At 65.2% G+C, this 223633-nt stretch carries 222 protein-coding genes, 5 tRNA genes and 4 pseudogenes (1 of these 231 cut by a window edge); 93 read left to right on the forward strand and 138 right to left on the reverse strand.

The genetic code is table 11. The features are described 5' to 3' along the window. The 3 genes from ACYVGK_RS16325 to ACYVGK_RS16335 all read left to right on the forward strand — a co-directional run. The coding region (locus ACYVGK_RS16325) for a M4 family metallopeptidase (RefSeq protein WP_460735645.1) at positions 1 to 618 on the forward strand (618 nt) is incomplete at its 5' end. 81 nt (positions 619 to 699) lie between these two features. Continuing rightward, positions 700 to 1800: a M35 family metalloendopeptidase gene (locus tag ACYVGK_RS16330; protein WP_460735647.1), complete on the forward strand. Its 1101-nt coding sequence runs from the start codon at positions 700 to 702 to the stop codon at positions 1798 to 1800. A 120-nt stretch (positions 1801 to 1920) separates the two neighbouring features. After that, positions 1921 to 3015: a M35 family metalloendopeptidase gene (locus tag ACYVGK_RS16335; RefSeq protein ID WP_460736107.1), complete on the forward strand. Its 1095-nt coding sequence runs from the start codon at positions 1921 to 1923 to the stop codon at positions 3013 to 3015. Positions 3016 to 3142: 127 nt separating this feature from the next. On the opposite strand, the gene ACYVGK_RS16340 is transcribed toward ACYVGK_RS16335, so the two are convergent. Continuing rightward, entirely contained in the window at positions 3143 to 3622 is a 480-nt protein-coding gene (locus ACYVGK_RS16340; RefSeq protein WP_460735649.1) for an FKBP-type peptidyl-prolyl cis-trans isomerase, read from the reverse strand. An 86-nt stretch (positions 3623 to 3708) separates the two neighbouring features. Between ACYVGK_RS16340 and ACYVGK_RS16345 the strand changes: the two genes are divergently transcribed. After that, positions 3709 to 4290 (forward strand): C40 family peptidase, encoded by a 582-nt coding sequence (locus tag ACYVGK_RS16345; protein WP_460735651.1) that lies wholly within the window; start codon positions 3709 to 3711, stop codon positions 4288 to 4290. A 224-nt stretch (positions 4291 to 4514) separates the two neighbouring features. Then, the gene (locus ACYVGK_RS16350) at positions 4515 to 5147 is read left to right on the forward strand and encodes a C40 family peptidase (RefSeq protein WP_460735653.1); all 633 of its coding nucleotides are present in this window, start codon (positions 4515 to 4517) and stop codon (positions 5145 to 5147) included. A gap of 67 nt (positions 5148 to 5214) precedes the next feature. Here ACYVGK_RS16350 and ACYVGK_RS16355 read toward each other — a convergent pair whose 3' ends face one another. After that, positions 5215 to 5706: an acyl-CoA thioesterase gene (locus tag ACYVGK_RS16355; protein WP_460735654.1), complete on the reverse strand. Its 492-nt coding sequence runs from the start codon at positions 5704 to 5706 to the stop codon at positions 5215 to 5217. Positions 5707 to 5803: 97 nt separating this feature from the next. On the opposite strand from ACYVGK_RS16355, the gene ACYVGK_RS16360 reads away from it, so the two are divergent. The 3 genes from ACYVGK_RS16360 to ACYVGK_RS16370 are packed head-to-tail and all read left to right on the forward strand — an operon-like array spanning position 5804 to position 7725. Then, positions 5804 to 6214, forward strand: coding sequence for a hypothetical protein (locus ACYVGK_RS16360; RefSeq protein ID WP_460735656.1), 411 nt, complete (start codon positions 5804 to 5806; stop codon positions 6212 to 6214). Positions 6215 to 6250: 36 nt separating this feature from the next. After that, on the forward strand, positions 6251 to 7237 hold the full coding sequence (gene bla / locus ACYVGK_RS16365) for a subclass B3 metallo-beta-lactamase (protein ID WP_460735658.1): 987 nt from the start codon (positions 6251 to 6253) through the stop codon (positions 7235 to 7237). Further along, positions 7237 to 7725 (forward strand): NUDIX hydrolase, encoded by a 489-nt coding sequence (locus ACYVGK_RS16370; RefSeq protein WP_460735660.1) that lies wholly within the window; start codon positions 7237 to 7239, stop codon positions 7723 to 7725. Before bla ends, ACYVGK_RS16370 begins: the two co-directional genes overlap by 1 nt. 151 nt (positions 7726 to 7876) lie before the next feature. Here ACYVGK_RS16370 and ACYVGK_RS16375 read toward each other — a convergent pair whose 3' ends face one another. Together ACYVGK_RS16375 and ACYVGK_RS16380 are read right to left on the reverse strand one after the other, a co-directional pair. Further along, on the reverse strand, positions 7877 to 8305 hold the full coding sequence (locus ACYVGK_RS16375) for a GNAT family N-acetyltransferase (protein WP_460736109.1): 429 nt from the start codon (positions 8303 to 8305) through the stop codon (positions 7877 to 7879). A gap of 135 nt (positions 8306 to 8440) precedes the next feature. After that, positions 8441 to 9802, reverse strand: a complete 1362-nt coding sequence (locus ACYVGK_RS16380; RefSeq protein WP_460735662.1) for a dicarboxylate/amino acid:cation symporter — start codon at positions 9800 to 9802, stop codon at positions 8441 to 8443. A gap of 243 nt (positions 9803 to 10045) precedes the next feature. On the opposite strand from ACYVGK_RS16380, the gene ACYVGK_RS16385 reads away from it, so the two are divergent. Next, positions 10046 to 11746 (forward strand): alkaline phosphatase, encoded by a 1701-nt coding sequence (locus ACYVGK_RS16385; RefSeq protein ID WP_460735664.1) that lies wholly within the window; start codon positions 10046 to 10048, stop codon positions 11744 to 11746. 31 nt (positions 11747 to 11777) lie between these two features. Next, a complete protein-coding gene (locus tag ACYVGK_RS16390) occupies positions 11778 to 12197 on the forward strand; it encodes a VOC family protein (RefSeq protein WP_460735666.1) in 420 nt (139 codons plus the stop codon). 81 nt (positions 12198 to 12278) lie between these two features. On the opposite strand, the gene ACYVGK_RS16395 is transcribed toward ACYVGK_RS16390, so the two are convergent. Both ACYVGK_RS16395 and ACYVGK_RS16400 read right to left on the reverse strand, forming a co-directional pair. Next, positions 12279 to 12725 carry a GNAT family N-acetyltransferase gene (locus ACYVGK_RS16395; RefSeq protein ID WP_460735668.1) on the reverse strand — a complete coding sequence of 149 codons (447 nt, stop codon included), beginning with the start codon at positions 12723 to 12725 and terminating at the stop codon, positions 12279 to 12281. 5 nt (positions 12726 to 12730) lie between these two features. Beyond that, positions 12731 to 13153, reverse strand: a complete 423-nt coding sequence (locus tag ACYVGK_RS16400) for a CopD family protein (RefSeq protein ID WP_460735670.1) — start codon at positions 13151 to 13153, stop codon at positions 12731 to 12733. A 265-nt stretch (positions 13154 to 13418) separates the two neighbouring features. On the opposite strand from ACYVGK_RS16400, the gene ACYVGK_RS16405 reads away from it, so the two are divergent. From ACYVGK_RS16405 to ACYVGK_RS16415, 3 genes are all read left to right on the forward strand, one after another. After that, a complete protein-coding gene (locus ACYVGK_RS16405) occupies positions 13419 to 14009 on the forward strand; it encodes a class I SAM-dependent DNA methyltransferase (RefSeq protein ID WP_460736111.1) in 591 nt (196 codons plus the stop codon). A 266-nt stretch (positions 14010 to 14275) separates the two neighbouring features. Then, positions 14276 to 15523, forward strand: a complete 1248-nt coding sequence (locus tag ACYVGK_RS16410; protein WP_460735672.1) for a polyhydroxyalkanoate depolymerase — start codon at positions 14276 to 14278, stop codon at positions 15521 to 15523. A 183-nt stretch (positions 15524 to 15706) separates the two neighbouring features. Then, positions 15707 to 17770 carry a prolyl oligopeptidase family serine peptidase gene (locus tag ACYVGK_RS16415; RefSeq protein ID WP_460735674.1) on the forward strand — a complete coding sequence of 688 codons (2064 nt, stop codon included), beginning with the start codon at positions 15707 to 15709 and terminating at the stop codon, positions 17768 to 17770. A 72-nt stretch (positions 17771 to 17842) separates the two neighbouring features. Here the strand turns inward: ACYVGK_RS16415 and ACYVGK_RS16420 are convergent, their stop codons facing one another. After that, a complete protein-coding gene (locus ACYVGK_RS16420; RefSeq protein WP_460735676.1) occupies positions 17843 to 18766 on the reverse strand; it encodes a sensor domain-containing protein in 924 nt (307 codons plus the stop codon). After that, positions 18763 to 19140, reverse strand: a complete 378-nt coding sequence (locus ACYVGK_RS16425) for a PadR family transcriptional regulator (protein ID WP_460735678.1) — start codon at positions 19138 to 19140, stop codon at positions 18763 to 18765. The genes ACYVGK_RS16420 and ACYVGK_RS16425 overlap by 4 nt, the downstream gene beginning before the upstream one ends. A 166-nt stretch (positions 19141 to 19306) precedes the next feature. Here ACYVGK_RS16425 and ACYVGK_RS16430 point away from each other — a divergent pair, with 166 nt between their 5' ends. The 3 genes from ACYVGK_RS16430 (at position 19307) to ACYVGK_RS16440 (ending at position 21482) form a co-directional block, all read left to right on the forward strand. After that, complete coding sequence (locus ACYVGK_RS16430; RefSeq protein WP_460735680.1) at positions 19307 to 19795, forward strand: hypothetical protein; 489 nt, start codon at positions 19307 to 19309, stop codon at positions 19793 to 19795. A 203-nt stretch (positions 19796 to 19998) separates the two neighbouring features. Beyond that, a complete protein-coding gene (locus tag ACYVGK_RS16435; RefSeq protein ID WP_460735682.1) occupies positions 19999 to 20460 on the forward strand; it encodes a DUF1579 family protein in 462 nt (153 codons plus the stop codon). Between the two features lie 200 nt (positions 20461 to 20660). Further along, complete coding sequence (locus ACYVGK_RS16440; RefSeq protein ID WP_460736113.1) at positions 20661 to 21482, forward strand: peptidylprolyl isomerase; 822 nt, start codon at positions 20661 to 20663, stop codon at positions 21480 to 21482. Between the two features lie 242 nt (positions 21483 to 21724). Here the strand turns inward: ACYVGK_RS16440 and ACYVGK_RS16445 are convergent, their stop codons facing one another. Both ACYVGK_RS16445 and ACYVGK_RS16450 read right to left on the reverse strand, forming a co-directional pair. Further along, the gene (locus tag ACYVGK_RS16445; protein WP_460735684.1) at positions 21725 to 24166 is read right to left on the reverse strand and encodes a TonB-dependent receptor; all 2442 of its coding nucleotides are present in this window, start codon (positions 24164 to 24166) and stop codon (positions 21725 to 21727) included. 97 nt (positions 24167 to 24263) lie between these two features. After that, entirely contained in the window at positions 24264 to 26288 is a 2025-nt protein-coding gene (locus ACYVGK_RS16450) for a tetratricopeptide repeat-containing sulfotransferase family protein (protein WP_460735686.1), read from the reverse strand. A gap of 195 nt (positions 26289 to 26483) precedes the next feature. Between ACYVGK_RS16450 and ACYVGK_RS16455 the strand changes: the two genes are divergently transcribed. The 4 genes from ACYVGK_RS16455 (at position 26484) to ACYVGK_RS16470 (ending at position 31300) form a co-directional block, all read left to right on the forward strand. After that, entirely contained in the window at positions 26484 to 26786 is a 303-nt protein-coding gene (locus tag ACYVGK_RS16455; RefSeq protein WP_460735688.1) for a hypothetical protein, read from the forward strand. A 136-nt stretch (positions 26787 to 26922) separates the two neighbouring features. Beyond that, positions 26923 to 28743 (forward strand): DUF885 domain-containing protein, encoded by a 1821-nt coding sequence (locus tag ACYVGK_RS16460; RefSeq protein ID WP_460735690.1) that lies wholly within the window; start codon positions 26923 to 26925, stop codon positions 28741 to 28743. A gap of 234 nt (positions 28744 to 28977) precedes the next feature. Then, the gene (locus ACYVGK_RS16465) at positions 28978 to 30450 is read left to right on the forward strand and encodes an amidohydrolase family protein (RefSeq protein ID WP_460735692.1); all 1473 of its coding nucleotides are present in this window, start codon (positions 28978 to 28980) and stop codon (positions 30448 to 30450) included. A 22-nt stretch (positions 30451 to 30472) separates the two neighbouring features. After that, positions 30473 to 31300: a DUF72 domain-containing protein gene (locus ACYVGK_RS16470; protein ID WP_460736115.1), complete on the forward strand. Its 828-nt coding sequence runs from the start codon at positions 30473 to 30475 to the stop codon at positions 31298 to 31300. Between the two features lie 279 nt (positions 31301 to 31579). On the opposite strand, the gene ACYVGK_RS16475 is transcribed toward ACYVGK_RS16470, so the two are convergent. From ACYVGK_RS16475 to ACYVGK_RS16490, 4 genes are read right to left on the reverse strand one after another with little or no spacing between them, the layout of a single operon-like run. Beyond that, positions 31580 to 31921 carry an antibiotic biosynthesis monooxygenase family protein gene (locus ACYVGK_RS16475; protein WP_460735694.1) on the reverse strand — a complete coding sequence of 114 codons (342 nt, stop codon included), beginning with the start codon at positions 31919 to 31921 and terminating at the stop codon, positions 31580 to 31582. A gap of 5 nt (positions 31922 to 31926) precedes the next feature. Continuing rightward, the gene (locus ACYVGK_RS16480) at positions 31927 to 32820 is read right to left on the reverse strand and encodes a DMT family transporter (RefSeq protein WP_460735696.1); all 894 of its coding nucleotides are present in this window, start codon (positions 32818 to 32820) and stop codon (positions 31927 to 31929) included. Positions 32821 to 32844: 24 nt separating this feature from the next. After that, the gene (locus tag ACYVGK_RS16485) at positions 32845 to 33237 is read right to left on the reverse strand and encodes a DOPA 4,5-dioxygenase family protein (protein WP_460735698.1); all 393 of its coding nucleotides are present in this window, start codon (positions 33235 to 33237) and stop codon (positions 32845 to 32847) included. A gap of 38 nt (positions 33238 to 33275) precedes the next feature. After that, complete coding sequence (locus ACYVGK_RS16490; RefSeq protein WP_460735700.1) at positions 33276 to 33671, reverse strand: cupin domain-containing protein; 396 nt, start codon at positions 33669 to 33671, stop codon at positions 33276 to 33278. A gap of 187 nt (positions 33672 to 33858) precedes the next feature. Between ACYVGK_RS16490 and ACYVGK_RS16495 the strand changes: the two genes are divergently transcribed. Continuing rightward, complete coding sequence (locus ACYVGK_RS16495) at positions 33859 to 34749, forward strand: LysR substrate-binding domain-containing protein (protein WP_460735702.1); 891 nt, start codon at positions 33859 to 33861, stop codon at positions 34747 to 34749. A gap of 6 nt (positions 34750 to 34755) precedes the next feature. Here ACYVGK_RS16495 and ACYVGK_RS16500 read toward each other — a convergent pair whose 3' ends face one another. Together ACYVGK_RS16500 and ACYVGK_RS16505 are read right to left on the reverse strand one after the other, a co-directional pair. Beyond that, positions 34756 to 35106, reverse strand: a complete 351-nt coding sequence (locus ACYVGK_RS16500) for a TfoX/Sxy family protein (protein WP_460735704.1) — start codon at positions 35104 to 35106, stop codon at positions 34756 to 34758. Beyond that, a complete protein-coding gene (locus ACYVGK_RS16505) occupies positions 35103 to 35762 on the reverse strand; it encodes a Pr6Pr family membrane protein (RefSeq protein WP_460735706.1) in 660 nt (219 codons plus the stop codon). The genes ACYVGK_RS16500 and ACYVGK_RS16505 overlap by 4 nt, the downstream gene beginning before the upstream one ends. Before the next feature lie 92 nt (positions 35763 to 35854). Here ACYVGK_RS16505 and ACYVGK_RS16510 point away from each other — a divergent pair, with 92 nt between their 5' ends. From ACYVGK_RS16510 to ACYVGK_RS16530, 5 genes are all read left to right on the forward strand, one after another. Further along, a complete protein-coding gene (locus ACYVGK_RS16510) occupies positions 35855 to 36808 on the forward strand; it encodes a DMT family transporter (RefSeq protein ID WP_460735708.1) in 954 nt (317 codons plus the stop codon). Between the two features lie 98 nt (positions 36809 to 36906). Next, positions 36907 to 38544 (forward strand): ExeA family protein, encoded by a 1638-nt coding sequence (locus ACYVGK_RS16515; RefSeq protein WP_460735710.1) that lies wholly within the window; start codon positions 36907 to 36909, stop codon positions 38542 to 38544. A gap of 2 nt (positions 38545 to 38546) precedes the next feature. Further along, positions 38547 to 39272 (forward strand): general secretion pathway protein GspB, encoded by a 726-nt coding sequence (locus ACYVGK_RS16520; protein ID WP_460735712.1) that lies wholly within the window; start codon positions 38547 to 38549, stop codon positions 39270 to 39272. Between the two features lie 275 nt (positions 39273 to 39547). Continuing rightward, a complete protein-coding gene (locus ACYVGK_RS16525) occupies positions 39548 to 40063 on the forward strand; it encodes an RNA polymerase sigma factor (protein WP_460735714.1) in 516 nt (171 codons plus the stop codon). A 19-nt stretch (positions 40064 to 40082) separates the two neighbouring features. Continuing rightward, positions 40083 to 40751: a serine/threonine protein kinase gene (locus tag ACYVGK_RS16530; protein ID WP_460735716.1), complete on the forward strand. Its 669-nt coding sequence runs from the start codon at positions 40083 to 40085 to the stop codon at positions 40749 to 40751. Between the two features lie 59 nt (positions 40752 to 40810). On the opposite strand, the gene ACYVGK_RS16535 is transcribed toward ACYVGK_RS16530, so the two are convergent. After that, positions 40811 to 41827, reverse strand: coding sequence for a fatty acid desaturase (locus ACYVGK_RS16535; protein ID WP_460735718.1), 1017 nt, complete (start codon positions 41825 to 41827; stop codon positions 40811 to 40813). A gap of 159 nt (positions 41828 to 41986) precedes the next feature. Between ACYVGK_RS16535 and ACYVGK_RS16540 the strand changes: the two genes are divergently transcribed. The 4 genes from ACYVGK_RS16540 to ACYVGK_RS16555 all read left to right on the forward strand — a co-directional run bounded on the left by ACYVGK_RS16540 (position 41987) and on the right by ACYVGK_RS16555 (position 44872). After that, entirely contained in the window at positions 41987 to 42208 is a 222-nt protein-coding gene (locus ACYVGK_RS16540) for an RNA-binding S4 domain-containing protein (RefSeq protein ID WP_460735720.1), read from the forward strand. Positions 42209 to 42298: 90 nt separating this feature from the next. Beyond that, complete coding sequence (locus ACYVGK_RS16545) at positions 42299 to 42817, forward strand: GAF domain-containing protein (RefSeq protein ID WP_460735722.1); 519 nt, start codon at positions 42299 to 42301, stop codon at positions 42815 to 42817. 190 nt (positions 42818 to 43007) lie between these two features. After that, positions 43008 to 43811 carry a c-type cytochrome gene (locus tag ACYVGK_RS16550; RefSeq protein ID WP_460735724.1) on the forward strand — a complete coding sequence of 268 codons (804 nt, stop codon included), beginning with the start codon at positions 43008 to 43010 and terminating at the stop codon, positions 43809 to 43811. A gap of 137 nt (positions 43812 to 43948) precedes the next feature. Next, positions 43949 to 44872, forward strand: coding sequence for a lysostaphin resistance A-like protein (locus tag ACYVGK_RS16555; RefSeq protein WP_460735726.1), 924 nt, complete (start codon positions 43949 to 43951; stop codon positions 44870 to 44872). Between the two features lie 9 nt (positions 44873 to 44881). Here the strand turns inward: ACYVGK_RS16555 and ACYVGK_RS16560 are convergent, their stop codons facing one another. Beyond that, the gene (locus ACYVGK_RS16560; protein WP_460735728.1) at positions 44882 to 45574 is read right to left on the reverse strand and encodes a GNAT family N-acetyltransferase; all 693 of its coding nucleotides are present in this window, start codon (positions 45572 to 45574) and stop codon (positions 44882 to 44884) included. 181 nt (positions 45575 to 45755) lie between these two features. On the opposite strand from ACYVGK_RS16560, the gene ACYVGK_RS16565 reads away from it, so the two are divergent. After that, positions 45756 to 46028 carry a GIY-YIG nuclease family protein gene (locus ACYVGK_RS16565; protein ID WP_460735730.1) on the forward strand — a complete coding sequence of 91 codons (273 nt, stop codon included), beginning with the start codon at positions 45756 to 45758 and terminating at the stop codon, positions 46026 to 46028. A gap of 9 nt (positions 46029 to 46037) precedes the next feature. On the opposite strand, the gene ACYVGK_RS16570 is transcribed toward ACYVGK_RS16565, so the two are convergent. From ACYVGK_RS16570 to hutU, 7 genes are all read right to left on the reverse strand, one after another. Next, positions 46038 to 47474 carry a PQQ-dependent sugar dehydrogenase gene (locus ACYVGK_RS16570; RefSeq protein ID WP_460735732.1) on the reverse strand — a complete coding sequence of 479 codons (1437 nt, stop codon included), beginning with the start codon at positions 47472 to 47474 and terminating at the stop codon, positions 46038 to 46040. 345 nt (positions 47475 to 47819) lie between these two features. Further along, entirely contained in the window at positions 47820 to 49256 is a 1437-nt protein-coding gene (locus ACYVGK_RS16575; RefSeq protein ID WP_460735734.1) for a tetratricopeptide repeat protein, read from the reverse strand. A 54-nt stretch (positions 49257 to 49310) separates the two neighbouring features. Continuing rightward, positions 49311 to 50600 (reverse strand): FG-GAP repeat domain-containing protein, encoded by a 1290-nt coding sequence (locus ACYVGK_RS16580; RefSeq protein ID WP_460735735.1) that lies wholly within the window; start codon positions 50598 to 50600, stop codon positions 49311 to 49313. Positions 50601 to 50683: 83 nt separating this feature from the next. Next, positions 50684 to 52300 (reverse strand): FG-GAP repeat protein, encoded by a 1617-nt coding sequence (locus tag ACYVGK_RS16585; protein ID WP_460735737.1) that lies wholly within the window; start codon positions 52298 to 52300, stop codon positions 50684 to 50686. A gap of 138 nt (positions 52301 to 52438) precedes the next feature. Beyond that, positions 52439 to 53530, reverse strand: coding sequence for a DUF1615 domain-containing protein (locus ACYVGK_RS16590; protein ID WP_460735739.1), 1092 nt, complete (start codon positions 53528 to 53530; stop codon positions 52439 to 52441). 84 nt (positions 53531 to 53614) lie between these two features. Further along, entirely contained in the window at positions 53615 to 54283 is a 669-nt protein-coding gene (locus ACYVGK_RS16595) for a DsbA family oxidoreductase (protein WP_460735741.1), read from the reverse strand. After that, positions 54280 to 55950, reverse strand: a complete 1671-nt coding sequence (gene hutU / locus ACYVGK_RS16600) for a urocanate hydratase (RefSeq protein ID WP_460735743.1) — start codon at positions 55948 to 55950, stop codon at positions 54280 to 54282. Before hutU ends, ACYVGK_RS16595 begins: the two co-directional genes overlap by 4 nt. A gap of 143 nt (positions 55951 to 56093) precedes the next feature. Between hutU and ACYVGK_RS16605 the strand changes: the two genes are divergently transcribed. Both ACYVGK_RS16605 and ACYVGK_RS16610 read left to right on the forward strand, forming a co-directional pair. Then, the gene (locus ACYVGK_RS16605) at positions 56094 to 56678 is read left to right on the forward strand and encodes a TetR/AcrR family transcriptional regulator (protein ID WP_460735745.1); all 585 of its coding nucleotides are present in this window, start codon (positions 56094 to 56096) and stop codon (positions 56676 to 56678) included. A gap of 102 nt (positions 56679 to 56780) precedes the next feature. After that, complete coding sequence (locus tag ACYVGK_RS16610) at positions 56781 to 57629, forward strand: N-acyl homoserine lactonase family protein (protein ID WP_460735747.1); 849 nt, start codon at positions 56781 to 56783, stop codon at positions 57627 to 57629. 75 nt (positions 57630 to 57704) lie between these two features. On the opposite strand, the gene ACYVGK_RS16615 is transcribed toward ACYVGK_RS16610, so the two are convergent. After that, positions 57705 to 58028: a hypothetical protein gene (locus tag ACYVGK_RS16615; RefSeq protein ID WP_460735749.1), complete on the reverse strand. Its 324-nt coding sequence runs from the start codon at positions 58026 to 58028 to the stop codon at positions 57705 to 57707. Between the two features lie 78 nt (positions 58029 to 58106). Next, complete coding sequence (locus ACYVGK_RS16620; RefSeq protein WP_460735751.1) at positions 58107 to 58763, reverse strand: YybH family protein; 657 nt, start codon at positions 58761 to 58763, stop codon at positions 58107 to 58109. On the opposite strand from ACYVGK_RS16620, the gene ACYVGK_RS16625 reads away from it, so the two are divergent. The 3 genes from ACYVGK_RS16625 (at position 58755) to ACYVGK_RS16635 (ending at position 62067) form a co-directional block, all read left to right on the forward strand. Beyond that, positions 58755 to 59978, forward strand: coding sequence for an alkaline phosphatase family protein (locus ACYVGK_RS16625; protein WP_460735753.1), 1224 nt, complete (start codon positions 58755 to 58757; stop codon positions 59976 to 59978). The genes ACYVGK_RS16620 and ACYVGK_RS16625 overlap by 9 nt on opposite strands. 83 nt (positions 59979 to 60061) lie before the next feature. Continuing rightward, positions 60062 to 61558, forward strand: a complete 1497-nt coding sequence (locus ACYVGK_RS16630) for an AlkA N-terminal domain-containing protein (protein WP_460735755.1) — start codon at positions 60062 to 60064, stop codon at positions 61556 to 61558. Continuing rightward, positions 61555 to 62067, forward strand: a complete 513-nt coding sequence (locus tag ACYVGK_RS16635; RefSeq protein WP_460735757.1) for a methylated-DNA--[protein]-cysteine S-methyltransferase — start codon at positions 61555 to 61557, stop codon at positions 62065 to 62067. Before ACYVGK_RS16630 ends, ACYVGK_RS16635 begins: the two co-directional genes overlap by 4 nt. A 226-nt stretch (positions 62068 to 62293) precedes the next feature. Here the strand turns inward: ACYVGK_RS16635 and ACYVGK_RS16640 are convergent, their stop codons facing one another. Further along, positions 62294 to 63658 carry a formimidoylglutamate deiminase gene (locus tag ACYVGK_RS16640; protein ID WP_460735759.1) on the reverse strand — a complete coding sequence of 455 codons (1365 nt, stop codon included), beginning with the start codon at positions 63656 to 63658 and terminating at the stop codon, positions 62294 to 62296. 67 nt (positions 63659 to 63725) lie between these two features. Between ACYVGK_RS16640 and hutI the strand changes: the two genes are divergently transcribed. Together hutI and ACYVGK_RS16650 are read left to right on the forward strand one after the other, a co-directional pair. Then, positions 63726 to 64943 carry an imidazolonepropionase gene (gene hutI / locus ACYVGK_RS16645; RefSeq protein ID WP_460735761.1) on the forward strand — a complete coding sequence of 406 codons (1218 nt, stop codon included), beginning with the start codon at positions 63726 to 63728 and terminating at the stop codon, positions 64941 to 64943. Between the two features lie 39 nt (positions 64944 to 64982). After that, positions 64983 to 66170 carry a dipeptidase gene (locus ACYVGK_RS16650; protein ID WP_460735763.1) on the forward strand — a complete coding sequence of 396 codons (1188 nt, stop codon included), beginning with the start codon at positions 64983 to 64985 and terminating at the stop codon, positions 66168 to 66170. 144 nt (positions 66171 to 66314) lie between these two features. Here the strand turns inward: ACYVGK_RS16650 and ACYVGK_RS16655 are convergent, their stop codons facing one another. The 5 genes from ACYVGK_RS16655 to ACYVGK_RS16675 form a co-directional block, all read right to left on the reverse strand. Then, positions 66315 to 66500, reverse strand: a complete 186-nt coding sequence (locus tag ACYVGK_RS16655; protein ID WP_460735765.1) for a 30S ribosomal protein THX — start codon at positions 66498 to 66500, stop codon at positions 66315 to 66317. 207 nt (positions 66501 to 66707) lie between these two features. Beyond that, a complete protein-coding gene (locus ACYVGK_RS16660; RefSeq protein ID WP_460735767.1) occupies positions 66708 to 67172 on the reverse strand; it encodes a MerC domain-containing protein in 465 nt (154 codons plus the stop codon). A 36-nt stretch (positions 67173 to 67208) separates the two neighbouring features. Continuing rightward, the gene (locus ACYVGK_RS16665) at positions 67209 to 68021 is read right to left on the reverse strand and encodes a metal ABC transporter permease (RefSeq protein ID WP_460735769.1); all 813 of its coding nucleotides are present in this window, start codon (positions 68019 to 68021) and stop codon (positions 67209 to 67211) included. Then, a complete protein-coding gene (locus ACYVGK_RS16670) occupies positions 68018 to 68917 on the reverse strand; it encodes a metal ABC transporter substrate-binding protein (protein WP_460735771.1) in 900 nt (299 codons plus the stop codon). The genes ACYVGK_RS16665 and ACYVGK_RS16670 overlap by 4 nt, the downstream gene beginning before the upstream one ends. A 10-nt stretch (positions 68918 to 68927) precedes the next feature. Continuing rightward, a complete protein-coding gene (locus tag ACYVGK_RS16675; RefSeq protein ID WP_460735773.1) occupies positions 68928 to 70301 on the reverse strand; it encodes a hypothetical protein in 1374 nt (457 codons plus the stop codon). 144 nt (positions 70302 to 70445) lie between these two features. On the opposite strand from ACYVGK_RS16675, the gene ACYVGK_RS16680 reads away from it, so the two are divergent. After that, positions 70446 to 70892 (forward strand): MarR family winged helix-turn-helix transcriptional regulator, encoded by a 447-nt coding sequence (locus ACYVGK_RS16680; RefSeq protein WP_460735775.1) that lies wholly within the window; start codon positions 70446 to 70448, stop codon positions 70890 to 70892. Continuing rightward, the gene (locus tag ACYVGK_RS16685) at positions 70889 to 72130 is read left to right on the forward strand and encodes an MFS transporter (RefSeq protein ID WP_460735777.1); all 1242 of its coding nucleotides are present in this window, start codon (positions 70889 to 70891) and stop codon (positions 72128 to 72130) included. The genes ACYVGK_RS16680 and ACYVGK_RS16685 overlap by 4 nt, the downstream gene beginning before the upstream one ends. 45 nt (positions 72131 to 72175) lie before the next feature. Here the strand turns inward: ACYVGK_RS16685 and ACYVGK_RS16690 are convergent, their stop codons facing one another. Both ACYVGK_RS16690 and gltX read right to left on the reverse strand, forming a co-directional pair. Next, a complete protein-coding gene (locus ACYVGK_RS16690; protein WP_460735779.1) occupies positions 72176 to 72673 on the reverse strand; it encodes a transcriptional repressor in 498 nt (165 codons plus the stop codon). A gap of 9 nt (positions 72674 to 72682) precedes the next feature. Continuing rightward, the gene (gltX, locus tag ACYVGK_RS16695) at positions 72683 to 74086 is read right to left on the reverse strand and encodes a glutamate--tRNA ligase (protein WP_460735781.1); all 1404 of its coding nucleotides are present in this window, start codon (positions 74084 to 74086) and stop codon (positions 72683 to 72685) included. Positions 74087 to 74274: 188 nt separating this feature from the next. Between gltX and lpxH the strand changes: the two genes are divergently transcribed. Continuing rightward, the gene (lpxH, locus tag ACYVGK_RS16700) at positions 74275 to 75006 is read left to right on the forward strand and encodes a UDP-2,3-diacylglucosamine diphosphatase (protein WP_460735783.1); all 732 of its coding nucleotides are present in this window, start codon (positions 74275 to 74277) and stop codon (positions 75004 to 75006) included. A gap of 115 nt (positions 75007 to 75121) precedes the next feature. Here lpxH and ACYVGK_RS16705 read toward each other — a convergent pair whose 3' ends face one another. From ACYVGK_RS16705 to serA, 8 genes are all read right to left on the reverse strand, one after another. After that, on the reverse strand, positions 75122 to 75481 hold the full coding sequence (locus ACYVGK_RS16705; RefSeq protein WP_460735785.1) for a COG3650 family protein: 360 nt from the start codon (positions 75479 to 75481) through the stop codon (positions 75122 to 75124). Between the two features lie 161 nt (positions 75482 to 75642). Continuing rightward, positions 75643 to 76464 carry a ferritin-like domain-containing protein gene (locus ACYVGK_RS16710; RefSeq protein WP_460735787.1) on the reverse strand — a complete coding sequence of 274 codons (822 nt, stop codon included), beginning with the start codon at positions 76462 to 76464 and terminating at the stop codon, positions 75643 to 75645. Between the two features lie 145 nt (positions 76465 to 76609). Beyond that, positions 76610 to 78085 (reverse strand): amidophosphoribosyltransferase, encoded by a 1476-nt coding sequence (purF, locus tag ACYVGK_RS16715; protein WP_460735789.1) that lies wholly within the window; start codon positions 78083 to 78085, stop codon positions 76610 to 76612. 19 nt (positions 78086 to 78104) lie between these two features. Then, on the reverse strand, positions 78105 to 78839 hold the full coding sequence (locus ACYVGK_RS16720; protein WP_460735791.1) for a CvpA family protein: 735 nt from the start codon (positions 78837 to 78839) through the stop codon (positions 78105 to 78107). A gap of 46 nt (positions 78840 to 78885) precedes the next feature. Further along, on the reverse strand, positions 78886 to 79908 hold the full coding sequence (locus ACYVGK_RS16725; RefSeq protein ID WP_460735793.1) for an SPOR domain-containing protein: 1023 nt from the start codon (positions 79906 to 79908) through the stop codon (positions 78886 to 78888). Positions 79909 to 80002: 94 nt separating this feature from the next. Beyond that, positions 80003 to 81316: a bifunctional tetrahydrofolate synthase/dihydrofolate synthase gene (gene folC, locus ACYVGK_RS16730; protein ID WP_460735795.1), complete on the reverse strand. Its 1314-nt coding sequence runs from the start codon at positions 81314 to 81316 to the stop codon at positions 80003 to 80005. 250 nt (positions 81317 to 81566) lie between these two features. After that, positions 81567 to 82211: a histidine phosphatase family protein gene (locus ACYVGK_RS16735; protein ID WP_460735797.1), complete on the reverse strand. Its 645-nt coding sequence runs from the start codon at positions 82209 to 82211 to the stop codon at positions 81567 to 81569. 154 nt (positions 82212 to 82365) lie between these two features. Further along, positions 82366 to 83931: a phosphoglycerate dehydrogenase gene (gene serA, locus ACYVGK_RS16740; RefSeq protein WP_460735799.1), complete on the reverse strand. Its 1566-nt coding sequence runs from the start codon at positions 83929 to 83931 to the stop codon at positions 82366 to 82368. A 370-nt stretch (positions 83932 to 84301) separates the two neighbouring features. Between serA and ACYVGK_RS16745 the strand changes: the two genes are divergently transcribed. Then, on the forward strand, positions 84302 to 84697 hold the full coding sequence (locus ACYVGK_RS16745; RefSeq protein WP_460735801.1) for a DUF3224 domain-containing protein: 396 nt from the start codon (positions 84302 to 84304) through the stop codon (positions 84695 to 84697). A gap of 82 nt (positions 84698 to 84779) precedes the next feature. Here the strand turns inward: ACYVGK_RS16745 and ACYVGK_RS16750 are convergent, their stop codons facing one another. Both ACYVGK_RS16750 and ACYVGK_RS16755 read right to left on the reverse strand, forming a co-directional pair. After that, a complete protein-coding gene (locus ACYVGK_RS16750; protein ID WP_460735803.1) occupies positions 84780 to 86972 on the reverse strand; it encodes a S46 family peptidase in 2193 nt (730 codons plus the stop codon). Positions 86973 to 87045: 73 nt separating this feature from the next. Continuing rightward, the gene (locus tag ACYVGK_RS16755) at positions 87046 to 89214 is read right to left on the reverse strand and encodes a S46 family peptidase (protein WP_460735805.1); all 2169 of its coding nucleotides are present in this window, start codon (positions 89212 to 89214) and stop codon (positions 87046 to 87048) included. A 161-nt stretch (positions 89215 to 89375) separates the two neighbouring features. Here ACYVGK_RS16755 and tdh point away from each other — a divergent pair, with 161 nt between their 5' ends. Both tdh and kbl read left to right on the forward strand, forming a co-directional pair. After that, complete coding sequence (tdh, locus tag ACYVGK_RS16760) at positions 89376 to 90410, forward strand: L-threonine 3-dehydrogenase (protein ID WP_460735807.1); 1035 nt, start codon at positions 89376 to 89378, stop codon at positions 90408 to 90410. Between the two features lie 133 nt (positions 90411 to 90543). After that, positions 90544 to 91737, forward strand: a complete 1194-nt coding sequence (gene kbl, locus ACYVGK_RS16765; RefSeq protein ID WP_460735809.1) for a glycine C-acetyltransferase — start codon at positions 90544 to 90546, stop codon at positions 91735 to 91737. Positions 91738 to 91865: 128 nt separating this feature from the next. Here kbl and ACYVGK_RS16770 read toward each other — a convergent pair whose 3' ends face one another. The 4 genes from ACYVGK_RS16770 to ACYVGK_RS16785 all read right to left on the reverse strand — a co-directional run bounded on the left by ACYVGK_RS16770 (position 91866) and on the right by ACYVGK_RS16785 (position 94830). Beyond that, positions 91866 to 92150 carry a hypothetical protein gene (locus tag ACYVGK_RS16770; RefSeq protein WP_460735811.1) on the reverse strand — a complete coding sequence of 95 codons (285 nt, stop codon included), beginning with the start codon at positions 92148 to 92150 and terminating at the stop codon, positions 91866 to 91868. Positions 92151 to 92319: 169 nt separating this feature from the next. Continuing rightward, positions 92320 to 93096: a pseudouridine synthase gene (locus ACYVGK_RS16775; protein ID WP_460736117.1), complete on the reverse strand. Its 777-nt coding sequence runs from the start codon at positions 93094 to 93096 to the stop codon at positions 92320 to 92322. Then, the gene (locus tag ACYVGK_RS16780) at positions 93093 to 93587 is read right to left on the reverse strand and encodes a hypothetical protein (RefSeq protein WP_460735813.1); all 495 of its coding nucleotides are present in this window, start codon (positions 93585 to 93587) and stop codon (positions 93093 to 93095) included. The genes ACYVGK_RS16775 and ACYVGK_RS16780 overlap by 4 nt, the downstream gene beginning before the upstream one ends. Positions 93588 to 93735: 148 nt before the next feature. Then, positions 93736 to 94830 carry an OmpA family protein gene (locus ACYVGK_RS16785; protein WP_460735815.1) on the reverse strand — a complete coding sequence of 365 codons (1095 nt, stop codon included), beginning with the start codon at positions 94828 to 94830 and terminating at the stop codon, positions 93736 to 93738. Positions 94831 to 95258: 428 nt separating this feature from the next. Between ACYVGK_RS16785 and ACYVGK_RS16790 the strand changes: the two genes are divergently transcribed. The 3 genes from ACYVGK_RS16790 (at position 95259) to ACYVGK_RS16800 (ending at position 97578) form a co-directional block, all read left to right on the forward strand. Then, positions 95259 to 96041, forward strand: coding sequence for a dioxygenase family protein (locus tag ACYVGK_RS16790; protein ID WP_460735817.1), 783 nt, complete (start codon positions 95259 to 95261; stop codon positions 96039 to 96041). Positions 96042 to 96342: 301 nt separating this feature from the next. Continuing rightward, positions 96343 to 96807, forward strand: a complete 465-nt coding sequence (locus ACYVGK_RS16795; RefSeq protein WP_460735819.1) for a cell wall hydrolase — start codon at positions 96343 to 96345, stop codon at positions 96805 to 96807. A gap of 159 nt (positions 96808 to 96966) precedes the next feature. After that, positions 96967 to 97578, forward strand: a complete 612-nt coding sequence (locus tag ACYVGK_RS16800) for a glutathione S-transferase N-terminal domain-containing protein (RefSeq protein WP_460735821.1) — start codon at positions 96967 to 96969, stop codon at positions 97576 to 97578. A gap of 83 nt (positions 97579 to 97661) precedes the next feature. Here ACYVGK_RS16800 and prpC read toward each other — a convergent pair whose 3' ends face one another. Both prpC and prpB read right to left on the reverse strand, forming a co-directional pair. After that, on the reverse strand, positions 97662 to 98813 hold the full coding sequence (prpC, locus tag ACYVGK_RS16805; protein ID WP_460735823.1) for a bifunctional 2-methylcitrate synthase/citrate synthase: 1152 nt from the start codon (positions 98811 to 98813) through the stop codon (positions 97662 to 97664). A 249-nt stretch (positions 98814 to 99062) separates the two neighbouring features. Continuing rightward, positions 99063 to 99947: a methylisocitrate lyase gene (gene prpB / locus ACYVGK_RS16810; RefSeq protein ID WP_460735825.1), complete on the reverse strand. Its 885-nt coding sequence runs from the start codon at positions 99945 to 99947 to the stop codon at positions 99063 to 99065. 209 nt (positions 99948 to 100156) lie between these two features. Between prpB and ACYVGK_RS16815 the strand changes: the two genes are divergently transcribed. Next, on the forward strand, positions 100157 to 101476 hold the full coding sequence (locus tag ACYVGK_RS16815) for a dicarboxylate/amino acid:cation symporter (protein WP_460735827.1): 1320 nt from the start codon (positions 100157 to 100159) through the stop codon (positions 101474 to 101476). Between the two features lie 60 nt (positions 101477 to 101536). Here the strand turns inward: ACYVGK_RS16815 and ACYVGK_RS16820 are convergent, their stop codons facing one another. From ACYVGK_RS16820 to ACYVGK_RS16830, 3 genes are all read right to left on the reverse strand, one after another. Next, complete coding sequence (locus tag ACYVGK_RS16820) at positions 101537 to 102523, reverse strand: malate dehydrogenase (RefSeq protein ID WP_460735829.1); 987 nt, start codon at positions 102521 to 102523, stop codon at positions 101537 to 101539. A 64-nt stretch (positions 102524 to 102587) separates the two neighbouring features. Continuing rightward, complete coding sequence (locus ACYVGK_RS16825) at positions 102588 to 103793, reverse strand: pyridoxal phosphate-dependent aminotransferase (protein ID WP_460735831.1); 1206 nt, start codon at positions 103791 to 103793, stop codon at positions 102588 to 102590. A gap of 266 nt (positions 103794 to 104059) precedes the next feature. After that, positions 104060 to 104554 (reverse strand): peptidylprolyl isomerase, encoded by a 495-nt coding sequence (locus tag ACYVGK_RS16830; RefSeq protein ID WP_460735833.1) that lies wholly within the window; start codon positions 104552 to 104554, stop codon positions 104060 to 104062. Positions 104555 to 104721: 167 nt separating this feature from the next. On the opposite strand from ACYVGK_RS16830, the gene typA reads away from it, so the two are divergent. The 3 genes and pseudogenes from typA to ACYVGK_RS16845 all read left to right on the forward strand — a co-directional run. Then, complete coding sequence (gene typA / locus ACYVGK_RS16835; protein ID WP_460735835.1) at positions 104722 to 106551, forward strand: translational GTPase TypA; 1830 nt, start codon at positions 104722 to 104724, stop codon at positions 106549 to 106551. Positions 106552 to 106601: 50 nt separating this feature from the next. After that, on the forward strand, positions 106602 to 107084 hold the full coding sequence (locus ACYVGK_RS16840; RefSeq protein WP_460736119.1) for a DUF2127 domain-containing protein: 483 nt from the start codon (positions 106602 to 106604) through the stop codon (positions 107082 to 107084). A gap of 201 nt (positions 107085 to 107285) precedes the next feature. Next, positions 107286 to 108929: pseudogene (locus ACYVGK_RS16845) on the forward strand (amidase); the annotation flags it as partial. Between the two features lie 236 nt (positions 108930 to 109165). Here ACYVGK_RS16845 and ACYVGK_RS16850 read toward each other — a convergent pair. Beyond that, the gene (locus ACYVGK_RS16850; protein ID WP_460735837.1) at positions 109166 to 110557 is read right to left on the reverse strand and encodes a class II 3-deoxy-7-phosphoheptulonate synthase; all 1392 of its coding nucleotides are present in this window, start codon (positions 110555 to 110557) and stop codon (positions 109166 to 109168) included. On the opposite strand from ACYVGK_RS16850, the gene ACYVGK_RS16855 reads away from it, so the two are divergent. Continuing rightward, positions 110556 to 110705: a hypothetical protein gene (locus ACYVGK_RS16855; RefSeq protein ID WP_460735839.1), complete on the forward strand. Its 150-nt coding sequence runs from the start codon at positions 110556 to 110558 to the stop codon at positions 110703 to 110705. The two genes, ACYVGK_RS16850 and ACYVGK_RS16855, sit on opposite strands and share 2 nt — an antisense overlap. Here ACYVGK_RS16855 and ACYVGK_RS16860 read toward each other — a convergent pair whose 3' ends face one another. The 53 genes from ACYVGK_RS16860 to ACYVGK_RS17120 all read right to left on the reverse strand — a co-directional run bounded on the left by ACYVGK_RS16860 (position 110706) and on the right by ACYVGK_RS17120 (position 152834). Then, positions 110706 to 111209, reverse strand: coding sequence for a disulfide bond formation protein B (locus tag ACYVGK_RS16860; protein ID WP_460735841.1), 504 nt, complete (start codon positions 111207 to 111209; stop codon positions 110706 to 110708). It abuts the gene before it with no gap. A 196-nt stretch (positions 111210 to 111405) separates the two neighbouring features. Then, positions 111406 to 111777 (reverse strand): 50S ribosomal protein L17, encoded by a 372-nt coding sequence (gene rplQ, locus ACYVGK_RS16865; protein ID WP_460735843.1) that lies wholly within the window; start codon positions 111775 to 111777, stop codon positions 111406 to 111408. A 194-nt stretch (positions 111778 to 111971) separates the two neighbouring features. Beyond that, positions 111972 to 112970, reverse strand: coding sequence for a DNA-directed RNA polymerase subunit alpha (locus tag ACYVGK_RS16870; RefSeq protein ID WP_460735845.1), 999 nt, complete (start codon positions 112968 to 112970; stop codon positions 111972 to 111974). A gap of 154 nt (positions 112971 to 113124) precedes the next feature. Next, the gene (rpsD, locus tag ACYVGK_RS16875; protein ID WP_460735847.1) at positions 113125 to 113754 is read right to left on the reverse strand and encodes a 30S ribosomal protein S4; all 630 of its coding nucleotides are present in this window, start codon (positions 113752 to 113754) and stop codon (positions 113125 to 113127) included. A gap of 14 nt (positions 113755 to 113768) precedes the next feature. After that, positions 113769 to 114164 (reverse strand): 30S ribosomal protein S11, encoded by a 396-nt coding sequence (rpsK, locus tag ACYVGK_RS16880; RefSeq protein ID WP_187711379.1) that lies wholly within the window; start codon positions 114162 to 114164, stop codon positions 113769 to 113771. Positions 114165 to 114177: 13 nt separating this feature from the next. After that, the gene (gene rpsM, locus ACYVGK_RS16885; RefSeq protein ID WP_460735849.1) at positions 114178 to 114534 is read right to left on the reverse strand and encodes a 30S ribosomal protein S13; all 357 of its coding nucleotides are present in this window, start codon (positions 114532 to 114534) and stop codon (positions 114178 to 114180) included. 365 nt (positions 114535 to 114899) lie between these two features. After that, positions 114900 to 116255, reverse strand: coding sequence for a preprotein translocase subunit SecY (secY, locus tag ACYVGK_RS16890; protein ID WP_460735851.1), 1356 nt, complete (start codon positions 116253 to 116255; stop codon positions 114900 to 114902). Between the two features lie 117 nt (positions 116256 to 116372). Beyond that, positions 116373 to 116813: a 50S ribosomal protein L15 gene (gene rplO / locus ACYVGK_RS16895; protein WP_460736121.1), complete on the reverse strand. Its 441-nt coding sequence runs from the start codon at positions 116811 to 116813 to the stop codon at positions 116373 to 116375. Next, complete coding sequence (gene rpmD, locus ACYVGK_RS16900; protein ID WP_460735853.1) at positions 116813 to 117019, reverse strand: 50S ribosomal protein L30; 207 nt, start codon at positions 117017 to 117019, stop codon at positions 116813 to 116815. Before rpmD ends, rplO begins: the two co-directional genes overlap by 1 nt. Continuing rightward, positions 117012 to 117560 (reverse strand): 30S ribosomal protein S5, encoded by a 549-nt coding sequence (gene rpsE, locus ACYVGK_RS16905; RefSeq protein WP_460735855.1) that lies wholly within the window; start codon positions 117558 to 117560, stop codon positions 117012 to 117014. Before rpsE ends, rpmD begins: the two co-directional genes overlap by 8 nt. A gap of 223 nt (positions 117561 to 117783) precedes the next feature. Further along, complete coding sequence (gene rplR, locus ACYVGK_RS16910; RefSeq protein WP_460735857.1) at positions 117784 to 118140, reverse strand: 50S ribosomal protein L18; 357 nt, start codon at positions 118138 to 118140, stop codon at positions 117784 to 117786. 29 nt (positions 118141 to 118169) lie between these two features. Beyond that, the gene (rplF, locus tag ACYVGK_RS16915; RefSeq protein WP_460735859.1) at positions 118170 to 118697 is read right to left on the reverse strand and encodes a 50S ribosomal protein L6; all 528 of its coding nucleotides are present in this window, start codon (positions 118695 to 118697) and stop codon (positions 118170 to 118172) included. Between the two features lie 15 nt (positions 118698 to 118712). Continuing rightward, positions 118713 to 119108, reverse strand: a complete 396-nt coding sequence (gene rpsH / locus ACYVGK_RS16920) for a 30S ribosomal protein S8 (RefSeq protein WP_460735861.1) — start codon at positions 119106 to 119108, stop codon at positions 118713 to 118715. A gap of 125 nt (positions 119109 to 119233) precedes the next feature. After that, positions 119234 to 119539: a 30S ribosomal protein S14 gene (rpsN, locus tag ACYVGK_RS16925; RefSeq protein ID WP_460735863.1), complete on the reverse strand. Its 306-nt coding sequence runs from the start codon at positions 119537 to 119539 to the stop codon at positions 119234 to 119236. Positions 119540 to 119560: 21 nt separating this feature from the next. Next, positions 119561 to 120103: a 50S ribosomal protein L5 gene (gene rplE / locus ACYVGK_RS16930; protein ID WP_460735865.1), complete on the reverse strand. Its 543-nt coding sequence runs from the start codon at positions 120101 to 120103 to the stop codon at positions 119561 to 119563. Position 120104: 1 nt separating this feature from the next. Next, positions 120105 to 120413, reverse strand: coding sequence for a 50S ribosomal protein L24 (rplX, locus tag ACYVGK_RS16935; protein ID WP_460708572.1), 309 nt, complete (start codon positions 120411 to 120413; stop codon positions 120105 to 120107). 14 nt (positions 120414 to 120427) lie between these two features. Then, the gene (rplN, locus tag ACYVGK_RS16940; RefSeq protein ID WP_056136003.1) at positions 120428 to 120796 is read right to left on the reverse strand and encodes a 50S ribosomal protein L14; all 369 of its coding nucleotides are present in this window, start codon (positions 120794 to 120796) and stop codon (positions 120428 to 120430) included. Positions 120797 to 120811: 15 nt separating this feature from the next. Next, the gene (rpsQ, locus tag ACYVGK_RS16945; protein ID WP_056136006.1) at positions 120812 to 121081 is read right to left on the reverse strand and encodes a 30S ribosomal protein S17; all 270 of its coding nucleotides are present in this window, start codon (positions 121079 to 121081) and stop codon (positions 120812 to 120814) included. A gap of 9 nt (positions 121082 to 121090) precedes the next feature. Continuing rightward, positions 121091 to 121276, reverse strand: a complete 186-nt coding sequence (gene rpmC / locus ACYVGK_RS16950; protein WP_460735867.1) for a 50S ribosomal protein L29 — start codon at positions 121274 to 121276, stop codon at positions 121091 to 121093. Continuing rightward, entirely contained in the window at positions 121276 to 121689 is a 414-nt protein-coding gene (gene rplP, locus ACYVGK_RS16955; RefSeq protein WP_460735869.1) for a 50S ribosomal protein L16, read from the reverse strand. Before rplP ends, rpmC begins: the two co-directional genes overlap by 1 nt. A 6-nt stretch (positions 121690 to 121695) precedes the next feature. Next, the gene (gene rpsC, locus ACYVGK_RS16960) at positions 121696 to 122460 is read right to left on the reverse strand and encodes a 30S ribosomal protein S3 (RefSeq protein WP_187711366.1); all 765 of its coding nucleotides are present in this window, start codon (positions 122458 to 122460) and stop codon (positions 121696 to 121698) included. 14 nt (positions 122461 to 122474) lie between these two features. Beyond that, positions 122475 to 122810, reverse strand: coding sequence for a 50S ribosomal protein L22 (gene rplV, locus ACYVGK_RS16965; RefSeq protein ID WP_460735871.1), 336 nt, complete (start codon positions 122808 to 122810; stop codon positions 122475 to 122477). Positions 122811 to 122820: 10 nt separating this feature from the next. Continuing rightward, a complete protein-coding gene (rpsS, locus tag ACYVGK_RS16970; protein ID WP_187711364.1) occupies positions 122821 to 123090 on the reverse strand; it encodes a 30S ribosomal protein S19 in 270 nt (89 codons plus the stop codon). A 6-nt stretch (positions 123091 to 123096) separates the two neighbouring features. Beyond that, positions 123097 to 123924: a 50S ribosomal protein L2 gene (gene rplB, locus ACYVGK_RS16975; protein ID WP_460735873.1), complete on the reverse strand. Its 828-nt coding sequence runs from the start codon at positions 123922 to 123924 to the stop codon at positions 123097 to 123099. Between the two features lie 10 nt (positions 123925 to 123934). Next, on the reverse strand, positions 123935 to 124231 hold the full coding sequence (gene rplW, locus ACYVGK_RS16980; RefSeq protein WP_460735875.1) for a 50S ribosomal protein L23: 297 nt from the start codon (positions 124229 to 124231) through the stop codon (positions 123935 to 123937). Further along, entirely contained in the window at positions 124228 to 124833 is a 606-nt protein-coding gene (gene rplD, locus ACYVGK_RS16985) for a 50S ribosomal protein L4 (protein WP_460735877.1), read from the reverse strand. The genes rplW and rplD overlap by 4 nt, the downstream gene beginning before the upstream one ends. A gap of 2 nt (positions 124834 to 124835) precedes the next feature. After that, positions 124836 to 125492, reverse strand: a complete 657-nt coding sequence (gene rplC / locus ACYVGK_RS16990) for a 50S ribosomal protein L3 (protein ID WP_460735879.1) — start codon at positions 125490 to 125492, stop codon at positions 124836 to 124838. A gap of 11 nt (positions 125493 to 125503) precedes the next feature. Continuing rightward, the gene (rpsJ, locus tag ACYVGK_RS16995; protein WP_460735881.1) at positions 125504 to 125815 is read right to left on the reverse strand and encodes a 30S ribosomal protein S10; all 312 of its coding nucleotides are present in this window, start codon (positions 125813 to 125815) and stop codon (positions 125504 to 125506) included. Positions 125816 to 126262: 447 nt separating this feature from the next. Continuing rightward, a complete protein-coding gene (gene tuf, locus ACYVGK_RS17000; protein WP_460735883.1) occupies positions 126263 to 127453 on the reverse strand; it encodes an elongation factor Tu in 1191 nt (396 codons plus the stop codon). Positions 127454 to 127547: 94 nt separating this feature from the next. Further along, positions 127548 to 129665 carry an elongation factor G gene (gene fusA / locus ACYVGK_RS17005; RefSeq protein WP_460735885.1) on the reverse strand — a complete coding sequence of 706 codons (2118 nt, stop codon included), beginning with the start codon at positions 129663 to 129665 and terminating at the stop codon, positions 127548 to 127550. A gap of 146 nt (positions 129666 to 129811) precedes the next feature. After that, the gene (rpsG, locus tag ACYVGK_RS17010; protein ID WP_460735887.1) at positions 129812 to 130279 is read right to left on the reverse strand and encodes a 30S ribosomal protein S7; all 468 of its coding nucleotides are present in this window, start codon (positions 130277 to 130279) and stop codon (positions 129812 to 129814) included. A gap of 72 nt (positions 130280 to 130351) precedes the next feature. Further along, positions 130352 to 130729 carry a 30S ribosomal protein S12 gene (gene rpsL, locus ACYVGK_RS17015; protein ID WP_460735889.1) on the reverse strand — a complete coding sequence of 126 codons (378 nt, stop codon included), beginning with the start codon at positions 130727 to 130729 and terminating at the stop codon, positions 130352 to 130354. Positions 130730 to 131117: 388 nt separating this feature from the next. Further along, complete coding sequence (gene rpoC, locus ACYVGK_RS17020) at positions 131118 to 135341, reverse strand: DNA-directed RNA polymerase subunit beta' (protein WP_460735891.1); 4224 nt, start codon at positions 135339 to 135341, stop codon at positions 131118 to 131120. A gap of 95 nt (positions 135342 to 135436) precedes the next feature. After that, positions 135437 to 139609 carry a DNA-directed RNA polymerase subunit beta gene (gene rpoB / locus ACYVGK_RS17025; protein WP_460735893.1) on the reverse strand — a complete coding sequence of 1391 codons (4173 nt, stop codon included), beginning with the start codon at positions 139607 to 139609 and terminating at the stop codon, positions 135437 to 135439. Positions 139610 to 140080: 471 nt separating this feature from the next. After that, entirely contained in the window at positions 140081 to 140449 is a 369-nt protein-coding gene (gene rplL, locus ACYVGK_RS17030; protein ID WP_460735894.1) for a 50S ribosomal protein L7/L12, read from the reverse strand. Between the two features lie 61 nt (positions 140450 to 140510). After that, positions 140511 to 141038, reverse strand: coding sequence for a 50S ribosomal protein L10 (gene rplJ / locus ACYVGK_RS17035; protein WP_460735896.1), 528 nt, complete (start codon positions 141036 to 141038; stop codon positions 140511 to 140513). A 329-nt stretch (positions 141039 to 141367) separates the two neighbouring features. Continuing rightward, the gene (gene rplA / locus ACYVGK_RS17040; RefSeq protein WP_460735898.1) at positions 141368 to 142066 is read right to left on the reverse strand and encodes a 50S ribosomal protein L1; all 699 of its coding nucleotides are present in this window, start codon (positions 142064 to 142066) and stop codon (positions 141368 to 141370) included. A 4-nt stretch (positions 142067 to 142070) separates the two neighbouring features. Beyond that, positions 142071 to 142499 carry a 50S ribosomal protein L11 gene (gene rplK / locus ACYVGK_RS17045; RefSeq protein WP_310056322.1) on the reverse strand — a complete coding sequence of 143 codons (429 nt, stop codon included), beginning with the start codon at positions 142497 to 142499 and terminating at the stop codon, positions 142071 to 142073. Positions 142500 to 142774: 275 nt separating this feature from the next. Beyond that, positions 142775 to 143350 (reverse strand): transcription termination/antitermination protein NusG, encoded by a 576-nt coding sequence (gene nusG / locus ACYVGK_RS17050; RefSeq protein ID WP_460735900.1) that lies wholly within the window; start codon positions 143348 to 143350, stop codon positions 142775 to 142777. Positions 143351 to 143361: 11 nt separating this feature from the next. Then, complete coding sequence (gene secE, locus ACYVGK_RS17055; RefSeq protein ID WP_460735902.1) at positions 143362 to 143742, reverse strand: preprotein translocase subunit SecE; 381 nt, start codon at positions 143740 to 143742, stop codon at positions 143362 to 143364. A 95-nt stretch (positions 143743 to 143837) separates the two neighbouring features. Next, a tRNA-Trp gene (locus ACYVGK_RS17060) sits at positions 143838 to 143913 on the reverse strand. 148 nt (positions 143914 to 144061) lie between these two features. After that, entirely contained in the window at positions 144062 to 145252 is a 1191-nt protein-coding gene (gene tuf / locus ACYVGK_RS17065) for an elongation factor Tu (protein ID WP_460735883.1), read from the reverse strand. A 99-nt stretch (positions 145253 to 145351) separates the two neighbouring features. Then, positions 145352 to 145427 (reverse strand) — tRNA-Thr (locus ACYVGK_RS17070). A gap of 35 nt (positions 145428 to 145462) precedes the next feature. Next, positions 145463 to 145536 (reverse strand) — tRNA-Gly (locus tag ACYVGK_RS17075). A gap of 120 nt (positions 145537 to 145656) precedes the next feature. Beyond that, a tRNA-Tyr gene (locus ACYVGK_RS17080) sits at positions 145657 to 145742 on the reverse strand. 78 nt (positions 145743 to 145820) lie between these two features. Further along, complete coding sequence (gene ychF, locus ACYVGK_RS17085; protein ID WP_460735904.1) at positions 145821 to 146912, reverse strand: redox-regulated ATPase YchF; 1092 nt, start codon at positions 146910 to 146912, stop codon at positions 145821 to 145823. A gap of 67 nt (positions 146913 to 146979) precedes the next feature. Further along, positions 146980 to 147561, reverse strand: coding sequence for an aminoacyl-tRNA hydrolase (pth, locus tag ACYVGK_RS17090; protein WP_460735906.1), 582 nt, complete (start codon positions 147559 to 147561; stop codon positions 146980 to 146982). 60 nt (positions 147562 to 147621) lie between these two features. Continuing rightward, positions 147622 to 148275: a 50S ribosomal protein L25/general stress protein Ctc gene (locus ACYVGK_RS17095; RefSeq protein ID WP_460735908.1), complete on the reverse strand. Its 654-nt coding sequence runs from the start codon at positions 148273 to 148275 to the stop codon at positions 147622 to 147624. Between the two features lie 93 nt (positions 148276 to 148368). Then, entirely contained in the window at positions 148369 to 149328 is a 960-nt protein-coding gene (locus tag ACYVGK_RS17100) for a ribose-phosphate diphosphokinase (protein ID WP_460735910.1), read from the reverse strand. A 49-nt stretch (positions 149329 to 149377) separates the two neighbouring features. Continuing rightward, a tRNA-Gln gene (locus ACYVGK_RS17105) sits at positions 149378 to 149453 on the reverse strand. Positions 149454 to 149471: 18 nt separating this feature from the next. Further along, entirely contained in the window at positions 149472 to 150362 is an 891-nt protein-coding gene (gene ispE / locus ACYVGK_RS17110; protein WP_460735912.1) for a 4-(cytidine 5'-diphospho)-2-C-methyl-D-erythritol kinase, read from the reverse strand. Positions 150363 to 150528: 166 nt separating this feature from the next. Further along, a complete protein-coding gene (gene lolB / locus ACYVGK_RS17115) occupies positions 150529 to 151149 on the reverse strand; it encodes a lipoprotein insertase outer membrane protein LolB (protein WP_460735914.1) in 621 nt (206 codons plus the stop codon). Further along, entirely contained in the window at positions 151146 to 152834 is a 1689-nt protein-coding gene (locus ACYVGK_RS17120; RefSeq protein ID WP_460735916.1) for a tetratricopeptide repeat protein, read from the reverse strand. Before ACYVGK_RS17120 ends, lolB begins: the two co-directional genes overlap by 4 nt. Positions 152835 to 152934: 100 nt before the next feature. Here ACYVGK_RS17120 and hemA point away from each other — a divergent pair, with 100 nt between their 5' ends. The 12 genes and pseudogenes from hemA to ACYVGK_RS17180 all read left to right on the forward strand — a co-directional run bounded on the left by hemA (position 152935) and on the right by ACYVGK_RS17180 (position 164645). After that, positions 152935 to 154218, forward strand: coding sequence for a glutamyl-tRNA reductase (gene hemA, locus ACYVGK_RS17125; protein WP_460735918.1), 1284 nt, complete (start codon positions 152935 to 152937; stop codon positions 154216 to 154218). Between the two features lie 105 nt (positions 154219 to 154323). Continuing rightward, entirely contained in the window at positions 154324 to 155409 is a 1086-nt protein-coding gene (gene prfA, locus ACYVGK_RS17130) for a peptide chain release factor 1 (RefSeq protein ID WP_460735920.1), read from the forward strand. 157 nt (positions 155410 to 155566) lie between these two features. Then, a complete protein-coding gene (locus ACYVGK_RS17135; RefSeq protein ID WP_460735922.1) occupies positions 155567 to 156388 on the forward strand; it encodes a GNAT family N-acetyltransferase in 822 nt (273 codons plus the stop codon). A 20-nt stretch (positions 156389 to 156408) separates the two neighbouring features. Further along, positions 156409 to 158058 carry an O-linked N-acetylglucosamine transferase, SPINDLY family protein gene (locus tag ACYVGK_RS17140; protein WP_460736123.1) on the forward strand — a complete coding sequence of 550 codons (1650 nt, stop codon included), beginning with the start codon at positions 156409 to 156411 and terminating at the stop codon, positions 158056 to 158058. 228 nt (positions 158059 to 158286) lie between these two features. Next, positions 158287 to 158805 (forward strand): molybdenum cofactor biosynthesis protein B, encoded by a 519-nt coding sequence (gene moaB, locus ACYVGK_RS17145; protein WP_460735924.1) that lies wholly within the window; start codon positions 158287 to 158289, stop codon positions 158803 to 158805. Between the two features lie 12 nt (positions 158806 to 158817). Beyond that, positions 158818 to 159174: a helix-turn-helix domain-containing protein gene (locus ACYVGK_RS17150; RefSeq protein ID WP_460735926.1), complete on the forward strand. Its 357-nt coding sequence runs from the start codon at positions 158818 to 158820 to the stop codon at positions 159172 to 159174. Then, the gene (gene ppk2, locus ACYVGK_RS17155; protein WP_460735928.1) at positions 159174 to 159953 is read left to right on the forward strand and encodes a polyphosphate kinase 2; all 780 of its coding nucleotides are present in this window, start codon (positions 159174 to 159176) and stop codon (positions 159951 to 159953) included. The genes ACYVGK_RS17150 and ppk2 overlap by 1 nt, the downstream gene beginning before the upstream one ends. Positions 159954 to 160122: 169 nt before the next feature. Beyond that, a pseudogene (locus tag ACYVGK_RS17160) lies at positions 160123 to 161265 on the forward strand (PAS domain S-box protein); the annotation flags it as partial. Between the two features lie 45 nt (positions 161266 to 161310). Beyond that, positions 161311 to 161676: pseudogene (locus ACYVGK_RS17165) on the forward strand (response regulator); the annotation flags it as partial. Between the two features lie 49 nt (positions 161677 to 161725). Next, entirely contained in the window at positions 161726 to 162469 is a 744-nt protein-coding gene (locus ACYVGK_RS17170; RefSeq protein WP_460735930.1) for an endonuclease/exonuclease/phosphatase family protein, read from the forward strand. 5 nt (positions 162470 to 162474) lie between these two features. Further along, entirely contained in the window at positions 162475 to 163686 is a 1212-nt protein-coding gene (clsB, locus tag ACYVGK_RS17175; RefSeq protein WP_460735932.1) for a cardiolipin synthase ClsB, read from the forward strand. Next, complete coding sequence (locus ACYVGK_RS17180; RefSeq protein ID WP_460735934.1) at positions 163683 to 164645, forward strand: lysylphosphatidylglycerol synthase domain-containing protein; 963 nt, start codon at positions 163683 to 163685, stop codon at positions 164643 to 164645. Before clsB ends, ACYVGK_RS17180 begins: the two co-directional genes overlap by 4 nt. A gap of 235 nt (positions 164646 to 164880) precedes the next feature. Here the strand turns inward: ACYVGK_RS17180 and ACYVGK_RS17185 are convergent, their stop codons facing one another. From ACYVGK_RS17185 to ACYVGK_RS17200, 4 genes are read right to left on the reverse strand one after another with little or no spacing between them, the layout of a single operon-like run. Continuing rightward, entirely contained in the window at positions 164881 to 165267 is a 387-nt protein-coding gene (locus ACYVGK_RS17185; RefSeq protein ID WP_460735936.1) for a DUF488 domain-containing protein, read from the reverse strand. A gap of 13 nt (positions 165268 to 165280) precedes the next feature. Beyond that, the gene (locus tag ACYVGK_RS17190) at positions 165281 to 165550 is read right to left on the reverse strand and encodes an acylphosphatase (protein ID WP_460735938.1); all 270 of its coding nucleotides are present in this window, start codon (positions 165548 to 165550) and stop codon (positions 165281 to 165283) included. Between the two features lie 34 nt (positions 165551 to 165584). Beyond that, complete coding sequence (locus tag ACYVGK_RS17195) at positions 165585 to 166178, reverse strand: TlpA family protein disulfide reductase (RefSeq protein ID WP_460735940.1); 594 nt, start codon at positions 166176 to 166178, stop codon at positions 165585 to 165587. Between the two features lie 4 nt (positions 166179 to 166182). Then, entirely contained in the window at positions 166183 to 167451 is a 1269-nt protein-coding gene (locus ACYVGK_RS17200; RefSeq protein WP_460735941.1) for a YihY family inner membrane protein, read from the reverse strand. A gap of 437 nt (positions 167452 to 167888) precedes the next feature. On the opposite strand from ACYVGK_RS17200, the gene wrbA reads away from it, so the two are divergent. The 3 genes from wrbA to ACYVGK_RS17215 all read left to right on the forward strand — a co-directional run bounded on the left by wrbA (position 167889) and on the right by ACYVGK_RS17215 (position 169505). Next, positions 167889 to 168479, forward strand: a complete 591-nt coding sequence (gene wrbA, locus ACYVGK_RS17205; protein WP_460735942.1) for an NAD(P)H:quinone oxidoreductase — start codon at positions 167889 to 167891, stop codon at positions 168477 to 168479. Then, a complete protein-coding gene (locus ACYVGK_RS17210; RefSeq protein ID WP_460735944.1) occupies positions 168476 to 168826 on the forward strand; it encodes a DUF2069 domain-containing protein in 351 nt (116 codons plus the stop codon). Before wrbA ends, ACYVGK_RS17210 begins: the two co-directional genes overlap by 4 nt. Positions 168827 to 169019: 193 nt before the next feature. Beyond that, a complete protein-coding gene (locus ACYVGK_RS17215) occupies positions 169020 to 169505 on the forward strand; it encodes an asparaginase domain-containing protein (protein ID WP_460735946.1) in 486 nt (161 codons plus the stop codon). A 228-nt stretch (positions 169506 to 169733) separates the two neighbouring features. Here the strand turns inward: ACYVGK_RS17215 and ACYVGK_RS17220 are convergent, their stop codons facing one another. The 7 genes and pseudogenes from ACYVGK_RS17220 to ACYVGK_RS17250 form a co-directional block, all read right to left on the reverse strand. Next, positions 169734 to 171401 carry a trypsin-like serine peptidase gene (locus ACYVGK_RS17220; protein ID WP_460735948.1) on the reverse strand — a complete coding sequence of 556 codons (1668 nt, stop codon included), beginning with the start codon at positions 171399 to 171401 and terminating at the stop codon, positions 169734 to 169736. An 80-nt stretch (positions 171402 to 171481) separates the two neighbouring features. Beyond that, positions 171482 to 173563, reverse strand: a complete 2082-nt coding sequence (locus ACYVGK_RS17225; RefSeq protein WP_460735950.1) for a S8 family peptidase — start codon at positions 173561 to 173563, stop codon at positions 171482 to 171484. Between the two features lie 302 nt (positions 173564 to 173865). Then, a complete protein-coding gene (locus ACYVGK_RS17230; RefSeq protein ID WP_460735952.1) occupies positions 173866 to 175887 on the reverse strand; it encodes a proprotein convertase P-domain-containing protein in 2022 nt (673 codons plus the stop codon). 90 nt (positions 175888 to 175977) lie between these two features. Then, complete coding sequence (locus tag ACYVGK_RS17235) at positions 175978 to 178179, reverse strand: M12 family metallo-peptidase (protein WP_460735954.1); 2202 nt, start codon at positions 178177 to 178179, stop codon at positions 175978 to 175980. A gap of 174 nt (positions 178180 to 178353) precedes the next feature. After that, on the reverse strand, positions 178354 to 178494 hold the full coding sequence (locus ACYVGK_RS17240; RefSeq protein ID WP_460735956.1) for a hypothetical protein: 141 nt from the start codon (positions 178492 to 178494) through the stop codon (positions 178354 to 178356). Positions 178495 to 178751: 257 nt separating this feature from the next. After that, positions 178752 to 179135: a proprotein convertase P-domain-containing protein gene (locus ACYVGK_RS17245; protein WP_460736125.1), complete on the reverse strand. Its 384-nt coding sequence runs from the start codon at positions 179133 to 179135 to the stop codon at positions 178752 to 178754. Further along, positions 179115 to 180830 (reverse strand): annotated as a pseudogene (locus ACYVGK_RS17250) (S8 family peptidase); the annotation flags it as partial. The pseudogene ACYVGK_RS17250 and the gene ACYVGK_RS17245, both read right to left, overlap by 21 nt. Before the next feature lie 872 nt (positions 180831 to 181702). On the opposite strand from ACYVGK_RS17250, the gene ACYVGK_RS17255 reads away from it, so the two are divergent. Then, entirely contained in the window at positions 181703 to 184534 is a 2832-nt protein-coding gene (locus tag ACYVGK_RS17255) for a winged helix-turn-helix domain-containing protein (protein WP_460735958.1), read from the forward strand. A gap of 214 nt (positions 184535 to 184748) precedes the next feature. On the opposite strand, the gene sufT is transcribed toward ACYVGK_RS17255, so the two are convergent. Next, positions 184749 to 185306: a putative Fe-S cluster assembly protein SufT gene (gene sufT, locus ACYVGK_RS17260; RefSeq protein WP_460735960.1), complete on the reverse strand. Its 558-nt coding sequence runs from the start codon at positions 185304 to 185306 to the stop codon at positions 184749 to 184751. A gap of 181 nt (positions 185307 to 185487) precedes the next feature. On the opposite strand from sufT, the gene ACYVGK_RS17265 reads away from it, so the two are divergent. Then, complete coding sequence (locus ACYVGK_RS17265; RefSeq protein WP_460735962.1) at positions 185488 to 185928, forward strand: hypothetical protein; 441 nt, start codon at positions 185488 to 185490, stop codon at positions 185926 to 185928. Between the two features lie 238 nt (positions 185929 to 186166). Here ACYVGK_RS17265 and pdxR read toward each other — a convergent pair whose 3' ends face one another. Further along, positions 186167 to 187618 carry a MocR-like pyridoxine biosynthesis transcription factor PdxR gene (pdxR, locus tag ACYVGK_RS17270; RefSeq protein ID WP_460735964.1) on the reverse strand — a complete coding sequence of 484 codons (1452 nt, stop codon included), beginning with the start codon at positions 187616 to 187618 and terminating at the stop codon, positions 186167 to 186169. Between the two features lie 169 nt (positions 187619 to 187787). On the opposite strand from pdxR, the gene ACYVGK_RS17275 reads away from it, so the two are divergent. The 5 genes from ACYVGK_RS17275 to ACYVGK_RS17295 all read left to right on the forward strand — a co-directional run bounded on the left by ACYVGK_RS17275 (position 187788) and on the right by ACYVGK_RS17295 (position 191099). Beyond that, positions 187788 to 188291, forward strand: coding sequence for a hypothetical protein (locus ACYVGK_RS17275; RefSeq protein WP_460735966.1), 504 nt, complete (start codon positions 187788 to 187790; stop codon positions 188289 to 188291). A gap of 119 nt (positions 188292 to 188410) precedes the next feature. Continuing rightward, positions 188411 to 188881: a hypothetical protein gene (locus ACYVGK_RS17280; RefSeq protein ID WP_460735968.1), complete on the forward strand. Its 471-nt coding sequence runs from the start codon at positions 188411 to 188413 to the stop codon at positions 188879 to 188881. Positions 188882 to 189055: 174 nt separating this feature from the next. Beyond that, positions 189056 to 189535, forward strand: coding sequence for a hypothetical protein (locus ACYVGK_RS17285; RefSeq protein ID WP_460735970.1), 480 nt, complete (start codon positions 189056 to 189058; stop codon positions 189533 to 189535). Positions 189536 to 189578: 43 nt separating this feature from the next. Further along, a complete protein-coding gene (locus ACYVGK_RS17290; RefSeq protein WP_460735972.1) occupies positions 189579 to 190061 on the forward strand; it encodes a hypothetical protein in 483 nt (160 codons plus the stop codon). Between the two features lie 102 nt (positions 190062 to 190163). After that, positions 190164 to 191099 carry a helix-turn-helix transcriptional regulator gene (locus ACYVGK_RS17295; protein ID WP_460735974.1) on the forward strand — a complete coding sequence of 312 codons (936 nt, stop codon included), beginning with the start codon at positions 190164 to 190166 and terminating at the stop codon, positions 191097 to 191099. Between the two features lie 36 nt (positions 191100 to 191135). Here ACYVGK_RS17295 and ACYVGK_RS17300 read toward each other — a convergent pair whose 3' ends face one another. Together ACYVGK_RS17300 and ACYVGK_RS17305 are read right to left on the reverse strand one after the other, a co-directional pair. Further along, on the reverse strand, positions 191136 to 192518 hold the full coding sequence (locus tag ACYVGK_RS17300) for an NAD(P)(+) transhydrogenase (Re/Si-specific) subunit beta (protein WP_460735976.1): 1383 nt from the start codon (positions 192516 to 192518) through the stop codon (positions 191136 to 191138). Positions 192519 to 192523: 5 nt separating this feature from the next. Beyond that, complete coding sequence (locus ACYVGK_RS17305) at positions 192524 to 192826, reverse strand: NAD(P) transhydrogenase subunit alpha part 2 (protein WP_460735977.1); 303 nt, start codon at positions 192824 to 192826, stop codon at positions 192524 to 192526. Positions 192827 to 192976: 150 nt separating this feature from the next. Between ACYVGK_RS17305 and ACYVGK_RS17310 the strand changes: the two genes are divergently transcribed. From ACYVGK_RS17310 to ACYVGK_RS17325, 4 genes are read left to right on the forward strand one after another with little or no spacing between them, the layout of a single operon-like run. Then, the gene (locus ACYVGK_RS17310; RefSeq protein WP_460735979.1) at positions 192977 to 193324 is read left to right on the forward strand and encodes a hypothetical protein; all 348 of its coding nucleotides are present in this window, start codon (positions 192977 to 192979) and stop codon (positions 193322 to 193324) included. A 21-nt stretch (positions 193325 to 193345) separates the two neighbouring features. Further along, on the forward strand, positions 193346 to 193909 hold the full coding sequence (locus ACYVGK_RS17315; protein WP_460735981.1) for an RNA polymerase sigma factor: 564 nt from the start codon (positions 193346 to 193348) through the stop codon (positions 193907 to 193909). Continuing rightward, positions 193906 to 194265 (forward strand): hypothetical protein, encoded by a 360-nt coding sequence (locus ACYVGK_RS17320; RefSeq protein ID WP_460735983.1) that lies wholly within the window; start codon positions 193906 to 193908, stop codon positions 194263 to 194265. Before ACYVGK_RS17315 ends, ACYVGK_RS17320 begins: the two co-directional genes overlap by 4 nt. 5 nt (positions 194266 to 194270) lie before the next feature. Next, the gene (locus ACYVGK_RS17325; protein WP_460735985.1) at positions 194271 to 194717 is read left to right on the forward strand and encodes a DUF3106 domain-containing protein; all 447 of its coding nucleotides are present in this window, start codon (positions 194271 to 194273) and stop codon (positions 194715 to 194717) included. Positions 194718 to 194856: 139 nt separating this feature from the next. On the opposite strand, the gene ACYVGK_RS17330 is transcribed toward ACYVGK_RS17325, so the two are convergent. Together ACYVGK_RS17330 and ACYVGK_RS17335 are read right to left on the reverse strand one after the other, a co-directional pair. Then, positions 194857 to 195990, reverse strand: coding sequence for an NAD(P) transhydrogenase subunit alpha (locus ACYVGK_RS17330; RefSeq protein ID WP_460735987.1), 1134 nt, complete (start codon positions 195988 to 195990; stop codon positions 194857 to 194859). A gap of 147 nt (positions 195991 to 196137) precedes the next feature. Further along, the gene (locus ACYVGK_RS17335) at positions 196138 to 198306 is read right to left on the reverse strand and encodes a DUF1631 family protein (protein WP_460735989.1); all 2169 of its coding nucleotides are present in this window, start codon (positions 198304 to 198306) and stop codon (positions 196138 to 196140) included. A gap of 124 nt (positions 198307 to 198430) precedes the next feature. On the opposite strand from ACYVGK_RS17335, the gene ACYVGK_RS17340 reads away from it, so the two are divergent. Genes ACYVGK_RS17340 through ACYVGK_RS17350 form a run of 3 tightly spaced genes read left to right on the forward strand, consistent with a single transcriptional unit; the run spans position 198431 to position 200560 of the window. Further along, complete coding sequence (locus ACYVGK_RS17340) at positions 198431 to 199024, forward strand: nitroreductase family protein (protein WP_460735991.1); 594 nt, start codon at positions 198431 to 198433, stop codon at positions 199022 to 199024. Beyond that, complete coding sequence (locus tag ACYVGK_RS17345; RefSeq protein ID WP_460735993.1) at positions 199024 to 199947, forward strand: 5'-3' exonuclease; 924 nt, start codon at positions 199024 to 199026, stop codon at positions 199945 to 199947. Before ACYVGK_RS17340 ends, ACYVGK_RS17345 begins: the two co-directional genes overlap by 1 nt. Positions 199948 to 199990: 43 nt before the next feature. Next, positions 199991 to 200560, forward strand: coding sequence for an NUDIX hydrolase (locus tag ACYVGK_RS17350; protein WP_460735995.1), 570 nt, complete (start codon positions 199991 to 199993; stop codon positions 200558 to 200560). A gap of 173 nt (positions 200561 to 200733) precedes the next feature. On the opposite strand, the gene pip is transcribed toward ACYVGK_RS17350, so the two are convergent. Then, positions 200734 to 201675, reverse strand: coding sequence for a prolyl aminopeptidase (pip, locus tag ACYVGK_RS17355; RefSeq protein ID WP_460735997.1), 942 nt, complete (start codon positions 201673 to 201675; stop codon positions 200734 to 200736). 30 nt (positions 201676 to 201705) lie between these two features. Then, complete coding sequence (gene prmC / locus ACYVGK_RS17360) at positions 201706 to 202560, reverse strand: peptide chain release factor N(5)-glutamine methyltransferase (protein ID WP_460735999.1); 855 nt, start codon at positions 202558 to 202560, stop codon at positions 201706 to 201708. A gap of 199 nt (positions 202561 to 202759) precedes the next feature. Between prmC and ahpC the strand changes: the two genes are divergently transcribed. From ahpC to ACYVGK_RS17380, 4 genes are all read left to right on the forward strand, one after another. Continuing rightward, the gene (ahpC, locus tag ACYVGK_RS17365; RefSeq protein ID WP_460736000.1) at positions 202760 to 203323 is read left to right on the forward strand and encodes an alkyl hydroperoxide reductase subunit C; all 564 of its coding nucleotides are present in this window, start codon (positions 202760 to 202762) and stop codon (positions 203321 to 203323) included. Positions 203324 to 203537: 214 nt separating this feature from the next. After that, on the forward strand, positions 203538 to 205121 hold the full coding sequence (ahpF, locus tag ACYVGK_RS17370) for an alkyl hydroperoxide reductase subunit F (RefSeq protein ID WP_460736002.1): 1584 nt from the start codon (positions 203538 to 203540) through the stop codon (positions 205119 to 205121). A 201-nt stretch (positions 205122 to 205322) separates the two neighbouring features. Then, positions 205323 to 206273 carry a LysR substrate-binding domain-containing protein gene (locus ACYVGK_RS17375; protein WP_460736004.1) on the forward strand — a complete coding sequence of 317 codons (951 nt, stop codon included), beginning with the start codon at positions 205323 to 205325 and terminating at the stop codon, positions 206271 to 206273. Next, positions 206270 to 206956, forward strand: a complete 687-nt coding sequence (locus ACYVGK_RS17380; protein ID WP_460736006.1) for a hypothetical protein — start codon at positions 206270 to 206272, stop codon at positions 206954 to 206956. The genes ACYVGK_RS17375 and ACYVGK_RS17380 overlap by 4 nt, the downstream gene beginning before the upstream one ends. Before the next feature lie 6 nt (positions 206957 to 206962). Here the strand turns inward: ACYVGK_RS17380 and ACYVGK_RS17385 are convergent, their stop codons facing one another. From ACYVGK_RS17385 to ACYVGK_RS17400, 4 genes are all read right to left on the reverse strand, one after another. Next, the gene (locus tag ACYVGK_RS17385) at positions 206963 to 207880 is read right to left on the reverse strand and encodes a DMT family transporter (RefSeq protein WP_460736008.1); all 918 of its coding nucleotides are present in this window, start codon (positions 207878 to 207880) and stop codon (positions 206963 to 206965) included. Further along, positions 207880 to 208542 carry a glutathione S-transferase family protein gene (locus tag ACYVGK_RS17390; protein WP_460736127.1) on the reverse strand — a complete coding sequence of 221 codons (663 nt, stop codon included), beginning with the start codon at positions 208540 to 208542 and terminating at the stop codon, positions 207880 to 207882. Before ACYVGK_RS17390 ends, ACYVGK_RS17385 begins: the two co-directional genes overlap by 1 nt. Before the next feature lie 274 nt (positions 208543 to 208816). Continuing rightward, the gene (locus tag ACYVGK_RS17395) at positions 208817 to 209080 is read right to left on the reverse strand and encodes a putative signal transducing protein (RefSeq protein ID WP_460736010.1); all 264 of its coding nucleotides are present in this window, start codon (positions 209078 to 209080) and stop codon (positions 208817 to 208819) included. 40 nt (positions 209081 to 209120) lie between these two features. After that, positions 209121 to 209639: an adenine phosphoribosyltransferase gene (locus ACYVGK_RS17400; RefSeq protein ID WP_460736012.1), complete on the reverse strand. Its 519-nt coding sequence runs from the start codon at positions 209637 to 209639 to the stop codon at positions 209121 to 209123. Positions 209640 to 209816: 177 nt separating this feature from the next. Here ACYVGK_RS17400 and ACYVGK_RS17405 point away from each other — a divergent pair, with 177 nt between their 5' ends. From ACYVGK_RS17405 to ACYVGK_RS17425, 5 genes are all read left to right on the forward strand, one after another. Then, on the forward strand, positions 209817 to 211565 hold the full coding sequence (locus ACYVGK_RS17405) for a glutamine--tRNA ligase/YqeY domain fusion protein (protein ID WP_460736014.1): 1749 nt from the start codon (positions 209817 to 209819) through the stop codon (positions 211563 to 211565). A 246-nt stretch (positions 211566 to 211811) separates the two neighbouring features. Then, complete coding sequence (locus tag ACYVGK_RS17410) at positions 211812 to 212207, forward strand: hypothetical protein (protein ID WP_460736016.1); 396 nt, start codon at positions 211812 to 211814, stop codon at positions 212205 to 212207. Further along, entirely contained in the window at positions 212207 to 212782 is a 576-nt protein-coding gene (locus tag ACYVGK_RS17415) for a nucleoside deaminase (protein ID WP_460736018.1), read from the forward strand. The genes ACYVGK_RS17410 and ACYVGK_RS17415 overlap by 1 nt, the downstream gene beginning before the upstream one ends. A gap of 121 nt (positions 212783 to 212903) precedes the next feature. Then, positions 212904 to 213968, forward strand: coding sequence for a 23S rRNA (cytidine(2498)-2'-O)-methyltransferase RlmM (gene rlmM, locus ACYVGK_RS17420; RefSeq protein ID WP_460736020.1), 1065 nt, complete (start codon positions 212904 to 212906; stop codon positions 213966 to 213968). 129 nt (positions 213969 to 214097) lie between these two features. Then, positions 214098 to 214628, forward strand: a complete 531-nt coding sequence (locus ACYVGK_RS17425) for an EF-hand domain-containing protein (protein WP_460736022.1) — start codon at positions 214098 to 214100, stop codon at positions 214626 to 214628. Positions 214629 to 214707: 79 nt separating this feature from the next. Here ACYVGK_RS17425 and ACYVGK_RS17430 read toward each other — a convergent pair whose 3' ends face one another. Together ACYVGK_RS17430 and ubiH are read right to left on the reverse strand one after the other, a co-directional pair. Next, positions 214708 to 215895 carry an FAD-dependent oxidoreductase gene (locus ACYVGK_RS17430; protein ID WP_460736024.1) on the reverse strand — a complete coding sequence of 396 codons (1188 nt, stop codon included), beginning with the start codon at positions 215893 to 215895 and terminating at the stop codon, positions 214708 to 214710. Then, positions 215892 to 217178, reverse strand: a complete 1287-nt coding sequence (ubiH, locus tag ACYVGK_RS17435) for a 2-octaprenyl-6-methoxyphenyl hydroxylase (RefSeq protein WP_460736026.1) — start codon at positions 217176 to 217178, stop codon at positions 215892 to 215894. The genes ACYVGK_RS17430 and ubiH overlap by 4 nt, the downstream gene beginning before the upstream one ends. A 72-nt stretch (positions 217179 to 217250) precedes the next feature. Here ubiH and ACYVGK_RS17440 point away from each other — a divergent pair, with 72 nt between their 5' ends. From ACYVGK_RS17440 to ACYVGK_RS17450, 3 genes are all read left to right on the forward strand, one after another. After that, positions 217251 to 217826 (forward strand): DUF6580 family putative transport protein, encoded by a 576-nt coding sequence (locus tag ACYVGK_RS17440; RefSeq protein ID WP_460736028.1) that lies wholly within the window; start codon positions 217251 to 217253, stop codon positions 217824 to 217826. Positions 217827 to 217908: 82 nt separating this feature from the next. After that, positions 217909 to 218478: a cob(I)yrinic acid a,c-diamide adenosyltransferase gene (locus ACYVGK_RS17445; RefSeq protein WP_460736030.1), complete on the forward strand. Its 570-nt coding sequence runs from the start codon at positions 217909 to 217911 to the stop codon at positions 218476 to 218478. A 122-nt stretch (positions 218479 to 218600) separates the two neighbouring features. Beyond that, positions 218601 to 219530: a histone deacetylase family protein gene (locus tag ACYVGK_RS17450; protein ID WP_460736032.1), complete on the forward strand. Its 930-nt coding sequence runs from the start codon at positions 218601 to 218603 to the stop codon at positions 219528 to 219530. A gap of 240 nt (positions 219531 to 219770) precedes the next feature. Here ACYVGK_RS17450 and ACYVGK_RS17455 read toward each other — a convergent pair whose 3' ends face one another. The 5 genes from ACYVGK_RS17455 to ACYVGK_RS17475 all read right to left on the reverse strand — a co-directional run. Continuing rightward, positions 219771 to 220178, reverse strand: coding sequence for a hypothetical protein (locus ACYVGK_RS17455; RefSeq protein ID WP_460736034.1), 408 nt, complete (start codon positions 220176 to 220178; stop codon positions 219771 to 219773). Between the two features lie 1077 nt (positions 220179 to 221255). After that, positions 221256 to 221651: a glycine cleavage system protein GcvH gene (gene gcvH / locus ACYVGK_RS17460; RefSeq protein ID WP_460736036.1), complete on the reverse strand. Its 396-nt coding sequence runs from the start codon at positions 221649 to 221651 to the stop codon at positions 221256 to 221258. Between the two features lie 124 nt (positions 221652 to 221775). Continuing rightward, positions 221776 to 222876, reverse strand: coding sequence for a glycine cleavage system aminomethyltransferase GcvT (gcvT, locus tag ACYVGK_RS17465; RefSeq protein ID WP_460736038.1), 1101 nt, complete (start codon positions 222874 to 222876; stop codon positions 221776 to 221778). Positions 222877 to 222993: 117 nt separating this feature from the next. Next, positions 222994 to 223431, reverse strand: a complete 438-nt coding sequence (locus ACYVGK_RS17470) for an NfeD family protein (protein WP_460736040.1) — start codon at positions 223429 to 223431, stop codon at positions 222994 to 222996. A gap of 3 nt (positions 223432 to 223434) precedes the next feature. Next, a protein-coding gene (locus ACYVGK_RS17475; protein WP_460736042.1) for an SPFH domain-containing protein crosses the window boundary here: on the reverse strand, positions 223435 to 223633 show its end. Its footprint extends 746 nt past the window's final position; only the last 199 of its 945 coding nucleotides appear in the window; its start codon lies beyond the right edge, outside the window; its stop codon occupies positions 223435 to 223437.

Genomic DNA, 223633 nt, shown 5'->3' on the forward strand with positions numbered 1-223633 from the left:
GGCGACGGCGTGAGCTGGAAGCCGCTGACCGTGCTCGACGTGGCCGGCCATGAAATGAGCCACGGCGTCGCCCAGGCCGCCGCCAACCTGGCCTACTCCGGCGACGCGGGCGGTCTGAACGAAGCCAACTCCGACATCAACGGCACCATGGTCGAGTTCTTCGCCAACAACGCTTCGGATCCGGGTGACTACCTGATCGGCGAGGAGGTCTACATCTCCAACCCGACCGGCACCAAGGCGCTGCGCTGGATGTATGACCCGGCGAAGGACGGTTCGTCGCGCAACTGCTGGTCGACCAGCGTCGCCTCGCTCGACCCGCACTACAGCTCGGGCGTGGGCAACCACTTCTTCTACCTGCTGGCTGAAGGCAGCGGTTCGAAGGTGTTCGGTGGCGTGACCCACACCTCGACCACCTGCAACGGCTCGTCGATCACCGGCATCGGCCGCGACGCCGCTTCGAAGATCTGGTACCGCGCGCTGGACGTGTACTTCACCTCCAGCACGACCTATCCGCAGGCTCGCGTTGCGACGCTGAACGCTGCTGCCGATCTCTACGGCAACGGCTCGGCCGAGTACAACGCCGTCGCCGCGGCGTGGAGCGCGGTCAGCGTCAACTGATCGAAGCTGCCAAGGATGGCCCGCGAAAGCGGGCCATCTTCATTACATCCCCCGCTCCTCTGAACTCTTAAGGAAAGTGGAATGAAACTGATCAATGTCGTTTCCTGCTCGGCGCTGCTCGCCGGCACCATCGCTGCAGCCGTCACGGCGCAGCCCTCCACCAAGGCCAACCCGCTGCGCGTCAGCGTGGTCGCCGCCCAGGCCTCCAACGGCGGCTTCCTCGGCGCCGTCGACGTCGCCATCACCAACACCAGCAACCACACCGTGCGCGTGCCGAAGTGGGAGCTGCCGTCCGACTTCATGGAAGCCAAGCTGTTCCAGGTGAGCCGTGACGGCCAGCCGGTGGAGTACGTCGGCCAGATGGCCAAGCGCGGCCTGCCCAAGGCCGAGGACTTCGCGATGCTGCGCGCCGGCGAGACCCTGCGCACCACCGTCGACCTGTCGGGCAGCTACGACATGTCCAAGAGCGGTGACTACACCGTCACTCTGATGTCGCCGCTGCAGCACGCTTCGCTGTCGAACGGCGAAATGCTCAAGCACGACAACGGCCTGCCGATGACCATCCAGTCCGCGCCGCTGCGCCTGTGGGTCGATGGCAGCGACATGCTCGCCAAGGGCGGCACCACGGCCATGCGCAAGCCGCCGTCGGGCGGTGGCACGGTCGTCAACGGCGTCACCTTCGTCGGTTGCTCGACCACGCAGATCAGCCAGGCCGGCCAGGCCGTGGTCGACGCACGCACCTATACCGAAAACGCCAAGGGCTATCTGAACGGCGGCACGGTCGGTGCGCGCTACACCACCTGGTTCGGCGCCTACACCTCGGCACGTTACTCGACCGCCAACCAGCACTACGTCTCGATCGACGGCGCGATGGACCAGAGCGGCGGTCAGATCAAGATCAACTGTGGTTGCAACGGCACCGAGTACGCCCATGTGTATCCGAACTCGCCGTACGAGATCTTCGTCTGCCGCGCCTTCTGGCCGGCGCCGGCGATGGGTACCGACTCCAAGGCCGGTACGCTGATCCACGAAATGAGCCACTTCACCGTCGTAGCCGGCACGGACGATTGGGTCTACGGGCAGGCAGGGGCCAAGAACCTGGCCAACACCAACCCGACCAACGCGCTGGATAACGCCGACAACCACGAATACTTCGCCGAGAACAACCCGTTCCAGAACTAAGCGAAGCGCTACAAGTAAACGGCCCGCGCAAGCGGGCCGTTTGCCATGGGCCGATTGGATCCAGGCCCCCCGTTTAAACAGCTGTCCCCCGCAAACCAGAAGGAGCATGGAATGAAGCTGATCAACGTCGTCACCTGTTCTGCCCTGCTTGCCGGCACGATTGCCGCGGCTGTCTCCGCTGCACCGTCGACCAAGACCAATCCGCTACGCGTCAGCCTCTTCGCCGCCAAGGCATCCGACGGCGGCTTCCTGGGTGCGGTGGATGTCGCCATCACCAATACCAGCAACCACACCGTGCGTGTGCCGAAGTGGGAGCTGCCGTCCGATTTCATGGAAGCCAAGCTGTTTCAGGTCAGCCGCGACGGCCAACCGGTGCAGTACGAAGGTCCGATGATCAAGCGCGGCCTGCCTCAGGCCGAGGATTTCGCGATCCTGCGCGCCGGCGAAACCCTGCGCGTCACCGTCGACCTGTCCAACAGCTATGACATGTCCAAGAGCGGTGACTATGTCGTCGCGCTGGCGTCTCCGCTGCAGCACGCATCGCTATCGAATGGCGAGATGCTCAAGCAAGGCAACGGCCTGCCGATGGCCATCCAGTCGGTACCGCTGCGCCTGTGGGTCGATGGCGCCGATGTGCTCGCCAAGGGTGGGCAGGCAGCCAAGGGCAAGCCCGGCGGCGGTGGCGGCGGTACGGTCGTCAATGGCGTGTCGTACGTCGGTTGCTCGACCACGCAGATCGATGGCGCCGGCAAGGCCGTCGTCGAAGCACGCAACTACGCGGAAAATGCCAAGGGCTATCTCAATGGAGGCACCGTGGGCGCGCGTTACACCACGTGGTTCGGCGCCTACACCAGCTCGCGCTATTCCACCGTCAACCAGCACTTCGTGAACATCGACGCCGCCATCGACCAGAACAACGGCCAGATCAAGATCAACTGCGGCTGCAGCCAGAGCTATTACGCCTACGTCTATCCGACGCGCCCGTATGAGATCTTCGTCTGCCGCGCATTCTGGTCGGCACCGCTGACCGGTACCGATTCCAAGGCCGGTACGCTGATCCACGAAACCAGCCACTTCAACGTCGTAGCCGGCACCGACGATCACGTCTATGGCCAGGCGGGCGCCAAGAACCTGGCGATCACCGATCCAGCCGCCGCGATCGACAACGCGGACAGCCACGAATACTTCGCCGAGAATCACCCGTCGCAGAACTGAGCGGGTTCCACTTCGCTCATGAAGACGGCCCGCGCGAGCGGGCCGTTTTCTTTCCAGCGCATCGGCAGCCCTAAACGACAACGGCCCGCGAAAGCGGGCCGTCGTACAAACCGGATCGCGCGGGCGATCAGTGGTGGTGGCCACCCTCGCCGTGCACGTGACCGTGCTCGACTTCTTCAGCCGAGGCTTCGCGCACGTCGACGATCTCGATCGCGAAGTGCAGGTCCTTGCCAGCCATCGGGTGGTTGAGGTCGACGTCGACCACGCTCATGCCGACCTTCTGGATGGTCACGGCGCGCGGGCCGAAGTTGGTCTGCAGGATCACCTGCATGCCCGGCTCCAGGCGCTGGCCTTCGAAATGCTTCTTCGGGATGCGCTGGGTCAGGCCTTCGCGCTTCTCGCCATAGGCTTCCGCGGCGGCGACGTCGGCGTCGAACTTCTCGCCAGCCTCGCGGCCTTCCATCGCCTTCTCCAGGCCCGGGATGATGTTGCCGTGGCCGATCAGGATCACCAGCGGATCGCGGCCTTCGGAGCTTTCCAGCGGTTCCTGGCCTTGTTCGCTGACGGTGTAGTGGAAGCTGACGACGCGGTCTTTCTCGATCTTCATTGCTGGACTCGGTGATGGGCCGGATGCGGCCGATGTGACGTGCCGGCGCCTTGCCGGCAGCGGCGGGAACGGCCAAGCTTCGGTGCGTGAAGACGCAATTCCCGAGCCCCGCCGACGGAGCCGCGCATTATCCCGGCAACCCCCGCGCCATTCCAGCGCGCGCGTGGCTTCCGGTCCTGATTGCGGCTCTGGCAACGACAATCCTGGTCACCGGGTGTGGCGGCGACAAGTTGGTGCGCCAACCCTTGCCCGCGCATCGCAACTGGCCGGTGGTGCGACCGGCCGACCCGGTCCGGGCCAACGCGGTGCTGATGCGGGCAATCAGCCTCGTCGGCACCCCCTACCGCTACGGCGGCAACACACCGGAAAGCGGCTTCGATTGCAGCGGCCTGGTGAACTACGTGTACCGCGACATGCTCGACGTCCGACTGCCCCGCACCTCCCGCGAACTGGCCGCCTGGCAGGGCCCGCGCATCGCGCCGGAACGGTTGGCCGCGGCCGACCTGGTGTTCTTCGGGGTCGGCAACACGGTCAGCCATGTCGGCATCTATGTCGGCGAAGGCCGCTTTGTCCATGCCCCGAGCACCGGCGGCACGGTGCGCCTGGACCATCTGGACGGCCCTTACTGGCGCGACCACTACAGCGGGGCACGGCGAGTCCTGAACTGAGTCGGATGCTCGGTTTTGCCAACTCAGACTTCCGCGTTAATTAATTTTTAACTTTTTCTGAACATTCGGGCCTCCCCGGCTAGGCATCATCGCCCTCGGTTTTCGATCAGTGATGCCGCGTGACGACCCGAAACAACGGCCGCCCTGCTGCTACAACTCCCTCCCGGCGCGCCCGGGCATGGCTTCGTCTCTCTCTTGCGCTGGCGCTGTGCGCCCCGGCGCTGATGGCGTTCGCCGGACCGACTGACGACGGGGCTCCGTTCCCGGCGAAGCACAAGACCACCGAACAACCTGGGGCACCGGCCGCCAAGATCGAGAAGGTCGAAGCCAAGCCCAGCTTCTCCGACCGAGCCCTCGGCTTGGCCGCCAACGTCAACAGCCTGCTCGCACCGGCGATGTCGCTGGACCTGCCGGTCCTGGACGCTCTGGATCTCCCCGCCGAAGCGATTGGTACTCCGGTCGCCGGCGACAGCAAGATCAAGAGCGTGCTGCAGAAGGCGCTTGCCCTGCTCGGCACGCCCTATCGCTGGGGCGGCACCGACCCGGACAAGGGCTTCGACTGCAGCGGCCTGGTCGGCTACGTCTTCCGCAACGCGCTGGGCATCGAGTTGCCGCGCGTGTCCCGCGACATGGCCAAGAATGGCGAGCTGATCACCGACCGTACCAAGCTCGCCGCCGGCGACCTGGTGTTCTTCGGCCGCAAGGGCCGGGTCAACCACGTCGGCATCTATGTGGGCGACGGCCGCTTCGTCCACGCGCCCAGCCGCGGCAAGGACGTGACCGTCTCCAGCCTCGACCAGGGTTACTGGAGCGGCCGTTTCATGCAGGCACGCCGGGTCGCGGTCGACGGCGGCTGAGATCTCCGCCTCGCAAAGTGAAAAGGCCGCCCTGGGCGGCCTTTTGTTTTTCCGGCGGAGAGCAAGGTCAGTCCACGGCGACGCGATAGCGTTCGACCGTCTGCTCGATGCCCTTGCTCAGCTCCATCACTTTCATCGCGTACTCGGCCAGGCGCTGGTCTTCCTCGCTGGCGATCTGCAGCGGCGGTACCGGCATGGGCTTTCCTTCCACGGCATCGAGGGCGACAAACACGATCACGCAGTGCGTGCACAACCGCGGCTCCCCGCCGGCGATCGGATCGGCCGCCATCACATCCACAGCGAAGTGCATGCTGCTCGTGCCGGTGTGCACCAGCTTGGTCGAGATCGTCACCAGGTCGCTGATGCGGATGGGGGCCACGAAGCGTATTCCACCCACCGCGACCGTCACCGAGTAGCGTCCGCTCCAGCCGACCGCCGCCGCGTAGCCGGCCTGGTCGATCCACTTCATCACCATGCCGCCGTGCACCTTGCCACCGTAATTCACATCGGTGGGTTGGGCCAGGAAGCGCAGGGTGAGTTCGCGTTGCTGTCCGCTCATGGTCGGTCCGTGCGGGGAAAGGACGTCAGTGTGCACGCTTGCGGGCACGCGCGCGCATGCGCAATGCTGCGAGCTCTTCGGGGAAGGAGCAAAGCAGATGGGGCGCACGATCCTGGGCATCCTGGCGGGGCTGGTTCTCGCATGGCTGGTGATGTCGGTAGCCGAATTCGGCAGCCTCGTACTGCATCGTCCGCCGCCGGGAGTGGATTTGCGCAACCCGGAAGCACTGGCGCTGCACATTGCCGCTGCGCCCTGGTCGGCCATGCTGGTGGTGGTTGCCGGCTGGGTGTTGGGCGCCTTTCTGGGTGGCTCGGCGGCTGCACGAATCGGCCGGCATCGCCGCGCGGCGGCGCTGGTGATCGGAGCGCTGGTGGTGCTCGGTGTCGTTGCGAACAACATGATGATTCCGCACCCGTTGTGGATGACGATCGCTGGTATCGCATTGCCAATTCCAGCCGCGTGGCTCGCGGCGCGACTGGTGCGCACGAAAGCGATGCCGAACGGGTAACGCAGGCCCTCCATAGCAGTCCTCAGCATTACCGCGATGCCTTCATGTCGCGCGTATGCATGTCAGTACGCGCGCCGCTACGCACTGGTTCGGCACCGTGCAATCGGAGAAACTCCGACGCTCTCCCCCCGCACTCATCCCAAGCACAATGCTGGTTCGCGCCCTTACGTTTGCCTGCCTGCTTTCCCTTGTTCCCAGGCCTTCGCGGCCGAACCGGTACTGCCGCAACTGCAGGCCTACCAGGCGGACGATTACTGGCGCCAGCCGACGCCTCCGTTCCAACTGGGCGATCACACCTGGTACATCGGCACCGAAGGCATTACCGCGCTGCTTGTGAAAACACCGGAAGGTGCGGTGCTCATCGACGGCGGCTTGCCGCAGGCGGCGGACATGCTGCTGGCGCACATGAAGGCTCTCGGCATCGCGCCGCACGAGCTGAAACTGATCCTGCACAGTCACGCCCACGTCGATCATGCCGGCCCACTGGCGGCGATCCGCAACGCAACCGGCGCGCGCCTGGTCAGCAACGCTGAATCCGCTGCGCTGCTGGCGCGGGGCGGCAGCGCCGACCTGCAGCACGGCGACGACGCCGGGATGCTGTTTCCGCCGGTGCAAGCCGATCGACTGGTACTCGATGGTGAAGTCGTCGAACTGGGCGGCCTGCGCTTCGTCGCCCACTTCACTCCCGGCCACACACCCGGCAGCCTGAGCTGGACCTGGACCGATACGCGTAACGGCAAGCCATTGCGCATCGCCTACGCCGACAGTTTGAGCGCGCCGGGTTTTCGCCTCGTCGACAATCCGCGCTACCCGCACATCATCGAAGATTACCGTCATAGCTTCGACGTGGTCCGCAACCTGCCCTGCGATCTCCTGATCACGCCGCACCCGGACGCCAGCGGCTGGACGCCCGCCAACACGGCCGCGCCGCACTCCACACCGACGACATGCCGTGCCTATGCCGACGGCGCGCAAGCCCGCTTCGACAAGCAGTTGGAAGCGCAGCGCAAGGAGCAGCGCTGATGCCGTACACCCCGATCGTCGCCACGCTGGGCTACGTACTCTCGCCCGACGGCAACGAAGTGCTGATGGTCCATCGCAACGCGCGCCCGGACGATCACCAATTGGGCAAGTACAACGGCTTGGGCGGCAAGATCGAGCCGGATGAAGACGTCCTCGCCGGCATGCGCCGCGAGATCCATGAGGAAGCCGGCATCGACTGCGTGGAACTCTCGCTGCGCGGCACGATCAGCTGGCCCGGCTTCGGCAAGCAGGGCGAGGACTGGCTGGGCTTCGTCTTCGTCATCACCCGTTTCACCGGCACACCGTTTGAGCGCAATGCCGAAGGTCCGCTGGAATGGGTGCGGCGCGACCGCCTGCTCGATCTGCCGATGTGGGAAGGCGACCGTCAGTTCCTGCCGCTGGTCTTCGACGACGACCCTCGTCCGTTCCACGGCGTGATGCCGTACCGCGACGGGCGGATGGTGTCGTGGCGGTATTCGCGGGCCTGAGGCAGACCCGCGGCATTCCCAAGCCAACTGCAGCAACGCCAAAGCGCCCGCGTCACGGCGTCGGCTTGGAGGTCTCTCCGGGGTCGACGTGTTCTTGGTGATGAGTGATGCCCATTGGCCATCGATGCGCACGTTGTTGGCGCCGCGTGCCTCACTGCTCCTTCGGCGCGACTATGTATTCCATGTTGACCGACGCCGGCGCGGTCTCGACGAAGCCGTACTTTTTGTAGAGGTACTTGGCGTCTCCATCGGCAACCAGGGTGACGTAAGCGGATGGTTCGGCGTTGACGCGCAGCCAGGCGTCGAGCGCGCTCATGATGAGCTTGCCGAGCCCCCGCCCCTGATATGCCGGAGCAACGGCGATGTCGACCACCGTATAGAAGCAGCCGCCGTCGCCGATGATCCGGCCCATGCCGATCACTTCCTCGCCACAACGCAGGCTGACCCCGTACAGCGTATTGGGCAGACCTTTGCGCGCGGCTTCGAGCGTCTTGGGCGACATGCCGGCCTGCGCACGCAGGCGGCAATAGTCGTCGGCCTCGGGGAAACGCTCGACCAACTGGACTTCGTGTTCGGCCATTGCCATCTCTGAAACCTTCCGGGGGCCGAGCGCCCCGCGATTATCCTGCTGCGGCACGGGAGAAAGACGCGTGAGGTTGGCGTCCGTGACAACCGCCAGACGATGCACCGATCGGGGGAGCCTCGCCGCCTTCGCTCAGGCACTTTCCTTGCCGATGCCGCTGGGTATTTCCGCGGCCTCGCCTTCGGCAACACCGACGTTGCTGGATGCCGCTTCGTACACCTCGCGGTCCAGCAATCCGGTCTCCTTCGCGACCAGCACCGGCACCAGCATCTGCCCGGTCACGTTGGTCATCGTCCGCATCATGTCGAGGATGCGGTCGATCGCATAGAGATAACCGATGGCTTCCAGCGGCAGGCCGGCGGCACTCAGCACCACCGTCGCCATGATCACCGCGGTGCCCGGCACCCCAGCGGTACCGAAGCTGCCCAACACCGAAGCCAGAGCAATGATCAGGTACTTGTCGAACGTCAGGTCGATGCCCGCGTACTGGGCGATGAACACTGCCGCCAGCGCCGGATAGATCGCACCGCAGCCGTCCATCTTGATCGTCGCGCCCAGCGGCACTGCGAACGCGGCGTAGTCGCGATCGACGCCGTGGTTGTGCACCACGCTGCGCAGCGACACCGGCATCGCGGCAAAGCTCGACGATGCGACGAAGCCGACCTGCATGCCCGGCGCCGCACCGCGGAAGAACTTCAGCGGATTCAGGCCATGCGCCAGCAGCAGGCCGCTGTAGACCACGACGATATGGAAGGCACACGCGATGTACAGCGCGATCACGAAATGACCGAGTGGCTTGAGCTGCTCGAAGCCGTAACCACCGACCAGCGACGCGATCAGACCGAACGTGCCCAGCGGAGTGAACTCCAGCACGAAGCGGGTGACCTGGATCATGGTCTCGCTGGCTTCGCCGCAGAGCTTGCGCAGGTTGGCGGTCTTCTCGCCCAGCTTCACGAAGGCGAAGCCGATCAGGCCGGCGAAGAAGATCACCTGCAGCACGGTGCCGTTGCGCGGCACCAGCACCTTCATGCCATCGGCAGTCTTCGCCGTGTCCGCACCGGCCATCGCCGCGAACGGATTGGTCGGAATGATGTTGAACAGCACGTCGAGCACGCCCGGTGGCTTCTTCGGCACGTAGTCGGAAGCGACCTGCAGCGTGCCGATGTCGACGCCCGCGCCGGGCTTCACCACCCAGCCGGTCAGCAGGCCCACGCCCACGGCCAGAATGGCGGTGATCGCGAACCACAGGAAGGTGCGCCCGCCCAACGCGGCAATCGACTTCTGCCCGTGCAACGCGCTCACCGCGTTGATCACCGCGAAGAACACCAGCGGCACCGCGATCATCTTGATCAGGTTGACGTAGACGTCGCCCAGCGGGCCGAACCAGGTCTCTGCATCCTTGCCGAACAGCCAGCCGGCGAATGCGCCCAGCACGAAGCCGAGCACCACGCGTTGCCAGAACGGAATGCGCAACCAACCGGAAACCAGCTTCATCATCCAGAAGTCTCCATCGCGCCAGCCAGGCGGCGCCGCCAGGGAAGCCCGCACCTTAGCCGAGCCGGCGGGAGCGAGCGAGCCCGGTGGATGCAATTCGTCGTTCCAGCAACCCGGCGATGCGCCCCTAGCCCGCACCGCCAGTCGCCCGCCGCTGTCCATACGCATACGTCATGCGGCAATGACGAGTTGGCATAATCGCGAGGTTCCGGCGCTCGGCCGGTCCCAATCCGGCAGGTCTTCATGCATTCCTTGCGTGTCATCAGCATCGCTCTGGCTTCCACCCTGCTCGGCGCGTGCGCCAGCACGGCTCCCAGCACCGCCTCTACTACTGCATCGGCGTTCAACGTGGACGTGCCCACGATCAAGCGTCCCGCGGAAGAAACCCCGGACTGGTGGTTCCGCGACGGCGCCGCGCAGGCCGCCAAGCGCGGTGCGATGAATGGCCATGCGAAGAACGTGATTCTCTTCGTCGGCGACGGCATGAGCCTGACCACGGTCGCTGCAGCACGCATCCTCGAAGGTCAGCGCAAGGGCGGGCCTGGTGAGGAGAACCGGCTGGGCTGGGAAAACTTCCCCGCTACAGCATTCAGCAAGACCTACAACACCGATTCGCAGACGCCCGACTCCGCCGGCACCATGAGCGCGATGGCCACCGGGGTCAAAACGCGTATGGGCGTGTTGAGCATCGGCCAGAGCGCGAAGAAGGGCGACTGCGCCGCAGCCTTGAAGACGCCGATCCTGACGCTGTGGGAACTTGCCGCCAGCGGCGGCTTCGCCACCGGCGTGGTCACCACCACGCGCGTGACCCACGCGACGCCGGGCGCGACCTTCTCCCATGTGCCCGACCGCAACTGGGAAAACGACACCGAGATTTCCGAAGCCGACAAGCAGACCGGCTGCGTCGACATCGCGCGGCAGATGGTCGAATCGCCCTACGGCACCGGCCCCGATGTGCTGATGGGCGGCGGTCGCAACGAATTCATGACCGTCGAACAGCGCGACCCAGAAGAAGCCGACAAGGTCGGGCAGCGCCTCGACGGCCGCGATCTGATCGAAGCCTGGAAGCAGCGCCATCCTGCGGGCAGCTACGTGTGGAATGCCAAGCAGCTGCAGCAGGCACCGGACGATAAGCCGCTGTTGGCGCTCTTCAATTACGACCATATGGCCTTCGAGCACGATCGTCCGCGCGATGTTGCCGGCGAGCCCTCGCTGGCGGAGATGACCCGCGCCGCGATCACGCGTCTGCGCCGGAATTCCAACGGCTACGTGCTGCTGGTGGAAGGCGGCCGCATCGATCATGCGCACCACTTCGGCAACGCCTACCGCGCACTCACCGACGCCATCGCGTTCAGCGATGCGGTGAAGGCCGCAGACGCCATGACGTCCTCAGACGACACGTTGATACTGGTTACTGCCGATCACTCCCACACCCTGAGCTTCGTCGGCTATCCGGTGCGCGGCAATCCGATCCTCGGCAAGGTCAAGGGCAGCAGTGGCGAAGGCAGCAGCAACAGCGAATACGCACTCGATGCGCTGGGCCTGCCCTACACCACGCTCAATTACAGCAACGGTCCCGGTTACGTCGGCGCGGACGCGCAGGAAGACGAAGGTCCCAAGCATTTCCAGCACGAGCTCAGCGGCGCCGAGCCAGCCAAGCAGGGCCGCCCCAACCTGACCAAGGTCAACACCGAAGATCCGGATTACCTGCAGGAATCCGTCGCGCCGATGAACTATGAAACCCACGGCGGCGACGACGTCGGCATCTGGGCGCGCGGTCCGGGCAGCGAGGCGGTACGCGGCAGCGTCGAGCAGAACACGATCTACCACTTCATGCTGCAGGCGATGCCGGCACTACGCGCGGTCCTGTGCAAGGCCGGCGACTGCGACAGCAATGGTGTGCCGGTGCAGTTGCCGAAGCCGGAAGCATTCAAGCAGCAATAGCACGCCGGCAGATGCCGGCATGGAGGATGTGATGACGACCAATCGCGCCATGCCGGATGCCGAGCTGATTCCCGAGCTCGCCTACCGCGATGTCAAGGAAGCCGCCGCGTGGCTATGCGCGGCCTTCGGGTTTCGCGAGCGGCTGCTGATCGGAGGGCATCGCATCCAGCTGCTCTTTGGCCAACGCGGTGCGATGGTCGTGATCGAACTGCCGGCCGACGCGGTCAACGATGACCGCACGCACGCCGTGATGGTGCGTGTCGATGACCTCGATGCGCACCACGCCTGCGCGGTCGCGCATGGCGCAAGGATCCTGCGCATGCCTGCCGACTACCCCTACGGCGAACGCCAATACAGCGCCATCGATCCTGGCGGACACACCTGGACGTTTTCGCAGAGCATCGCCGACGTCGACCCCGCCAGCTGGGGCGGGGTTCTGGTGGAAGGATGAGCGTCATCCCTTCATGTAGGTCCGCGTCTGCGCGGACGCTTCTGGGATTGGTGCAAAAAAAGCGTCCGCGCAGGCGCGGACCTACGAGAGACGCGCTGACAGCGGAAAGTCGTAGCGAATGAAACCGCGGTTCTGCGCGACCTTGTCATACAACGCCCGCGCAACCGCGTTGTGGTCCTGCGTCATCCAGTAATAGCGCGCCGCGCCGTGTTGCTGCGCAACCACGGCCACGGCTTCGATCAGAGCCCGCGCCACGCCCTTACCGCGCGCACTCGGGGCCGTGAATAGGTCCTGCAGATAGCAGGACGTCGGCGCCCACACCGTGGTGTGGAACAGGTAATGCGCAATTCCCACCAGCTCGCCGTCAACGGTCGCACCGAGGCCGAAGACGCCATCCTGTGCGAGCAGGCGCTGCCACGCGGTATCGAATTCTGCGTCGGTGGTCGGCGTCTTGTAGAAATCCTTGTAGCCGCGCGCCAGGCGCTCCCACTGGTCGCGGTCCTGCGCAGTGAGCGGTGCGATCTGCATCGGGATCAGAACGGCTTGGCCAGCACCAGGTACACGATCGCCACCAGCAGCAACACCGGCAATTCGTTGAACCAGCGCAGCGTGCGCGACGACGGCAGTGCGCGGCCTTTTTCGACACCTTTCAACCAGCGTCCCGAGACGATGAAATACGCCAGCATCAGCGCGACCAGCGTCAGCTTCGCATGCAGCCATTCGCCGTCGATGTTGAAGTGTTGCCACAGCACCAGACCCAGCGCGAGGGCGAACCCGAACATGATGTGGCCGAACCGGTACAGGCGACGCCCCATCAACAGCAGCCGCGCGCGCACCGCGGTCTCATCGCCGGCCTCGGCGAGGTTCACCAGAATCCGCGGTAGATAGAACACGCCGCCCATCCAGGCCATGACGAATACGACGTGGGCGGTCTTGGTCCAGAAATAGGCTTGCATGCGGGGCTCCGATACGCAGTCGCGATAGGATGACACGAGCAAACCATGAAAACCCTGTCGTCATCCGACGCAGAGTGTCCTTTGTAGAGCGGAGCTTGCTCCGCTGCTCCTGTCGTAGATCCGGGCCTGCCCGGATCGCTCTTGCCTGCGGTCGCACCGAGCAGGCTCGGCGCTACAAGGGCGAGCCAAGGCAGCGGAGCAAGCTCCGCTCTACAAGGCCGGATTCGCCCGGATGATGAATGACTACTTCGCCACACCACGAATCATGACCAAGCGCTACGACCAAGATTACTTCGACACCTGGTACCGCCAGCGCGGCATCGGCGACCGCGCACGCCTGGCGCGCAAGGTCGCGATGGCGGTAAGCACGGCCGAATACTTCCTCGAACGCCCGCTGCGTACCGTCCTCGACGTCGGTTGCGGCGAGGGCGTATGGCGTGCGCCGCTGCTCAAGCTGCGGCCGAAGGCGAAATATCTGGGCTTCGACAGCAGCGAGTACGCGGTCCGCCGCTACGGCGCACGCCGCAACCTGCACTGCGCCAGTTTCGGCGACTTCGCCCTGCTGCGCCCCTGCCCGCCCGTCGACCTGCTGGTGTGCAGCGACGTGATGCACTACCTCGACACGCGCGAACTCGACCGCGGCCTGCCCGGCCTGGCCGAGTTGTGCGGCGGCGTCGCCTTCCTCGAAACCTTCGCACGCGAAGACGGCGCCGAAGGCGACGAGCACGACTTCCGCAATCGTCCCGCGAAGTTCTATCGCGAGCGCTTCAAGAAGGCCGGATTCACCCGGATTGGCGCGCACTTGTGGCTCTCGCCGACGCTGCGCGGGCATGCCACCGCGCTGGAAACCGACTGACCCTACCTTGTAGAGCGGAGCTTGCTCCGCTGTTTTTGCGCCCTCATAGCGCCGGGCCCGCCCGGCGCGGCTGGCAGGAGCGATCAGGGCAGGCCCGGATCTACCGGGGCAAAAAGCAGCGGAGCAAGCTCCGCTCTACAAATCCAGCTGGCCGGAACCAGGACGGCGCGCCTCCGGATTTCGCGACGCGTTTCACAAACCGGCCGCCGGCTTCGGCTATGCTGCGGCGCATCAAACGCGTTTACGGGACAGGGGCCCCTTCGCGAATGCTGCTGTATCACCTGCACGAACTCGGCCGCGCCTGGATGCAGCCGTGGAACTACTGGGCGGAAGCCAACGCGAGGATGTTCGGGGCGCAAGGCAGCTGGCTGTCGTCATTGCCAGGTGCATCGCGCGTGGCGGCGAGCTGCGAGCTGATGTATCGCATCGGCAAGGACTACGAGAAGCCCGAATTCGGCATCCATGCCATCGAGAAGGACGGCAAGAGCTTTCCGGTCGTCGAGCGCGAAGTGCTGAAGAAGCCGTTCTGCCGGCTGCTGCGCTTCAAGCGCTTCGCCGACTGTCCCGGCGAGATCAAGGAGTTCAAAGACGATCCGTCGGTGCTGGTGGTCGCCCCGCTGTCTGGCCACCACGCCACACTGCTGCGCGACACAGTCAAGACGCTGCTGCAGGACCACAAGGTCTACATCACCGACTGGGTCGATGCACGCATGGTTCCGCTCGAGGACGGCGCGTTCCATCTCGACGACTACGTCGAATACATCCAGGAATTCATCCGCACGATCGGCGCCGACAACCTGCACGTGATCAGCGTGTGCCAGCCGACCGTGCCCACCATGGCCGCGGTCTCGCTGATGGCGGCGCGTGGCGAGAAGACGCCGCGTTCGATGGTGATGTTCGGCGGCCCGATCGACACGCGCGAAAATCCGACCAAGGTGAACGACCTGGCTACGCAGAAGCCGCTGTGGTGGTTCGAAGCCAACCTCGTGCATGCGGTGCCCGCGAACTATCCCGGCCACAACCGCCGCGTGTATCCCGGCTTCCTGCAGCACGGCGGCTTCATGGCGATGAATCCCGAGCGCCACTTCCAGTCGCATTGGGACTTCTACCAGGATCTGGTGAAGGGCGACCTCGAAGACGCCGCATCGCACCGCCGCTTCTACGACGAATACAACGCCGTGCTCGACATGCCGGCGGAGTACTACCTGGAAACCGTCGAGGTCGTGTTCCAGCGCCACCTGTTGCCGAAGGGCGAATGGGTGGTGCGTGGCGAGCGCGTCGATCCGGGTGCGATCCAGGACACCGCGATCATGACGATCGAGGGTGAACTGGACGACATCTCCGGCCAGGGCCAGACCCGCGCCGCGCACACGCTGTGCACCGGTGTTGCGGAAGAAGACCATCGCCATCTCACCATCGAGGGCGCGGGTCATTACGGCATCTTCAGCGGCCGTCGCTGGCGCACGCAGGTGTATCCGCAGGTGCGCGACTTCATCGCGAAGTACGCGGCGTAATGCAGGGCGGGCTTGATCGGCTTCGCCGCTGAAAAGCCAACCCGCCATAGCGATATCCGATTGGCTCGACGGGCGGGTTAAAACCCGCCCTACGTATTTCTGGGCCGTCGTATAGGCCAAGAGTCGTCCTTGTCCGACCCCGGGAAAGGTTGAACCATGCGGTGATCCCGTCTGGAGCACCCCATGAAGCCGCTGGCCTTCGCGCTGTCCCTTGCCCTGCTCGCACCCGCCGTCCATGCCGCCCCCGCCGACGCGCCGTCGCGCGTGCTCACCGGGCAGGACCTGTTCTCGCTCGAAGTCGCCACCGATCCGCAGATCAGCCCCGACGGTCGCACCATCGCTTACGTGCGCCGGGCCAACGACATCATGAGCGACCGCGCGCGCTCGTCGATCTGGCTGATCGATCTGGCCAGCGGCACGCAAGCGCCGCTGATCGCCGGTCCCGGTTCACACATGCAACCGCGCTGGTCGCGCGATGGCTCGCGCCTGGCCTACGTGTCGACGTCGGATGGCGGTGGCGCGCAACTCTATGTGCGCTGGATGAAGACTGGCGCCGCCGCGCGCGTCACCGGTCTGCCCGACACGCCGGCAGGCATCGCGTGGTCGCCCGATGGCAGTCGTATCGCCTACTCGATGTTCGTGCCGGCCGATGGTGCTTCGCTGGGCAAGGCGCCGGCAAAACCCGAGGGCGCACAATGGGCCGAGCCGCTGCAGATCATCGACGCGGTGACCTATCGCAACGATGGCGACGGCTACACCAAGCCTGGGTATGAGCACATCTTCTGGGTATCGGCCGAAGGCGGCGCGCCGACCCAGCTCACCTTCGGTCAGCGCAACGCCGGCGGTCCGTTGTCGTGGACGCCCGATGGCAAGGCAATCGTGTTCAGCGCCAACCTGAGCCCGGACTGGGAACGCGAACCGGTCGACAGCGACGTCCACGCAGTCGCGCTCGCCGACGGCAGCATCCGCACGCTGACCAAACGCAACGGCCCCGACACTTCGCCGGTGGTGTCGCCCGACGGCAAGCACGTCGCCTATGTCGGCTTCGACGATCGCCATGTCGGCTACCAGAACAACCGGCTGTACGTGATGGACATCGACGGCGGCAATTCGCGCGAGCTCACCGCGAATCTCGATCGCAGCGTGGAAGACCCGGTATGGGCGAGCGACGGACGTTCGGTCTACCTCGACTACGAAGACCACGGCAGCGTGCGTGTGGCGCGCGTGGGGCTGGACGGCTCGGTGCGCACTGCGGCGGACGGATTGACCGGCAGCCAGCTTGATCGCCCATACGCCGGAGGTGAATACAGCGTCGCGCGTGACGGCACGCTCGCGATCACTACCGGCACGCCGTTGCGGCCTTCCGACGTTGCCGTGGTGCGCGGCGGCAAGGCACGCCAGTTGACGCATCTCAACGACAGCCTGTTCGCCGCGAAGACACTGGGTGACGTGCAGCATCTGCCGGTGAAGGCCTTCGACGGACGCGATGTGGATGCGTGGATGGTGACGCCGCCCAACTTCGATCCGTCGCGCAAGTACCCGTTGATTCTCGAGATCCATGGCGGCCCGTTCGCGGCCTACGGCCCGACGTTCGCCACCGACAACCAGCTCTACGCCGCAGCCGGCTACGTCGTGGTTTACGTGAATCCGCGCGGCTCGACTTCCTACGGCGAGGATTTCGCCAACCAGATCGACAAGGCGTATCCAGGCCACGACTACGACGATCTGATGAGCGCGGTGGACGCGGCGATCGCGAAGGGTTTCATCGATACCGACAACCTGTTCGTCACCGGCGGTTCCGGTGGTGGTGTCCTTACCGCGTGGATCGTCGGCAAGAACGACCGCTTCCGTGCCGCGGCGACACAGAAGCCGGTGATCGACTGGGCCAGCTTCACGCTCACGTCCGATGGCGCGACCTACTACCACCGCTACTGGTTCGACAAGCTGCCGTGGGAAGACCCGCAGAGCTATTGGGCGCGTTCGCCGCTGTCGCTGGTGGGCAACGTGAAGACGCCGACGCTGGTAGTCGTGGGTTCCGAGGATTACCGCACACCAGTGAGCGAAGCCGAGCAGTACTACACCGCGCTGCAGTTGCGCGGTGTGCCTACCGCGCTGATCAAGGTGCCGGGCGCCAGCCACGGCGGGATCGCGGCGCGCCCGTCGCAATCGGCGGCGAAGGCGTCGGCGATCCTGGCGTGGTTCGAGCGTTATCGCGGCAAGGGCGGAGCCAGTACCGCTGCGAAGTAACGACCGATACCGCTGCAAACGAAAGAGCCGGCATCGCTGCCGGCTCTTTTGCTTTTGGTGTGAACCGCAGGATCAGTCGTACTGCGAAGTCTTCACCAGCATGTGCTTGGCCAGCTGGCCGTGCAGGTAGCCGACACCGCGCGCCAGATGCAATGTGGCGAACAGCAACAGCACACCGGCCGCGAAGCACAGCGGCAAGGCCCACCAGCCGTTCACACCCAGCACGTTCACGTCGTCGATCCACAGACCCGCATCGCCCAGGCCGAACATCGCGGCAACCGGTGCGGCGATCAGACTCAACGACGTCGCCAGTCCGGTCACCGCAACGGTGAAGTAGGCGATGCCCAGCGGCAGCATCATCAGGAAATACAGCTGCGTCGCCCAGGTGCGCGGGTCGGTGAATAGGTCCTTGATCCGTTCCAGCAGCGGCTGGCCGCGCGTCGAATACAGCGGCCGGCGCGGCATGCGTTCGCCGAGCAGGGTCTCGACGATGCGGCCTTCGACCAGCGACAGCACCTTCACCGAACCGAAGTACAGGATCACGAAGGGAATACCGATGATCAGTACCGCCAGGCCGGCCGACATCGACACGCCGGTGACCACCCAGGTGAAGTAGAAGATGCCCGTCGCCAGCGCAAACAGCATGTAGAACAGCGACGCGTAGGTACGCGGCTCGGCGATGACACCAAAGAAGCGCGCGTACCACGAGCGCTGCGCTGCGATCGGACGCGCGGGCGGCGTGCGCAGCGCGCTCTGCACCTTCACTTCGGTGTCGCGGTAGATCTCGGCGACCTCGTCGGGTGCGCCGTAACTGCCGGCGACAGAAGCGATCACCTCGGCCTCCGACCTGCCGGGATTCTCGGACAGCTCCGAGCGCAGGTATTCCTCCGCGTCGTAGAGCGCGTCCTGCACCAGCGCCGGATCGGCGCCGGCCAGCGAGCGCCGCAGCTGTTCCAGATAAGCAGGAATGGTGGTCGGCAACACGGTGGCGTTCATTTCGTTTCCCCAAGAACTGCGTCGACGGAATCGCGGGTGGCGCGCCAGGCGGCGGACCAGTCGCGCAGGGCATCGCGCCCCGTTTTGGTAATGCGGTAGTAGCGGCGCGGTGGGCCCGAGACCGATGGCTCGACGAAGCTGTCGAGCAACCCGCCGCCCTCCAGGTTGCGCAGGACCGGATAGAGCGCGCTCTGCTTGCCGCTGAGCACGCCCTCGCCTTCCTGCTCCAGGCGCTTGGCGATCTGGTACCCGTACATGGGCTCGCCGGCCGTGCCCAGTACGGCGAGCAGGGCCAGCGAAACGGTGCCGGCGCTGAGTTCCTTCTGGAACTTGCGCAGGTGGCTGTCGTTCGAGTCGATAGCAGCGGGGGTCATGGCGGTGTCCGGTAGCTTGAAGCAAACACTACTGATAACTTCGCTATACCGGCTCTGCCATTAGTCACGGGGTGGCGGAAGTCATGAATGGGCCCTCGCGTGACCTGCACCAGCCCGCTGCTAGAGGGAACTGGGCGTCGCCCGGTTTGCGGCGCGGAGAAATGCCATGCCCCGAGGAGACAAATCGGCCTATTCGTCCAAACAGAAACGTCAGGCCGAGCACATCGAAGAAAGCGTCCGTGAACGCGGCGGATCCGAGGAAGCTGCCGAGCGCATCGGCTGGGCCACCGTCAACAAGCTGACCGGCGGCGCGCGCGGTCGCAAGAAGACGGCGAAGAAGGCGGCCAGGAAGAGCACGCGCAAGTCGCCGGCCAAGAATGCCGCGCGCAAGACCTCGGGCAAGACAGCGGTAAAGAAGACGGCACGCAAGTCAACGCGCAAGGCCCCTGCCAAGACGACCGCACGGAAATCGACGCGTAAGTCGCCGGCGAAGAAGACCGCACGGAAATCGACACGCAAGTCGCCGACAAAGAAGACGACTCGCAAGACCGCACGCAAGACGACTGCAAAGAAGACGGCTCGCAAGACTGCTGCAAAGAAGACCGGCCGCAAATCGACGGTGCGCAAGTCCCCGGCCAGGAAGCAGGCAAGCTAGACGTCATCGCGCTGAGCGACCCAGGCATGATGCTGCCCTACGCCACCGTCGGTTCGGAACTGCACCATCGTTCCGTGCGACGCGCGGCCGCCGCAATGACATGGGCAGGTAGTAACGGAACGTCGATAGCCGCTGGTTGAGCGCGCGTCGCTTTGAGTATCCTCGCCGCTTCGTCCCGCGAATCACGACACGGAGCCGCCACGATGGAAATGCCCCGCCCTGGTCCCGAACACGAGCGCCTGTTCTCGCGCCTGCAGGGCCGCTGGTCCGGTCCTGAAACATTGGCGCCCTCACCCTGGGGCGAAGGCGGCTCCGCCCTCGGTCGATCGCACTGCCAGGTCGGCCTCGACGGCATGGCTCTGATCCAGGAATACGAAGAAGAGAAGAACGGCAGCGTTTGCTTCCGTGGCCACGGCCTGTTCCTGATCGAGCCCGGCAGCGGCGATGTGCTGTGGTGGTGGTTCGACAGCATGGGCTTCCCGCCCGATCCCGCGCGCGGTCGCTGGGACGGTGAAAGCCTGCTGTTCGAGAAGCAGACGCCACGCGGCGAAGCGCGCTATCGCTACGACTTCAGCGGCGACGGCTACCGCTTCACCGTCGAGAACCGCTTTCCCGGCCAGGCCGACTTCAGCGAATTCATGCACGGCGACTACCGCCGCGCCTGATCCCAACTGCGCAACGTCGCGGCATCGCGACTCCAGGAGTTTCCATGCACCTCAATCGCGTCATCGTGCTGTCCGCGCTGCTCGGCCTGGCCTGTAGTACCCAGGTCGCCGCCAAGACCAGGAAGCCCGCGACAAAGCCAGCTGCACAGAAGACCGCTCCCGCGAAGGCTGCGGTCAAGCCGCTGGAAAAGCCCAAGTCCATGCAGGAAATCCTCGACGCCACCAAGGCTTCGGATTGGCGCGCACTGGACCCGGCCAACACGCTGTACCTGGATCTCGCTTCCGGACGCGTGGTGATCGAACTCGCACCCGTTTTTGCGCCCGCGCATGTCGGCAACATCCGCACGCTGGCGAAGGAAGGCTACTGGAACGGCCTGAGCATCAACCGCTCGCAGGACAACTTCGTCGTGCAGTGGGGCGATGGCGAGGAAGACGAGAAGAAGCGCAAGCCGCTGGGCACTGCGAAGGCCAAGCTGCCGGCCGAATTCGAACGCACGAGCAAGGGCGTGAAGTTCGACCGCCTGCCCGACAGCGATGGCTGGGCGCCGCAAGTCGGTTTCAGTGGCGGCTTCCCCGCCGCGCGCGATCCGCAAGCCGGCAAGGCCTGGCTGGCGCATTGCTACGGCGCGATCGGTGCAGGCCGCGACGTTGCGGCCGATTCCAGTAACGGCACCGAACTCTATGTCGTGACGGGTCAGTCGCCGCGCCAGCTCGATCGCAACATCACCGTGGTCGGTCGCGTCGTGCAGGGCATGGAATTCCTGTCGGTGCTGCCGCGCGGCACCGGTCCGCTCGGCTTCTACGAGAAGCCCGAACAGCGCGCGCCGATCAAGGCGATCCGCCTGGCTTCGGAAGTGCCGGAGAACGAGCGCGTGCCGTTGGAATTGCTGCGCACCGATACGGCCGCGTTCACCCAGCTGGTCGAAGCGCGTCGTAATCGTCGCGATGAGTGGTACAAGCGGCCGGCGGGGCATATCGATTTGTGCAATGTGCCGTTGCCGGTGCGGGCGGTGAAGAAGTAACGAACTTGTTTCATGAAAGTCCTTGCTTCGGACCAGCAAAGTCAAAAGCGCCCCTCATCCGCCCTTCGGGCACCTTCTCCCCGCAAGCGGGGAGAAGCGCAATGAAGACGTCGCGGCATCCCTCGCCCCGCTTGCGGGGAGAGGGACAGCGTCGCTTCAGCGACGCAGGGCGGCGTCGCGAAGCAAGCGCCAAAACAAAAAGGCCGCCCAAGGGCGGCCTTTTTGCATTCCGACTATCCCCGTCAGAACTCCTGCGAGAACCGCACCCCAAACGTGCGCGGCTGCGCCGTCACCGTGTACGGCTGATGACCGCAGACTTCCGCCGCGCATTCGGAGAAGCGCGCCAGATCGGCGCGTTCGTCGAAGGCGTTCTTGAGGAAGAAGTCCAGCGACCAACTGCCACGGCGATAGCCGGCCGACAGGTCGGTCAGCGTGTACGCCTCGAGCTTGCCCAGATAGAAGCTCTGATACTCGCGCAGATCGGTGGTGCGATCGCCTACGTGCGACAGCGCCACCTGCCAGTACGCTTCACCGCCACCAAGGTCGAAGGTGTAGCGCGCACTGGCGCTGCCCTTGAACTTCGGCGTGATCGGCAGTCGCGTACCCGAAGCAGCGAAGTCCGGCTTGCGCGTGCCGCCGTTCTGGATGGTCAGATCGGTGTTGGTGACGTCCAGCGGCAGGAAGCAGGTTGGATCCAGCGTGCCGCTGGCGTCGGTGACCTGGCAGTAATCCTCCGTCAGCTTGGCGTCGTACCAGGCGAAACCGCCGTTGATCGACAGGTTGTAGCTGGCCGCCCAGCTCAGGTCCATTTCCAGGCCATCCACGCGCGCCTGGTTGGCGTTGCGGATTTCGGTGAGGCCGTTCTGACCCAGGTAGGAGAACTGGAAGTCCTTCCATTCTTCACGGAACACCGCGCCGTTCCAGCGGAAGCGGTTCTCGCCCCACGAGGTCTTCCAACCCAGCTCGTAGTTGGTCAGGAAGTCGGACTTGTACGGCGGCAACGTACCGCGACGGTTGATGCCGCCCGGGCGGAAACCTTCCGACCAGGTCGCGTACACGAGCTTGGTGTCGTTGATGTTCCAGGTCAGGTTCGCCCGTCCGATCGAATCGCTCTCGTCGGTGTCCTTGTCCAGGTTGGTGCAAGGTGCGCCATGGAACTGCACGGTCGAGAAGCACTGCGACTCGCCGGTCGATCCGCTGAAGCCGGCGCCGTAGCCGAAGAAGCCCTTCAGGCTATTGTCGGTACGGAAATAGCGCATGCCGCCGGTAAGCGTGAGGGCGTCGGTGATGTCGAACGACAGTTCGCCGAACACCGCCTTGTCGTTATCGCGACGCTGCTGCGCCGTCAGCCAGATCGTGTCGCTCCAACCCGGCACTTCGATCGCGTCGGCGAGGTTGTTCACCTTGTAGCGCTGGAAGATGTCGTGTTGTTGCTGCTGCCAGAACAGGCCGGCGACAAAGCGCAGGCGGTTCTCTGCGGGCGACGTGATGCGCAGCTCGTGGCTGGTCTTGCTGTAAGCATCGGTGGAATTGATGAACTGGGTCGGATCGATGAGCGCGCCACCGTTGTCGTACAACGTGTAGCCGCGCAGCGTGTCGTACCAGAACGAGTAATCGCTGTAGTCCGCCTCACTGTCGACGTCGCGCTTGAGATGCGAGAAGGCGTAAGTCACATCGAAGTTGCCGAGCTTGCCTTCCACCGTGAGCGCCGCCTGCGTCCAGCGGTCGTCCGAGGACTCGGGACGGTTGTGCATCACTTCGAGGTCGCCGACGCTCTCGTCGAAGCCGGTGCTGCCGTGCGCGGTCATCTTCTGCGTGACCACCGACGGCGTGATCGACCAGTTGTCGTTGAGGTCGAGCTTGAGCGCCGCGCGCAGGCCGTAGGTGTCGGCGTCGTTGTAGTCGTCCTCGGCGAAGCGGGCATTGTCGACGGTGATGTCATCCGACGGATCGCCGTTCGTGCCCATCGGGTACGTGCGCGTGCCGTGCACGTTGTCGACATAACCGGCATCGTGCTTCTCCCAGCCCACCAGGCGGATCGCCGCGGTGTTCTGCTTGATCGGCACGTTGATCATGCCTTCCAGCACGTGGCCGATGCCGCCACCGTCGATCGCGCTGGCCTCGACGCTGTACGAACCCGCGAAGCCCGACGCATCCGGCTTCTTGGTGATGATGCGCACCGTGCCGGACTGCGAGCTGGCGCCGTACAGCGTGCCCTGCGGACCGGCGAGCGCTTCGACGCGCTCGATGTCGTACATGTGGATGTCGAGCGCGCCCTGGATCGTGGTGATCGGCTGCTCGTCGAGGTACATGCCGACGCTGGGCTGCGAGCCGGAATGGTTGCCGTCGCCACCGCTGGCCACGCCGCGCATGTAGACCTGCACGAAGCCCGGACCCGAGAACACGCCACCGCCGGCCGTGCCGTAGGACAGGCTCGGGATCATCTTGGCGTAGTCGTCGAAGTCGGAAACCTGCTGCTGGTCCAGCTGCTCGGCACCGATCGCCTGGATGCTGATCGGCACCTTCTGCAGGTTCTCGGTGCGCTTCTGCGCGGTGACGTTGACGGTGCCGAGGGTGACCGCCTTTTCCTGCGGTGCCGCTTCCGGCGCGCTCGGTTGCGGCGCGTCCTGCGCAAAAGCAATCGTCGACGTGAATGCCAGGCAGATCGCCGCAGTCAGCGGCATCCGGGCCGGTATCGACCTCGTCCTGGCGGTACTTCGTTTCAACTTCTGCATCAGCCAAACCCTCCCATGTCGTGGTGTTGCGGATCGTTTCTTGTTGTTACGCCGCGCCGAGGTCCGGCACGGCGGGATAGACGTCGAGCACCGGGCCCAACGCCTGCTGCAAGGGCCCCAGCCACGGCTCGAAATGCTTCCAGTGGTCGACACCGTCGCGGTAGATCGGTTGGCGCACCTGTTCGGAACTGGCGGTACGCACCGGACGTTCGTTCTCGAAGAACCGTAGGCACTGCTCTTCGAACGGCAATCCGCAGTACGCGAGCAGACGCCGCACCTCGTTCTCGGTGTCGTCGACCATCCGCTCGTAAGTGACGCGATGCACGCGCCCCGGCAACACCGCGTCGAAGTGAGCCATCAATTCGACGTAGTCGCGGTAGTAGCGGCCGAGGTCCTGCAGGCTGTAGCTGAAGCTCTGTCCGCGGGCGAAGTGCTGCTTGAAAGCGGAGAAACAGCACGCCAGCGGATGCCGGCGCGCATCGATGATCTTCGCGTTCGGCAGGGCCAGCTGGATCAGCCCGACGTGCGCGAAGTTGTTGGGCATCTTGTCGATGAAGAACGGCGCACCGCTCTTGCGATGAATACGGGTGCCTTCCAGATAGCGCTCGCCCAGCGCACGCACGGCGTCGGCGTCCAGGGTCGCCAGCGCGTCGTGGTAGTAGCCGTCGCCGGCCTGCTGCTTCAGCGCACGCGTCACCGAGATCAGCTCGGGCAACTCCATCGTGCCTTCGACCTGCGAGTGACTCGACAGGATCTGCTCGAGCAAGGTCGAACCGGCACGCGGCAGACCGACGATGAAAATCGGATCGGGCGCGTTGCTGCCAAAGCCCTGTCGCTGCGCGAAGAATTCCGGGGTGTAGAGACGTTTGGCGTGTCGTACCCGCGCGCTGGTTTCGTCCGCGCTGTATGGGACCTGCTGCAGGCGCTGCGCATTGCCCTGTTCGTAATGCTGGAAGGACGCGGCGTAATCCGCACGATCCTCCAGGGCCTTGCCCAGGGCGAAGTGCAGATGCAGGCGGTGATCGGCGTCCGCATCATCCCGGCCTTCCATGCGCGCCAGCTGCGCGCGCATCGCCGCGATGTCCTCATCGCTGAAGCGGAAGGTCTTGAGATTGGCCAAGCTCCACCACGCTTCACCGAACGCCGGCTCACGGGCGATCGCTTCGCGATAGGCCTCGATTGCCCGGGCCTGATGACCGGCGGTCTTCAGGGCATGGCCGTAGCTGAGCCAGATCGGCGACTGCAGCGGGAATTCCTTCAGCAGTTCCGCATAGAGCGCGATGGCCGGCTCGTAATCGCCGACGCGGCACAGCACTACTGCCTTGAGGTTGCGATAGGCGGGGTTGCGCGCATCGCTCTGCAGCAGCGCGTCGATCTGCGCCAACGCCTCGGCCGGCTTGTTCGCCCGGTGCAGCACCATCGCGTAGTTGCGCCGTGCTTCGTGGAAGCCGGGCGCGAGTTCCAGGCAGCGCTGCAGCAGCAGCTCCGAATCTTCGATGCGGCCGAGCCGCGCGGCCACTTCGGCGAACATCCGGATCGCGGCGACGTCGGACGGAGCCTGCTTCAAATGCACACGCAGCAGCGCTTCGGCGTCGGGGATACGGTTCTCGTTCAAGGCCGACGCCGCGGCGAGCAGCTGCGGATCGCGGACGGAGTGGCGGACATGCGCCGCGTAGGCCGCATCGGCGCCGTCCAGGTCATCGGCCGCCAGCAACTGGTCGCCCAGCGCGCGCCAGGCCTGCGGCAGATCGGGCTTCAGTGCTACGGCGCGACGCAATGCCGCGATCGCACCGTCCCGCCCCGCACGTGCACGCGCCAGACCGAGCTCCATCTGCGCCTGCGCCCAACGAGGCTGCGCGCGAGCCAGCGGTTCCAGGACATCCAGGGCCGGTGCGTGCTGGCCACGCAGCGAGTGCGAGACCCCGAGCACCAGGCGTGCCATCGGATGGTCGACCACCCGCAGGATCTCGCCGGCTTGCTCGGCGGCCAGGGCTGGGTCGGTGGCCAGCAACCGCGAGGCATGCGCGAGCGCGACGTCGACTGAGGCGGTTGGCTCGGTCACCTGATTCATTCACTTCCAAGCGGTTGCGATTACGGCATGTCACCGCGCTGTCGGCGCGCACCTGCCTGAGCACGGTCCGGCCCTTCACGGCACCCCGCCGGGCAATCTACGCCGCCCAATTCAGCAAAGTCCACCGAAACAGTGCACCCGCCCGTCACGGCATGCCGCCTAGCCTGAGCCTGCCCGAAGCGGAGGGCCGGACCCATGCCACAACTGCGTATGCGGATCACCGGAAGCGACGACGATGCGCGTGCGATCGGCAACCTGCTCGCAGGCATCGACGGCATCGAGCACGTCGAGGAGGTCGCCGACCTGATGAACCACATGGACGACGACGACTCCAGCTCCGCCGGCCTGACCGACGATCAGGGACCCGGCGTGCACGAGCTGGAGATCGATGCCCCCAACGACGCCACCGCCCTCAAGGTGCGCCATGCCGTGGAGGCGTTGGCGTTCGATCTGGACGTGATCGTCGAATTCGAATCCGACGAGGAATGGGGTCAATAGCCACGGCCGCTTGTCCCGTTCTGGCGCCAGCCATGGCGCGTCGCGCTCCCTCACCTGTGGCCCGCGCATCGGTTGCGGCATGGCGATATCCTCGGGAAATCGCGGCTTGCCGCCTTCCGGGATGTACCCAACCACCATGCGCCTGCGTCCAGTCCCCGCATCGATCGCCCTCGCCCTCCTGATCGCCACGTCCGCGTGCCAGAAGCAGGAAGCCGGTTCGTCCGCCACTCCGGCCACGGCCGGCCAGGCCACCACCACCGAGGCCGACGCCAAGTTCGCCGACCTGTCCAAGCGCTGGCTCGACGGCTGGCTGGAGCAGCAGCCGGTCAGCGCCACCCAGACCGGCAAGCACGACTTCGACGACCGCATCGAGGATCTCAGCGCAGCGGGCCGGCAGAAGTTCGTCGACTTCAGCAAGCAGATGCTGACCGAAGTCGATGCACTCGACGCCAGCAAGCTCTCGCGCGAGAACCAGGTCGACCTCGCCATCCTGCGCAACCAGATCCGCTACGACATCTGGCAGATGGACACGCTGCAGAGCTGGGCCTGGGACCCGCAGGTCTACAACGGCATCGCCGGTGGCGCGCTGTACACGCTGATGGCACGCGACTTCGCGCCGATGCCGCAGCGCCTGAAGTCAGCGACCGCGCGCATGGAGAAGATCCCGGCGCTGTTCGCGCAGATGCGCGAGAACCTCGACCCGGCGCGAGTGCCGAAGATCCACGCCGAAACGGTAGCCAAGCAGAACGCTGGTATCGCCAGCATCGTCGACGACATGATCCTGCCGCACGCCGGCGAGCTCAGCGGCGACGATCGCAAGCGCCTGGATGCCGCGGTCGCTTCGCTCAAGAAGGCGGTCGAGGAAAACCAGCACTGGCTGGACAAGACCCTGGTTCCGAATGCCAAGGGCGACTTCCGTCTGGGCCAGAAGCTGTATGACGAGAAGCTGGCGTTCGCACTGAACTCGCCGATGACGCGCCAGGACATCCGCACCCGCGCCGAAGCCGCGCTCAAGCAGACCCGCGTCGAGATGTACGACATCGCGCGCAAGGTGCTCGCCGGCAAGCCGAATGCGCCAAAGGAAATGCCCGACGCACCGAACGACGAGCAGCAGCAGAAGGTGATCGAGGCCGCACTGGAACTGGCCTATGCCGAGCGCCCCGCGCGCGACAAGGTCGTGGACGCCGCCAAGCAGGCCACCGCCGACGCGACTGCCTTCGTACGCGAGAAGCAGCTGGTCTCGATTCCGGATTCGCCGGTGCAGATCATCCTGATGCCGGAATTCCAGCGCGGCGTGTCCGTGGCCTACTGCGATTCGCCCGGCCCGCTCGACAAGGGCCTGGATACGTTCTACGCCGTGTCGCCGATCCCGGACGACTGGAAGCCGGAGCAGGTCGATTCGTTCCTGCGCGAATACAACACCCGCTCGATCCACGAGCTGAGCATCCACGAGGCGATGCCGGGTCACTACGCGCAGCTGTGGCACTCCAACAAGTACCCGTCGACGCTGCGCGCGGTGCTCGGCTCGGGTTCCTTCATCGAAGGCTGGGCCGTGTACGCCGAAAAGCAGATGGCCGATGCCGGCTACATGAACAACGATCCGCTGATGCAGCTGATCCAGCGCAAGTGGCTGCTGCGCGCAACCGCCAACGCGATCCTCGACCAGGCCATCCAGGTCGACGGCATGAGCAAGGAAGACGCCATGAAGCTGATGACCGTCACCACGTTCCAGCAGGAACGTGAAGCCGCAGGCAAGTGGGTGCGTGCGCAGCTGACTTCGGCGCAGCTGCCGACCTACTTCGTCGGCTACAGCGAGCACATGGACCTGCGCAAGGAAGTGCAAAAGCGCGAGGGCGACAAGTTCAACGACAAGGCCTATCACGACAAGCTGTTGTCGTTCGGCTCGCCGCCGGTGCGTTTTGTGCGTGAGCTGATGCTGGACGAGCCGATCCAGTGAGTCAGTAGGGCACGAGCCGTGCGCGTTGCGCACGGCTCGCATCCCGTCATCTCGCATACCTATTCGCTCGTCATCCCGGCGCAAGCCGGGATCCAGCCTTCAAGTGAACGTCCTGGTCATCCCAAGGCAACGGCGGGATGACGAAGGAATGAATTCCCATCATCGTTCCAAACCCCATCCCCAACTAGGCGATATCGCGTCCGGACCTTCGGGCGCACGATCGCGGTATCCCTCATGAAGTTCCGACTCTCCCTGCTCTTCCCTGCGCTCCTGCTCGCCGCGTGCGCGCATGAGTCCGGCGTTTCCGCGGACCGTTCCTCGGTCGACCTGCCTGCTGTCGACCTGCTAATCAACGATGTCACCGTGATCGACCTGCACGATGGCCGATTGCTGCAGCATCGCGATATCGCTGTGCGCGACCACCGCATCGTCGCCGTCGTCGATGCCAGCGAAGGCGCGCGTTTCCAATCCGCTCGCACGGTCGATGCTGCCGGCAAGTTCGCGATCCCCGGCCTGTGGGACATGCACGTGCACTTCGGCGGCGGCGAGGCCCTGATCGACGAGAATCGCGATCTGCTCCCGCTCTACGTCGCGCACGGCGTGACCACCGTGCGCGATGCCGCGGGCGACCTCAGTCCGCAAGTGCTGCAGTGGCGCGAACAGATCCGCAAGGGCGAGCTGCAGGGCCCGACCATCTATACCTCCGGCCCCAAGATCGAGGGCAAGGGTTCGATCTGGCCCGGCGATCTGGAAGTGGCGAACGAAACCGAACTACGCGCCGCTTTCGACCAGCTGCAGGCAATGCACGTCGACTTCGTCAAGATCACCGAAAGCGCGCTGTCGCCGCAGCTGTTCATGGCCGCCCTGGCTGAAGCCGAACGCCGCGGTATGAAGACGTCGGCGCACGTGCCGATGGCGCTGATGCTCGATGACGTCAGCGCGGCCGGGCTCGATTCGATCGAACACATGGGCTACGCGCTGAAGGCCGGCTCGACGCGCGAGCGCGAAATCGCGGACGCCTCCGCGGCCGGCAAGCTGAGCTATCGCGACGCCCTGGTGCAGTCGGCAGATTCGTTCGACCGCAACACCGCCCTGGCCGCCTATCGCAAGTTGGCCGCGCGCGGCACCGCGATCACGCCGACGCTTTACGGCAGCCGCGTTACCGCCTATCTGGACCAGGTCGACCACCATGACGACGATTACCTGCACTACATCGGTCCGGGCCTGAAAGCGACCTACGCCTGGCGCGTCGAGCGCGCGGCCAAGGACGATGCCGCCGCCATCGCCGCACGCCATCGCGTGTACGAAAAGAGCGCCGCGCTGCTGCCGCTGCTGCAACAAGCCGGTGTAACCATCCTCGCCGGCACCGATGCCGGCTTCCTCAATTCCTACGACTATCCCGGCATCGGCCTGCACGACGAGCTGGGCGAATACGTGCGCTACGGCCTGACGCCGTTGCAGGCCCTGCAGTCGGCGACGCTGCGTAACGCCGGATTCCTCGGCCATGGGGACGATTCGGCTGATCTCGCTGCCGGCAAAGCGGCCGACATCGTGCTGCTCGACCGCAACCCGCTGGAAGACATCGCCGCCACGCGTGCTATTTACGCGGTCGTCCTCAAGGGCGACTACCTTGACCGCGGCGCGCTGGATGCCATGCTGGCGGCCGTTCGAGCCCGTGTCGCCGCCCGCGAAGAAAAGACCCAATAGATCCATGGCCAGAACCCAGCCGCTGTTCGAAGCATTCCCCGAAGCGACGCCCGCCGTCGACGGCATCCGCGTCGGCATCGGCGGCTGGACCTTCGTGCCCTGGCGCAATAACTTCTACCCCGCCGGACTGGTGCAGCGGCGCGAGCTGGAATACGCCTCGCGTTATCTAAGCGCGATCGAGATCAACGGCACCTACTACGGGGCGCAGAAGCCGGCGACCTACGCGAAGTGGGCCGCGGAAACGCCGGAGGGCTTCGTGTTCTCGCTCAAGGCGCCTATGCGGATCATGCAGTCGCGCGTGCTCGCGAAGGCTGGTGCGCAGATCGACGACTTCCTGGGCGGCATCGCGTCGCTGGGCGACCGGCTCGGCCCGGTGGTCTGGCAGTTCGATGCCGGGCAGAAGCTGGAGCGCGAGGACTTCACCGCCTTCCTGGATCTGCTGCCCGCCGAGGTCGACGGCCGTCGTCTGCGTCATGTGCTGGACGTGCGCGACTCCGAATTCGTCGATGCGCGCTTCGTCACGCTGATGCGCGAACGCGGGCTCGGCACGGTGTTCACCGATTCACGCGACTATCCGTCGTTCGCCGACATCACCACCGATTTCGTCTATGCGCGATTGATGCGTTCGCGCAGCGAAATCGCGAGCGGCTACACGGAAGAGGAACTCGAGCACTGGGCGGCTCGTGCGCGGCTGTGGGCGCGCGGCCAGCACCCAGACGACCTGCCCTACATCGCCGCCAATGGCACGCCGTCCGCGGAACGCCGTGATGTGTATGTTTTCTTCATCAGCGCGGCCAAGGAGCGCAATCCGGCTGCGGCGATGGCACTGATCGAGCAGTTGCGGCGCTAGGACAAATCGTAGTACCGGGCCTACCCGGCACTGCCGGCGCAAGAGCGTCCCGGGCGGGTTGCGGATGCCTGACACCTAAGCCAAAAGCAGCTCGCTGCGCTCGCTCCCCTCATCCGGCCTTCGGCCACCTTCTCCCCGCTAGCGGGGAGAAGGGTCAACCCTTGTTTTCCCTCTCCCTGCCGCAGGCGGGGAGAGGGTGCCGCAGGCGGGTGAGGGGCGCTCTTGACCTTGCGGTTGCTTGAAGAAAAAACCTGGGACCTGCAAATCGTTCGTTTCAGCTCAACCGGCCGAACGCACTTCGTAGTGCACCACCAGCGGCTCGAATTCGAGCAGGAAATCCTGGTCTTCCGGGTAGTACTTCGCCTTCAGCAGCTCGTCGCCGGCGAAGGCGCGGATCGCGTCCTCGTCTTCCCAGTAACTGAGCGTGACGAAATGGACGACGTCGTTTTCGTCGCGCCGCAACACCTGCGCGCCCAGATTGCCGGCGGTGCCGCGGTAATCGGGCATCGCCCGATCGGCGAGGAAGCTTGCATAGGCGTCGGCTTTATCGAGCCGGGTGGTGCCGTGCCAGAGTCGTGCGATCACAGTCTTGCCCTCTTGATCTGCGTCGCAGGCGTCCATGCCGCTCAGCGCGACGGTTGCTGGCTCATGGCGACACTGCCCAGGATGAGCGCAGCGGAGATTGCCATCGTCATGGTTAAGGATTCGCCAAGCAGCAGCCATGCCCAGGCCACGCCGAAGACCGGAACCAGATAGGTCACCGTCGACGCGCGACTCGCACCGACACGGGCGATCAGGCGGTAATACATGACGAACGCGATGCCGGTGCACAGCACGCCGAGCATGCCCGCGGACAGCCACGACTTCAGCGGAATCGCGTGTTGCGGCCAGGTGGCTACGGCAAACGGCAGCGTCAGCAGGGCCGAGGCACCCAGCGTCGCCGCAGCCACCGCAGCGGGCGGCAATCCGGTGAGATGCCGGCGCACCAGGTTGATGCCTATGCCATACAGGAACGAGGCACTGCATCCGGCCAGCACTGCCCAGCCAATGCTCGCGCCGGCGGTCTTGCCGCTGGCCAGCACGACCACGCCGGCGAAGCCGGTGAACAGGGCGACCGCGCGCTTGGCGCCGATCTTCTCACCGAAGAACAGGAACCCGACCAGCGCGGTGAACAGCACGGTCATGGCATTCGCGATCGCGCCCACGCCGGCGGGGGCGCGCTGCGCCGCCCACGCGAACAGCATGAACGGCACGGCCGAGTTGATCGCGCCGATCAGCGCCAGCTTGGCCCACAGCTGCTTCGATGCGAATTGCGAACGCGCGCGCCACAGGAACGGCAGCAGCACCAGCGAGCCTAGGCCCAGGCGCACTTCCACCAGCGGCATCGGACCAAAGTCATTGGCGGCTACGCGCATGAACAGGAACGACGCACCCCAGATGGCGCCGAGCACCGCCAGCTCAACCGGGGTGATCCAGGTATTACCAGACGTCTTGGTCAGATTGCCTGCAATCGTGTTCATGGATGTACTCATTTGCCTTGTGCGTCAGAAGTCGGCGCGAGCGAAACGCGCGACGCCCTGGTTATGTCCCGGGGGATCCAGCGGACTCAGGTCGAGATCGAGCGGCTGGCCGATCCAATGCGCGAGCGTGGTGTGGTCGGCCACGTCGTCATCGGTCAGCGGATGCACGAGCGCCGTCAGCCCGGTGTTCTCGAGGAACGACACGATCGCCGGCAGTGCCGCCCTGGTGTAGTGGATTTCGAACTGGGGAATCGGATGTGGCCCGGCCTTGCGGTCCTTCATCTGTCCGACGAAGAGCAACTGCGGGATTTCGCCGGAGGCCATCTTGTCGCCCAACTGCTGCCGCACCTGTTCGGCCGTGCTGCGCGTTTCCGGCAGGTAATAGATGTGCGCGTGGTAGGGCTGGCTGTCGTCCATCTTCTTGATCCTTGATTGCATGCGCCGCAACGGCGACGTTAGCCTTGGCTGTAGTTGAAGCGATGTGCACGATTTGAGGCTTCGCGCGCGGAGACCATCGCCGCCGGATCGAGGTTGAAGCCGAACAGGCGAACACCGGTATCGGTGCGCGGCCGATGACTTGTACCCGGCAGGAACCGGACGTAGGTACCGGCGCCGTAGCGCGCATAACCTTCGATCACCTCGCCTTCGATCACGTAGTAGTGCTCGCCGGTATCGTGGTCGTCGACGTAAGGCCAGATCGCACCCGGTTCCATGTCGACCACCCAGACGCGCACGCTGCCGTCGGAGGACAGGTCGCGGCGGGTACATCCGGCGCCAACGCGTATCGGCGGAACCTCGTCAATGGACGAGGCCTGCAGAGTGGAAATCGAAATCGCATCCAGTCGGCCCATGGAATCGGTTCCGTTGCGAGGGGCGAACGCCCCGAAGTGGGGAAACACGCAGGGGTAATACGGGGGGAGGCGCACTACGTCGACGTGATCAACCGCGCCGCCGACTTTGCTCATTTTGTGCAGACAGACAGGGGGCACAAGCGCATACTTTCGCCGGCAGACACAAACGAAATTTGAGGCTTCTCGAATGGCTCTTCGCGCTGACCTGCTCCCCGCCCTGGCTGCCTTCGAATCCGCTGCGCGACACCAGAATTTCGCGCATGCGGCCGAGGAGCTGCATCTCACCGCGAGCGCGGTCAGCCATCACGTGCGCAAGCTGGAATCGCGGCTTGGCGTGGTGTTGTTCCAGCGCCACGCACGCGGTGTGTCGCTTACCGCGGAAGGCCGCCAGCTGGCCGATGCCGCCGGCAGTGCGATGGCGGACATGGACAGCGTGGTGCGCAGCCTGCGCACCGCCCGCGCCGAACAGGACCGCGTGCACATCACCACCCTGCACTCGCTTACCTACACATGGCTGCAGCCGCGCCTGCCGCAGTTCGCGGCCCTGCACCCGAAAATCCGGCTCATGGTGGATACCGAGGTGGCACTCACCCGCTTCGACGAGGGCGGCCCCGACCTTGGCATCCGGCATGGGCCCGGCCATTGGCCCGGCCTGACCTCGCACCTCCTGATGGACGACTACCTGTTCCCGGTCGCCTCGCCGTCGTTGCCTGGCGTGGACAGCATCCGTGAACCCGCCGACATCACCCGTCTGCCACTGGTATCCGACCTGGCACGTCAGGGCTGGCACGACTGGCTGCGTGCGGCCGACGTGCACGGCGCGGCGCTGGAGGAGCGTTACCGCTTCACCGACAGCACCGCGGCGCTCAATGCCGCGGTGCACGGGCTGGGCGCTACGCTGGCGCGCGACAAGATCGCCGCGCCCTATCTCGCAGCGGGCGTACTGATCCGGCTGCCGGGACCGGCCTTGAAGGCACGCTGGGGTTATTACGTCGTGTATCCGGCGCACAAGCGCCTGAAGCCAGCAGCGCGCGCCTTCGTCGACTGGGTGCTCGGGCTGCCGCGCGAGCCCCAATAAGCACTGCTATCGGCGCTTTTTGCGCGGTTTCGCAGGCGGCTTGCGCTGCGCCGCTTCGATCGCCCGCTGCGCCCACGGCTGCATAGCCTGCGGCGAGTCCATCGCTTCGTCCGGCAACGACCAGTAGCTCATCACCAGCGGCTCGCCCTTCATGTCGTAGACGAATGGATGGCAGCCGGCCGCTTCGAAGTCGTCGCGGGTAAGCGCATCGGTCTTGAGGTACAGCGCCTCGTCGATGATCACGCCGATGATCATCCCGTCGAAGTAAAGGCCGTAGCCGCCGAACATCGCCCGCATCGAGATCGGGCCCAGCGGTTCGAACAGGTCGCGCAGATGTTCGAACAGCGCTTCGCTCATGTCGCCACCGCAGGCTGCCCCGTCCGCCCGCGCCAGCGATCGACCAGGACCAATACGCTGCCGAGCACCAGGAATGCCGCGATCACACCCGCGCAGTTGCGCAGCACCGTCGCGAGATCGTGCGCATTGAGATCGATGAACGGATACGGGTACTCGTGCACGAAAGCGCCGCGCAGGAATACCCAGCACACATAGAACAGGGGGAACAGCAGCCAGCGCAACAAATCGCTCCAGCGCAATGCACCGTGCGGCACTGCCACCAACCACCACAGCAAGTACAGCGTCGGCACCGCGTAATGCAGCCCGGTGTCGGCCCACCATTGCGCGCCCTGCGGCTCCCACAGCCGATGCAGGACGACGGCATAGATGCCCATGGTCACGCCGATGTACAACGCCACGCCGCCACGCATAACCGGTTGCGCAAGCCAACGACCGGGCGACGATTCGGGGGCGAAGGCAGCCGTCGACGACACCAGCATCACCAGCAGGTTGCTGAGAATGGTGAAGTAGCTGAAGAAGCGCACGGTGGCGAAGAACGGACCGACCGTGTCCAGCGTCGCCCGCATCAGCAGTACGTATTGCAGCACCAGCGCGAACGCTGCCACCGCTGCGACCATTGCGGCGAAATAACGGGCATGCGGCGTCGAATTCCACATCGTCATTCCCCTCGGCGGATGATCAGGTTACGCGACCCCACGACTCTGCAACACTATCCCAATCCGTCGCATCCGCCAGATCTTTCGTACCTATGAACGCCCCACGCAAGGCCTTCCTGCAGATCCACTTCTGCGTCGTGCTGTGGGGATTCACGGCGATCCTCGGCAAGATGATCTCGCTGCCGGCATTGCCCCTGGTCTGGTGGCGCATGCTGATCGTTGTCGCCGCGCTCGCCCTGGTGCCTCGCGTATGGCGCGGACTGCGGGCGATGCGGCCAAGACTGATGCTTGCCTATGCCGGCATCGGCGCGCTGGTCGCGCTGCATTGGCTGACGTTCTACGGCTCGATCAAGCTCTCCAACGCCTCGGTCGGCGCAACCTGCATCGCACTGGGCACGGTGTTCATCGCGCTGATCGAGCCATGGCTGACCCGCACGCGCTTCTCCAAGCGCGAACTGGCGCTCGGCCTGCTGGTGCTGCCGGGCGTGGTGCTCGTAGTCGGCGGCGTGCCGCAGGGCATGCGCCTGGGCATCGCGGTCGGCACGGTGTCGGCGCTGCTGGTGGCGATCTTCGGCTCGCTCAACAAGCGCCTGGTCGAACATGGCGATCCGCTCACCGTCACCGCGCTAGAACTGGGGGCGGGCGCGCTGGTGCTCACCGTGCTGGCGCCGCTGATGCCGCTGCTGCCGATCCCGTCTGCCACCAGCGCCTTCGCCGGCGACCTGCTAGTCGTGCCGGGCGCGCGCGACATCGCGCTCCTGCTTGGCCTGTCGCTGGCCTGCACGCTGCTGCCGTTCACGCTGTCTCTGGTGGCGTTGCGGCACATGAGTGCATTCGCCCAGCAACTGGCGATAAACCTGGAACCGGTCTACGCCATCATCCTCGCCGTGATCCTGCTGGGCGAGCAGCGCGAACTCACCGGACAGTTCTATCTCGGTGTCGCGATCATCCTCGCCGCCGTGTTCATCCACCCGCTGCTGGGCACGCCGCGCCCGCTGCAGCCCGATGTGCTTGGCACCGCCGAAGCCAAGGGCGCGACCGAATAGCGCGCCCGCACCGGCCGTAGCGAGGCTCGCCGTCGCAGACATCGCCCCAGCCCAGGGTTCGTGGCAGGCTAGGCGCCGAATTCCCGTCTGGTCCGCGCATGTATCTCGAGCATTACGGCCTGAAGGAACCGCCGTTCTCGATCACCCCCGATCCGCGGTTCGTGTTCCTGAGCGAACGCCACCGCGATGCGCTGGCGCACCTGTTGTTCGGCATCGGCCAGGGCGGTGGCGGTGGCTTCGTGCAGCTCACCGGCGAAGTCGGCACCGGCAAGACCACGCTGAGCCGGTTGTTGCTGGAGCAGATTCCCGAGAACACCCGCGTTGCGCTAGTGCTGAATCCGTGCCTGTCGCCGGTGGAATTGCTGGAAACCATCTGCGAAGAACTGCATCTGCCGGTCACGCACCTTGACGGCGAAGGCCGCCGCGGCAGCGTCAAGGCGCTGACCGACACACTCAACGCTTATCTGCTCGACGCCTACGCGCGGGGACTGCGGGTGGTGCTGATCATCGACGAAGCGCAGAACCTCTCCGTCGAGGCACTGGAACAGGTCCGCCTGCTCACCAATCTCGAAACCGACACGCAGAAGCTGCTGCAGATCATCCTGCTCGGCCAGCCCGAGCTGCGCCAACTGCTCGCCCGTCCGGAGCTGCGCCAGCTCGCGCAACGCATCACCGCGCGCTTCCACCTCACGCCGTTGGATGCGAACGAAACCGCGACCTACCTGAAGCACCGCTACCGGGTCGCGGGCGGATTGCACCTGCCCTTCGATACGGCGGCGATCCGCCGCATCCACGCGCATTCGGGCGGCGTGCCGCGCCTGATCAATGTCATTGCCGAACGCGCACTGCTCGGCGGTTACGCCCATGACGACACTCGCATCGATGCACGCACCGTCGATCGCGCGGCAAAGGAAACGCTGGCACCAAGGGCCACGGCTACCAAGCACTGGTGGCTGCCCGCGAGCGTGGGCGTCGTCGCGCTGGCGTTGATCGCCGGGGTGTATGCGTGGCGGGCACCCGTGCCGCCTCCGGCTTCAAGCTTCAAGGCGAATACCGCCACGCCGGCGGCGGCGTCGACCTCACCGGCGAACCCCGCGTCGAAGCCGGCCACCGTGCCAACGCTCGATGCCACGGCGCTTGCTGCGCGCATCGACACGGCCGCCCCGGCTTCGCCGCTGGCCTGGAAGCAGTTGCTGGCGAAATGGCAGCTGCCGACCGACGATCTCAGCATCGGTGTCGCCGCCAGCTGCCCCTTCGCGCTGTCCACTGATGCGTATTGCCTGCGCGCATCCGGAACACTCGATCGCCTGGTCGCACAGGATCGCCCGGTGTTGCTGCATCTGCGCAACGGCCCGCACGAAACCTGGGCCTTGCTGCTGGGCGCCGATGCGCGCCGGGTGCGCGTGTCGCTGGATGGCCACGCACTCGACCTCGACCGCATCACCCTCGCCCACCACTGGAGTGGCGAATACGCCGCGCTATGGCGTGGTCCGCTCAACCTCACCCTGCCGTTGACCGACAACAGCCCGGCGATGGCCTGGGTGCGCGATCACCTGACCAGCGGATATCTGCCGATCGACGCCGTGGCCACGTTCGACGCACGCATGCAGGATGCCGTGCGCCGCTTCCAGAGCGACGGTGGCTTCGCCAGCGACGGTGTGATCGGCCCGGAAACCCTGATGGCCCTGGCTTCGCGCGACGAAGCCGGGCCGCGCCTGCTGAAGGGATTGGAATAGCCATGTCGTTCATCCTCGAAGCCCTGCGCAAGTCGGAAGCCGAGCGCCGCCGCGGACAGGCTCCCGACCTGCTCAGCGAGGCCATGCCGGTCATGCCGACCGCTCTCGCAAGCGCGGACAAGCGCGGCCGGATCGTCGTAGTCGTGGCGGCAGCGCTGATCGCGGTGCTGCTGGTGCTGTGGGCCATGCGCCCGAGCGCGCCAGAGGATTCCGGCGCGGTCGCGGCGGTTCCTGCCCAGGCACCTGCCCCTGTTGCGGCGCCACCGCTGTCGACACCGACCCGCCTTTCGCCGCCGCGGCGCAGCGTCGACCCGATTCCCGCCACGCCAACAACGAGCCCTGCGCCTCCGGCAACGCAGGCCACCGTTGCCGTTGCGACTCCGCCGACGACCTCCGGGCAGACAAACGAACCGCGCCCGGTCGAACCCCAGATCGCCGCGCCGCCAGCGCCGGTGGCCGCCACCGCATCGGCCAGCACCACCGCCTTCGCCAGCCCCGATGCACCGCTGAGCCTTGCCGACCTGTCGAACGAGGAACGCCAGCAGCTGCCCGCGCTCAAGATCAGCATGCACATGTGGGCACCGGATGCCGCCAACCGTTTTGCCATCATCGATGGCACGCGCGTGAACGAGGGCGACCGGATCGGCGATGCCACCGTCGAAGCGATCCAGCAGGAAGGGGTGATGCTGAGCTGGCGTGGACGCCGCATTCGCCTGCAGATCCGCTGAGCGAACGCCACTTAGTCACGCCCGGCCTTTCGGCTCGTCGTCCGCATGAACGCCAGCGGACAGTAGAAATCGAGCGTCTTCAGCAAGGTACGCCCGGCATTGCGCCGGAGCGTCTTGCACTGCATGGCGCTCTCCCAGCGATCGGCCCGAGCCTGCTCCCGACGGCGTCAACGCCGGATGGAGCCCCGGTGTAAGGAATCCGCCGCCGGCGCGAATCATCCCGGTGTCAGCGCCATTCATCCCGGATGGACGCCCCTAGAATCGACCCGCCTCCCATGCACATCGAAGCGACCATGCAGGACAGCGTGCGAAATCACTTCGGCGAGCTGCTCGAACAGCATCGCGGCATCGTCTTCAAGGTCGCGCATTCCTACTGCCGGCATCCGGACGACCGAGCCGATCTGGTGCAGGAAATCGCTGCCCAATTGTGGCGCGCGTACCCCGCCTTCGATGACGCGCGCGCCAGCTTCTCCACCTGGATGTACCGCATCGCCCTGAACGTGGCGATCTCGCATCTGCGCAGCACCAGTCACCGCCAGCAGCACGCGGTGCCCCTGGATGAATCACTGCACGACGTGGTCGGCGAAGACGACAACCACGAGGGCCAGGAGCACCTTCGACTGCTCCATCGCTTCATCGAGCAACAGGACCCGCTCAATCGCGCGCTGCTGCTGTTGTATCTGGAAGACCGGAGCCATCGCGAAATCGCCGAGATCCTCGGCATCAGCGAAGCCAACGTCGCCACCAAGATCAGCCGCCTCAAGCAACGCCTCCGCAACGACATCGCCTGACATCCCTCACATCGGCGCAATGGAAACCACCATGGAACTCGACGACATCAAGACCGCCTGGCAGAGCCTGGACCGGCGCCTGCAGCGACAGAACGATCTCAACCTGCAACTGTTCCGCCAGGACAAGCTCGACCGCATGCAGTCCGGACTGCGCCCGCTGTTCTGGGGCCAGATCGTGCAGATCCTGTTCGGCGTGCTCTTCGTCGCGCTGGCCGCGCTGCTGTGGATGAGCCAGCCGGAAGGCGCCGCGGTGATCGCGGCCGGCGTGGTGGTCCATGCCTATGGCGTGATCACCATCATCGCGGCGTCGGTCGTGCTGGCGCAGATGCGCAGGATCGATCCGGCTTCGCCCGTACTGGAGATCCAGAAGCAGCTGGCGCGCGTGCGTACTCTCTACATCCGCAGCGGCATGGTCGCGGGATTGCCGTGGTGGTTCATGTGGGTACCCGTGCTGATGGTGCTCCTCGGTCTGGGCGACGTGAACCTGCTGGCGAAATCGCCCGGCATGGTGTGGAGCGGCCTGGGTGTCGGCGCGCTGGGGCTATTGGCCACCTGGTGGTTCCATCACTGGTCGCGCCACCCGCGCCGGCCGCGTCTGGCCCAGGCCATGGAGAACAGCGTCACCGGTGCCAGCCTGCGCAGGGCGAAGGCCCAGCTCGACGAACTGGTGCGCTTCGAACACGAATGACGGGAACGAAAAAGGCGGGCATGGCGCCCGCCTTTTTCCTTGCTCAGTTGCGTGCGCCCTCAGGCGTGCGCGCGCTTGGGAAACCCGACCATGCGTTGCGTTTCCTCGCACCACAGCTTCAGACGCGCGCTCTTCAGGCTGCTCCAAATCGTCAGACGCGGCGCCGACTGCAGCAGCGGGCTGGATTCGAACGCTTCGCGCAGACGGTAGTTGGGAATGCGGCTGGCGAGATGGTGGATGTGGTGGTAACCGATATTGCCGGTGAACCAATGCACCACGCGCGGCAGGTCGTAGTACGAGCTGCCGGCGATCGCAGCCTGGCTCGAATCCCACTGCTTGCCGCGGGTCCAATACGTTTCCTCGAAGGTGTGCTGCACATAGAACAGCCACACGCCCACGGCGCCGGCGATCAGTACGATCGGCAGGTGCACCAGCAGCACCGTGTGCCAGCCGATTTTCCATCCCAGCGCACCACCGACGAGCAGCAGCACCAGGTTGTTGAGCAGCACGCTGGCCCATTCCTTCTTCCAGGTGAAGGGAAGATCGAACGGGAAGCGATGCTTGAGCACGAACTGGTAGAGCGGCCCCACGCCCAGCAGCACCGGCGTGCTGCGATACAGGCGGTAGCCGAAACGGCCAAGCCACGACTTCGCGCGGTACTCGGCCACCGTCAGCGTCTCGATGTCGCCCATCTCGCGGCGGTCGAGGTTGCCGGACGTACCGTGGTGGATCGCGTGCGTCTTCTTCCAGTAACCGTAGGGGAACAGCGTAACCACACCGAGGGCGCGACCCACCATGTCGTTCGCGCGCGAGCTGGCGAAGAACGAACCGTGCCCGCAGTCGTGCTGGATGATGAAGGTGCGCACGTACAGGCCCGCGGCGGGGAGAGCCAGCAGCAGCGTCCAGCCGTAGCCCCATTCGCCGACCACGCTCCAGGCCATCAGCGCCCACAGCACCGCGAGCGGCAGCAGCGTGTTGATCAGCTGCCACACGGCGCGGCCGAGATGCGGCGTGGCGAACTGGGCGCAGAGCTTGCGCAGGTTCGTGGAAGTAGCGGCGGCGGAAGCTGTGTTCAAAGCGGTTTCTCCAACTGACGGGGCATTGTCACGCCCCAGTGTTACCACCGCAAACGACGGTGGCGTATGGTCTCGCTCCGAATGGGCGCACGGTCACATTCCGCTTGCGCGAGGCCGAATCGGCTGCGACGCTGGATTCAACTTTCCCCGGGCAGCACCATGCAACAGGTCACTTTCGAGCTCGATCGCGATTTCATCGAGCTGAACCAGCTCCTCAAACTCACCGGTCTGTGCGACAGCGGCGGCGCCGGGAAGCAGCTGGTGGCCAGCGGCGCGGTGCGGGTCGATGGCGCGGTGGAGCTGCGCAAGACCTGCAAGATCCATGCGGGACAGCAGGTAACCGTCGATGGAGTGGTGATCGACGTCGTGCCAGCCGGCTGATCCGTCGTCGCGGTTTCGCGGCACGAACCGCCACATTCCGCGGCGCGATTCTGGTTTAACCTCCGGCCACCGTGAATGGAGATCACGCCGGTGGATGTAGTCACCCGATTTCTGGATCGTCGTCGGGCATTGCTGGTGCGGCTGGACAATCAGCTGCAGCAGGCCGAAACGCAATACGAAGCCGCACGGACCCTGTGCGAATTCACCGGTCGTGAACTCAACCTCGCCGACTGCGTCGTCTATTTGCCCAGTGGCGGCGACGGGCTGACGCAGGCCGCGGTGTGGGGGCCCAAGCGGGGCACCGTAGGGCCGCTGGAATCGGGTATCCGTCTCCCTATCGGCACCGGCATCGTGGGCGAGTGCGCACGCCAGCTGCGCACGCAAAGGGTGGACGACACGCGCCGCGACCTGCGCTATTTCCGCGACGATCAGGCCCGGCTTTCGGAGCTTTCGGTCCCGATCTGTCATGACGAGATCCTGCTGGCCGTGCTCGACAGCGAGGATGGCAGCACGGGCTTCTACGACGTCCGCTACGAACAGGCCTTCGAGGCGATCGCCGACCACAGCGCGGCGCATCTGTGGCGACTGCGGGCGCTCGGGGCCCCATGAATACGTTTTCATGACCCGAACGTGCAGGCTTCTGTCCGCTTCGACCGTCCATTGTCCGTATACGGTCCTGGAGCATTCGGGATCTCACAGCCATGCGACCTTTCCTCAAATGGGCCGGTATCGGCCTGGCCCTCCTCCTGCTCGGTGCGCTCGGACTGATCGCCACCGCTTGGGGGTCACCAGCAAGGCAATGTCCCGGACCTACGCGATCAGTGACCCGCCGCTGCGCGTCGCGGCCACACCAGAAGCCCTGCTGCGCGGCAAACACCTGTTCGACACCCGTGGTTGCGGCGATTGCCACGGTCCCCAAGGAGCGGGCCGGGTCCTGCTCGACGATCCGGCGCTAGGCCGCATCGTGCCGCCCAATCTCAGCCGTAGCCTGCGCGACCCGGCGTTCACCGACGACGCATTGGCTGCCGCGATCCGGCATGGCATCAAGCCCGACGGCCGCCCCCTGCTGATCATGCCGTCCGGCGAATTCGCCAACCTGGACGATGCCGACGTCGCCGCACTCGTCGCCTACATGCGTTCGCTACCGCGCAGCGACAACGATCCCGGCACCAGCGTCGTGCGTCCGATCGGTCGCGTGTTGTACACGCTGGGGAAACTGCCGTTGTTCCCGGCCGAAACCATCGATCATGCGCCGCGCCCGCGCCAGGCACCGGCGGCAGCCGTGACGCCAGCCTATGGTGGCTACATCGCGCAATCCTGCAGCGGTTGCCACGGATCCGATCTGGCTGGCGGGATCACCGTGATTCCGGGCAAGCCGGTCTCCGCCAATCTGACGCCACATCCGAACGGCCTGGCGAAATGGAGCGAGGCCGACTTCCTCCAGCTGATGCGCACTGGTCGGCGGCCCGATGGCACAACGGTGGATCCGCTGATGCCGTGGCCGGTCTACGCGAACATGGACGAAACCGAATTGCGCGCACTTTGGGCATACCTGCGCACGGTCGCCCCGGCCCCGGGACGCGGAGACGTTGCCCGGCGCTGAGCGTCGTCTCGAGTTCTCGCCGATGCGGTGCCATGTAGCGAACGTCATCGACACCTCGGCACAGCAACAACGTGTGCCACTCGTTGGGCGACGAATGGATCGTTTGGCTTCCACGCGCATTCCGGCATGCTGACGGGATGCACGCCTACCGCTCCCCTGCCTCACGCACCGCGCTCATTGCCCTGTCCACCGCCGCAGTCGCCTACGTCGCGTCATTGACGGTATTGCGGCGCGACGCCGGCTTCAGCCTGGTCGAACCGCTGTTTTTGTTCGCCATGCTCGGCCTGGTCTTTCCGCTGCTGGCCTGGCTGTGCACGTTGGGCGCGCGTCCTGCTTCCGACCTGCCCCGGCGCAAGCACGCGCAGCTGTCAGGCGTCCTGCTGTACTTGTCTGCGTTCGCGCTGGTGGTGCTCGGTTGGGGCTTCAGCGCGATCAATACCGCATTCCCCAACGAACCTGGTCAGTCGATCGTCCAGCTCCTGGCGAAGCTGCTGACCATGGTGGTGTTGCCGGCGTGGTTGTTCCTCGGCTTCCGCCTTGCGACTCGCGCCACCCTGCCTGCGCGGCGACTATTGCTCGTCTTCGTCGCGATGTCGCTGGCTTATCTCGCGATGCAGGCGGTCTTCGGCCGCGGCCTGATCACGCTGCGCGAACTCGCGCCTTCCGCGACGACGCTCGCCTGGGCCATTCCCCTGTGTTGGCTGTGGCAGACGCTGGAAGCCGGCCTGTGCGAAGAAGTGCTGTTCCGTCGCATCCTGCAGGAGAAGCTCGCCATCGTGAGCGGCTCACAAGTGGCGGCGGTGACGTGGGCATCGCTGCTGTTCGGGCTCGCGCATGCGCCGGGCCTGTGGCTTCGCGGCGGGCATCTGATGGAAGGCGTCGCACACGCGACGCCGACCTGGGCGGTCGCCTATTCGATCGTGATGATTGCACCGGCCGGCATCGCGTTCGGCGTGCTGTGGGCCCGTACCCGTTCGCTGTGGCTGATCGTGCCGCTGCACGGCATGGTGGACCTGTTGCCGCAGCTGGCACCGTTCATCCGCGCCTGGAACGGGCACTGATCCGCTGCGTCACCCGCGCCGCAGCGACCAGAAGCCGATGTCGCGCCGATGCTGGAAGCCGATCTGCTCGTACAGCTGTTTCGCGCGCGCGTTCTCGTGGCTCACGTGCAGGAACGGCGTGCGCCCACGCGCCAGCGTGTCGTTGGTTAGCATCGCGGTCAGCCGCCGCGCATACCCGCGACCGTTGAAATCGGGATGTGTGCAGATCGCGCTCATTTCCGTGTAGGTCTCGGTGCCGAGCCGTTCGCCGATGATAGCGGCGAGCCGGGTCTCCCCTTTCGCATCAGGCATGTACATGCCGAAGTAGCGGCCCATTTCCATGGTGCGTTCACGGAAGTAGTGCGGATAGACCAGTGCGGTCAGCGCCAGCAGGTCGGCGCGATGCTCAGGCGTCAACGGAATGATTTCCGGCCCTTCGATTACTTCGAGCGGCGACGTGCATACCATCTGCGCCAAGGGCCGAAATGCTTCCAGCTGCCAGCCTTCGGGTACCGCCGGCGCCACGCCGAGCAGATACACGCTTTCATCGGGCGCCACCAGCGACTCGATCGCCGGCAGCAGATCCACATCCGCGTTGGCCATGCCGAGGAAGGGCGCGAACTCGCGCGGATAGCGCACCACATCGCCGGCACCCTGCGCGATATGGCGATGGCGGGTCTGCAGTGAAGACCAGAAGGGGTTGTCGAGTTCGGGGGCCAGCATATCAGCGCCTGTGCGGGGTCCTGGTTTCGGCATCCTTGTTGCGTTGCCCGTCGATTTCCGCCGGGCGTCGTCAGCAAAGCCCCACTAGGGAAGCATCGAACCCTGCACGAGGCAATCTTCGGCTGGCTGCGCGTCGCCGCTCCCCCGGAACCTCGGCGGGATCGTGGCCTAAACTCGCCACATGACCCCCTGGTTCGTCTATCTGCTCGAATGCCGCGGCGGCAGCATCTACACCGGCATCGCGACCGACGTCGAACGCCGTTATGCGATGCATCTGGCCGGCAAGGGCGCGCGGTATACGCGCTCCCATCCTCCGCTGCGGCTACTCGCCTGCTTCGAGTTTCCGGACCGTTCGGCGGCCAGCCGCGCGGAGTACGCGATCAAGCAACTCTCGCCCGGCCAGAAGCGCGAGATTTGCAACAGTGGCTGCCTTCCCGCCGGAGCAGGCGCCTGAGAGTACCGATCATCTGAATCCCGACATCCACCGCTCCGCACGCGCGGCCGCCACCGTCGGCACCGGTTCGATCACGAAGATCTCGCCGTCCAGGTCGATCAGATACAGATTGCCGCTCTGATCGATACCAAAGCTGGCGATATTGTCGAAGCGACCGACATTGGGCGCGAAGTCGGCATTGCGAACGGTGAACTCAGCGCTGGACAACGTGGTGCCTTGCACGACCTGGGCTGTCGGGATCGTCCAGACATTGGGAAAGATGAAGTCGGCGAATACGTACTGTCCCTGCAGCGACGTGATCACACCGCGGTACACGTAGCCGCCAATGACCGTGTTGCCCTGGCGGGTGCCGTTGCCATGCAGGTATTCGGCAATCGGCGGGGTAAGACCGGCCGTGGATCCGCCCCGGAAGGCATGCGTGCCCTCCATGATCGGCCAACCGAAATTCGCGCCGATGTCGGCCGGGCGCAGCAGATCCACTTCCTCGACCACATCCTGGCCTACATCGCCGATCCAGAGGTTGCCGGTAACAGGATCGAAGCTGTTGCGGAACGGATTGCGCAGCCCATAGGCCAGCACCTCCGGCGCGCCACCGCCAGCGGCAAACGGGTTTGCCGGCGGAATCCCATAGTCACGCGACGCATCGCCTGGGAAGTCATCGCGCGTCGGATCGATGCGCAGAATCTTGCCCAGCAGGGTATTGGGGTTCTGGCCATTGTTGTCCGGATCGCCGCCACCGCCGCCATCACCGATCGCGATATACAACAGACCCGCTGCATCGAAGCCGATCCAGCCGCCGTTGTGATTGTTGCGTGGATGCGGCACGCGCAGGATCGCGTCACCCGTAGCCGGATCAGCATGTTCGCGATCAGTGATGAAGGTGCGATAGCGCCGGATCTCGATCGTCCCGTCGGGAACGGTCACGAAGACATAGAACGTGCCGCTGGTAGCGAAATCGGGTGCGGTCGAAAACCCCAACAATCCGCGTTCGCCATCGGTGGACAGCTGGCCGGTGAGATCAAGGAAGGGTGTCGCGGCGACCGCTCCCGTGGCCGGCGAAAGTACGAGGATGCGCCCGGCCAATTCGGTGACGAACACGCGTCCAGTGCCGTCCGGAACCGGAGCTAGAAATGCCGGCTGATTCAATCCTGCCACGACACGACGCACGCGCACCGCGACCTCGGCGACATCGGTGACCGCCACGGACAAGCCTTGCGTCACCGTGGTCCGCCCATCGCTGACGGCCAGATCCAACTGATAGACGTTGTCGCGATTGCTGTCGGTCGGTGCCTCGAAGTCCGGTGGCAGCATGAAAGAAAGCGCACCCGCCGCGGTAATGCGGAAGCGATCGCGGTCGACACCACCGGCGATCGAGAACGTGAGCGCATTCCCGTCCGGGTCCGTCGCGGTTGCCGTGTAGAAGGCACCCGCCGTGTTCTCCGGCACGGTAGCTGCAGTGGCGGATGTGAAGGCCGGCGGTCGGTTCGATGTGGAAGAAGGTCGCTTCCCGCCCCCACCCCCGCCACACGCACCTACGGCCAGCGCCAGCACCAATGCCGTGCACGTTTCCCAAAGATTCGCACCTGCCATGGGAGCGCTCCGATGGTGGGTCACCCGCAGTGCCGGAAGCGTCCTCCCGTAGACGCTTGGATCCTGTGAAGGGGTCGCACGATTCGCAGCCTCACGCATCGGCAGGAAAGGGAAATGTCCTGCATCGGCTGCGTGGTTTGCGCCTTGAAACGGAAACGGCCCGACAAGGTCGGGCCGTTCGGGCGCTCTCAATCGTTGCTATCAGACATCAACGCCGGCAGCGGGGGTCGGCGGCGGTGAATCTGAGTCGGCGTCATGAATGGCGACTTGACCCGGATCGCTCACGATGACATGCGTCTGGTAGTAGAACTTTCCGGTCGGCACACCTGCATTGAGAAAGTCGATGCGCATCCGCCGTGCGGCGCCGACGACCGTGATGCGCTTGCCCTTCAAATCCATGTCGGGATCTGCGCCGTGCAACTTCCGGTAGGCGGCAACCGCCGCTGGCGTGAAGTGGACAGTCAGATTGCGCTGGTCGCGATAGTCGGCCTCGGAGTTCAGGTAGACCTCGCCACGCCCGCGGCCCGTCGCCACGACATCGATGCCGAATACGCCAGCGACGCCCTCGTCTTCGGCATCCGCGGCAAGCAGGACGGCCGCCATGGGCGGAATCAGTTGCGCGCGGTGGGTGTCGCGCAAGGCGTACAACAGCGGCAGCGTTGCCGCCAGGTTGCAGAACGTATCCATCATCTGCGCCGGGTCGCCCGGTGCAAATCGGACCGCCCTATCCCAGGCTCGTTCGGCTTCGCTCGTGTGTCCCGCGCGCACTTGATTGGCCCAATCGACATAGTAGGCCGCGGCCAGGGTGGTGCGCGCCATGCCGTAGTCCATCAGCTGCAACGCGGATTGCGCGTACTCGATCGCTTCCTGCGGCGTGTCCCGCATACACAGCAGGAAAGCCGCATAGTTGCTGCGGATCCAGGGGTGCTGCGGGTGTCGCTTGATCATCGCCCGATATGACGCATCGACCGCGTCCCAGTGACCGAGCCCCCGGTGCGCCTCGCGCATGCAGTCTTCCGCCGCATCGCGCACGCGCATGCTGATCGTGTTGCGCTGGGCGACCGCGCCACAGGCGGCCAGCGCTTCCGCGTACTTGTCGGCATCCAGCAGCAGGTCGGCTTCGTTCAAGGGTAGCCAAGGACTGTCGCTGCCCAGGGAGCGCGCGTGCTGCAGCGCGGCCGCGGCGTCCGCAGGCCGCTTCTGGTGCCTGTAGACGTTGCCACGCAACACGAACGCACCGGCATGCGTCGGCGCCAGCTGGATCGCGTGGTCGAGCGACTTCTCGGCCAAGGCGAGCTTGGCCGGATCGTACTTGCGCGCATTGATCATCGCCGAGTCGAGGAAGTACCGCGCGTACTGGACGTACGCCTCCACCGACTTGGGATTGCGGGCAAGCACGGCGTCGAGTTGCGCGCGTGCGGCCGGCAGCTCTGTCGGCCCGCCGGTCCATGCATCGATCAGCTCCCCCGCGCGGGCGATCGCCGCCTGCTCGTCATCGACGGGCGTTGGCGCACCGGGAATGGTTCCCGCGATGGCCACAGGCGACAGTCCGCACAGCAGGACACAAGCGACCAGCCCTTGCGGCACCCACTGGCGCCAGCCGCTTCCAACAAGTTGCTTTTCCCTAATCATTCTCATTCCCGACGTTGTTCTTTCTCGCGACATTCTCTGTAGTTCCACCCGGCCAGGGCTTCAACGCCTCTGCTGGCGTTGCGATTGCGCCGGCTTCATCCGCTGGACCTTCGTCGGCCGCGTCGGCGGTTGCAGTTGGACATGCGGTTTGCCCGTAGTAGCGGTCGTCGGGCAATCGAGGCGGTAGTTGATCACGTAGCTCCACCGCAGATGCCCAAGGTCCAGACAGCCGTCGCCATTGAAGTCTGCGATGTTGGCCGACGTCACGAACGGCGGGACATTGCCGGTATGGACCGGCTGGTTGGGCACCCGATAGAGCGGTTCGAACCCCCCGGCAGTCTGCAGCAGGATTTCCAGGCTTCCAGAAACGAAGACGATCAGATCGTCGTCGCCATCGGCATCGATGTCGGCAGCCTTGATGAGCGGCAGCGCCCGGGAAATGCCCGTCTGGTAGCGATACTGCGCACGCAACGGGTAGCTGTCGCGGCCGTTGAGGGAAAGCAGCGCGATGTTCTGGTGGAACCAGACCGTGTGGTTGGCGTCGGGGCCTTCCATGGTCTCGTACCACACCGCCAGCGATGGCTGGCCACCGAAGGTTCCCAGCGCCGTGGTGCCTCCAGTTGCCGGCACGTCCACGATCGACGGCACGGTGAAATCGTAGAGGCGCCCGTCGCTGCGGTTACGCAGGCCATAGTTGATGCCGATCGCGGATTCGCCCTGTTCGACGCCGGCATCTGCATGGAGCGCGCTGGCCAGCACGTCGATAACGCCATCCCGATCCGCGTCGCCGAGCAGAAGATCACGCCCGGAGTACCCCTGTACGAGCATCGGCGCGCTGAACGCGAAGTTGCCGCGGCCCCAATGGATGCTGAAACCGGTGCCCTCGCTGCTCTGGACGATGATGTCGGTGAAGCCATCCTGATTCAGGTCGGCCGTCAGGATCTGCATTGGCGGGAGCGGCGACGGAATCCTGGCCGCCTCGACATAACTGCCGTCGCTCGCGCGCGTCAGGATCACCAGGTGGTCAGGTTTCCCGCCGTTCGCTGCGACCAGGACGATCTCCGCCTTGGCATCGCCGCCCAACTCGGCCAGCGCGCCCCCGCGTGCTTCGTATTTAAAGACACCGCCCGGCGCGAGGGTGAAGTGGGCCGCTTCGGCCATGGTGCCGTCGGGCTGCTGCTCGTATATGTAGGCGACATGGTCGACACTCGGGTCGCTGCTACCCCAGCCGTCGGCGAAAAACGCCACGTCGATGCGGCCGTCGCCATTGGTGTCGCCGACCGACGCGGACTGCGCTTCGAGATTGAGGTTTTCGTTGTCGGGAAGCGGCAAGGGGTATGGGCCGCTCATCTCGATGGCGGATGCCGTTCCCGTAGCAAGCGCCAAGACAGCCAATGCGGGAGCAGCGAATCTGGATAGGGTCATGGTACGGGCTATCTCTGGCGCGACGGCAGGGGCGTGAAAGTCGAGCGCACCTGCGCCCGGTTGTTGTCCGGATCGAGGTCGCCGCCGCCGTCCAGGAGGAAGGCCGTCATCGACAGCGGGATTGCATTGCCGGTGGCGAGATCGATCGTGAACGGCAGCGCGACGCGTTGCCCGGGCTGCAGGGTGGCAAGGACGCAGTCGAACATCCGACGCGGAGCTTCCGCCGCGACTGCTGTGCAGCCTGGCGGCGCCGTCACTGAAAACGTCAGTGCGCGGCTACCCGGCGAGGCGGGTGCGACCATCACCCGCACTCTCGGCATCAGGAACGATCGCGGCCCGTAGCGATGCAGGACTTCGACGGTCGCCGAACGACCTGCGGTGGAGGCTCGCACCTCCAGATCGGCCGCCGGCCCGCAACCGCGTCCGCGCAGGAAGTACGCGCCGTATCTCCCCAGCGTCAACAAGTCGCTACAGCCGTCGCGATTAAGATCGCGGACCTGCCAGTGTTCGCCGCCATGCCCGATGACTTCGCGGTCCACGGCGAACTGGCCCGGCGACACTTGCAACCAGGCGTTCAATATCGGGGTGGGAGTGTTCTCGGTTTCGTCAAGCCCGGTGAAGGCGATGTCGTTCAAACCATTGTTGTCGAGGTCGGCGACCATCGGCCAAGCTGTACTGAAGTAGGGGCCGATCGTGCCCACCAGGGAGAAGGCCTTGGGCGATGCCTGTAGGAACACCTTTACGTCTTCGTGGTAGGAATTCGAGGAAAGGATCTCCTCGGGCAGACCGTCGCCGTCGAGGTCGCCAAATCCCGCCATGCCGCTGGACATGGCGTCGTAGCTCAGCGGCGTGGCCTCAAGCTTGCCGTACGGCTGCTGCTGGAACAGGCAGTCGGTCGGGCACAGCCCTAAGATCGCATCAGAGAGACCATCGCCATCGATGTCAACGCGATCGGCAACCGATTGGGTGAACGGCCAGTTGGGGTCCATGCCTGAGAACATGAACTGCGGCCCCTGGTAGTCGCGAAAACGACTGAGCGGCGCGATGCGGCCATCCGCGGTCCTTTCGGTGACCGCAGAGCCATACCAGATGCGATAGGTCGAATCGACGCCCGGACGTGTGTTGTCGTCATTGACGTAGGTGAAGAACAAGTCCTCCCTGCCATCCTGGTTAATGTCTACCAGGCTGAACCCCTGGTCTAGCAGATAACCTTCCACGTAGCGAAACGCTTCCAGTGTGCCGCCTGCGCGTACTTCCAATACCGTGAACCCGCCTTTGGGGAGGTTGGGTTGGGTGAACCCATCCAAGAGGCTGCGAAACAGCACGCGTTTACGATTGTCGGAGGGATTCCCGATCAGGCGCAGTTGCACCGGATTGCACCCGCACTCGTACACAAGCGCGAAGTCGAAATTGCCGCTTGGGCGTTGGAGATAGACGTGGATGCGTCCGTTGTAGCCGGGTTGGCTGCGCCGGGGATGGCTCAGCTCCGACACCACGATGTCGTCGCGACCGTCTCCATTGAGATCGCCCGCCACGACGTCCGAACGCATGTCCACATTCGGTAGCAAAAGCTTGTTGTAGTCCAGCGCCGCCATAGCCGTCGGCATCACGGCCAGCAACAGCACAGCCAGCGCTATGCGACTCCACATCATCCGACTCCCCTAGAGCTGCATTCGCCCCCGTCCCCAAAGGCTGCGTGCAGCCCGCGAGAATAACGCATCGTGCTCGCCGACGGCCCAGTTGCGAGTACCGGAAGTGGCCGTTCAGCGCGCCATACACCGCTTCCAGCGCCCGTCCACCCGGCCTGCAAACCACGCCGTGGTCAGCTTGCGGGTGATCTTGGGGCTGTGCAGGTCAATCTCCGGCACACGTGCGCGGGCGAGTGGGCCGCCGGCCTTGCGCTCGGCGATGGCGAAGACGTCTCGATACAGAGCCGTGTCCTCGAACGCGAGCGTCGAACTCCGGCGCAGCGCATCGCGAATCGAGGCTGCATCCATCCCGAGCGTTCCCACCATGCCTCGCAACGCGGCCTCCGTTGCGCCCGGACGATCCATCGGGGCATCGGGCGCGAGCACATCGCCATCGAATGCGAGTGGCTGCCCGGCTGCGACACTCACCGCACGCTGGAAGGCCGCGTTGCGGCTCGCGTACCAACCGGCGTTGTAATCGGCGAAGCGATGCAGCGGCCGCGTGTAGTGCGTCGGATACGCCAAGAGATGTCGGATGCCGAAGTACACTCCACCTCGTCGACTGAAAACCTCATGCCGGATCGATCCCTCCAGCGGGTACGGATAGCCACGGGCGTTTCGTTCGGCGAAAGCGATGCTCACCTGCATCGGCCCGCCGGTGCGCACCGGATTGAAGCCGTCCAGCAGGCGACGCCCCAGTGGCACGCGATGGATCATTTCCTCGAACAGCGCCGACAGCTGCTGCTCGGTGCGCAGCGCGGCGATGCGTTCGGCATAGGTGCGTCCGTCCGGCGCGCGCACCTGCAGCGCAGCATCTACCGCGAACTCGGGAATATGCAGGCGCGCCGCGCGGCGATCGATCTCATCGCGCGCGATCTTCGCCAGTCCTGGCACCGGCGGGTCGGTGCGAAACGTCGATTCCTGTTCGACCACCGCCAGCACCGAGCACAGGTTGTCGGGGCTCGGTTCAATTTCCTGCGCCGCAAATGCCGCCTGGATGTCGCGCGCCCAGCCGCCGCGATCGGGCACGCCGCGCGGGATCCGGCGCACCAGTTCGGCGCGAACTTCCTCCGGCGTGGGCCCGACGTCGCAGGCGGACAGACCTGCGAGACAGAATCCCAAAGCAATCAGTGCAAAGGAGCGGATTCGTCGTCGGGGCGTGGGCATCGGGTGCGCGGCGGGCGAAGTCGCGCAGAGGCTAGCAGGCGCGGCTGAACCAATGCCGGGCCGTCGGGATCCCAGGCAGCGGCCTTATCCCGCCTTGGCCTGGGCAATCTCGCGCAGGGCCCGCTCGAACACTTCCACCGGCTGTCCCCCAGAAATGAGGTGCCGCTGCTCGATAATGATCGCCGGCACCGCATTGATGCCGTGCCTCTGGAAGAACTGTTCTTCCGCGCGCACTTCTGCCGCGTATTCGTCGCCCTCGAGGATGGCCCACGCGCGTTCCGCCGGTAGCCCAACACTTGCCGCCACATCGGCGAGCACCGCGTGATCCGCAACGTTTCGGCCGTCGGTGAAGTAGGCACGCAGCAGCGCATGCTTGAGCGCCACCTGACTGCCTTCGATACCGGCCCAGTGCAGCAGCCGGTGCGCATCGAACGTGTTGTAGGTGCGTCTGCGCCGATCCATGTCGAAGGTGAATCCGAGCGCGGCGCCGCGCTGGCGGATAGCCTCCTGGTTCGCGGCCAATTGTTCCGCGGACATGCCGTACTTGTTCTGCAGGTGCTCGGCGATGTCCTCACCGTCCGGACCCATCTGCGGGTTCAGTTCGAACGGGCGGAAATGAATCTCCGCCCGCACGTCGCCGCCCAGGCGCTGCAGCGCCTGTTCGAGCGAGGCCAATCCGATGGCGCACCATGGGCAGACCACGTCGGAGACGAAGTCGATGCGCAACGGGACGGCGCCAGTCTCGGGATTCATCCCTGCACCATCGGCAGCTTGAGTCCCTGCTCCTTGGCGCACTGCTTCGCGATGTCGTAACCCGCATCCGCGTGACGCATCACGCCGGTGCCCGGATCGTTCCACAGCACGCGCGCGATGCGCTTGTCGGCGGCTTCGGTGCCGTCACAGACGATGACCACGCCGGAGTGCTGCGAATAGCCCATGCCCACGCCGCCGCCATGGTGCAGCGAGACCCAGGTCGCGCCGCCGGCGACGTTGAGCATCGCATTGAGCAGCGGCCAGTCGGATACGGCATCGCTGCCATCGCGCATCGCTTCGGTTTCGCGGTTCGGCGAAGCCACCGATCCCGAATCGAGGTGGTCGCGGCCGATCACGACCGGCGCCTTCAGTTCGCCGTTGCGCACCATCTCGTTGAACGCGAGGCCGAGCTTGTGGCGCAGGCCCAGGCCGACCCAGCAGATGCGCGCCGGTAGGCCCTGGAAGCTGATGCGCTCACGCGCCATGTCGAGCCAGCGGTGCAGGTGCGGATCGTCCGCGATGATTTCCTTCACCTTGGCGTCGGTTTTGTAGATGTCTTCCGGATCGCCGCTCAGCGCAACCCAACGGAACGGACCGACACCGCGACAGAACAGCGGACGCACGTAGGCCGGCACGAAGCCCGGGAAATCGAAGGCATTGGTGCAGCCTTCGTCCTTGGCCATCTGGCGGATGTTGTTGCCGTAGTCGACGGTCGGGATGCCCTGCGCGTGGAAGGCGAGCATCGCCTCAACGTGCACGCGCATCGACTTCTTCGCCGCGTCGCGCACCTTGGTCGGATTGCTCTTCTGTTCTTCCAGCCATTGCTCGACGGTCCAGCCGATCGGCAGATAGCCGTGCACCGGATCGTGCGCGGAGGTCTGGTCGGTGACGCAGTCGGGGCGCACGCCGCGCTTGACCATTTCCGGCAGGATTTCCGCGGCGTTGCCGAGCAGCGCGATCGACTTGGCTTCGCCGGCGGCGGTGTACTTGGCGATGCGCGCGAGTGCGTCGTCGAGATCGGTCGCCTGTTCGTCGACGTAACGCGTGCGCAGGCGGAAGTCGATGCTGGCCTGGCGGCACTCGATCGTGAGCGAGGACGCACCGGCGAGCGACGCGGCCAGTGGCTGCGCGCCGCCCATGCCGCCGAGGCCGGCGGTGAGGATCCACTTGCCCTTGAGGCTGCCGCCGTAGTGCTGGCGGCCCATCTCGACGAAGGTCTCGTAGGTGCCCTGCACGATGCCCTGCGAACCGATGTAGATCCACGAGCCGGCCGTCATCTGGCCGTACATCATCAGGCCCTTCTTATCGAGCTCGTTGAAGTGCTCCCAGTTGGCCCATGCCGGCACCAGGTTGGAATTGGCAAGCAGCACGCGCGGCGCGTCCGGATGCGTCGGGAAAATCCCGACCGGCTTGCCGGACTGCACCAGCAGCGTCTCGTTGTCTTCCAGTTCGCGCAGCGCCTTGAGGATGGCGTCGTACGACTCCCAGTCGCGCGCAGCGCGGCCGATGCCACCATAGACGACGAGTTCGGCGGGGTTCTCCGCGACCTCGGCGTCGAGGTTGTTCTGCAGCATGCGGTACGGGGCTTCGGTCAGCCACGACTTGCAGTTGAGGGTGTTGCCGCGCGGGGCGCGGATGCTGCGGGACGGATCGCGACGGGTCGACATGGCGGTTCCTGCGGTGACGGGGTTGGAAAAATTATCGCGCTGAGGATTCGATGCCTCCACGCATGCCGCGACCGAATCACGCCAAAACCGGCCCAGTTGGCGAAATTTCCACGTCGCAAGCCGCTTTTGTATACGCTGTATACATGCCCGCCCGTTTAGCGACCTCCGAACGCATCCTGCGCGCCGCCCGCTCCCTGTTCGAGCATGGCGGCGCAGAGGCCGTGAGCATGCGCCGCGTCGCCGACGCGGTCGGGCTGACGCCGATGGCGATCTACCGCCACTTCCCCAATCGGGAGGCGATGCTCAAGCGCATCAGCGACGACAGCTTCGATGAAATCGCACGGCATTGGATCGCGCGCAATCGCGGCGGCGATGTGCTGTCGCGGGTGATCGCATTGCAACGCATCTATCTCGATTACGCGCTGACACATCCGCACCTGTTCGACCATGCGTTTTCGGCGCGGCGGGCGGATGCGCGCAAGTACCCGGAAGACTTCCGCGCCGGACGCTCGCCGACATTGACGGTGGCGGCCGAAGCCGTAGCCGAAGCGATGCAGTCCGGATTGCTGCGCGAAGATGACGCCTGGGACGTGGCGATGACACTGTGGGCGCACACGCATGGACTGGTGGCGCTGTATCGCGCTGGACGCTTCAGTTTCGACGAGGCGCAATTCCGCCGCTTCTATGACGCGTCACTGCAGCGATTGCTGGACGGGCTCAAACCCTGATCGCAGCCGCCAGGATTGTTTCGCCTTGCGGGATGCAGAATCCACCGCACGTCTCGTGAGTCCGCTCGATAATTTCCGCCCCCTTCCACGGATGAAATCGAAATGACCAGGCTTCGCGTCGTTCTGGCTTCCCTCGCATTGGCATTCCTGCCTATGCTCCCCGTATCCGCCGCTCCCGCGCCCGACTCGGTGCGCCTGTACGTCCTGGATTGCGGACGCATCAAGTTCGACGACCTCGGAAATTTCTCCGACACCGGCGAATACGACGGACGCCCCGGCACGCTGGTTGCAACCTGTTTCCTGATCCGGCACCCGAAGGGCGACCTGCTTTGGGACACGGGCCCGGGCGATCGCTATGCCGGTAAGCCTGACGGTGAGCAGCTGCGTCCGGGCGTGCGGGTCTTCGTCGGCAAGCCGCTGTTGGGACAGCTGCAGGAAGTCGGCGTCGCGCCCGCCGACATCGAGTACGTGTCGTTCTCACATTTCCACTACGACCATACCGGCAACGCGAACGCCTTCACCGCGTCGACCTGGCTGCTCAGCCGGCGTGAAGTAGCCGCGCTCGAAGGCACGCCGACACCTACCGCGGTCAACGTCGACAATCTCAGCGGTCGCAAGGACGCCAAAGTCGCACTGATCGATCTGGACTACGACGTATTCGGCGATGGCTCGGTGAGGATCCTGCGTGCCAACGGCCACACCGCAGGTCATCAGGTCCTGATGCTCAAACTGCCGAAGTCGGGAACGGTAATCCTGTCGGGCGACTTGTTCCACACGCGCGAGAACTTCGAACAGGACCGGATGCCGGCGTTCAACTATTCGCGGGGCGAGACGCTTGGATCGATCGATCGCATCAAGCGCATCCTGAAAAACACCCATGGCCGGATCATCATCCAGCACGAGGCGAAGGACTTCGAGTCGCTGCCGAAGATTCCTGCCTATCTCGACTAACTTCCCCCAAAGAAAAACGCCCGGACCTGCCGGGCGTTTTCTGTAGCACTCCAGGAGCGGTGACGCTCCGGAGCGTCAGTGAATCGAGGGATCCAACCTGCGCAGCGCATCGGCGATATTGATCTCGCCGGTCCGATCCAGATCTTCGCGCGTATAGGCGCGGCCGAACGAATTGACGCAGGAATGCGACTTGGACTTGCGATGGTCGACGCGCTCGGTGCGGCGAGTGATGCGGGTGCCGGTCTCGCGCAGGCAATAGGCGTCGTTGATATCCGGCTTCTTCGCTTCGGTCTGTGCAGTCGCCGGCGCATCCGTCGCGGGGGTGGTCTGTTGCGGCGTGGTCTGGGCGGCCGCCGTGAAGGCCAGTGCGCCCAGGAGGCTGATCATCAGGCGTTTCATGCCGGTCTCCGGTTACGTGACTCCAATCAGCACCATACGCCCGGACCATGATGCTGGCATGTGCCGCCGACCGCGGGTTCAGCGACCTGTCAGTTGCGCGGCTTCGGCCTGGCAATCTGCGCGGCCGGAGTCGAACGCGGCGACTTCTGCGGTCCCTACCGGGTGCTGTTCAACACCATCATCGAAGAGCACTCGCCAGACGCCATCGGCATCCTTGTGCCAGACCGAATGGAAGGCGCCCAGCAGGTAGCGATCCTTGGCCTTGGGGTCCAGCACTTCGATCAGGCTCGGGCCACTGGACCAGGCCGTGTCCGCAATACCGGGCACCATGGTTACCCGCGTCGGGTACCAGCGCAGCGCCACCTGCTTACCTTCGATTAGACCAGTCCAGCGTTTGGCGATGGCCTCGCGACCGCGTGTCGGCTCGGGTTTGCTCGCGCCGAACGCGGCGTGCTCACCCACATGCTGGGCAAAGGCGGCGGCATCGTGGGCGGCTACCGAGCGGGCGAAGCTCTGCTCGCGCTGCCATACCGCGCATTCGTCCGCGGTCAGCGACGGCGGGGCCGCCATCGCCGTGAATGAGGACAGGAACAAGGCGGTAACAATCAGCAAGGACTGGTGCATGGCATCAAAAGGATTTGCGATATCGGCCCGGCATCTTGCCAGCCAGTCGCAGCGTCCCGGCCTGCAATAGTTGTCGTCTGGATCGCTGGCTATGATCGGCCGATGCGACATATCCGCCTGGCCACCACCGCCCTCGCCCTCTTCCTGACCGCTTGCGCGTCCGTGCCGTCTTCGACGGCTGAACCCGTCCCCGTCCTGCTGGTGTCGATCGACAGCTTCCGTCCGGACTACCTGGATCGCGGAATCACCCCAACCCTGGCGCGCCTTGCCCAAGGCGGCGTGCGCGCGCGCTGGATGAATCCGTCGTACCCGTCGCTCACGTTCCCCAACCATTACACCCTGGTCACCGGGTTGCGTCCCGACCATCACGGCATCGTGCACAACACCATGCGCGACGCCGAACTGGGCGAATTCCGCAACTCGGACGAAAAAGCCGTACGCGAACCGCGCTGGTGGGGCGGCGAACCACTATGGGTGACCGCGGAGAAGTCGGGACTGCGCACGGCGACCTTGTTCTGGGCCGGGAGCGAAGCGCCGATCAAGGGCACCTGGCCCACCGACTGGGTCAAATACGACGACGAAATGCCGATGGCGCAGCGCGTGGACCAGGTCGTGGATTGGCTGACACGTCCTGCGAACGCACGCCCTCGGCTGACCACGCTGTACTTCGGCGCGCTCGACCACACCGCACACGATTTCGGGCCGGATTCACCGCAGACCAACGCGACGCTCGCCGAAGTCGATGCCGCCATCGGTCGCCTCGTGCAGGAGCTCGCCGCGCGTGGCCTGCGCGATCGTGTGAACCTGGTGATCGTTTCCGACCACGGCATGGCGCCGGTGCCGTATGCGCAGTCGATGAATGTCGACACTTTGATCGATTCCGCGGATGCGACTTACGTGAGCGTCGGCGAAGTGGTCGGGTTCGAGCCGAAACCCGGGCGTGAAGCCAGCGCGGAAGCGAAACTGCTCGGCCGCCACGAGCATTACCAATGCTGGCGCAAGCACGAACTGCCATCGCGCTGGCGATACGGCTCGCATCCGCGCATACCGCCGATCGTGTGCCAGATGGACGTGGGCTGGGAGGCGATCCTTCCACGCAAGCTCGCCGAACGCCGGCCTGGAACCGTCCGCGGCTCGCACGGCTACGATCCGGCCGATCCCACGATGCGCGCCCTGTTCATCGCGAATGGACCGGCCTTCCGGCACAGGATCGTGCTGGAGCCATTCGACAACGTCGATGTGTATCCGATGCTGGCCAAACTGGTCGGCGTCGCGCCGGAGCCGAATGACGGCGATATCACACCCTTGCTCCCGGCCTTGAAATAGGGCGCTTGCCGTCTCTTGGCGGCCTCCAGGACGATGTCCGAATCCGGCGAGTCCGCGGGCTTCCGCGGTGCTAGCCTGCGTCCATGTCCGAATTCGCCCTCCCCGATCCGCAGACCTGCGAACAGGCCCGGCGCAGCCGCGACCCGCGTTTCGACGGCCTGTTCTTCACGGCGGTCCTGAGCACGCGGATCTATTGCCGTCCGGTCTGCCCTGCACCGATGGCCAAGCGCGTCGTCTACTACCCCAGCGCGGCGGCGGCGGAAGCGGCGGGTTACCGACCTTGCCTGCGCTGCCGCCCCGAACTGTCGCCGGGCGACGGCGCATGGCGGCGCGGTGATGAGGTGGTGGCACGCGCGTTGAAACTGATCGACCAGGGCGTGTTGGACGAACAACCTCTGGCCGCGCTGGCCGAACGCGTCGACATCGGCGAGCGGCAATTGCGTCGGTTGTTCGTCGAGCGCCTCGGCGTGCCACCGACCGGTGTGCAAGGCACGCGTCGGCTGCTGTTCGCCAAGCAACTGCTGACTGAGACCACGATGCCGATCACCGAAGTCGCGCTCGCCGCCGGTTTCGGCAGCCTGCGCCGCTTCAACGCCGCCTTCCTCGAGGCGTACCGCATGGCGCCACGCGATCTGCGCAAGCAGCGCGCGGAAGTGCCCGGTGAGACGCTCTCGCTGCGGCTCGCCTATCGACCTCCGTACGACTTCACCGCGATGCTCGATTTCCTGCGGGGCCGGGCATTGCCCGGTGTGGAAGTCGTGGATGAAACGAGCTACTCGCGGGTGATCGGCTCGGCCGATGCGCCAGGATGGCTGCGTGTTTCGGTGTGGCCTGATTCGGGCCGCGACAGCGATGCGAATGCATTGAAGTTGGAACTGCATGGCGCGCGGCCGTCGCAGATGCTCGAGATCGTCAACCGGCTGCGGCGCATGTTCGACCTGGACGCCGATCCGCGCGCGATTGCGGATGCGCTCGGCGTCGATGCGCGCCTGCGTCCGTTGGTTCGCCAGCGACCCGGATTGCGCGTGCCCAGCGGCTGGGACGGTTTCGAGATTGCCGTACGCGCGATCATCGGCCAGCAGATCAGCGTCGCGGGTGCCCGCACGATCGCGGCACGGCTATCGCAGCGGTTCGGACAGCCGTTGTCGATGCCATTGGCTTCGGGGCTCGATCACCTGTTCCCGCGACCGGAAGCGCTCGCGGATGCCGACCTCGCCGCCATCGGCCTGACCCGCGCGCGCGCCGAAACCGTGCGTACCGTGGCTCGCGCTGTCCTCGATGGTCGCGTTGATTTTCTTCCGGAGCGAACGCTGGATGAGTTCACCGCACGCTGGGTTTCGTTGCCCGGCATCGGGCCATGGACCGCGCATTACATCGCGTTGCGTGCGCTGGGCCATCCCGACGCGTTCCCCGCCGATGACCTGGTGCTCCAGCGCGCCGTGCCCAACGATGGTTCGCGCATGAGCGCGAAGGCGCTGACCGCGCGCTCGGAAGCGTGGCGACCGTGGCGTGCGTATTCGGTGATCCAGTTATGGAAGGATTCGATGGCGCCGTCCAAAACCGCCAAGGTGGCGGCGTGACCGCGCGCGTGATCTATCGCCCTATCGACAGTCCGGTCGGACCGCTACTGCTCGCCGGTAGTGATGCCGGGCTGCAACTGATCGAATTCCACGCACCGCGTCATCCGATGCCGCGCGGCGACGACTGGTGCGAAGGCGATCACGCCGTGTTGCAGCAGACCCAGGAACAGCTGGACGAATACTTCGCCGGCCAGCGCCAGCACTTCGACTTGCCGCTGGCACCGCTGGGCACCGAATTCCAATGCCGCGTGTGGTGGGAGCTGGCGAACATCCCGTTCGGCGAGACGATCAGCTACGCCAAACTCGCTCAGCGCCTGGGTCGGCCGACGGCCACGCGTGCGGTGGGAGCGGCGAATGGGCGCAATCCGATTCCGATCGTGCTGCCCTGCCATCGCGTGATCGGCGCCGATGGCAGCCTGACCGGCTTCGGTGGCGGCCTGCCGACGAAGCAGTTCCTGCTGCAGCTGGAAGGCGCGCTGCCGCGCGAACAGGATCTTTTCGCCTTGTAGAGCGGAGCTTGCTCCGCTGCTCTTCTTGCGCATTGTAGAGAGGAGCTTGCTCCGCTGCTCTTGTTGCCTTCACGCAAACAGCAGCGGAGCAAGCTCCGCTCTACAAAACAGTAGCGTCGGCGTAGATCCGCGCCTGCGCGGATCGTTGACCGGAACGAAGAGCGATCCGCGCAAGCGCGGATCTACAGAATCACCGAAGGCTAGGAAGCTTGCCCTAGCAACGGCATCAAACCAGAAGCGCACGCATCGCCGCGCCATAGCGCGCGGCAATGGCGTCGCGATCGCGATGCCGGCCGTCGGCTACGACTCGTTCGCCGCCAACGTACACCTCACTCACCAGATTGCGGTTGCCGCTGAAGATCCAGCGATCAATCGCATCCTCCGAATGCAATCCCGCAAACTGTGGTGCGTCGGTATCGAGCACCAGGCAATCCGCGAATGCGCCGGCTGCAAGTGCGCCGATGGCATGCCCGCTCGACCTGTGCGCACTGGCCATGGCATCGCGCAACAGGGTTTCGCCTACGCTGCTGGAATCTGCGCGCACGGCGATGTTGCGGTGGCGCGTGATCAACCGCTGGCCATATTCCAGCCAACGCAGCTCTTCGACCGGCGACACCGAGATGTGCGAATCCGAGCCCACGCCCCAGGCGCCGTCGGCGTCGAGATAGTCGCGCAGCGGAAACAGGCCGTCGCCGAGATTGCCTTCCGTGGTGGTGCAGATCGCAACCGTCGCTCCGCTCCCTGCCACGCGCAGTGTTTCTGCCGCGGTCAGATGCGTGGCATGCACCAGCGTCCAGCGCGCATCGACATCCGCGTTGTCGAGCAACCATTCCACCGGTCGCGCATCGCGCAGCGCGAGGCAATCCTGCACTTCGGCCAGCTGTTCGGCGATATGGATATGGATGCGGCTGTCCTGAGGCAATGCCGCCAGCACGGAGCGCATCGCATCCGCGGGCACGGCGCGCAGGCTGTGCAGCGCGCAGCCGACCCGCAGCATGTCGCTCTCTTCCGCACGCAACATCTCGAGCAGGCGCAGATACGCATCGACCTCGTGGCCGAAACGACGCTGGCGTTCGCCCAGCGCACGGCCATCGAAGCCGCCGGTCATGTACAGCACGGGCAGCAGGGTCAGGCGGATTCCGGTGTCACGCGCCGCCGCGATCAGCGCACGCGACATCGCGGCGGGATCCGCATACGGCCTGCCATCCGGCGCATGGTGCAGGTAATGGAATTCGCAGACCGTGGTGTAACCGGCTTCGAGCATCTCCGCATAGAGCTGCGCGGCCACCGCATACAGCGATTCAGGATCGAAGCGCGCGGCGAAGCGGTACATGGTCTCGCGCCAGGTCCAGAACGAATCGCTGGGATTGGTCTGGCGCTCGGCCATGCCGGCCATCGCACGCTGGAAGGCATGCGAATGCAGGTTCGCGATGCCGGGCACGATCCAGCGCGAGCAGGACGTCGGTTCGTCGGTGCGAACGGCGGCGATGCGGCCGTCGGCTTCGATCTCCAATCCGGCATCGGCCTGCCAACCGGCCCGGGTCCACAGCATCGCGGCGTCGAGGGTCTTCATGGGCACATTCTCGCTCATCCCGGGTAAGGCTTGTTATCGCTATCGGGATAACAGGCCCTAGCCTCGCCCGTTAGAATCAACCGCAATGACGACTCCCACCTTCGATGGACTCATCCTCGGCGCGCATCTGGCCACGCTGGACGCATCTTCCGGCTATGGCGAAATCGCTGATGGCGCGCTGGGCTGGCGCGATGGCGTGCTGGCCTATGTCGGCCCCCGCCGCGGCTTGCCCGGGGAACCACGATCGCTGGCGCATGAGGTCATCGAAGCGGACGGCTGGATCACGCCCGGCCTGGTCGATTGCCATACCCATCTGGTGTTCGCGGGTGATCGTGCGCGCGAGTTCGAACTGCGGCTGCAGGGCGCCAGCTACGAGGAGATCGCGCGTGCCGGCGGCGGCATCCTGTCCACGGTGCGCGCCACTCGCGACGTCGATGAAGCCGAGCTGCTGCGCCAGTCGCTGCCGCGCGCGCGGGCACTGCTCGCCGATGGCGCGACCACGCTCGAGATCAAGTCGGGCTACGGGCTCGACTTCGACAACGAACGCAAGATGCTGCGCGTGGCGCGTGCGGTTGGCGAACAACTTGGTATCAGCGTGCGCACGACTTACCTGGCGGCTCACGCGCTGCCGCCCGAATTCAAGGATCGTGCCGACGACTACATCAGCGCCGTATGCGAATGGTTGCCGCGCCTGCACAACGAAGGCCTGGTCGATGCGGTGGATGCGTTCTGCGAGGGCATCGGGTTCAGTCCGGCACAGACGCGGCGCGTGTTCGAAGCCGGCCGCGCCTTGGGATTGCCGGTGAAGCTGCATGCCGATCAGCTCAGCGATCTGGGCGGCGCCGGACTCGTCGCGGAATTCGATGGGCTGTCGGCCGATCACGTCGAATACACCTCACCCGAAAGCGTGCGGGCGATGGCGACGCATGGCACGGTCGCTGTGTTGCTGCCTGGCGCCTTCCATGTCCTGCGCGAGACCAAACTGCCGCCGCTGGCGGCGTTCCGCGAGCATGGCGTGGCCATGGCCGTCGCCACGGACTGCAATCCGGGCACGGCACCGCTGCTGTCACTGCGCCAGGCGATGCAGCTGGCGTGTACGCATTTCCGCCTGACGCCGGAAGAAGCACTGCGCGGCGCCACCGTGCACGGCGCCCGTGCACTGGGGCTGCATGATCGCGGCGTGTTGCGCGTGGGCATGCGCGCCGACTTCGTGCATTGGCGCGTCAGACATCCAGCCGAACTCTGCTACTGGCTCGGTGGACGTCTCTCCGAGGGCGTCTACGCAGATGGTCGCGCCCGATAGGATCACTGACACAACGCAACGACACACACTGGAGATTACATGCAGCGCCTTACGCCTCTGTTTCTGGTTTCGCTGTCGCTGCTGAGTGGCACCGCCTACGCGGCGCAGGCGCCTGCGGCGGCTATCCGGCTTGCCCACGACGCCACCATCGTCGACACCCACATCGACGCGCCGAGCGAACTGCTGGACCACTGGAACGACCTCGCCCTGCCCACGCCGAGCCGCGAATTCGACTACCCGCGTGCACGCGAAGGTGGCCTCGATGTGGCCTTCATGTCGATCTACACGTCGGCCGATGAGGACGAGGCAGGCAAGGCCTGGCAGACCGCCAATATGCAGATCGATGCAGTGGAGGCGCTGGTCGAGCGGCATCCGGACAAGTTCGCGCTGCTGCGTTCGCCTGACGATGCGGCGCGCCTGCAGGCGGGCGATAAGGTGCTGCTCGCACTGGGCATGGAAAACGGCGGGCCGATCGGCGACGACCTGAAACAGCTCGCGCACTTTCACGCACGCGGGGTGCGTTACATCACCCTCGCGCACAGCCGTAACAACCGGATCAGCGATTCCGCCACCGATGTCGCGCCGCATTGGCATGGGCTGAGTCCCTTCGGTCGCGATGTGATCCAGGAAATGAATCGGCTGGGCATCATGGTCGACGTCTCGCACCTGTCCGAAGACGCGATCGCCCAGGCCGTCGCGCTGAGCCGCGCTCCGGTGATCGCGAGCCATTCCGCGCTGCGCCATTTCACACCCGGCTTCCAGCGCAATCTGAGCGACGAAAACGTCAGGGCGATCGCCGCGAAGGGCGGCGTGGTGCAGGTGCCGTTCGGCAGCATCTTCATCGATGCGCAGGCGACAAAGATCTATTCGGCGTTCCTGCGCGAGCGCGAGGCATTCCGCCAGGCCAAGCTGGCCGCGATCGCTGCGGGCCAGCCGGTGGCGGGCACCGAGCCGCAGTTCCCGACCCTGGCCCCCACCTCGATCAAGGCGGTGCTCGACAACATCGACCGCATCGTGCGGCTTGCCGGCGTGGATCATGCCGGTATCGGTTCCGATTTCGACGGCGTCAACGGCGCGCTCGCGGCAGAACTGCGCTCGGTTGCCGATTACCCGCAACTGGTCGCGGGACTGCAGCAGCGCGGTTACAAGGACGACGCGATCCGCAAGATCCTGGGCGGCAATCTGCTGCGGGCCTGGAAGCAGGTGGAACAGGCGGCCGAGCGCTGAACCGGCTTGGTAGAGCGGAGCTTGCTCCGCTGCCCTTGGCGCGCTGCGATGTTGGAAGCATGGAGAGCAGCGGAGCAAGCTCCGCTCTACAAAGAAAAAGCCCCGCAATGCGGGGCTTTTTCATGTTCCGGGGAAGAACGCGCCTTAGGCGGCGGTCTTCTTGGCCACGGCCTTCTTGGCCGGCGCCTTGGAAACGGTCTTAGCTGCGGCCTTCTTGGCCACCGGCGCGGTGGCGGTGCCAGCGGCCTTGGTCACGGTGGCGCTGCGGGCGTTGCCGTAGCTGGAGTTGTAACGCTTGCCCTTGGCGGTCTTGCGGTCGCCCTTGCCCATGTTCGTGCTCCTGAAGCTGTCAAAGTCCGCACGTTGGGTGCGGGGTTACGAGAAATCGCGTCGCGCGCGAGACCGCGAAGTCTAGCACGCCCGCCCACCTCTCCGACCTCGGGTTGCAGCCAACCAGCTGGAGCTGAGCCCCCTTAGTAAGGGGGCGCGGCGAAGCCGCGGGGATTGGAGGCCCGGAGCTGGGGCCCAAAGATTTTGCTAAGCAAAATCTTTGGGATCGACCGGTGCGCAGCATCGGTCGGTGCCGTCGTGAACGTGCCCGTGGTTGAGCCGCAAATTGGCCACGTGCGCCAGCCCCACCAGCGTGCCGCCGAAGGTCATGGCGATGGCGTGCGGGATCAGGGCATGGTGCAACGGACCATAGAGGATGCCGGTCCACAGCGCTGCCAGTCCCGGCAGCAGCAGGCCCAACGCGCGCACCGCACCGTGACGGCGGTAGCCCCAGACCACGCTGAACAGGCCCAGCATCGTGGCGAACAGGACGAAACCGCGTTCGAAGTCGTCCCCCAACCAAGCCGCCACGCCCAGCGACGGCAGCGATGCGATCAACAGCGGCAGCAACGCGCAATGGATCGCACACAGCAGCGAGCCGACGGCGCCCAGCCGGTCGATAAGCGACCGGGTGCTGCGGTGGAGGCTGGGGCGAGGGGGGAAATCGCTCATTGCGTTACATTGTAACAGTTGCATTCCATCAACCCATCAGGCGGCCGCGTCGAAAACCGCCCGGTCCGTTTCATGGGCGGGGTGCGAGCGACGCACCGCAGGAATGGCCTGGGCCAGTAGGGCGCAACCGGCCAGGGTCCAGACGATCATGGCGCCGCTGGGTAGGTCGAGCACCGCCGACAGACCCAGGCCGAGGACGTAGCCCGCCGCGCCGATCGCATAGGCGGCGACCAGCCTGCCGCGGCCCTTCATTCCGGCTGTCGCCAGTGCCGGCACGATCAGGCTGGCGAACACCAGGTACACACCGACCAGCTGCACCGAGGCGGTGATCGCCAGCGCGAACAGCGCATAAAACAACAGCCCTGCCAGCTTTCCGCCACGCAGCCACATGAAAGCCAGCAGGGCTACCGACAACACCGCGGCGGGGATCAGCTGCGAATAGCTGACCCAAAGGATCTGGCCCACCAGAAGATCCTTGAGGTGCTCCCCGCCCTGCGGGTTGTCGGCCAACAACAGCAGACCGCCGGTGGCGGCCAATGCGAACAGGGTGCCGATCAACGGCTCCTGGTATTCCGGCCAGCGCCGGTCGGTCCAGGACAGCAGGCCGGCACCGGCCAATGCGGCCGCGGCCGCCGCGACCTGCACGCCCAGGCCGTGTTCGTCGATACCGAAATACTGCGCGAGGATCACGCCGAGGCCGGCGATCTGCGCGATCGCCAGGTCGATGAAGATGATGCCGCGCGACAACACCTGCTTGCCCAACGGCACGTGCGTGGACAGCACCACCAGGCCAGCGACGCAGGCCGGGCCGAGGATGCTGATATCGAGACCTTCCCAATTGAGTGTCACTTGGCGGCTCCCAGCAACTTGGAAATGGTGGAGTCGAACAGGCCGAACAGATCCTTCGACTGCGCATCGCCACCCACGGAGAACGGCAGCGCCACCGCCGGCACGCCAGTGCGGCCGGCCAGCCATTCGGACGGCTTGCCGTCCTGGTAGGCCGCACGCACGATCGCGAGCGTGTTGCCGTTCTTGGTGGTGGCGATCAGGCTCGCCAGATGCGCGCTGGTCGGTGGCACGCCGGGCTTGGGTTCAAGCGCGCCGATCTGGTTCATGCCCAGCCAGTCCCACAGATAGACCCAGCTGATGTGGTGGACGACGACGTTGCGGCCCTTGAGCGGTGCGGCCTGCGCCTTCCACTTCGCCATCGCCGCCAGCCAGCGCTTGGTGAAGCTGTCGAGGCGCTGCTGATAGGTCGAGGCATTCGCCGGATCGAGTTGCACCAGGCGCGCATCGAGAGCCTTCGCGATCACGAGTACGCGGCGCGGATCCATCTGCACGTGCGGATTGCCGTCGGGATGCACATCACCGTAGGCGCGATCGAGCGCGGTCGGCTTCTCCAGCGTCTTGACCTGCGCGGCGGCCATGAAATTGCCGTTGCCGGAAGCAATCTTCGAATTGCCCGACTGGCGGATCAGCTGCGGCAACCAACCCACTTCGAGCTCGGCGCCGGTGCATACCAGCAGATCCGCGCTGCGCACCTTGGCAATCAGGCTCGGCTTGGCTTCGATCTGATGCACGTCCTGCAACGCAGAAGTACCGACAGCGATGTCGACCTTGTCGCCGGCCAGTTCCTGGGTGAGCGAGCCCCACTCCGGTTCACAGGCAAACACACTCAACTTGGCCTGTGCGGGTGTCGATACCAGCGCGGCGAGCAGCAATGCGGGAATAGTGAAGAGCTTCATGATGCGTTCCTTAGAACTTATGCGCGCCATGCGCGCCGAGGCTGGTCTGGTATTGCACGGTGACGGCGTTGTCGCTGTCGTCCGCATTCGGCTTGTCGTGACTCAACTGCAGGCGGAACAGGCTGAATTCGCTGTTACGCCAGGTGAGTTCCGCGCTGTGTCGGTACGGATCGTAGTCGCTGGCATACGGGCCACCGTTGTCGGCCCACAGCTTGTCGTAGCGATAGCCGACGTCCCACAAGCGATTGAGGCGATAGACCGCTTCGAAATAGCCGCCGCGGCGCTGGCCATCCCACAGCGACGTGATGGTGTCGTCCTCGGGATCGACGAAGACACCGTTGCGATCGTCGCGGAAATATTCCCCGCGCAGGGTGATGCCGCCGTCCTTGAAGTTGCCCTGTGGCGCCCATTTCCAGGTCGCATCAGCGACATAGACCTTGGCGTCACCGTTGAAGCCGTCTTCGCCGCCTTCGGTCCTGGTCTTGAGCATCGACACGCCCGCGAGCCACTCGTTCTCGGTGCCGACGTCGCCACCGACATGCGCGAACAGCGTGCGCGTGCCCAAACCGCCGTGCTGCGCGCCGCCGCTGGGATAGTTCTGGCCACGCAGCACTTCGCCGCCGACTTCGAACAGCAGGCTGGTTGGTGCGACCCAGCGCAGCTGCACGCCATCGTCACCGTATTGGCCGCCGAGGAAGGCCTGGTAGGCCAGCGGGCGGTCGAAGAAGTTGTCGGTGTGCGCGTGATGGCTGTTGAGGTAGCCGATGTTGGAGAAGAATCGGCCCATGCGCAGGTTGAAACCGGCCGGCAACGCGGTGGTATCGATGTAGGCCTCTTCGACGCCGAGGTGGTCCTCGCCGTCCTCGCTCTCCATCGCGACGGTCAGCTGCCCATAGAACTTGTCGTCGATGTTGGCGGCAAAGGACACCTCGCTCTCACCGAGCGAGAAGCCGTTCGCACTCGGACCACTCTCGCCCACCAGCGGGAAGCCGGCGCGCGTATAGCTGTCCGGATCCAGCGAGTGATGCGAGTAACTGCCGTTGAGGATGATGCTGATCGCCGGATTGAAGGCGTTGCCGTTGGCGCCGCTCGCACTCGTTGTGCCGGCGGACGCAGCGACGGAGGCGGTTGCATCGGTAGTCGACGCCGGTGTTGCTTCCGCTTCCGGCGAGGCCGCCAGCGCGTCGATTTCGGCTTGCTCACTACTTGCCGGTGCCGGCGTCGTCGCTGTCGGTTGGGTTTTCAGCGCCTGCAGCTCGGCCTGCAGCGCTTTGACCTGCGCTTCCAGGGCCTCGATGCGGCGATCGGTAGCGGGGTCGCCGGCAAAAGCAGGCGGTGCGGCGAGCGCACTCAGGACGCACAAGGTAAGCAGGGACTTCCGCATAGAAACCGTGGCTCTTGGGTTGAGGGCTGATCTACAGGATGTAATAACATAACAATTGATCCCGGCGGTCAATAGACTGGGAAAGGGCCAGTCAGTTCCCGATCGAACTCGCGAGCTCAGTCATATAGGTGTATATACACTTACATGCCAGAACCACTCCCCTTCTCCAGCCCCTGCACCTGCTTCCGACTGCGCCGGTTGTCGCGCCTGATCAGCCAGCGCTACGACCGCGAACTCGCCCCCGCAGGCCTCAACATCAACCAGTACTCGATCCTGCGCCGTGCCTCGCGCGGCCCACGGCCGGTTGGCGAACTCGCTCGTGAGCTCGGCATGGACCGCACCACGCTTACACGCGACATCAAGCCGCTGGCCGCTGCGGGCTGGGTCGAACTCTCGCAGGGCACCACAGACGCACGCCAGCGTTGCATCAGCGTCACTGCTGCGGGCAAGACCGCGCTCGATACTGCGCTGCCACTGTGGCGCAAGGCACAGGACGCCGTCGAAGTACTCCTGGGCACCCCGGGTGTCGACGCCCTGCACTCTCATCTCGACCACGCCATGCAACAACTCGAAGAAAGCCGAACCGCATGAGCATTCCACAGACGACCGTTTCCGCTACTTCCAGGCATTACTGGCCGTTGGTACTCGCCGCAACGGCAACGTTGATGGTGACCATGGGCATCCGCCAGTCGATGGGCCTGTTCGTCAGCCCGATCGGCAAGGCGACCGGATTGGGCATCGCGCAGATCAGTTTCGCGTTGGCGATCGGTCAGTTCGTGTGGGGCGCGGTGCAGCCGTTGTTCGGTGCGATCGCGGATCAGAAGGGCCCGGGACGCGTACTGGTCGTCGGCGGTGTGTTGTTGATCGCCGGCACCGCGCTGGTGCCACTCTTCGATTCGCAATGGGGTTTGATGATGACGCTCGGCGTGCTCACCGCCGCGGGCGCCGGTGCTGGCAGCTTCTCGGTGCTGATCGGTGCCACTGCACAGCATGTACCGGCGACGAAGCGCTCGATGGTCGGCGGCGTGATCAACGCGGGCGGCTCGTTCGGGCAGTTCGTATTCGCGCCGTTCGTGCAGGCGCTGATCAGCGCGTTCGGTTGGGCATCGGCGATGTGGGCACTCGCCATCACCGCGTTGTCGACGCTGCCGCTGGCCTGGCCGTTACGTCGTCGCGAAGCCGGCAGCTCTTCGACTGCAGCCACCGCTGCGACATCGGGCATCACTCTGCGCGAGCAAGTACGCATCGCCCTGCGCGATCGCAGCTACTGGTGCCTGCACATCGGCTTCTTCACCTGCGGCGTGCACATCGCGTTCCTGGTGACGCACCTGCCGACCGAAATCGCGATGTGCGGCCTGTCGCCGCAGGTATCGGCGATCAGCCTGGGCCTGATCGGCCTGTTCAACATCGGTGGCAGCCTCGGCATCGGCTGGCTAGGGCAACGCTTCCGCATGAAGCATCTGCTGGCGCTGATGTACGCCAGCCGCGCGGCGCTGATCGCGGTCTACGTGATTTCACCGCCGACGCCGCTTACGTTCTACCTGTTTGCCGCCGGTCTCGGCCTGACCTGGCTCGCGACCGTGCCGCCTACCGCGGGCCTGGTCGGCAAGCTGTTCGGCCCGCGCTATCTGGGCACGCTGTTCGGCCTCACCCTGTTGTCGCACCAGATCGGTGGCTTCCTAGGCGCGTGGGTCGGCGGCCTCGTCGTCGAACGCTTCGGCGGCTACACCTGGATGTGGTACGCGGACATCGTGCTGGCGCTGCTCGCGGCGGCGGCCAACCTGCCGATTCGGGAATCCAAGGTCTTGCTGCATCCCGCGGCGGCGTGATGTTTCGCCGCAGCCGCGAAACTGCGGCGGGTCAATACCGGCGGATCAAACAGCGGCTGCGTTCTGCTTCGCGCAGTCCGCGCAGAGCCCGTGCACTTCCAGCGTCTGCGCCTGCGGCACGAAGCCGAGCGCGCGGGCGCTGGCGTCGAGCGAATCGACGATGTCGGCGTCTTCGAGCTCGGTCGCCGACTGGCAGCGATCACAGATCAGGAATGGCACTGCGTGCTGTTCGCCACCGGGGTGATGGCAGCCGACGTAGGCATTAATTGACGCGAGCTTGTGGATGAAGCCGTGCTCGAGCAGGAAGTCCAACGCGCGATACACCGTCGGCGGCGCGGCGGCGTCATGCGTGGCCTTCATCTGGTCGAGCAGGTCGTAAGCCTTGATCGGCCGGCCTGCTGCGGCAATCAGCCGGAGCGCGTTGGCACGCAGCGGCGTCAGGCGCAGACCGCGCTGCTCGCACGCGCGCTCGACCTCGCGCACGAACGCATCGGCGTCGTGCACGTGGTGCTTGGGATCGGTGCAGGCGTGGCTGTGGCCCATGGCCCTGATTTATGCCCCGACCGGCAGCTTTGCAAGGGCCGCGTCGATGCGCGCGACCGCCTCGCCCTGGCCGGCCAGGTACACCGTCTGCGAGATGTCCGGGCTGACCTGGGTTCCAGTGATCGCCACGCGCATGGGCTGGGCGACCTTGCCCATGCCGATGCCCAGCGCTTCGGCGGTCTCGTGCAGCGCCGCGGCGACCGATTCAGCGGTCCACGAAGCGAGTTTGGCCAGGCGCTCGCGCGCATCGGCCAGCGGCGCCTGCGCGGCGGCGGTGAGGTGTTTGGCGACCGCGGCTTCGTCGTACTGGGTCAGCGGCTGGAACCACACCGCCGCGCGTTCGGCCATGTCCTTCAGCGTCTGCACGCGATCGCGCAGGGCGATCACGATGTCGGCCGGCTTCGGGCCCTTCGCCAGGTCAAAGCCGTTGTTGAGCAGATGCCATTCCAGATGCTTGGCGACGTCGTTCGGATCGTCGCTCTTCAGGTACTGCTGGTTGAGCCAGCCGAGCTTGGCCGGATCCAGACGCGAGGCCTTCGCGTTCACATCCTTCAGATCGAACAGCGAAGTCATCTCGGCGATCGAGAAGATCTCCTGGTCGCCGTGCGACCAGCCCAAGCGCACCAGATAGTTCAGCAGCGCATGCGGCAGATAGCCGGCATCGCGATACTGCATCACGTCGGCGGCGCCAGTACGCTTGGACAGCTTGGCGCCGTGCTCGTCGAGGATCATCGGCAAGTGCGCGAAATGCGGCACCGGCTTGCCCAGCGCGTGATAGATGTTGATCTGGCGCGGCGTGTTGTTGACGTGGTCGTCGCCACGCACCACGTCGCTGATCGTCATGTCGATGTCGTCGACGACGACGGCGAAGTTGTAGGTCGGATAGCCGTCGGAACGGAAGATCACCAGGTCGTCGAGTTCGGTATTGCTGATCTCGATGCGGCCCTTGACCTTGTCCTCCCACGCGACGACGCCGTCGAGCGGATTCTTGAAGCGGATTACGCGATTGGGATCGTCGCGGAAACCGGCGTTCTGCTCGCGATACGCGCCGTTGTAGCGCGGCTTCTCGTTCTTCGCCATCGCGGCTTCGCGCATGGCTTCGAGCTCTTCCTTGGTCTCGTAGGCGTAGTACGCGCGACCGGACGCGACGAGTTGCTCGGCGACTTCGCGATAACGGTCGAGACGATGGGTCTGGTAGATCGGGCCTTCGTCGTAGCCCAGGCCGAGCCATTGCATGGCGTCGAGGATCGCGTCGATCGCCGCCTGGGTGCTGCGTTCCTGGTCGGTGTCCTCGATGCGCAGGATGAACTGCCCGCCATGGCGGCGCGCCTCCAGCCAGCAGTACAACGCGGTGCGCGCGCCGCCGATGTGCAGGTAGCCGGTGGGACTGGGGGCGAAGCGGGTGCGGGTCATCGTGGTGCTCGGGAACGGCGGAAAGGGAGAATTTTAACGGGTGTAGGAGGAGCCTGCCGTCCTGGGGCCCGGCGCAGCGGCAACCTAGGCCCGCAAATGAGGCGCTCGCGTCAGCCGCGAAGACGGCACCGCGTCAAGGGGACCTTAGTCAGTCGCGGCCTCACCGCTCCGCTCTCTACAATTCGTCCATGACCACCCTTTTCATTTCCGACCTGCACCTCGATGCCGAGCGTCCGCAGGTCACCGAGCTGTTCGGCCGCTTTCTGCGTGAACAAGCCCGCGGCGCCGACGCGCTGTACATCCTGGGCGACCTGTTCGAGGCCTGGGTGGGCGACGACGATCCATCCGAAACCGGCGCCTTCGTCGCGCGCGAGCTGAAGACGCTGTCGGACGCTGGAGTGCCGGTGTACTTCATCCGCGGCAACCGCGATTTCCTGCTCGGCGATGATTACGCGCGCCGTGCGGGCATGACCGTCCTTCCCGATCCGGCGGTAGTGGTGCTGTATGGCCAGCCCACGCTGCTCATGCACGGCGACACGCTGTGCACCGACGATCTCGCCTACCAGCAGTTCCGCGCCCAGGTGCGCAATCCGGCGTGGCAGCAGCATTTCCTGTCGCAGCCGCTGGCCGCCCGCATCGCGTTCGCGCAGCAGGCGCGTGCGGCGAGCAAGGCGCACCAGTCGGGGCTGCAGGACAAGGGGACGATGGAGTCGATCACCGACGTCAGTCCCGAAACCGTGGAATCGACGTTGGCTCGCTTCGGCATTGCGCGCCTGATCCATGGCCATACGCATCGACCGGCAATCCATGATCTGCAGATCGTTGAGCGTGCACATCAGCGCATCGTGCTGGGGGATTGGTACGACCAAGGCTCAGTGCTGCGCGTTTCGAAGGACGAAGCGAAACTGACGTCGCTCTAAGACACAGCCACCGTAGGCTGGGTTGGCCATCAACCCAGCAATGCGTGTCATCGAGGCTGGGTTGATGAAGCCAACCCAGCCTACATTTCTACATTTCACGCGACCAACCCTCGCGTCACTTCGCCGCTTCACCACACCCTTTGTAGGTGATGTCGCCGTAAATGAAGGTCGCCACGTGGTCGTAGCGATTATCGGACATGCCGTCGCTGCATTGACCCGGACTGATGTCGAGATGGAAGTCCTTCTCGCCGTCCGTGCCGATATAGACGAAGCCAACGAGCGAAGGCACGCGCCGCCCATGCATCAACCGGCCTTCCTGGTCGTCCGGCGTCGAGAAATACAGATCATCGCCGTCGACACGCGCCTGCCAGAACGGTTCGGTGCCGAACCCACGCCAAGCCATCAGCGGTTCGTTTTCCTGACCCGCGGCGCGCTTGCCCTTGGCGCCGGATGCTTCGTTGTCTGACTGGCTCATCGAAGACGACTCCGCTGCGGAGGACGGTGGAGCAGGCTGGACCGAACGTGGGCAGGCCACGAGCAATGCCGTCGTCGCACACAGGATGGCGGCCGGAAGCATTCGAATTCGCATCATCGGACTCGACTCATTGAGATCGGCGCACGCTAGTGGCGCGGATGTTATCGCGGAGTGACAGCGGCGGCTTCGGCCTGCAGGCTGTGTAGTTCGTCCGGGTCGAACCCCGCCGCCAGACGCGCCTCGGTGTTGAACGGCCCGTGCAAGACGCCACTGGCGTATTCGCGCAACAGTTCGCGGAAACGCGTGCGCGGCTCTACCCCCGCACGCTCGCAATGCCAGCGATACCAGCGCGAGCCGGCGGCCACGTGCGCGACTTCCTCGCGCAGGATCACCTCCAGGATGTCGGCGGTCGTATCGTCGCCGAGCGAACGCAGCTTCACGATCATGCCCGGGGTGACGTCGAGGCCGCGCGCCTCCAGCACCCGCGGCACCAGCGCCATGCGCGCGAGGCCGTCGTGCGCGGTTTTTTCCGCCATTTCCCACAAACCGTTGTGCGCGTCGAAATCGCCGTAGTCGTGCCCGAACTGTTGCAGGCGTTCACGTAGCATCACGAAGTGGCGCGCTTCGTCGTGGGCGACGCCGATCCAGTCCGCGTAGAACCCGGGCGGCATGCCGCGGAAGCGATACGCCGCATCCCATGCCAGATCGATCGCATTGAATTCGATATGCGCCACGGCGTGGATGAAAGCGGCGCGCCCCTCGTTCGTGCCGAAGCCGCGGCGCGGCAATTCGCGCGGATGCACGAGTTTGGGTCGCTCGGGGCGGCCGGGCATGCAGATCGGTTCGGGTGCGGGCGCGTCGCCGGGAATCGGCAGTTCGCCACGCTCGAACGCCGCCACCGCTGCGAAGGTACGCGCGACCTTGTCTCCGGGCGCGGATGCGTCGAGACAGGATCGCGCAGCTTCGAAAAGCGACTCTCTCATCGTCTTTGATCGTCATCCCGGCGAATGCCGGGATCCAGTTCCTGGGTTTCAGTCCAGTACATATCGATGACTGACGAAGCAACGTCAGAGGCTGGATCCCGGCATTCGCCGGGATGACGACAATAGTGCCGGGCTCGCAAAAGTCTTACGACGCCCGCCGCGTCTTCTTCGCCTCGTCCGATCGAAGCTGCTTGATGCGCTCGAAGTAACCCTCCTCGATACCGGTCACGTACTGACCGTTGAAGCACGAAGAATCGAAGTGCTCCATGCGCTGCTTCGGCCCAGACACGGCTTCTTCCAGATCAGCCAGATCCTGGTAGATCAGCCAATCGCAGCCGAGCAGCTTCTGCACTTCTTCCTCGCTGCGGTCGTGTGCGACCAGTTCCTCGGCCGACGGCATGTCGATGCCGTAGACATTCGGATAACGCACCGGCGGCGCGGCGGACGCGAGGTAGACCTTGCGCGCGCCGGCGTCGCGCGCCATCTGCACGATCTGCTGCGAGGTGGTGCCGCGCACGATCGAGTCGTCTACCAACAGCACGACGCGATTCTTGAATTCCAGCGGAATCGGATTGAGCTTGCGGCGCACCGACTTCGCGCGCTGACCCTGCCCCGGCATGATGAAGGTGCGGCCGACGTAGCGGTTCTTGATGAAGCCTTCGCGGTACTTCACGCCCAGCACGTTGGCGATTTCCAGCGCGGCGTCGCGCGAGGTGTCCGGAATCGGGATCACCGTGTCGATGTCATGCTCGGGCATCAGGCGCAGGATTTTCTCGCCGAGCTTCTGGCCCATGCGCATGCGTGCCTTGTGCACCGAGATGTTGTCCATCATCGAGTCGGGGCGGGCGAAGTACACGTATTCGAAGATGCACGGGGTGTGCGTCTGTGCCGGCGCGCACTGCTTGGTGAACAGCTCGCCGCGTGCGGTGACGAGGATGCATTCGCCCGGGGCAACGTCGCGCATGCGTTCGAAACCAAGCAGATCCAGCGCCACCGATTCGGAGGCGACGGCGTATTCGTCGGAAGCGCCGTTCTTGCCGGCGCGCTTGCCCAGCACCAGCGGGCGGATGCCGTGCGGATCGCGGAACGCCACCAGGCCCAGCCCCAACACCGACACCACCACCGCGTAGCCGCCGATGCAGCGACGGGTCACGCCTTCGATCGCCCTGAACACGGCGTCGGGCGTCAGCGCCTTCTGCGTGTCGAGCTCGTGCGCGAACACATTGAGCAGCACTTCGGAGTCGGACTCGGTGTTGACGTTGCGACGGTCCTGTTCGAACACCTCGCGACGCAGCTTGTCGGTATTAATCAGGTTGCCGTTGTGCGCCAGCGCGATGCCGTAGGGCGAATTCACGTAGAACGGCTGCGCTTCGTCGGAGCCTTCCGAGCCGGCAGTCGGATAGCGGCAATGCGCGATACCAAACTTACCCTGCAGCAGCAGCATCTCGTCCTCGCCGAACACGTCGCTGACCAGGCCATTGCCCTTGTGCACGCGCAGCTTGCCGCCGTCGGCGGTGGCAATGCCGGCCGCGTCCTGGCCGCGATGCTGCAGCACCGAGAGTCCGTCATACAGCTGGGCGGCGACATCCGTGTTGCCGACGATTCCAAGAATGCCGCACATAGCAATAAACCTTCGTGTGTCAGTGGACGCGCTTGTCGTCGGGCGGCGTGCCCTGCGACGGCGGATCCGGGGTAACCAGTTTTGGATCGGTCCGCGGCGCCGACTGCTTCGGCAACACCGACGGGAGAATCTGGGGCAAGGCCTGCGGAAGCGAATCCGGCAGCGCGCCATTCGGCAGCGCGTCCTGGATGAGTCCGTCCGGCATCACCTGCTTGAGTTGCTTCGCCTCGGCCTGTACCTGGGCCTGCAGCGATCTACCGCGTCCTTCCAGGTCCACGCGCTGCGCCATCCACGGCGGCATTGCGTTACGCATCCACTTCGCCACCGGCAGCAGCGTCGCGACACCGGTCGACTCGTGCCAGGCGCGTTTGCCGGGGATGCTGGTCAATCCGAGCATCAGCACCAGCACGCAGGCCAGGAACACGCCGCGCACCAGACCGAAGCCGAAGCCGAACAACCGGTCCACGCCCGACAGTCCGGCTTCCTGCGCCATCCGGCGCACCAGCAGCCCGACCAGCGCCACCGCGATCCACACCACGACGAAGCTCAGTGCATAGCCGGCGAGGTATTCACCCCAGCCGAGCTGGCCGTCCGAGACCAGGCTGCGCCCGACGTCGCCACCGAACAGATATGCGGCCAATCCCGCGAGCAGCCAAGCCACCAGCGACATCACCACGCCGATCATTCCGCGCAGCAGGCCAAGCAGGCCCGACACGCCGACGATCAGCAGCAATACCCAGTCCAGCGCCGTCATGGCTTGTCGCTCCTACATCTCTTGCTTCACCCGCGACGCCACGGCGTCACGGATGCGGCTTGACGATCGCGTCGCCGATACCAAGCTTGGCCACGACCTGCGTCTTCAGCTGGTCGGCTTCGGCGCGGGTCAACACGGGCCCCACGCGTACGCGGCTCAGCACGCCCTTGTCGGTCCGCACGGACTCGACGAAGGCGCGCAGGCCCGCGGCGCGCGCGCGATCGCGCAGCTTGTTGGCTTCGGTCGCGCTCGAAAACGCGCCCAGCTGTACGGCGAAGCCGGTGTCGGCCGCGGCGGTCGGCGTCGGCTTGGCCGCGGCGGCAACGGTCGTGGGCTTGGTCGGAGCCGGCGTGACGGTAGCCGGCTTCGGGGCCGGAGCGGCCGGCTTCGGCTCGAGCGGCTTGGTAACAGCAGGCTTGGTTTCGGCCAGCGGTTCAGGCTTGGAAGGAGCGGTCGTAGCAGCGAGCGGCTGCGAGGACGAGGGCGCCGCTTCGGTCGCCTTGGGCTGGGCCGTGTCGGCGTTCAGCACCACGACCTTGGCTCCGACGTCGCTGCGGACCTGACCGGCACGGAGGCGGGCTGCTTCGGCCTCGGCCTGGGTCGCAAACGGTCCGATGCGGACCCGGTACAGGGTCCGGCCGTTGTCGGTCGTGGCTTCCTGATAACCGGAGAGCTGCGCGCCGTGCAGCGCCGCAACGACCCGTTCGGCATCGGCAGCGGTCGCATAGCGGCCGAAACTGACTGCGTAGTCGCCGCCCGCAGTTGCGGCCGGCATCAGACCGGTCGAAGCGGGAGGTTCGGTTGCTGCCGGATCTGCGGCATCGGCCGTCTGGGTACCGCTCGCATCCATGCCGACCACACCGCTCGTGGGCGCCGCAGAGGGCGTCACCAGCGGGAGTTCGCGCGTCTGCACGGAACCGTCGCCCTGCGGGGCGTCGGGGAGTTTGAGGGGGACATCGGAGACGCCGCTTTCGGGCGCCGGGCCCTTGATCAGCATCGGCAGAAAAATCACCGCCAACGCCACCAGCACAACTGCACCGACCACTCGCTGCTTCAGGGCGGGTTCCATCGAATCGGGGGCCTCGGGGGAATGCGCGCGAATTATAACCGCGCCGCGCCCGTCCCACCCTGCGCCGATGATGAACGCGTCCGGTGTGCCGCCCTCAATCGGGTGTCTGCAACTCGCTCAGCGCATCCGCGGCCGTGTGGAAGGAGCCGAACACCAGGATGCGGTCGCCCTCCCCGGCGGCCTTCAGCACCGCCCGCAGGGCCTCGGCGACGGTCGCATGAGTCGTACCGGAGGCCGCTGCCGTACCAGCAAGCCGCTGTGCGAAGTCGGCCACCGACACGCCGCGCGGCCCGTGCTCGGCGAGTCCGGCCAGGTGCCAGGCTTCGATCCGCCCGGCCAGGGCCTCGACCACGCCGCGCGCGTCCTTGTCACCGAGTGCGGCGAAGACGGCGCTGGTCTTGCCGGCGGTCGGGGTGGCGGCCAACCATTCGGCGAGTTCGCGGGCGGCCTGGGGGTTGTGGCCGACATCGACCACGACTTCGACTCCACCGCGCTGGAAGCGCTGCAACCGACCGGCGACGCTTGCGTTCGCAACCCCCTCGGCGATCGCTGCGGTGGGCAGCTTCTTGCCCAGTGCACGCAGCGCGGCGATCGCGGTGGCGGCATTGCGCAACTGCACGGGCGCGGCCAGTTGCGGCAATGGCAGTTCGATGGCGTGGCGCAACTCACGCCAGGCCCAGTGATCGGGCGCAGGCGGAGTCGCATCGGTGGGGCTGAAGCGGTTGCCTGGACCGGACGCCGTAGCGAAGAAGAAATCGCAACCTGCGCGCAGCGAGTTGGCCCCGATCGCATAGGCATGGCGCAGCACGCTCGCGGGCGGATCGTCGTCGCCCAGCACCAGCGGCTTCCAGGCACGCGCGATACCGGCCTTCTCGAAACCGATCGCCTCGCGGTCGTTGCCCAGGTAATCCTGGTGATCGAGGTCGACGGTAGTGATCACCGCGACATCGGGATCGACCAGGTTGGTCGCATCGAGGCGCCCGCCGAGACCGACTTCCAGGATGACCAGATCCAGCTTGCTGCGCGCGAACAGCCACAGCGCCGCGAGCGTGCCGTATTCGAAATACGTGAGCAGTGTGGCTTCGCGTGCGGCTTCCACTGCCTCGAATGCAGCGACGAGGTCGGCGTCACCGGCATCGGCGCCGTCGATGCGGACGCGCTCGTTATAGGCGAGCAGGTGCGGCGAGGTGTAGGCACCTACTTTCCAGCCCGCTGCGCGGGCGATGGCTTCAATGAAGGCGACGGTGGAGCCCTTGCCGTTGGTGCCGCCGACGGTGATGACCTTCTTCGCCGGCTTCTTCAGACCCATGCGTGTGGCGACTTCGCGCACGCGGTCGAGGCCCATGTCGATGGTTTTGGGGTGTTGGCGCTCGATGTAGTCGAGCCATTGGGGGAGGGATTGCGGCATGCCGATATTGTAGGGCGGGCTTTGGCTCGCCCCGGTGCAACAGCCAAATCAAAAGCGCCCCTCATCCGCCCTTCGGGCACCTTCTCCCCGCTACGCAGGGAGAAGGACAAGTGCAACGATTTGGCGTCGCCACTCGCCACCGCTTGCCCCTCTCCCCGCTTGCGGGGAGAGGGACCGCGTCGCACAGCGACGCAGGGTGAGGGGTCGTGGCGACGGGCGACTCAATGTCGTTGATGGCGAATACGAGCCATCACAACGCCCGATGCACCGCCTCCCCAAACAACGCGGTGTGATGGCTGCAGTCGTTCAAGCGAACGACCTCGAGATGATCCACATCCGGCCCCTCCAGCAGATTGAGCGTCGTCGGCGCCTGCCGGAACGACCACAGCTTCGCCAGCGGCATGCCGAGGATGCGACACAGCAGGACGCGGTTGACCGCATCATGCGCGACGACCAACAGCGTCTCGTGCGGCCCCATGCCTGCGCAGGCGCGCGCGAACGCAGGCCAGGCGCGGTCGAGCACATGCTGCAGCGATTCGCCTTCGGGCATCAGCACTTCGTGCGGCTGATGGCGCCAGGCGTGCATGCGCTCGGGATCGCGTTCGCGGATTTCTTCCGCGAGCAGTCCTTCCCACGTGCCGTGTGCGATTTCCTTGAGGCCTTCATCGAGCGCAAGCATCGCCGCACGCTCGTCGCCCAAAGCGAGTTGCGCGGTGCGTGCGGCACGCACCAGTGGCGATGCGATGGCGCGGTCAATGCGCACATCGGCCAGGCGTTCGCCCAACGCGCGCGCCTGCACTTCACCGACAGGCGAGAGCGGGATGTCTTCCTGGCCCTGATAGCGGCCTTCGGCGTTCCACGGAGTTTCACCGTGACGTGCAAGAAGAATTTTCATGAAGTCGGTCCGGAAATATTTTTGTCGTCATCCCGGCGTACGCCGGGATCCAGTTTTTCGTTGGCTGCAGGAACAGAATCAAAGGCTGGATGATCAGCCTTCGGCTGCTGTAAAGCGCCTCCGGCGTTCGCCGGGACGACGAGCCTTTGGGCAATCAGACCTGCTGCAGCGAGAGCACGCCGGGCGTCGCGCGCAGCATGTCGAGTTGCGGCTCGGTCAGCGGCTGGTCGACGGTGATCGCCGCGCGGGCCTGGCCATCGCCGGCTGCACCGAGGGCGAAGTTGACGATGTTGATGCCGGCCGCGCCCAGCTGCGAACCGACCGTACCGATCATGCCGGGACGATCCTCGTTGCGTAGCAACAGTACGTGCGTCTGCGGATCGAATTCGATTTCCACACCATCCAGACGCACGACACGCGGGCCGCGATGCAGCGTCGCTTCGATCTCGCGCGGCTTGTTGCCACCTTCCACACGGATGCGCAGCAGACGGTCGAAACCATCGCCGTCGCCGCCCACGGTTTCGGCCACAACCAGGCCACGGCCCGCGGCTTCCTGCAGTGCATTGACCGGCGTGACGCGGCCCGAGTGCGTGCCGAGCAGCGCGGCGACGAGTAGTCGCGTCAACGGGCGCGTGTCGAGCGCGTCGGTGCGTCCGGCGTAGGTGACGGTGAGTTTCGTCGGGGCATCGACCAGGCGCGACGCCAGCTTGCCCAGCGACGTCATCAGCGGCATCCACGGGCCGACTTCGCGCGCGGCTTCGGCGGTGAGCGGCGGCAGGTTGACGCATCCGGCGACTGCGCCGGTGGCGACGAAGTCGATGATCTGGCGCGCCAGGATGGTGCTCACGGCCTGCTGCGCTTCGCTGGTCGATGCCCCCAGATGTGGCGTGAGGATCAGCTGGGAATGCTTGCGTAGCGGCGAATCGGCCTGCAGCGGTTCGGTGGCGAAGGTGTCGAGCGCGGCGCCGGCAATCTGCCCTTCATCGAGCAAGCGCAGCAGTGCGGCTTCGTCGACCAACCCGCCGCGTGCGGCGTTGATGATGTACGCGCCCTTCTTCATGGCGCGCATGCGCTCTTCCGAAAGCAGGTTGGTGGTTTCCTTGGTGCGCGGGATATGCAGGGTGACGATGTCGGCCCAGGCGAGCAGTTCGTCCAACGTCTTCAGCGGCACGCTGCCCTTGCCCGCGGCGGAAGCCGGCAGGAACGGATCGTGCGCGGCGACTTCCATGCCGATGCCCTGGGCCTTGCGCGCGACGGTGCCGCCGATGCGGCCCAGTCCGATCACGCCGAGCTTCTTGCCTTCCAGTTCGAAACCGGTGAGGCCCGCCTTGGGCCACTCGCCTGCCTTCATGCCGGCATCGGCGCGCGGAATGTGGCGCGCGAGCGCGAACAACAGCGAGATTGCGTGTTCGGCGGCGGCGAGCGTATTGCCGTCGGGTGCGTTCATCACCGCGATGCCCTTGTTGGTCGCGGCGTCGACGTCGATGGTGTCGACGCCGGCGCCGGCGCGGCCGATTACCTTCAGGTGCGGCACGTTGGCCAGCGCTTCGGCCGGCACCTTGGTGGCCGAACGCACCAGCACGGCGTCGACATCGGCGAGGGCCAAGGCGAGGACCTGGGGGTCCTTGATCGGGTCGGCGGCCACGAGCACGTCCCATCCCGCGTCGCGGAACAGGGCAAGACCGTCTTCGTGGATGCCATCGCAGGCCAGTACTTTCATCGCAAGCTCCTAGTGAGAGAGGGAGCGCGGAAAGCCTGCGAGCCGGCACAGCTTGGACCTGTGGCGTCCTGGGTGCCCCGGCTGGGCCGGATGGCGGGACGCGTGCGTCGCACGAAAGGCGTGGACGCGAGTGTTACTCACGGGTCGGGAGACGGGGCCGGCTGGCATGGGAATCCGCGACGGGCACAGCCTAGCAGAGGTTGGCCCTGGAATCGCAAGCGGTTGCTTATGAAATCGCGGCGGCGGCCAGGCTGCGACGGCCGCACCCGCTAAAACCGGCACACGCGCGAAACGTTACGGATCGGAATCCGCCAACACAGTCGCGCCGCGCCGTGAAACCATCAGCGCCTTCCCCAACTGGAACTTGGCGATGCAACAGATCAAAGGTCCCTTCGACGTCAAACGCACCGCAATGGAGTCCGTCGATGCGGGCGGCGAAGCCGCGTTCGGCCGCATCCGCTTCGAAAAGCGTTTTCATGGCGACCTGGATGCGACCAGCGTCGTGGAAATGCTCAGTGCAGGCAATCCGGCGTCCGGATCGGCCGGCTACGTGGCGGTGGAGCACGTGATCGGCCGCATCGCCGGGCGCTCGGGCCGCTTCATGCTGCAACACAACGGCGTGATGAATCGCGGCGAGGCATCGCTGACGGTCACCGTGGTGCCCGATTCGGGCACCGACGAACTCACCGGCCTGCAGGGTCGCCTGCACATCGATATCGCCGAAGGCGGCGCGCACTTCTATACGTTCGAATACGCATTGGACTGAACACGCCGCACGCATCGATGACGCAAAACAAAACGGGCCGGCAAATGCCGGCCCGTTTTGTTGGCTTCGTCGCTTTCGCGAATTATTTCGCGGTGTTGGCCGCACCCGTGGTGCCACCCACGCCCAGCTCCGACAGCAACTGCGGCGCACCGTAGGCTTCCTGCATGATCCAGCGCATGTAGCGCGCATCGACGGCGATCATGCGCGTCATCACCGGGTCGAACACCCAGTTGCTGCTCACCGATTCCCAGTTGCCGTCGAACGCCAGGCCGACCAGCTTGCCGTGCGCATCCAGCACCGGCGAACCGGAATTGCCACCGGTGATGTCCAGGTTGGAGAGGAAGTTCACCGGCACCGTGCCCAAGCGCTTGTCCTGCAGTCCGCCATAGCGCTTGGCGGCGATCGCATCCAGCTGTGCCTTGGGCGCATCGAAAGGTTCGACGCTGGTGGCCTTGGCCGCTACCTGTTCCAGCGTGGTGAACTCCGCCTGCTTGCTGCCATCGGCCTTGGTGTAACCCATGACGTTGCCGAACGAGATGCGCAGCGACGAGTTGGCATCCGGATAGACGTATTCGCCCTGGCTCTTCTTGAAGTCCGCCAGGGCCTGCAGGAACACCGGACGCGCGACCAGCGCTTCGCCGGCGCGGGTCTTGAGCTCCTGTTCCAGCTTGAGCAGCGTCGGCATCACCGCGATCGCGTAGCGGATGGCCGGATCGTCGCTGTTCTCGAATGCGGCACGATCGGCGGTGTACCACTTCATACGTTCGTCGAGATTGCCGAGCTTGCTCTTGGCCAGCGTGCCCAGTGCGCGCTGCACGGCGGCCTCGTCGTTGCCACCGAGCCACGCGTCCACGGCCGCGACGTGTTGCGCCGCCGGCAGCTTGATGTACTCGCGCAGCCAATACGCCTGCAGCTCGCGATCCATGTCGGGGTGGTAGCGACGCTCCATCTGCTTGATGCCGCCTTCGAACGCCGCCAGGTCGCGCTGCTGGAAGCCCTGCTCGCGTTCGGCATCGGGCTTGGCCTTCTCGATCGCGAGGCGGTAGAGATCGACCGCGCCGCCGACGACGCCCTGGCCGCTGAAGTTGCGGAACACCAGGTCGCGTTCACGCGTGGTGCGCGCCGCATCGCCAAGCGCGACGAGGGTGTCGTGCGCCGTGAGTGCGGCCTGACCCGACTTGCCCTGCTTGCGCAGCCAGGCCAGCAATGCGGCTTCGCCGTCATGCTTCTTCGTGGCCGCATCGATGCGTTGGAAGCCCGCGAGCTGGCCATCGTAGTTCTTCATCGTGTTCTGCCAGCCGCGCACGGTACTGGCGTATTTCACCGCGATATCGGGATTCTTCTCGCCCGCGGCCAGCACCATGGCGACGAGCTTCTTGTAGTGCCCGCCGACCACCGGATAGGTCCAGCCGGCGGTATCGTCGAACTCGCTGGCCAGTGTGTAGCGCGACGTGCGGCCCGGATAACCGGCCACCATCACGAAGTCGCCCGCGCCCAGCGGCTTGTCGGCCAACTTCAGCCAGTGCTTGGGCTGGTACGGCACGTTGTCGGCGGAGAATGCGGCGGGCTTGCCGTCCTTGCCGACGTAGGCACGGTAGAAGGAGAAGTCGCCGGTGTGGCGCGGCCACATCCAGTTGTCGACTTCGCCGCCGTAGTTGCCGATCGCGCGGGGCGGCGCGTAGACCAGGCGCACGTCCTTGATTTCGATGTTCTTGAACAGGCGATAGGTGTTGCCGCCCATGAAGGTGTAGAGACGGCAGCGGTAACCGCCGCCGGCTTCGCATTCGGCAATCAGCCGCTTTTCCAGCGCGTCGAGTGCCTGCGTGCGCGCCAGCGGCGTCGGCGCATTGGCAATCGCGGCCTTCGCTTCGGTGGTGACATCACGAATCGATTCCAGCGCATAGATGCGCGCGTTGGGGCCGGCGGAGACTTCACCGGCCTGGCTGGCGGCGATGAAGCCGTCCTTGATCAGGTTCCTTTCCGGCGTCGAATTGAGCTGGATCGCGCCGTAAGCGCAGTGGTGATTGGTGACCACCAGGCCCTGCGGCGACACGAAACTCGCGGTGCATCCCGCCAGCGCTACCACCGCGCCCATCGGGTCGCCGGTCAGGTCGGCGAGCTGCTTCGGGTCGAGCTTGAGGCCAGCCTTCTTCAGCGGGCCGGCGATTTCCGGCAACTGCTGCGGCACCCACATGCCCTCGCCCGCGTGGACGTTCTGCACGGCCGCGACGGCCATCACGCTGGCGACGGCGCCAGCCAACAACGTAAGACGCATTGCTTGTCCCCTCATTTTTGTATGGCCGCGGAGGTCACCGCGGCCACGTGAAATCACAATTGCCGAGACGGACTCATTCCGCCGGCAGATTCATTTCCTTCAACAGGTGCGGCGCCGGATAAACCTTGGCCAGCAGCCAACGCATGTAGCGCATGTCGACGTGGATGGCGCGTTTGTAGTGCGGATCGAACATCCAGCTCGCACTCACCGCTTCCCAGTTGCTGTCGAAGTTCAGGCCAATCAGACGACCGTGCGCATCCATCACCGCGGAACCCGAATTTCCGCCGGTGGTATCCAGATTGGTGAGAAAGTCGACCGTCTGCGTCTTCAGGCTCGGCTCGGCGGTGCTGCCGAAGTCGCCCTTGGCGATCGCATCGCGCAGCGGCTGCGGCGCGTTGAATGGTTCGCTGCCGGTGTGCTTCTCGAGGATGCCCTGCACCGTGGTCAACGGGCGATAGCGCACGCCGTCGCGCGGATCCATCGCGCTGACGCGGCCGTAGCTCACGCGCAGGGTCGAATTCGCATCCGGATACACGGCGCGGCCCTGCGACTTGCGGAAGCCGATCAGCGCGCGCATGTAGGCCGGGCGCAGACGCAGCAGTTCGCCGTTGCTGGCCTTGCTCTCGTCCTCCAGACGCAGCTGCGCCGGCAGCAGCGTAGCGGCGGCCTGCAGCAGCGGATCCTTCGATGCCGACAGCGTTGCGCGGTCGGCCTGCATCGCGGCAAGACGTTCGCTTTCGCTGCTCAGCTTCGTGCCGGCATACAGCGCGTCGAGGTTGGCCTTCAGTTGCGCCGGCGTTGTGCCGAATACCGCGTCGAACTCGGGCACATGCTGCGCCGCTGGCAGCGCCTGATATTGGCCGACGAGATCGGCAAGCAGCGCCTTCTCCACCTCGACCGCGTAACGGCGCTGCACCTGCTTGAGCTGGCCGGTGATCAGGGTTTCGTCGCGCTGCTGGTAACCCGTTTCGCGCTCGGCATCGGGCTTAGTGCGCTCGTGCGCCAGACGCTGCAGCTGCACCGCGGAACGCAGCAGCTGGGTCTGGCTGACGATCACGCCGAGCAACTGGTCGCGCTCGCGCGTCGCCACGCCCTGGTCGAGCACGGCCTGTGCCGCGGCGATGTCGGCCTTGGTAGCGGCGACATCCGCCTGCTTGTCCAGCCACGCATACATCGCCGTCTCGTCATCGCGACGCACGGTCAGCGCATTGCTGCGACGCAGACCATCGAGTTCGCCCTGCGCGCGCTTGAGAGTGTTCTTGAGGCTGCGCACCTGCGAGGCATAGCTGACGCGCGCGGCTTCGTCTTTTGCCGCCGTGCCTTCGATGACATCGATCATGCGCTGGTACAGCGCGACGCGCGATGGCAGCTGCCATTCAACTTGGTTGGCGAATTCCGACGCCATGCGATGGCGGAACGTGACGCCCGGATAGCCCGCGAGCATCGCGTAGTCGCCTTCCTTGAGGTTCGCGGTCGACACCTGCAGATGTGCGGGCGGCACATACGGCACGTTGTCGGGCGAGTAGTCGGCCGGCTTTCCGTCCTTGCCGACATACGCGCGCAGCAGGGTGAAATCGCCGGCATGGCGCGGCCACACGAAGTTGTCGACCTCGCCGCCGTAGTTGCCGATGTCGTTCGGCGGCGCATAGACGAGACGGACATCGCGCAGTTCCAGCTGGCGTACCAGATAGAAGTCGGTGCCGTAATACATGTTGACGACGCCGCAGCGGTAACCCGGTTCGCGTTCGCACTCGGCGACGACGGCCTTGGTCGCCTTGTCCACGGCATCGTAGTAGGCACGCCCCTGGCGATCTTTCGCTTCAGCCAGGATGCGATCGGTGACACGATCGAAGCCGGTGGTCACCAGCACGCGGTAGTCGGGATTGGCAGGCAGTTCGGCGCTGCGATCGGCGGCGACATAGCCGTCCTGGATCAGGTCGCGCTCGGGCTTGCTGTTGTACTGGATGACGCCGAAGGCGACGTGGTGATTGGTCAGCACCAGGCCCTCGTTCGACACGAACGCGCCACTCGCACCGCCGACCTTCACGATCGCGTTCATCGGCGGCTTTGCCAGTTCGGCCAGATCGCGCGGGTTGCCCTTGAAGCCGGCGGCCTTCATCTGCCGGGCGATATCAGGCAGCTGCGAGGGCATCCACATGCCTTCGTCGGCATGAGCGGTTGCCGCCAGCAGCAGGGGCAGCGAGAGGGACAGGGCCAACAAACGGCGGCGCATGGTCGGCATGAGCAAAGATCATGAATTCAAGAGCCGGCGACGATAGGCCAAGCCGACCGTTGCGGGCAAACCAGCCAGCGGGTCGCGGCGCGGCCGGGGCGTATAATTTCGGCCTCTCGCCGCGCCGGCGCGGCGCGCTCCTATAAAGCCCCCTACGCAAGGCAATCCCCATGTCGCAAACGATGAAGGCGCTGGTCAAGCGCGAAGCCACCAAGGGCATCTGGATGGAAGAGGTGCCGGTACCCACGCCGGGCCCGAACGAAGTGCTGATCAAGCTCGAGAAGACCGCGATCTGCGGCACCGATCTGCACATCTACCTGTGGGACGAGTGGAGCCAGCGCACGATCAAGCCGGGCCTCGTCATCGGCCACGAATTCGTCGGTCGCGTGGTCGACATGGGCCCGGGCGTCACCGGCTACAAGGTTGGCCAGCGCGTGAGCGCCGAAGGCCACATCGTGTGCGGTCATTGCCGCAACTGCCGCGCCGGTCGCCAGCACCTGTGCCCGAATACGGTCGGCATCGGCGTGAATCGCAACGGCGCGTTCGCCGAATACATCGTGATGCCGTCGTCGAACCTGTGGCCGATCCCGGACCAGATTCCGAGCGAACTCGCCGCGTTCTTCGATCCCTACGGCAACGCCGCGCACTGCGCGCTGGAATTCGACGTGGTCGGCGAAGACGTGCTGATCACCGGCGCGGGTCCGATCGGCATCATTGCCGCCGGCATCTGCAAACACATCGGTGCACGCAATGTCGTGGTCACCGACGTCAACGATTACCGCCTCAAGCTTGCTGCCGACATGGGCGCGACGCGCGTGGTCAACGTGTCCAACACGTCGCTGAAGGACGTGATGAAGGACCTGCACATGGAAGGCTTCGACGTCGGCCTGGAAATGAGCGGCAATCCGCGCGCCTTCAACGACATGCTCGATTGCATGTACCACGGCGGCAAGATCGCGATGCTCGGCATCATGCCCAAGGGCGCCGGCGCCGACTGGGACAAGATCATCTTCAAGGGCCTCACCCTGCACGGCATCTACGGCCGCAAGATGTACGAGACCTGGTACAAGATGACGCAGCTGGTGATGGGCGGTTTCCCGCTGGGCAAGGTGCTTACGCACCAGCTGCCGATCGATTCGTTCCAGGAAGGCTTCGAATTGATGGAATCGGGCAAGGCCGGCAAGGTCGTGCTGAGCTGGAACTGATGTAGCTGCGAATCCCGAGTCGTCATCCCCGCGCAAGCGGGGACCCAGCGACTTCCGCCTCTTCCTTCAAGACACTCCCGCTTGACCAGCTTCGCTGTTGTGAAGCATCTCGCGGGAACGACGAGCCAAACCCATGTCGCTGACCCAACGCTACGCCGAGACCCTCGACGAAATCCGCGCCGCCGGCCTGTTCAAGTCCGAACGCATCATCACCTCGCCTCAGTCGGCCGAGATCACGCTCGAAGACGGCCGCACGGTGCTGAACTTCTGCGCCAACAACTACCTCGGCCTCGCCGACCATCCCGACGTGATCGCGGCCGCGAAGCAAGCGCTCGACACGCATGGCTTCGGCATGGCCTCGGTGCGCTTCATCTGCGGCACGCAGGATCTGCACAAGCAGCTCGAGAAACAGATCGCCGATTTCTTCGGCACTGAGGACACGATCCTCTACGCCGCCTGTTTCGACGCCAACGGCGGCTTGTTCGAACCGCTGTTGGACGAGAAGGACGCGATCATTTCCGACGCGCTCAACCATGCCTCGATCATCGACGGCGTGCGCCTGTGCAAGGCCAAGCGTTACCGCTACGCCAACTGCGACATGGCCGACCTGGAGAAGCAGCTGCAGCAGGCCAAGGCCGACGGCGCGCGCACGATCATGATCACGTCCGACGGCGTGTTCTCGATGGACGGCTTCATCGCTCCACTCGACGAGATCACCGCGCTGGCGAAGAAGTACGGCGCGCTGGTGCACATCGACGAATGCCACGCCACCGGATTCCTCGGCAAGACCGGCCGCGGCTCCGCCGAGGTGAAGGGCGTGATGGACAAGATCGACATCTTCACCGGCACGCTCGGCAAGGCCATGGGCGGCGCACTGGGTGGCTTCACTACCGCGAAGAAGGAAGTGATCGAACTGTTGCGCCAGCGCTCGCGCCCCTACCTGTTCTCGAACTCACTGCCGCCGCACGTGGTGGCCGCGGGCATCAAGGCGTTCGAGATGCTCGCTGCCGCCGGCGATCTGCGCGAGCAGCTGGCCGAGAACACCGCCTACTTCCGCGAGCAGATGACCGCGGCGGGTTTCGATGTGAAGCCGGGCGTGCATCCGATCTCGCCGGTGATGCTGTACGACGCGCCGCTGGCGCAGAAGTTCGCCGCGCGACTGCTCGAGGAAGGCATCTACGCGATCGGCTTCTTCTTTCCGGTCGTTCCGCAGGGTCAGGCGCGCATCCGCACGCAGATGTCGGCGGCCCACACGCGCGAGCATCTCGATCGGGCGATCGCGGCATTCATCAAGATCGGTCGCGAACTGGGTGTGATCAAGGCTTGATTGGGCGGGACGGAGCGGAGGCTACTCCGCTCCAGGACATTCGAGTCGTCGCGTCAGACCACGGCGACTCCAAAAAGCGAAACCCCGGCATCAGGCCGGGGTTTCTGCTTTCGAACTGGCGAGAGGGCTTACTTGCCGCCCTGCTTCGCGGGCTCTTCCGCCGCCGGCTTGGCCGGCGCGCCAGTAGCGACGCGGTAGCCGTTCTTCTTCATCCAGGCGTCGAAGTCGTCGGCAGTCATCTTCTTGCCGTCCTGGGTCATGTTGAAGCGCTTGCTGGTGTCGGTCGGCTGTGAAACCGGTGCGGCAGCAGTGGCCTTGGGGGCCGGCTTCTTCTTGGTCGCTGCGTTTGCGGGCGCGGCCAGGACCAGTCCGGTGATGAGCAGGCACGGCAGTGCCACGAGAATATTGCGCATGTGGTTTCCCCTTCGTTTCCCGCTTGCCGGGTGTGGTGCGTAAGAGACCATGCGCGCGGGGCAAAAAACGGTGCGGGCAGCCACACTTTGGAGCTGGCGCCGCGGCGCGGAAATGCGCTTTTTGTCGATTGCGTGGCGCGCCGCACAGTCCGGCAAATCGTCACAACGGTTAAGGTGTCGGCGCCGCCAGGGCCGTCACTTCGTCCGCGCTCAACAACCGCCATTGCCCCTTGGCCAGGTCGCCCAGCGCGATCCCGCCAATGGCAACCCGGACCAGACGCAGGACCTCGATCTCGAACGCCGCGAGCAGGCGGCGGATCTGCCGGTTACGACCTTCATCGAGGACCACTTCGAGCCATGCATTGCGCTCGCCCGCGCGCAGCAGGCACGCCGACTTCGCCCGCAGTTGCTCGTCCTCATGCAGGACGCCTCGCTCCAGATCCGCCAACAACGCCGCATCGGGAATGCGGTTGATCTGGACGTGATAGGTCTTGTCGGGGCCGGACTCAGGATCCGTGACGCGCGCCGCCCACTCCGGGTCGTTGCAGAACAGCAGCAAGCCCTCGCTGGCTTGGTCGAGGCGCCCCACGGGCGCTAGCCACGGCAGCGGTTCGCCCTGCAACCGTGCGTTGTCGAAGCACCGGTAGACCGTGTCGCGGCCGCGCTCATCCTGCGCCGTGGTCACCAGGCCGCGCGGCTTGTTGAGCATCAGATAGGTGCGTGCAGCCTCACCGACATCCTGATTGTCGATCGCAATGCGCTGGCGGCCGTCGGCCGTGATTGGAAATTCCGGATCGCGAATGACCCGCCCGTCCACGCTCACCCGGCCCGCAGCGATCCAGCGCGCGGCTTCGGTACGCGAACACAGGCCGCGCTTGGACAGCACGCGCGCCAGGCCATGGCGGGGCGTGCTTGTCTTCTTCGGGGTAAACGACTTCGCGGCTATTTCTTCTTTTCCGGTTTGGGCGGCTCGACCGGCGCCGGTGTTGCGGCCGTACCGGGCGCGCCCTTCGCCACCCGCACGCCGCGCGCCTTCATCCACGCGTCGAATTCCTCAGCGGTCATGCGCTTGCCGTTCTGACTCATGTCGAAGCGCCAGGGCGTGTTGTCGTACTGGGTCTGCGGCTTGTAACCGGCGGAGCCGGGCAATGCCGGCCCCGTGGCGGGCGTGGCCTTGGCCAACGCGAGGCAACTTTCGATCCGCTGGCGCAGCAACACGTTGTCGAGCGCGAGCGATTCATCGAATGCCTGGGCGAGCACGCCGGTCGGCGCGCCCAGTTGGTGGGTCGGCGCGGTCAGTTCCGGAGCGAGCGGAGCGACCAGCGTCGGTTGCACCGGCATTCCGCCGGCAGACGCGGGGGGACATTGGCTGGCCACCTGCGCGTGCGCACCGCCTGCGAGTGCCAACAGGATCAATCCGGCATACGCGCGCTGCATGCGCTTCTCCGTGGAACGGTTGAGCCGGAGTGTAGGCCCCGGCATTGCCGGCCAACAACCTCGGGCTTGTGAAGACTGATGGCTACGGCCACTGCAAAAACGAAGCCCGGCACTGGGCCGGGCTTCGCGGGCACTGCCTGAGTCAAACTCAGTTCTGGACGTTCAGCTCGGTGCGGCGGTTCTTCGCACGGCCTTCCGGATTGTCCGAACCGTCTTCGTTGGCGTTCGGAGCAATCGGGCGGCTCTCTCCGTAACCGTTCGGACCCTGCAGGCGGGCAGCGTCGATGCCGTTGCTGGTCAGGTAGTCGTACACCGCCTTGGCGCGGCGCTCCGACAGCGACTGGTTGTAGGCGTCGGTGCCCTTCGAGTCGGTGTGACCGGCGACTTCGACCTTCAGCTCCGGATAGCGCTTCAGGATCTCGGTGGCTTCGGACAGGATCTGGACCGCGTCAGGACGCAGGTTCGACTTGTCGTAATCGAAGTTCACGCCCTTCAGGTCGATCGAGACCGGCACCGGGCAGCCGTCCGGACCGATGGTCTGGCCAGCCTGCGAACCCGGGCACTTGTCGTCGCAGTTGTTCACGCCGTCGCCGTCGTCGTCGCCGTCGGCGCAATTCGGAGCGGCAGGAGCCGGAGCAGCCGGAGCGGCGGCGACCGGGGCGGCGCCCAGCGGCACGATCACGCCGATCGAGGCCAGCAGGTCACCGAACTGGTCTTCACCCGAAGCAGCGATGCTCTGGTCGTCGAAGGAGACGCGGTAGGCCAGTTCGGCACGAATGCCGTAGTTGCCCATGTCGCCCTGCAGACCGCCACCGAGCTTGGCGGCGAGATTGCCGTCCTTGCGCTGACCCGGCGAGATCGCGCTCGGGAAGGCGTCGAATTCTTCTTCCGAACGCTGATAGCCCAGGCCACCCACGATGTACGGGTTCCAGTTGCGGCCTTCAGCAATGAAGTGGCGGCGCAGGTCGAGCGAGACGCCGTACTGGCTCCAGTTCAGATCCTGGTTCGCTTCGAAATGCGGGTTCTGATAGTTCAGTTCGCCGTCCAGCGACCAGTTCGCGCCGATGAACTTGCCCACGCCGAGAGCGAGGAAGGGGGCGTTGTTGGTGTTGCGATCAGTGTCCTGGACATTGATGCCGCCCGAACCCGTCAGGTACCAGCGGTCATCGAAATTCTGCGCATTGGCGGTCTGCGCAAATGCCAGGCCGGCGAGCAGTGCAGTGCTCAGCAAACGGATCTTCATATTTCTGACTCCTTGAGAAATGTCGGGATATACACGGCACTTAACTGTGACCGGGATCGTCCAGCGGGCGTGACCCCCATTCACGATCTCTGGCCCGAGGGATCATACACCGTCAAGATGATTGTTAACATTGCTTAACGTAGTACGCAAAATTTCACAACTAACCGGCCATTCAGCCGACGATCGGCCCCTGATCGATCCTCGAGGCGATCCGGATACGGCTCCGTAGGGAAGGGATCGCTTCCCGAAGGCTGAACGTCTTTGCCAGCGCGCAGGCTAGGTGCGCTGTTGTGAAGACGCCGTTAAAAGTGTGACCGACACAGCAATGCCCGGACCGCCGGTCGATGCCGGATTGAAGCCGCACACGCAACGGACCGGCGCATGACCATCACTTGGAACCGGTTGTCGGGAGGCACATTCTCCTTGGCATGACCCGCCTCCCTACTCTGTTTCTCTCGCATGGTTCGCCGATGCTGGCGATCCAGGACTCCCCCGCCGGACGGTTCCTGGATGAGCTCGGCCGACGGCTGCCGCGCCCTCGGGCAATCGTGGTGGCTTCGGCCCATTTCCTGGCTGACCGTCCCATGCTCGGCGGCCATCCTCAGCCGCATACCGTCCATGACTTTGGTGGCTTCCCTGCCCCGCTCTATCAGATCGAGTACCCCGCATCGGGCGCACCGGAGATCGCCGAAGCGATCGCCTCATGTCTCAATTCAGCCGGCATCGCCACAAAGATTCGCTCCGGGCACGGCCTGGACCATGGAGTCTGGGTGCCACTGCGCCGGATGTATCCGCAGGCCGACGTCCCCGTTGTGCCGCTCTCCGTGAACCCGGCCGGCGACGCGACCCAGCACCAGGCGCTTGGCGGCGTACTCGCGGACCTGCGCAGTGAGGACGTCCTGGTGATCGGTTCCGGCGGCTTCGTGCACAACCTGGGCGACCTCGACTGGCAGCACCCGGCCGCGCCGCTGGCGCCCTGGGCCGCCGAATTCTCGGGCTGGATGCACGAACGGCTCGCAGCCCACAATTGGCCTGCGCTGCTCGATTGGCAAAACCGGGCTCCGCATGCTCACCATGCCCATCCGACGACCGAACACCTGATGCCGCTGTTTGTCGCGCTCGGCGCCGCTGGCGAGGATCCGAGCGTCGAGGTTCTCCATCGCTCTCATGAGCTGGGAACCCTGGCGCTGGACGCCTTTGCCTTCCACTGAATGGGCCTTTGACGGGCCGACGCCCTAGCACCGAATCCGCCCCGGAGACAATCCGTGACGGGGGTCACCGATTCAGGTGCGGTTAGGAAAGCCGTCGCTACCGTGCGCCAACTTTTCCAGCCGCCACCGGCGGCACCGTCGCAACGCCCGCGTTCATACGCGGTCCCGATGCCCGGGCAAAGCACGCCAGAGAGCGCGCCGCCCTCCCTAGAACGCCATACCGGATTTCGCCCCCAGGCGCCCGCCTCCCCACGGAGACGACGCCGAAGTGCGGCCCGGCCAACGGAGCAAGGAGTACGACATGAAACTCGCCTGGATACTGTGGTTGGCCTCCGTGCTGCCGCCGCAATCCGCCGATTCGCTGTGCCTCAGCACCACCGTCTACCTCGAAGCCCGCGACCAGTCGGTCCGGGGCCAGCAGGCGGTCGCCGAGGTCGCCCTGCGCCGCCGCGACAGCGGCCTGTGGGGCAACACCCTGTGCGACGTGGTGACCGCGAACAAGCAGTTCGCCCCTACCCTCGTTTCGCCCTCGACGCAGCTGGGCAATACCGAAGCCTGGGCCCAGGCCGTGACCGTGGCGCTCGAAGCCGAGAACAACTGGGCCCTGCCCGCCGGTCAGCGCAAGGAAATCGTCCCGGGCGCCAGCCACTTCGCCGCCCTGGGCATCGCCAGTCCGTCGTGGCGCAACGCCTACCAGGTGGCCACGATCGGCGATCACACCTTCTATAAGGTGCAGTCGCTCAAGCCGCGCAAGCAGGCCTCCTGATTCCCTTTAGGCGGAGCCCCTCCGCCATTCTTGAAATCCGCCTTGCGCGGATTTCTTTTTGCCTGCTGCCCAGGCGCATGACGCAATGTTGCATGCGTGCGATTGAGAATCCGGCCGACGAGGCGCGATAGTGCCAGCCTTCCTTCGACGGACTCCGATATGAAGCTCTACACCACCCCTGGCGCGTGCTCCACCGCCGATCACATCGTCCTGCAATGGACCGGTGGTGATTTCGAAGTCGAAATCGTCACCCGCGAGCGCCGCCAGTCGCCCGAATACCTCGCCATCAACCCGGCAGGTGCCGTGCCAGCCCTGCGGGAAGGCGACGCCATCCTGACCCAGAACGCCGCCATCCTCGGCTACATCGCCGACACCTGGCCGCAGGTCCAGCTGGCCGGCGACGGCAGCGCGTGGCAACGCGCGCAGGCCAACCGCTGGCTGGCTTTCGTCAACTCCGACCTGCATCCGGCGTTCAAGCCGATCTTCGGCCCGGCGCGTTACATCCACGACGAGAGCCAGCACGATGCGGTGAAGTCCGTGGCCCGCAAGAACGTGCGCGCGCTGTACGAACGCGCCAATACGCAACTGGAAGGCAAGGAGTGGCTCGCCGGCTTCCGCAGCTACGCCGATCCATACCTGTACATCACGTTGCGCTGGGCCGATGCCACCGGCGTGGACCTGGACGGCCTCGACAATCTCGCCGCATTCAAGCAACGCATGGAAGCCGATGCGGGTGTGCAAGCGGCGCTCCGGGCAGAAGGCCTGTCCTGATACGCGCCACGCGCAACAAAGAAAAAGGCCGCGCAGTGCGCGGCCTTTCTTGTTTCATTCCATCCCACTGACGCGGAACGGAATCAGCGCTTCTCGATCGCCACGTACTCGCGATCTTCCGGACCGACGTAGTTGGCGCTCGGACGGATGATCTTGCCGTCTTCGCGCTGCTCGATCACGTGCGCGCTCCAACCGGTGGTGCGCGCGATCACGAACAGCGGGGTGAACATCGGCGTCGGGATACCCATCATGTGATAGGCCGATGCGGAGTACCAGTCGAGGTTCGGGAACATCTTCTTGGTGTCCATCATCAGGTTCTCGATGCGCTCGGACACGTCGAACAGCGTCTGGTTGCCGCCGTCCTTGCAGAGCTTGCGCGAGATTTCCTTGATGATCGGATTGCGCGGATCGCCGATGGTGTACACCGGGTGACCGAAGCCGATGATGATTTCCTTGCGCTCCATGCGTGCGCGGATGTCGGATTCTGCTTCGTCGGCAGAGTTGTAGCGGCTGATGATGTCCATCGCCACTTCGTTGGCGCCGCCGTGCTTGGGACCGCGCAGCGCGCCAATCGCTCCGGTGATGCACGAATGCAGGTCCGAACCGGTACCAGCGATCACGCGCGCGGTGAACGTCGACGCATTGAACTCATGCTCGGCGTACAGGACCAGCGACTTGTCGAGCGAGTCGGCGTGCAACTTGGACGGCTCTTCGCCATGCAGCAAATGCAGGAAGTGCGCGGCGACGTTGTCGTCGTCGGTTTCGACGTCGATGCGACGACCATTGCGGGTGAAGTGCCACCAGTACAGCAGCATCGAACCGAAACTGGCGATCAGCTTGTCGGCGATATCGCGCGCTTCGGATGCGGGATGGCCTTCACGCTCAGGCAACACTGTGCCAAGCACCGAGCAGCCGGTGCGCAATACATCCATCGGGTGCGCATTGGCCGGCACCAGTTCCAGCGCTTCCTGGACGAGCGCGGGCAGACCACGCAAGCGCTTGAGCTTGGCCTTGTAGGCGTTCAGCTGCGACACCGTCGGCAGCGCGCCATGCACCAGCAGATGCGCCACTTCCTCGAAGGTCGACTTGGTCGCGAGATCGTGGATGTCGTAGCCACGGTAGTGCAGGTCATTGCCGCTGCGACCAACGGTGCAAAGCGCGGTATTACCGGCAGCCGTGCCGCTCAGGGCAACGGATTTCTTGGCCTTGGGAAGGACCTGGGCTGAATCAGACATTGCTTTCTCTCCTTAAAAAGGCCGCGGCCGATGCTCGTACTGTCCGGTCGTGCCGTGGTGGAACGTTGTAAAAAGCAGAAACGCCTAAGTGCGACTGGCATGTCGCGAACGACCGCGGCGAGCCACTATTGCGCTCGCTGCGGTCGTAAGGCGGAAGGAACGCGCCGGCGGGGAAGGCTACGGGGGGCGCGCATGGCGTGAACCAGTTCCGCCCCGTCGGCCGACCCGCGCCGCATCACTTCTCCCGCATCACTTCTCGCTTGCGAACAACGCGTCGAGCTTGTCCTCGTAGGCGTGATAGCCGAGGAAATCGTACAGGTCGGCCCGCGTCTGCAAGGTATCGATGATGTTCTTCTGCGTGCCTTCGCGACGCACGGTTTCGTAGAAGTTCAATGCCGCCTTGTTCATGGCGCGATACGCGCCGCAGCAGTACAGGGCAATGTCGACGTCGGCATCACGCAGCTCGTCGGTCGTGAAGAACGGAGTAGAGCCGAACTCGGTGAGGTTGGCCAGGATCGGCACCTTCACCGCGGTCTTGAACTTGCGGTAGTCGTCGAGCGACTTCATTGCTTCCGGGAAGATCATGTCGGCGCCGGCTTCGACATAAGCCATCGCGCGCTCGATCGCCGAATCGATGCCTTCCACGGCGGCCGCGTCGGTGCGCGCCATGATCACGAAGCTCTCGTCGGTGCGCGCGTCGACGGCTGCCTTTACGCGATCGACCATCTCTTCCTTCGTCACCACTTCCTTACCCGGACGGTGGCCGCAACGCTTCTGGCCGACCTGGTCTTCCATGTGCACGGCGGCAACGCCGACGTTGATGAAGGAACGGATGGTACGGCCGATGTTGAACGCCCCGCCCCAACCGGTATCGATGTCGACCAGCAGCGGCATCTGGGTGGCGTCGACAATCCGGCGCGCGTCGGTGAGCACGTCTTCCATCGTGCTGATGCCCAGGTCAGGCATGCCGAGCGAATTGGCGGCGACGCCGCCGCCGGACAGGTACAGCGCCTTGTAGCCCGTGCGCTTGGCCATCAGGCCGGCGTAGGCGGTGATGGCGCCCATTACCTGCAGCGGGGATTCTTCTTTGACGGCGGCGCGGAAGCGCGCGCCGGCGGAGGACGTCGAGGTCATGGCAACTCCTGGTGAAGCCGGCATTTTAGCCGAGCACGCTGGGAGATCGTTCGCGGTCCCTTTCGCCGTTTCGGGTGACGCCTAGAGCCGCAACGGTCCCGGACCGCCCAGACATAGCCCGCGCCCACCGCAAAGGCGCACCGACGCGGTAAAAGGAGGTTCGCCCGGGCCCAAGATGCCCTGCCCGCTCCTGATATCGGAACAACGACATGAAAGCCTCCGGCTCGCGTTTCTACCTCTGGGTGCTCGGCGCGATCGTGCTGGGCGGCACCATCGGCCATTTCTTCCCCGCGACTGGCGTCGCCCTCAAGCCGCTGGGCGACGCATTCATCGGCCTGGTCAAGATGTTGATCGCGCCGATCATCTTCCTCAGCGTGGTGCTGGGCATCGCCGGCGTATCGGACGTCAAGAAGGTGGGCCGCGTCGGCGTCAAGGCGATCCTCTACTTCGAAGTCGTGTCGTCGATCGCGCTGCTGATCGGCCTGCTTGTCGTTAACACGCTCAAGCCTGGCTCCGGCTTCAACGCGGACCCGGCCACGCTGGATGCCAGCGCGGTAGCGAAGTACGCGACGGCCGCCAAGGAACAGAGCACGGTCGAGTTCCTGCTGCACATCATCCCGAAGACCTTCACCGACGCTTTCACTGGCAGCGGTGATCTGCTGCAGGTGCTGCTGCTGGCGGTCCTGTTCGGCTTCGCCCTGCTGCACCTGGGCAAGCTGGGCGAACAGGTCGTCGACGTGTTCGAGGCGATCGCGAAGGTGTTCTTCGGCATGATGGCGATGATCATGAAGCTCGCGCCTATCGGTGCCGGCGCAGCCATGGCCTTCACCATCGGCAAGTACGGCGTGGGTGCGCTGGGACCACTGGCGAAGCTTATGGGTAGCTTCTACTTGACCTGCGCGTTGTTCGTCCTTGTCGTGCTCGGGACGATCGCGCGGTTGTGTGGCTTCAGCATCCTGCGCTTCATCCGTTACATCCGCGACGAGTTGCTGCTGGTGCTGGGCACGTCCTCTTCGGAATCGGCGCTGGTGCCGCTGATGCGCAAACTGGAGCGGCTGGGCTGCTCCAGGCCGGTGGTCGGACTGGTCATCCCCAGCGGCTATTCCTTCAACCTCGACGGCACCAACATCTATCTGACGATGGCCGCGATCTTCGTCGCCCAGGCCTTGAACGTGGACCTCACACTGAGGCAGGAGATCACCCTGCTCTCGGTGGCGATGCTGACGTCCAAGGGCGCGTCGGGCGTCACCGGCGCGGGCTTCATCACCTTGGCTGCGACCTTGGCCGTGGTGCCCTCGGTGCCCGTAGCGGGCCTGGCGTTGATATTGGGCATCGACCGCTTCATGAGCGAAGCGCGCGCACTCACCAACCTCATCGGCAACGGCGTCGCCACCATCGTGGTGGCGCGCTGGGAAAACGAACTCGATCGCGAAAGGCTGCAGCGCGAGTTGCTCAGTCCGCCCAGTGCCACCGAACTCGACGAGCCGCTGATTGCGACCCCTGCTGCCAGCGGCGACCTCGAAGACTGACCCGCAAAAAAAAACGGGGCAACCAAGGCCGCCCCGTTCGTTCAAGCTTGACGCTGGCAATCAGCCCAGCAAGTGCGCGACGCCAGCGCGCTCTTCTTCCAGCTCGGCGAGGGTCTTGTCCATCGCCGCGCGGCTGAAGTCGTCGACCGGCAGACCTTCGACGCGGGTGTATTCGCCGTTGGCGCAGATCACCGGCACACCGTACATCACAGTTTCCGGAATGCCATAGCTGCCGTCGGACGGCACACCCATGGTCACCCATTCACCGTTGGTTCCCAGCGCCCAGTCGCGCATGTGGTCGATGGCGGCGTTGGCGGCCGAAGCAGCCGACGACAGGCCGCGCGCTTCGATGATCGCCGCGCCGCGCTTGCCCACCACCGGGATGAAGGTGTTGGCGTTCCAGTCGGCGTCGTTGATCTTGTCCTTCAGCGACTGGCCGTTGACGGTGGCGAAGCGGTAGTCCGGATACATGGTCGGGCTGTGGTTACCCCAAACGACCATCTTCTTGATGTCGGCGACGGCAACGCCGGCCTTGTTGGCCAGCTGCGACAGCGCGCGGTTGTGGTCGAGGCGCAGCATCGCGGTGAAGTTCTTCGCCGGCAGCGACGGCGCCGACTTCATCGCGATGTAGGCGTTGGTGTTGGCCGGATTGCCGACCACGAGCACCTTGACGTTGCGCGAAGCGACTTCGTTCAGCGCCTTGCCCTGCACGGTGAAGATCTCGGCGTTCTTCAGCAGCAGATCCTTGCGCTCCATGCCCGGGCCGCGCGGCATCGCGCCGACCAGCAGGGCGTAATCGGCGTCCTTGAACGCGACCTTCGGATCATCGGTGCCGACCATGCCGGCGAGCAGCGGGAACGCGCAGTCTTCCAGCTCCATCATCACGCCCTTGAGCGCGGCCTGGGCCTTCTCCATCGGCAGTTCCAGCATCTGCAGGATGACGGGCTGGTCCTTGCCAAGCATTTCGCCGGAAGCGATGCGGAACAGCAGCGCATAACCGATCTGGCCGGCAGCACCGGTGACGGCAACGCGGACGGGGGTCTTCATGGGGCAACTCCTGGATGAAAAAGCGGGGCGTCAGGCGCCCCGCGACAGAATTCAAAGGATGGAATCAGGAAAGTTCGTTGAAGAATTCCTGGAAGCGCTGCAGGCCCGGAGCCAGCTGCGGCGTCGGGCAGGTGTAGCTGATGCGCAGCGCGCGCGGCTCACCGAAGGCCGAGCCGGGCACGCAGGCCACGCCCTTGGCTTCGAGCAGCACATTGCAGAAATCGACATCGTTGTTGATCTTCGTGCCGCTCGGGCCGTGAGTCTTGCCGAACGCGACGGAGATGTCCGGGAACACATAGAACGCGCCCTGCGGACGCGGGCAAACGACGCCCGACAGCGAATTCATCACCGCCATCACCTGGTCGCGCTTGGACTGGAACTCGGCGTTCTTCTGCGTCGGCACGTCCTGCGGACCGTTGAGCGCAGCGACTGCAGCCGCGGTAACGATCTCGGGAATGTTGGTGATGTGGTTGGAATTCATCGTGACCAGCGCCTGCGCCACGGCTTCCGGACCGGCCATGAAGCCCACGCGCCAACCCGGCATGCCGTAGGTCTTGGACAGCGAGTCGATGAAGATCACGCGGTCGCGCAGTTCCGGACGCGCATGCACGAAGTTGTGGTAACCCACGCCGTCGAACACCATGCGGTTGTAGATGTCGTCGGTGATGATCCAGGTGTCCGGATACTTGGCGATGACGTCGGCGAGCGCGTTGATCTCTTCCTTCGTGTAGACCATGCCGGTCGGGTTCGAAGGATTGTTGAACAGGAACACCTTCGGCTTCTTGGCCAGCGCGGCATCGAGCTGCGCGGGCTTGAGCTTGTAGTCCTGCGAGGGCGGGCACGGCAGCAGGTCGATCTTCGCGTTGACGATTTCCGCGATGTCGAGATAGCTGGTCCAGTACGGCGTCGGGAAGGCGATGGTGTCGCCCTCATCCAGCAGCGCCTCGGCCAGGTTGTATATCACGTGCTTCGCACCGATGCCGGTGGCGACGTTGACCTTGGCGTAGCCATCGAGGCCGATCTTGTGGATGTGGCCCAGGAACGCATCCAGCAGCGCATCGGCGCCGCGGTTGCTGCCGTACTGCCCACTGTCTTTGGCCAGCGCATCGCGCGCGGCGGCATAGACGTGCTCGGCGGGGAGGAAGTTGGGGACACCGATCGAGAAGCTGATGATGTCGCGACCTTCGGCCTTGAGGCGCTTGGCCTTTTCGGCCACCTGCATGATCGCGCTGGGCTTGGCGCGACCGATGCGCCGGGCAAGCTGGGGCATGGGGCAGAACCTGTGGGAGGGAAGCCCGATATTGTAGCGGCGCGGCCGCTACGTCGCAGCGGGATATGACGGAATTCTATGGGTGAGCCGAGGCCGCTTGCGCGGCACTGCCGCGCGGCCTTGGCGAACGCCCGGCGCGCTGCGCCGGGCCGGACGGACCACTCACGCAGCGCCCGCACCGAAGCCGAGCATCCGACGCCGGGACAACAGCTGCAAAACAAACAGGGCGCCCAAAGGCGCCCTGTTTCGCAACACGTCCCGGGAGATCAGGCCGCGAGGATCTTGTTCCACTCGGCCACGCGGTCGGCCTTGGCGGCCAGCACAGCGGCGGCATCGCCTTCGACCTTCAGCGACTTGATCAGATCGCCCTGCTTGATCGAATCGACCACGTCCTGGCCCTCGAGCACCTTGCCGAAGACGGTGTGCTTGCCGTCCAGCCAGCCGCAGGGCACGTGGGTGATGAAGAACTGGCTGCCGTTGGTGTTCGGGCCGGCGTTGGCCATCGACAGCACGCCGCGCTCATGGCGCAGGCCGTTGTTGGCCTCATCCTCGAACTTGTAGCCCGGGCCACCGGTGCCGGTGCCCAGCGGGCAGCCGCCCTGGACCATGAAGTCATTGATGACGCGGTGGAACTTGAGGCCGTCGTAGTAGCCACGCTGGGCCAGGTTGACGAAGTTGGCGACGGTCAGCGGCGCCTTGTCGGCGGCCAGTTCGACGCGGATCGTGCCGCGGTCGGTGTCGAAATTGGCGATCAGGCTCATGGAACGGCTCCTAGTGGGGGTCAGGCCCACGGATATGGGGTCCGTGAACGGGACCGGCAAGGATACCGCAGCCGTCCAGCCTGAACGGGACGCCGGTAACCAGTCCCGGCTATAATTTCCGGCTTCCTTCCGCTGACCTAGCGCCCCTCATCTGGCGCCCTCCCCGCATGTCCATCGAACGCCTGCGCAATATCGCCATCGTCGCCCACGTCGACCATGGCAAGACCACTCTCGTCGACTGCCTCCTGAAGCAGTCGGGCACCCTGTCCGAACGCACGGTGCTGGCCGAACGCGCGATGGACAGCAACGACCAGGAAAAGGAACGTGGCATCACGATCCTTGCCAAGAACACCGCCATCACCTGGCAGGGCAACCGCATCAACATCGTCGACACCCCAGGCCACGCCGACTTCGGCGGCGAGGTCGAGCGCGTGCTGTCGATGGTCGACTCGGTGCTGATCCTCGTCGACGCGATGGACGGCCCGATGCCGCAGACGCGCTTCGTCACCCAGAAGGCCTTTGCGATGGGCTTCAAGCCGATCGTCGTGGTCAACAAGATCGACCGCCCGGGCGCGCGTCCGGATTGGGTCATCGACCAGGTGTTCGACCTGTTCGACAAGCTCGGCGCCACCAACGAACAGCTCGACTTCCCGATCGTGTACGCCTCGGCGCTGCACGGCTACGCCAGCCTCGACGACGCCGCGCGCGACGGCGACATGACCCCTCTGTACGAAGCGATCATGAAGCACGTGTCGCCGCCGGACGTCGATCCCGAAGGCGCGTTCCAGATGCGCATCAGCCAGCTGGACTACAGCAACTTCGTCGGCCTGATCGGCATCGGCCGCATCCAGCGCGGCAAGGTGAAGAAGAACATGCCGGTCAGCGTGGTCGACCGTGAAGGCAAAAAGCGCCAGGGCAAGATCGTGCAGGTGCTCAGCTTCATGGGCCTGGAACGCATCGAGGCCGAGGAAGCCGAAGCCGGCGACATCGTCGCCATCGCGGGTATCACCGACCTTTCGATCTCCGACACCGTCTGCGCGCTGGACACCCCGGAAGCGCTGCCCGCGCTGACCGTGGACGAGCCGACCATCAGCATGACCTTCCAGGTGAACAACTCGCCGTTCGCCGGTCACAAGGAATACAGCGGCGGCAAGTTCCTCACCAGCCGCCAGCTGCGCGAGCGCCTGGAACGCGAAACGCTGCACAACGTCGCGCTCAAGGTTGAAGAAGGTTCGGATCCGGACAAGTTCCTGGTGTCCGGCCGCGGCGAACTGCACCTGTCGGTGCTGATCGAGAACATGCGCCGCGAAGGCTTCGAGCTGGCCGTGTCGCGCCCCGAAGTGATCATCAAGGAAATCGACGGCCAGCAGATGGAGCCGATCGAGCAGCTCGTCGTCGACATCGAAGAGCAGCACCAGGGCGGCGTGATGGAAAAGCTCGGCATCCGCAAGGCCCAGCTGAAGAACATGGAACCCGACGGCAAGGGTCGCGTGCGCCTCGACTACATGATCCCGGCGCGCGGCCTGATCGGCTTCCAGAACGAGTTCCGCACCCTGACCCAGGGTTCGGGCCTGCTGTTCCACGTGTTCGACCACTACGGCCCGAAGGAAACCGGCGCGATCGCCAAGCGCATCAACGGCGTGATGATCGCCAACGCCCCCGGTGCCACTCCTGCCTACTCGCTTGGGCCGCTGCAGGAACGCGGTCGCCTGTTCGCCGCCGAAGGCGACCAGGTGTACGAAGGCCAGCTGGTCGGTATCCACTCGAAGGACAACGATCTCACCGTCAACGCGATCAAGACCAAGCCGCTGACCAACATGCGCGCCTCGGGCAAGGACGACGCGATCCAGCTCAGCCCGGCGATCAAGTACACGCTGGAACAGGCGCTGGACTTCATCGAAGACGACGAACTGGTCGAAGTCACGCCGAAGGAAATCCGCCTGCGCAAGAAGTTCCTCACCGAAAGCGATCGCAAGCGCGCCTCGCGCGCCGCCTGATCGCACCGTTGAGCGACGACGGCTTCGTGGATAACGGGCTTCGCCAACCGATGACGGGTGCTCCGCACGAGGAGCACCACTACAACCCGGATCCGCATGCGCATCCGGGGTTGCACGCCATCGCAATCTTCGAGGCAGCCAAGGGTCTGCTGGCGCTACTCGCTGCCAGCGGGCTCGAAATCCTCGGCCCGGCACCGCTGCAGCGCTGGCTGCATGAACTGATCAACCGCTTCCAGCTCGACCCGCACCACGGTGCGATCGAATGGTTGTCGAATACGCTCAATCCCGGTTCCGTGCACCTCGCTGCAGCCATCGGTCTGGGCTACGCAGTGCTGCGTTTCGTCGAAGCCTGGGGCCTGTGGCGCGTGCGCGCCTGGGCGTCGTGGCTGGCGCTGATCAGTGCGGCGATTTATCTGCCGCTCGACGTGTACGCGCTGATCCAGCATCCCGGCTGGTTGTCGGTGACCGTACTGGTGGTCAACGTGATCGTGGTGGCCGCGCTGGCCCGCGACCTATTCAAACGACGCCACTGATCCGGACTACGCGACCTTGAGTCGCCTGGTTCGAAACTAAATCATTGCAGCGTGACGGGAGCCACAGCTTCCCCGGCTCCTTGCCCTTGTCTGCGTTCCTGCCCACGGCGATGCTGACCCGTCCGCCTTTCGTGCGGTTGGGGAAATGCCATGTTTGTCCTGAGCCGAATCCGCGGCGGCCGCGCCGTACGCGCAGCCGCGTTGAGCATTGCCGTGATCGCCGCGCTCTCCGGGTGCGAGCGCGTCAGAGATCTCGCCGCTCCCGCGGCAAAGAAGGAACCCAGCGGCGCCGCCACGACGGGCGACTTCGCTTTCACCGAAGCCAGCGTCGCCGATCTGTCCGCGCGCATGGCGCGTGGCGAACTCGACAGCCATACGCTCACCCAGGCTTATCTCGATCGCATCGCGGCCATCGATGATGCCGGCCCAAAACTCAACGCGGTCATCGAACTCAATCCCGATGCGCTCAAGGAAGCCGACGCACGCGATGCCGAACGCAAGGCCGGCCGCGTGCGTAGCCCACTGCACGGCATTCCCGTGCTGCTCAAGGACAACATCGATGCCACGCCGATGGTGAACTCCGCGGGCTCGCTGGCGCTGGCTGCGCACCGCCCGAGGGACGATGCCTTCGTGGTCGAGCGCCTGCGCGCTGCCGGTGCGGTGATTCTCGGCAAGACCAATCTCAGCGAATGGGCGAATTTCCGCTCGACGCATTCGACCTCGGGTTGGAGCGCGCGCGGCGGACTCACCCGCAATCCTTACGTACTCGATCGCAGCACCTGCGGTTCGAGCTCGGGTACCGCCAGCGCGATCGCCGCCAGCCTCGCCACCGTCGGCGTTGGCACGGAGACCGACGGCAGCATCATCTGCCCCGCGTCCGTCACCGGCCTGGTCGGTCTGAAACCGACCGTAGGCCTGGTCAGTCGTGGCGGCATCATTCCGATCTCCAGCAGCCAGGACACCGCCGGACCGATGACCCGCAGCGTCGCCGATGCGGCCTATCTCCTCGCCGGCATGGTCGGCCGCGACGAAAGCGATGCCCTCACTGCCAACAGCGTCGGCCGCGCGGTCTTCGATTACCCCCTGCATCTCAAAGCCGACGGCCTGCGCGGCGCGCGCGTCGGCGTGCTGCGCAACAAGATGGGCATCGATGCGAGTATCGATGCGGCGATGGAGAATGCGATCGCGGCCATGCGTCGCGCCGGCGCCGTCGTGGTCGATGCGCAGATTCCTACCGACGGTCAGTGGGAAGCGGGCGAACTCGACGTGCTGAGCTGGGAGTTCAAGGCTGGACTCGAACACTATCTCACCAGCCGGGATGCCCCGGTGACCACGCTCGCGCAGCTCATCGACTACAACAAGCGCCATGCGGGCGACGAACTGAGCTACTTCGGCCAGGAATTGCTCGAACAAGCCGACGCCAAGGGGCCGCTGAATGATCCGGCCTATCTCGATACGCGCAGCACGATCCGCAAACTCGCCGGCGTGCAGGGCATCGACGCCGCGCTGCAGGCGCAGCATCTGGATGCGTTGATCGCGCCGGCGACGGCGGCCGCCTGGAAGGCGGACATGACCAATGGCGATCCAGCCGTGCCCTCGGGCTATGGCGCCGCAGCGGTCGCGGGCTATCCGAGCCTGACCGTGCCGATGGGCGACACGCACGGCCTGCCCTTGGGCATCGTCTTCATGGGCACGGCGTGGAGCGAGCCGCGCCTGATCGAACTGGGTTACGCGTTCGAGCAGACGACGAAGGCGCGTAAAGCGCCAGCCTTCATTGCCTCGCTACCCGATGGCGTGGTTCCTCCGCCCGCACGCCGCGTAGCTGCGGAGCCTGCGCCAGCGGCACAAGATTCTGCAGACACCGCACCAGCGGATGCCGGGGCGGCATCTAGCGCAGCGTCGGCGAAAACAAGCGGGTCCCCGGCTTCCGGCACGTCCCTGCCCTCGTGGCAGACATCCGCGGCCGATACATCCGTCACCGCAACTCCAGTTTCGAAATAACCCCGCAAAGAACAAAGGCCGGCGTCATGCCGGCCTTTGTCTGTTTTGACGTTGCCAATGCCGACGGCCGTCCCTCCGACTTATCCCGGACGCGCGATCTGCGCCTGCTTGCGCACGATAAGCATCGCGATCTCCAACGCCTGTTCGTAGTTGAGGCGCGGGTCCACGCAAGTGCGGTACGCGCGTTCGAGATCGCTTTCGGTCAGCTCGCGTGCGCCGCCGAGGCATTCGGTCACGTCCTCGCCGGTCAGCTCCAGGTGCGCGCCGCCCAGGCGCGTGCCTGCGGCTGCGTGCAGATCGAAAGCATGCTCGAGTTCGCTGCGGATGTTGCGGAAGCGACGCGTCTTGTAGCCGTTGCTGGTGCTCTCGGTGTTGCCGTGCATCGGATCGCACACCCACAACACGCGACGGCCTTCGCGCTTTACCGCCTCAAGCAATGCGGGCAGCTTGTCGGCGATATGCGCGGCGCCCATGCGATGAATCAGGGTCAGACGTCCGGCTTCGTCGTCGGGATTGAGGACGTCGATGACACGCAACAGCTGATCGGCGGTGGTCGAAGGCCCCACCTTCAAGCCAATCGGATTGCGGATGCCGCGGAAGTATTCGATATGCGCGCCATCGAGCTGCGCCGTACGCATGCCAATCCACGGGTAATGCGTGCTGAGGTTGAACCAGCCCCACTGACGCGGTACCTGACGCGTCTGCGATTCCTCGTACGGCAGCAGCAACGCTTCATGTGAGGTGTAGAAGTCGACACGGTTGAGGTTGTGCACCTCGCTGCCCGACAACGTCTCCATGAAGCGCACCGCGTCGCCAACACCATCGACCATGCGTTGATACTCATCGGCGAGCGGCGAATGACCGACCCAGCTCAGGTTCCAATATTCGGGGTGATGCAGATCGGCGAATCCACCGTCGATCAGCGAACGGATGAAGTTCATGGTCATTGCCGAACGCGCATGCGCCTTCACCATGCGACGCGGATCGGGAATCCGCGCTTCCTCGGTGAAATCCGGACCGTTAATGATGTCACCGCGGTAACTCGGCAGCGTGACGCCATCGCGAGTTTCGGTATCAGTCGAACGCGGCTTGGCGTATTGCCCGGCAAAACGCCCAACGCGCACCACGGGCAGACGCAGACCATGCACGAGCACCAGGCTCATTTGCAGCAGAACCTTGAGGCGGTTCGAGATGACTTCCGGCGTGCAGCCTTCGAACACTTCCGCGCAATCGCCACCTTGAAGCAGGAAGCGACGGCCTTCCTGCGCATCGGCAATCTGCTTCTGCAGCGCGAGGATTTCCCACGATGTCACCAGCGGCGGCAGCGCATGCATCTCCTGCAGCACGCCTTCGAGCGCGACCTCGTCCGGATACGTCGGCATCTGTAGCGCCGGACGTCCGCGCCAGCTCGCCGGTGCCCAGTCGGTCGGCAGGTTGACGGCGCGGATATTGCGATCGGAAGAAGCAGACATGGCGGTCGATGGAAGTGGTTGCTGCGATGCAGCGAACTTCCATCATCCGCCCGAAAAGCAGGCGCTGCAACGGTTGCAGCAGCAACCGCTGATTCCGATTTGGAATCGACTGTTAAAGCGCGGCGAAGCCGCGCTCAGTGAAACCTGATCAGCGGCGACGGAACGCCGCGAATGCCGCCCATGCAGCCAGCATGACGAACCAGAACAGGCTCCACGCCGGCATCGACAGTCCCAGGAACGTCCAATCGACCTTCGCGCATTCACCCGACCCGGTCAGCACTTTCTTGACTACATCGCCGAGCGGGAATGCATCCATCATGTAGGCCAGATCAGGTCCGCACGAAGGGACCTCATCGGGTGGCAGATGCGTGAGCCACACATGGCGACCGGCGATGGCGATGCCCACACCCGAAGCGATCAATGCGAGCGCGCCCCAGGTTGCACGTCCGCCCGCGCCGCGCGGCGCGAACAAACCGCCCAGCAGGAACATCACTCCGAGTGCGATGAACGCCGCGCGCTGGAACGTGCACAGCGGGCACGGATTCAAGCCGCCGAAGTACTGGGTGTACAGCGCGAACCCAAGCAGGCCCACGCAGACGAAAAAACCGAGCAGGAACTGCAGGCGGAACGAGGCGCGGAAGAGATTGGTCATGTCGTTACCTTAACGGCTGGCCGGACGCGTGCAAAGACAGCGGGCGGTGCGCGCCGGTTCCCGACTGAGGCATCGGCGGCGTTGAATCCGGACCGACGGCATTTTTTGATCGGCCTAAACGACGAAAGCTCCGGCGCGGGCCGGAGCTTTCATGTCGATACAACCTGGCGCGCAACGATCGCGACGCCTGAAGCGCTTACTTCGCAGCTTCCGGACGGTCGACCAGTTCAACGTAGGCCATCGGCGCGTTGTCGCCAGCGCGGAAACCGCACTTGAGGATGCGGAGGTAACCGCCCGGACGGGTCGCGTAGCGCGGGCCCAGGGTGGTGAACAACGTGCCCACGGCTTCCTTGTCGCGCAGACGCGAGAAGGCAAGACGACGGTTGGCGACGCCATCGACCTTGGCGAGGGTGATGAGCGGCTCGGCGACGCGACGCAGCTCCTTGGCCTTCGGCAGGGTGGTGCGGATGAGGCCGTGCTTGATCAGCGAGGCGGCCATGTTGCTGAACATCGCTTCGCGATGGGCGGTGGTGCGGCTGAGGGCACGACCCGACTTCTGGTGGCGCATGACTTGGATTCCTGTTGAATGTTGGAACTATTGGATTTCGCTGTCGCCATCCTGGCGTTGGAGCTTGGACTGCGGCTGGTCCGGGCCGACCTATTCCCTGATCGGCGTGTCGCGAACCTTCGGGTTCGTCGAGTGGTGTTGCAGTTCTTGCGGCGATCCCCGCCATTGGCGGGGATCGCTTGTTACTTACTGAGTCAGCCCATCATGCCGTGCGAGGCAATGCCCGCCGGCGGCCAATTCTCAAGCTTCATGCCGAGCGAGAGTCCACGCTGCGCCAGCACTTCCTTGATCTCGGTGAGCGACTTCTTGCCGAGGTTCGGGGTCTTGAGCAGTTCGACTTCGGTCTTCTGGATCAGATCGCCGACGTAGTAGATGCTCTCGGCCTTGAGGCAGTTGGCCGAACGCACGGTCAGTTCGAGGTCGTCGATCGGACGCAGCAGGATCGGATCCACACCGCCGGTCTGCGGCTTGACAGCGCCACGGTCGCGGTGGGTGAAGTCACCGAACACCGACAGCTGATCGCTGAGGATGTCGGCGGCGGTGCGCACGGCTTCCTCGGCATCGATCGTGCCGTTGGTTTCGATATCCAGCACCAGCTTGTCGAGGTCGGTGCGCTGTTCGACGCGCGCGGCTTCCACGGCGTAGGCAACGCGGCGGACCGGCGAGAACGACGCATCCAGCATCAGGCGGCCGATCGCGCGGGTTTCTTCATCCGGACGACGACGGGCAGCAGCCGGCTGGTAGCCGAAGCCGCGCTCGATCTTCAGACGCATGTTCAGCGCAGTGTCCTTGGTCAGGTGCGCGATCACGTGTTCCGGGTTGAGGATCTCGACGTTGTGGTCGGTCTTGATGTCGGCCGCGGTAACGATGCCCGGACCCTGCTTGCTCAGCGACAGCATGGAGCTGTCACCCGTGTGCATGCGGATGGCGACGTCCTTGAGGTTCAGCAGGACTTCCAGCACGTCCTCTTCGAGGCCTTCGACCGTGGTGTACTCGTGGAGCACGCCGTCGATGTCGACTTCAGTGATCGCGAAGCCGGGGATCGACGACAGCAGCACGCGACGCAGCGCGTTGCCGAGGGTGTGGCCGTAGCCGCGCTCAAGCGGTTCGATCACGACCTTGGCGCGATGGCCGGAGATGCGTTCGATCTGGGGACCACGCGGGCGCAGTACCTGGTTGGCGGTAACCGTCATGTTGTTGCGTTCTCCGTCAATGCCTTCGTTCGTTGGGGGGTAACGACGACTGGCTGAGGCTTTTGGAGCTCCCTCTTATCGAGGGAGAGGCCGGTGCGCAGAGCGCACCAGCCTGGGTTTTGGCGAAGGCGACCCTTTCGGGTCGCGCTTGGCCTTACTTCGAGTACAACTCGACGATCAGCGCTTCGTTGATGTCGGCCGGCAGGTCGGAACGATCCGGCACGGCCTTGAACACACCAGCGAACTTCTTGGCATCAACTTCGACCCACGACGGCGACAGGTCCATCTGAGCGGCGACGCCCAGCGATTCCTGCACGCGCATCTGCTTCTGGGCACGCTCCGACAGAGCGATCGCGTCGCCGGCCTTGACCTGGTACGACGGCAGGTTGACCGACTTGCCGTTGACCGTGACGCCGCGGTGCGAGACCAGCTGGCGAGCAGCCGGACGGGTCACAGCGAAGCCCATGCGGTAGATGACGTTGTCAAGACGGGTCTCGAGGAGCTGCAGCAGGTTTTCACCCGTGTTGCCCTTCTTGTTCGAGGCCTTCTTGTAGTAGTTGCGGAACTGACGCTCCAGCAAGCCGTAGATGCGCTTGACCTTCTGCTTCTCACGCAGCTGCGTGGCGTAGTCCGACAGCTTGCCCTTGCGGGCGGTCGGGCCATGCTGGCCGGGCTTTTGTTCGAGCTTGCACTTCGAGTCGAGAGCGCGGACGGGCGACTTCAGCGAGAGGTCGGCGCCTTCACGACGGGAGAGCTTGCACTTGGGACCAATATAACGAGCCATGTGTCTTCAGCTCCTCAGACGCGACGCTTTTTGGGCGGACGGCAGCCGTTGTGCGGAATCGGCGTGACGTCGATGATGTTGGCGATCTTGTAGCCGACGTTGTTCAGTGAACGAACGGCGGACTCGCGACCCGGACCCGGACCCTTGATACGCACTTCGAGCGTCTTCAGGCCGTAATCGAGGGCAGCACGACCGGCCTTTTCGGCAGCAACCTGCGCGGCGAACGGGGTCGACTTACGCGAACCGCGGAAGCCCGCGCCGCCCGAAGTCGCCCACGAGAGCGCATTGCCCTGGCGGTCGGTGATCGTGATGATGGTGTTGTTGAAAGAAGCGTGGACGTGGGCGATGCCGTCGGTGACGACACGCTTGATCTTCTTCTTGGTCTTGGCAGCAGCAGCCGGCTTGGCCATGGTTGTCTACCCCTTACTTCTTGATGGCCTTGCGCGGACCCTTGCGGGTACGTGCATTGGTACGGGTGCGCTGACCACGCAGCGGCAAACCGCGGCGGTGACGCAGGCCGCGATAGCTGCCCAGGTCCATCAGACGCTTGATCGACATGCCGATCTCGCGGCGCAGGTCACCTTCGACCACGAACTTCGCGATCTCGGAGCGCAGGCGCTCGACTTCCGGTTCCGACAGGTCACGGATCTTGGTCGACAAGGTGACACCCGCCGATTCGCAGACCTGCTTCGAACGGGTACGGCCAATGCCGTAGATGCTTTGCAGCCCGACCCAGACGTGCTTCTGGGCAGGCAGGTTGACGCCAGCAATACGCGCCATAACGCGATTCTCCAACTGGTTTGGCAGCCGGGGTATGAACCCGGCGGAGTGAACAAGAGATGTTAACAGGGTCTCGGGTTACTTGGAAGCACTGGGACCGAAGTCCCACTACTCGGCATGGGGAGTGTGCCCATGCTCCGGCGACAGTTCCGAACTGGCCGAACCCGGCGGACCTCCTTCTGGGAGCACCGCCCTGCCCGGCCCCGCGCACTACTCTGGTGCGCGAAAGGCCCGGAACCACTCGTGCGCGAGACGCCGCCCGAGTCGCCCATCTGAACCCCGGCGCCAACCGGGATTCGTTGCGGCCGGAAGGATTTCCGGTCCGCCAATCAGTTCCGGCCAAGCCGGAACCGCGTTGTTTTCAATCAGCGACCGAGGCCGCCACGCGAACCTTTGAGGTTCGCCTTCTTCAACAGGCTTTCGTACTGGTGGGACATCAGATGCGCCTGGATCTGCGCAATGAAGTCCATGATCACCACCACCACGATCAGCAGCGACGTGCCACCGAAGTAGAACGAGGTGCCCAGCTGCGTGCGCATGATTTCCGGCAGCAGACAGACCAGGACCAGGTAGATCGCACCGGCCGCGGTCAGGCGGGTCAGCACGCCGTCGACGTAGTCGGCGGTGGCCTTACCCGGACGAATACCCGGGATCAGTGCGCCCGACTTCTTGAGGTTGTCGGCGGTTTCCTGCGAGTTGAACACCAGCGCTGTGTAGAAGAACGCGAAGCCGATGATCAGCGACGCATACAGGATCATGTGCAGCGGCTGTCCGGAATTGAGCATCTGCGCCAGCTTCTGCAACCATGTCGCCGAGCTGCCCTGACTGAACCAGGCCGCAGCGGTCGCCGGGAACATCACGATGCTCGAGGCGAAGATCGGCGGGATCACGCCCGACATGTTGAGCTTGAGCGGCAGGAACGACGACTGGTTCATGTACGCGCTGCGGCCACCCTGGCGGCGCGCGTAATTGACCGTGATGCGACGTTGGCCGCGCTCCACGAAGACCACCAAGAAGGTAAAGCCCAGCACCAGTGCGACCACGACGATCGCCGCGATGGCATTCATGTCGCCGTTGCGGATCTGTTCGAACATGCCGATCACCGCGGCCGGCAGGCCCGCGACGATGCCCGAGAAGATGATCAGCGAGACACCGTTGCCGATACCGCGTTCGGTGACCTGCTCACCCAGCCACATCAGGAACATAGTGCCGGCGGTCAGTGCAATCACCGCGGTCACGATGAAGCCCGGACCCGGGTTGTAGACCACCGGAATGCCCTGGGCCGCGCCACCGCTCTGCAGCGCCGTCGCAATGCCCCAGGCCTGGAATACGGCCAGCGGGATCGCGCCCATGCGCGACCACTGATTGATCTTGCGACGGCCCGACTCGCCTTCCTTCTGGATGGCCTTCAGGCTCGGCACGATCTGAGTCAGCAGCTGCACAATGATGGACGCCGAGATGTACGGCATCACGTTTAGCGCGAACAGGCTGAAGCGATGCAGCGCGCCACCCGAGAACATGTTGAACATGTCCACGATGGTGCCCTGCTGGGTCTTCATCAGCTCCAGCATCTTGTCCGGGTTGACGCCCGGCACCGGGATGTAGCAACCGATGCGGTAGACGATCAGGGCGCCGACGACAAATAGCAGACGCTGACGCAGCTCGGTGAACTTACCGAGTCCGCCGCCGATGCCGGCCATTGCGTTGCTGGTTTTCGCCATCTTGATGCCGCTCCGAGTTGATCGCGCTACTTGGAATTCTTCCGTGGTTACGGCGCCATGCCGTACCCGCACAAACGTAGACGTCGCCCGTCGTTGCCGACGGGCGACGCTTGTTACTTAGGCGATGGAACCGCCGGCCGCTTCGACTGCGGCCTTGGCGCCGGCCGTAGCCAGCAGTCCCTTCAGCACGAACTTCTTGGTGAGCTCGCCCTTCTTCACGATCTTGGCCTGCTTGGCGTTCGGCGGCACCAGCTTGGCGGCCTTGAGGGCGGCCAGGTCGATATCACCGGCATCGAGCTTGTCCAGCGCGTACAGCAGGACTTCAGCGGTGTCCTTCTTGATCAGCGAACGGAAGCCGATCTTCGGCAGACGACGCTGCATCGGCATCTGGCCGCCTTCGAAGCCCGCCTTGATCTTGCCCTTACCGGAACGAGCGAACGAACCCTTGTGACCGCGACCTGCGGTCTTGCCCAGGCCGGAACCGATACCGCGACCGACGCGCTTGCGTTCGGTACGGGCGCCGTCGGCGGGCTGCAGAGTGTTGAGACGCATATTGATTACTCCTCCACGCGAACGAGGTAGTGGAGCTGAGTGATCAGGCCGCGCACAGACGGGCTGTCCTTCAGTTCACGCACATCGTTGAGCTTATTCAGGCCCAGCGCCTTCACCGACAGACGGTGACGCGCCTGGGTACCACGCAGACCCTTGACCAGGCGGACCTTGACGGTCTTGACGGCTTCAGCCGCCGCTTCCTTCTTAGCCATGGTTCAGATCCTCCACCTTCTTGCCGCGCTTGGCTGCGATCTTGGCCGGCGAATGCATCTCGCCCAGGCCACGCAGCGTGGCGCGCACGAGGTTGATCGGGTTGCGCGAACCGGTGGCCTTGGCCAGCACGTTCTTCACGCCAACCGCTTCGAGCACGGCGCGCATCGCACCGCCGGCGATCACGCCGGTACCTTCCGAAGCCGGCTGCATGAACACGCGGGCTGCACCGTGGCCGGACTTGACCGAATGCCACAGAGTGCCGTTGTTCAGATCGACGTTGACGAAGCTCTTGCGGGCATATTCCATCGACTTCTGGATCGCGACCGGCACTTCGCGCGCCTTGCCGTAACCGAAACCGACCTTGCCGTTGCCGTCGCCCACCACCGTCAGCGCGGTGAAGGTGAACTGGCGACCGCCCTTGACCGTCTTGCTGACGCGGTTGACCGCGATCAGCTTTTCGATCATGCCGTCATCGACTTTTTCCTCGCGGGGGCCGCGATCACGATCGCGTCCACGCGGTGCACGTTGTTCTTCTGCCATTTTGATAACTCAGTAGTTAAGGGATTTGCGGCGTGGCCGCTTATCGTTGTTGGCTGTAGCGGGTGTTTCGCGAAACCGGCAATCCGACAGCGCGCCCGGTGTAGTCCACACCGGCAGGTTGGCACTGCGTGGAGGCGAACCTCCATGCTTTCAAGCGGACGGCGGACCGGAGTCCGCCTAGCTTTCTGTGCGATTCGCGGCGGAAAAGTTCCGCCGCGCTGAATCAGAACTGCAGGCCGCCTTCGCGCGCGGCGTCGGCCAGGGCCTTGATGCGACCGTGGAAGCGGTAGCCCGAACGGTCGAAAGCGACCTTTTCGACACCAGCAGCCTTGGCCTTCTCGGCGATGGCGCGACCAACCTTGGCAGCGGCTTCGGCGTTCTTGCCGTTCTTCAGACCATCCTTGACGTCGGCCTGCGTGGTCGAGGCGGCAGCCAGGACCTTGGAACCGTCGGCAGTGAAGACCTGGGCGTACAGGTGCTGGCCCGTGCGCAGCACGGTCAGGCGCGGCACGCCGAGTTCGCGGATGTGTGCGCGGGTCGACTTGGCGCGACGCAGACGGGCAGTGTTCTTGATGCTCATGTTCTGTTCTCCGAAAGCCGAAGACCCGGTTAGGCCTTCTTCGCTTCCTTACGGATGATGACTTCGCCGGCGTACTTCACGCCCTTGCCCTTGTACGGCTCCGGCGGACGGACACCGCGGATCTTGGCCGCGAACTCACCGACCTGCTGCTTGTCGGCGCCGCTGACGATGACTTCGGTCTGCGTCGGGGTGGCGATGGTGATGCCGGCCGGAGCCTGCAGGACCACCGGGTGCGAGAAGCCCAGCGACAGGTTCAGGTCCTTGCCCTGCATGGCAGCACGGTAACCCACGCCGACCAGCTCGAGCTTGCGCTCGAAGCCTTCGGACACGCCCTTCACCATGTTGGCGAGGATGGCGCGCAGGGTACCGGTCAGGGCGATCTGCGCGGCATTTTCGGTCGAGAACACGGCGTTGCCGCCGTCGACCTTCAGTTCGATGCCGGCCGGCTTGGCAATGCTCAGGGTGCCCTTCGGGCCCTTGGCGCTGATGCTGTCGACGGACACGTTGATTTCAACACCCTTCGGCAGGGCGATCGGCTTCTTGGCTACACGAGACATGTTAGCGAGCTCCTGTTAGGCCACGAAGCACAGGACTTCACCGCCGACGCCCTGCTGGCGCGCCTGCGCATCGGTCATGATGCCCTTGGAGGTGGAAATGATGGCGACGCCGAGGCCACCAAGGACCTTCGGCAGCGCGTCCTTGCCGCGGTACTGGCGCAGGCCAGAACGCGAATAGCGCTCGAGGCGCTCAATGACGGGCTTGCCTTCGTAATACTTCAGCACGACTTCGAGCTCGGCCTTGGCGCCGTTCTGGGTCACGCGGAAATCAGCGATGTAGCCTTCGCTCTTGAGAACGCCGGCGATCGCGGTCTTGATCTTGGACGACGGCATCTTCACCGTCTGCTTCCGGACAGCGGCGGCATTCTTGATGCGCACCAGCATGTCGGCAATGGGATCAGTCATGCTCATTAAAAGTCACCTATGAGTAGCACCGATATCCGCGGGATTGCGGTTTTCAGTCTTCAGTTGTGCCGTCGGGCGGGCCCGGCGGGTAAAGCAGCCGGCAAGTCTAGCAGACTTGCCGGCCTTGTTGCTTACCAGGAGGCCTTGCGCAGGCCCGGAACGTCGCCGTTCATGGTCGCCTTGCGCAGCATGTTGCGGCCGAGGCCGAACTTGCGGTAGACGCCACGCGAGCGGCCCGACAGTTCGCAGCGGTTGCGCTGGCGGCTGGCCGAGGAGTCACGCGGCAGCTTCTGCAGCTTGGTCGCCGCTTCGATCTTCTCTTCGTACGACGCGGTCGTGCTGGAGATGATCTTCTTCAGCGCGACGCGCTTGGCGCCGTGCTGCTTGTTCAGCTTCTTCCGCTTGATTTCGCGGTTGATCATCGAGGTCTTGGCCATGATGTATATCTCTCGTCGAAATCAGTTACGGAACGGGAAGCGGAACGCTTCGAGCAGCGCCTTGGCTTCGGCGTCGGTCTTGGCGGTGGTCGTGATGGCGATATCCATGCCACGGACCGCGTCGACGGCGTCGAAGTCGATTTCCGGGAAGATGATCTGTTCCTTCAGGCCCATGTTGTAGTTGCCGCGACCGTCGAACGAACGGCCCGACACGCCGCGGAAGTCGCGGACGCGCGGCAGCGAAACGTTGATCAGGCGATCGAGGAACTCGAACATGTGCGCGCGACGCAGCGTGACCTTGCAGCCGATCGGCCAGCCGTCACGGATCTTGAACGAAGCCACCGACACGCGGCTCTTCGTCACGATCGGCTTCTGACCGGCGATCTTGGTCAGATCGGCGACGGCGTTTTCCAGGATCTTCTTGTTCGTGGCAGCTTCGCCAACGCCCATGTTGATCGTGATCTTGGACAGGCGCGGCACTTCCATCGGGTTCGTGTAACCGAACTTCTTGGTGAGGGCCGGGACGACTTCGTCCTTATAGAACTTTTCGAGACGGGTGCTCATGTCAGATAGCCTCGCCGCTGGAGCGGAACACACGCAGTTTGCGTCCATCCTCCAGGACCTTGAATGCAACGCGCTCGCCCTTGCCGGTGGCCGGGTTGAACAGCATCACGTTGGAAATGTGGATCGGCGCTTCACGTTCGATCACGCCGCCGGGCTGGCCGGCCTGCGGGTTCGGCTTGGTGTGGCGCTTGATGACGTTGACGTTGGACACGACGACCTTGTCGCCAGCCACGCGGATCACGTCGCCCTTCTTGCCCTTGTCCTTGCCAGCGGTGACGACTACCTGGTCGCCCTTGCGGATACGGTTCATCTCAATTCCTCCGCTCAGAGCACTTCAGGTGCCAGCGAGACGATCTTCATGAACTTCTCAGTACGCAGCTCGCGGGTCACTGGCCCGAAGATGCGGGTACCGATCGGTTCCTGCTTGTTGTTCAGGAGCACGGCGGCGTTGCCGTCGAAGCGGATCAGCGAGCCGTCCGGGCGACGAACGCCCTTGCGGGTGCGGACCACGACGGCGTCATAGACGTCGCCCTTCTTGACCTTGCCACGCGGAATCGCGTCCTTCACGGTGACCTTGATGATGTCGCCGATGCCGGCGTAACGGCGCTTGGAGCCGCCCAGCACCTTGATGCACATCACTTCCTTGGCACCCGAGTTGTCAGCCACGTCGAGGTAGCTCTGCATCTGGATCATGAGTCAGCCCTCCTCTTATTCGGCCGCACGAGTGACGATCGTCACCACGCGCCAGTTCTTGGTCTTGGACATCGGCGCGCATTCGGCGACGCGGACGATATCGCCCTCGTTGCACGAATTGTCGGCGTCGTGGGCGTGCAGCTTGGTCGAGCGACGGATGTACTTGCCGTACAGAGCGTGCTTGACCTGGCGTTCCACCAGGACCGTCACGGTCTTGTCCATCTTGTTGCTAACGACCCGGCCTTCTACCGTGCGCAGCGCCTTCTCTGTTTTGTTGTCGGTCATGGCGGGTCCTTACTTCTTCGGTCCGAGGAGCGTGTTGACGCGAGCGATCTCGCGGCGCACGCGGCGGACTTCGTGGGTCTTGGCGAGCTGGCCGGTAGCCTTCTGCATGCGGAGAGCAAACGTCTCCTTGTGCAGTTCGGCCAGGTGGGCCTTCAGCTCGTCGGCCGACTTCGCGCGGAGTTCTTTCAGTTCCATTAGCGCACCGTACGGGTCACGAAAGTGGTGGTGACCGAGAGCTTGGCCGCGGCCAGACGGAACGCTTCGCGTGCCGTGGCTTCGTCCACACCTTCGATCTCATAGATCATGCGGCCGGGCTGGATCTGGGCGACCCAGTACTCCACGTTGCCCTTACCGGAGCCCATTCGGACTTCGATCGGCTTCTTGGTGATCGGCTTGTCGGGGAACACGCGGATCCACATCTTGCCGCCGCGCTTGACGTAGCGGCTGATGGAACGACGTGCAGCCTCGATCTGGCGAGCAGTCAGCTGGCCGGTCATGGTTGCCTTCAGGCCGTATTCGCCGAAGGAGACAGCGTTCGCATTCCAGCTCAGGCCATCGTTGCGGCCCTTGTGCATCTTGCGATACTTGGTTCGCTTGGGTTGCAACATGGTCAATTACCTCGCTTCGCGGGCCGGACGGCCACGGCCGGGACGGTCGTTGCGATCCTTGCGGTCGCCACGGTCCGGACGGTCACCACGCTCAGCGCGCGGGGCCGCGGAATCGTCCTGCTTTTCCTGGCCAACCTGGGAGAAATCGAAGATTTCGCCCTTGTAGACCCATACCTTGATGCCGATGATGCCGTAGGTCGTCTTGGCTTCAGCGAAGCCATAGTCGATGTCGGCACGCAGCGTGTGCAGCGGCACGCGACCTTCGCGGTACCACTCCGAACGCGCGATTTCGGCGCCGTTGAGACGGCCGGCGACATTCACCTTGATACCCAGCGCGCCCAGGCGCATCGCGTTACCGACCGCACGCTTCATGGCGCGGCGGAACATGATGCGACGCTCCAGCTGCTGCGCGATCGACTCGGCGACCAGCTGTGCGTCCAGTTCGGGCTTGCGGACTTCGGTGACGTTGATGTGCGCCGGAACGCCCATCACGTCGCTGACTTCCTTACGCAGCTTCTCGATGTCCTCGCCGCGCTTGCCGATCACCACGCCCGGACGGGCGGTGTGGATCGTGACGCGGGCGTTGTTGGCCGGACGCTCGATCAGGATCTTGGAGATGCCAGCCTGTGCAAGCTTCTTGCGCAGCATCTCGCGAACCTTGAGGTCGGCCGCCAGGAAGCCGGCGTACTGCTTCTTGCCGGCGAACCACTTGGAGGTCCAATCCTTGGAGATGCCAAGGCGGATGCCGGTCGGATGTACTTTGTGACCCATATCTATGCTCCGCCTTACTTGCCCGCGCCAACAACCACAGTGATGTGGCTGGTGCGCTTGAGGATGCGGGTGCCGCGGCCCTTCGCACGCGCCATGAAGCGCTTCAGTGCGGGACCTTCGTCAACCATGATGGTCTTGACCTTGAGTTCGTCCGTGTCCGCGCCGAGGTTGTTTTCGGCGTTGGAGACGGCCGAGTACACGATCTTGTAGATCATGTCGGCGGCCTTCTTGTCGGAGAACTTGAGCAGGTCAAGGGCACGGGCGACCGGCAGACCACGGACCTGGTCAGCGACCAGGCGGGCCTTCTGGGGGGAGATGCGCGCAGAGCGCAGGATGGCTTTCGCTTCCATGGTCATCTCCTTACTTGCCCGACTTCTTATCGCCGCCGTGACCCTTGAAGGTACGGGTCAGGGCGAACTCGCCGAGCTTGTGGCCAACCATCTGCTCGTTGACCAGCACCGGAATGTGGTTCTTGCCGTTGTGCACGGCAATGGTGAAACCCACGAACTCCGGCAGGACCGTCGAACGACGCGACCAGGTCTTGATCGGCTTCTTGTTGTTGCCCGCGGTCTCCACCTTCTTCATCAGGTGGTGGTCGACGAACGGGCCTTTCTTCAGTGAACGTGCCATGGCCGATTAGCTCCTACGATCGCGCACGATGAACTGCGTGGTGCGCTTGTTCTTGCGGGTCTTGTAACCCTTGGTCGGAACACCCCACGGGGTGACCGGATGCGGATTACCCTGGCCGGCCTTGGCTTCACCACCACCGTGCGGGTGGTCGACCGGATTCATGGCCGCACCGCGGACGGTCGGCTTGATACCGCGCCAACGCTTGGCGCCGGCCTTGCCGAGCTTCTCGAGGTTGTGTTCGTCGTTGCCGACTTCACCGATGGTCGCAGCGCAGTCAACCGGCACCTTGCGCATTTCGCCGGAGCGAAGACGCAGCGTGGCGTAACCCTGTTCGCGAGCGACCAGGTAGACGCTGGCGCCGGCCGCGCGGGCCAGCTGGGCGCCCTTGCCCGGCTTCATTTCGACGCAGCACACGGTGGTACCGACCGGGATGTTGCTCAGCGGCAGCGTGTTGCCGACGCGGATCGGGGCTTCGCGGCCCGAGATCACCTGGTCGCCATCCTTCAGGCCCTTCGGCGCGATGATGTAGCGACGCTCACCGTCGACGTAGCACAGCAGCGCGATGTGCGCGGTGCGGTTCGGATCGTATTCAATGCGTTCGACGCGGGCGGGGATGCCGACCTTGTCGCGCTTGAAGTCGATGATGCGGTAGTGCTGCTTGTGGCCACCACCGATGTGACGGGTGGTGATGCGGCCGTGGTGGTTACGGCCACCAGTCTTGCTCTTGGCCTCAACGAGGGCCGCGTGCGGCGCGCCCTTGTGCAGGCCCGGCGTCACCACGCGGACCGCACTACGGCGACCGGCGGAGGTGGGCTTGAAAGTCATCAATGCCATGAATCTATCCTCAGGCCGTGGCCATCACGTCGATCGACTGGCCTTCGGCCAGCGTCACGTACGCCTTGCGCCAATCGCCGCGGCGGCCCGAGCGGAACTTGAAGGACTTGTTCTTGCCCTTCACGTTCACGACGTTGACCGCTTCGACCTTGACGGCGAACAGCTTTTCCACGGCGACCTTGATGTCGGCCTTGGTGGCTTCGTTCGCGACTTCGAAGACGTATTGGTTGGAAACTTCCTGCAGACGTGCGGTCTTTTCAGACACGCGCGGTGCGCGGATGATGCTGTAGAGCTTGGCGTCGTTCATGCCAGCCACTCCTCGATCTTCTTGACCGCGTCGGCGGTGACCACGACCGAGTCGGCGCCAACGAGGGCAACCGGATCCAGGCCCTGGACGTCACGCACTTCGACGTACGGCAGGTTGCGCGCCGAGAGGTACAGATTCTCGTTGGCGTCTTCGGTAACGATCAGCGGACGCTTGCCGACTTCCAGGCCCTTGAGCTTGGCGACGAGGCCCGAGGTCTTCGCGGCTTCGACGTCGAACGACTCGACGACCTTGATGCGGCCCTGACGGTTCAGTTCCGACAGGATCGCGGCGATCGCGGCGCGGTACATCTTGCGGTTGACCTTCTGCGCGAAGCTGCGCGGCTTGGCCGCGAAGGTCACGCCGCCGCCGACGAAGATCGGAGCGGTCAGAGCGCCGTGACGTGCACCGCCGCCCTTCTGCTTCTTCGACTTCTTGGTCGTGCCGTTGACTTCGGCACGGGTCTTCTGCGCCTTGGTGCCTGCGCGACCGGCGTTGCGGTAGGCAACGACAACCTGGTGAACCAGGTCTTCGCTGAATTCGCGACCGAAGATCGCGTCGGAGACCGACAGCGTCTTGCTGCTATTGGTAATGGTGAGTTCCATGATCAGACTCCCTTGCTCGACGGACGCACGATCACGTCGCCGCCCGGAGCACCCGGAACCGCGCCCTTGATCGCGATCAGGCCGCGCTCGGCGTCGACCTTGACCACTTCCAGGCCCTGCGTCGTCTGCTGCACGTCACCCATGTGGCCGGACATCTTCTTGCCCGGGAACACGCGACCCGGCGTCTGGCGCTGACCGATGGAGCCCGGCGAGCGATGCGACAGCGAGTTACCGTGGGTGGCGTCACCCATGGTGAAGTTCCAGCGCTTGATGGTGCCCTGGAAGCCCTTGCCCTTCGTGACGCCCTGGACGTCGACGATCTGGCCAGCTTCGAAAATGTCAGCCTTGATTTCGCCACCGACTTCGAAACCACCGATCTGGTCGGCTTCGACGCGCAGTTCCCACAGGCCACGGCCGGCTTCAACCTTGGCCTTGGCCAGATGGCCAGCTTCGGGCTTGCTCAGCAGCGAGGCGCGCTTCACGCCAGCGGTCACCTGCACGGCGCTGTAGCCGTCGGATTCGACCGTCTTGATCTGGGTGATGCGGTTCGGGGTGGCTTCAATCAGGGTCACCGGAACCGACTTGCCGTCGGCGGTGAAGAAACGGCTCATGCCGGCCTTGCGACCGATGATGCCGAGCGAATACTTCTTCGCGCTCATCTTGGTCGTCCTCAGGTCAGCTTGATCTGCACGTCGACGCCCGCCGCGAGCTCGAGCTTCATCAGCGCGTCCACGGTCTTGTCGTTGGGGTCGACGATGTCGAGCACGCGCTTGTGCGTGCGGGTTTCGTACTGGTCACGCGCGTCCTTGTCGACGTGCGGCGAGGTCAGAATGGTGTAACGCTCGATCTTGGTCGGCAGCGGGATCGGGCCCTTGACCTGGGCACCAGTACGCTTGGCCGTCTCGACGATCTCGCTGGCCGAGCGATCGATCAGGCGATGATCGTACGCTTTGAGCCGGATCCGGATCTTTTGGTCCGCCATGGCGGAAACTCCTTCATTAAAGAGCGACAGGCCCGACAACTAGGTGTGCCGGACCCCTGGATTTTGGTGCTCTAACTTCGCCGGGATCGCACCAAACCCCGGAAAACCTTCAAAAACAAAGGCAGACCGGTTGCCCGATCCGCCCAGACTGGATGTGATGAACGCGCAAACGGCCCCGTCATTAGTGCCCCGAACTATCTTTCGGGACGGACGGAGCGCTGCCGCGCGACATTTCCATGTCTGGCGAAAACGAAGCGCTTCCTGCACCTCATTTCGCTGGTTCGCGGTCGTCCGATAGACGGACGGCCGCGAGGGTCTTGCATTCTAGGGGGTATCAGTGGGCCTTTGCAAGCCCACCCACCCAACCCGACGTTGACCGGCCCTGCGGCCGACCCGACGGCGGGAGTTGTTCCGGCCGGTTCAGGCCGGAACAACCCGTACCGCTACTTACTTCAGGATCTTCGCCACCACGCCGGCGCCGACGGTACGACCGCCTTCGCGGATCGCGAAGCGCAGGCCTTCGTCCATCGCCACCGGGTTGATCAGGGTGACCACCATCTTGATGTTGTCGCCCGGCATGACCATTTCCACGCCTTCCGGCAGCTGCACCGCACCGGTGATGTCGGTGGTGCGGAAGTAGAACTGCGGACGGTAGCCCTTGAAGAACGGGGTGTGACGGCCGCCTTCGTCCTTCGACAGCACGTAGACTTCGCCTTCGAACTCGGTGTGCGGGGTGATCGAACCCGGCTTGGCCAGCACCTGGCCGCGCTCCACGTCGTCACGCTTGGTGCCGCGCAGCAGCAGACCGGCGTTGTCGCCCGCCTGACCCTGGTCCAGCAGCTTGCGGAACATTTCCACGCCCGTGACCGTGCTCTTCTGGGTCGGACGGATACCGACGATTTCGATTTCGTCGCCCACCTTGATCACGCCGCGCTCGATACGGCCGGTCACCACGGTGCCGCGGCCCGAGATCGAGAACACGTCTTCCACCGGCATCAGGAACGGCTTGTCGATCGCGCGTTCCGGCTGCGGGATCCAGGTGTCCAGCGCCTCGACCAGCTTGATGATCGACGGCACGCCGATTTCCGACTGGTCGCCTTCCAGCGCCAGACGAGCCGAACCGTGGATGATCGGGGTGTCGTCGCCCGGGAACTCGTACTTCGACAGAAGTTCACGCACTTCCATCTCGACCAGTTCCAGCAGCTCGGCGTCGTCCACCATGTCGGCCTTGTTCAGGTACACGACGATGTACGGCACGCCGACCTGACGCGACAGCAGGATGTGCTCGCGCGTCTGCGGCATCGGGCCGTCAGCGGCCGAGCACACCAGGATCGCGCCGTCCATCTGGGCGGCACCGGTGATCATGTTCTTCACGTAGTCGGCGTGGCCCGGGCAGTCCACGTGCGCGTAGTGACGGTTCGGGCTTTCGTACTCGACGTGTGCGGTCGAGATCGTGATGCCGCGCGCCTTTTCTTCCGGCGCCGCGTCGATCGCGTCGTATGCCTTGAATTCGCCACCGAAACGTTCAGCGCCCACCTTCGTCAGCGCCGCCGTCAGCGTGGTCTTGCCGTGGTCCACGTGGCCGATCGTGCCGACGTTTACGTGGGGCTTGGTGCGCTCGAACTTACCCTTAGCCATGGTATGTCTCTCTTTAGTACTTGGTTGAAACGGGATTTGTGATTCTGGAACGGGAATCCGTTGCCGGATTCTCGTTCCACGTAGGACTGTCCGCTTAGGACTTCTTCATCACCGCGTCGGCGATGTTGGCCGGCGCTTCAGCGTAATGATCGAATTCCATCGTGAAGGTCGCGCGACCCTGCGACATCGAACGCAGCGTGGTCGCGTAGCCGAACATTTCGCCCAGCGGCACCATCGCGTTGATGATCTTGCCCGACGGGCTGTCGTCCTGACCGGACAGCAGACCGCGACGGCGGCTCACGTCGCCCATGACGTCGCCGACATAGTCTTCCGGCGTCACGACTTCGACCTTCATCATCGGCTCGAGCAGGACCGGATCGGCCTTGCGGAAGCCTTCCTTGAACGCCATCGACGCGGCGAGCTTGAACGCCATTTCCGACGAGTCGACGTCGTGGTACGAGCCGAACACCAGCTTGACCTTGACGTTGACGACCGGGAAGCCAGCCAGCGGACCGCTGGTGATGGTTTCGCGCAGGCCCTTCTCGACCGCCGGGATGAATTCCTTCGGAATCACACCGCCGGTGATGTCGTTGACGAACAGGAAATCGTTCTCGACGTCCTTGTGGGCGCGATCGGCTTCGTTCATCGGCGACAGTTCGATCACGACGTGACCGTACTGACCCTTACCACCCGACTGCTTGGCGTGCTTGTAGTCCGACTTGACGTCCGACTTGCGGATCGTTTCGCGGTAGGCCACCTGCGGCTTGCCGACGTTGGCTTCCACGTTGAACTCGCGACGCATGCGGTCGACGATGATGTCCAGGTGCAGCTCGCCCATGCCGGCGATGATGGTCTGGCCCGACTCTTCGTCCGTACGAACGCGGAACGAGGGATCTTCCGCCGCGAGACGCGACAGGGCCATGCCCATCTTTTCCTGGTCCGACTTGGTCTTCGGTTCGACCGCCATCGAGATGACGGGCTCCGGGAAGGTCATGCGCTCAAGGGTGATGATGTGATCCTGCGAGCACAGCGTGTCGCCGGTGGTCACGTCCTTCAGGCCCACGGCCGCGGCGATGTCGCCGGCGCGGACTTCCTTGATTTCGTCGCGCTGGTTGGCGTGCATCTGCAGGATGCGGCCGATGCGTTCCTTCTTCGACTTGACCGGGTTGTAGACCTGGTCGCCCGAGTTCAGTACGCCCGAGTAGACGCGGAAGAACGTCAGGGCGCCGACGAACGGGTCGGTCATGATCTTGAACGCGAGCGCCGAGAACGGCTCGGAATCCGACGCCTTGCGGCTGTCTTCCTTGTCGTCTTCGTTGAGGCCCTGCACCGGCGGACGGTCGGCCGGCGACGGCAGCAGGTTGATCACGCCGTCGAGCATGGCCTGCACGCCCTTGTTCTTGAACGCCGAGCCGCAGAACACCGGCACGATCTCGACCTTCAGCGTGCGCGTACGCAGGCCTTCGATGATCTCAGCTTCGGTCAGCTCTTCGCCACCCAGGTACTTCTCCATCAGCTCTTCGGACGCTTCGGCGGCGGCTTCGACCATGAAGCTGCGCGCTTCCTCGGCCTTGCTCTGCAGCTCGGCCGGGATGTCGCCGTATTCGAACTTGGTGCCCTGCGAGGCGACATCCCAGTGGATGGCCTTCATCTTGAGCAGGTCGACCACGCCCTCGAAGCCGTCTTCGGCGCCGATCGGCACCTGCATCGGCACAGCGTACGCGCCCAGGCGCGACTTCAGCTGTTCGACGACCTTGTCGAAGTTGGCGCCGGTGCGGTCCATCTTGTTGACGAACGCCATGCGCGGCACCGAGTAACGGTTGGCCTGGCGCCACACGGTCTCAGACTGCGGCTGCACGCCACCGACGGCACACAGCACGAACACCGCGCCGTCGAGCACGCGCAGCGAGCGCTCAACTTCGATGGTGAAGTCGACGTGTCCGGGGGTGTCGATGATGTTGAGACGGTGCTCCGGCAGGGACTTGTCCATGCCCTTCCAGAACGCGGTCGTAGCGGCCGACGTAATGGTGATGCCACGCTCCTGCTCCTGCTCCATCCAGTCCATCGTCGCGGCACCTTCGTGCACTTCGCCGATCTTGTGGCTGACGCCGGTGTAGAACAGGATGCGTTCAGACGTGGTGGTCTTGCCGGCATCGATGTGGGCCATGATGCCGAAGTTGCGGTAACGCTCGAGGGGAGTGGTGCGTGCCACGGGACACTCTCTTTAGTTTGCGATCTGGTGCGATCTGCAGATGGCCAGATGCCGCCTCGCGGCGGCTTCCGGTTTGCCGGGCGACGACCACGTCGCCACGGCAGCACGTACTGGTTTCAGGAGCCGCGCCAGGCGCGGCATCCGGATTACCAGCGGTAGTGAGCGAACGCCTTGTTCGCTTCCGCCATGCGGTGGGTTTCTTCGCGCTTCTTGATCGCGCCACCACGGTTTTCGGAAGCATCCAGGAGTTCAGCAGCCAGCTTGCGCGGCATGCTGTTTTCGCCACGCTTGCGAGCCGAGTCGATCAGCCAGCGCATCGCCAGAGCGAGACGGCGGGAAGAGCGCACTTCGACCGGGACCTGATAGGTCGCGCCACCGACACGGCGGGACTTGACCTCGACGGCCGGGGACACGTTGCCCAGGGCCTTTTCGATCAACTCGACGGCATTGGCGTTCTTTTCACTGATCACGTCCATGGCGCCATAGACGATCTTTTCAGCGATCGACTTCTTGCCACTCTGCATGACCATGTTGATGAAGCGCGCGATCGTCTCGCTGCCGTGCTTGGGATCGGGCAGAACCGAACGCTGCGGGGTGGAACCTTTACGCGACATGGTGCGTACCTTTAGCTAAATCTTTTGACGAAGCCGTTGCGGCGCAACGGCGCGAAATCTTTCTAAGCCCGATTAGGACTTCTTCGGACGCTTGGCGCCGTACTTCGAACGGCCCTGGCGACGCTTGGTCACACCGGCGGCGTCGAGCGAGCCACGCACGGTGTGGTAACGCACACCCGGAAGATCCTTCACGCGGCCGCCGCGGATCAGCACCACGGAGTGTTCCTGCAGGTTGTGGCCTTCGCCACCGATGTACGAAATGACTTCGTAACCGTTGGTGAGACGCACCTTGGCCACCTTACGGAGCGCCGAGTTCGGCTTCTTCGGGGTGGTGGTGTAAACGCGGGTGCAAACGCCACGACGCTGCGGGCAATTCGCGAGCGCCGGCGAGGTGCTCTTGTAGGTTTCAGGGTTACGCGGCTTGCGTACCAGCTGATTGATCGTCGCCATCTGTGACTCTTTGATTGAAGGCCGGAGCCTGGGATGAAACTTCTGAAAAACGATCGGCAGCCCGGAATGCTCCGGACCGCCGAGACGAAAACACATAGCCCGCGCCTGGCGTTTGTCGCCAGCGCGGACTATCTGCCCGAAACGCGCACGCGCGCCCGGGAAACTCAGCGATCCCGCCCTACCCTGGGCCCAACACGAGGCGCTTCCTGCGACCTCTTTTGGTGATCTGGACGTCCCGGCCCAAAGGCGCGGTCGTCGGAAAGCGCGCAAGTATAGCGTGCTTTTTTCTCGATTTGTAGCAGGGCACCCCACGGTGCCCTGCCTCCCTTCGTCAACCCATGGGGCGAAGTCGGGGACCCCCGCCTGAACGGTGGGGGCGCGATACCGCTTACTCTTCGGTCGAAGCCTCGGCTTCGGCACCTTGCACCGCGGCCGGAGCCTCGATGGACGGACCACCCGCCAGGGTCTCCAGCTCGGAGTCGGTCAGACCGGAGGCCGAGCGGCGGCGCTGGGTGTGGTAGGCCAGACCAGTACCGGCCGGGATCAGGCGACCGACGATCACGTTCTCCTTCAGGCCGCGCAGGCCGTCACGGGTACCGCGGACCGCTGCCTCGGTGAGTACGCGGGTGGTCTCCTGGAACGAAGCCGCCGAGATGAACGACTCGGTCGCCAGCGAGGCCTTGGTGATACCCAGCAGGACCGGATCGGCCTTGGTCAGGATCTCGCCCTTGGACAGCAGACGCGCATTTTCCTCGACGAAGCGCTGGCGCTCGACCTGCTCGCCATTGAGGAACTTGCTGTCGCCGGCGTCGGTGATCTCGACCTTGCGCAGCATCTGGCGAACGATCACCTCGATGTGCTTGTCGTTGATCTTCACGCCCTGCAGGCGGTAGACGTCCTGGATTTCCTTGGTCAGGTACACGGCCAGCGGCTCGACACCCAGCAGACGCAGGATGTCCTGCGGGCTCGGTTCGCCGTCCACTACGGTCTCGCCCTTCTCCACGTGCTCACCTTCGAACACGATGATCTGGCGGTACTTCGGGATCAGCTCTTCGTGCTCGTCACCGTCGACCGGCTTGATGATCAGGCGCTGCTTGCCCTTGGTGTCCTTGCCGAACGAAACGACGCCCGAGATCTCGGCGAGGATCGCCGGGTCCTTCGGCTTGCGCGCTTCGAACAGGTCGGCCACGCGCGGCAGACCACCGGTGATGTCGCGGGTCTTCGACGCTTCCTGCGGGATCTTGGCGACCACGTCACCCACGCCGACCGCTGCGCCGTCCTGCAGGTTCACGATCGAGCGCGGCGGCAGCAGGTACTGCGCCGGCAGGTCGGTACCCGGGATCTGCAGGTCCTTGCCGTTCTTGTCGACGATGCGGACGATCGGACGCAGGTCCTTACCCTGCGAGCCGCGGCGCTTCGGATCGGTGATTTCGCGCGAAGCCAGGCCGGTCAGTTCGTCGGTCTTCTCGATGACGGTGACGCCGTCGACGAAGTCGATGAAACGGATGAAGCCGGCCACTTCCGACACGATCGGATGGTTATGCGGATCCCAGTTGGCGACCTGCTGGCCGGCCTTGATTTCCGCGCCGTCCTTGACCGCGATGGTCGCGCCGTACGGCAACTTATAGCGCTCGCGCTCGCGGCCGTGGCTGTCGAGGACCGACAGTTCGCCCGAACGCGACACGGCCACGCGGTGACCCTGGCTGTGTTCGACGAACTTGAGGTTGTTGTACTTGACCGAACCCGTGGTCTTGACCGTCACGTTGTCGATGGCGGCCGCACGCGACGCCGCACCACCGATATGGAACGTACGCATGGTCAGCTGGGTACCCGGCTCACCGATCGACTGCGCGGCGACGACGCCGACCGCTTCGCCGTGGTTGACCAGATGGCCGCGGCCGAGGTCGCGGCCGTAGCAGTGCGAGCACACGCCGAACGAGCTCTGGCAGGTGATGGTCGAACGCACCTTGATCGCCTGTACGCCGGCGTCTTCGAGGTTCTGCACCCAGGCTTCGTCGAGCAGGGTGTTGCGGGTGACGATCGGATCCTCGTCGTTGCCCGGCAGGAACACGTCTTCGGCCACGACGCGGCCCAGCACGCGGTCGCGCAGCGGCTCGACTACGTCGCCGCCTTCCACGATCGGGGTCATCATCAGGCCGTCGAGCGTGCCGCAATCGGTCTCGGTGATCACCACGTCCTGTGCCACGTCGACGAGACGACGGGTCAGGTAACCGGAGTTCGCGGTCTTCAGTGCCGTATCGGCAAGACCCTTACGAGCACCGTGGGTCGAGATGAAGTACTGCAGAACGTTCAGGCCTTCGCGGAAGTTCGCGGTGATCGGCGTCTCGATGATCGAGCCGTCCGGCTTGGCCATCAGGCCGCGCATGCCGGCGAGCTGACGGATCTGGGCCTGCGAACCACGCGCGCCCGAGTCGGCCATGATGTAGATCGAGTTCATCGACTTCTGCGGGACCGTCTCGCCCTTGGCGTTGGTCACCGAGTCGGTACCGATCGTGTCCATCATCGCCTTGGCGACGCGCTCATTGGTACGCGACCAGATGTCGACGACCTTGTTGTAACGCTCGCCGGCGGTGACCAGACCCGACTGGTACTGCTGCTGGATGTCGAGCACTTCCTGCTCGGCTTCGTCCAGGATGCCCTTCTTCTCGGCCGGGATCTTCATGTCGTCGATACCGATCGACACGCCCGCACGGGTCGCGTAGCTGAAGCCCGTGTACATCAGCTGGTCAGCGAACACCACGGTGTCCTTCAGGCCGAGCATGCGGTAGCACGAGTTGATCAGGCGCGAGATGTTCTTCTTGGTCAACTCGACATTCGCCAGCGCGAACGGCAGGCCTTCCGGCAAGATTTCACGCAGCAGTGCACGGCCGACGGTGGTGTCGACGATCGAGGTCTTCTGCGAACGCGAGCCGTCTTCGGCGACCACCGTTTCGGTGATGCGCACCTTGCACTTGGCGTGCAGTTGCACGGCGCGGTTGTCGTAGGCGCGCTTGACTTCGGCGACGTTAGCGAACGCCATGCCCTCGCCCGCCTTGTTCTCCAGGGCGCGGGTCATGTAGTACAGGCCGAGCACGACGTCCTGCGACGGTACGATGATCGGCTCGCCGTTCGCCGGCGACAGGATGTTGTTCGACGCCATCATCAGCGCACGCGCTTCCAGCTGGGCTTCCAGCGAGAGCGGCACGTGCACGGCCATCTGGTCACCGTCGAAGTCGGCGTTGAAGGCCGTACACACGAGCGGATGCAGCTGGATCGCCTTGCCTTCGATCAGCACTGGCTCGAACGCCTGGATGCCGAGACGGTGCAGGGTCGGGGCGCGGTTCAGCAGCACCGGATGTTCGCGGATCACCTCTTCGAGGATGTCCCACACCATCGGCTCTTCGCGCTCGACCAGCTTCTTGGCGGCCTTGATCGTGGTCGCGAGACCGCGGCGCTGCAGCTTGGCGAAGATGAAGGGCTTGAACAGCTCGAGCGCCATCTTCTTCGGCAGGCCGCACTGGTGCAGCTTCAGGTACGGGCCGACCACGATGACCGAACGGCCCGAGTAGTCGACGCGCTTGCCGAGCAGGTTCTGACGGAAGCGACCCTGCTTGCCCTTGATCATGTCGGCCAGCGACTTGAGCGGGCGCTTGTTGGTGCCGGTGATGGCGCGGCCACGACGGCCGTTGTCCATCAGGGCGTCGACCGATTCCTGCAGCATGCGCTTTTCATTACGCACGATGATGTCGGGCGCATTGAGTTCGAGCAGGCGGCGCAGGCGGTTGTTACGGTTGATGACGCGGCGGTAGAGATCGTTCAGATCCGACGTCGCAAAGCGGCCACCGTCCAGCGGCACCAGCGGACGCAGGTCCGGCGGCAGCACCGGCAGCACGGTCATGACCATCCACTCCGGACGATTGCCGGATTCGAGGAAGGCTTCGACCAGCTTGATGCGCTTGGTCAGACGCTTGAGCTTGGTTTCCGAACCGGTGGAAGCGATGTCTTCCTTCAGCTGGATCATTTCCGACTGCAGGTCGATCGTGCGCAGCAGGTCGTAAACGGCTTCGGCGCCCATCGCAGCTTCGAAGTCGTCGCCGTGTTCCTGACGCGCCTGCAGGTACTGCTCTTCGTTGAGCAGCATGCCGCGTTCCATCGGGGTCAGGCCCGGCTCCGTCACCACATAGGCTTCGAAGTACAGGATGCGCTCGATGTCGCGCAGGGTCATGTCGAGCATCAGGCCGATGCGCGACGGCAGCGACTTCAGGAACCAGATGTGCGCAACCGGCGAAGCCAGGTCGATGTGGCCCATGCGCTCACGGCGCACCTTGGCCAGCGTCACTTCGGTACCGCACTTTTCGCAGACCACGCCGCGGTGCTTCATGCGCTTGTACTTGCCGCACAGGCACTCGTAGTCCTTGATCGGACCGAAGATCGCGGCGCAGAACAGGCCGTCGCGTTCCGGCTTGAAGGTACGGTAGTTGATTGTTTCCGGCTTCTTCACTTCGCCGTAGGACCACGAGCGGATCAGGTCCGGCGAAGCCAGCGCAATCTTGATCGCATCGAAGTCGATCGCGGGGCGCTGCTGATTGAAGAGATTAAGCAGGTCTTTCATTTGTTTTCTCCGGAAGGAGTAATTCGTCGAGGGCTGTGGATCGCTGAATCAATGGGACGGGAAGCGCGCGGTGCGCTGCGCTTCCCGCCTGTGGCTCAGTTCTCTTCCAGCTCCATGTTGATCGCGAGCGAGCGGATTTCCTTCACCAGCACGTTGAAGGACTCCGGCATGCCGGCAACCATCTCGTACTCGCCGTCGACGATGTTCTTGTACATCTGGTTGCGGCCCTGCACGTCGTCGGACTTCACCGTCAGCATTTCCTGCAGGGTGTAGGCCGCGCCGTAGGCTTCCAGCGCCCAGACTTCCATTTCGCCGAAACGCTGGCCGCCGAACTGCGCCTTGCCGCCCAGCGGCTGCTGGGTGACGAGCGAGTACGGACCGGTCGAGCGCGCGTGCATCTTGTCGTCGACCAGGTGGTTCAGCTTCAGCATGTGCATGTAGCCGACCGTGGTCTGGCGATCGAACGGTTCGCCCGTGCGGCCATCGAACAGCTGGGTCTGGCCGCTCAACGGCAGCTCGGCGAGTTCAAGCATCTTCTTGATCTCGGCCTCGGCCGCGCCGTCGAACACCGGGGTGGCCATCGGCACGCCGTCGGTGAGGTTCTTCGCCAGCGTGAGCAGTTCCTGATCGCTGAACTGGCTCAAGTCGACGCGCTCTTCGCCGGTCACCTTGGTGTCGTGGTTGTAGATCTCATCCAGGAACTTGCGCAGGTCAGCGATCTTCTGCTGCGACTCGAGCATGCGCTGGATCTTCTTGCCCAGCCCCTTCGCGGCCCAGCCCAGATGCACTTCCAGCACCTGGCCGATGTTCATACGCGACGGCACGCCCAGCGGGTTCAGCACGATGTCGACGGTGCTGCCATCGGCCATGTACGGCATGTCTTCGACCGGAACGATCGTCGACACCACGCCCTTGTTGCCGTGACGGCCGGCCATCTTGTCGCCCGGCTGGATGCGGCGCTTCACGGCCAGGAACACCTTGACCATCTTCAGCACGCCCGGCGCGAGGTCGTCGCCCTGGGTGATCTTGCCGCGCTTGTCCTGGAACCGCTTCTCGAACTCCTTCTCGTGCGCTTCGATCTGCTTCTGCGCGCGCTCGATGGCTTCGACGGCGTCGTCGTCCTTCATGCGCAGGGTGAACCAATCCTTCTTGGACAGGCCATCCAGCACCAGCGAGGTAACGGTGTCGCCCTTCTTCAGACCGGCGCCGCCGTTGGCGGTCTTGCCGATCAGCTGCGAACGCAGGCGGTCATAGATAGCCGCTTCGAGGATGCGGAACTGGTCGTCGAAATCCTTCTTGACGTGCTTGATTTCGGACTCTTCGATCTGACGCGCACGCTTGTCCTTCTCGATGCCGTCGCGGGTGAAGACCTGCACGTCGATGACGACGCCGTCCATGCCCGGGGGCACGCGCAGCGAGCTGTCCTTCACGTCGGACGCCTTCTCGCCGAAGATCGCGCGCAGCAGCTTCTCTTCCGGAGTCAGCTGGCTTTCGCCCTTCGGCGTGACCTTGCCGACCAGGATGTCGCCTGCGCGGACTTCCGCACCGATGTACACCACGCCCGACTCATCGAGGCGGTTCAGCGCCTGCTCGGAGACGTTCGGGATGTCGGCGGAGATTTCTTCCGGCCCGAGCTTGGTGTCGCGCGCCTGGACGGTCAGTTCTTCGATGTGGATCGTGGTGTAACGATCCTCTTCGACCACGCGCTCGGAGAGCAGGATCGAGTCTTCGAAGTTGTAGCCGTTCCACGGCATGAACGCGATCAGCATGTTCTGACCCAGCGCGAGCTCGCCGATGTCGGTCGAAGGACCGTCGGCCAGCACGTCGCCGCGCGCAACCACGTTGCCCACCTTCACCAGCGGAGACTGGTTGATACAGGTGTTCTGGTTGGAACGCGTGTACTTGATCAGGTTGTAGATGTCGACGCCGGCGTCGTGCTCGTCCGTGATCTCGCTCTCGTTGACCTTGACCACGATGCGGGCCGCGTCGATCTGCTCGATCACGCCGCCACGAAGAGCATTCACGGTCACGCCCGAGTCGCGCGCCACGGCGCGCTCGATGCCCGTGCCGACCAGCGGCTTCTGCGCCTTCAGCGTCGGAACGGCCTGGCGCTGCATGTTCGCGCCCATCAGTGCGCGGTTCGCGTCGTCGTGCTCGAGGAACGGCACGAGCGCGGCCGCGACCGACACGGTCTGCATCGGCGAGACGTCCATGAAGTGGATCTCGCTCGGCGGCTTCAGCAGCGACTCACCCGCGAAGCGGCAGTCGACGAACTGGGCGGTGATCTGGCCCTTCTCGTCGCGCGGCGCGTTGGCCTGCGCGATCACGTACTCGTTTTCCTCGATCGCCGACAGGTACTCGACGTCGTCGGTGACGCGACCGTCCACGACCTTGCGGTACGGCGTCTCGAGGAAGCCGTAGCGGTTGGTGCGCGCGAACACGGCCAGCGAGTTGATCAGGCCGATGTTCGGGCCTTCCGGAGTTTCGATGGTGCAGACGCGGCCGTAGTGGGTCGGATGCACGTCGCGCACTTCGAAGCCGGCGCGCTCGCGGGTCAGACCGCCCGGACCCAGCGCGGAGACGCGACGCTTGTGCGTCACTTCCGACAGCGGGTTGTTCTGGTCCATGAACTGCGACAGCTGCGAGGAACCGAAGAATTCCTTGATCGCGGCGGCCACCGGCTTGGCGTTGATCAGTTCCTGCGGGGTCAGGCCTTCGGACTCGGCCATCGACAGGCGTTCCTTGACGGCGCGCTCGACGCGGACCAGGCCGACGCGGAACACGTTCTCGGCCATTTCGCCGACCGAACGCACGCGGCGGTTGCCCAGGTGGTCGATGTCGTCGACCACGCCGCGACCGTTGCGGATCTCGGTCAGGACGCGGATCGCGTCGAGGATGTCGGACATGCCGCCGCACGCTTCGCGCAGGCGGACCGACTCTTCGTCCTTGCGCTCGGCGAAGTACTTCGCGTCGTACAGCACCGAGGCGCCGGTGACTTCCTTGCGGCCGAGGCGACGGTTGAACTTCATCCGGCCCACGCCCGACAGGTCGTAGCGCTCGAAGGTGAAGAACAGGTTGTGGAACAGATTCTGCGCGGCGTCCTTGGTCGGCGGTTCGCCCGGACGCATCATGCGGTAGATCTCGACCAGCGCTTCGAGCTGCGTCTTGGTCGAATCGATGCGCAGCGTGTGCGACAGGTACGCACCGCGGTCGAGGTCGTTGACCCACAGCGTGCCGACGGCGGCAACGCCGCCCTTGCGGAACTTGGCCAGATGGTCGTCGTTGATCTCGTCGTTGGCCAGCGCCAGCAGTTCGCCGGTGTTCGGGTCGACGACGTCGTGCGAGAGGATGCGACCGATCAGGTAGCTATCCGGCACCGACAGCGCGGCGATACCCGAGGCTTCGAGCTGCTTGACGTGGCGCGCGGTGATGCGGCGGCCCGCTTCGACGATGACCTTGTCGCCATCGGCGAGGTCGAAGTCGAGGGTTTCGCCACGCAAGCGTTCCGGCACCAGTTCGAGCTGGACGCCTTCCTTCGGATCGATGTGGAAGGTGTTGATTTCGAAGAACTGCGCGAGCATTTCTTCGTTGTTGTAACCGAGCGCGCGCAGCAGCACGGTCACCGGCAGCTTGCGGCGACGGTCGATACGGGTGAACAGCGCGTCCTTCGGGTCGAACTCGAAGTCCAGCCACGAGCCGCGGTAAGGAATGATGCGGGCGCTGTACAGCAGCTTGCCCGAGCTGTGCGTCTTGCCACGGTCGTGGTCGAAGAACACGCCCGGCGAACGGTGCAGCTGCGAGACGATGACGCGCTCGGTACCGTTGACGATGAAGGTGCCGTTGCCGGTCATGAGCGGAATTTCGCCCATGTAGACCTCTTGCTCCTTCACGTACTTGATGGCCTTGGTCGACGACTCACGGTCGTAGATCACCAGGCGCACGGTCACGCGCAGCGGGGCGCCATAGGACAGGCCGCGGTTACGGCACTCGCGCTCGTCGAACGGCGGGTCGCCCAGCTTGTAGCCGACGTATTCCAGCGCGGCGTTGCCGCTGTAGCTGACGATCGGGAACACCGACTTCAGCGCTGCATGCAGACCCTTGTCGTCGCGCTTGGCGGGGTCGGCGTTTTCCTGCAGGAATTCGCGATAGGAATCGACCTGGATCGCGAGCAGGAAGGGAACTTCGAGAATCGACCGGCGCTTGCCGAAATTCTTGCGGATGCGCTTCTTTTCGGTGAACGAATAGTTCGTTTTGGAAGCTGTCGTCATGGGGAGCTGCCGCCTCTGTTTTGGAGCCGGGAGTTGGGAACCGGGATTCGGGAATCGTTTTTTGTCACCCCGATCACAGCGAGAGAGCTGCTGTTTTGGGACAACAGCCAAAGCAGTTCCCGCGCTGTGCTCGGGATGACGGCGTTTGGCTTTTGACGAATCTCTAATCTCGAATCACAAATCCCTAGGGAGAGATTTGAACTGTCAGTTGGAAGCCGCGGGTATTGCCGGCACCCGCACGCCCTCTACAGCTGCTTCCAACTACCAACTCAGGTTGGATTTCCTGCTTCGCTGCATTGCCTGGATCCGGACGGAGCGAAGCGACTTCCGGACTGCCTGAATCTGAAACCCCGGATTACGGCGCCGCGCGCCGCCATCCGGACAACAACACTTCAACAACGGCCAAAGGCCGGGACCTTACGGCCCCAGCCTTCAGTGGTCGCCGATGAAATCCGGCGACACGGATACTGCTTACTTGACCTCGACGGTCGCGCCAGCAGCTTCCAGTTCCTTCTTGAACTTGGCAGCGTCGTCCTTCGACACGGCATCCTTCAGGACGCCACCGGCCTCGGTGAGGTCCTTGGCTTCCTTCAGGCCCAGGCCGGTGATGGCGCGGACGGCCTTGATCACGTCGACCTTCTTTTCGCCGGCGCTCTTCAGCACGACGGTGAATTCGGTCTGCTCTTCGACCGGAGCAGCGGCAGCGGCCGGACCGGCCATCATGACCGGGGCAGCGGCGGTGACGCCGAACTTCTCTTCGATGGCCTTGACCAGGTCCATCACTTCCATCAGCGACTTGGCGGCGATGGCGTCAACGATCTGTTCGTTGGAAAGGGACATTTTTAATTACCTCTGGAAATTTGTGATCTTGCGAATCGGTTAGAAAGTCGCGTCAGCGAACTCAGGCTTCCGCGGCAGCTTCTGCCGGGGCGGCTTCGCCACCGCCCTGCTTGTCGGCCACGGCCTTGACGGCGCGGGCAAACATGCTTGCGGGTTCGGCGAGGACGCGGGCCAGCATGGCCAGGGCCTGTTCGCGGGTCGGCAGCGAGGCCAGGACTTCGACGTGCGCGGCGGGCAGGAGCTTGCCTTCCACCGACACGACCTTGGCCTTGAGCTTGTCGTTACCCTTCGACGCTTCCTTGATCAGACGACCGGCAGCGCCGGGTTCTTCCAGCGAGAACGCATACAGCAGCGGACCGGTGAGGGCGTCCTTGACGACCTCGAACTCGGTACCGGCGACGGCACGCGCGGCCAGCGTGTTCTTGACAACCTTCAAGAACACACCGGTTTCGCGGGCCTTCTTGCGCATCGCGGTCATCTGACTGACCGTGGTGCCCGCGTACTCGGCTGCGACCAAGGAGTGCGCCTTGGCGGCGATTTCAGCCACCTCTGCGACTACATCTTGCTTCTGAGACAGATTGAGAGCCATTGCACTCCTCCAATTGAACTCCGCTCACGGCTCCTGCCGCTTGCGGTCCTGGGCGGCGCCTTCCCTGACGCCGGGGATGCTTGCGCATCCCGGTGGTGGCCCTTCCGGAATTTCCAGAGGGGGCTGCACCATCTACGCAGGCTTTCCAAAGCTGGATTAAGCGATCCCGCTGGTGGCGACGGCGATTCCTTGCCAGTACGAGCTCCCTGCCCGTCGTCGTCACGCGCTGACCGCGCCTGCGGTCTTTGACGGCTCGCTTCGGAACGGAGTCCTCGGCGGCGCCCTCAAAAACGTTGCGGATGGCGCAAGCGCCATCCGCCTGAAACGAATTACTTCAGTGCCAGCGAAGCCTGGTCCACGGTCACGCCGGGGCCCATGGTCGAGCTGATCGCGATCTTCTGCAGGTACTGACCCTTCGAGGTCGCCGGCTTGGCCTTGATCAGGTCATGCAGCAGCGCTTCGAGGTTGCCCTTCAGGTCGGCGTCGGCGAACGAAGCCTTGCCGATGGTGCAGTGGATGATGCCGGCCTTGTCGGTGCGGTAGCGGACCTGGCCACCCTTCGCGTTCTTCACGGCTTCGGCCGCGTTCGGCGAGACGGTGCCGACCTTCGGGTTCGGCATCAGGCCGCGCGGGCCCAGGACCTGACCCAGCTTACCGACGACGCGCATGGCGTCCGGAGTCGCGATGACCACGTCGTAGTTCAGGTCGCCGGCCATCATCTTCTCGGCCAGATCGTCCATACCGACGATGTCGGCGCCAGCGGCCAGGGCTTCGTCAGCCTTGGCACCGGCCGGGGCGAACACGGCCACGCGCACGGTCTTGCCGGTACCGGCCGGCAGCACGGTCGAACCGCGGACCTGCTGGTCGGACTTCTTCGCGTCCACGCCCAGGCGCACGGCGACGTCGACGGACTCGACGAACTTGGCCTTGGTGGCGTTCTTGATGATCTTGACGGCTTCGTCAAAGCCATAGGCCTTGCCCGGAACCACGGCGGCCAGGATGGCCTTCTGTCGCTTGTTCATTGCCATGTGATTAGCCCTCCACCACCAGACCCATGGAACGGGCCGAACCCGCAATCGTCTTCACCGCAGCGTCCAGATCGGCCGCAGTCAGATCGGCTTCCTTCGCCTTGGCGATGTCTTCGAGCTGCTTGCGGGTGACCTTGCCCACCTTCTCGGTGTTCGGGCGCTTCGAGCCGGACTGGATGCCAGCGGCCTTCTTCAGCAGCACCGAAGCCGGAGTCGACTTGGTGACGAAGGTGAACGTACGGTCGGAGTACGCGGTGATGATGACCGGGGTCGGCAGACCCGGCTCGAGCTTGGAGGTCGCGGCGTTGAACGCTTTGCAGAACTCCATGATGTTCAGGCCGCGCTGACCGAGGGCGGGACCCACCGGCGGCGACGGGTTGGCCTGACCGGCCTTAACCTGAAGCTTGATGTAGCCAACTACTTTCTTAGCCATTTTTTCTCTCCGGGTGCTAGCGCCTGACGTTCAGGCTCCCCATCGGACCGGGAAAATCGCGTGTCCCGGCTTCACGTTTTGCGGGTTTTCCAGACGCCGACAGCCGCCTGGAGAGGCGGCTGCGGTTCCGGATGGCTCGCGCCTGGGGCAGCGAGCCGGCGAGTATAGCAGGTTTTTGGGGCCTTGCCGGGACCGAAAAATCAGCCCCATTGCCCGGCATAGCCAGCCGTGGCGACGGCGCGACCGAAGTCGCAACTGTCGACCTACCGCGGCGCCTACTTGGCCTTTTCGACCTGACCGAACTCCAGCTCGACCGGGGTCGAACGGCCGAAGATCAGCACGGCCACGCGCAGGCGGCTCTTTTCGTAGTTGATTTCTTCGACCACGCCATTGAAGTCGACGAACGGGCCATCGGTGACGCGGACCATTTCGCCCGGTTCGAACAGGACTTTCGGCTTGGGCTTTTCAACGCCTTCCTGAACGCGCTGCAGGATGGCTTCGGCCTCGGAATCCTTGATCGGCAACGGACGATCGGCGGTGCCACCGATGAAGCCCATCACCTTCGGGGTCTCCTTGATCAGGTGCCAGCTTTCGTTGTCGATGCGCGGAATGCCGGCTTCGTCATGCGTGGCGATCTGGACCAGGACGTAGCCCGGGAAAAACTTGCGCTCGGAACGGCGCTTCTGGCCGGAGCGCATTTCCACGACCTCTTCAGTCGGGACCAGGACGTCGCCGAAGCGGTCCTGCATGCCGTCGCGGACGATGCGGTCACGCAGCGCCTGCGCCACGGACTTCTCGAAGCCGGAATAGGCGTGAACGACGTACCAGCGCTTGTTGTTGCCTTCGGACACCACTTCTCTCCTTAGCGCTCGAGCAGGAACTTGACCGCGGCCTGGATGACCACGTCAATGCCGGCGAGGATCAGGCTCAGGATGGCCACGGCCGCTATCACCACCAGGGTGGTGCGCCAGGCTTCCTGGCGGGTCGGCCAGACCACCTTGCGCAATTCGAAGCGGGACTCCGAAAGGAATTCGCGAGTCTGGACGCCCTTGGCGGTGGTCAGGAAGACCACGGCGCCCGCGATCAGGCCGCCGGCCACAGCCAGCCCGCGCAGGGTCGTCGCCCAGTCGCTGAACCAGTAGAACGCGAACACACCTGCGGCAACGAGGGCTATCGCCAGCACGTATTTGACGATGTCGCCGCCGGAGGCCGACGAGCCGGGTTGTTCGACCTTGCTGTTCATTCGGTCCATTGCGCGACCCGAAGCCGCGTCACCTTGATTGTCTTGCCGACCGTGAGGTCGGGGGCGGAACGGTCCGCCGGTACATCTTCGAAGCTTGGCACGCCAGGAGGGACTCGAACCCCCAACCTGCGGTTTTGGAGACCGCTGCTCTGCCAATTGAGCTACTGGCGTGTGGCTTGAAACATTGTCTTTGGGCTGCTTCCGGAAAAGCAATGGCGGCTCGCGCCGCCAGGGCCCTTTTCGGCACTGACCAGCCGTGAGGCCGGTCAGCGACGAGTGTCATTGCCGCGCACCGAAGCGCGCGGGCAACAACCGCTACTTACTTCAGGATCTTCGCCACCACGCCGGCGCCGACGGTACGACCGCCTTCGCGGATCGCGAAGCGCAGGCCTTCGTCCATCGCCACCGGGTTGATCAGGGTGACCACCATCTTGATGTTGTCGCCCGGCATCACCATTTCCACGCCTTCCGGCAGCTGCACCGCACCGGTGATGTCGGTGGTGCGGAAGTAGAACTGCGGACGGTAGCCCTTGAAGAACGGGGTGTGACGGCCGCCTTCGTCCTTCGACAGCACGTAGACTTCGCCTTCGAACTCGGTGTGCGGGGTGATCGAACCCGGCTTGGCCAGCACCTGGCCGCGCTCCACGTCGTCACGCTTGGTGCCGCGCAGCAGCAGACCAGCGTTGTCGCCCGCCTGACCCTGGTCCAGCAGCTTGCGGAACATTTCCACGCCCGTGACCGTGCTCTTCTGGGTCGGACGGATACCGACGATTTCGATTTCGTCGCCCACCTTGATCACGCCGCGCTCGATACGGCCGGTCACCACGGTGCCGCGGCCCGAGATCGAGAACACGTCTTCCACCGGCATCAGGAACGGCTTGTCGATCGCGCGTTCCGGCTGCGGGATCCAGGTGTCCAGCGCCTCGACCAGCTTGATGATCGACGGCACGCCGATTTCCGACTGGTCGCCTTCCAGCGCCAGACGGGCCGAGCCGTGGATGATCGGGGTGTCATCGCCCGGGAACTCGTACTTCGACAGAAGTTCACGCACTTCCATCTCGACCAGTTCCAGCAGCTCGGCGTCGTCCACCATGTCGGCCTTGTTCAGGTACACGACGATGTACGGCACGCCGACCTGACGCGACAGCAGGATGTGCTCGCGCGTCTGCGGCATCGGGCCGTCAGCGGCCGAGCACACCAGAATCGCGCCGTCCATCTGGGCGGCACCGGTGATCATGTTCTTCACGTAGTCGGCGTGGCCCGGGCAGTCCACGTGCGCGTAGTGACGGTTCGGGCTTTCGTACTCGACGTGTGCGGTCGAGATCGTGATGCCGCGCGCCTTTTCTTCCGGCGCCGCGTCGATCGCGTCGTATGCCTTGAATTCGCCACCGAAACGTTCAGCGCCCACCTTGGTCAGCGCTGCCGTCAGCGTGGTCTTGCCGTGGTCCACGTGACCGATCGTGCCGACGTTTACGTGGGGCTTGGTGCGCTCGAACTTACCCTTTGCCATGGCTGTCGCTTCTCGTTGTGCTGCTTGGATGGGGACGTGACAAAACCCCGCAGAAGCGGGGTTCCGAACCGGACCCCGCCGAGACGGGATCCAAGAAGATGGTGCTCACGAATGGAATCGAACCATCGACCTCCTCCTTACCAAGGAGGTGCTCTACCGACTGAGCTACGTGAGCAAGTTTTGCGGGTGGTACGTGCCGAGCTACTTCAATGGAGCGGGAGACGGGAATCGAACCCGCGCTAGTAGCTTGGAAGGCTACAGTTCTACCATTGAACTACTCCCGCGCCGGATCTTGCATTGTGCAACAAACCGGGCCGGAACGTACCGCCTTTGGAGCGCCGGCTGTTGGTAAGACACCCGGGTACTGCAATTTTACTTCTACCGCCTTCCGATGAATTGGAAAGTGGTGGAGGGAGGTGGATTCGAACCACCGAAGGCGTAAGCCAGCAGATTTACAGTCTGCCCCCGTTGGCCGCTTGGGTATCCCTCCGAAGAGCCCGCTATTTTGGTGAGGAGGACCAAGGAAGTCAACGCATTCGCGCAAACTATTTTTCAGCCCTGCCCCGCATCAGACGTTGAAGCGGAAATGCAGCACGTCGCCTTCCTGGACGCGGTATTCCTTGCCTTCCAGGCGCAGGCGACCGGCATCGCGGGCACCGGACTCGCCCTTGTACTTGATGAAGTCGTCGTACCCGATGGTCTCTGCGCGGATGAAACCCTTTTCGAAGTCGGTGTGGATCACAGCCGCAGCCTGCGGCGCGGTCGAACCGGCCTTCACCGTCCAAGCGCGCACTTCCTTCACGCCTGCCGTGAAGTAGGTCTGCAGGCCTAGCAGCTTGTAGGCCGCACGGATCACGCGATTGAGGCCAGGCTCATCCAAGCCGAGATCCTTCAGGAATGCATCGCGATCAGCATCATCGAGCTGGCTCAGCTCCTCCTCGATCGCCGCCGACACCGGCACGACTTCAGCGCGCTCTTCGACAGCACGTGCACGCACAGCGTCGAGGTGCGGGTTGTTCTCGAAACCGTCTTCCAGCACGTTCGCGACGTACATCACCGGCTTCAACGTGAGCAGGAACAGATCGCGCACCAGCGTCCTGTCGTCATCGGACAAGTCCAGCGCACGCGCCGGTTTGCCTGCATCGAGACCGGTGCGAATGCGCGACAGCACTTCCACGCGCGCCTTCGCGTCCTTGTCGCCGGTCTTGGCCGAGCGCTCGGCGCGCTGCAAGGCCTTTTCCACCGATTCCAGGTCAGCTAGCGCGAGTTCGGTATCGATGGTTTCGATATCGGCGATAGGGTCGACCTTGTTGGCGACGTGGATAACATCGGGATGCTCGAAGCAACGCACGACGTGGGTGATCGCATCGACTTCGCGGATATGCGCGAGGAACTTGTTGCCCAGGCCTTCGCCGCTCGCCGCACCGGCGACCAGACCGGCGATGTCGACAAATTCGACAGCGGTCGGGATGCACTTCTGCGGCTTGACGATCTCACTCAACGCATTGAGGCGCAGATCCGGCACCGGCACGACACCGACGTTCGGCTCGATCGTGCAGAACGGGAAATTGGCCGCGGCGATACCCGCCTTGGTCAGCGCGTTGAACAGGGTGGACTTGCCGACGTTGGGCAGGCCGACGATGCCGCATTTGATGCCCATGGAAAACTCCGGGGAAAACTCGAGACTCGGGATTGGAGACTCGCGAACGCGAATCCCCACTCCCGAATCACGCCTTGGCGGTATTGAGCCGCTTCATCGCTTCGTTGAAATCGCCTGACACGGCGAGCGGCAATACATCGATCGCATCGTCGATGGCGCGCAGGATCGCGGCTTCGTCATCGCGGCCGGGTTTGCCCAGCACCCACGGCGTGACGCGGTCCTTATGCCCGGGATGGCCGATGCCGATGCGCAGGCGCCCGAACTTGCCATGGCCGAGCAGACGCACGATGTCGCGGATGCCGTTCTGGCCGCCGGCGCCGCCGTCGAACTTGAGGCGCGGCGTACCCGCCGGCAGATCCAGTTCGTCGTGCGCGACCAGCGCTTCTTCCGGCTCGATCTTCCAGTAGCGCAGCGCGGCGGTGACCGACTTGCCGGAGAGGTTCATGAACGTGGCCGGCTTCAGCAGCCACACATTCTGGCCTGCGATTTCGACCTTGGCGGTTTCGCCGAACAGCTTCGACTCGAGGCCGAAACGCCCGCCCAGTTTTTCTGCCAGGGCGTCAACAAACCAGAACCCGGCGTTGTGCCGGGTCCGGGTGTGTTCGGGTCCGGGGTTGCCCAGCCCGACGATGAGGCGCAAGCCTGCCATCGATGAAGCGAGTAAGTCGCCATGCACCGGCGCGCCGTGAAGCGCGCCGGGCAGAGACGATTACTTCTCTTCCTTCTTCGCGGCCTTGGTGGCCGGCACTTCGGCAGCTTCCGGAGCAGCGGCGTCGACCGCTTCTTCCTTGCCGTGCTTGGCGATCACGATGGCGACATCGTGTTCCTTGCCCAGCTTGAGTTCCGGAATTTCCACGCCCTTCGGCAGCTTCAGCTCCGACAGGTGGACGATGCCACCCACGGCCAGCGAGCCGAGGTCGATTTCGATGAATTCCGGCAGGTCCTTCGGCAGGCAGCTGACTTCGACTTCGTTGAGCTCGTGGGTGATCACGACGCCTGCAGTCTTGCCGGCCACCGACTTTTCCTGATTCAGGAAGTGCAGCGGCACCTTGGCGCGCAGCGCCTGGTTCTCATCAACGCGCTGGAAGTCCAGGTGCATGATGATCTGCTTGTACGGATGGCGCTGGATGTCACGCAGCAGCACCTTCTGCACCTTGCCGTCGAGTTCGAGGCTCAGGATCGAGGAGTAGAACCACTCGTTCTGGCTGGCGAGCCAGGTCTTTTCGTGGTCGAGCTGGATGCTCTGCGGAGCGGCGGTGCCGCCGTACAGAACGGCCGGGATGCTGGCGGCGCGACGCAGGCGGCGGCTCGCACCCTTCCCTGCAGCTTCGCGGCCAGTGGCCGAGATCTTGTGTTCAGACATTGTCGTTACTCACTTTGCTTGCAATGAAGCCGCCTCGCGGCGGCGATGCCACTCACCCGCGACCAGGTGAGCGGTTTCGGGCCGAAGCCCGTGTCAGTCCACGTAGAGCGAACTGACGGATTCACCGAAGGCGATGCGGCGGATCGTTTCCGCGAGCAGCTCGGCGACGCTGAGCTGGCGGATGCGGCCACAGGCCTTCGCGGCAGCGCTGAGCGGAATGGTGTCGGTCACCACCAGCTCGTCGAGCTGCGACTTCGTCACATTGTCGATCGCCGCGCCCGACAGCACCGGATGGGTGCAGTAGGCGACGACCTTCTGTGCGCCACGCGCCTTGAGCGCGCCAGCGGCAGCGCACAGGGTGCCGGCGGTGTCGACGATGTCGTCGACCAGTACACAGACCTTGCCTTCGACGTCACCGATGATGTTCATCACCGTGGCAACGTTGGCGCGCGGACGGCGCTTGTCGATGATCGCGAGGTCCGCGTCGTCCAGGCGCTTGGCGATCGCGCGAGCGCGCACCACGCCGCCGACGTCCGGCGAAACCACGATCAGGTTGTCCGTGCCATGCGCGCGCCAGATATCGGCGAGCAGCAGCGGCGAGGCGTACACGTTGTCGACCGGGAGGTCGAAGAAGCCCTGGATCTGGTCAGCGTGCAGGTCGACCGTCAGGACGCGGTCGGCACCGGCCGCGCTGAACATCTTCGCCACCACCTTGGCCGTGATCGGCACGCGCGCCGAACGCGGGCGACGATCCTGGCGGGCGTAACCGAAGTACGGCACCACCGCGGTCACGCTGGACGCCGATGCGCGCTTGAGCGCGTCGATCAGGACCAGCAGTTCGACCAGGTTCTCGGCGCTGGGCGCGTTCGTCGGCTGGATGACGAACACTTCCTGGCGACGCACGTTCTCCTCGATCTCCACCTGGACTTCGCCGTCGGAGAAACGCGACACCAGGGCCTTGCCCATGCGGATGCCGAGTTCCTTGCACACGGCCTCGGCGAGCGGGCGGTTGGCGTTACCGCTGAAAACCAGCAGATTGCGATCGTTTTGCACGTGAGGACTCCGCTTCGCTCTGGCCGTGGCGGTGGAACAACATTAGGAATGGCAGGGGCGGAAGGATTCGAACCTACGTATGCCGGGATCAAAACCCGGTGCCTTAACCACTTGGCGACGCCCCTGCGCTGAAAAACTTTCGGCTACGGTTCCTTTGCAGCCATCGCGTCGAGCGCATCCAGCAGCGGCGACCGTGCCACTCCCGCCGCCACCCAGGCTTTCAGGCCCGGCGGCAACGCGGCCAGCGCCGCCTCAGCCGATTCGCGCGCGGCGAATTCGATGAAGCAACCACTGCCCGACCCGGTCAATCGCGGCGTGCCGACCTGCGCCAGCGCTGCGAACACCGCCTCGACGGCCGGTTCGCGCGCGCGCAGGACCGGCTCGAATGCGTTCCCGAGCCAAGTTCCCGAAACGAAGTCCGACATTGTCGCGGGCGCAGCATTTCGCGTCAATTCAGGGGATTGGAAAAGTGCGGCCGTGGGCGCGTGTACCCCCGGATCGGCGAGCAGGTACCAGGCCGGGGCCAGCGCGACGGGGCGAAGCTGCTCGCCCACACCCTCGGCCCAGGCATTCTGGCCGCGCACGAACACCGGCACGTCGGCACCGAGGCGCAGCCCCAAGGCCGCCAGGCGCTCCACACCCAGCTGCGCCCCCCAAAGCTGATCCAGCGCTACGAGCACGCTAGCCGCGTCGGACGAGCCACCGCCGAAACCACCGCCGGCCGGAATGCGCTTTTCGATGACAATATCGACACCTTTGGCGATTTTGGCGTCAGATTGGAGCAATTTTGCCGCACGAACGGTCAAATCATCGGCTTCGGCGACACCTGCCACGGAGCCCCCGTGACGGACGATCAAACCATCCTCACGCACCCGCAGCCGGATGGAATCGCCCCAATCCAGCAGCCGGAACACGGTCTGCAGCTCGTGGTAGCCGTCCGCACGCCGCCCGGTGATCCGCAGGAACAGGTTCAGCTTGGCAGGCGCGGGCCAAGCACTCCATTCGGCAGGGGCATCCGCGGGGGAAGTTGTCATCGGGGCGGCTCGCAGGGGCCGCACAGGGTAAAGCAGTTTCTTGATCGGCCCTGCTCCCAACGGGTGGGCTTTGTAGAGCGGAGCTTGCTCCGCTTGCTCTAGTCCGGCCGGAAGGCAGCGGAGCAAGCTCCGCTCTACAAAGCCGACCGGCCCGCGTCTTCGGGAATCAGAGCGCCCAGCTGTCGATGATCAGCTTCACGCTGGCATTGCCGTTGCGCGCGACGATCCGCCTGGGCAGCTGCGGGCGTTCGGTGGTGGCCGCGTGCCATTCCTCGTATTCGATCGACCAACCGGCCTGCTCGAGCTTGGCCGGCACGCCGCCGGGGCCATACACGATCTTCGCCTGCCCGTACTCGTGCGCTACCGCGCCGATACCGCGGACCCAGTCCTGCAATGCGCGCACCGGGATATTCCAGCCCGTGGATCTGAGCAACAACAGTTCGACATCCGCATCTTCGCGCGGGCCACCCGCGATGCCTTCGAGACGCGCACCGCGATCGTCACCGATGAGCTGCCAGCTCTGCCGCGTCACCGGGGCACTCAGGGCGATCGTGTAGCCGCCGGCACGCTGCTGCCAGTCGATCCGGCCACTGCCGCCACGCTCGCCGTTGGATACGGCAATGCGTCCCTCCAGGCCCCAGTCGTGCACGGCTTCGCGACGATCGTCATTCGCGCGCGCCTGCATTGGATCGACCGGCACGGCGGCACGTTGTACAGGCTGCGAAACGCAGGCGGCCAGCGTTACGGCCGCCACGACTCCGACGATGAGCGAACGCAGCCCGCTCATTCGCCAACCTTCTGCAGCGCGCGTTGCAGTGCGCGGTTTTCGGGATCGAGCTTGCGCGCTTCATCGAAGTACTTGCGCGCCTCTTCCTTCTTGCCCAGGTCCCACAACACTTCGCCGACGTGCGATGCAATTTCCGGATCCTTCTGCAGCGCGAAGGCGCGCCGCAGCTCGGCCAGCGCCTCATCCTTGCGCCCCAGGCGATACAACACCCAGCCGTAGCTGTCGATGATCGCGGCGTTGTCGGGCTCGGCGGTGCGCGCGCGATCGATCAGTTCCAACGCTTCCTTGTAGCGCGTGGTGCGATCGGCCAGCGTATAGCCCAGCGCGTTGAGCGCAGCCGTGCTCTCGGGCTCGACCACCAGGATCTTGCGGAAGTCGGCTTCGGCACGCGCGATGTCGTCGCGGCGCTCCCAGGCCAGAGCGCGGGCGTAGAGGATGTCAGGATCGTCGGGGAACGCCGCGAGGCCACGGGCGAAGGCATCGAGTTCGCCGGCGCCGTTCTTGTCCTTGTTACGCAGATCCGCCTCGAGGATGTACGCATCGCGACGCGCGTCGTCCGGAGCGGCCGCATCGGCCTGGAGGTCATGCAGCGCTTTCAGCGCCTCCGGCTCGCGCTTGAGCTCGCGCAGTACGTTGGCGGCACGCAGCCGGGCAACCCACCGCTGGTCGCCGCCGGGGACGCCGCGGTACCAATCCAGCGCCTCTTCGTAACGCTTGAGGAATTCCGCCATCTGCCCCAACAGCAGTCGACGCGCCGGTTCGGGCTTGGTGGCGTTGCTCCGCAGCTCTTCGTACAAGCCCGTCAACGCGGTCTTGTCTTCGGCGCGGGCCAGCAACGATGCCCGCAGCGCATAGGTACGGTCGTCCTGCGGACCGTGCGCCAGCGTGTCGGCGGCGGCGTGGTAGTCGCCCAGCTCGTCGTATTCGGCAGCGATCGCGAGACGCAGCTCCGCTACCTGCAGCATCGCCGGATCCAGGGCATCGAGCACCTTGCGCGCTTCGTCCGCCTTCCCTGCCTGGCGCAGCTGGCTGACGCGCAGCAGCGCCACCCGCGGTTCGCCGGGGAAACGGTGCACGACTTCGGCCACGATGCGTTCGGCGATGGCGTTCTGGTCGAGCTTCTGGGCCAAGCCGCCGAATGCGAGCCAGGCCTGGAGCTTGCCGGGGATCTTCCCATCGTCCAGCAGTTGCCCCAGCAGTCGCGCGGATTGCTCCGGATCGCGGGCCCCCATGCTCACCACACCCACGGCCTGCTGCCAGCCGGCATCCTGGCCGCTTTCCAACAGTCCATTCAGTTGCCGGCGCGCGGCGCGCTCATCGCCGCGGCGCAGGGCCAGGGTGGCCTCGGCGGCCGATTGGGCCAAGGGATCGCCGCCGAGCTTGCGCCACAACTTCAAAGCTTCGGCGGCGCGCTTGTTGTCCTTGGCAAGCAGGGCGATCCGGGTCGCGCGCTCGGCCAGAGTCGCATCGTTGCCCGTTCGTGCCGCGTCGAGATAGGCCTTGGCGGCCTCGTCCAGCTTGCCCGCTTGGAGGGCGAATTCACCAGCGAGCGTGGGCTCCAACGCACGCCCGGCATCGTCAGCCGGCGGCTGCGGCTTGGCGGCCCAGGCCGGCGAAACCAGCAAGGCGGCGCATATCAGCGCGCGAACGAGAACCACATGAACGGAACGCGTTGGATTGGACAAGCAGGACCTGCGCCAGCTGCGACCGGTAGAATGGCGGCCTTCTCGAGCCAGCTTAACGCAAGCCCCTGAACGGCCACGTGCTTTACCGGCCGAACGCTCCATGAGCATTCTCGTACTCGGCATCAATCACCAGACCGCGCCGGTCAGCCTGCGCGAACGGGTGGCTTTCTCAGGCGACGCGATTCCCGCGGCGCTCGATGCCTTGCGCGCGTTACCGCCGGTGCACGAAGTCGCGCTGCTGTCGACCTGCAACCGTACCGAGCTCTACGCCGTTGCCGACGACAACGGCGACGCGCTGGCCGACTGGCTCGCCACGCATCCCGACGACGCCGGTGATCTGCACGCGTATCTGTATCGCCATGCCGAAGCGGACGCGGTCCGCCATCTGTTCCGTGTCGCGACCGGCCTCGATTCGCTGGTCCTGGGCGAACCGCAGATCCTCGGCCAGGTGAAGGAAGCCTGGGCCACCGCGCGTGGCGCCGGCAGCCTCGGTAACCAACTCGACCGCCTGTTCCAACAGGCCTTCGCTACGGCCAAGCGCGCGCGCACCGACACGCGCATCGGCGCGAATCCGGTGTCGGTCGCGTCCACCGCGGTGCGCCTCGCACAGGAATCCTTCGCCCGCCTCGAAGACTCGACCGTGCTGCTGATCGGCGCCGGCGAAACCATCGAGCTGGCGGCGCGCCACCTCGTGCAGGCGAAGACGAAGCGATTGCTGATCGCCAACCGCACCCTCGCCCACGCACAGGACCTGGCTACGCGCCACGGTGGCTACGCGCTGGCGTTGACCGAGCTCGACCGCCACCTCGCCGAGGCCGACATCGTTATTTCCGCGACCGCCGCCCGCGACCCGATCCTGCACAAGCCGCAGGTCGCCGCCGCATTGGCTTCGCGCCGGCATCGCCCGATGCTGCTGCTAGACCTCGCGGTGCCGCGTGACATCGCGCCGGATGTGGTCGAGCTGAAGGACGTGTTCCTGTACACGGTCGACGACCTGGAACGCGCGATCGAGGACAACCGTCGCAGCCGCCGCGAAGCCGCGAACGAAGCCGAAGCCATCGTCGAACTGCAGGTCTCGCGTTACATCGAGACCCTCGGCGCAAGCACCCGCACCGAACCGCTCAAGCGTCTGCGTGCGCATGGCGAAGCGGCCAAGTCCGACGCACTAACCAAGGCGAAGCAGCAGCTCGCCGCGGGTGAATCGCCGGAAGCCGTGCTCGATTTCCTCGCCCACACGCTCACCAACAAGCTCCTGCACGCCCCCACCATTGCCCTGCGCGAAGCCGCGCTGAGCGGCAATGCGGAGCTCGCGCGTGCGGCGGACAAGCTGTTTCCCGCGCTGCCGGACCAGGCGCCGCGCGGTGCCAACGACGACGAGCGTTAGCTACGCTCACCTCGAGTGTCGCGCCTCTCGCGTGCAGCGAGTCGGCATGCCGTTGATTGCGTGACACCATCGCTTCGTCGCCCCTGACTTCCGAAATCGGTCTCCATGACTCCCTCCCTGCGCCGCAAACTCGAAGCCCTGGCCGAACGCCGCGAGGAACTCGAACGCCTACTCGCCGATCCGGGCGTGATCGGCAACGCCAACCAGTTCCGCAAACTCTCGCGCGAGTTCGCGCAGCTGGAGCCGGTGGTGAACGCGCTGGCGGCCGAAATGCAGGCCAAGCAGGATCTGGCCGCCGCCGAAGCGATGCGCAACGATCCGGAATTGCGCGAACTGGCCGATGAGGAAATCGCCAGCGCCAACGAACGACTGGAGCAACTCGACGCCGAACTGCTTGCGCACCTGATCCCGAAGGACGCTCGCGACGAAGGCGACATCTATCTGGAAGTGCGTGCCGGCACCGGCGGCGATGAAGCGGCGATATTCGCGGGCGACCTGTTCCGCATGTACTCGCGCTACGCCGAACGGCAGGGCTGGCGCGTCGCGGTGGAATCCGCCAGTCCCGGCGAGCACGGTGGCTACAAGGAAATCATCGCGCGCGTCGAAGGCCGGGGCGCGTATTCGAAGCTCAAGTTCGAATCCGGCACCCATCGCGTGCAGCGCGTGCCTGAGACTGAATCGCAAGGGCGCATCCATACCTCCGCGGCGACGGTGGCGATCATTCCGGTCGAGAGCGAAGGCGAGCCGATCGAGATCAACTCCGCCGACCTGAGGGTCGACACCTTCCGTTCCAGCGGCGCGGGTGGTCAGCACGTCAACAAGACCGAATCGGCGATCCGCATCACCCACGTGCCGACTGGGATCGTCGTGGAAAGCCAGACCGAGCGCAGCCAGCACGCCAACCGCGACAACGCGATGAAGCGACTGGCGGCGATCATCGCCGAAGCGCAGGCGGCAAAGGCCGCGGCCGCGCAGGCGGAAACGCGCAAGCTGCAGGTCGGCAGCGGCGATCGCAGCCAGCGCATCCGCACCTACAACTTCCCGCAAGGCCGCATCACCGACCACCGCGTCGAAGGCCTGACCCTGTACGACCTGCCGAACATCATCGAGGGCAGCCTTGATGCGCTGGTCGATCGCCTGCAGCACGAGAACCAGGCGGATGAACTGGCGCGCCTGACCCAGGGCACGTAACGCCTTGTAGAGCGGAGCTTGCTCCGCTTGCCTTTCCGCGCAGGAGCAGCGGAGCGAGCTCCGCTCTACAAATACAAAGCTTGGCGCGATCAAGGCGGGGATACCGTCCATTCGATGACGTGACTAAGCTTCAGCATTCCCCGGAGCTGATCCCGCCATGAGTCTCGCCATTCGCCGCGCCACGCTCGACGACCTCGGGTCCATTGCACCCCTATTCGACGCCTACCGCCGCTTCTACGCGCAACCTGGCGATCTGCAGCGCGCCCGCGACTTCCTGCACGAACGCCTGCAACGCGACGAATCGGCGATCCTGCTCGCGGAACTGGACGGCCGCGCGGCGGGCTTCACCCAGCTCTATCCGATGTTCTCTTCGGTGCGCACGGCACGGATCTGGATCCTCAACGATCTGTTCGTCGACGCGGGCGCGCGGCGTCATGGCGTTGCGAGGGCACTGCTCGACGCCGCCGCGAAGTTCGCGCGCGAGCAAGGTGCGGCCGGCCTGATGCTGGAAACCACACGCGACAACGCGCCGGCCCGAGCGCTGTATCGCGCTGCCGGCTGGCACGAGGAAGCGACACAGTGGTACAGCCTGTCGTTCGCACCAACCGCCACGACGCAGGTGCAGCCGCTGTTCTCCTACGGCACGCTGCAGGATGAATCCGTGCAGCAGCGCCTGTTCGGCCGTCGCCTCGACGGCGCGCCCGATGCGTTGCTCGGCTTCCGCATGGACTGGCTCGAAGAGCGCGATCCCGACGCAGTGACGGCCAGCGGCATCGTGCGGCACCCGGTCGTGCATGAGACCGGCGACGCGCAGGACCGCATCCCCGGAACGTTGCTGCACCTGAGCGATGCGGAGCTGGCGCGCGCGGACGAATACGAAGCCGACGATTACCGCCGCGTGCGCGTGACGCTGGCCTCCGGTGCGCAGGCCTGGCTGTATGCCGGCGCCCAATCGCCGCAGAAGAACACGATGCCGTGAACGAACGCGACAGCGCCCGCATGGCGGTGCAACGTGAGCCGAGCAACGCGCTCGCGTGGATCGTCCTGGCCGAATACGAACTCGATGCCGGCGATGCGGCCGCAGGCGAAGCGGCATCGCGCCGCGCCCTGACGCTGCGTCCCGGCCATCCCGAAGCGCTGGCCCGGCTTGGTCGCGCACAATGGATGCAGAACCGCCGCAAGGAAGCCGCCGAGAGCCTGCGTGCGGCGTCGGCCAATGCACCGCAACATCCCGGCATCGCCCTATGGCTTGGTCATGTACTGGAAGACATCGGCGAAGCCGAAGCCGCCGCGGATGCCTACGCCCGCGCCTACGCACTCGCGCCGCAGGAACCGCAGATCGCGGCCTATCTGCTGGCATGGCGGCGCAAGCTGTGCGATTGGCGCGATCTGGCTGCGCTGTCGACGCAGGTACGGCGCGCAGTGAACGAAGCCCGCGCGATGGTCGAGCCGTTCGCCTTCCTCAGCGAAGATGCGACCGCGGCCGAACAGCGGCGCTGCGCGCAGCTGCGCGCCACCGCGATCGCGCAAGCCGTTCGCCCGCTGCCACCGCCTCCCGCACGCACCTCGCGCGAGCGCCCACGCATCGGCTTCCTCTCCAACGGCTTCGGCGCGCATCCGACCGGGCTGCTGACGGTGGCGCTGTTCGAAGCATTGCATGCGGATGCCGCACTGGACGTGCTCCTGTTCGCGCTCAATCGCGACGACGGCAGCCTGGTGGGCAAACGCCTGCGGGCAGCGACGCAACTGCACGACGTCGCCGATCTGGCGCACGCGCAGGTGGCGCAACGCATTCGCTCTGCCGACGTGGACGTGTTGTTCGACCTGCGCGGCTGGGGCGGCGGCGGCACGCCTGAAGTCCTGGCGATGAGGCCAGCGCGGGTGCAGGTGAACTGGCTCGCCTATCCCGGCACCTCCGGCGCGCCGTGGATCGATTTCGTCCTGGCCGATCCGTTCGTCCTGCCTGATGCGCTGGCACCGCACTTCAGCGAACGCGTGCTACGCCTGCCGCGCTGCTTCCAGCCCAGCGACACGGCACGCGCCATTCCGGCGGCACCGCCACGCCGCGACTGCGGACTGCCCGAAGACGGGGTCGTGTTCTGCTGCTTCAACAACAGCTACAAGCTCAATCCGCACAGCGTCGATCGTGCGCTCGCGGTACTGCGCGACGTACCCGGCAGTGTGCTGTGGCTGCTGTCGGGCCCCGGTCGCGCGGACGAACGATTGCGCGCACACGCGGCCGCGCGGGGCGTGGATCCGCAACGGCTGGTGTTCATGCCCAAGCAACCGCATGCCGAATACCTCGCGCGCCTGCAGCACGCCGACCTGTTCCTCGACACCGAGCCCTACAACGCGCACACCACTGCTTCCGATGCCTTGTGGGCGGGCTGCCCGGTACTCACCCGGCCCGGCGAGACCTTCGCCGCACGGGTCGCCGGCAGCCTCAACCATCACCTGGGCATGGCATCGATGAATGTCGACGACGATGCGGCGTTCATCGCGCGGGCGGTCGAGCTGGGCCGGAATCCGCAGGCGTTGGCGGCGGTGCGCGTCGAGCTCGCTCGTCAGCAGCGCGAGAGCGGCCTGTTCGACATGCCGGGTTTCGCGCGCGACTTTGCAGAAGCCATAGAGTCGATGCTCGCGACGTAAGCACACTCCCTCCCTTTCGCCGAAGGCGAAGGGGAGGGTTGGGTGGGGTGCTTTTGCCTTTGCTTTGCCGGCGCGAAACAAGCAACAGCAAAAGCCCCCTCCCCAACTTCCCCGGCCATCGGGCATAGCCTGATGGCGTTCGTCACGACGCACGCCAATGGCGCGCAAGCGCCGCTCCTCACCCCTGCGCTTCGCGCAAGGGAGGGAGTACGGAATACACTGCCCCGCATGACTGCAGAGCGCGACTTCATTCCCCTCCGCCTGTGCGTGCTGACCGTATCGGACACGCGCACGCTGGCCGAAGACACCTCCGGCGACTACCTCGTCGCGGCCCTGACCGACGCCGGCCACCAACTCGCCGCGCGCGCCCTGCTGCCCGACGACCGCTACAAACTGCGCGCACAGATCTCGCAGTGGATCGCCGATGACACGGTCGACGGCATCCTCGTCACCGGCGGCACCGGCTTCACCGGACGCGATTCGACGCCCGAGGCCCTGCTGCCGTTGCTCGACAAGCAGATGCCCGGCTTCGGCGAACTGTTCCGCGCATTGAGCTTCGATGAAATCGGCACCAGCACGTTGCAGTCGCGCGCCTTCGCCGGACTGGCCAATGGCACCTTCCTGTTCGCGCTGCCGGGCTCGACCTCGGCCTGCCGTACCGCGTGGGAGAAGATCATCCGCGCCCAGCTCGACGCCCGCACCAAGCCCTGTAATCTCGCCACGCTGCGCCCGCGCCTGAAGGAGTAAGGAGTGATCGACATGCCGCTAGCCTCCACGCTGCGCCTGCTCGCCAAGGCGCGCGGCCTCAGCGCTGCCGACATCGCCACTGCGATTCCGCGTGCCGGCGCGGCCACCGTCAGCGCCTGGTTGAAGGGCGAGAAGCTGCCGGGCAAGGAGCAGCTCGATGCCCTCGCCCGCACTTTCGGTGTGCCTGCCGGCGCGCTGCTGAGCGAACTGGCCAGCACGCTCGATCCCGCGCGCACCAAGGGCGAACATGACCTGCTCGCCGCCTATCGCGCGATGAATACGAAACAGCAGGGCGCGCTGCTCGAAGTCGCGCGCAGCATGCAGCCCATGGCGCTGCAGCCGAAGCCAACCCGCCGCCGGAGCCGTTGATGACCAAGCTCAAGCGCAAGGACTACGAGGAGCAGATCGAGCGCCTGCAGCACGAACTGGTCGCGATGGCGCGCTGGCTGCAGGCATCCGGGCAACGCATGGTGGTGCTGTTCGAAGGTCGCGATACCGCCGGCAAGGGCGGCGTGATCAACGCCATCGCCGACCACATGAACCCGCGCCAGTGCCGTGTCGTCGCGCTGCCCAAGCCGACCGAACGCGAAAGCTCGCAATGGTATTTCCAGCGTTACGTCGCACACCTGCCCGCAGCCGGCGAAATGATCCTGTTCGACCGCAGCTGGTACAACCGTGCCGGGGTGGAAAAGGTCATGGGCTTCGCCAATGACGCTCAGGTGAAGACGTTCCTGCGCCAGGCCCCGGCGTTCGAGAAGCTGCTGGCCGACGAGGGCATCCTGCTGTTCAAGTACTGGCTGTGTTGCGACCAGGAAAAACAGGAGGAGCGCTTCGCCGAGCGCCTCAAGGATCCCCTCAAGCGCTGGAAGCTCTCGCCGATCGACGTCGAGGCACGCAAGCATTACGACGACTACACCCGTGCGCGCGAAGCCATGCTCAAGGCCACGCATACCGCGCACGCGCCGTGGACGCTGATCGACTTCAACGATCAGAAGCGCGGCCGCCTGACCCTGATCCGCGACCTGCTCGAACGCCTGCCCGACACCAACGTGCCGCCGGCGAAGCTCGCCTTTGCGCCATTGGCCGCCAAGCCACGGAAGGAACGCTACGGAGCGCTCAAGCCGATCAAGCCCTTTGCTCCGAAATGACCGCAAGAGTGAATGAGGCCTTCACGTCGCAGCTCTCAAGCTAGCGGGCATAGGAATCCTTACCAGGCCGGCGACAGGGATCGTGGCCATCGCGGCTCTCGGACACCCATCCTCCGTAGCACGCGTTCCCAGCCTGGATCGTTGGGAATCTGCCATGTCCTCAGAGCCGATGAGCGCACGACGTCCGGTCAATACGGAGTACCCCGATTCGGTTGCGCTCCTGGATGCCGGGCACCAGTTCCAGCTGCTCGTGCAGAGCGTGGTCGACTACGCGATCTACATGCTCGATCCGCACGGCCGCATCGTGAGCTGGAACACAGGCGGGCGCCGCATCAAGGGTTACGAGGACGCGGAGATCATCGGCCGCCACTTCTCGATCTTCTACACGCCTGAAGACGTCGCCGCGGGCGAACCCCAGCGTGCCCTGGCGATGGCGGCGCAGAGCGGAAAGTACGAGAAGGAAGGCTGGCGCATGCGCAAGGACGGCACGCGCTTCTGGGCCAGCGTGGTGATCGACCCGGTCGTTGACAACGGCAAGCTGATCGGGTTCGCAAAGGTCACCCGCGACATCACCGACCGGCACCAGGCGCAGCAAGCGCTGGAGGAAGCTCAACGCGTCATGCTGCAGACGCAGAAGATGGAAGCCATCGGCCAGCTCACCTACGGACTGGCCCACGACTTCAACAACCTGCTCACCGTCATCAGCAACAGTCTGGATCTGCTCGATAGCGAATCCACCGAGCCCGATTCCGCTCGCACGCGCCGGGCCGTCGCGACCGCACGCCGTGCCGCCGACCGGGGCGCGTTGCTGACGAAGCAGCTGCTGGCCTTCTCTCGCGGGCAATGGCTGCTGCCCAAGTCGCACGACATCAATTCGCTGATCAGCGATTCGGCTCCGTTGTTGTGCCGCGCGTGCGACGAAACCGTGCAGGTAGATTTCGATCTGCAGCCGAAACTGCCGATGGTCTCGATCGATGCGCCGCAGTTCGAAGCGACATTGCTCAACCTGGTGGTCAATGCCCGCGACGCGATGGCCCAGGGCGGTCGCATCCAGATCCGCACCCGCTTGCTGGACACGACCTCCGGTCCGCAAGTGGCAGTCACGGTCGCCGATGCCGGCAGCGGCATGTCGCCCGAAGTGCTGGCGCGCGCCGCCGAACCCTTCTTCACGACCAAGGAAGTCGGCAAGGGCAGTGGCCTCGGGCTGAGCCAGGTCTACGGATTCATCGCGCAGTCCTCGGGCAAGGTCGACATCGTCAGCGAGCCGGGCACCGGCACCGCGGTCACGCTGCATCTGCCGGTGCTGGCCGATCAGCCCAGACCAATGACGAAGCCGCCACTCCAGGTCCTGATGGTCGATGACGATCCCAACATCGTCGAGATCGTTGCCGATACACTGCGCGACGCCAGCTACGAGGTACTCACGGCGGGCGATGGATCGTCGGCACTGGCCCTGTTGGGCAGCCATCCGGACATCGATGTGCTGTTCTCCGACGTGGTCCTGCCCGGCGGCAAGTCGGGGGTGGATCTGGCGAAGGCAGCGCGCGAGCAATGTCCCGGACTGAAGATCATCCTCGCCTCGGGGTATTCCGAAAGCTGGCTCGAAGGACTCCCCGAGGACTGCGAGTTCCTGGCCAAGCCGTATCGCGCGATGCAGGTGCTGCAGCTGCTGAGCGGCTTCGAGGCGCAGCGGCGCACGAACGCGAGCACGGCACGGCACTGATCCGGGGCGGGGTTCACCTGACCACCAGCCGCCGCCGGGAGCGACGTGCATGCCCGCGTTCAACGTCCTCACCCTGAACGCCCACATGGGATTCAATGCGTTCCGACGGCGCTTCGTGTTGCCGGAGCTGCGCGAGGCGATCCGCTCGGTGTCGGCCGACGTGGTGTTCCTCCAGGAAGTGTTGGGCGAGCACGCGCATTACGCCAGGCAGCACGCGGAGTGGCCGGAGCATTCGCAGTACGAATTTCTCGCCGACACGCTGTGGCCGCAATTCGCATATGGCAAGAACGCGGCCTATCCGCACGGCCACCATGGCAATGCCACGCTGTCGAAGTTCCCGATCGTGCGCCACCAGAACCGCGACATTTCCATCCATGGCCATGAAGAGCGGGGCTTGCTGCACTGCGTGCTCGCACTGCCGGACAGCTCGATCGAAGTGCACACCATCTGCGTGCACCTGGGGTTGCTGGAATCGCATCGCCAGCAGCAGCTGGCGTTGCTTTGCGGAATCCTGGATTCGGAGATGCCTGCCGATGCGCCGGTGATCGTCGCCGGTGACTTCAACGACTGGCGGCGGCGCGGCCACACGGTATTGGCGCGCTACGGCCTGCAGGAAGTATTCCTGCAGCATCACGGCGCCCTGGCCCGCACGTTTCCCGCACGCTGGCCGCTGCTGCCGGTCGACCGCATCTACGTGCGCAACGTGCGCGGCGTCGAACCGCGCGTGCTGTCGTCGCGCCCGTGGTCACACTTGTCCGACCATGCGCCTTTGCTGGCCCGGATCGAACTATGAGGGAGATGTGGACCAGTCCATTCTCCTGGCGCGGCGGCAATCGCGTCGCCGTGCTGGAGAACGGCGAGGAGTTCTTCGCCCGCGTGTTCGCCGCGATCGATGACGCGCAGCGCGAGGTGTTGATCGAAACCTTCATCCTGTTCGAAGACAAGATCGGGATGGAGCTGCAGCGGCGGCTGATCGCGGCCGCCCGGCGCGGCGTGAAGGTGGAAGTCACCGTCGATGGTTTCGGCTCGCCACAGTTCTCGACGGAATTCCTGAGCGCGCTCAGCGAGGCCGGCGTGAAGCTGCGCGTGTTCGATCCGCAGCCTCGCTGGCTGGGCATGCGCCTGAACCTGTTCCGGCGCATGCATCGCAAGCTGGTGGTGGCGGACGAGCGTGTGGCTCTGGTGGGCGGAATCAACTACTCCGCCGACCACGTGATGGACTTCGGTGCCGAGGCGAAGCAGGACTACGCGGTGGTGATCGAAGGCCCCGTAGTCGCCGACATCCATTCCTTTCTGCGCGTGGCCATGGGCCCACCCGGAACCGGTGAAGCGTGGCGACCGTCGCGCGGGACGGTGGAATCCGCACCGAGAGGTAGCGCCGAGGTGATGTTCGCCGTGCGTGACAACCACCGGTATTCCAGGAGCATCGAGCGCGAATATCGTCGCGCGATCCGTGCCGCCCGCGAGGAAATCGTGATCGCCAACGCCTACTTCTTCCCCGGCTACGGCTTCCTGCGCGACCTGCGCCATGCCGCCAAGCGCGGCGTGAAGGTCTCGCTGATCTTCCAGGGCGAACCGGATACCAAGGTGGCGCTGGCCGCGGCACGATCGCTGTATCGGCATCTGGTCGATGCCGGGGTGAGGGTCTTCGAATACTGCGAGCGCCCGTTCCACGGCAAGATCGCGGCGATCGACGACGGCTGGGCGACGGTGGGCTCGAGCAATCTCGATCCGCTGAGCCTGTCGCTGAACCTGGAGGCCAATGTCTTCATCCGCGACCGGGAATTCGTCGCCGACCTGCGCGCGCGCCTCGGCGATCTGATGCAAAGCCATTGCCATCCGGTGGATCCGGTCAGCGTGCCGCGCGGACGCTTCTGGCAGGTGCTGGCGCGACCATTGCTGTTCCATTGCCTGCGTCGCTTTCCCACATGGGCGGGCTGGATGCCCGCACATACGCAGCGCATCGCCCTGGCGAAACCGTCTTCCTCCAACAGCGAGCCGCAGCGATGAAACACCGGCATCCGCGCCTTTACCGGCTGTGGCGCGCCGCGCTGTGGATCTTTCCGGTCGTCGTACTCGCGCTGCTGGCGCGCGCGGCGCGCGCCATCGATTGGCCCCAGGTCCGCGAAACCCTGGCCGATTACGACATCGCCATCCTGCTAGTGGCTGGCATGCTGACGACCGCGAGCTATCTGGTTTATTCCACCTACGATGTCGCGGCGCGCCGCTACGCGCACCACACGGTGTCGACCCGCCGGGTGATGCTCATCACCGGCATTGCCTATGCGTTCGCCCTCAACATCGGCGCGCTGATCGGTGGCACTGGCGCCCGCTTCCGCATGTATGCCCGTGAAGGCCTGGGCGTGGCGACGATCAGCCGGATCGTCGCCTTCAGTGCGAGCAGCAACTGGCTGGGCTATCTGCTGCTGGCTGGCGCGCTGTTCGCCAGCGGCACCATCACGATGCCTGCGCGCTGGGCATCAGCGGTCGACTCGGTGCAAATGCTGGGCATTGCGATGATCGTGGCGGCCCTGGCTTATCTTGTCGCCTGCCACCGCTTGCACGACCACGTCTACCACGTGCGCCGGCACCACTTCCGTCTGCCTTCACTGCGATTGGCCCTGGTGCAGTTCGCACTGTCGATGCTGAACTGGTCGCTGATGGCCGCGATCATCTTCGTGCTGTTGCCGGCACCCGTCGATTATCCGACCGTGCTCGGCGCGTGCCTGTTCGCCGCCATTGCCACCGCACTGGTGCACGTTCCGGCCGGACTGGGCGTGCTCGAAGCGGTGTTCGTTGCCGCATTCGCGCAACGCGTGCCGGCCCCGCAGGTGCTGGCGGCGCTGCTGGCCTATCGCGCGATCTATTACCTGGCACCGCTCGCGGTCGCGGTGGTGCTCTATCTGGTGTTCGAAACTCGCCGCAGCACATCGGACGTCGCGTCACAGGCACAGTCGCCGCAATCCTGAGCCGTGCGCCTTTTGTAGAGCGGAGCTTGCTCCGCTGCTTCTGCGAGCGTGCTTCATAGCGCAAGCCTGCTCGGCGCGCTTTTGCTTGTCAGGAAGGGCGCACCGCGCAGGCGCGGCGCTGCCTCGTCTTTGTAGAGCGGAGCTTGCTCCGCTGCCTTTGCAGGCCAGCCCGAGAAGAGCAGCGGAGCAAGCTCCGCTCTACAAGGCAGAAGCAAGGGGCAGGCTCGGCCTTGCCTCAAGCAAACTTCGCACCCTGCGCCGCCAGCAGCTCGCGCAGGATCGAGCGGTGGCAGTGCGATTCGTCCTCGCAGTAACAGCCGACCGAAAAATCGGTGTGCTGCGACAGCGCCGCCAGCAGCGCGATGGCGTGACTGCTTTCCGGCGTGGCCATCTCGGCGCGGTACTTGCGCACGAAGGCGTTCCATTGCGCCGGCGTTTCCGCGGCCTGCGCTTGCTTCATGGTTTCCAGGCTCGGCGCTAGGTTGGGAAACCAGACGTCGTACCAGTTCTCCGACGCGAACTTCTCCCTGGGCACGCCGCGCGGCGGTCTGCGCACGGTGCCGATGCGCAGGCCTTCGCCCTGGGCACGTGGGGTTCCGAGGCGGACGACGCGTACGGCCATGACCAGTCTTCGCTCAGCGGATCTCGAAACCGTCGTAGTCGATCTCTTCCTCGGTCTCGATCCGCTCCAGCTCGTCGACGTGCGCCAATTCAGGACCGAAGCGTAGCCACTGCGCCAGCTGTTCGACGGCATCGTCATCGCCGGCCGCCAGTACTTCGACGCGTCCGTCGGTGAGATTTCGCGCGAAGCCGCGCAGGTTCAGCGCGACCGCCTGATCGCGGGCGCTGGCGCGGAACCACACACCCTGCACCTTGCCACCGATGAGGAAACGCACGGCTTTCATGACACTGCTCCCGGCTTGCTGCAATCGATTGTGTTCAACCGGCCTTGGGTTTGGGTCCGCCCGCCGCGGCAATCGCGCCTTCGATATCCGCGGCGCTGATCGGCGCCATGAACTTCTTCACCAGCTTGCCGTCGGGTCCGATCAGATAGGTCGTCGGCAAGCCACGCGGGGTGGCGAAGGCCTTGGGCGGATCGAAGGTGTCGACGATCGCGATCGGGAATACCACCGGGTGCTCCTGGAGGAACGCGCGGATGTCCTTCGGATCGGTGTCGTCATACGCCAGACCGAGCACCTCGATGTGATCGCGCATGGCATCCAGTGCAGACAGGTCGGGCATTTCGGTTACACACGGCTTGCACCAGGTCGCCCAGAAATTCACCACCACCCATTTGCCGCGGTGCTGGGCCAGATCGTACGCCTTGCCGTCGAGGGTGGTGACCTGCAGGGTCGGGAACTCGGCATCGGTCGTCGCGGCCTGCGCAACGGCCGGCTGTTCCGCGGGAGCCGGTGCCGGCGTAGTCGCGACCGGCGGCGCGGCCTGCTCCGGCGTGGGCGCCTGCGCGGGCTTGCACGCGGCGAGCATCAGCGCGGAGGTAAGCGGCAGCAGGGCGAGCGAACGCAGACGCATCGAATCAATCCTCGTTATCGGCATGAATGGTGGAAACACGGCGTTTGAGCAGGTCGCGCAGCGGCAGGCGCAGTTCGTCCATCGCAGCGACCGCGGCGTGCCCCAGCGAATCCTCGCGGCACGGCAGATGCGCTTCGGCGATCGGGATGCGCAGCTGACAGGCTTCGTAGAGCTCGGCCATGCTGAGTTCGTCCAGATCGCGCGCCAGCAGCCACTCGCCGTCTTCGGCACGCCGCACCACGTTGATCTCGCACAGTTGCGCGAGCATCTGCTGCACCAGACCGTCGGTGAGCATGGGTTCCATATGCTGGATCTGATCGCTGTGCAGGCCGCGGCCCCGCTTGCGCGCTTCGTTGAAGCGGGCCAGCAGTCGGATCAGGCCGTACATCTCGTAGCCCACCGGCAGGCGCATCGCGACGGGCTGGTAACGGAAGGCGGAAATCGCCGACGCGAACGACGCGCCCAGCAACACCGAGACCCAGCTGAAATAGATCCACAGCAGCAGAATTGGTGCGGCGGCCAGCGCGCCGTAGATCTTCGAGTAGGAACCGAAGCTGCCCAGGTACAGGCTCAGGCCCCACTTCACCACTTCGAACACAGCCGTCGCGAGCAGAGCGCCGGCGATGGCATGGCGCCATTGAATAGTGCGGTGCGGGACGACCTTGTAGATTGCGGCAATGGCGACGAACTCGATCGCCATCGGAGCCACCCGCAGCAGCATCTCCTGCAGGATGCTGCCGGCGGTGGTCCGGAACACCGACATCGCGAAGAACTTCGCCGAGATGGCCAGGCTCGCCGCGGCCATCAACGCACCCAGCGTGAACACCGTCCAATAGACCAGGAAGCGGCTGAACTTGGGCCGGGCCGACTTCACCCGCCAGATGCGGTTGAACGCGGTCTCGATGCCGTTGAGCGTGATCAGCAGCGACAGCACCAGGCCGATCACGCCGGCGGCGGTAAGCGTGCTGGCATTCTCGGAGAACTTGCGCAGCTCCGACTCGACCGAACGCGCCGCAGAGGGGACGAAGTTGGCGAAAACGTAATCGCTGAGCTGGTTGCTCCACTCGCCGAACACCGGAAACGCCGCCAGCACGCCGAACACCACCGTGGACAGCGGCACAAGCGCGAACACGGTGGTGTAGGACAGCGCACCCGCGGCCTCGAACAGGCGATCGGCGAGGAATCGCTTGCCAAGGAAGCGGAAGAACGTCTTGATCCGCGCGCGATCGCGTATGCGGTCCATCCAGCGATTGAGGGAATCGAGCGGCTCCATGCGGCGGAGGGTAACCGATGCGACGGGGAGGTTTGCTGATGATGACGCTGCGCTGTGTACGCTGCGCGCTTTTACCCCTCCCTTGCGCGCAGCGCAGGGGGTGAGGAGCAACGTTTGCGCGCCACTGGCGCGCATTGCGACGAACGCCATCGGGCCATGCCCGATGGCCGGCTGGTTGGGAGGGGGTGCTTTTGCCTTTGCTGTTGCTGGCTAATCGCTGAAAACAGCAACGACAAAGGCAAAAGCACCCCTCCCCGGCCCTCCCTGCCCGTCGGCATAGCCGACGGGCGTTCGTCCAAGCACGCGCCAGTGGCGCGTAAACGCTCCGCCTCACTGCCTTCGGCGAAAAGGAGGGAGAACAGCCACGCAGACTGCTATGCCGTGAAAAACCATCGCACGCTGTTACGCTTTCGCCCTGATTCCAGGAACCCCAAGCAATGCCCGAGATCCTTGTCCTCTACTACAGCCGCGGTGGCTCCGTGGCACGCTTGGCGCGACTGATCGCGCGCGGCATCGAGGAGGTCGACGGCATGCAGGCCCGTCTGCGCACGGTGCCACCGGTCGCGGCGGTGACCCAGCAGGCAGCGCCACCGGTCCCCGAGGACGGTGCGCCCTACGTGGACAAGCAGGATCTGGTCGACTGCGTCGGCCTGGCGATCGGCAGCCCGACCCGCTTCGGCAACATGGCCGCACCGATGAAGCATTTCATCGACGGCCTGGGCAGCGAGTGGGCCAGCGGCACGCTGGTGGGCAAACCGGCGGCGGTTTTCACTTCAACGTCGACCATGCACGGCGGCAACGAGGCCACGCTGCTGTCGATGCAGGTACCGTTGCTGCATCACGGCTGCGTGCTGGTCGGCATTCCCTATACCGAAGCCGCACTCAATACGACGCGCAGCGGCGGCACGCCCTATGGCGCCAGCCACGTCTCCGGCCTGCAGGACGATCCGCAGCCCAGCGACGAGGAAGCCGCTCTGGCTCGCGCGCTCGGCCGCCGCCTTGCCATGATCGCTTCGAGGCTCGCATGAACGTATTTTCCGGCTCCCTCGCCCGTCGCGTGCTGATCGTTGCGCTGATCGCGCTTACCGGCGTGTATCTGATGTGGTTCGGCGGTACGACCTCGGCGTTGGCGGCGCTGCTGGTGTTCGCGCTGCCGGCGGCAGTGTTGGCGATGGCGGCGCTGCGCGGCTGGCGCCTGGCCGGCTTCTGGGCCGGGGTGCTGGCGCTGGGCTGGTTCAGCCACGGGGTCATGGTGGCGTACACCCGACCGCCGGAGCGTCTGTTTGCCACGCTGGAGGTCGTGCTGGCGCTGGCGATCGTGTTTGCGGCCAGTCTTCCGGGGCTGAAGGCAAGGTTCTCGAAGCCGAAAGCATAGGAGCCCCCTGGCCAGGCGAACCCGCTTTGTAGAGCGGAGCTTGCTCCGCTGCCTTGCGGGTCAGCGGCCGAAGAGCAGCGGAGCAAGCTCCGCTCTACAAAGCCAATAGCCTGGGCTGTAGCGATATCGGCATTTAGGGTTGATGGCGGGCGGGCCTACAATTGGCCCCCCTGCCCCACAGCACCGCATTCCCATGGACCAGCTCTGCGTCGTCACCACCGGCGGCACGATCGACAAGATCTACTTCGACGACAAGTCCGACTACCAGATCGGCGAACCGCAGATCGGCAGCATCCTGCGCGAGCTCGGCGTGGCCTTCCAGTTCAACGTGATCCCGATCATTCGCAAGGACTCGCTCCACATCAGTGCAGAAGACCGCGAACTGATCCGCGCCGCCATCGCCGCGCAGCCGGCGAAGCACGTGCTGGTCACGCACGGCACCGACACCATGGTGGAAACCGCCAAGGTGCTGGCCTCGCTCACCGACAAGACCATCGTGCTCACCGGCGCGCTGAGCCCGGCGCGCTTCCGCGGCTCGGATGCGGAATTCAACGTCGGTTGCGCGGTCGGTGCGGTGCAGTCGCTGCCGCCGGGCGTGTACATCGCGATGAACGGCCGCGTGTGGGATCCGTCGAAGGTGCGCAAGAACGTGGCGGCCAATCGCTTCGAAGCGATCTGAGGCAACGCTGAAGAATCCCAAATCGTCATCCCGGCGCAAGCCGGAGGCGCTTTACAGCAGCCGAAGGCTGATCATCCAGCTCCTGCTGTTGCTTTCGTAGTTGCGGAGTGGCGCCAAAGGCTGGATCCCGGCTTGCGCCGGGATGACGAAAGAACTTGGGCATGACCGGCTGCGCCTTTCCTGCCACCGCATCGCGGCTGCCTCGGCAGCCGCGATGCGTTTGGGACCTCAGTAATTCACCGTCACGGTATTCGAGCATTCCGCGGTACCGGCATTGCAGACCTTGTAGGTGAAGCTGCCGCTCTTGCGCACGCGGACGCTATCCGTGTAGCTGCCGTCATTCGCGGTGGTGGCAATGACGCTCGCATCGCGATAGACGTCGACGTTCGTACCGCTGCCGTTGCTCCAGCCCAAGTTGACGGTCAGCGTGCTCTTTACTCGGCTGCTCGTCGCCGCCAGCGAGGTCGGCGGTGTGCCACCGCCACCGCCGCCACCCGCTTCGCGACCATCGATGAACTGCACGCCGGTGTTCGTCGGATCCAGCCAGGTGCTAAGGCGCGAGGCATTGGCGCCGCCACCGGCCCATGACACTGACAAGCGGCCGTAGTAGTCGCTCTTGTCGCTGGCCGTGCACGAGGACGGCCCGCCGTGCAGCTGGCCGATCACGCGCTTCTCCGGCGAATACAGCGGCGAACCGGAAGATCCCGGCTCCGTAACCCCGATTCCCGGCGTCCAGAACACATGGATGTGCGTGCCATCGCCGGGCACGTTGGCATTGTTGTAGCTGGTGGTCGTCGTATTGGTGTACGAGTGGCTGATGCGCTTTTCCGCCACGTTGGGATGGTGGATGCCGGTCGCACTGGTGAAATCGGTGGAGCGGCGATCCCAGCCCGCGAGATACAGCCCGTACGCCGCCGGCGCGGGATCGTCGAGCTCGACCAGGGTGAAGTCCGAGTTCGCATAACCGGCGCGGAACAGCGAACCGGTGAGGAACTGGTTGAGCGTGCCGTCGCCGTCCTGGCCGTTCTGCGCACTGCCGACCACGCGGCAGGTGGAGTTCTGGTAATTCCAGTACGTCACCAGCGAGGCGGCATTGCTGCTGTTGATGCCGCAGTGGTTGGCGGTGAGGAACAGCAGCTTGCCGTCGCCCGCGGTGTTATTCACCAGACTGCCGGTGCAGAACAGGCTGCCGCCAGTGGAAATCACCGCCACCGAGCGGATCTGCTCGCGGTGGTTGTCGCCTTCAGGGCATACCGTGTCGACATTGCAGCTGCCCGAGGTGCCTTCCGGTGTCACCTTCAGTTCGCGCGCGAGATTGCCGAAGCCGCGATAGTCGTGACCCACAGTACCAAGCCGTAATTTCAATTCGCCGACCTTGGCGCGCGGCACCACGACTTCGATCACCGCCTGGCTGCCCGGCACGACCGGTGTCCACAGCTGTCCGTGCTCTTCGTTGTCCGCCGCGGTGAACGCACGCACCAGGCCCATGTCGACGTCAACATCATTGCGCGTCAGTCCGGCCGGGTAGATCAGCATCCGCCCGCCCTGCGGCATGTGGTATTCGCTGAAGCCGAAATTGAGCGACAGCGCACCGTGCGATTGCACGCGCAGACGCCAGACCATGTGGTCGGCATCGAGCGCTTCCCAACGACCGGCGTTCTGCGGCGTCAGGTCCACGGCCATCGGTTGCGCGAAACGCGGCGGTAGGTCGCGGGCTTCACGCTGCACGTCTTCGGTATGCAAACGGGTGACGTCGACGGCCGGCATGATGCGCTGGTCGACGGTGTCGAGACTACCGAGCGGATGATCGAACGCGGCGGGACGCGCGGCACCCGCCGCGTGGGCAACACCAATCGAAAGGACAGCCAGCGCGATCGAACAAGCGAGTCGTTTCATCGTTTACTCCTTCCCTTGAGTGAAAAAGCCAGGCCCCGCCCCGCAAAGCGGGACGAGGCCTGGCGCGGCCCTGCTATGGATCAGAACGTGATGCTCCAGCTGTTGATGTAGCCGGTATCCAGGTTGGCGTTGTCGTTGACGCGCAGCTTCCAGGTTCCGTTCAACGCCTCGGTCGACAGATTCACGTTGTAGGTCTGGTTGATGTTGTCGGCGCTGCCGCCGCTGTGGTTGTGCAGCGTGTAGATGCTGCCGTCCGGCGCGACCAGGTCGACCTTCAGGTCACCGATGTAGGTGTGCACGATGTTCACCGCGACCGGCGTGCTCGCGGGCGCATTGCCGCTGCGACCGGAGACGGTGATCGGGCTTTCCACCGTGCTGTTGTCGTTGATCGGATAGTCGGTGGTGTTGCTGTAGGTCTGGCCGCCGCCGGTGGTGTAGCTGCCGGTGAGGCTCAGCCCCGAGAACGCCGCATAGCCATTGATCAGCACGTGATAGGTGCCTGCCTGTGCGATGGTGATGTTGCAGGTTTCGGCATTGGTGCTGCCCCACGAACGGCAGTCGTAACTGCTGGTGGTCGGCGCGGAACCGAACTTCACGTACAGGTCCGCATCCCCGCTGCCGCCGCTGGTGACGAACTTCAGGTTGGTCGCGCCGGCGGGCACGTTCATGGTCCAGAACTGCTGGCTTCCGGCCGCGCCCGAGATGCTGCCCACTGGTACGCCATTGGTCAGCACGTTGCCGCCGCTACCGACGGTGACGCTGGACGTCTTGGTGTTGGTCGCACCGCCGTTGTCGGTAACCGTCAGGCTGACGGTGTAGTTTCCGGCCGCCGCGTAGGTGTGGCTCGGGTTGGTCGCGGTGGATGTGCCGCCGTCGCCGAAGTTCCAGCTGCGCGACACGATCGTGCCGTCGCTGTCGGTGGAGCTGTCGGTGAAGTTCACCGTCAGGCTGCTGGTGGTGAAGCTGAAGTTCGCGATCGGCGCGACGTTGCCGCCGCCACCGAACAGCGAATACAGCAGTTTGTTCGGCGAACCCGTGCCCGGACTGGTGACCTTGTTGGGCGTGGCGTTGTTGGTGAGCGCCGCGGTGACCTGGCTCGGCGTCGCACTCGGATTGACCGCGAGATACAGCGCGGCGACACCGGCCACGTGCGGCGAGGCCATCGACGTGCCGCTGATGGTGTTGCTGGCGGTGTCACCGGTATTCCACGACGAGGTGATCGAGGAGCCAGGCCCGAAGATGTCGAGGCAGGTGCCGTAGTTGGAGAACGATGAACGCGCATCCGAACTCGTCGTCGAACCGACCGTGATCGCCGAAGCCGCACGCGCAGGCGAGTAATTGCAGGCGTCGGAATTGTCGTTGCCGGCCGCGACGGCGATCGTGACGCCCGCGTTGGTCAGACGCTGGACCGCGTCATCGAGCGACTGCGAAGCGCCACCGCCCAGACTCATGTTGGCGACGGCCGGCAGCGCGCGGTTGTTGGCGACCCAGTCCATGCCCGCGATCACGCCCGAGTCGCTGCCCGAGCCATTGCAGTCGAGCACGCGCACCGGATGCAGGGTCACGCCCTTGGCCACACCCCAGGTCGTGCCGCCGACGGTGCCGGCGACATGCGTGCCGTGCCCGTGGCAATCCGTAGCGTTGCCGCCACTGGTGACGGCGTCGAAGCCGTTGCCCACGCGTCCGCTGAACTCGCTGTGGGTCAGGCGCATACCTGTGTCGATGATGTAGGCGTGCACGCCGGACGCGGTGGTGTCGTAGGTGTAGGTGGTGCTCAGCGGCAAGTCGCGCTGGTCGATGCGGTCGATGCCCCAGGTGGCGTTGTTCTGCGTGGCGGAGACGTGTACCTCGCCATCTTCTTCGACGTAGGCAACGGCCGGGTCGGCAACCAGCCGGGCGAGCGCCGCATCCGAGGCGTGCACGACGAAGCCGCGCAGCACGGTGTTGTAGCTGTGTTTGAGCGTGGCGCCATGACGGCGCGCCAGGGTGCCGGCCATGCTGGCGACGGACGGACGCCCGGAATGTTCCTGGGACAAGGCGGCCGCCTCGTCTTTCAGGACGACGATGTATTGGCCGCGTACGGGATGGTCGTTGGTGCGGAACTCACCCGCGGCCGCGGTGCCGGCCAGCACGAGCGAAGTAGCGACGAACAAAGCATGCAAGCGTGGATTCCTTTTCACGTTCAGACCCTCGACTGTGATGGATGACAGGAGGACGGCGCAGCCCATTCGCCGCCGTTGTGCTTGCTTCGATTGCCCCTGCGCCTGAGCGCCCGTCGGACGCCTCCCTCATCGGCGCACGTGCCGCAGCTCATGCCGACGGCCGGCAGACGCTAGCGCAGCGAGGTTCAGCCGCCGTGAAGACGGCTCGCGCCCCGCTCCTGGCGTGGTTGCGGGCCCCAGAAAGAACAACCCCGGCCTGAGCCGGGGTTGTGGGTAGTGCCGATCGGAATGAACCGGATCGATTAGAACGTGATGCTCCAGCTGTCGATCTTGCCGGTGTCGGCATTGGCGTTGTCGTTCACGCGCAGCTTCCACGTGCCGTTGAGCGCCTCGGTCGACAGGTTCAGCGTGACCGTCTTGTTGATGTTGTCGGTGCTCGAGCCGGTGTGGTTATGGATGTTGTAGAGCGAACCATCCGGCGCCACCAGGTCGACCTTCAGATCGCCGATGTAGGTATGCACGATAGCGACGGTGACCGATGCATTGGTCGGAGCATTGCCCGTGCGGCCGGAGACCGTGATCGGGCTGTCGACCGTGGCGTTGTCGTTGATCGCGTAGTCGGTGGTGTTGGTGTAGGTCTGCACGCCACCCGTCGAGACGGTGACCGACTGGGTCTTGGTGTTGGTCGCACCACCGTTGTCGGTGACCGTGAGCGTGACGGTGTAGGTACCCGCGGCGGTGTAGGTCTTGCTCGGGTTGGTGGCCGTCGAGGTGGTGCCGTCACCGAAGTTCCACGAACGCGAGGCGATGGTGCCGTCGCTGTCGGTCGAGCTGTCGGTGAAGTTCGCGGTCAGTCCCGAGGTGGCGACGCTGAAGTTGGCCACCGGCGCGGTGTTGCCGCCCGTGCTGCTGTCGAGGCCATCGAGCGTCATTGCACCAGTAGCGGACGGATCCAGCCAGTTGCTCAGGCGCGTCGCGTTGGTGCCGCCGCCCGCCCAGGACATCGACAAACGACCGTAGTAGTCGCTGCGATTGGCGCCGGTAGCGCTGCACGACGACGGACCACCATGCAGCTGGCCGATGATGCGGTTCTGCGGCGAGAACAGCGGCGAGCCCGACGAACCGCCTTCGGTGATGCCACCCGTGGCCTGCCAGAACACATGGATGTGGCTGCCGTTACCCGGCACCGAGGGGTTGTTGTAGCTGGTGGTCGTGGTCGCGGCAGTAGCAATGCTGATCCGTTTTTCCGCTACCGCCGGATGATGGATACCGATCGCGCCGGAGAAGTCACCGGTGCTGCGATCCCAACCGCTCCAGTACAGGTTGTAGGCCGGATTCGCGGCGGTATCGAGTTCGAGCAGGGTGAAGTCGGACGTCGCCGACGTCGCGCGGAACTGCGCACCGCTCTGGTTCTGGTCGAGACGGCCATCGCCCACGCCGCCGCTGGCGGCGCTGCCCGGGGTGCGGCAGAAGGTGTTCTGGAAGTTCCAGTACACCACGATGCTCGCCGCATCCGCCGCCGTGTTCATCGAGCAGTGATTGGCGGTGAGGAAGTACATCTTGCGGTTGTTGGCGCTGTTGTTGATCAGCGAACCGCTGCAGTAGTCGACGCCAGCGCGCGTGTACGCGCCCACGCCACGGATCTGATCGCGATGACCATCGCCATCCGGACAGGCCACGTCGACGTTGCAGGCACCGGAGGTGTCGCCGCCGATCTTGTCGTCCTTGGCGACATTCAGGAAGCCGAGGTAGTCGTGGTTGACCTTGCTCAGGCGCAGCTTGAATTCGCCAACCTTGGCGCGCGGCACCACGGCTTCGATCACGGCTTCGCTGCCCGGAATGATCGCGGTCCACAGCTGACCGCCCGCCTTGTTGTCGGCGGCGGTGTACTCGTTGAGCGTACGGAAGTCGTTCGTCGACTGCTGCGCCGGATACACCAGCAGATGGCCGCCGGCAGGCATGTGGTACTGGCTGAAGCCGAAGTTGAGCGACTTCGCGCCCTTCGAGGCAACGCGCAGGCGCCAGACCATGTTGTCGGCGTCGAGTTCTTCCCAATCGCCGGCGTCCAGCGGGGTCATGTTGACCGACAGCGCCTTGGCGAAGCGACGCGGGCCGATGTGGCCGAGATTGCGTGCGTCTTCGGCCCGGAGCGCGGCGACATTCACCGCCGGCATCTGCCGCAGTTCGACACCACTCAGGTGCGAGAGCTTGGCGTGGCCGAACGAAGCCGGACGATGCGCGCCCGGTGCTGCGTTAGCGGTGCCGATCGACGCGGCGCCAACGGATAGAGCCAACAACAGTGCAGTGCTGAGCTTTCTGTTCACGGTTCTTCCTTAAGGTTGGGTTTCATCCAGTTGAAAAGCAGCAACCCCAGCCGAAGCCAGGGTTGCTTGTTGCACTTACTCATCACGCGATCAGAACGTGATGCTCCAGCTGTTGATGTAGCCGGTGTCCTGGCTGGCGTTGTCGGCCGCCTTGAGGCTCCAGGTGCCGTTCAACGCTTCGGTCGAGAGGTTCTTGGTGTAGCTCTCGACGATGTTGTCGGCGCTGCCGCCGGTGTTGCTGCGCAGGTTGTAGACCGTGCCGTCCGGAGCGATCAGGTCCAGCTTGATGTCGCCGACATAGGTGTGGACGACATTCACCGAGATCGACGCAGTGCTCGACGCATTGCCGCTGCGGCCCGAGACGGTGATCGGGCTGGTGATGCCGGTCGCGTTGTTGTCCGGGATGTTGTAGTCGCCGGCGTTGGTGTAGGTCTGCACGCAGTTGCTGGTGCACGCGGCGGAGTAATCACCGAGCAGGCTCACGGCCGAGAACGCCGAGAACGCCTTCAGGTTGATGTAGTACGTACCCGCCGACGGAGTCGCGAAGGTGCACGATTCGGCATTGCCCGACTTGTACGGACGGCAGTCGTACACGCTGTCGGTCGGCTCGCTGCCGAACTTGACGTACATGTCCGCATCACCGGTACCGCCGGAGGTGGTGAAGGTCAGGTTGGTCGCGCCAGCCGGCACCACCATCGTGTACTTCACATAGCCGCCGGCCGCGGCCGACAGGCCCGTAGCCGCCACACCCTTGGTCAGCACGTTGCCCGGCGTGGACGTCACGGTGACCGACTTGGTGATGGTGTTGGTGGCGCCACCGTTGTCGGTGACCGTCAGCGCGACGCTGTAGGTACCGGCGGCGGAATAGGTCTTGCTCGGGCTGGTCGCGGTCGAGGTCGTGCCGTCGCCGAAATTCCAGCTACGCGAAGCGATGCTGCCATCGCTGTCGGTGGAGCTGTCGGTGAAGGACGCGGTCAGGCCGGACGTGCTGAAGCTGAAGTTGGCAACCGGCGCATTGTTGGCGCCCGGTTCCGGACGGAACGCAGCAACCGTCGCCTTGGTCGTGCGCAGCACGCGGGCGTTGTCGTTCTTGTCCGCGGTACCCATCGGCACGCCGCCGTAGCTCACATCCGGGTTCGACCAGTAGTTGATGCGCGTGCACGACGGCGTGCAGTTGTACGCCATGATCGTGCGCCAGGACGTGCCGGTAGCCGGCATGTACTGGTAGCCGTGACCGTAGGCGTACGGCGTGTTGGTCGGATCGTTGGCGGGATCGTGGCGCGCACCTTCCAGGTGGCCGATTTCGTGCGCGAAGCTGTAGTAGCCGGTGGCGCAATCCCAGTACACGACGGCGAACGCCGTAGCTTCGGTGGCGGGCAGACCCGACGCTTCGCCGCAATACGCGCTCTGGTTGAAGATCAGCACGTTGACGTCGGCCTTGTCGGTATCGCGCTGGGCATGCGCGTCATCGATGTAGCCGTCGGTCTTGCCGGCCCAACGCGTGACGTTGGTATCCCAGTTGGTCGACTCGGTGTAACCGGTCGCGACGTGATAGCCGGCCAGCACCATGTTGATGCCGACGTTGGAGTTGGCGTAGCCGGTGTTGCTCTCGGCCACGGCCAGTTCCACCAGCGCCTGCATGTCGCCGCTGTAGGCGGTGATCGCTTGCGGCGTCGCATAGACCATCACGCGAATGGTGGTGTCGCCAACGGCAGTCGCGGTGGCGGTCGTGCCTGCGGCGGTACGCATCAGGTCATAGTTCGCCTTGCCCTGACGCTGATAGAACGATTGCGGGTGATCCGGCGGCATCTTGCTGTCGTCGACTTCGATCACCGCATGGGTGCCGTCCGGCAGCGGGCGGATGCGGAACAGGCGGCCATTGACGCGCACGTCGCCGGTGATGCCGTTGCCACGACGGACGAAGGTGGCCGAGTTGAGCTCGTCGCGACCGGTCTCGTGACTGGTCAGCGGACGTGCCTTGGCTTCTTTCAGATGGCCCGACCACACGAGGCTACCCGTGGGCGTGGTCTGCGCCTTGTCGAGGACGGCATTGACCAGGTGGGTGCCCAGATCGAGCTGGATTTCTCGATTGTCCTTGCTGACCACGTTGGCGTCGGCGCGCATGACACGCATGCCGAGCGTGGGCTGGCGGCCGGCCAGCGCGGTGGCGGCCTTCGCCGCGGTGGCATTGGGCTGGGCTTGTCCGACGAACAACGGCTTACCGGCCAAGGCCGTGCCGGACAGCGCGAGCGCGCCGACGGCGATGAGGCAATTCATGAAATTACGTTTCATGCGCTTTACGACTCCGTGTGCATTGAATGGGATAGCACTACTGCGCGACAGATCTTTCTGGCCAACTCATGGCTTGCGCGCGTCGCCACTCGATCGCAACAAAACGATCGACGAAGAGCAGGCCTGTCTCTCGAACCGCCGCCCCGACCGTAGCCAGGGCTGCGTGATGCTTCACTACGTCGCGCTTAGAACGGTCTGCAGGCCGGAAAGATCGGCGCGTCCGGCGAAGGCCGGCTCGGAAACTGCGGAGAGCGCCAGCACGGTGGCCGCGGCGAGCGCATGGAGACGAATACTGCCGTTCGAAGCAACAGACATCGGAACATCCTCATGGATACAACGATGGTGGACGTCCTTCCCCAAGGGGAGGACTGCGGAGACAGCGCGACGCGTGGCCCGGCGCATCCAACTGTTGATGCTTGTTACGAACAGATGACGTAGTGGGCGGAATTCCTCCCCACCCCCGTTTGTCGAAAAAAACGCCCCGGCTTGCACCGGGGCGTTGTGTTGCTACGTGAGTCACACAATCCGTGCGGGACCGTCTAGTCCGCTCACGCGTGGTCTGCCGAGCTGGATCAGAAGGTGACGCTCCAGCTGTTGATGTAACCCGTGTCGCCAGCGGCGTTGTCGTTCACGCGCAGCTTCCACGTGCCGTTCAACGCTTCCGTCGACAGGTTGACCGTGTAGGTCTGGTTGATGTTGTCGGCGCTGCCACCGGCACGGTTGTGCAGGGTGTAGATCGAGCCATCCGGAGCCACCAGATCGACCTTCAGGTCGCCGATGTAGGTGTGGACGATGTTCACCGCGACTTGCGTGCTGCTCAGGCCGCTACCGGTACGACCGGACACCGTGATCGGGCTGTCGACGGTCGCGTTGTCGCTGATCGTGTAGTCCGTGGTGTTGGTGTAGGTCTGCGTACCGCCACCGCCGCCGGTGGTGTAGTCGCCCACCAGGCTCACGCCCGAGAACGCCGCGTAGCCCTTCAGGTTGATGTAGTACTTGCCGGCCGACGGCGTGGCGAACGTGCAGGTCTCGGCATTGCCGGACTTGTACGGACGGCAGTCGTACACGGTGTCGGTCGGCTCGGCGCCGAACTTCACGTACATGTCGGCATCGCCGGTACCGCCGGACATGGTGAAGGTCAGGTTGGTCGCGCCTGCCGGCACGTCCATCGTGTACTTCACGTAGCCACCGGTCGCACCCGAAATGCCGGTCGCAGCGACGCCCTTGCTCAGGACATTGCTCGGCGGCGGCGTGGTGCCGTTGACGGCGTCGACGACGGCCTTGGCATTGAGGATGCCGGGGCCGATCGGCTGCGACGGGGTCGACGGGAACGCGGTGACGTTGGCCTTGATCAGTGCTTCCACTTCGGCCGGAGTCTTGGCCGTGGTGGCGACCGACTGGATCAGCGCGACGACGCCGGCGACGTGCGGGGTCGCCATCGAGGTGCCGTTGTACGAAGCGTAGGTCTCGGCGCCCGGCGTGGTGGCACCGGCATTCAGCGTCGACAGGATGTTCGAGCCCGGAGCGGCGATGTCGATGCCCGCGCCGTAGTTGGAGAAGCTCGAACGTGCGCCGGTGCTGGTGATCGAAGCGACGGCGATGACGTTGGCGCAGTTCGCCGGCGACGCGTTCGACACGTTGGTGTTGTCATTGCCGGCGGCGATGACCAGCGTGGTGCCGCGGCTGACTGCGCTGTTGATCGCGGCCTGGGTGGTGGCACCGCAGGCGCCGGAGCCGCCGAGGCTCAGGTTGATCACTTCGGCCGGGTTGGCATTGGCCGGAACGCCGGCAACCGTGCCGCCCGACGCCCAGATCATCGCGTCGGCGATGTCGGAGTCGTAGCCGCCGCAACGGCCCAGCACGCGCGCCGGGACGATCTTGGCGCCGTGGGCGACGCCCGCCACGCCCTTGGCGTTGTTGGTGACCGCAGCGATCGTGCCGGCGACGTGGGTGCCGTGCCAGCTCGAGTTCGACGACGGCGGCGCCGGCGCGGGGCCGCAATGCGCGTTGTCGTACCAGTCGCCCGGATCGCTGGCGTCGGCATCACGGCCGTCGCCATCGACGGACACGTCGGTGTCGCCGATGAAGTCGTAGCCCGGCAGGATGTTGGCGTTGAGGTCGCTGTGGTTGGTGATGCCGGTGTCGAGCACGGCGACGACCACACCGGTACCGGTGGTGACGTCCCAGGCCTGATTGGCCTTGATGCCGTAGGTGCCGGAGTAGCCCCACTGCTCGCTGTAGCGGGTGTCGTTCGGGGTCAGCAGCGGCGTGTTGAGCTTGTCGACTTCGACGTACTCGACGTTCGGGTCGGCGGCGATCTGGCGCATCAGCAGCTCGGCTTCGGCGCGATCGAGCTTGCGGCCGGCCTTGACCACGTCGGCGCCCAGCGCCATGCGGCGCAGATGGCCCACGGCCAGGGCCTTGCCGGCGATGCCGGGCTTGGCGGCCTTGCCCAGGGCGGTCTTGGCCTGGGTGACGTCGGTGCCGTTGCGGTACTTGACGATGAAGCGGTCGTACTTGGCGCCGGTCTGCAGGCCCGAAAGGTCGAGCTTGGCGGCGGCGAAGGCCGGGGCGGCGATGGCGGAAACGGCGACCGCGGTGGCGGCGGCGAGGACATGCAGGCGCATGCGACGGTTCGAGACGACGGACATCAGGTAATTCCCTCTCAACTGAGTTGCGTGGATTTCCATCCGAAGACGGAGCTGACAAACAACGGCCGCCGGCTGTTACGCCGCCCCCCCCCAGGGGCGCACCAGCTCCGGCGGTCCCGTCCCTCACCCTCCCTGCGAAGGACCAACTGCTCCACTGCACCGCTGCGGCCTTCCAGGCCGGACCGCGGCGCGGCGGCGATTGTTCGCCTGCCTGCGTCCGCCAGTCATTGCGGTTCGGGCGCCGCTCCCCCCGGTGCGGCAGCCCAATTGAAAGCCCCGGTTCGCACCGGGGCGGTGTCCCGTCCTTGAGACGATCTTCCCTAGCGGGCCGTCCGATGCCCGCGCCGCCGAGCGGCTCCTGATCGCTGGGTGTCCGATGCGCTGCTTGCGCAAACCGGCTCACGAAAAGTCATGACGTGGGGTGGTTGGTACGCCCCTACCCCGGGTTTACTGCTCCCCCGCCCCCGGACAGACGTCCGGGGGCGGGGGGGCTATGCCGATCGGTGGGCCTCCGTTCGACGGGCACGATGAAAGGGTGCCAAAGGTCATAGAGACCACGTTCCCGACCTCAAAAAGTTCTCAAATCGGATTTGAAATGTGTCCGTCGTCCGGTTCGTTCATCGTTGTGTCAGCAAATTCTGGTTAGAAGGCCCGCGCAGCCGGCCGATCCGGCCGCCAGACCTCGCCAGCGGCAATTCGGGCCAAGCCATTGAATTTGCCAACCTTGGCGGGATCACCACCCGGTCTTGTGCTGCGTCGCAACAGAGGCCAGCGCCGACTAAGGCTAGGATTCCGCCTCCGCCGGTTCGAGAGAACGCGTCTTGGCTGACCCGACACAGCACCCCTGGCCCGCTGGGACGCGGCGCCTTCGTGTGCACGACGTTCAGATCGACCTGCGCTACCGTCGGGTAATCCGCCCCGATCAGGAGGCCGAACTGCCGCAGCGCATGTTCGACCTGCTGCTGGTTTTCCTGGCCGAGCCCCAGGTGCTGCACAGCCGCAGCGATCTGTTCGCGCGCGTGTGGCCGGGCGTGATCGTGGAAGATGCGAATCTGTCGCAAAGCGTATGGATGCTGCGCAAGGCGCTGGGTGAATCGCGCAAGCACTGGATCCGGACGGTCGCCAAGAGCGGCTATGTGTTCGAGCCGCCGGGACCGGTCGAAGCGGAGGACGACACCCCCGCACCGGCCGCCAGCGAGATCATCACCGATAGTAATAAGGAGTCGCCGGCCGCCCCGGCGGACGTACCCGACGAATCCGCAGTCGCAACGGCGCCCGCCGCACCATCGGTACGCGCGGCACCGGGTCGGGCCCGTTGGCGCTGGATCGGCGTGGCCGCCGTCGTGCTGGCCCTCGCCGGAGGCACGGGCTGGTGGCTGCTTCGGCAGCACGACTCCAGCGCCGAGCGGGCGGCGCGCGCACAGCTCGCTATCGCCCTGATCGATGTCGAGGACAAGGCCGCGCCGGAAGAGTCGCGCTGGCCGGTCACCCTGCTCCACACCTGGCTGGGCTGGAAACTCGACAGCCTGCCGGAAGTGACCCTGCTGACCGAGGCGCATCTGGCTGCCGATTCAGCAGGCCGTTCACCACGCATCGTCTTCCTGGGTTCCGGCGTCGACAGTGCCAATCCCAACCGGGTCTATCTGCGCGCCCGCTTCGACCAGGGTGGTGTCGAACAACGCCTGGAGAAGCTGGGCACGCGCGCGGAACTTCCGGCCATGGCCGATGCGCTCTCGCAGGAGCTGCTCGCCGCGCTGGTGCCCGGACGCGCCCGCGAGCAGTGGCCCACGCTCGCCATCGACACCAACACCGCCCGCCGCTACGTCGAAGCTCTCGATGCGATGGAGCATCGCGATTGGGTGCAGTCCGCGCAGATCCTGCAGGAAGTCACCCGCCTGGCGCCGGAGTTCGGCCTGCCACGCATGCAGCTCGGCCATGCCCTGTCGCGCCTGTCGCGCGCCGCACCTGCGATCGAACAGACCGAAGCCGGAATCCGTCTGCTGCAACCGGTTCCCGACGACGTCGCCGCGGTGTTGAACGCGGAACGACTCTCGCGCAATCCGCAGCAGTTCGGCGAAGCCGCCAAGGCCTGGGGCGACCTCGCGCGCAAGCATCCGGAAAAGCGCGCGTACATGCTCGAACAGGCTTCCAACCTCAACGCCTCCAATCAGCCCACCGAAGCCCTGGCCCTGCTCGACCGCGCGGACTGGGACAAGGAATCCGCCGGCATCCGACTGCGCCAGCGTCTCAATCTCGCCTCCGCCTACCTGTCGCTCGGAGATCCGTTGCGCGCGCGCGCGAACGCGCAGGCGGCCGAGCGCATCGCCACCGCCGCGGGCCCGGGTTGGGAACACGAACTCGGCGACGCCTTGCTGCTGGGCGCGCAGACGGACAGCTTCCAATACGAAGAGAAGGCCGACCTGTCGCGCTACGAGCGCGCGGCCAAGCAGTTCGAAAAGGCCGGCGATGACATGGACGCGCTGTATGCGCGCTTCCTCGCCGAAAGCATGCGCGGCGACCAGCCGGCAGAGAGCGGCCTCGACGTGTTGCTGGTGCAGGCGCGCGAACGCGGCTATCGCCGCCTGGAAATCGCGATGCTGCGCATGGTCGCGTTCCGCCACTACAGCCGCGGCGACATGCCCGCGTACCGCGCGCGTCTCGAACAGGCACTGGCCACGGCGCTCACCGCGGGCGACACCTACGAGCAGCACATGCTCGAAACCGACCTGCTCAACGAGGACTTCCTGCGCGGGCGTTTCGATTCGGCCGCACGCCGCATGGAGAGCCTCAAGCGCGCGGGATTGCAGGGTGACGACGCGACCTGGCTGTCGACATCCGAGGCCATCATCCTCGCCAACCAGGGCCGCTTCCAGGCGGCGGAAAAAGTGCTCGACCAGGCGGCAGTGCGTACGCGCAAGACCAATCCGGGCACCGAATCCTCCAGCGGCACCACCCGCATCGCCTGTGTGCGCGCCGACCTGCGCCTGGCGCTGGGCGACATGCAGGGCGCGCGCGCGGGCTGGAAGGAATGCAGCGCCTTCGAATCACCGTCCTTGCGCCTGCAGGCAGCGATCGGCAATGCCGCGATCGACTTGGTCGCCGGCGATCGCACCACCGCGTTGAAGCAGTTGCAGGACGCGCGCAGCCAGACCGCGCAGTTGCCTGACGGGCCCGATCGCTGGACCACGGAGTTGTGGATCGCCAGTGCGCTCACCCGCGCCGGCGACCCCGTCACTGCTGAGCGCATGCTCCAGCGCGTGCAGCCACTGGCACGCACGACGCAATACGAATGGATCATCGCCATCACCGAAATCGGCCTGGCCGAAACCGCCGCCACCCGCCGCGACTGGAAGGCCGTGCGCGAGCACGTCGCGGCCGCGCGCCGGGTCAACCTGGCCGGCATCTGGACGCTGAGCAATCGCATCGACGTACTCGACGCCGTCTTGGCGATGGCCGAAGGCAAGGGCCAGGACGCGTTGCACATCCTCGGCGACGTGCATGCGCAGGCCGTGCGCAACAACGACGTCATCACCCAGCTCGAAGTGCAGAGCCTGCTGCCACCCGGCATGAGCATCGGCGAATGCAATGAACGCTGCCAGGCTGCACTCGTGGCCAGCACCGGGCTGCGCGGCGCCACACTGGAATGGCTGGTGGGTCCGGCGAAGCTGGACAGCAAGGTGTTGCAGCAGGGGAATATCCAGTAGCGGTCCGAGGCGCTGCCGTTTGCAGCAGGATTCTTGCCTTTGACGCTGCTCTCGACGTCTTCCGTTGCTTTTGCTCGTCATCCCGGCGAAAGCCGGGATCCATTTTGACGTTGCCTTTGCTCTTCAGAAGCAACAGCAAAAGCAAAGTGGATCCCGGCTTTCGCCGGGATGACGAAGCGGAGGGCTGACGGGAAGCGATGGCCCGAAAAGCGAGTTACAGCATGCCGGTTTCGAGCCGCGCCACTTCCGACATCATGTTGCGAGTCCACGGCGGATCGAACACGAGTTCGACATCCGCTTCGGCCACGGTCGGAATCATTTCCAGCTTGTCGCGTACGTCGGCGACGAGGATGTCGCCCATGCCGCAGGCGGGCGCGGTCAGGGTCATGCGGATCTCAACGATGCGCTGTCCAGGCTGCTCCGGATGCGGCTTCACCGTCGCTTCGTAGACCAGACCGAGATCGACCACGTTGATCGGGATCTCCGGATCGAAACAGGTGCGCAGCTGCCGCCACACCATCTGCTCCACGGCCTCGTCATCGGCATCGACGGGGAGTTCGAGCGGCTCGGGTGGTTCCTTGCCGATCGCGTCGGCGTCGACGCCGGCAATGCGGAACAGATTGCCTTCGACGAACACGGTCCAGCTGCCACCCAATGCCTGGGTGATGTAGCCGACGCTGCCCGCGGGCAGGTTCACCTTTTCGCCCTGGGGCACCAGGACGGCGGCGCAATCGCGCTCGAAACGGACGGGTTCGCTGCTGCGGGAATACATATCGGAAAGATCAGGGCGAAGCCGTACGAGTACAAGGCGGGGAATTTTACGGGTTGTCGCGCCGCCCCGCCCGGTTTGTGCCAATTCATCGTGCACGCCATCGCGCGATGCTCCGTTCTGCGGGCGAAGTCGCCGGGGCGTGCCCCACCGTGTCGGCACTGCGGCTATCCTTGCGCCCTTCATGCCCCCCACTCCCTCGCCCCCCACTCCCGCCCCGCCCACCCGCCTGCTCACGTGGCCTTACCGGCTGCTGATGCTGCTGCTCGCGTGCGCGGGCTTCGCAGCAATCTGGACCGTGCTGGCCTGGTCGAACGACCGCCAGTACGGCTGGATGGCGCTGATCGGTGCGCTGGACGTCGTCTGGATCCTGCGCCTGACCGGCTGGCCCGCCGGTCTTCGCCGCGCGCTGGTGGGCGTGCTCGGCACGGCCGGCATAATCGCGCTGGCCAACTGGGGAATCATCGCGGCGCAGCTGGGTGAAATGCTGGGCTTCGATCCGGTGGACTCGGCCCTGCGCCTCGGCTTCCAGCATGCCTGGGAGTTGGCGAAGCTCATCAACGGTCCATTCGAATTGGCGATGATGGCCGCGGCGCTGGTCCTGGCGGCGATCGCGTCGCGTTGATTGAATCGCGATCGCGGCGTTGCGCCGTGTGATTTTCATTTGTCTTGTAGAGCGGAGCTTGCTCCGTTGCCTTGCTCCTGTAGATCCGGGCCTGCCCGGATCGTTTGTACGGCGAAGAGCACGCCGGGCGGGCCCGGCGCTACGCAAGCACGGCAGAGCAGCGGAGCAAGCTCCGCTCTACAAAACTGTTGGCGCTATCAGCCGCAGGCGCGGCGCAAACAAATAAGCCGATTCATTTTCATCGTGGGCCGACTTCGCGCAACGCCTCGCCGAACCTCGCCATCGCCGCATTGATTTCCTTCGGTGCCAGGCCGGCATAGCCGATCAGTAGGCCCATTCGCGGCGGCGGGTGCAGATAACACTGGTTGATCGTATGCAGGCCCACGCCGCGCGCACGTGCCGCGGCGATCAGATGCTGCAGGCGCTCTTCGTCGAAGTCGCGCAACCAGGCAACCAGATGCATGCCCGCCTGCGAGTCCTTCACTTCCACCGCGCTGCCGGCGTGTTCGCGCAACCCCTGCATCAACGCGGCGCGACGCGCGCGCAGGGTCTGCGCGGCGCGGCGCAAATGCCGGTCGAAGCCACGGTTCTCGATGAACTGCGCGAGCGCGCGCTGCTCGATGCCCGGACAGCCGAAGGTGGAAATCATCTTGGCGGTGCGGAATGCCGAGCGCAGCGCCTTGGGTAACACCATGTAGCCCATGCGCAGCACCGGAAACAAAGTCTTCGAGAACGTACCGATGTAGAGCGTGCGATCGTGCGCGTCGAGCGAGCGCAAGGCCGCCAACGGCGCACCGCCGTAGCGGAACTCGCCGTCGTAGTCGTCCTCGAGGATCCACATGTCGTTGGCCTGCGCGTAACGCAGCAGCGCCAGGCGGCGCTGCAACGACAGCACGCTGCCGAGCGGGAACTGATGCGAAGGCGTAAGCACGGCGAGTCGCGGTGGCGGCGCGGGCCGGCGGCCTGCCGGCAGGCGATCGACTTCCAGTCCGTCGTCGTCCACCGGCACCAAGTCGATCTGCGCACCGTGTGCGGTGAAGATCCGCCACAGCGCGGTGTAGTGCGGATCCTCCAGCACTACGCGATCGCCGGGATTGAGCAATACCTGCGCGCTTAGCGACACCGCTTCCTGCGTGCCCGAGACGATCAGCACATCGTCCGGTTCGGCCTGCACGCCCCGTCGGCGCGCGAGGTAATCGCAGACCGCGGTGCGCAGGTCGAGGCGGCCCTGCGAATCGGGGTAATTCGGATGCGTGTAGGCGGCGGCCTTGGCCAGCTCGCGTCGCCATGCAGTGGTCAGCGCGGGATTGGTCATCGGCTGGCCGTACTGCAGGTTGTACGGCAGGTCCTGGTGATTGGCTCCGGGATTCGCGCGCATCGCGGTGGCGATGGCGCGCTGCGCATACGCGGACAGGCGGGCCTGGGCCGGGGCCTCGGCCTTCTCCGAGGCCTGCGTTTCGATTGCCGCCACGTAGCTGCCCGATCCCACCTTGCCCTGCAGGAAGCCCTCCGCCGCCAGCTCCTCATAGCTGGCCAGCACGGTATTGCGCGACAGTCCGAGCTCGCTGGCCAGCGCGCGGGTTGCCGGCAGGCGGTCGCCGCTGCGCAGGCGGCCGCCGAGCACGGCGTCTTTCAGGGCGCGGGTGAGCTGCGCCTGGCGCGAACCGCGGCCGTCGAGCTCAAGGAACATCGCGATCACCGCCGTTCATCGTTTCCTGCCAGGTATTCACGGAATTGGCTCCATCCAATCGATGCGAATTGGTGCTCGATTGGCCCACTTTCACGGGCCACGATGACAAGCGTCAAGTTGGAAACTGCCCCAATTGCGCCATCGCCCCCCCCCGGACAAGGAAACGCCAATGAACGCCAATACCTCGTACGCAACGCCCCATGCATGGAACCGCATCGGACACCTGAGCTGGTCAATACTCCTGGCCGGCGGCCTGGCCATCGCCGCGACCGACCTGATCTATTGCGTGCTGTTCTGGTCGCCGCAAGGCGTGAGTCCGATGCGGCTGTTGCAGGGCATCGCCGCGGGAGCGCTGGGCCGCGCGAGCTTCCATGGCGGCGTCACGACGGCGCTGCTCGGTGCATTCTTCCAGTGGTTGATCGGCTTCGGTTTCGTGCTCGCGTATGCGCTGGTCGCGCGCCATGTTTCGTTGTTGCGGCAATATCCGCGCCGCTACGGCATCGCCTACGGAATGCTGTTGTACCTGGTGATGAGCAACCTCGTGGTGCCGTTGTCGGCCGCACCAAAACCCGCGCATCCGCACATCACCTGGATGCTCGCCAACATCCCGATGTTCGCGGTATTCGGCACGCTCGCCGCGTTGTTTGCATGCCGTGCACTGCGAAATCGCTGATCTCGGCATGCCATTGGCCCCACCGGATGCAAGCAAAGCGGCGCTCGTTCGCCGCGCGGGGCGGATCCCAGCATGCGCGGTCCGCCCTGACGCGGACGACCACCTTCAAGGAGATCACCATGAAGATTGCGCTGCTGTCCGGCCTGCTGTTGCTCTCGAGCGCTCCGCTGCACGCCACCGAATGCAAGTCCATCCATGCCGACCTGGAGGAAGTGCGCTCGACCACCGGCTGCAATGCCGGCCTGAGCGCCTGCTTCCTGGGCGTGGTCGAGGGCGACCATGGCCTTCGCGGCACCACGCATTTCGCGTCCGCCAGCTACGTGCCGACCAGTCCGGCGACCTCGCCCGGCTTCATCATTTACAGCGGGCCGTTCGAATACCGCACCGACACGGGCAACCTGACCATGCGCGAAACCGGTGTGTCCAACGGCACCACGGGACAACCGTCCAGCGGCGCGGTCACTGCCTACCAGCAGATCGTGAGCGGCACCGGCGATTTCGCAGGCGCGACCGGCCACTTCTTCGTCAGTGGCCGGCGCGTGTCCGGCGTCGTGACCACCCAGGTCAGTGGGGAGATCTGCTTGCCCTGATAGTTGCTTTCGACTCGAGCGAGTCCGGGTTCGCACCAGACTCGCGACCTGAAAGTGCCCAGGACGGGCTGTTTCAACAACCTGTAATCGTCCGGGGAAGGGGTCGGCCGTGCATCGACCTGTATCCATGGGACATGGCAGATCTTCCTTCCCTTTTCGACAGAGGACTCATCGATGACCACCCTGCTCGCATCCCGCCACACGTCCTGGCGTTACGTTGTGCTTGGCGGCCTGGCATTGGGCACGCTGGACCTGGTATTTGCCTGCACGTTCTGGGGCGCGCTGCGCGACGTTCCACCCGAACGCATCCTGCAGTCGATCGCTGCAGGCGTGCAGGGCACGGCCGCCTTCGACGGCGGCGCGAGCAGCGCGGCGCTGGGCACGTTGTGCCATTACTTCATCGCAACCCTGATGGTGTTGGCGTACACGCTGGTCAGCGGGCGACTGCGGGAACTGATCGCACGTCCGATCCGTTACGGCCTGCCCTACGGCCTGCTGCTCTACGGCGTGATGACCTATGTCGTCGTCCCGCTGTCCAATGCGCCGCAGCCAACAAAGGTCTATCTGCCTTGGATTGCGGCCAGCATCATCATGCACGCCGTGTTCGGCGTCGTTTGCGCGTGGTTTGCACGATGGGCGCATCTGGGGCGATGACGTAGCGCGAACACGGCCGCCGTTCACCACGCACAGGACTCTGATGGCCACGTTCGCATCCACACGCTCGCGCTCCCCGCTGATTCAGGTTCTCGCTGGCGGTGTCACCCTCGCCACGCTCGACCTGGTTTATGCCTGTTCGATCTGGGCCTGGCTGCGGGACATACCGCCGGTGCGGGTATTGCAGTTCATCGCCTCGGGCGCGCTCGGCGATGCGGCGTTCGAAGGCGGCAACGCGACGGCGCTGGTCGGGGCCGGGCTCCATTACTTCATCGCTATCACCATGGTGCTGACCTATTACCTGGTCAGTCGCCGCTATCGCGCGCTGGCGCAACACCCGGTGCGTTACGGCCTGCCCTACGGCCTGCTGCTGTGGGGCGTGATGACCTACGTGGTGGTGCCGCTATCGCAGGCGCATCCGGCGGCCAAGCCGATGATGCTGCCGTTCGTCACCAATGCATTGATGCATCTCCTGTTCGGCGTGATCTGCGCCTGGTTCGCGCGGCGCGCGCACGGCCTGCGCTAGATCCAATTGGCTCCATCCGAACCATCGGAACTGGAGCTGCCGCGCAAACCACTTGCGGCCTAGGCTGGACTGAAGCGCCACTGCGCCTTCACGGAGCCGCCAATGCTGGCATTCCATCGTTTGAGGATGGCCGAGCGCCTCGACCTGTCCCGGGTCGGGAGCGAGCGCCTGCACATGGTCCACGCTGCGCACAGCTCCGCACAAGTTGCCCTGCCAGCAGGATGGCTGTCGCTGTGGATGCCGCTGCGTGGACGGCTGCAGCTGGAATCGGCATGGGGTTCGTGGACTTTGGCGAACCAGCTTCTGGTCACGCATGAAGGCCCGCTGCAGGGCAGCGGCGATGCGGCAACCAGCTGGCTGCTGCTCGCCGGCGCACGCGCACTCTGGCAGGAGCAATTGAAGTCGGCCGCTCCGCAGCTCGCGGTCATGGAATTGCTCACCCGGCAACGAGCATGTCCGCGCGAAATCCTTCGCCCGCTGGTCCAGCTTGCGCGCCTGCTTCGCGATGACCGCGACGCAGGCGCATGCGACTTCGCGCTGAATCGCCTATGTGCCGGACTGCTCGCCGACCAGCAGGACTCACTGGCCCTGGCCGAGCGCTGTAACGGCCGCACGCCGCAGCGCCGCGCGCAGACCTTGCAGCGCCTGCTGCGCGTCCGCCACCTGATCGAACGCAGCGACGACAGCAATCTCGATCTCGCGCAGCTGGCCAACCGCGCCAGCTATTCGCCCTGGCATCTGATCCGCTCGTATCGCGACACTTTCGGCGAAACACCCAGCGAACATCTCGCCCGCCTACGCCTGGCACGCGCCTGGGCGCTGGTACGCGATAGCGCGCTGCCGGTGTGCGAGATCACCGAGCAGCTCGGCTTCGAAAGCCAGAGTGCGTTCTGCCGCGCGTTCAAGAACGCCTACGGATTGACCACCACGCAGGCCCGGCATCTTTCGACGCCGACCGCGGCGCAAATCCATCCGCGCCCGGCGCACGCACGACCTCGGAAACGGGCTGCCCCGCTTCCGTTGAACGCGATGGGTTAGGGCCTATTAACGCTATTCGGATAGCGCTAACAGGCCCTAATGCCCGCCGCTGTCGAGCGCCTTCAATTCGCTCACCAGCGCCGCGACCATACCCGCACCATCGCCGAACAGCATGCGGGTGTTGTCGGCGTAGAACAGCGCATTCTCGATACCGGCGAAACCGGTGCCCTTGCCGCGCTTGATCACGATGGTGTTCTTGGAATTCACCACGTCGAGGATCGGCATGCCGTAGATCGGCGAAGCCGGATCGGTCTTCGCCACGGGATTGACCACGTCGTTGGCGCCGATCACCAGCGACACGTCGGTGTTGGCGAATTCGGGGTTGATGTCGTCCATGTCCGCGATCAGGTCGTAGGGAACGCCCGCTTCGGCCAGCAGCACGTTCATGTGGCCGGGCATGCGACCGGCGACGGGATGGATGGCGAACTTCACCTTCACTCCGCGATCGATCAGCTTCTGGGTCAGTTCCCACACCTTGTGCTGGGCCTGCGCCACGGCCAGACCGTAGCCCGGCACGATCACCACGCGCTCGGCGAACGCCATCATCGCAGCAACGTCGCCGGCTTCGATCGGCTTCTGCGATCCGCCGATCTCCTGCATCTGGCCACCGCCGCCGAAGTTGGAGAACAGCACGCCGCGGATCGGACGGTTCATCGCCTTCGCCATCAGCTGCGTCAGCAGCGTACCGGCGGCACCGACCATGGTGCCCGCGATGATCAGCGACTGGTTGCCGAGCACATAGCCTTCGAACGCCACCGCCAGACCGGTCAGGGCGTTGTAGAGCGAAATCACCACCGGCATGTCGGCGCCGCCGATCGGTAGCGTCATCAGCACGCCCAGCGCGAGCGCGGCGACGAAGAACGCGATGATCATCGGCACGCCCAGCGACTGGATCACGATGCCGCCCAGCACCACCGCCGCCAGCGCGACCGCAGCATTGAACAGTTGCTGCCCCGGGAAGGTGTAGCGCTTGTCCATCCGGCCATCGAGCTTGGCCCAGGCGATGATCGAGCCCGCCAACGACACCGCACCGATCAGCGCACCGACTACGCCCAGCACCAGCGTCACCGTCGACGGCGGGCGGCCTTCGGAGGAGAAGCGCAGCAATTCGACCGCACCGATCGCCGCGGCCGAACCGCCGCCCATGCCGTTGTACAGCGCGACCATCTGCGGCATGTCGGTGATCGCGACTTTCTTGCCGGATACCCACGCCAGCGCCGTACCTATCACCAGCGCGGTGACGATCAGCGCCATGTTGTGCAGGTCTGGCAGCAGGAAGGTGGCGACGGTGGCGATCACCATGCCCATGCCCGCCCAGCGGATGCCGCTGCGCGCGGTCAGCGGCGAGGCCATGCGTTGCAGGCCCAGCAGGAACAGCGTGGCAGCGACGAAGTAGCTGCCGGAAGCAATCCAGGCCATGACACTCATGCCTTGCCCCCGTTCTTCTTGGCGGAAGGCTTGAACATCTCGAGCATCCGCTCGGTGACCACATAGCCGCCGGCGGCGTTGCCCGCACCCAGCAACACGGCGATGAAGCCGATCACCTTCTCCAGCGTGGTATCGGCATGCCCCAACACCACCATGGCGCCGATCAGGACGATGCCGTGGATGAAGTTGGAACCCGACATCAGCGGGGTGTGCAGGATTGTTGGAACCCGCGAAATGATCACGTGGCCGGCAATCGCCGCCAGCATGAAGATGTACAAAGCCACCAGCCCGTCCGTCATCCGTAGTCCCCAGGGTCGCGTTCCGCCCAATCATAACGATCCCTGAATACATCCGAAGTCACGTCAACCGCCAAATCCATCAAACGTTTTCCTCATGGCAGGTCGTAATGAGCCGCGCACCCGCGCCGCCGCCTGCACGAGGACACTCCGATGAAGGCACGCACGAAGGCATGGCTGGGCATGGTGTTGGGCATGGGGCTGCTGGCCGCCGCGACGGCGGCGAATGCCGGCGATCGCGGCGACCGCGTCAATCACCGCATGGACCGCCGGGGTGAACGCATCGAGCAGCGCCTGGACCACAAGGGTGACCGGATCGATGCCCGCCTCGACCGCCGTGCCGATCGCGCCGCCGCCAATGGCCGCCTGCGCAAGGCGGAACGACTGGATCGCAAGGGCGACCGGATCGACCGCCGCCTGGATCATCGTGGCGACGTCGCCGAAGCGCGCTGGGATCGTCGTGGCGACCGCTTCGAACGCCGCTGGGACCGCCACCATTGAGTTGGGCGCATGCTAGAGCGCATGACGGCCGCCGCTGAGGACCTCCCAGACCCCGTACTACCCGCTTCCGCGGCGGGCAGTGCGGCGACGCTGGAACAATTCCTGTCGGGCATCGCGGCGCGCGCGTTCCGCTTCGCGGAAATGGGCCTGCGCCATCACGAGGATGCGCGCGACGCCGTGCAGGACGCGATGACGAAGATGCTCGCCTATCGCGACCGTCCCACTGCCGAGTGGACGCCGCTGTTCTGGAGCGTCCTGCGCAGCCGCATCGTCGACGCGCAACGCCGTGGCCTGTTGCGGTTGCGCTGGCTCGCGCCCTCTGGCGAGAGCGATGACGTCGTCGACTGGGCGGACCCGGGCGCCGATCCGTCGCGGACGCAGGAAGGCCAGGAAGCCTGGAGCCGCGTCGTCGCCGGTCTGCGCCGGTTGCCGCGGCGCCAGCGCGAGGCCTTCAGCCTGCGCATTTTTGAAGACCTGGATGTCGCCACCACCGCCCGCGTCATGGGCTGCAGCGAGGGCGCGGTGAAGACCCATCTCTCGCGGGCGCGGGAAGCGTTGCAGCAGCAACTGGAGGATTTCCGATGAACACCGGCCACGACCACGAATTCGACCTGCGGCTGCGCCAGTTGCATGCGCAGGCCGTCGAACGCGTCTCGCCACGCACGTGGGTGCAGCTGCGACCACAGCGCGAACGCGCGCGAACCGTGGCGACGAAACACCACCGGCACGCGTGGCCGCTAGCCGCGACCTGCGCGATCGCACTGGTCGCCGGCGGTCTGTTCCTGCGGCATCCGCAGCAGCAGACGACCGAAGCGCCGCCCGCCATGGTCACCACCAATACCGACAACGATCCAGGCGACGTCTACGCCGCCCTCGATGAATCGCCCGAGCTGTACGAATGGCTCGCGTCGAACGACACCGCAAGCCTTGTAACGGAGTGAACACCATGAAGCCGCTTCACCATGCCCTTCTCCTTTGTCTGCTGTGCAGCACGCCCGCCTTCGCGCAGACCGCTCCGGCCGGCAAGACCGCTCCCGCCGCCGCCCCTGCGCGCGCCTACCCTGCATGGGAACAACTCAGCGTCGCTGAGCGCGAGATGTTGCTCGCCCCGGTACGCGAGCGCTGGAACAGCAACCCGGAAGCCCGCGCCCGGATGATGGAACACGCCCAGCGCTGGCAGACGATGACGCCGGAAGAACGCCAGCGCATGCACCGCGGCATGGGCCGTTGGGGCCACATGTCTCCCGAGCAGCGGGCACACGCACGTGCGCTGTTCGGCGAGATGCGCAAGATGACGCCCGAGCAGCGTCAGGAGCTGCGCGCGAAGTGGAAGTCGATGACGCCTGCCGAGCGGGATGCGTGGATCAAGGCGCATCCAGCACAGCCGCGGTGAAGTGCGGCGCAGCATCGTCTGTGCAGTGCCGTTGAGTTGCTGTTGTTCGTCATCCCGGCGCAAGCCGGGATGACGACGGAGTTGGCTATTCAGTTGCCGCACATCGGCTGATTGAGTGCGCCACGCGCTGCGGCGCGTTCTACGCCGCCGCGACGGATGTATTTGGGGGGCGCGGCCACACCGTCTTTGCAAGCAACTCATCGTTCCAGTCGAACGCGATCGCGCCGTCCTTCACGAACAGGCTGACGAAGTTGAAGAGGTTGCGCGCGTACATCTCGCTGGCGTGCACCGCACCCATGCTGGCGAGGTTGAGCGGACCGGCGATGGCAACGCCGTTGTCGCTGTCATACGTTTCGCCCGGGCGCGTGAGTTCGCAGTTGCCCCCAGTTTCCGCCGCGAGATCGACGATCACGCTGCCCGGCTTCATGCCCGCGACCATCGCCGCGGTGATGATCTTCGGTGCCGGGCGCCCCGGTACCGCGGCGGTGCAGACGATCACATCAATGGTCTTGAGATGATCGGCCAACCGCTGTTGCTGCAGCGCGCGTTCGTCATCGGTGAGCTGGCGCGCGTAGCCGCCTTCGCCTGCGGCGCTGACGCCCAGGTCGAGGAACTTGCCACCCAGCGATTCGATCTGCTCGCGCGTTTCCGGACGCACGTCGAAGCCTTCGACCTGTGCGCCCAGGCGCTTGGCGGTGGCGACTGCCTGCAGGCCCGCGACACCGGCGCCGACGATCAGCACCTTCGACGGGCGGATCGTGCCCGCAGCGGTGGTCAGCATCGGGAAGAACCGCGGCGCCAACTGCGCGGCGATCAGCGTGGCCTTGTAGCCGGCCATGCCCGCCTGCGAACTCAGAATGTCCATCGCCTGCGCCCGGGTCGTGCGCGGCAGGCGCTCGAGCGGAAACGCGACCAGCCGCCGGGCACCGATGGCGTCGCCACGAGCCGCGTCGGCATCGGGCGCGAGCATTCCGACCAGCGTCGCTCCGGATTTCAGCTGCGAGAGCATGGCTGCCGAAGGTGGCTGCACGCAGAGCACGACATCGGCGTCGGTCAACGTGGCAGCGGCATCATCCGCGAGCTGGACGCCGACGGCGGCATAAGCATCGTCGGTGAACCCGGCGCTCAGGCCGGCACCGCGCTGCACGCGCACGCGCGCGCCGAGCGCCACGAGCTTCTTGCACGTTTCCGGCGTGCCGGCGACGCGGCGTTCGCCCTTTGCGTCTTCGCGTGCCACCGCAACGGTGATGCCTTGTCCCGCGCCTGCCGTCATGCCCTGCTCCGCTCCAGAGAATCGACCGCATCCTAACAAAGGCGCATTGCAGCGAAAGGTCCACGCGTATCGCAGATCGGCATAAGCCGAAAAGCAAAGGAGCGGCCCGGGGCCGCTCCTTTGTCCACATCCAATTGGATGCCGTGCTTAAGCCGCGTGCACAAGCCGATCGCGCAGATGGCGCATCGCTTCGTCGGTCGGCGCACGCTCGGCGCCTACCTGCAGGCGGCCCGCCTGCGCCAGCGACGCGAGCTCGGCCGCGGACGCGACGAGCACACGCAGGCCACGCCGGTTCACCAGCAGGAAGCGTCCGGTCATCGGGCTGATCCAGGCCACCTTCACCGCCACCGCCTGGCCGGCGGGATCGAGCAGGCGCAGCCATTCGCCAGGCAACAGACGGCGCATGCGCGCGGCGATTTCAGCGTCGTGATTGATGGTCGCGGAACCACCCGCAAGCCACAGCGCGGCATCTTCATTGGCCGCTTCCTCATCCACGACCGGCGCCGGCACCGGCTGCGCATTGCGCGGCATGTCTGGCAAGGCCAGCGAACGGATCACCTCGGACAGGCGCTGGTTGGCAGCCTCTTCGTCCAGGCCGGAACTGGCCAGGCACTGGGTCAACGCATCGAGCAGCGACAGCAGCCGATCGGCCAACTGCCCACCGCTGTTGCCCGCGCGGGCGAAGCGGTCCGCTTCGAGCAGCGCATCGCCCAGGGCCAGGGTTTCATTGTGTCGCGGCGAACCCGCACCGTCGCGCAGCAAGGTCTGGACGAGATGGTGACGCCACGGCTCGGCGAGGAATTCGCCCACCGAATCGGTAACCGGCTCGTTGAACAGGTAATGCAGCACCTGGTCGGCCTGGGAACGCGCTTCGTTGAGGCGTTCGCGACCGAACGTGGCCTTCGCGGCGCGTGCCTCCTGCAGTTCGACCCGGCGACGATGCTGTTCGAGCAATCCCTCAAGCTCGGCATGAGCCATTTCGAAGACGGCTACGTCCTCGTTGTAGTCGGCCACGATGCGCTGGGAAATCGCGGCGCAACGCTCAAGCAATTCGCGATCCTGCGGGGTGGCGGCGGAGTTGCCTTCGCAGGCCTCGGTAATCGCGTCGAGCAGGCGACGGGCCGGATGTTCGCGCTGCACGAACAGGCCCTGATCGGACATGGCGACCTTCACGTACGGCATGACCAGGCGGCCATAGAGACGGCGCGCATGCTCGAGCAGCGCGTAGCTCTGGAACAACGATTCGAACAGCATGCCGACCAGGTCGATGGCATCGTCCTGGTCCACGCTCATGCGGGTGTATTCGGGGCTGTGTCCCAGACGGCGTGCACCGTCGACGAGGTTCTCGCGAATGACGTAGGCGAGTTGCCCGGGCTGCCCGCTGAAGGCGCGCACGAATACATCCGGCGACTCCGGCTGCAGCAGCGACACCACGCCGAGCACTTCCTCGTTGAGCAACTCGCGACGCGGCAATGCGTTCATCGCCGTCGACCGGGCGTTGCCCGGCAGGTGCTCGCGCCAGGAATGGAGCTCGCCCCGCAACTGCGCAAACTGCGCCGCAACCACAGGGTCGACGGAACGGGAACGGCGGATCGCCTGGACCAGCTCAGGTTCCTGGTCGCGCCGGGCCACCTGGATGTCCTTTGCCGGCAGCGGTTGCGGGCCCCGTACCGGTGCGCCGTAACCCGAGGCGGCCAGCAGGTGATTGACGCGCGCGTAGAGGTCGCCAAGGACGCGCGACAGTTCCTGCTCGTAGGCACGGAACATCTGCGATTGCAGATCGTGCGGCATTTGCGCGTCGCGGAAGGCCTCGATGAAGGCGCCGGCGAGGCGACCGGCACCGATCGGATTGGCGCCGGCCTGCATCTGCAGTACCTCGGCCAGCTTGTCGAGCCGCGCGTTCATGGTTTCCAGCGCGGCCGCGAAGCGGGTTTCGATCGCTTCGGCCAGCTGCTGGCCCGCGAGGTGGTAGGACAACTGGTTTTCCGCGACCAGCGACAACGGCAGGTCGCCGCGATTACGGATGCGCAGCGAACGGAAATCGTCGAAGCCCTGCGCGATCTGCTGGCGATAGCGCATGACATAGGCGGCGCCTTGCTGGCGCAACTTCACCAGTGCCTGCAGTTCGACATGACGGGTCGCGCTACCGCGAGCGGTGGAATCCTGCATCGCGAACTCGACCGGTCCATACAGGCCGCTCGGCACCGAGCCAAGCAGCTCCACCGAAATCCGTTTGATCTCTTCCAGCAAACGCGCGGGATCGCTGCGCGTGGCGCCTTGCGCGGCCTTGGTTATGCCAGGAGGATAATCAGACATTGCCCCACCTCTTCCCCGTTGCAGGCGCCGCCAGGCAAAGACACCGGCGGCACATTTCGACGCTCTTTCGCAGGATAGTGTCGAAATTTGTCAGCTTGCGACCAAAACATACGATTTGTGACCCATGTCCCAAAAGACTTTCACTGAGCTGCCGGCTGCCCTGGCCGCGCTCGATGCCCGCCGCTCGGTCCCGTCCAAGCAGCTGGGCGAGCCCGGCCCCGACCCGGCCACCCTCCTACGTCTGCTGCAGTCGGCCGTGCGCGTACCCGATCACGGCAAGCGCACACCGTGGCGCTTCCTCGCCATTTCCGGCGACGCGCGCCATACGCTGGGCGAACGTCTGGCGGCACGCGGCCGCGATCGCGATCCGGACGCGGGCGAAGCCGCCATCGAGAAGGACCGGATGCGCTTCTCGCATGCACCGCTGGTGGTAACGGTCATCGCGCAGCTCGGCCCGGACGAGAAAATCCCCGAACAGGAGCGCCTGCTCAGCGCCGGCTCTGTCTGCTTTGCCCTGCTGCAGGCCGCTCAGGCCGCCGGCTTCGGCGCGCAATGGCTCACCGGCTGGCCCGCTTATGACGCCGAAGTCGCACGCTGGCTGGGCCTGCGCGAACACGAGCACGTCGCGGGCTTCATCCACATCGGCACGCCGAAGCTGGAAGCGCCCGAGCGCGAGCGTCCGGATGCAGGCGCGCTGCTGACTACCTGGACACCGTGATGTCGCAAGCTCCGCAACCGCAAGCTCCACAACTGCTCTATCTGGTCGACGCGAGCATGTACGTGTTCCGTGCCTGGCATTCGATGCCGACCGATTTCACCGATGCCGACGGCTGGCCCAGCAATGCCGTGCATGGCTTCGCCCGCTTCCTGCTGGAACTGCTCGATCGCACGCGCCCGCAGCACATCGCCATCGCTTTCGACGAGGCGCTCGATTCCTGCTTCCGCAATACGCTGTACCCGGCCTACAAGGCCAATCGCGACGCCGCCCCGGACGAGCTCAAGCGCCAGTTCGCGCACTGCAAGGCGCTGTGCATCGCGTTGGGACTACCGGTACTGGCACATACCGACTTCGAAGCCGACGACCTGATCGGATCCGCGTTGATGCGCCAGCGCGCGCATGGCTTCTGCAGCGTGATCGTCTCGGCGGACAAGGACCTTTCACAGCTGCTCGGCGAGCACGACGAGCAATGGGACTACGCCCGCGATCAGCGCTGGTCCGCCAACGGAGTGAAGGCCCGGCACGGCGTGCACGCGCATCAGATCGCCGACTACCTCGCCCTGACAGGTGATGCCGTCGACAACATCCCCGGCGTGCCCGGGATCGGCGCGAAGACAGCCGCGGTGCTGCTCGCCCATTTCGGCTCGCTCGACGCCCTGCTCGCGCGCATCGATGAAGTGCCCTTCCTGCGCGTGCGCGGTGCCGCCGGCATCGCAGTGAAGCTGCGCGAAAACCGTGAACAGGCACTGCTATGGCGCCGCCTCACCACCGTCGCACTCGATGCACCGCTGAGCGAGGGCCACTTCGCCCGCGGCAGCGCCGATGCGGAGATGCTGGCGACGCTGTGCGAGGCGATGCGCTTCGGTCCGATGACGCGCCGTCGCCTGCATGCGGCCGCCGGACTGGACTACGTCGCCGCATGACATCTCCGCATCATCGTCATGCGGGCGCGGTAGCATCTGGCCCATGACCCAGGAACGTCACGAAGTCGAAGACCATCCCGTCGAAACCCTGTACGACGGCCAGTGGCTGCGCATGAAGCGCCGTGGCCATTGGGAATATGCCGAACGCAGCCACGGCAACGGCATGGCGGTGATCATCATTGCCGCCACGCCCGACGACCATGTTCTGTTCGTCGAGCAGTACCGAGTGCCGCTAAGCAAACGCACGATCGAGATGCCCGCCGGCCTGGTCGGTGACGACCACGCCCACGACACGCTCGAATCGGCCGCGCGCCGCGAACTGATCGAGGAGACCGGCTGGGAAGCGGCGAAGGTGGAAGTACTGCTGGTCGGCCCGACGTCCTCGGGCATGAGCAACGAACGCATCGCCTTCGTTCGCGCCACGCAACTCACGCGCGTCGGCGATGGCGGCGGCATCGACGGCGAAGGCATCACCGTGCACGAAGTGCCGCGCACACAGGCCCCGGCCTGGCTGATGCAGAAGCAACGCGAAGGCTACGAGCTCGACCTCAAGCTCTGGGCGGGGCTATGGATGCTGGAGCGCAACCCGGACGGCTCGCCGATTGGCGACTGAGGATCGCTTTCGGGCTCAAGCATCTTTGTAGAGCGGAGCTTGCTCCGCTGCTTCAGTAGCACCGGGCCCGCCCGGTGCTTCGTCGCGGAATGGCGATCCGGGCAGGCCAGGATCTACAAGGGCAAATGCAGCGGAGCAAGCTCCGCTCTACAAAGCCTTGCGGCTTACCGCAATTAGGCGAACTGCTCCGTTGCCGCCACCAGCGCGTCAACGTTTTCCGCTTCGAACGCGGAATGTCCCGACGCCGGCGTGATCACCAGCTGCCCTTTCGGCCACACCTTGTGCAGATCCCACGCGTTCTGGATCGGGCACACCACGTCGTAGCGGCCGTGCACGATCACGCCGGGGATGTCCTTGAGCTTGTGCGCGTCGCGCAGCAGCTGGTCCTCGACTTCGAAGAAGCCGCCGTTGACGAAGTAATGGTTCTCGATACGTGCGAACGCGAGGGCGAACTTTGCATCCTCGTGTCCGGCGACGAAGTCCTGGTCGACATGCAGGAAGCTGGTCGCGCCTTCCCACACGCTCCACGCGCGTGCCGCGTCCAGGCGCGTGGCTTCGTCATCGGAGGTCAGGCGGCGGTGGAAAGCCGAGATCAGGTCGTGGCGCTCCACTGGTGGGATCGCATTGACGTAGTGCTCCCAGGCATCCGGGAACAGGCGCGAGGCGCCTTCCTGGTAGAACCATTCCAGTTCCCAGCGACGCAGCATGAAGATGCCGCGCAGCACGAGTTCGGTCACGTGCTGAGGATGCGTTTCTGCGTACGCCAGCGCGAGCGTGGAACCCCACGAGCCGCCAAACACCTGCCAGCGCTCGATGCCCAGCTTCGCGCGCAGCTTCTCGATATCGGCGACGAGGTCCCACGTGCTGTTGTCGACCAGATCCGCGTGCGGCGTCGAACGGCCGCTGCCGCGCTGATCGAACAGGACGATGCGGTACTTCGCCGGATCGTGGAAGCGACGCATCTTGTCGCTGCAGCCCGCGCCCGGTCCGCCGTGCAGCATCACCACCGGCTTGCCGTTCGGATTGCCGCACTGTTCGTAATAGAGCGTGTGGCGTTCGTCGACCTGCAGCGTGCCGGTGTCGTAGGGCTGGATCTCGGGGAACAGCGTGCGCATCGGGAGGTCCTGTCGGATAACTTCGAAAGTCTAGCCGACGTCTGCAGGCCAACGGCCCAGACTGACGCGATCACGACCTTCCAGATCCTGATACGTGGCGACTTCGGCAAAGCCGGCCATGGTGAGCAATGCCCGCACGGCCTCGCCCTGGTCCCAGCCGTGCTCCAGCAACAGCCAGCCGCCGGGCAGCAGGTGCGCCGGGGCATCCGCCACGATCGTCCGGATCGCATCCAGCCCATCCGTGCCGGACGACAGCGCGGAAGCGGGCTCGTAACGCAGGTCGCCTTCGTCCAGATGCGGATCGCCCAGCGCAATGTAGGGCGGATTGCTGGCGATCAGGTCGAAGTGCGCATCACCCAATGGGGTGTACCAGTCGCCTTCGTCGAAACCGACGTTGCCCAGCCGCAGGGCGTTTGCGTTCGCCCGCGCCACCGCCAGCGCCGACGCGCTCGCATCGGTCGCAGTCACCTGCGCACGCGGCCGCTCGTGTGCGAGTGCCAGGGCGATCGCACCGCTGCCCGTTCCGAGGTCGGCCACGCGCAGCGCGCGATCGGTCGGCAGGCGCTCGAGCGCGAGTTCGACCAGCAGTTCGGTTTCCGGGCGCGGAATCAACGTGGCCGGCGTCACCGCCAGATCGAAGCGCCAGAAGCCGCGCTGGCCAGTGAGGTAGGCGACCGGCTCGCCCTGCGCGCGGCGCTGCACCAGCGCGGCGAAAGTCGCCGCCAGGTCACCGGTCACCAGGTCGTCGCGATGCGCGAACAGCCAGCTGCGCGACTTGCCCAACACGTGCACCAGCAGAAATTCGGCATCGACGGCATCGATCCGCGCGCGCGCCGCCAGTAAAAGGGCGTCGACGCGGCGCGCGTCAGTAATGAAGGGGTCCATCGACACATGGTAGCGACCGCGCTCCGATCACCGGACCGAAATGCCCCCCGGGCCTACATTCCAGGGGCTCGGCTGGGCCCGACAACAATAGGCGACAGCTATTGCTTCAATCGCATCAATCGAATTGATCAATTTGAATGCGACCCCTAGCATGGCCACCTGTCTTCCCACCCACCCCTCAACAAGGACGAAACACGCAATGTCTTTGATCAACACGCAAATCAAGCCGTTCAAGGCCACCGCCTACCACGCCGGCAAGTTCGTCGAAGTGACCGACGCCAGCCTGAAGGGCAAGTGGTCCGTGGTCGTGTTCTACCCGGCCGACTTCACCTTCGTCTGCCCGACCGAGCTGGAAGACCTGGCTGACCATTACGCCGAATTCCAGAAGCTGGGTGTCGAGGTCTACGGCGTGTCCACCGACACCCACTTCTCGCACAAGGCCTGGCACGACACCTCCGACGCGATCAAGAAGGTCAACTACCCGCTGGTGGGCGACCCGACCGGCACGCTGACCCGCAACTTCGAGGTGATGATCGAAGAAGAAGGTCTGGCCCTGCGCGGCACCTTCGTGATCAACCCGGAAGGCCAGATCAAGCTGTGCGAAATCCATGACAACGGCATCGGCCGTGACGCGTCGGAACTGCTGCGCAAGGTCAAGGCCGCGCAGTACGTGGCCTCGCATCCGGGCGAGGTCTGCCCGGCCAAGTGGCACGAAGGCGAGAAGACCCTGAAGCCGTCGCTCGACCTGGTCGGCAAGATCTAAAGCGTGACCTGCGGTCCGCCTCCTCTCGGGGGCGGATCGGCAGACAGGTACTTGCAACAGCGGCTTGGGCCCGCCGGCCCCCTCTCCCCCGGCTCCCTCCCCTCCGGCCCAGGCCGCTCCTGCAAGCATCTGCCTCCTGTTTTGTGCGCCCACATCGGCGCGCAGCGATGTTGCTCGACCTCATTTTCTGCCCATTCGTATTCGCGGAGTTCCCATGCTCGACGCCGAACTGAAGACCCAACTGCAGGGCTACCTGACCCGCGTGCAGCAGCCGATCGAACTGGTCGCCTCGCTCGATGACGGCAACGCCTCGCGTGAACTCGAAGCCCTGCTGCAGGACATCGCCTCGATGTCCGACAAGATCAGCTACCGCCGCGCCGACGACGACGCGCGCAAGCCGTCGTTCGCGATCGCGCGTCGCGGCACCGATATCGAAGTGCGCTTCGCGGGCATCCCGCTCGGCCATGAATTCACCTCGCTGGTGCTGGCGCTGCTGCAGGTCGGCGGCCATCCGCCGAAGATCGAAGAGGCGCTGGCCCACCAGGTGCGCGAACTACAGGGTGAATTCCGCTTCGAAACCTTCATGTCGCTGCACTGCCAGAGCTGCCCGGACACCGTGCAGGCGCTCAATCTGATGAGCGCGCTCAATCCCAACATCAGCCACGTCGCCATCGACGGTGCGCTGTTCCAGGACGAGGTGCAGGCGCGCGAAGTGCTCTCGGTGCCGACCGTATTCCTCAACGGCCAGCCGTTCGACCAGGGCCGCATGACGGTCGAGCAGATCGTTGCCCGCCTCGACACCGGCGCCGCCGAACGCGCAGCCGAACAGATCGCAAACAAGGCGCCGTTCGAAGTACTGGTAATCGGCGGTGGTCCCGCCGGCGCCGCCGCCGCGATCTACGCGGCGCGCAAGGGCATCCGCACCGGCGTGGCTGCCGAACGTTTCGGCGGCCAGGTGCTGGACACGATGGCGATCGAGAACTTCATCTCGGTGTCGTACACCGAAGGTCCGAAGCTCGCCACCGCGCTGGAACAGCACGTGCGCGACTACGAAGTCGACGTGATGAACCTGCAGCGCGCGAGAAAACTGATTCCGGCGAAGACGGCCGGCGGCCTGATCGAAGTGCAGCTCGAAAGCGGTGCGACGCTGCAGGCGCGGTCGGTGATCCTGTCGACCGGCGCGCGCTGGAGGAACATGAACGTGCCGGGCGAGCAGGACTACCGCAACAAGGGCGTGACCTTCTGCCCGCACTGCGACGGCCCGTTGTTCAAGGGCAAGCGCGTGGCGGTGATCGGCGGCGGCAATTCCGGCGTCGAAGCCGCGATCGATCTCGCCGGCATCGTCGCGCACGTCACCCTGATCGAGTTCGACAGCCAGCTGCGCGCCGACGAAGTGCTGCAGCGCAAGCTGCGCAGCCTGCCGAACGTCGACGTCATCGTCAGCGGCCAGACCACGCAAGTCCGTGGCGACGGCAGCAGGGTAACCGGCCTGGTCTACACGGACCGCACCACCGGCGCCTCGCATACGGTCGACCTGGAAGGCATCTTCGTGCAGATCGGCCTGCTGCCGAATACCGAATGGCTCAAGGGCGCCGTGGAACTCACCCAACGAGGGGAGATCATCATCGACGACCGCGGGGCGACCTCGGTCCCGGGGGTGTTCGCCGCGGGAGACGCCACCACCGTGCCGTACAAGCAGATCGTGATCGCCATGGGGGCCGGGTCGACCGCGGCCCTGAGCGCTTTCGACCACCTTATTCGGACCAGCGTCCCAGCAGAACAGGCGGCAGCGGCGTAAGATCGGTTCCACGGCCCGCCCTGTGCACCCAGACCGCCGCGTCCGTGACTCCCGCCAGGCGGGAGAACGAACAGGGCCGGATGCGAAGTCGGTGATGCACGGGGCGGGTTTTTTTCGCCCTTTCGTAAGGCGGGTCTTGGCTCGCCATGAACGACCGCGGCGTTTCCGCGGCGGGTCAAGACCCGCCCTACAATCGGTCGCATGAATCTGCGCGACCTCAAATACCTCGTTGCCCTCGCCGACCACAAGCACTTCGGTCGTGCCGCCGCAGCCAGTTTCGTCAGCCAGCCGACGCTGTCCACGCAGATCCGCAAGCTCGAGGACGAGCTCGGTGTCGCCTTGGTCGAACGCGCGCCACGCAAGGTGATGCTGACACCCGTCGGCCGCGAAATCGCCGAGCGCGCGCGCAAGGTGATCTCGGACGTCGACCAGATGAGCCAGATCGCGCGGCGCAGCCAGGATCCGGAAGCCGGAACGGTGCGGCTCGGGCTATTCCCAACCCTGGGCCCGTACCTGCTGCCACATGTGGTGCCGGGACTGCGCAAGCGCTTTCCGCGTCTGGAACTGCTACTGGTCGAGGAAAAGACCGATCAGATCCTCACTCGTTTGCGCGATGGACGCCTCGATGCGGGTTTGCTCGCGTTGCCGATCCATGACGACCAGCTGCATGTCGAGCCGTTGTTCGACGAACCTTTCATGCTCGCGGTGCCGCAAACGCACGCGCTCGCCCGGCAGCCGTCACTCAAAGTCGACGATCTCGACAACCAGCATCTGCTGTTGCTCGAAGAAGGCCACTGCCTGCGCGACCAGGCGCTCGATGTGTGCCGCATGGCCGGCGCCGACGAGCGTGACGGCTTCCGCGCGACTTCACTCGAGACGTTGCGGCAGATGGTAGCGGCGGGCGTCGGCATCACGCTGCTGCCGGTGCTGGCCGTGCAGCCGCCGGTGCCGCCGTCACCGGACATCCGCCTGTTGCCGTTTCGTGGCGACGCTCCGCATCGCGAAATCGCGATGGTGTGGCGGCGCAGTTCGGCGATGGGTGAATTCCTCAGGCAGATGGCCGCGGAACTCCGCGCGCTGCCGAAATCGTTGCTCAAGCCGCCGGTCGCGACTGCGACGGGCAAACCAGCGAAGGCCACGGTGAAGTCGTGAGTGGCCGCGCGTGGCTGGTCGTCCTGCTGGCGGTTTGTGCCATCGGCTGGTGGTATTCGCCGGTGTCGCCGCAGCGCGAGCCGGGTTATGAGCGGATCGATGCGTCCGCCACGCATGATGGCGGGGCCGGATCGCGTGCCGGCGCGGGCACGATCGCCTGCCAGCTACCGCCGCGCGTCGCGGCCCTGGATCCGCCGTTGCAGACGCCCGCGCCGACCTCGCTCGCGCCGTTCCAGCTGCGCGCGGCGACACTGACACCGCTGGCGGGCTTCAGCATCGATGCACGCGTGCTGTCCCGTCGCGACTACCGCTCCGACCGCGAGGCCGAGCTGTCGCCTACGGATCTCGCGCTGGGCTGGGGCCGCATGCGCGATGACGCGGTGCTGGCGCGCCTGGACATCAGTCAATCCGCGCGCTGGTACCACTACCGCTACAGCGGCGAGCCACCGATTCCTCAGCGCGAGATCGACCGTTCTGCGGCGAACATGCACATGATTCCAGGCAGCGAAGCCATCGCCGACCAACTGGAAGACATCGAGCCCGGTGCACGCATACGCATCGACGGCTGGCTGGTCGAGGCCAACACGCCCGATGGCTGGCATTGGCGCAGCTCGCTCTCGCGCGACGACACCGGTGGTGGTGCGTGTGAAGTGGTTTACGTCTGCGCGATTACGCGCTTCTAGGGCGGGCTACGCGTTCGCGTCAGCCAACTCGTTCGCGGCCTTCCGCTGCCCACGCACCAGCCCCAGAAAAATTCCCGCCAGCGACAGCGCCAACCCCAGCATGCTCAGCGGTGCCAACCGCGTACCGAACAACAGCGCATCCCACACGTACGACAGCAGCGGCTGCAGCAGCAGGCATAGTCCGAGCACGCCGGCCGGCAGCTTCGGCATCACCTTGCCGATCACCAGCCAGCCGAACACCTGCGCAATCAGCGCATAAGCCAGCAACGCGCCCCAGTCGCGCAGCCCTGGCGGCCGCCAGTTCTCGCCACTAAGCCAAGTGGTTGCCAACAACAGCACTGCGGTGAAGACGCACAGCCACCACAGCAAGGCTTCATTCGGCACATGCGCACGCTGTCCTTGCGCAGCGCGGAACGCGATCAGGAAGCCGCCGTACGCGACCGCGGTGCCCAGGCCGAAGGCGATGCCGACGCGGAAGCGCGCGTCGAAACCGCTCCAGCCCGGCGCCAGTAGCAACGCCAGGCCGATCACCGCCATCAGCAATCCGGCCCACAGCCGCCAGCCACCGCGTTCGCCCAGCACCATCGCGCCGTAGCCGGCGAGCACGAACACCTGGAAATTGCCCAGCAACGTAGCCAGTCCCACGCCGACGTAAAGGATGCTCCGGTGCCACATCCACAGGTCGAGCGCGAAGAACAACGAGGCAATCACCAGCAGACCGGTCACGCGCGCATCCGGCTTCCAGCCCGCGCGCAGACTCGGCCGCACGAACCACGCCAGCAGCAGCACTGCCGCCAGTCCCATGCGCCAGAAGGCCGAAGCCGTTGGTCCAACATGTGCCCACTTCACAAATACGGCCGAAGTGCTGATGAGCACCGCGCCCAGCGCCATCGCCGCCAGCGAGCCTCGCGAATAACTGTGCATCACGCGGCCAGGTTGTCGGTGGCTTCGATGCGCTCGACTTCGGCGTCGGCCGCGGCACGCCATTCGCGCATAGGCGGCAAGGCGGTCAGGGTCTCGACGTAACGGCGCGCGTTGTCGTCCAGCTTCACGCCGTAGCCGAGGAACCGCATCACCACCGGCGCGAACATCGCGTCGAGGATGCTGAAGCCGCCGCAGAGGAAATCGCCGTCAGCCGCGAATTCATCGCGCAGCTCGCGCCACAGTTGCTGGACGCGGTCGATGTCGGCCTGCGCCTGCACATCCCAGCGGTAGCCGTCGGGCCGGCGCCGGCAATTCATTGGCAACTGGGTGCGCAGCGCGCGGAAACCCGAGTGCATTTCCGCGGCGGCCGCGCGCGCCTTGGCACGGGCACGCAGCTCCGCGGGCCAACCACGGCCGTCGAGCCAACGCTCGTTGATGTATTCGCAGATCGCCAGCGAATCGGGCACGACCAGGCCCTCGTCGTGCAACACCGGCACCGTGCGCGTAGGCGACCAGCGGCCGATCTCGGCGAAGAACTCGGGCGTGTCGAGGGCTAGGCGCAGCTCATCGAAGGCCACGTCGAAATGACGCAGCAGCAGCCAGGGACGCAGCGACCACGAGGAGTAGTTCTTGTTGCCGATTACGAGCAGGGGCATGTGCAGGTCCTTGCGAGGGGTAGCGCGCATTGTCGCGTGCGCTGGGCATCGCTGCGACGCTGACGTGGAACACAGCCGTTGCGACGCAAGGCAAAAGCGCCCCTCATCCGCCCGTTGGGCACCTTCTCCCCGCTGCTCGGGGAGAAGGAAAAGTCCCAGCCGCCCCGATTGCTGGTGTGTTCCTCGCCCCGCTCTGATGACGCTCCCTCGCCCCGCGAGGGACAGCGTCACGTAGTCGCGAAGCGGGCAGGGGGAGGGAAGTCTCGCGAACCGGCGCGCCTTACGCCGGCAACCACCCCAGATCGTCGTCAGCCACGTCCGCTTCCGACGCCGCCTCACCCAACGGCAGCGCCTCGACAATCTCCCGCGCCTGTGGCCACACCACCTCCGGCACGCACACCGCGATCACGCCAAACAGCGGCAGCTCGCCCATGCCACCCAGCAACTGCTCGCCCCGCAGGAACACCGGAATCTCCGCGGCTTCCAGCGCATGCCGGACCAGATGCGCATCGATCAGATTGGCGGCTTCGTAAACCACTTTCATCGCACCGCTCCGGCAGGGGAACACGGGGCCAGCATACGCCTCAGCAATGCAGCAGCGCGCGTAATGGAATGGCCTCAGGCCAACGTCCACGCCCCTGCAGCGCATCGATCTCGATCACCACACCAGCACCGACCACGTTCGCACCCGCCTGCTCCAGCAGACGCCGCCCGGCGTCGAGCGTGCCGCCGGTAGCGAGCACGTCGTCGATCAGCAGCACTCTTGAACCAGGCGCCAGTCCCTGCGCCCCGATTTCGAGACGGGCGCTGCCGTACTCCAGGTCGTAATCGATGCCCAGGGTCGGCGGCGGCAGCTTGCCGACCTTGCGCAGCGGGACGAAGCCGGTCTTCATCGCCAGCGCCATCGCGGCCCCGAAGATGAAACCGCGTGACTCGATCCCGCAGACAGCGTCGATGGCGGTCTCCCGCCACGGCGTCGACAGCGCGGTGATGCAGGCCGCGAAACCGGTGGGATCGGCCAGCAGGGGGCCGATGTCCTTGAACACCACACCGGGCTTGGGGAAGTCGGGAACGTCGCGGATCAGGCTGAGAAGGCTGTTCATTCGGGGAGCTTAGCCGCATCCGGATCGGGGCTCCGCACGCCGTTGGTAGCTAGCAATGCAAAGCGCTGGCGTTTCATCCCCCAGCCGCGCGCGCGGCCCGCCCTCCCCCAGCAGCTGGGTCTTCCCGCGGGCGGGAACCGTTAAACTGCGCGTCTCCCACGCTTCCCGTCGTCCTGCATGTCCGCCACGCCGAACACCGCTGCCCCCTCCTCCGCGCCCGAGAAGAATGACTTCATCCGGCAGATCGTTCGCGAGGACCTCGCCAGCGGCAAGCACGCGGCCATCAAGACCCGCTTCCCGCCCGAGCCCAACGGCTACCTGCACATCGGCCACGCAAAGGCGATCTGCCTGGACTTCGGCGTCGCCGGCGAATTCGGCGGCGAGTGCAACCTTCGCCTGGACGATACCAATCCGGCCAAGGAAGACCCCGAGTACGTCCGCGCCATCCAGGACGACGTGCATTGGCTGGGCTTCGAGTGGCACGACCTGCGCCACGCCTCCGACTATTTCGAAGTGCTGTACCGCGCTGGCGAAAAGCTGATCCGCCAGGGCGATGCCTTCGTCTGCGACCTCACCGCGGAACAGGTGCGCGAATACCGCGGCACCCTGACCGAGCCGGGCCGCAATTCACCGTACCGCGATCGCAGCGTCGAGGAGAATCTCGACCTGTTCCGCCGCATGCGTGCCGGCGAATTCCCCGATGGCGCGCGCACCCTGCGCGCGAAGATCGACATGGCCAGCGGCAACATGAACCTGCGTGATCCCGCGCTGTACCGGATCAAGCATGTCGAGCACCAGAACACCGGCAACGAATGGCCGATCTATCCGATGTACGACTACGCGCACTCGCTCAGCGACGCGGTGGAAGGCATCACCCATTCGCTGTGCACGCTGGAATTCGAAGACCACCGCCCGCTGTACGACTGGTGTGTGGACAAGGTCGACCTCGCGCATTCGCCGGAGCTGGTACAGCCGCTGACCACCAAGGGCCTGCCCTTCGAAGCCAGCAAGCCACGCCAGATCGAGTTCTCGCGCCTGAACTTCAACTTCCTGGTGATGAGCAAGCGCAAGCTGCTCGCCATGGTCACCGAAGGCCTGGTCGACGGCTGGAACGATCCGCGCATGCCGACCCTGCAGGGCATCCGCCGCCGCGGCTACACCCCGTCGGCGCTGCGCCTGATGGTCGACCGCGTCGGCATCAGCAAGCAGAATTCGCTGCTCGACATCTCCATCCTCGAAGGCGCGCTGCGTGACGATCTCGATGCGCATGCGCCGCGCCGCATGGCCGTGATCGATCCGCTCAAGCTGGTCCTGACCAACCTGCCGGAATCGCACGAGGAATCGCTGACGTTCTCCAACCATCCGAAGGATGCGGCGCAGGGCGAACGCCAGGTGCCGTTCGCGCGCGAGCTGTGGATCGAACGCGAGGACTTCGAAGAAGTGCCGCCGCCGGGCTTCAAGCGCCTGACCGTGGGCGGCGACGTGCGCCTGCGCGGCGCCGGCATCATCCGTTGCGACGAGGTGGTGAAGGACGACGCGGGCAAGGTGATCGAACTGCGCTGCACGCTCGACCCCGAATCGCGCCCCGGCATGGAAGGCGCCAACCGCAAGGTCAAGGGCACCATCCACTGGGTCAGCGCGAAGCATGCCGTGGCCACCGAAGTGCGCCTATACGACCGCTTGTTCGTGGTCGCCGATCCGGACAACGAGGAAGGCGGCAAGACCTACAAGGACTACATGAATCCGGACTCGCGCCGCGTCGTCACCGGGTATGTCGAGCCGGCAGCCGCTGCCGCCGCACCGGAGCAGTCGTTCCAGTTCGAGCGTATCGGCTACTTCGTTGCCGACCGCTACGATCACCGTAGCGACAAGCCGGTGTTCAATCGCAGCGTCACGCTACGGGATACCTGGTCCGGAAAGGCCTGATTCACCTATTTTCGGCGCGGCATAGATTCCCGTCGGCGCCGCGCAGTCGCTTTTCTCCTTCCCTTTGCGCGCAGCGCAAGGGGGAGGCCGGGAGGGGGTCTTCTGCTCTTGTCTTTGCCTTTCAATCGACAGAGCAAAAGCAAAAAGGCCCCCCTCCCCAACCCTCCCCTTCGCCTTCGGCGAAAGGGAGGGAGCAAAAGCCAGCGTCACGTCGCCCTGCATAGTTCAACTTCAAGGAGCACAGCCATGCGCACGATGTCCGCACTGATCGTCCTCCTGCTCGCGCTGACTGCCTGCGCGGCACCCACGCCAAACGGCAATGCCGCAATGCCTGCGTCCGGGAGCGCGTCGGAACAACCGGCCTCGCCCAGCGATAACCACGAGCCCGCCCCCGCCGCCAAGCCGGTCGCAATCGACATGACCTGCAAGACCGACGCGGATTGCACGGTGAAGAACGTCGGCAACTGCTGCGGCTATTACCCGGCCTGCGTCAACGTCAACAGCCCGACCGATCCGAAAGGCGTGCAGGCCGAATGCGCCAAGAAGGGCGTGATGTCGGTGTGCGGCTTCCCGGACATCAGCGCCTGCGCCTGCAAGCAAGGCCGCTGTGAAGCGGCTTCCGGCAACCTACAGGTGCAGTGATGCTTTACGCCCAGGTCCACCTCACCCTGCCCGCATGGGTGCACGATGCCGTCGATACGGCGCGCGCCTATGCCAGCGATGAAGACAAGGTCGCGCTCGCGATCGAGCTGTCGCGCTGCAATATCGAGGAGCGCAGCGGCGGCCCGTTCGGCGCCGTGGTGTTCGGGCCGGATGATCGCGTGATCGCCATCGGCGTGAACCGCGTGCTGCCGCATTCGTGCTCGGTCGCGCACGCGGAAATCATGGCCTACATGCTGGCGCAGCAACGCACGCAGCGCGTTCGCCTTAACCGCAATGAAGCGGACGAAGCCATCGGCCCGATCACGCTGGCGACCTCCTCGCAGCCGTGCTGCCAGTGCTACGGCGCCACCGTGTGGGCCGGCATCGATCGCTTGTTGATCGGCGCGCGCAGCGAGGACGTGGAGGAACTCACCGAGTTCGACGAAGGCCCGCTGCCGGCGGACTGGATCGGCGAGCTCGAACGCCGCGGCATCGCAGTGACGCGTGATGTGGAGCGCGACGCGGCCCGTGCCGTGCTGCGGCATTACGGCGAGTCGGGCGGCGACAAGTATTGAACAGCGTGTTGTAGAGCAGAGCTTGCTCTGCTGCTTTGGCCCTTGCTGTTAGCGACATCAACACCCTTCACCAATTCCGGATAGAGCAGCGGAGCAAGCTCCGCTCTACAAAGACGAGACGATGACTGCTGATGCGTTGTTCTGCTGGTGCCGCGCCGGTTTCGAACCGGAACTCGCGGGTGAGCTGACCGAGCGCGCCGCGCTCGCGAACCTGTCCGGCTATGCGCGCACGGAGCGCAACAGCGGCTTCGTGGAGTTCATCAGCCAGGACGCGGAAGCGCTGTCGCGTGCGTTGCCCTTCGACACCCTGATCTTCGCTCGACAGAAGCTGCTGCGCCTGGCCGACCTGCGCGGAATTGATCCCAAGGATCGGATCACCCCGATCCTGGCCGCACTCGATGCGCTGCCGAAGCAGGCATTCGGTGAGTTGTGGGTCGAGCACCCTGACTCCGACGAAGGCAAGCCGCTGGCTGGCCTCGCCCGTAGTTTCGGCAATGCGCTGCGCCCGGCGTTGCGCAAGGCCGGCTGGCTGACGCGCGAGGACGACGCTCGCAAGCCGCGCCTGCACGTGCTGTTCCTCGCCGGCGACCACGTCGTGCTTGCATGCAGCGAACCGAGCGACAGCTCGCCGTGGACGCTGGGCATTCCGCGCCTGCGCATGCATCCGGATGCGCCCAGCCGCTCGGCACTCAAGCTGGAAGAAGCGCTGCTCACCCTGCTCCACGACGACGAACGCCAACGCCTGGTCCGCGATGGCATGCGTGGTGCCGATCTCGGCGCGGCACCCGGCGGCTGGACCTGGGTGCTGGTGCGCAATGGCCTGCACGTGACCTCGATCGACAACGGCCCGCTGCGCCAGCACCTGCTCGACAGCGGTCGCGTCGATCACCTGCGCGCCGACGGCTTCCACTGGCAGCCGAAGTCATCGCTGGACTGGATGGTGTGCGACATGGTCGAGCAGCCGCGTCGCGTCGCCGAGCGTATGGCGACCTGGTTGCGCGAAGGTTGGTGCCGGCACGCCATCTTCAACCTCAAGCTGCCGATGAAGAAGCGCTGGGACGAGACGCGGTTGTGCCTGGAGCTGTTCGAGCGCCAGGCGGCGAAGCCCTTGCTGGTGCGCGCGCGCCAGCTCTATCACGACCGCGAAGAAATCACGGTATTCGCGACGACTGCAACTTCACGCTGACGCATTTCACGCGCAGTACACGCCACATTCACGCGATTCACCTTTGTTCAGCCGATGTTGCGGCGTTTTACACGCGTTTGATGCAACGGGGTCTACGGTGCGCAGGTCACTCCCACACGAGGTGTGCGCATGAACAAGACCACCGCATTTGCCCTGCTTGCCGTTGCAATGACCGCGCCCGCGTTTGCGCAGGACTATCCGCCTACGACCACGCAATCGACCGACACCGAAATGCAGATGAAGGCCGAGGACGCGCAGAAGCAGACCATGCCGCCTGGCACGACCACCGAGCAGGCCCCGCCTGCCGAGCGGCGCACCACAGTCGAACAGACCACCACCAGTAACGACGCGGCAGAGGCGATGACCAGCAATGACGCTTCCGCGGCGATGCAGTCGACGGGCATGGCTGCCGCTACCGCTACCGGCGTCTCCACCGCGGTGGTGGCCGGGAACGTCGTCGTGACGTCGCACCCGGGCAATTCGATCTCCAGCAACTACCGCATCGATTTCGCCGCGCTGGACCACAATCACGATGGCAACCTGTCGCATGGCGAAGTGAACGCCAGCGGCAACGAGGATCTGATCCGCGAATTCATCGCGGTCGACGCCAACCACAACGGCCGCCTATCGAAGGTCGAGTTGAAGGGCTGGATGGACTAATCCCATCTGCAGATGCCACAAACGAAACGCCCCGCTTCGGCGGGGCGTTTGCCTTTGACGATGACGGGCCGAAGCGACATTACAGCCCCGCGGCATGCTTCCAGAACGCGTGTCGCAGCGGCGGCACCTTGCCGACCAGTCCCAGCATCGGACCGCGCGCCAATGTCGCCAGCACGTTGTCGTTGGAGAACAGGCGGTTGAGTCCATCGAACGCGTAGGCCGCGACCGCATTCTCGCTGCGGCGCTCGCGCGCCCACCGTCCCAGCCCCGCCGGCGCGCCGGGATCGCGGCCCGCGGCACGTTGGCGCTGCAACAGCGCGCGCAGTGCCGACACATCGCGCAATCCAAGATTCACGCCCTGCCCCGCCAACGGATGCACCACGTGCGCCGCATCGCCGATCACTGCCACGCGCCCGGCAACATGCGCCTGCGCGAGCTGGCGACGCAGCGGGAACGCCACCCGCTTCGACACCGAGGTCAACGCGCCGAGCGTGCCCGCAAAGGCGTGCTGCAGTTCGCGCAAGAAGTCAGCTTCATCGATCCGGCACAGGCGCGAGGCTTCGACCTCCGGCAGCGTCCACACGATCGAACTGCGATGTCCGTTCGCGCCGGCAAACGGCAGGAAGGCCAGCGGTCCGGTCGGCAGGAAACGCTGCCAGCAACTGGCTTCGTGCGGGAGCTCGTGATCGACGAAGGCGACCAGGCCGTTCTGGCCGTAGTCGTGGGTGTAGGTCTCGATGCCGGCCAGCGCGCGCAGCTTCGAATCGCCACCGTCCGCGGCAATTACCAGGCGCGCGCGCAGGCGCGTTCCGTCTTCGAGTTCGAGCGTGGCGTGGTTCTCGTCCTGTTCCAGCGCGGCCAACTGCGCCGGGCAGACCACCCGCACACCCGCTGACGGCAACGTCGCCCAGAGCCGGTCGACCAGCAGACCGTTCTCGACGATCCAACCCAGTTCGCGGCGGCCGAAGGCATCGGCATCAAAACGCAGCTCATCGCCGCCCGCGGCATCCCACACCCGCATGCCGCGATACGGGTGTACGCGCGCGTCGATGATCGACGGCCACACGCCCAGGTTGTCCAGCAGTGCAGCGTTGTCGGGGGCGAAGGCATAGACGCGAAGGTCGGGATGCTCGGCGCGCCAGCGCGCGGGCTCGCGGGCTTCCACCAGCGTCACCTGCCAACCATCGCGCGCGAGCGCCAGCGCCGCAGCCGCACCGACCACGCCGGCCCCGACGATGGCGATATCGATTAGATCGCGCCGGCTCATGCGGCCCCCAAGGTAGTAGTGGTGCCGCGGCAGAGTACGGGCACGTCGCCGCGATAACCCATCGCCGCGCCGACCAGGAAGGCCTGCGCCGACGGCAGGCGATCCGCGGCGAACAGACCGAGGCTGCGCAACGGCCGCAGCAGCCCCGAGTCGTTGCCAGTCACGCGTGCCAGTCCGTCGGAGAAGGCCACGGTGCGCTCGCGATCTTCACGACGTCGCAGCGCGTATTGCGTCAGTAGCGCGGCATCGCCGCAGTCGGCTTCAGCATTGTCGCGGCGCGCGGCTTCGATCAATTCGGCCAGGGTCAACGCATCGCGCAGGCCGAGGTTGAAACCCTGGGCGCCGATCGGATGGATCGTCTGCGCGGCATTGCCGACCAGTACCGCGCGCGGCGCGATCAATTCACGCGCCATCACCCGACTCACTGGATACGCGCTGCGCGGGCCGCAGCCCAGGAAGCGACCGACACGCCAACCGAACGCCTCCTGCACGCGTGCTAGGAAGCCGGCTTCGTCGAGCGCCGCCACTGCCTCGGCTTCAGCGCGCGCGACGCCGTGCACGAGTCCGAAATGGCGGTCGCCACGCGGCAACAGCGCCGTGGGCCCGTGATCGCCGAAGCGCTCGTAGGCGGTGCCATCGGGCGAGCGCTCGCAACGCAGGCGGGTAACGAAAAGGGTCTGGGCGTAGTCGTGTTCGTCGCTGCCGATGCCCAACATGTCGCGCACACCGCTGCGCGTGCCATCGGCGGCGACGAGCAGGCGCGTGCGCAGTTGCTGTTCCCCGGCCTCGCCTGCCACACGTACCGTGCGCAGGCCTTCCACGCTGTCGTCCAGGCCGAGAAAGCGCATCGGCCGATAGCGGCGCAGATGGCGCAGTTCCGTAAGCCGCGCCTCCAGCGCCTCACCGAAGTCGCGGGCGATGACGACGCGGCCGAACTCGCTGCGGCCGTAATTCGCCGCGTCCAGCACGGTGCGGCCGAAGTCGCCGCTGCGGCTGACATGGATGCGCGCGATCGCGCCGGCCGGCGCGCGCAGCTTCTGGATAACCCCCAACGCGGTGAGCGCGTTGACCGTGGCCTCGGCGAAGCTCAGGTTGCGCTCGTCGAACACCGTCGGAAGCGCCCCCGGCGGCGCGGCTTCGACCAGGCCGACATCGAGGCCGAGCCGGTCGAGAGCAATGGCGAGGCTCGCGCCGACCAGCCCCCCACCGATGATCAGTACGTCGTGTACGGCGGCTTCGTGCGAGGTGGCTTCGGAAGCCAGTGACGGGTCGGTCTGGAGCATTGCGCTATGCTAACGGACCTGCGGCCCGGCACCGATCGGCCGCTTGTTCCAGATCACTTCAAGGCCGCCGCCATGAACCGTCAGACCTCCTCCTTCGCCCCCGGCCCGCTGGTCCTGGGCACCATGATTCTGGTCGCCGCGCTGACCCGTGTGGTGCCCCATCCGTGGAACTTCTCGCCGGTGGAGGCGATGGCCCTGTTCGGCGGCGCCTACTTCGGTTCGCGCTCGCTGGCGGTGGTGGTGCCGCTGGTGGCGATGTTCGCCTCCGACCTGATGCTGGCCGCGATCAATGGCGGCCTGTATGCCACGTGGTTCGGCAATACCGGCATCTGGCTCGTGTACCTGTGCATCGCGCTGTCGGCCGTGCTCGGCTTCGGCCTGCGCGGCAAGGTCAGCGGCACGCGCGTGCTCGGTTACTCGCTGGCGGGCTCGGTGCTGTTCTTCCTGGTCACCAACTTCGGTGCTTGGGCTTTCCAGGTGACGTCGCTGTATCCGATGAACTCAGCCGGCCTGATGGCGTCGTACATCGCCGGCATCCCGTTCTTCAAGTGGACCCTGCTGGGCACGCTGTTCTACGCCGCACTGCTGTTCGGCGGCTTCAGCCTGCTGCGCCAGCGCATGCCGATGCTGCGCGCCCAGACAGTGTAAAAACGCGCCGCCAGTTGTGCGTTGTCAGTTGAAGGCGACGAGCGCGACTGACGACTGACAACGACAACTGGAACCAAACCCGATGGGCAACCGCCTCTCCAAGATCTATACCCGCACCGGCGACGACGGCACCACCGGCCTGGGCGACGGCAGTCGCATCGACAAGGATTCGGCGCGCGTCGGCGCTTACGGCACGGTCGACGAAGCCAATTCCTGCATCGGCCTGGTGCTGGCGAGCGACATTCCCGAGGATGTGCGCAGCCTGCTGGTCTCGGTGCAGCACCAGCTGTTCGACCTGGGCGGCGAGCTGTGCATCCCCGGCCATGCGGCGATCTTCGATGCCGACATCGAACGCCTGGAACAGCATCTGGATGCCTTCAACGAGCCGCTGCCGCCGCTGAAGGACTTCATCCTGCCGGGTGGCGGCGAAGCCGCGGCCCGTTGCCATATCGCGCGTACCGTCGTGCGCCGCGCCGAGCGCGAAACCATTGCGCTGGCTCGCCAGGACAGCGTGCGGCCGGAAGCCGTGCGCTATCTCAACCGCCTCTCCGACCTGCTGTTCGTGCTGGCCCGCGTGCTGGCGCGCGCGAGCGGGCACGGCGAGGTGCTTTGGAATCACGAACGCCGCAAGGGGGCGCCGCCACAAGCGTAGGCGCGCGGTGAGTTAACCGCGTCGTCACGCGCCATTTCAGCAGGCGTGCGAGATCAGACACTTCACGCGCGACCACCGCTTCCCCACTACCTTCACGGCAACGCGGCCACCCCCGGACTTCCGTGCATCTCTTCACCCACTCCGCCTGCCTACAGCACGACACCGGCGCCGGACATGCCGAGCGACCCGCGCGACTGGAAGCGGTGACAGCGGCGCTGCAGGAGGCTTTTCCGCAACTGCCCTGGACCGAGGCACCACGGGCGTCGCGCGGCCAGCTGCTGCGCGCGCACGAGGAAGCGCTGCTGCGACTGGTACTGGACACACCGGTCACCGACGCGATCGCGCTCGATCCGGACACGGTGTTGTCGAAGGGCTCCGCGGAAGCCGCGCTGCGCGCCGCGGGGGCGGGAGTGGCGGCGGTCGATGCAGTGATGATCGACGTCGAGCAGCGCCAGCCGTTACCGCGCGCATTCTGTGCGGTGCGTCCGCCGGGACATCATGCGACCTCCGCGGTGGCCATGGGATTCTGCCTGTTCAACAACATCGCCGTGGCGGCCGCCCACGCACTCGATGCGCATGGGCTGACGCGCGTGGCTATCGTCGATTTCGACGTGCACCACGGCAACGGCACCCAGGCGATCTTCGACGGCGATCCGCGCGTGCTCTATCTGAGTTCGCACCAGATGCCGCTGTATCCCGATACCGGTTATTCCAACGAGCGTGGCGTGGGCAACATCGTCAATGCTCCGCTGCGCCCGGGGTCGGACGGAGAGGCGTTCCGCGAGACGTGGGAACGCACGCTGCTACCGGTGATCGATTCGTTCCGCCCACAGTTGCTGTTCGTGTCAGCCGGCTTCGACGCCCATCGCCTGGATCCGCTGGCACAGTTGCAGCTCGAGGCCAGGGATTACGCCTGGCTCACCCAGGAGCTGGTCGCGCTGGCGAACCGGCACGCGCGCGGTCGCGTGGTCTCGATGCTGGAGGGAGGCTACGACCTCACCGCACTGCGCGAGAGCAGCGTGGCGCATGTGCGGGCGTTGATGGGGCGCTGAGGTAGAAGCAGGCGTGCATTGACGGCTCCGCGCCGCCGCGCCTGTAGCGTCAGGCGCCTGGGGTTGCAATCCGGGAACGCGTTCTCGCACGCCTACTGGCGCGGCGCGTGGCGACGCGGTTACCGAACCGCACGTCTACTTGTGTGGCGGCGCGCCAAATAAAAAAACTCTCCCCCCGCCTGGGCTGCGGGGAGAGAGCGGGTGTTACGGCAATCGGGACTTTCTGTTCTGGTCGATGACTTAGATCATCGGTGCCGGGGTCGCCGGCATGGCAGCAGCAGCCTTCTTCGAAGCGCGCTTCTTGGCAGCCTTCTTCGCCGGACGCTTGGCAGCCTTCTTGGCGGCCTTCTTCGCGGTCTTCTTGGCAGCCTTCTTGGCAGGACGCTTCTTAGCGACCTTCTTGGCAGCCTTCTTCGCGGTCTTCTTGGCGGCCTTCTTGGCGGCCTTCTTCGCCGGACGCTTGGTGGCCTTCTTGGCGGCCTTGCGGACGGTCTTCTTGGCAGCCTTCTTCACGGTCTTCTTGGCGGCCTTCTTGGCAGCCTTCTTTACGGTCTTCTTGGCAGCCTTCTTGGCGCCAGCCTTCTTAGCGACCTTCTTCGCAGCCTTCTTGGCGGCGGGCTTCTTCTTCGCAGCTTTCTTCATGGCCATGGTATGGCTCCTCGTCAGTTGTGAAACATGCCCGTTAGGGCGTCGGTCTTTCAGGGTTAACAACAGCCCAGTGCAAAACCTGCCGCGGGCGAACCCGCGACCAAACGCCGGTGCGCCAGGCGCACCAAAGCGAATGCGTTACCCATGGTCACAGAGCGGCCCGCCCGTGCCCGATGGGCTGACCCGGCAGTACACACCGGGCCTGTTCCAAACGTTTCCCCAACCGTGCCGCAAACAAAAACCCGATCCGCTAATGGCGAACCGGGTTGGATGCGGTCACTCGTTTGCGCGGAGGTGAGCTGCGTTTTCGCAAAGGACAGGACGCCAACGTCCACCGTCTTGTTGTTGCGGGCGGAGGTCCGTTTCTTACCGTGCGTTGTCGCGATCGCTTGACTCACTTTGTTCCGCAGGAATCGTCTGCTGGGCGAAACCTAATCACGGTTTTTCGGCCTGTCAACAATCCGTCGCAATTTTTTTTGGACGCGCCGATCGACCACCGGGGCATCGCCGCCGCTTCGCCATCACGACCACGTGCGCACGAGCGCGTACCGCTAGCAACGCCAGCGCTGTTCTTCGTTACGCAAACTACATAAATAAAGGCGTTTCATATTCGCGTTGAATCGGCGCGGCGCGCTCGACCATGGATGCATCACGCTATTGCACATGGCTTCGAAGCGACCGCTGGAGCTCGCCTGGACGTTGCTCACGCGCCGACGACCGGCAGGGCGATTTGGCGCCGCACAAGTCGATTTGCGCAAAAACTGCGCGAACTTTTCCCGCCATCAGGACCCGAGTTTTGTACTCGTGCGAGACGTGGAAACGCTCGCGACGGAATCTGAGGCGGGCAGTTCGAGGCACTCGATCATCCGCAGCGGTACGTTCGCGACCAGTGGAATATCGGGCGAGGACCGACATGCGCGATATCGGCTACGGCGGATTTTCACGACGTCACGACGGGCGCTCACTGCTCGCGGTCGTCGTACACCACTGCCGACGCCGGAAAACAAAAATGCCGGCGCGGTTGCCCGGCCGGCATTCTCGGGACTGCGGTCGCGAGAGCCGCGACCCAGTACAGACTCAGTGGTCCTCGTCTTCCAGCAGCTCGGCGTAGTCGTCCGGAGCCAGGAGCTCGTTGAGCTGTTCGGCGTCCTCGATCTCCAGCGTGAACAGCCAGCCTTCGCCGTACGCGTCCTCGTTGATGGTTTCCGGCTTGTCGGACAGCGCGCTGTTGACGGCGGTGACCTTGCCGCTGACCGGCGCGTAGACGTCGGAAGCGGCCTTCACCGATTCGACGACGGCGCAGGCGTTACCCGCTTCGACTCGGTCGCCGACGTTGGGCAGCTCGACGTACACCAGGTCGCCCAGCAGGCCCTGCGCGTGATCGGAGATGCCGACGGTGACTTTGCCGTCGCCCTCGACACGGGCCCATTCGTGGGACTTGAGGAACTTGAGGTCGCCGGGGATCTCGCTCATGGGGTGCTCCGTGTATGCGTCAACGTGTCAGGGGGAGTGATGGTCGCCGGTGAAGGCGCGTGGAAACGTAGTGTAACTAAGGGTGGGCGCGTCGGATCAAGCGCGATCGGACGCACTGGCGCGATCAGATGCCTTCCTGCGGCTTGCCGTCACGCACGAACGGAAACTTCACGACGCGCACCGGTACTTCCTTGCCGCGGATGTCAACGCGCACGTTGCCCGGCTCGCCGGCCGGCACGCGCGCGAATGCGATCGCCTTGCCCAGCGTCGGAGAGAACGTGCCCGAAAGGATCTCGCCGTCGCCATTCGCGGTGAGCACCTTCTGCCCGTGGCGCAGGACGCCCTTCTCATCCATGACGAGACCGATCATCTGCCTCGGCACGCCGCTTGCTTTCTGCGCCTCGAGGACGCCACGACCGATGAAGTCGCGACCCTCGTCGAGCGCCACCGTCCAAGCCAATGCGGCTTCGTACGGCGAGACGGTTTCATCCATGTCCTGGCCGTAGAGGTTCATGCCGGCTTCCAGGCGCAGCGTGTCGCGCGCACCCAGACCGGCCGGCTTCACACCTGCGCCGAGGAGCGCATTCCAGAAGGAGACCGTCTGCGCTTCCGGCACGACGATCTCGAAACCGTCCTCACCGGTGTAGCCGGTGCGGGCGACGAACACCTCGACGCCTTCGGTGGTCTTCGCCTCACCGGCCACGAACTTGCCGAGCTTGCCGATCGCTGCGCGGTCTTCCTCGCGCAGCAGGCTGAGCACCTTCTCGCGTGCGGCGGGGCCCTGCACGGCGATCATGCCGAATTCGGGGCGTTCGGTGACGCTCACATCGAAGGCCTTGGCCTGCTCGGTGATCCACGCCAGGTCCTTGTCGCGAGTGGCGGCATTGACCACCAGGCGAAAGAACTCTTCGCTGCGGAAGTAGACGATCAGGTCGTCGATCACGCCGCCCTGCTCGTTGAGCATGCAGGTGTACAGCGCCTTGCCCGGAGCCTTGAGCTTGTCGACCGAGTTGGCGACGAGACGACGCAGGAAATCGCGCACCTTGGCGCCGCGCAGGTCGACAACGGTCATGTGCGAGACGTCGAACATGCCGGCGTCCTGGCGCACCAGGTGGTGCTCGTCGATCTGCGATCCGTAATGGATCGGCATGTCCCAGCCGCCGAAGTCGACCATCTTGGCGCCCAGGGCGCGATGGGTGTCGTTGAGGATGGTCTTCTGCGTCATGGCGGAGGGACGTGCGGTGTGGGGAGGCCGCGGATTATCCCAGATGCGCAGCGTCCGCCGTCATACCGAAACGTTCTGCTTGGCGCCGGCGCGCGTACGCCGGCGCATTGAGGCGTCTCAGGCGGCCGCCTCGACCTTCAGCGTCATGCCTTCGACGGCGACGATCCGGACCGGCGTGCCGGTCACTAGGTCAGGTCCGCTTACATCCCAGAACGCGTCGGCGATCTGCACGCGCCCCAGACCGTTGACGATCGCGCGCTCCAGCGGCACCACGCGGCCGACCAGCGCGTTCGCGCGCCGGTTGAGCGTGGGCTGGTCGCTGCTGCGGCCGCGGCCGCGGAACCAGCGCCGGTAGACCTGGATCGAGATGAAGCTGAGCACGACGAACAGGGTGACCTGCGTGAGCAGCGAGACGTCGAAGAGCAGCACGACCACGAACACGGCCGCCGCAGCGAAACCCAGCCATAGCATGAAGGCGCCGGGCGCCATCGCCTCCAGGGCGAACAGCACCAGCGCGGCCGCCGCCCACGTGACCACCTGCCAATCCCAGCGCATGATTCAGCCTCCGCGTCCGGGCATTGCCGGCGGTGCGACCGATCGGCCCATCGCTTCCTTCGCCAGTTCACCTATGCCGGCGAGCGAACCGATCACGCCGGCGGACTCCATCGGCATCATCACGAATTTCTGGTTGGGCGCCTCGGCCAGCGCCTTGAACGCCTCGATGTATTTCTGCGCGACGAAGTAGTTGATCGCCTGG

This window comes from Lysobacter tyrosinilyticus, from assembly GCF_054779815.1.

Bases quoted from the DNA above. Each gene is read 5' to 3' on its own strand.
- ACYVGK_RS16330 (WP_460735647.1), top strand. From the start codon at position 700: ATGAAACTGATCAATGTCGTTTCCTGCTCGGCGCTGCTCGCCGGCACC.
- ACYVGK_RS16340 (WP_460735649.1), bottom strand. From the start codon at position 3,622: ATGAAGATCGAGAAAGACCGCGTCGTCAGCTTCCACTACACCGTCAGC.
- ACYVGK_RS16350 (WP_460735653.1), top strand. From the start codon at position 4,515: ATGGCGTTCGCCGGACCGACTGACGACGGGGCTCCGTTCCCGGCGAAG.
- ACYVGK_RS16355 (WP_460735654.1), bottom strand. From the start codon at position 5,706: ATGAGCGGACAGCAACGCGAACTCACCCTGCGCTTCCTGGCCCAACCC.
- ACYVGK_RS16360 (WP_460735656.1), top strand. From the start codon at position 5,804: ATGGGGCGCACGATCCTGGGCATCCTGGCGGGGCTGGTTCTCGCATGG.
- bla (WP_460735658.1), top strand. From the start codon at position 6,251: ATGCCTTCATGTCGCGCGTATGCATGTCAGTACGCGCGCCGCTACGCA.
- ACYVGK_RS16370 (WP_460735660.1), top strand. From the start codon at position 7,237: ATGCCGTACACCCCGATCGTCGCCACGCTGGGCTACGTACTCTCGCCC.
- ACYVGK_RS16375 (WP_460736109.1), bottom strand. From the start codon at position 8,305: ATGGCCGAACACGAAGTCCAGTTGGTCGAGCGTTTCCCCGAGGCCGAC.
- ACYVGK_RS16380 (WP_460735662.1), bottom strand. From the start codon at position 9,802: ATGAAGCTGGTTTCCGGTTGGTTGCGCATTCCGTTCTGGCAACGCGTG.
- ACYVGK_RS16385 (WP_460735664.1), top strand. From the start codon at position 10,046: ATGCATTCCTTGCGTGTCATCAGCATCGCTCTGGCTTCCACCCTGCTC.
- ACYVGK_RS16390 (WP_460735666.1), top strand. From the start codon at position 11,778: ATGACGACCAATCGCGCCATGCCGGATGCCGAGCTGATTCCCGAGCTC.
- ACYVGK_RS16395 (WP_460735668.1), bottom strand. From the start codon at position 12,725: ATGCAGATCGCACCGCTCACTGCGCAGGACCGCGACCAGTGGGAGCGC.
- ACYVGK_RS16400 (WP_460735670.1), bottom strand. From the start codon at position 13,153: ATGCAAGCCTATTTCTGGACCAAGACCGCCCACGTCGTATTCGTCATG.
- ACYVGK_RS16405 (WP_460736111.1), top strand. From the start codon at position 13,419: ATGACCAAGCGCTACGACCAAGATTACTTCGACACCTGGTACCGCCAG.
- ACYVGK_RS16410 (WP_460735672.1), top strand. From the start codon at position 14,276: ATGCTGCTGTATCACCTGCACGAACTCGGCCGCGCCTGGATGCAGCCG.
- ACYVGK_RS16415 (WP_460735674.1), top strand. From the start codon at position 15,707: ATGAAGCCGCTGGCCTTCGCGCTGTCCCTTGCCCTGCTCGCACCCGCC.
- ACYVGK_RS16420 (WP_460735676.1), bottom strand. From the start codon at position 18,766: ATGAACGCCACCGTGTTGCCGACCACCATTCCTGCTTATCTGGAACAG.
- ACYVGK_RS16425 (WP_460735678.1), bottom strand. From the start codon at position 19,140: ATGACCCCCGCTGCTATCGACTCGAACGACAGCCACCTGCGCAAGTTC.
- ACYVGK_RS16430 (WP_460735680.1), top strand. From the start codon at position 19,307: ATGCCCCGAGGAGACAAATCGGCCTATTCGTCCAAACAGAAACGTCAG.
- ACYVGK_RS16435 (WP_460735682.1), top strand. From the start codon at position 19,999: ATGGAAATGCCCCGCCCTGGTCCCGAACACGAGCGCCTGTTCTCGCGC.
- ACYVGK_RS16440 (WP_460736113.1), top strand. From the start codon at position 20,661: ATGCAGGAAATCCTCGACGCCACCAAGGCTTCGGATTGGCGCGCACTG.
- ACYVGK_RS16445 (WP_460735684.1), bottom strand. From the start codon at position 24,166: ATGCCGCTGACTGCGGCGATCTGCCTGGCATTCACGTCGACGATTGCT.
- ACYVGK_RS16450 (WP_460735686.1), bottom strand. From the start codon at position 26,288: ATGAATCAGGTGACCGAGCCAACCGCCTCAGTCGACGTCGCGCTCGCG.
- ACYVGK_RS16455 (WP_460735688.1), top strand. From the start codon at position 26,484: ATGCCACAACTGCGTATGCGGATCACCGGAAGCGACGACGATGCGCGT.
- ACYVGK_RS16460 (WP_460735690.1), top strand. From the start codon at position 26,923: ATGCGCCTGCGTCCAGTCCCCGCATCGATCGCCCTCGCCCTCCTGATC.
- ACYVGK_RS16465 (WP_460735692.1), top strand. From the start codon at position 28,978: ATGAAGTTCCGACTCTCCCTGCTCTTCCCTGCGCTCCTGCTCGCCGCG.
- ACYVGK_RS16475 (WP_460735694.1), bottom strand. From the start codon at position 31,921: ATGGACGCCTGCGACGCAGATCAAGAGGGCAAGACTGTGATCGCACGA.
- ACYVGK_RS16480 (WP_460735696.1), bottom strand. From the start codon at position 32,820: ATGAACACGATTGCAGGCAATCTGACCAAGACGTCTGGTAATACCTGG.
- ACYVGK_RS16485 (WP_460735698.1), bottom strand. From the start codon at position 33,237: ATGGACGACAGCCAGCCCTACCACGCGCACATCTATTACCTGCCGGAA.
- ACYVGK_RS16490 (WP_460735700.1), bottom strand. From the start codon at position 33,671: ATGGGCCGACTGGATGCGATTTCGATTTCCACTCTGCAGGCCTCGTCC.
- ACYVGK_RS16495 (WP_460735702.1), top strand. From the start codon at position 33,859: ATGGCTCTTCGCGCTGACCTGCTCCCCGCCCTGGCTGCCTTCGAATCC.
- ACYVGK_RS16500 (WP_460735704.1), bottom strand. From the start codon at position 35,106: ATGAGCGAAGCGCTGTTCGAACATCTGCGCGACCTGTTCGAACCGCTG.
- ACYVGK_RS16505 (WP_460735706.1), bottom strand. From the start codon at position 35,762: ATGTGGAATTCGACGCCGCATGCCCGTTATTTCGCCGCAATGGTCGCA.
- ACYVGK_RS16510 (WP_460735708.1), top strand. From the start codon at position 35,855: ATGAACGCCCCACGCAAGGCCTTCCTGCAGATCCACTTCTGCGTCGTG.
- ACYVGK_RS16515 (WP_460735710.1), top strand. From the start codon at position 36,907: ATGTATCTCGAGCATTACGGCCTGAAGGAACCGCCGTTCTCGATCACC.
- ACYVGK_RS16520 (WP_460735712.1), top strand. From the start codon at position 38,547: ATGTCGTTCATCCTCGAAGCCCTGCGCAAGTCGGAAGCCGAGCGCCGC.
- ACYVGK_RS16525 (WP_460735714.1), top strand. From the start codon at position 39,548: ATGCACATCGAAGCGACCATGCAGGACAGCGTGCGAAATCACTTCGGC.
- ACYVGK_RS16530 (WP_460735716.1), top strand. From the start codon at position 40,083: ATGGAAACCACCATGGAACTCGACGACATCAAGACCGCCTGGCAGAGC.
- ACYVGK_RS16540 (WP_460735720.1), top strand. From the start codon at position 41,987: ATGCAACAGGTCACTTTCGAGCTCGATCGCGATTTCATCGAGCTGAAC.
- ACYVGK_RS16550 (WP_460735724.1), top strand. From the start codon at position 43,008: ATGTCCCGGACCTACGCGATCAGTGACCCGCCGCTGCGCGTCGCGGCC.
- ACYVGK_RS16555 (WP_460735726.1), top strand. From the start codon at position 43,949: ATGCACGCCTACCGCTCCCCTGCCTCACGCACCGCGCTCATTGCCCTG.
- ACYVGK_RS16560 (WP_460735728.1), bottom strand. From the start codon at position 45,574: ATGCTGGCCCCCGAACTCGACAACCCCTTCTGGTCTTCACTGCAGACC.
- ACYVGK_RS16565 (WP_460735730.1), top strand. From the start codon at position 45,756: ATGACCCCCTGGTTCGTCTATCTGCTCGAATGCCGCGGCGGCAGCATC.
- ACYVGK_RS16575 (WP_460735734.1), bottom strand. From the start codon at position 49,256: ATGAGAATGATTAGGGAAAAGCAACTTGTTGGAAGCGGCTGGCGCCAG.
- ACYVGK_RS16580 (WP_460735735.1), bottom strand. From the start codon at position 50,600: ATGAGCGGCCCATACCCCTTGCCGCTTCCCGACAACGAAAACCTCAAT.
- ACYVGK_RS16590 (WP_460735739.1), bottom strand. From the start codon at position 53,530: ATGCCCACGCCCCGACGACGAATCCGCTCCTTTGCACTGATTGCTTTG.
- ACYVGK_RS16595 (WP_460735741.1), bottom strand. From the start codon at position 54,283: ATGAATCCCGAGACTGGCGCCGTCCCGTTGCGCATCGACTTCGTCTCC.
- hutU (WP_460735743.1), bottom strand. From the start codon at position 55,950: ATGTCGACCCGTCGCGATCCGTCCCGCAGCATCCGCGCCCCGCGCGGC.
- ACYVGK_RS16605 (WP_460735745.1), top strand. From the start codon at position 56,094: ATGCCCGCCCGTTTAGCGACCTCCGAACGCATCCTGCGCGCCGCCCGC.
- ACYVGK_RS16610 (WP_460735747.1), top strand. From the start codon at position 56,781: ATGACCAGGCTTCGCGTCGTTCTGGCTTCCCTCGCATTGGCATTCCTG.
- ACYVGK_RS16615 (WP_460735749.1), bottom strand. From the start codon at position 58,028: ATGAAACGCCTGATGATCAGCCTCCTGGGCGCACTGGCCTTCACGGCG.
- ACYVGK_RS16625 (WP_460735753.1), top strand. From the start codon at position 58,755: ATGCGACATATCCGCCTGGCCACCACCGCCCTCGCCCTCTTCCTGACC.
- ACYVGK_RS16620 (WP_460735751.1), bottom strand. From the start codon at position 58,763: ATGTCGCATCGGCCGATCATAGCCAGCGATCCAGACGACAACTATTGC.
- ACYVGK_RS16630 (WP_460735755.1), top strand. From the start codon at position 60,062: ATGTCCGAATTCGCCCTCCCCGATCCGCAGACCTGCGAACAGGCCCGG.
- ACYVGK_RS16640 (WP_460735759.1), bottom strand. From the start codon at position 63,658: ATGAGCGAGAATGTGCCCATGAAGACCCTCGACGCCGCGATGCTGTGG.
- hutI (WP_460735761.1), top strand. From the start codon at position 63,726: ATGACGACTCCCACCTTCGATGGACTCATCCTCGGCGCGCATCTGGCC.
- ACYVGK_RS16650 (WP_460735763.1), top strand. From the start codon at position 64,983: ATGCAGCGCCTTACGCCTCTGTTTCTGGTTTCGCTGTCGCTGCTGAGT.
- ACYVGK_RS16655 (WP_460735765.1), bottom strand. From the start codon at position 66,500: ATGGGCAAGGGCGACCGCAAGACCGCCAAGGGCAAGCGTTACAACTCC.
- ACYVGK_RS16660 (WP_460735767.1), bottom strand. From the start codon at position 67,172: ATGAGCGATTTCCCCCCTCGCCCCAGCCTCCACCGCAGCACCCGGTCG.
- ACYVGK_RS16670 (WP_460735771.1), bottom strand. From the start codon at position 68,917: ATGAAGCTCTTCACTATTCCCGCATTGCTGCTCGCCGCGCTGGTATCG.
- ACYVGK_RS16675 (WP_460735773.1), bottom strand. From the start codon at position 70,301: ATGCGGAAGTCCCTGCTTACCTTGTGCGTCCTGAGTGCGCTCGCCGCA.
- ACYVGK_RS16680 (WP_460735775.1), top strand. From the start codon at position 70,446: ATGCCAGAACCACTCCCCTTCTCCAGCCCCTGCACCTGCTTCCGACTG.
- ACYVGK_RS16685 (WP_460735777.1), top strand. From the start codon at position 70,889: ATGAGCATTCCACAGACGACCGTTTCCGCTACTTCCAGGCATTACTGG.
- ACYVGK_RS16690 (WP_460735779.1), bottom strand. From the start codon at position 72,673: ATGGGCCACAGCCACGCCTGCACCGATCCCAAGCACCACGTGCACGAC.
- gltX (WP_460735781.1), bottom strand. From the start codon at position 74,086: ATGACCCGCACCCGCTTCGCCCCCAGTCCCACCGGCTACCTGCACATC.
- lpxH (WP_460735783.1), top strand. From the start codon at position 74,275: ATGACCACCCTTTTCATTTCCGACCTGCACCTCGATGCCGAGCGTCCG.
- ACYVGK_RS16705 (WP_460735785.1), bottom strand. From the start codon at position 75,481: ATGAGCCAGTCAGACAACGAAGCATCCGGCGCCAAGGGCAAGCGCGCC.
- ACYVGK_RS16710 (WP_460735787.1), bottom strand. From the start codon at position 76,464: ATGAGAGAGTCGCTTTTCGAAGCTGCGCGATCCTGTCTCGACGCATCC.
- purF (WP_460735789.1), bottom strand. From the start codon at position 78,085: ATGTGCGGCATTCTTGGAATCGTCGGCAACACGGATGTCGCCGCCCAG.
- ACYVGK_RS16720 (WP_460735791.1), bottom strand. From the start codon at position 78,839: ATGACGGCGCTGGACTGGGTATTGCTGCTGATCGTCGGCGTGTCGGGC.
- ACYVGK_RS16725 (WP_460735793.1), bottom strand. From the start codon at position 79,908: ATGGAACCCGCCCTGAAGCAGCGAGTGGTCGGTGCAGTTGTGCTGGTG.
- folC (WP_460735795.1), bottom strand. From the start codon at position 81,316: ATGCCGCAATCCCTCCCCCAATGGCTCGACTACATCGAGCGCCAACAC.
- ACYVGK_RS16735 (WP_460735797.1), bottom strand. From the start codon at position 82,211: ATGAAAATTCTTCTTGCACGTCACGGTGAAACTCCGTGGAACGCCGAA.
- serA (WP_460735799.1), bottom strand. From the start codon at position 83,931: ATGAAAGTACTGGCCTGCGATGGCATCCACGAAGACGGTCTTGCCCTG.
- ACYVGK_RS16745 (WP_460735801.1), top strand. From the start codon at position 84,302: ATGCAACAGATCAAAGGTCCCTTCGACGTCAAACGCACCGCAATGGAG.
- ACYVGK_RS16750 (WP_460735803.1), bottom strand. From the start codon at position 86,972: ATGCGTCTTACGTTGTTGGCTGGCGCCGTCGCCAGCGTGATGGCCGTC.
- ACYVGK_RS16755 (WP_460735805.1), bottom strand. From the start codon at position 89,214: ATGCCGACCATGCGCCGCCGTTTGTTGGCCCTGTCCCTCTCGCTGCCC.
- tdh (WP_460735807.1), top strand. From the start codon at position 89,376: ATGTCGCAAACGATGAAGGCGCTGGTCAAGCGCGAAGCCACCAAGGGC.
- kbl (WP_460735809.1), top strand. From the start codon at position 90,544: ATGTCGCTGACCCAACGCTACGCCGAGACCCTCGACGAAATCCGCGCC.
- ACYVGK_RS16770 (WP_460735811.1), bottom strand. From the start codon at position 92,150: ATGCGCAATATTCTCGTGGCACTGCCGTGCCTGCTCATCACCGGACTG.
- ACYVGK_RS16780 (WP_460735813.1), bottom strand. From the start codon at position 93,587: ATGCAGCGCGCGTATGCCGGATTGATCCTGTTGGCACTCGCAGGCGGT.
- ACYVGK_RS16785 (WP_460735815.1), bottom strand. From the start codon at position 94,830: ATGAAGATCCGTTTGCTGAGCACTGCACTGCTCGCCGGCCTGGCATTT.
- ACYVGK_RS16790 (WP_460735817.1), top strand. From the start codon at position 95,259: ATGACCCGCCTCCCTACTCTGTTTCTCTCGCATGGTTCGCCGATGCTG.
- ACYVGK_RS16795 (WP_460735819.1), top strand. From the start codon at position 96,343: ATGAAACTCGCCTGGATACTGTGGTTGGCCTCCGTGCTGCCGCCGCAA.
- ACYVGK_RS16800 (WP_460735821.1), top strand. From the start codon at position 96,967: ATGAAGCTCTACACCACCCCTGGCGCGTGCTCCACCGCCGATCACATC.
- prpC (WP_460735823.1), bottom strand. From the start codon at position 98,813: ATGTCTGATTCAGCCCAGGTCCTTCCCAAGGCCAAGAAATCCGTTGCC.
- prpB (WP_460735825.1), bottom strand. From the start codon at position 99,947: ATGACCTCGACGTCCTCCGCCGGCGCGCGCTTCCGCGCCGCCGTCAAA.
- ACYVGK_RS16815 (WP_460735827.1), top strand. From the start codon at position 100,157: ATGAAAGCCTCCGGCTCGCGTTTCTACCTCTGGGTGCTCGGCGCGATC.
- ACYVGK_RS16820 (WP_460735829.1), bottom strand. From the start codon at position 102,523: ATGAAGACCCCCGTCCGCGTTGCCGTCACCGGTGCTGCCGGCCAGATC.
- ACYVGK_RS16825 (WP_460735831.1), bottom strand. From the start codon at position 103,793: ATGCCCCAGCTTGCCCGGCGCATCGGTCGCGCCAAGCCCAGCGCGATC.
- ACYVGK_RS16830 (WP_460735833.1), bottom strand. From the start codon at position 104,554: ATGAGCCTGATCGCCAATTTCGACACCGACCGCGGCACGATCCGCGTC.
- typA (WP_460735835.1), top strand. From the start codon at position 104,722: ATGTCCATCGAACGCCTGCGCAATATCGCCATCGTCGCCCACGTCGAC.
- ACYVGK_RS16840 (WP_460736119.1), top strand. From the start codon at position 106,602: ATGACGGGTGCTCCGCACGAGGAGCACCACTACAACCCGGATCCGCAT.
- ACYVGK_RS16855 (WP_460735839.1), top strand. From the start codon at position 110,556: ATGGCGGTCGATGGAAGTGGTTGCTGCGATGCAGCGAACTTCCATCAT.
- ACYVGK_RS16850 (WP_460735837.1), bottom strand. From the start codon at position 110,557: ATGTCTGCTTCTTCCGATCGCAATATCCGCGCCGTCAACCTGCCGACC.
- ACYVGK_RS16860 (WP_460735841.1), bottom strand. From the start codon at position 111,209: ATGACCAATCTCTTCCGCGCCTCGTTCCGCCTGCAGTTCCTGCTCGGT.
- rplQ (WP_460735843.1), bottom strand. From the start codon at position 111,777: ATGCGCCACCAGAAGTCGGGTCGTGCCCTCAGCCGCACCACCGCCCAT.
- ACYVGK_RS16870 (WP_460735845.1), bottom strand. From the start codon at position 112,970: ATGACGGTTACCGCCAACCAGGTACTGCGCCCGCGTGGTCCCCAGATC.
- rpsD (WP_460735847.1), bottom strand. From the start codon at position 113,754: ATGGCTCGTTATATTGGTCCCAAGTGCAAGCTCTCCCGTCGTGAAGGC.
- rpsK (WP_187711379.1), bottom strand. From the start codon at position 114,164: ATGGCCAAGCCGGCTGCTGCTGCCAAGACCAAGAAGAAGATCAAGCGT.
- rpsM (WP_460735849.1), bottom strand. From the start codon at position 114,534: ATGGCGCGTATTGCTGGCGTCAACCTGCCTGCCCAGAAGCACGTCTGG.
- secY (WP_460735851.1), bottom strand. From the start codon at position 116,255: ATGGCGAAAACCAGCAACGCAATGGCCGGCATCGGCGGCGGACTCGGT.
- rpmD (WP_460735853.1), bottom strand. From the start codon at position 117,019: ATGGCTAAGAAGGAAGCGGCGGCTGAAGCCGTCAAGACCGTCAAGGTC.
- rpsE (WP_460735855.1), bottom strand. From the start codon at position 117,560: ATGGCAGAAGAACAACGTGCACCGCGTGGACGCGATCGTGATCGCGGC.
- rplR (WP_460735857.1), bottom strand. From the start codon at position 118,140: ATGAGCATCAAGAACACTGCCCGTCTGCGTCGCGCCAAGTCGACCCGC.
- rplF (WP_460735859.1), bottom strand. From the start codon at position 118,697: ATGTCTCGTGTAGCCAAGAAGCCGATCGCCCTGCCGAAGGGTGTTGAA.
- rpsH (WP_460735861.1), bottom strand. From the start codon at position 119,108: ATGAGCATGACTGATCCCATTGCCGACATGCTGGTGCGCATCAAGAAT.
- rpsN (WP_460735863.1), bottom strand. From the start codon at position 119,539: ATGGCCAAGACCTCGATGATCAACCGCGAAATCAAGCGGAAGAAGCTG.
- rplE (WP_460735865.1), bottom strand. From the start codon at position 120,103: ATGAGCACCCGTCTCGAAAAGTTCTATAAGGACGAAGTCGTCCCGGCC.
- rplX (WP_460708572.1), bottom strand. From the start codon at position 120,413: ATGAACCGTATCCGCAAGGGCGACCAGGTAGTCGTCACCGCTGGCAAG.
- rplN (WP_056136003.1), bottom strand. From the start codon at position 120,796: ATGATCCAGATGCAGAGCTACCTCGACGTGGCTGACAACTCGGGTGCC.
- rpsQ (WP_056136006.1), bottom strand. From the start codon at position 121,081: ATGACCGACAACAAAACAGAGAAGGCGCTGCGCACGGTAGAAGGCCGG.
- rpmC (WP_460735867.1), bottom strand. From the start codon at position 121,276: ATGGAACTGAAAGAACTCCGCGCGAAGTCGGCCGACGAGCTGAAGGCC.
- rplP (WP_460735869.1), bottom strand. From the start codon at position 121,689: ATGTTGCAACCCAAGCGAACCAAGTATCGCAAGATGCACAAGGGCCGC.
- rpsC (WP_187711366.1), bottom strand. From the start codon at position 122,460: ATGGGTCACAAAGTACATCCGACCGGCATCCGCCTTGGCATCTCCAAG.
- rplV (WP_460735871.1), bottom strand. From the start codon at position 122,810: ATGGAAGCGAAAGCCATCCTGCGCTCTGCGCGCATCTCCCCCCAGAAG.
- rpsS (WP_187711364.1), bottom strand. From the start codon at position 123,090: ATGGCACGTTCACTGAAGAAAGGCCCGTTCGTCGACCACCACCTGATG.
- rplB (WP_460735873.1), bottom strand. From the start codon at position 123,924: ATGGCATTGATGACTTTCAAGCCCACCTCCGCCGGTCGCCGTAGTGCG.
- rplW (WP_460735875.1), bottom strand. From the start codon at position 124,231: ATGAACGACGCCAAGCTCTACAGCATCATCCGCGCACCGCGCGTGTCT.
- rplD (WP_460735877.1), bottom strand. From the start codon at position 124,833: ATGGAACTCACCATTACCAATAGCAGCAAGACGCTGTCGGTCTCCGAC.
- rplC (WP_460735879.1), bottom strand. From the start codon at position 125,492: ATGAGCGCGAAGAAGTATTCGCTCGGCATCATCGGTCGCAAGGCCGGC.
- rpsJ (WP_460735881.1), bottom strand. From the start codon at position 125,815: ATGGCGGACCAAAAGATCCGGATCCGGCTCAAAGCGTACGATCATCGC.
- tuf (WP_460735883.1), bottom strand. From the start codon at position 127,453: ATGGCTAAGGGTAAGTTCGAGCGCACCAAGCCCCACGTAAACGTCGGC.
- rpsG (WP_460735887.1), bottom strand. From the start codon at position 130,279: ATGTCGCGTAAAGGTTCCACCCCGCAGCGTTCGGTTCTGCCCGATCCC.
- rpsL (WP_460735889.1), bottom strand. From the start codon at position 130,729: ATGGCGACGATCAATCAGCTGGTACGCAAGCCGCGTAACCCTGAAACC.
- rpoC (WP_460735891.1), bottom strand. From the start codon at position 135,341: ATGAAAGACCTGCTTAATCTCTTCAATCAGCAGCGCCCCGCGATCGAC.
- rpoB (WP_460735893.1), bottom strand. From the start codon at position 139,609: ATGACGACAGCTTCCAAAACGAACTATTCGTTCACCGAAAAGAAGCGC.
- rplL (WP_460735894.1), bottom strand. From the start codon at position 140,449: ATGTCCCTTTCCAACGAACAGATCGTTGACGCCATCGCCGCCAAGTCG.
- rplJ (WP_460735896.1), bottom strand. From the start codon at position 141,038: ATGGCTCTCAATCTGTCTCAGAAGCAAGATGTAGTCGCAGAGGTGGCT.
- rplA (WP_460735898.1), bottom strand. From the start codon at position 142,066: ATGGCAATGAACAAGCGACAGAAGGCCATCCTGGCCGCCGTGGTTCCG.
- rplK (WP_310056322.1), bottom strand. From the start codon at position 142,499: ATGGCTAAGAAAGTAGTTGGCTACATCAAGCTTCAGGTTAAGGCCGGT.
- secE (WP_460735902.1), bottom strand. From the start codon at position 143,742: ATGAACAGCAAGGTCGAACAACCCGGCTCGTCGGCCTCCGGCGGCGAC.
- tuf (WP_460735883.1), bottom strand. From the start codon at position 145,252: ATGGCAAAGGGTAAGTTCGAGCGCACCAAGCCCCACGTAAACGTCGGC.
- ychF (WP_460735904.1), bottom strand. From the start codon at position 146,912: ATGGGCATCAAATGCGGCATCGTCGGCCTGCCCAACGTCGGCAAGTCC.
- pth (WP_460735906.1), bottom strand. From the start codon at position 147,561: ATGGCAGGCTTGCGCCTCATCGTCGGGCTGGGCAACCCCGGACCCGAA.
- ACYVGK_RS17095 (WP_460735908.1), bottom strand. From the start codon at position 148,275: ATGTCTGAACACAAGATCTCGGCCACTGGCCGCGAAGCTGCAGGGAAG.
- ispE (WP_460735912.1), bottom strand. From the start codon at position 150,362: ATGACAACTTCCCCCGCGGATGCCCCTGCCGAATGGAGTGCTTGGCCC.
- lolB (WP_460735914.1), bottom strand. From the start codon at position 151,149: ATGAGCGGGCTGCGTTCGCTCATCGTCGGAGTCGTGGCGGCCGTAACG.
- hemA (WP_460735918.1), top strand. From the start codon at position 152,935: ATGAGCATTCTCGTACTCGGCATCAATCACCAGACCGCGCCGGTCAGC.
- prfA (WP_460735920.1), top strand. From the start codon at position 154,324: ATGACTCCCTCCCTGCGCCGCAAACTCGAAGCCCTGGCCGAACGCCGC.
- ACYVGK_RS17135 (WP_460735922.1), top strand. From the start codon at position 155,567: ATGAGTCTCGCCATTCGCCGCGCCACGCTCGACGACCTCGGGTCCATT.
- ACYVGK_RS17140 (WP_460736123.1), top strand. From the start codon at position 156,409: ATGGCGGTGCAACGTGAGCCGAGCAACGCGCTCGCGTGGATCGTCCTG.
- moaB (WP_460735924.1), top strand. From the start codon at position 158,287: ATGACTGCAGAGCGCGACTTCATTCCCCTCCGCCTGTGCGTGCTGACC.
- ACYVGK_RS17150 (WP_460735926.1), top strand. From the start codon at position 158,818: ATGCCGCTAGCCTCCACGCTGCGCCTGCTCGCCAAGGCGCGCGGCCTC.
- ppk2 (WP_460735928.1), top strand. From the start codon at position 159,174: ATGACCAAGCTCAAGCGCAAGGACTACGAGGAGCAGATCGAGCGCCTG.
- ACYVGK_RS17170 (WP_460735930.1), top strand. From the start codon at position 161,726: ATGCCCGCGTTCAACGTCCTCACCCTGAACGCCCACATGGGATTCAAT.
- clsB (WP_460735932.1), top strand. From the start codon at position 162,475: ATGTGGACCAGTCCATTCTCCTGGCGCGGCGGCAATCGCGTCGCCGTG.
- ACYVGK_RS17180 (WP_460735934.1), top strand. From the start codon at position 163,683: ATGAAACACCGGCATCCGCGCCTTTACCGGCTGTGGCGCGCCGCGCTG.
- ACYVGK_RS17185 (WP_460735936.1), bottom strand. From the start codon at position 165,267: ATGGCCGTACGCGTCGTCCGCCTCGGAACCCCACGTGCCCAGGGCGAA.
- ACYVGK_RS17190 (WP_460735938.1), bottom strand. From the start codon at position 165,550: ATGAAAGCCGTGCGTTTCCTCATCGGTGGCAAGGTGCAGGGTGTGTGG.
- ACYVGK_RS17195 (WP_460735940.1), bottom strand. From the start codon at position 166,178: ATGCGTCTGCGTTCGCTCGCCCTGCTGCCGCTTACCTCCGCGCTGATG.
- ACYVGK_RS17200 (WP_460735941.1), bottom strand. From the start codon at position 167,451: ATGGAGCCGCTCGATTCCCTCAATCGCTGGATGGACCGCATACGCGAT.
- wrbA (WP_460735942.1), top strand. From the start codon at position 167,889: ATGCCCGAGATCCTTGTCCTCTACTACAGCCGCGGTGGCTCCGTGGCA.
- ACYVGK_RS17210 (WP_460735944.1), top strand. From the start codon at position 168,476: ATGAACGTATTTTCCGGCTCCCTCGCCCGTCGCGTGCTGATCGTTGCG.
- ACYVGK_RS17215 (WP_460735946.1), top strand. From the start codon at position 169,020: ATGGACCAGCTCTGCGTCGTCACCACCGGCGGCACGATCGACAAGATC.
- ACYVGK_RS17220 (WP_460735948.1), bottom strand. From the start codon at position 171,401: ATGAAACGACTCGCTTGTTCGATCGCGCTGGCTGTCCTTTCGATTGGT.
- ACYVGK_RS17235 (WP_460735954.1), bottom strand. From the start codon at position 178,179: ATGAAACGTAATTTCATGAATTGCCTCATCGCCGTCGGCGCGCTCGCG.
- ACYVGK_RS17240 (WP_460735956.1), bottom strand. From the start codon at position 178,494: ATGTCTGTTGCTTCGAACGGCAGTATTCGTCTCCATGCGCTCGCCGCG.
- sufT (WP_460735960.1), bottom strand. From the start codon at position 185,306: ATGTATTCCCGCAGCAGCGAACCCGTCCGTTTCGAGCGCGATTGCGCC.
- ACYVGK_RS17265 (WP_460735962.1), top strand. From the start codon at position 185,488: ATGCCCCCCACTCCCTCGCCCCCCACTCCCGCCCCGCCCACCCGCCTG.
- pdxR (WP_460735964.1), bottom strand. From the start codon at position 187,618: ATGTTCCTTGAGCTCGACGGCCGCGGTTCGCGCCAGGCGCAGCTCACC.
- ACYVGK_RS17275 (WP_460735966.1), top strand. From the start codon at position 187,788: ATGAACGCCAATACCTCGTACGCAACGCCCCATGCATGGAACCGCATC.
- ACYVGK_RS17280 (WP_460735968.1), top strand. From the start codon at position 188,411: ATGAAGATTGCGCTGCTGTCCGGCCTGCTGTTGCTCTCGAGCGCTCCG.
- ACYVGK_RS17285 (WP_460735970.1), top strand. From the start codon at position 189,056: ATGACCACCCTGCTCGCATCCCGCCACACGTCCTGGCGTTACGTTGTG.
- ACYVGK_RS17290 (WP_460735972.1), top strand. From the start codon at position 189,579: ATGGCCACGTTCGCATCCACACGCTCGCGCTCCCCGCTGATTCAGGTT.
- ACYVGK_RS17295 (WP_460735974.1), top strand. From the start codon at position 190,164: ATGCTGGCATTCCATCGTTTGAGGATGGCCGAGCGCCTCGACCTGTCC.
- ACYVGK_RS17300 (WP_460735976.1), bottom strand. From the start codon at position 192,518: ATGGCCTGGATTGCTTCCGGCAGCTACTTCGTCGCTGCCACGCTGTTC.
- ACYVGK_RS17305 (WP_460735977.1), bottom strand. From the start codon at position 192,826: ATGACGGACGGGCTGGTGGCTTTGTACATCTTCATGCTGGCGGCGATT.
- ACYVGK_RS17310 (WP_460735979.1), top strand. From the start codon at position 192,977: ATGAAGGCACGCACGAAGGCATGGCTGGGCATGGTGTTGGGCATGGGG.
- ACYVGK_RS17315 (WP_460735981.1), top strand. From the start codon at position 193,346: ATGACGGCCGCCGCTGAGGACCTCCCAGACCCCGTACTACCCGCTTCC.
- ACYVGK_RS17320 (WP_460735983.1), top strand. From the start codon at position 193,906: ATGAACACCGGCCACGACCACGAATTCGACCTGCGGCTGCGCCAGTTG.
- ACYVGK_RS17325 (WP_460735985.1), top strand. From the start codon at position 194,271: ATGAAGCCGCTTCACCATGCCCTTCTCCTTTGTCTGCTGTGCAGCACG.
- ACYVGK_RS17330 (WP_460735987.1), bottom strand. From the start codon at position 195,990: ATGACGGCAGGCGCGGGACAAGGCATCACCGTTGCGGTGGCACGCGAA.
- ACYVGK_RS17335 (WP_460735989.1), bottom strand. From the start codon at position 198,306: ATGTCTGATTATCCTCCTGGCATAACCAAGGCCGCGCAAGGCGCCACG.
- ACYVGK_RS17340 (WP_460735991.1), top strand. From the start codon at position 198,431: ATGTCCCAAAAGACTTTCACTGAGCTGCCGGCTGCCCTGGCCGCGCTC.
- ACYVGK_RS17345 (WP_460735993.1), top strand. From the start codon at position 199,024: ATGTCGCAAGCTCCGCAACCGCAAGCTCCACAACTGCTCTATCTGGTC.
- ACYVGK_RS17350 (WP_460735995.1), top strand. From the start codon at position 199,991: ATGACCCAGGAACGTCACGAAGTCGAAGACCATCCCGTCGAAACCCTG.
- pip (WP_460735997.1), bottom strand. From the start codon at position 201,675: ATGCGCACGCTGTTCCCCGAGATCCAGCCCTACGACACCGGCACGCTG.
- prmC (WP_460735999.1), bottom strand. From the start codon at position 202,560: ATGGACCCCTTCATTACTGACGCGCGCCGCGTCGACGCCCTTTTACTG.
- ahpC (WP_460736000.1), top strand. From the start codon at position 202,760: ATGTCTTTGATCAACACGCAAATCAAGCCGTTCAAGGCCACCGCCTAC.
- ahpF (WP_460736002.1), top strand. From the start codon at position 203,538: ATGCTCGACGCCGAACTGAAGACCCAACTGCAGGGCTACCTGACCCGC.
- ACYVGK_RS17375 (WP_460736004.1), top strand. From the start codon at position 205,323: ATGAATCTGCGCGACCTCAAATACCTCGTTGCCCTCGCCGACCACAAG.
- ACYVGK_RS17385 (WP_460736008.1), bottom strand. From the start codon at position 207,880: ATGCACAGTTATTCGCGAGGCTCGCTGGCGGCGATGGCGCTGGGCGCG.
- ACYVGK_RS17395 (WP_460736010.1), bottom strand. From the start codon at position 209,080: ATGAAAGTGGTTTACGAAGCCGCCAATCTGATCGATGCGCATCTGGTC.
- ACYVGK_RS17400 (WP_460736012.1), bottom strand. From the start codon at position 209,639: ATGAACAGCCTTCTCAGCCTGATCCGCGACGTTCCCGACTTCCCCAAG.
- ACYVGK_RS17405 (WP_460736014.1), top strand. From the start codon at position 209,817: ATGTCCGCCACGCCGAACACCGCTGCCCCCTCCTCCGCGCCCGAGAAG.
- ACYVGK_RS17410 (WP_460736016.1), top strand. From the start codon at position 211,812: ATGCGCACGATGTCCGCACTGATCGTCCTCCTGCTCGCGCTGACTGCC.
- ACYVGK_RS17415 (WP_460736018.1), top strand. From the start codon at position 212,207: ATGCTTTACGCCCAGGTCCACCTCACCCTGCCCGCATGGGTGCACGAT.
- rlmM (WP_460736020.1), top strand. From the start codon at position 212,904: ATGACTGCTGATGCGTTGTTCTGCTGGTGCCGCGCCGGTTTCGAACCG.
- ACYVGK_RS17425 (WP_460736022.1), top strand. From the start codon at position 214,098: ATGAACAAGACCACCGCATTTGCCCTGCTTGCCGTTGCAATGACCGCG.
- ACYVGK_RS17430 (WP_460736024.1), bottom strand. From the start codon at position 215,895: ATGAGCCGGCGCGATCTAATCGATATCGCCATCGTCGGGGCCGGCGTG.
- ubiH (WP_460736026.1), bottom strand. From the start codon at position 217,178: ATGCTCCAGACCGACCCGTCACTGGCTTCCGAAGCCACCTCGCACGAA.
- ACYVGK_RS17440 (WP_460736028.1), top strand. From the start codon at position 217,251: ATGAACCGTCAGACCTCCTCCTTCGCCCCCGGCCCGCTGGTCCTGGGC.
- ACYVGK_RS17445 (WP_460736030.1), top strand. From the start codon at position 217,909: ATGGGCAACCGCCTCTCCAAGATCTATACCCGCACCGGCGACGACGGC.
- ACYVGK_RS17455 (WP_460736034.1), bottom strand. From the start codon at position 220,178: ATGGCCATGAAGAAAGCTGCGAAGAAGAAGCCCGCCGCCAAGAAGGCT.
- gcvH (WP_460736036.1), bottom strand. From the start codon at position 221,651: ATGAGCGAGATCCCCGGCGACCTCAAGTTCCTCAAGTCCCACGAATGG.
- gcvT (WP_460736038.1), bottom strand. From the start codon at position 222,876: ATGACGCAGAAGACCATCCTCAACGACACCCATCGCGCCCTGGGCGCC.
- ACYVGK_RS17470 (WP_460736040.1), bottom strand. From the start codon at position 223,431: ATGCGCTGGGATTGGCAGGTGGTCACGTGGGCGGCGGCCGCGCTGGTG.